At 64.0% G+C, this 230,060-nt stretch carries 207 protein-coding genes, 1 tRNA gene, 1 other RNA gene, 2 pseudogenes and 1 riboswitch (1 of these 212 only partly in view); of the genes and pseudogenes, 116 read left to right on the forward strand and 95 right to left on the reverse strand.

Translation table 11 applies throughout. The features are described 5' to 3' along the window. The 5 genes from F3H96_RS02680 to F3H96_RS02700 all read right to left on the reverse strand — a co-directional run. On the reverse strand, positions 1–221 hold the 5' portion of the coding sequence (locus F3H96_RS02680; protein ID WP_149790375.1) for an ABC transporter permease. Its footprint begins 919 nt before the window's first position; 221 of the gene's 1,140 nt are visible here — the first part of the coding sequence; its start codon is at positions 219–221; its stop codon lies off the left edge, out of view. Beyond that, positions 221–1,315, reverse strand: coding sequence for a microcin C ABC transporter permease YejB (locus tag F3H96_RS02685; RefSeq protein WP_149790376.1), 1,095 nt, complete (start codon positions 1,313–1,315; stop codon positions 221–223). The genes F3H96_RS02680 and F3H96_RS02685 overlap by 1 nt, the downstream gene beginning before the upstream one ends. A gap of 30 nt (positions 1,316–1,345) precedes the next feature. Beyond that, positions 1,346–3,208 (reverse strand): extracellular solute-binding protein, encoded by a 1,863-nt coding sequence (locus tag F3H96_RS02690; protein ID WP_244619878.1) that lies wholly within the window; start codon positions 3,206–3,208, stop codon positions 1,346–1,348. Positions 3,209–3,222: 14 nt separating this feature from the next. After that, entirely contained in the window at positions 3,223–5,103 is a 1,881-nt protein-coding gene (locus F3H96_RS02695; protein WP_149790378.1) for an extracellular solute-binding protein, read from the reverse strand. Between the two features lie 157 nt (positions 5,104–5,260). Next, complete coding sequence (locus tag F3H96_RS02700; protein WP_149790379.1) at positions 5,261–5,920, reverse strand: cytochrome c family protein; 660 nt, start codon at positions 5,918–5,920, stop codon at positions 5,261–5,263. A 193-nt stretch (positions 5,921–6,113) separates the two neighbouring features. Between F3H96_RS02700 and F3H96_RS02705 the strand changes: the two genes are divergently transcribed. Both F3H96_RS02705 and F3H96_RS02710 read left to right on the forward strand, forming a co-directional pair. Then, complete coding sequence (locus F3H96_RS02705) at positions 6,114–6,842, forward strand: 3-deoxy-manno-octulosonate cytidylyltransferase (protein ID WP_149790380.1); 729 nt, start codon at positions 6,114–6,116, stop codon at positions 6,840–6,842. Between the two features lie 10 nt (positions 6,843–6,852). Then, positions 6,853–7,716, forward strand: coding sequence for a prephenate dehydratase (locus F3H96_RS02710; protein ID WP_149790381.1), 864 nt, complete (start codon positions 6,853–6,855; stop codon positions 7,714–7,716). Positions 7,717–7,972: 256 nt separating this feature from the next. Here the strand turns inward: F3H96_RS02710 and F3H96_RS02715 are convergent, their stop codons facing one another. The 3 genes from F3H96_RS02715 to F3H96_RS02725 are packed head-to-tail and all read right to left on the reverse strand — an operon-like array spanning position 7,973 to position 9,696. After that, positions 7,973–8,275, reverse strand: coding sequence for a Dabb family protein (locus tag F3H96_RS02715; protein WP_149790382.1), 303 nt, complete (start codon positions 8,273–8,275; stop codon positions 7,973–7,975). 10 nt (positions 8,276–8,285) lie between these two features. After that, positions 8,286–9,227 (reverse strand): NAD(+) diphosphatase, encoded by a 942-nt coding sequence (gene nudC, locus F3H96_RS02720; protein WP_149790383.1) that lies wholly within the window; start codon positions 9,225–9,227, stop codon positions 8,286–8,288. 49 nt (positions 9,228–9,276) lie between these two features. Further along, on the reverse strand, positions 9,277–9,696 hold the full coding sequence (locus F3H96_RS02725; protein WP_149790384.1) for an HIT family protein: 420 nt from the start codon (positions 9,694–9,696) through the stop codon (positions 9,277–9,279). A 178-nt stretch (positions 9,697–9,874) separates the two neighbouring features. Between F3H96_RS02725 and ffs the strand changes: the two genes are divergently transcribed. The 11 genes from ffs (at position 9,875) to F3H96_RS02785 (ending at position 21,178) form a co-directional block, all read left to right on the forward strand. Continuing rightward, positions 9,875–9,971, forward strand: an RNA gene (ffs, locus tag F3H96_RS02730) — signal recognition particle sRNA small type. 106 nt (positions 9,972–10,077) lie between these two features. Then, the gene (locus tag F3H96_RS02735) at positions 10,078–11,892 is read left to right on the forward strand and encodes a DNA polymerase III subunit gamma/tau (protein WP_149790385.1); all 1,815 of its coding nucleotides are present in this window, start codon (positions 10,078–10,080) and stop codon (positions 11,890–11,892) included. 123 nt (positions 11,893–12,015) lie between these two features. Beyond that, positions 12,016–12,339 carry a YbaB/EbfC family nucleoid-associated protein gene (locus F3H96_RS02740; RefSeq protein WP_149790386.1) on the forward strand — a complete coding sequence of 108 codons (324 nt, stop codon included), beginning with the start codon at positions 12,016–12,018 and terminating at the stop codon, positions 12,337–12,339. A gap of 216 nt (positions 12,340–12,555) precedes the next feature. After that, the gene (locus tag F3H96_RS02745) at positions 12,556–13,524 is read left to right on the forward strand and encodes a cell wall hydrolase (RefSeq protein ID WP_149790387.1); all 969 of its coding nucleotides are present in this window, start codon (positions 12,556–12,558) and stop codon (positions 13,522–13,524) included. A gap of 100 nt (positions 13,525–13,624) precedes the next feature. Further along, positions 13,625–14,230, forward strand: a complete 606-nt coding sequence (gene recR / locus F3H96_RS02750) for a recombination mediator RecR (RefSeq protein WP_149790388.1) — start codon at positions 13,625–13,627, stop codon at positions 14,228–14,230. Positions 14,231–14,399: 169 nt separating this feature from the next. Beyond that, complete coding sequence (locus F3H96_RS02760; RefSeq protein WP_149790389.1) at positions 14,400–15,677, forward strand: lytic murein transglycosylase; 1,278 nt, start codon at positions 14,400–14,402, stop codon at positions 15,675–15,677. 270 nt (positions 15,678–15,947) lie between these two features. Continuing rightward, on the forward strand, positions 15,948–17,582 hold the full coding sequence (locus F3H96_RS02765) for an ABC transporter substrate-binding protein (protein WP_188131286.1): 1,635 nt from the start codon (positions 15,948–15,950) through the stop codon (positions 17,580–17,582). A gap of 18 nt (positions 17,583–17,600) precedes the next feature. Continuing rightward, the gene (locus tag F3H96_RS02770) at positions 17,601–18,668 is read left to right on the forward strand and encodes an ABC transporter permease (protein ID WP_149790391.1); all 1,068 of its coding nucleotides are present in this window, start codon (positions 17,601–17,603) and stop codon (positions 18,666–18,668) included. After that, positions 18,665–19,585, forward strand: a complete 921-nt coding sequence (gene nikC / locus F3H96_RS02775) for a nickel transporter permease (RefSeq protein ID WP_149790392.1) — start codon at positions 18,665–18,667, stop codon at positions 19,583–19,585. The genes F3H96_RS02770 and nikC overlap by 4 nt, the downstream gene beginning before the upstream one ends. Positions 19,586–19,595: 10 nt before the next feature. Then, complete coding sequence (locus F3H96_RS02780) at positions 19,596–20,435, forward strand: ABC transporter ATP-binding protein (protein ID WP_149790393.1); 840 nt, start codon at positions 19,596–19,598, stop codon at positions 20,433–20,435. Continuing rightward, positions 20,432–21,178 (forward strand): ABC transporter ATP-binding protein, encoded by a 747-nt coding sequence (locus tag F3H96_RS02785; protein ID WP_149790394.1) that lies wholly within the window; start codon positions 20,432–20,434, stop codon positions 21,176–21,178. Before F3H96_RS02780 ends, F3H96_RS02785 begins: the two co-directional genes overlap by 4 nt. Before the next feature lie 29 nt (positions 21,179–21,207). Here F3H96_RS02785 and F3H96_RS02790 read toward each other — a convergent pair whose 3' ends face one another. Genes F3H96_RS02790 through F3H96_RS02800 form a run of 3 tightly spaced genes read right to left on the reverse strand, consistent with a single transcriptional unit; the run spans position 21,208 to position 26,413 of the window. Then, positions 21,208–24,312, reverse strand: a complete 3,105-nt coding sequence (locus F3H96_RS02790) for an efflux RND transporter permease subunit (RefSeq protein ID WP_149790395.1) — start codon at positions 24,310–24,312, stop codon at positions 21,208–21,210. Then, on the reverse strand, positions 24,312–25,385 hold the full coding sequence (locus F3H96_RS02795) for an efflux RND transporter periplasmic adaptor subunit (RefSeq protein ID WP_149790396.1): 1,074 nt from the start codon (positions 25,383–25,385) through the stop codon (positions 24,312–24,314). Before F3H96_RS02795 ends, F3H96_RS02790 begins: the two co-directional genes overlap by 1 nt. Continuing rightward, positions 25,382–26,413, reverse strand: coding sequence for an efflux RND transporter periplasmic adaptor subunit (locus tag F3H96_RS02800; protein WP_244619879.1), 1,032 nt, complete (start codon positions 26,411–26,413; stop codon positions 25,382–25,384). Before F3H96_RS02800 ends, F3H96_RS02795 begins: the two co-directional genes overlap by 4 nt. Positions 26,414–26,740: 327 nt before the next feature. Between F3H96_RS02800 and F3H96_RS02805 the strand changes: the two genes are divergently transcribed. Continuing rightward, a complete protein-coding gene (locus F3H96_RS02805) occupies positions 26,741–28,018 on the forward strand; it encodes a 4-aminobutyrate--2-oxoglutarate transaminase (protein WP_149790397.1) in 1,278 nt (425 codons plus the stop codon). A gap of 23 nt (positions 28,019–28,041) precedes the next feature. Here F3H96_RS02805 and F3H96_RS02810 read toward each other — a convergent pair whose 3' ends face one another. The 3 genes from F3H96_RS02810 to F3H96_RS02820 form a co-directional block, all read right to left on the reverse strand. Continuing rightward, positions 28,042–28,353, reverse strand: coding sequence for a type II toxin-antitoxin system RelE/ParE family toxin (locus F3H96_RS02810; protein WP_149790398.1), 312 nt, complete (start codon positions 28,351–28,353; stop codon positions 28,042–28,044). Continuing rightward, positions 28,353–28,610, reverse strand: coding sequence for a type II toxin-antitoxin system ParD family antitoxin (locus F3H96_RS02815; protein ID WP_149790399.1), 258 nt, complete (start codon positions 28,608–28,610; stop codon positions 28,353–28,355). The genes F3H96_RS02810 and F3H96_RS02815 overlap by 1 nt, the downstream gene beginning before the upstream one ends. A 126-nt stretch (positions 28,611–28,736) precedes the next feature. Further along, a complete protein-coding gene (locus F3H96_RS02820; RefSeq protein ID WP_149790400.1) occupies positions 28,737–29,990 on the reverse strand; it encodes an FAD-dependent oxidoreductase in 1,254 nt (417 codons plus the stop codon). 420 nt (positions 29,991–30,410) lie between these two features. Here F3H96_RS02820 and F3H96_RS02825 point away from each other — a divergent pair, with 420 nt between their 5' ends. From F3H96_RS02825 to F3H96_RS02920, 20 genes are all read left to right on the forward strand, one after another. Continuing rightward, complete coding sequence (locus F3H96_RS02825) at positions 30,411–31,700, forward strand: imelysin family protein (protein WP_149790401.1); 1,290 nt, start codon at positions 30,411–30,413, stop codon at positions 31,698–31,700. Positions 31,701–31,808: 108 nt separating this feature from the next. Beyond that, positions 31,809–32,120, forward strand: coding sequence for a (2Fe-2S)-binding protein (locus F3H96_RS02830; RefSeq protein ID WP_149790402.1), 312 nt, complete (start codon positions 31,809–31,811; stop codon positions 32,118–32,120). After that, positions 32,086–32,571, forward strand: a complete 486-nt coding sequence (bfr, locus tag F3H96_RS02835; RefSeq protein WP_149790403.1) for a bacterioferritin — start codon at positions 32,086–32,088, stop codon at positions 32,569–32,571. The genes F3H96_RS02830 and bfr overlap by 35 nt, the downstream gene beginning before the upstream one ends. 12 nt (positions 32,572–32,583) lie before the next feature. Further along, positions 32,584–34,185: a di-heme oxidoredictase family protein gene (locus F3H96_RS02840; RefSeq protein WP_149790404.1), complete on the forward strand. Its 1,602-nt coding sequence runs from the start codon at positions 32,584–32,586 to the stop codon at positions 34,183–34,185. Beyond that, positions 34,185–35,258 (forward strand): imelysin family protein, encoded by a 1,074-nt coding sequence (locus tag F3H96_RS02845; RefSeq protein ID WP_149790405.1) that lies wholly within the window; start codon positions 34,185–34,187, stop codon positions 35,256–35,258. Before F3H96_RS02840 ends, F3H96_RS02845 begins: the two co-directional genes overlap by 1 nt. A 4-nt stretch (positions 35,259–35,262) precedes the next feature. Next, a complete protein-coding gene (locus F3H96_RS02850; protein ID WP_149790406.1) occupies positions 35,263–36,369 on the forward strand; it encodes a DUF1513 domain-containing protein in 1,107 nt (368 codons plus the stop codon). A gap of 153 nt (positions 36,370–36,522) precedes the next feature. Continuing rightward, on the forward strand, positions 36,523–37,230 hold the full coding sequence (tsaB, locus tag F3H96_RS02855; RefSeq protein ID WP_149790407.1) for a tRNA (adenosine(37)-N6)-threonylcarbamoyltransferase complex dimerization subunit type 1 TsaB: 708 nt from the start codon (positions 36,523–36,525) through the stop codon (positions 37,228–37,230). After that, positions 37,230–37,724, forward strand: coding sequence for an N-acetyltransferase (locus F3H96_RS02860; RefSeq protein WP_149790408.1), 495 nt, complete (start codon positions 37,230–37,232; stop codon positions 37,722–37,724). Before tsaB ends, F3H96_RS02860 begins: the two co-directional genes overlap by 1 nt. 25 nt (positions 37,725–37,749) lie before the next feature. Beyond that, on the forward strand, positions 37,750–38,550 hold the full coding sequence (locus F3H96_RS02865; RefSeq protein WP_149790409.1) for a lysophospholipid acyltransferase family protein: 801 nt from the start codon (positions 37,750–37,752) through the stop codon (positions 38,548–38,550). A gap of 62 nt (positions 38,551–38,612) precedes the next feature. Next, entirely contained in the window at positions 38,613–40,022 is a 1,410-nt protein-coding gene (gene miaB, locus F3H96_RS02870; protein ID WP_149790410.1) for a tRNA (N6-isopentenyl adenosine(37)-C2)-methylthiotransferase MiaB, read from the forward strand. Between the two features lie 83 nt (positions 40,023–40,105). Next, entirely contained in the window at positions 40,106–41,098 is a 993-nt protein-coding gene (locus F3H96_RS02875) for a PhoH family protein (RefSeq protein WP_244619896.1), read from the forward strand. A gap of 9 nt (positions 41,099–41,107) precedes the next feature. Next, positions 41,108–41,605: an rRNA maturation RNase YbeY gene (ybeY, locus tag F3H96_RS02880; protein ID WP_149790412.1), complete on the forward strand. Its 498-nt coding sequence runs from the start codon at positions 41,108–41,110 to the stop codon at positions 41,603–41,605. Between the two features lie 27 nt (positions 41,606–41,632). Further along, entirely contained in the window at positions 41,633–42,709 is a 1,077-nt protein-coding gene (locus F3H96_RS02885) for a hemolysin family protein (RefSeq protein ID WP_149790413.1), read from the forward strand. 10 nt (positions 42,710–42,719) lie between these two features. After that, a complete protein-coding gene (locus F3H96_RS02890) occupies positions 42,720–43,265 on the forward strand; it encodes a VOC family protein (protein WP_149790414.1) in 546 nt (181 codons plus the stop codon). 22 nt (positions 43,266–43,287) lie between these two features. After that, positions 43,288–44,874 carry an apolipoprotein N-acyltransferase gene (gene lnt, locus F3H96_RS02895; RefSeq protein ID WP_149790415.1) on the forward strand — a complete coding sequence of 529 codons (1,587 nt, stop codon included), beginning with the start codon at positions 43,288–43,290 and terminating at the stop codon, positions 44,872–44,874. 140 nt (positions 44,875–45,014) lie between these two features. Then, positions 45,015–45,437, forward strand: coding sequence for a helix-turn-helix transcriptional regulator (locus F3H96_RS02900; protein ID WP_095819313.1), 423 nt, complete (start codon positions 45,015–45,017; stop codon positions 45,435–45,437). Positions 45,438–45,602: 165 nt separating this feature from the next. After that, complete coding sequence (metK, locus tag F3H96_RS02905; protein WP_149790416.1) at positions 45,603–46,868, forward strand: methionine adenosyltransferase; 1,266 nt, start codon at positions 45,603–45,605, stop codon at positions 46,866–46,868. A gap of 5 nt (positions 46,869–46,873) precedes the next feature. Next, a complete protein-coding gene (locus tag F3H96_RS02910) occupies positions 46,874–47,575 on the forward strand; it encodes a tRNA (guanosine(46)-N(7))-methyltransferase TrmB (protein WP_149790417.1) in 702 nt (233 codons plus the stop codon). An 82-nt stretch (positions 47,576–47,657) separates the two neighbouring features. After that, positions 47,658–47,957: a DUF1778 domain-containing protein gene (locus F3H96_RS02915; protein ID WP_149790418.1), complete on the forward strand. Its 300-nt coding sequence runs from the start codon at positions 47,658–47,660 to the stop codon at positions 47,955–47,957. 3 nt (positions 47,958–47,960) lie between these two features. Then, positions 47,961–48,467, forward strand: a complete 507-nt coding sequence (locus tag F3H96_RS02920; RefSeq protein WP_149790419.1) for a GNAT family N-acetyltransferase — start codon at positions 47,961–47,963, stop codon at positions 48,465–48,467. A gap of 36 nt (positions 48,468–48,503) precedes the next feature. Here the strand turns inward: F3H96_RS02920 and F3H96_RS30405 are convergent, their stop codons facing one another. After that, positions 48,504–48,665: a hypothetical protein gene (locus F3H96_RS30405; RefSeq protein WP_188131260.1), complete on the reverse strand. Its 162-nt coding sequence runs from the start codon at positions 48,663–48,665 to the stop codon at positions 48,504–48,506. Positions 48,666–48,953: 288 nt separating this feature from the next. On the opposite strand from F3H96_RS30405, the gene rimP reads away from it, so the two are divergent. From rimP to F3H96_RS02970, 10 genes are all read left to right on the forward strand, one after another. Continuing rightward, positions 48,954–49,586, forward strand: coding sequence for a ribosome maturation factor RimP (gene rimP, locus F3H96_RS02925; RefSeq protein ID WP_149790420.1), 633 nt, complete (start codon positions 48,954–48,956; stop codon positions 49,584–49,586). Between the two features lie 44 nt (positions 49,587–49,630). After that, entirely contained in the window at positions 49,631–51,226 is a 1,596-nt protein-coding gene (gene nusA, locus F3H96_RS02930; RefSeq protein ID WP_149790421.1) for a transcription termination factor NusA, read from the forward strand. 32 nt (positions 51,227–51,258) lie between these two features. Beyond that, a complete protein-coding gene (locus F3H96_RS02935) occupies positions 51,259–51,909 on the forward strand; it encodes an RNA-binding protein (protein WP_149790655.1) in 651 nt (216 codons plus the stop codon). Next, positions 51,906–54,482 carry a translation initiation factor IF-2 gene (infB, locus tag F3H96_RS02940; protein ID WP_149790422.1) on the forward strand — a complete coding sequence of 859 codons (2,577 nt, stop codon included), beginning with the start codon at positions 51,906–51,908 and terminating at the stop codon, positions 54,480–54,482. The genes F3H96_RS02935 and infB overlap by 4 nt, the downstream gene beginning before the upstream one ends. A 120-nt stretch (positions 54,483–54,602) precedes the next feature. Next, a complete protein-coding gene (rbfA, locus tag F3H96_RS02945) occupies positions 54,603–55,019 on the forward strand; it encodes a 30S ribosome-binding factor RbfA (RefSeq protein ID WP_149790423.1) in 417 nt (138 codons plus the stop codon). Then, positions 55,020–55,979, forward strand: coding sequence for a tRNA pseudouridine(55) synthase TruB (gene truB, locus F3H96_RS02950; protein ID WP_149790424.1), 960 nt, complete (start codon positions 55,020–55,022; stop codon positions 55,977–55,979). 45 nt (positions 55,980–56,024) lie between these two features. Continuing rightward, positions 56,025–57,116, forward strand: a complete 1,092-nt coding sequence (gene corA, locus F3H96_RS02955; RefSeq protein ID WP_149790425.1) for a magnesium/cobalt transporter CorA — start codon at positions 56,025–56,027, stop codon at positions 57,114–57,116. Between the two features lie 190 nt (positions 57,117–57,306). Beyond that, entirely contained in the window at positions 57,307–57,576 is a 270-nt protein-coding gene (gene rpsO, locus F3H96_RS02960) for a 30S ribosomal protein S15 (protein ID WP_027165894.1), read from the forward strand. Between the two features lie 383 nt (positions 57,577–57,959). Further along, the gene (gene pnp, locus F3H96_RS02965) at positions 57,960–60,110 is read left to right on the forward strand and encodes a polyribonucleotide nucleotidyltransferase (RefSeq protein WP_149790426.1); all 2,151 of its coding nucleotides are present in this window, start codon (positions 57,960–57,962) and stop codon (positions 60,108–60,110) included. Between the two features lie 131 nt (positions 60,111–60,241). Beyond that, positions 60,242–61,249 (forward strand): class I SAM-dependent methyltransferase, encoded by a 1,008-nt coding sequence (locus F3H96_RS02970; RefSeq protein WP_149790427.1) that lies wholly within the window; start codon positions 60,242–60,244, stop codon positions 61,247–61,249. Positions 61,250–61,332: 83 nt separating this feature from the next. On the opposite strand, the gene F3H96_RS02975 is transcribed toward F3H96_RS02970, so the two are convergent. The 4 genes from F3H96_RS02975 to fabA form a co-directional block, all read right to left on the reverse strand. Continuing rightward, positions 61,333–62,886, reverse strand: coding sequence for a bifunctional diguanylate cyclase/phosphodiesterase (locus F3H96_RS02975; protein ID WP_149790428.1), 1,554 nt, complete (start codon positions 62,884–62,886; stop codon positions 61,333–61,335). Between the two features lie 102 nt (positions 62,887–62,988). Beyond that, entirely contained in the window at positions 62,989–63,801 is an 813-nt protein-coding gene (gene fabI, locus F3H96_RS02980) for an enoyl-ACP reductase FabI (protein ID WP_149790429.1), read from the reverse strand. A 29-nt stretch (positions 63,802–63,830) separates the two neighbouring features. After that, positions 63,831–65,051, reverse strand: a complete 1,221-nt coding sequence (gene fabB, locus F3H96_RS02985) for a beta-ketoacyl-ACP synthase I (protein WP_149790430.1) — start codon at positions 65,049–65,051, stop codon at positions 63,831–63,833. 127 nt (positions 65,052–65,178) lie between these two features. Beyond that, positions 65,179–65,694 carry a 3-hydroxyacyl-[acyl-carrier-protein] dehydratase FabA gene (gene fabA / locus F3H96_RS02990; RefSeq protein ID WP_149790431.1) on the reverse strand — a complete coding sequence of 172 codons (516 nt, stop codon included), beginning with the start codon at positions 65,692–65,694 and terminating at the stop codon, positions 65,179–65,181. A gap of 246 nt (positions 65,695–65,940) precedes the next feature. On the opposite strand from fabA, the gene irrA reads away from it, so the two are divergent. Both irrA and F3H96_RS03000 read left to right on the forward strand, forming a co-directional pair. Continuing rightward, a complete protein-coding gene (irrA, locus tag F3H96_RS02995) occupies positions 65,941–66,372 on the forward strand; it encodes an iron response transcriptional regulator IrrA (protein ID WP_188131288.1) in 432 nt (143 codons plus the stop codon). A 10-nt stretch (positions 66,373–66,382) separates the two neighbouring features. Then, positions 66,383–66,741, forward strand: a pseudogene (locus tag F3H96_RS03000) (DUF4260 domain-containing protein). Positions 66,742–66,786: 45 nt separating this feature from the next. Here the strand turns inward: F3H96_RS03000 and F3H96_RS03005 are convergent. Both F3H96_RS03005 and F3H96_RS03010 read right to left on the reverse strand, forming a co-directional pair. Continuing rightward, positions 66,787–67,224 (reverse strand): DUF302 domain-containing protein, encoded by a 438-nt coding sequence (locus tag F3H96_RS03005; protein WP_188131261.1) that lies wholly within the window; start codon positions 67,222–67,224, stop codon positions 66,787–66,789. 4 nt (positions 67,225–67,228) lie between these two features. Continuing rightward, on the reverse strand, positions 67,229–67,768 hold the full coding sequence (locus F3H96_RS03010) for a carboxymuconolactone decarboxylase family protein (RefSeq protein WP_149790433.1): 540 nt from the start codon (positions 67,766–67,768) through the stop codon (positions 67,229–67,231). Positions 67,769–67,882: 114 nt separating this feature from the next. Here F3H96_RS03010 and F3H96_RS03015 point away from each other — a divergent pair, with 114 nt between their 5' ends. Then, the gene (locus F3H96_RS03015) at positions 67,883–68,737 is read left to right on the forward strand and encodes a LysR family transcriptional regulator (RefSeq protein ID WP_149790434.1); all 855 of its coding nucleotides are present in this window, start codon (positions 67,883–67,885) and stop codon (positions 68,735–68,737) included. A 101-nt stretch (positions 68,738–68,838) separates the two neighbouring features. Here F3H96_RS03015 and F3H96_RS03020 read toward each other — a convergent pair whose 3' ends face one another. Next, positions 68,839–69,396 carry an SH3 domain-containing protein gene (locus tag F3H96_RS03020; RefSeq protein ID WP_149790435.1) on the reverse strand — a complete coding sequence of 186 codons (558 nt, stop codon included), beginning with the start codon at positions 69,394–69,396 and terminating at the stop codon, positions 68,839–68,841. 170 nt (positions 69,397–69,566) lie between these two features. On the opposite strand from F3H96_RS03020, the gene F3H96_RS03025 reads away from it, so the two are divergent. Beyond that, the gene (locus F3H96_RS03025; RefSeq protein WP_149790436.1) at positions 69,567–70,568 is read left to right on the forward strand and encodes a D-glycerate dehydrogenase; all 1,002 of its coding nucleotides are present in this window, start codon (positions 69,567–69,569) and stop codon (positions 70,566–70,568) included. A gap of 6 nt (positions 70,569–70,574) precedes the next feature. Here F3H96_RS03025 and F3H96_RS03030 read toward each other — a convergent pair whose 3' ends face one another. The 11 genes from F3H96_RS03030 to F3H96_RS03080 form a co-directional block, all read right to left on the reverse strand. Then, positions 70,575–70,988: a DUF126 domain-containing protein gene (locus F3H96_RS03030; RefSeq protein ID WP_149790437.1), complete on the reverse strand. Its 414-nt coding sequence runs from the start codon at positions 70,986–70,988 to the stop codon at positions 70,575–70,577. Continuing rightward, the gene (locus tag F3H96_RS03035; RefSeq protein ID WP_280177768.1) at positions 70,985–72,229 is read right to left on the reverse strand and encodes an aconitase X catalytic domain-containing protein; all 1,245 of its coding nucleotides are present in this window, start codon (positions 72,227–72,229) and stop codon (positions 70,985–70,987) included. Before F3H96_RS03035 ends, F3H96_RS03030 begins: the two co-directional genes overlap by 4 nt. 5 nt (positions 72,230–72,234) lie before the next feature. Continuing rightward, complete coding sequence (locus tag F3H96_RS03040) at positions 72,235–72,723, reverse strand: GNAT family N-acetyltransferase (protein ID WP_149790439.1); 489 nt, start codon at positions 72,721–72,723, stop codon at positions 72,235–72,237. 4 nt (positions 72,724–72,727) lie between these two features. Further along, positions 72,728–73,483, reverse strand: coding sequence for a molybdopterin-synthase adenylyltransferase MoeB (locus F3H96_RS03045; RefSeq protein ID WP_149790440.1), 756 nt, complete (start codon positions 73,481–73,483; stop codon positions 72,728–72,730). A 134-nt stretch (positions 73,484–73,617) separates the two neighbouring features. Continuing rightward, a complete protein-coding gene (recF, locus tag F3H96_RS03050; RefSeq protein WP_149790441.1) occupies positions 73,618–74,778 on the reverse strand; it encodes a DNA replication/repair protein RecF in 1,161 nt (386 codons plus the stop codon). Between the two features lie 195 nt (positions 74,779–74,973). Beyond that, complete coding sequence (gene dnaN, locus F3H96_RS03055; protein ID WP_149790442.1) at positions 74,974–76,092, reverse strand: DNA polymerase III subunit beta; 1,119 nt, start codon at positions 76,090–76,092, stop codon at positions 74,974–74,976. 200 nt (positions 76,093–76,292) lie between these two features. After that, a complete protein-coding gene (gene dnaA, locus F3H96_RS03060) occupies positions 76,293–77,840 on the reverse strand; it encodes a chromosomal replication initiator protein DnaA (protein WP_149790443.1) in 1,548 nt (515 codons plus the stop codon). 839 nt (positions 77,841–78,679) lie between these two features. Beyond that, on the reverse strand, positions 78,680–78,946 hold the full coding sequence (gene rpsT, locus F3H96_RS03065; protein ID WP_095819340.1) for a 30S ribosomal protein S20: 267 nt from the start codon (positions 78,944–78,946) through the stop codon (positions 78,680–78,682). Positions 78,947–79,183: 237 nt separating this feature from the next. Further along, positions 79,184–79,957 carry an enoyl-CoA hydratase gene (locus F3H96_RS03070; RefSeq protein ID WP_149790444.1) on the reverse strand — a complete coding sequence of 258 codons (774 nt, stop codon included), beginning with the start codon at positions 79,955–79,957 and terminating at the stop codon, positions 79,184–79,186. 48 nt (positions 79,958–80,005) lie between these two features. Continuing rightward, positions 80,006–80,896, reverse strand: coding sequence for a bifunctional DNA-formamidopyrimidine glycosylase/DNA-(apurinic or apyrimidinic site) lyase (gene mutM / locus F3H96_RS03075; RefSeq protein ID WP_149790445.1), 891 nt, complete (start codon positions 80,894–80,896; stop codon positions 80,006–80,008). Next, a complete protein-coding gene (locus tag F3H96_RS03080; RefSeq protein ID WP_149790446.1) occupies positions 80,889–82,127 on the reverse strand; it encodes a phosphopentomutase in 1,239 nt (412 codons plus the stop codon). Before F3H96_RS03080 ends, mutM begins: the two co-directional genes overlap by 8 nt. Positions 82,128–82,300: 173 nt before the next feature. Here F3H96_RS03080 and F3H96_RS03085 point away from each other — a divergent pair, with 173 nt between their 5' ends. Further along, entirely contained in the window at positions 82,301–83,197 is an 897-nt protein-coding gene (locus tag F3H96_RS03085) for a PhnD/SsuA/transferrin family substrate-binding protein (RefSeq protein ID WP_149790657.1), read from the forward strand. Positions 83,198–83,201: 4 nt separating this feature from the next. Here F3H96_RS03085 and F3H96_RS03090 read toward each other — a convergent pair whose 3' ends face one another. From F3H96_RS03090 to F3H96_RS03100, 3 genes are all read right to left on the reverse strand, one after another. Beyond that, the gene (locus tag F3H96_RS03090; RefSeq protein ID WP_149790447.1) at positions 83,202–83,828 is read right to left on the reverse strand and encodes a TadE/TadG family type IV pilus assembly protein; all 627 of its coding nucleotides are present in this window, start codon (positions 83,826–83,828) and stop codon (positions 83,202–83,204) included. 41 nt (positions 83,829–83,869) lie between these two features. Further along, on the reverse strand, positions 83,870–84,460 hold the full coding sequence (locus tag F3H96_RS03095) for a TadE/TadG family type IV pilus assembly protein (protein WP_149790448.1): 591 nt from the start codon (positions 84,458–84,460) through the stop codon (positions 83,870–83,872). A gap of 248 nt (positions 84,461–84,708) precedes the next feature. Further along, complete coding sequence (locus F3H96_RS03100; RefSeq protein WP_149790449.1) at positions 84,709–85,131, reverse strand: pilus assembly protein N-terminal domain-containing protein; 423 nt, start codon at positions 85,129–85,131, stop codon at positions 84,709–84,711. A 359-nt stretch (positions 85,132–85,490) separates the two neighbouring features. Here F3H96_RS03100 and F3H96_RS03105 point away from each other — a divergent pair, with 359 nt between their 5' ends. From F3H96_RS03105 to F3H96_RS03145, 9 genes are all read left to right on the forward strand, one after another. Next, the gene (locus tag F3H96_RS03105) at positions 85,491–85,667 is read left to right on the forward strand and encodes a Flp family type IVb pilin (RefSeq protein ID WP_149790450.1); all 177 of its coding nucleotides are present in this window, start codon (positions 85,491–85,493) and stop codon (positions 85,665–85,667) included. A 157-nt stretch (positions 85,668–85,824) separates the two neighbouring features. Beyond that, a complete protein-coding gene (locus F3H96_RS03110) occupies positions 85,825–86,343 on the forward strand; it encodes a prepilin peptidase (protein ID WP_149790451.1) in 519 nt (172 codons plus the stop codon). 193 nt (positions 86,344–86,536) lie between these two features. Beyond that, positions 86,537–87,349, forward strand: coding sequence for a Flp pilus assembly protein CpaB (cpaB, locus tag F3H96_RS03115; protein WP_149790452.1), 813 nt, complete (start codon positions 86,537–86,539; stop codon positions 87,347–87,349). After that, complete coding sequence (locus F3H96_RS03120) at positions 87,346–88,854, forward strand: type II and III secretion system protein family protein (RefSeq protein WP_149790453.1); 1,509 nt, start codon at positions 87,346–87,348, stop codon at positions 88,852–88,854. The genes cpaB and F3H96_RS03120 overlap by 4 nt, the downstream gene beginning before the upstream one ends. 14 nt (positions 88,855–88,868) lie before the next feature. Beyond that, positions 88,869–89,606 carry a CpaD family pilus assembly protein gene (locus F3H96_RS03125; protein WP_149790454.1) on the forward strand — a complete coding sequence of 246 codons (738 nt, stop codon included), beginning with the start codon at positions 88,869–88,871 and terminating at the stop codon, positions 89,604–89,606. 45 nt (positions 89,607–89,651) lie between these two features. Further along, positions 89,652–90,935 carry a CpaE family protein gene (locus F3H96_RS03130; protein ID WP_188131262.1) on the forward strand — a complete coding sequence of 428 codons (1,284 nt, stop codon included), beginning with the start codon at positions 89,652–89,654 and terminating at the stop codon, positions 90,933–90,935. Between the two features lie 30 nt (positions 90,936–90,965). Beyond that, positions 90,966–92,465 (forward strand): CpaF family protein, encoded by a 1,500-nt coding sequence (locus F3H96_RS03135; RefSeq protein ID WP_149790456.1) that lies wholly within the window; start codon positions 90,966–90,968, stop codon positions 92,463–92,465. 131 nt (positions 92,466–92,596) lie between these two features. Next, a complete protein-coding gene (locus F3H96_RS03140; RefSeq protein WP_149790457.1) occupies positions 92,597–93,610 on the forward strand; it encodes a type II secretion system F family protein in 1,014 nt (337 codons plus the stop codon). A 14-nt stretch (positions 93,611–93,624) separates the two neighbouring features. After that, positions 93,625–94,638 (forward strand): type II secretion system F family protein, encoded by a 1,014-nt coding sequence (locus tag F3H96_RS03145; RefSeq protein ID WP_149790458.1) that lies wholly within the window; start codon positions 93,625–93,627, stop codon positions 94,636–94,638. Positions 94,639–94,725: 87 nt separating this feature from the next. Here the strand turns inward: F3H96_RS03145 and F3H96_RS03150 are convergent, their stop codons facing one another. Further along, on the reverse strand, positions 94,726–95,553 hold the full coding sequence (locus F3H96_RS03150) for a tetratricopeptide repeat protein (protein ID WP_149790459.1): 828 nt from the start codon (positions 95,551–95,553) through the stop codon (positions 94,726–94,728). Between the two features lie 125 nt (positions 95,554–95,678). On the opposite strand from F3H96_RS03150, the gene F3H96_RS03155 reads away from it, so the two are divergent. The 5 genes from F3H96_RS03155 to pdeM all read left to right on the forward strand — a co-directional run bounded on the left by F3H96_RS03155 (position 95,679) and on the right by pdeM (position 101,845). Beyond that, positions 95,679–97,043 (forward strand): leucyl aminopeptidase family protein, encoded by a 1,365-nt coding sequence (locus F3H96_RS03155; protein WP_149790460.1) that lies wholly within the window; start codon positions 95,679–95,681, stop codon positions 97,041–97,043. A 73-nt stretch (positions 97,044–97,116) separates the two neighbouring features. Further along, positions 97,117–97,467 (forward strand): MarR family winged helix-turn-helix transcriptional regulator, encoded by a 351-nt coding sequence (locus F3H96_RS03160; protein WP_149790461.1) that lies wholly within the window; start codon positions 97,117–97,119, stop codon positions 97,465–97,467. Between the two features lie 29 nt (positions 97,468–97,496). Next, the gene (locus tag F3H96_RS03165) at positions 97,497–98,357 is read left to right on the forward strand and encodes an NlpC/P60 family protein (protein WP_188131263.1); all 861 of its coding nucleotides are present in this window, start codon (positions 97,497–97,499) and stop codon (positions 98,355–98,357) included. Positions 98,358–98,586: 229 nt separating this feature from the next. Beyond that, positions 98,587–101,106 (forward strand): ligase-associated DNA damage response DEXH box helicase, encoded by a 2,520-nt coding sequence (locus tag F3H96_RS03170; protein ID WP_149790463.1) that lies wholly within the window; start codon positions 98,587–98,589, stop codon positions 101,104–101,106. 22 nt (positions 101,107–101,128) lie between these two features. Continuing rightward, positions 101,129–101,845, forward strand: coding sequence for a ligase-associated DNA damage response endonuclease PdeM (gene pdeM, locus F3H96_RS03175; RefSeq protein WP_149790464.1), 717 nt, complete (start codon positions 101,129–101,131; stop codon positions 101,843–101,845). A 4-nt stretch (positions 101,846–101,849) separates the two neighbouring features. On the opposite strand, the gene F3H96_RS03180 is transcribed toward pdeM, so the two are convergent. The 3 genes from F3H96_RS03180 to F3H96_RS03190 are packed head-to-tail and all read right to left on the reverse strand — an operon-like array spanning position 101,850 to position 106,456. Next, entirely contained in the window at positions 101,850–102,788 is a 939-nt protein-coding gene (locus F3H96_RS03180) for a DmsC/YnfH family molybdoenzyme membrane anchor subunit (RefSeq protein WP_149790465.1), read from the reverse strand. Between the two features lie 6 nt (positions 102,789–102,794). Beyond that, positions 102,795–103,529, reverse strand: coding sequence for a 4Fe-4S dicluster domain-containing protein (locus tag F3H96_RS03185; RefSeq protein ID WP_149790466.1), 735 nt, complete (start codon positions 103,527–103,529; stop codon positions 102,795–102,797). Next, complete coding sequence (locus F3H96_RS03190; protein ID WP_149790467.1) at positions 103,526–106,456, reverse strand: molybdopterin oxidoreductase family protein; 2,931 nt, start codon at positions 106,454–106,456, stop codon at positions 103,526–103,528. Before F3H96_RS03190 ends, F3H96_RS03185 begins: the two co-directional genes overlap by 4 nt. 279 nt (positions 106,457–106,735) lie before the next feature. Here F3H96_RS03190 and F3H96_RS03200 point away from each other — a divergent pair, with 279 nt between their 5' ends. Beyond that, positions 106,736–107,623 carry a LysR family transcriptional regulator gene (locus F3H96_RS03200; RefSeq protein WP_149790469.1) on the forward strand — a complete coding sequence of 296 codons (888 nt, stop codon included), beginning with the start codon at positions 106,736–106,738 and terminating at the stop codon, positions 107,621–107,623. A 201-nt stretch (positions 107,624–107,824) separates the two neighbouring features. Here F3H96_RS03200 and F3H96_RS03205 read toward each other — a convergent pair whose 3' ends face one another. The 4 genes from F3H96_RS03205 to F3H96_RS03220 form a co-directional block, all read right to left on the reverse strand. Further along, complete coding sequence (locus F3H96_RS03205; protein WP_149790470.1) at positions 107,825–109,081, reverse strand: Hsp70 family protein; 1,257 nt, start codon at positions 109,079–109,081, stop codon at positions 107,825–107,827. 188 nt (positions 109,082–109,269) lie between these two features. Then, on the reverse strand, positions 109,270–110,061 hold the full coding sequence (locus F3H96_RS03210) for a TIGR02186 family protein (RefSeq protein WP_149790471.1): 792 nt from the start codon (positions 110,059–110,061) through the stop codon (positions 109,270–109,272). After that, positions 110,061–110,984 carry a sulfite exporter TauE/SafE family protein gene (locus tag F3H96_RS03215; RefSeq protein ID WP_149790472.1) on the reverse strand — a complete coding sequence of 308 codons (924 nt, stop codon included), beginning with the start codon at positions 110,982–110,984 and terminating at the stop codon, positions 110,061–110,063. Before F3H96_RS03215 ends, F3H96_RS03210 begins: the two co-directional genes overlap by 1 nt. 192 nt (positions 110,985–111,176) lie before the next feature. Next, on the reverse strand, positions 111,177–115,232 hold the full coding sequence (locus F3H96_RS03220) for an SEL1-like repeat protein (protein WP_149790473.1): 4,056 nt from the start codon (positions 115,230–115,232) through the stop codon (positions 111,177–111,179). A gap of 451 nt (positions 115,233–115,683) precedes the next feature. Here F3H96_RS03220 and F3H96_RS03225 point away from each other — a divergent pair, with 451 nt between their 5' ends. The 7 genes from F3H96_RS03225 (at position 115,684) to F3H96_RS03255 (ending at position 124,664) form a co-directional block, all read left to right on the forward strand. Beyond that, the gene (locus F3H96_RS03225) at positions 115,684–116,148 is read left to right on the forward strand and encodes a MerR family DNA-binding transcriptional regulator (RefSeq protein WP_149790658.1); all 465 of its coding nucleotides are present in this window, start codon (positions 115,684–115,686) and stop codon (positions 116,146–116,148) included. 339 nt (positions 116,149–116,487) lie between these two features. After that, positions 116,488–118,284: an acyl-CoA dehydrogenase gene (locus F3H96_RS03230; RefSeq protein WP_149790474.1), complete on the forward strand. Its 1,797-nt coding sequence runs from the start codon at positions 116,488–116,490 to the stop codon at positions 118,282–118,284. A gap of 51 nt (positions 118,285–118,335) precedes the next feature. Next, the gene (locus F3H96_RS03235; RefSeq protein WP_149790475.1) at positions 118,336–119,508 is read left to right on the forward strand and encodes an acyl-CoA dehydrogenase family protein; all 1,173 of its coding nucleotides are present in this window, start codon (positions 118,336–118,338) and stop codon (positions 119,506–119,508) included. A gap of 32 nt (positions 119,509–119,540) precedes the next feature. Beyond that, positions 119,541–120,749, forward strand: coding sequence for an acetyl-CoA C-acetyltransferase (locus F3H96_RS03240; protein ID WP_149790476.1), 1,209 nt, complete (start codon positions 119,541–119,543; stop codon positions 120,747–120,749). Positions 120,750–120,763: 14 nt separating this feature from the next. After that, positions 120,764–122,983 (forward strand): 3-hydroxyacyl-CoA dehydrogenase NAD-binding domain-containing protein, encoded by a 2,220-nt coding sequence (locus tag F3H96_RS03245; RefSeq protein WP_149790477.1) that lies wholly within the window; start codon positions 120,764–120,766, stop codon positions 122,981–122,983. 162 nt (positions 122,984–123,145) lie between these two features. Then, on the forward strand, positions 123,146–123,787 hold the full coding sequence (locus F3H96_RS03250; protein ID WP_149790478.1) for a helix-turn-helix transcriptional regulator: 642 nt from the start codon (positions 123,146–123,148) through the stop codon (positions 123,785–123,787). A 10-nt stretch (positions 123,788–123,797) separates the two neighbouring features. After that, positions 123,798–124,664 carry a thermonuclease family protein gene (locus F3H96_RS03255; RefSeq protein ID WP_244619881.1) on the forward strand — a complete coding sequence of 289 codons (867 nt, stop codon included), beginning with the start codon at positions 123,798–123,800 and terminating at the stop codon, positions 124,662–124,664. Here F3H96_RS03255 and F3H96_RS03260 read toward each other — a convergent pair. Beyond that, positions 124,627–126,276, reverse strand: a complete 1,650-nt coding sequence (locus tag F3H96_RS03260; protein WP_149790479.1) for a lysine--tRNA ligase — start codon at positions 126,274–126,276, stop codon at positions 124,627–124,629. The genes F3H96_RS03255 and F3H96_RS03260 overlap by 38 nt on opposite strands. A 212-nt stretch (positions 126,277–126,488) precedes the next feature. Between F3H96_RS03260 and F3H96_RS03265 the strand changes: the two genes are divergently transcribed. Further along, a complete protein-coding gene (locus F3H96_RS03265; protein ID WP_149790480.1) occupies positions 126,489–126,902 on the forward strand; it encodes a tellurite resistance TerB family protein in 414 nt (137 codons plus the stop codon). Positions 126,903–127,000: 98 nt separating this feature from the next. Here the strand turns inward: F3H96_RS03265 and F3H96_RS03270 are convergent, their stop codons facing one another. Then, on the reverse strand, positions 127,001–127,822 hold the full coding sequence (locus F3H96_RS03270) for a transporter substrate-binding domain-containing protein (protein ID WP_149790481.1): 822 nt from the start codon (positions 127,820–127,822) through the stop codon (positions 127,001–127,003). A 280-nt stretch (positions 127,823–128,102) separates the two neighbouring features. Here F3H96_RS03270 and F3H96_RS03275 point away from each other — a divergent pair, with 280 nt between their 5' ends. The 3 genes from F3H96_RS03275 (at position 128,103) to F3H96_RS03285 (ending at position 130,331) form a co-directional block, all read left to right on the forward strand. Next, positions 128,103–128,834 (forward strand): LuxR family transcriptional regulator, encoded by a 732-nt coding sequence (locus tag F3H96_RS03275; RefSeq protein ID WP_149790482.1) that lies wholly within the window; start codon positions 128,103–128,105, stop codon positions 128,832–128,834. A 97-nt stretch (positions 128,835–128,931) separates the two neighbouring features. Then, the gene (locus F3H96_RS03280) at positions 128,932–129,570 is read left to right on the forward strand and encodes an acyl-homoserine-lactone synthase (RefSeq protein ID WP_149790483.1); all 639 of its coding nucleotides are present in this window, start codon (positions 128,932–128,934) and stop codon (positions 129,568–129,570) included. Between the two features lie 11 nt (positions 129,571–129,581). Beyond that, a complete protein-coding gene (locus F3H96_RS03285; RefSeq protein ID WP_149790484.1) occupies positions 129,582–130,331 on the forward strand; it encodes an enoyl-CoA hydratase-related protein in 750 nt (249 codons plus the stop codon). A gap of 64 nt (positions 130,332–130,395) precedes the next feature. Here F3H96_RS03285 and ppk2 read toward each other — a convergent pair whose 3' ends face one another. Next, entirely contained in the window at positions 130,396–131,301 is a 906-nt protein-coding gene (ppk2, locus tag F3H96_RS03290) for a polyphosphate kinase 2 (protein ID WP_149790485.1), read from the reverse strand. Between the two features lie 198 nt (positions 131,302–131,499). On the opposite strand from ppk2, the gene F3H96_RS03295 reads away from it, so the two are divergent. The 3 genes from F3H96_RS03295 (at position 131,500) to F3H96_RS03305 (ending at position 134,794) form a co-directional block, all read left to right on the forward strand. Next, positions 131,500–132,765, forward strand: coding sequence for an ATP-binding protein (locus F3H96_RS03295; RefSeq protein WP_149790486.1), 1,266 nt, complete (start codon positions 131,500–131,502; stop codon positions 132,763–132,765). Between the two features lie 108 nt (positions 132,766–132,873). Further along, the gene (gene phoU, locus F3H96_RS03300) at positions 132,874–133,599 is read left to right on the forward strand and encodes a phosphate signaling complex protein PhoU (RefSeq protein WP_149790487.1); all 726 of its coding nucleotides are present in this window, start codon (positions 132,874–132,876) and stop codon (positions 133,597–133,599) included. A 184-nt stretch (positions 133,600–133,783) separates the two neighbouring features. Next, positions 133,784–134,794 (forward strand): magnesium and cobalt transport protein CorA, encoded by a 1,011-nt coding sequence (locus F3H96_RS03305; RefSeq protein WP_149790488.1) that lies wholly within the window; start codon positions 133,784–133,786, stop codon positions 134,792–134,794. 53 nt (positions 134,795–134,847) lie between these two features. Here F3H96_RS03305 and F3H96_RS03310 read toward each other — a convergent pair whose 3' ends face one another. Then, complete coding sequence (locus tag F3H96_RS03310; protein WP_149790489.1) at positions 134,848–135,366, reverse strand: GcrA family cell cycle regulator; 519 nt, start codon at positions 135,364–135,366, stop codon at positions 134,848–134,850. Between the two features lie 356 nt (positions 135,367–135,722). On the opposite strand from F3H96_RS03310, the gene F3H96_RS03315 reads away from it, so the two are divergent. The 3 genes from F3H96_RS03315 (at position 135,723) to F3H96_RS03325 (ending at position 138,998) form a co-directional block, all read left to right on the forward strand. Continuing rightward, a complete protein-coding gene (locus F3H96_RS03315) occupies positions 135,723–136,922 on the forward strand; it encodes an aspartate aminotransferase family protein (RefSeq protein ID WP_149790490.1) in 1,200 nt (399 codons plus the stop codon). 16 nt (positions 136,923–136,938) lie between these two features. Further along, positions 136,939–137,850 (forward strand): ornithine carbamoyltransferase, encoded by a 912-nt coding sequence (gene argF / locus F3H96_RS03320; RefSeq protein WP_149790491.1) that lies wholly within the window; start codon positions 136,939–136,941, stop codon positions 137,848–137,850. Between the two features lie 113 nt (positions 137,851–137,963). Next, entirely contained in the window at positions 137,964–138,998 is a 1,035-nt protein-coding gene (locus F3H96_RS03325; protein ID WP_149790492.1) for an Hsp33 family molecular chaperone, read from the forward strand. Positions 138,999–139,123: 125 nt separating this feature from the next. Here the strand turns inward: F3H96_RS03325 and F3H96_RS03330 are convergent, their stop codons facing one another. Further along, the gene (locus F3H96_RS03330; RefSeq protein WP_149790493.1) at positions 139,124–139,933 is read right to left on the reverse strand and encodes an alpha/beta hydrolase; all 810 of its coding nucleotides are present in this window, start codon (positions 139,931–139,933) and stop codon (positions 139,124–139,126) included. A 76-nt stretch (positions 139,934–140,009) separates the two neighbouring features. Further along, positions 140,010–140,402, reverse strand: a complete 393-nt coding sequence (apaG, locus tag F3H96_RS03335; RefSeq protein WP_042641259.1) for a Co2+/Mg2+ efflux protein ApaG — start codon at positions 140,400–140,402, stop codon at positions 140,010–140,012. Positions 140,403–140,613: 211 nt separating this feature from the next. Here apaG and F3H96_RS03340 point away from each other — a divergent pair, with 211 nt between their 5' ends. Next, positions 140,614–141,759: a ceramide glucosyltransferase gene (locus F3H96_RS03340; RefSeq protein ID WP_149790494.1), complete on the forward strand. Its 1,146-nt coding sequence runs from the start codon at positions 140,614–140,616 to the stop codon at positions 141,757–141,759. A gap of 100 nt (positions 141,760–141,859) precedes the next feature. Here F3H96_RS03340 and F3H96_RS03345 read toward each other — a convergent pair whose 3' ends face one another. After that, positions 141,860–143,050 (reverse strand): O-succinylhomoserine sulfhydrylase, encoded by a 1,191-nt coding sequence (locus tag F3H96_RS03345; RefSeq protein WP_149790495.1) that lies wholly within the window; start codon positions 143,048–143,050, stop codon positions 141,860–141,862. A 55-nt stretch (positions 143,051–143,105) separates the two neighbouring features. Next, positions 143,106–143,183, reverse strand: a riboswitch (SAM riboswitch). Positions 143,184–143,320: 137 nt separating this feature from the next. Between F3H96_RS03345 and F3H96_RS03350 the strand changes: the two genes are divergently transcribed. Further along, positions 143,321–144,415 carry a 2'-deoxycytidine 5'-triphosphate deaminase gene (locus tag F3H96_RS03350; RefSeq protein ID WP_149790496.1) on the forward strand — a complete coding sequence of 365 codons (1,095 nt, stop codon included), beginning with the start codon at positions 143,321–143,323 and terminating at the stop codon, positions 144,413–144,415. A gap of 154 nt (positions 144,416–144,569) precedes the next feature. Here F3H96_RS03350 and F3H96_RS03355 read toward each other — a convergent pair. From F3H96_RS03355 to chvE, 5 genes and pseudogenes are all read right to left on the reverse strand, one after another. Then, positions 144,570–144,840, reverse strand: a pseudogene (locus F3H96_RS03355) (GIY-YIG nuclease family protein). A gap of 207 nt (positions 144,841–145,047) precedes the next feature. Further along, positions 145,048–146,040, reverse strand: a complete 993-nt coding sequence (gene araD1, locus F3H96_RS03360; protein WP_149790497.1) for an AraD1 family protein — start codon at positions 146,038–146,040, stop codon at positions 145,048–145,050. A 209-nt stretch (positions 146,041–146,249) separates the two neighbouring features. Next, the gene (gene mmsB, locus F3H96_RS03365; RefSeq protein WP_149790498.1) at positions 146,250–147,542 is read right to left on the reverse strand and encodes a multiple monosaccharide ABC transporter permease; all 1,293 of its coding nucleotides are present in this window, start codon (positions 147,540–147,542) and stop codon (positions 146,250–146,252) included. Next, positions 147,539–149,071, reverse strand: coding sequence for a multiple monosaccharide ABC transporter ATP-binding protein (gene mmsA, locus F3H96_RS03370; RefSeq protein WP_149790499.1), 1,533 nt, complete (start codon positions 149,069–149,071; stop codon positions 147,539–147,541). Before mmsA ends, mmsB begins: the two co-directional genes overlap by 4 nt. A 182-nt stretch (positions 149,072–149,253) precedes the next feature. Beyond that, positions 149,254–150,324, reverse strand: a complete 1,071-nt coding sequence (gene chvE, locus F3H96_RS03375; protein ID WP_149790500.1) for a multiple monosaccharide ABC transporter substrate-binding protein — start codon at positions 150,322–150,324, stop codon at positions 149,254–149,256. Positions 150,325–150,617: 293 nt separating this feature from the next. On the opposite strand from chvE, the gene F3H96_RS03380 reads away from it, so the two are divergent. Both F3H96_RS03380 and F3H96_RS03385 read left to right on the forward strand, forming a co-directional pair. Next, positions 150,618–151,607 (forward strand): LysR family transcriptional regulator, encoded by a 990-nt coding sequence (locus tag F3H96_RS03380; RefSeq protein ID WP_149790501.1) that lies wholly within the window; start codon positions 150,618–150,620, stop codon positions 151,605–151,607. A gap of 107 nt (positions 151,608–151,714) precedes the next feature. Next, positions 151,715–152,029 (forward strand): protamine-2 (modular protein), encoded by a 315-nt coding sequence (locus F3H96_RS03385; protein WP_149790502.1) that lies wholly within the window; start codon positions 151,715–151,717, stop codon positions 152,027–152,029. A gap of 199 nt (positions 152,030–152,228) precedes the next feature. Here F3H96_RS03385 and F3H96_RS03390 read toward each other — a convergent pair whose 3' ends face one another. The 6 genes from F3H96_RS03390 to F3H96_RS03415 all read right to left on the reverse strand — a co-directional run bounded on the left by F3H96_RS03390 (position 152,229) and on the right by F3H96_RS03415 (position 156,502). After that, positions 152,229–152,696, reverse strand: coding sequence for a hypothetical protein (locus tag F3H96_RS03390; RefSeq protein ID WP_149790503.1), 468 nt, complete (start codon positions 152,694–152,696; stop codon positions 152,229–152,231). Between the two features lie 251 nt (positions 152,697–152,947). Continuing rightward, positions 152,948–153,021 (reverse strand) — tRNA-Gly (locus F3H96_RS03395). Between the two features lie 57 nt (positions 153,022–153,078). Beyond that, a complete protein-coding gene (locus F3H96_RS03400) occupies positions 153,079–154,509 on the reverse strand; it encodes a HAMP domain-containing sensor histidine kinase (protein WP_149790504.1) in 1,431 nt (476 codons plus the stop codon). Continuing rightward, the gene (locus F3H96_RS03405) at positions 154,506–155,180 is read right to left on the reverse strand and encodes a response regulator transcription factor (protein ID WP_149790505.1); all 675 of its coding nucleotides are present in this window, start codon (positions 155,178–155,180) and stop codon (positions 154,506–154,508) included. Before F3H96_RS03405 ends, F3H96_RS03400 begins: the two co-directional genes overlap by 4 nt. Positions 155,181–155,277: 97 nt before the next feature. Then, complete coding sequence (locus F3H96_RS03410) at positions 155,278–155,661, reverse strand: hypothetical protein (RefSeq protein WP_188131290.1); 384 nt, start codon at positions 155,659–155,661, stop codon at positions 155,278–155,280. 226 nt (positions 155,662–155,887) lie between these two features. Then, on the reverse strand, positions 155,888–156,502 hold the full coding sequence (locus tag F3H96_RS03415; RefSeq protein ID WP_149790507.1) for an outer membrane protein: 615 nt from the start codon (positions 156,500–156,502) through the stop codon (positions 155,888–155,890). Positions 156,503–156,894: 392 nt separating this feature from the next. Between F3H96_RS03415 and F3H96_RS03420 the strand changes: the two genes are divergently transcribed. Then, the gene (locus tag F3H96_RS03420) at positions 156,895–157,158 is read left to right on the forward strand and encodes a DUF6460 domain-containing protein (RefSeq protein ID WP_042641299.1); all 264 of its coding nucleotides are present in this window, start codon (positions 156,895–156,897) and stop codon (positions 157,156–157,158) included. Between the two features lie 12 nt (positions 157,159–157,170). On the opposite strand, the gene F3H96_RS03425 is transcribed toward F3H96_RS03420, so the two are convergent. Next, entirely contained in the window at positions 157,171–158,073 is a 903-nt protein-coding gene (locus F3H96_RS03425) for a histone deacetylase (protein WP_149790508.1), read from the reverse strand. A 49-nt stretch (positions 158,074–158,122) separates the two neighbouring features. Here F3H96_RS03425 and F3H96_RS03430 point away from each other — a divergent pair, with 49 nt between their 5' ends. Both F3H96_RS03430 and F3H96_RS03435 read left to right on the forward strand, forming a co-directional pair. Beyond that, positions 158,123–159,547 carry an MATE family efflux transporter gene (locus tag F3H96_RS03430; RefSeq protein WP_188131264.1) on the forward strand — a complete coding sequence of 475 codons (1,425 nt, stop codon included), beginning with the start codon at positions 158,123–158,125 and terminating at the stop codon, positions 159,545–159,547. Between the two features lie 74 nt (positions 159,548–159,621). Continuing rightward, the gene (locus F3H96_RS03435; protein ID WP_149790509.1) at positions 159,622–160,140 is read left to right on the forward strand and encodes an STM3941 family protein; all 519 of its coding nucleotides are present in this window, start codon (positions 159,622–159,624) and stop codon (positions 160,138–160,140) included. 83 nt (positions 160,141–160,223) lie between these two features. Here the strand turns inward: F3H96_RS03435 and F3H96_RS03440 are convergent, their stop codons facing one another. Beyond that, positions 160,224–161,321: a quinone-dependent dihydroorotate dehydrogenase gene (locus tag F3H96_RS03440; RefSeq protein WP_149790510.1), complete on the reverse strand. Its 1,098-nt coding sequence runs from the start codon at positions 161,319–161,321 to the stop codon at positions 160,224–160,226. After that, on the reverse strand, positions 161,318–161,665 hold the full coding sequence (locus tag F3H96_RS03445) for a DUF952 domain-containing protein (protein WP_149790511.1): 348 nt from the start codon (positions 161,663–161,665) through the stop codon (positions 161,318–161,320). Before F3H96_RS03445 ends, F3H96_RS03440 begins: the two co-directional genes overlap by 4 nt. Before the next feature lie 110 nt (positions 161,666–161,775). Here F3H96_RS03445 and F3H96_RS03450 point away from each other — a divergent pair, with 110 nt between their 5' ends. Further along, the gene (locus tag F3H96_RS03450) at positions 161,776–162,213 is read left to right on the forward strand and encodes a hypothetical protein (RefSeq protein WP_149790512.1); all 438 of its coding nucleotides are present in this window, start codon (positions 161,776–161,778) and stop codon (positions 162,211–162,213) included. Between the two features lie 135 nt (positions 162,214–162,348). After that, positions 162,349–163,008 (forward strand): response regulator transcription factor, encoded by a 660-nt coding sequence (locus F3H96_RS03455; protein ID WP_149790513.1) that lies wholly within the window; start codon positions 162,349–162,351, stop codon positions 163,006–163,008. A gap of 10 nt (positions 163,009–163,018) precedes the next feature. Here the strand turns inward: F3H96_RS03455 and F3H96_RS03460 are convergent, their stop codons facing one another. Beyond that, positions 163,019–164,530 carry an MFS transporter gene (locus F3H96_RS03460; protein WP_149790514.1) on the reverse strand — a complete coding sequence of 504 codons (1,512 nt, stop codon included), beginning with the start codon at positions 164,528–164,530 and terminating at the stop codon, positions 163,019–163,021. A 141-nt stretch (positions 164,531–164,671) separates the two neighbouring features. On the opposite strand from F3H96_RS03460, the gene F3H96_RS03465 reads away from it, so the two are divergent. Then, positions 164,672–165,616 carry a LysR substrate-binding domain-containing protein gene (locus F3H96_RS03465; RefSeq protein ID WP_149790515.1) on the forward strand — a complete coding sequence of 315 codons (945 nt, stop codon included), beginning with the start codon at positions 164,672–164,674 and terminating at the stop codon, positions 165,614–165,616. Here the strand turns inward: F3H96_RS03465 and F3H96_RS03470 are convergent. Together F3H96_RS03470 and F3H96_RS03475 are read right to left on the reverse strand one after the other, a co-directional pair. Beyond that, positions 165,607–166,872 (reverse strand): MFS transporter, encoded by a 1,266-nt coding sequence (locus F3H96_RS03470; protein ID WP_149790516.1) that lies wholly within the window; start codon positions 166,870–166,872, stop codon positions 165,607–165,609. The two genes, F3H96_RS03465 and F3H96_RS03470, sit on opposite strands and share 10 nt — an antisense overlap. Positions 166,873–166,976: 104 nt before the next feature. After that, positions 166,977–167,633, reverse strand: coding sequence for an O-methyltransferase (locus tag F3H96_RS03475; RefSeq protein ID WP_149790517.1), 657 nt, complete (start codon positions 167,631–167,633; stop codon positions 166,977–166,979). A gap of 85 nt (positions 167,634–167,718) precedes the next feature. Here F3H96_RS03475 and F3H96_RS03480 point away from each other — a divergent pair, with 85 nt between their 5' ends. Then, entirely contained in the window at positions 167,719–168,354 is a 636-nt protein-coding gene (locus F3H96_RS03480) for a TetR family transcriptional regulator (protein ID WP_149790518.1), read from the forward strand. A gap of 15 nt (positions 168,355–168,369) precedes the next feature. Here F3H96_RS03480 and F3H96_RS03485 read toward each other — a convergent pair whose 3' ends face one another. After that, positions 168,370–171,855 carry a PAS domain-containing hybrid sensor histidine kinase/response regulator gene (locus tag F3H96_RS03485; protein ID WP_149790519.1) on the reverse strand — a complete coding sequence of 1,162 codons (3,486 nt, stop codon included), beginning with the start codon at positions 171,853–171,855 and terminating at the stop codon, positions 168,370–168,372. A gap of 239 nt (positions 171,856–172,094) precedes the next feature. Here F3H96_RS03485 and mscL point away from each other — a divergent pair, with 239 nt between their 5' ends. Together mscL and F3H96_RS03495 are read left to right on the forward strand one after the other, a co-directional pair. After that, a complete protein-coding gene (gene mscL / locus F3H96_RS03490) occupies positions 172,095–172,517 on the forward strand; it encodes a large conductance mechanosensitive channel protein MscL (protein WP_149790520.1) in 423 nt (140 codons plus the stop codon). Positions 172,518–172,627: 110 nt separating this feature from the next. Then, a complete protein-coding gene (locus F3H96_RS03495) occupies positions 172,628–173,794 on the forward strand; it encodes a pyridoxal phosphate-dependent aminotransferase (RefSeq protein WP_149790521.1) in 1,167 nt (388 codons plus the stop codon). A 151-nt stretch (positions 173,795–173,945) separates the two neighbouring features. Here F3H96_RS03495 and hemA read toward each other — a convergent pair whose 3' ends face one another. Further along, the gene (hemA, locus tag F3H96_RS03500) at positions 173,946–175,223 is read right to left on the reverse strand and encodes a 5-aminolevulinate synthase (RefSeq protein WP_149790522.1); all 1,278 of its coding nucleotides are present in this window, start codon (positions 175,221–175,223) and stop codon (positions 173,946–173,948) included. A gap of 278 nt (positions 175,224–175,501) precedes the next feature. On the opposite strand from hemA, the gene galE reads away from it, so the two are divergent. Further along, a complete protein-coding gene (gene galE, locus F3H96_RS03505) occupies positions 175,502–176,497 on the forward strand; it encodes a UDP-glucose 4-epimerase GalE (RefSeq protein WP_149790523.1) in 996 nt (331 codons plus the stop codon). Positions 176,498–176,597: 100 nt separating this feature from the next. Further along, a complete protein-coding gene (locus F3H96_RS03510) occupies positions 176,598–177,854 on the forward strand; it encodes a D-amino acid dehydrogenase (RefSeq protein ID WP_149790524.1) in 1,257 nt (418 codons plus the stop codon). A 5-nt stretch (positions 177,855–177,859) separates the two neighbouring features. Here F3H96_RS03510 and F3H96_RS03515 read toward each other — a convergent pair whose 3' ends face one another. The 7 genes from F3H96_RS03515 to F3H96_RS03545 form a co-directional block, all read right to left on the reverse strand. Next, positions 177,860–179,230, reverse strand: coding sequence for an FGGY-family carbohydrate kinase (locus F3H96_RS03515; protein ID WP_149790525.1), 1,371 nt, complete (start codon positions 179,228–179,230; stop codon positions 177,860–177,862). Continuing rightward, positions 179,227–179,541 carry an L-rhamnose mutarotase gene (gene rhaM / locus F3H96_RS03520; RefSeq protein ID WP_188131265.1) on the reverse strand — a complete coding sequence of 105 codons (315 nt, stop codon included), beginning with the start codon at positions 179,539–179,541 and terminating at the stop codon, positions 179,227–179,229. The genes F3H96_RS03515 and rhaM overlap by 4 nt, the downstream gene beginning before the upstream one ends. After that, a complete protein-coding gene (locus F3H96_RS03525) occupies positions 179,541–180,542 on the reverse strand; it encodes an ABC transporter permease (RefSeq protein ID WP_149790526.1) in 1,002 nt (333 codons plus the stop codon). Before F3H96_RS03525 ends, rhaM begins: the two co-directional genes overlap by 1 nt. Then, positions 180,539–181,516: an ABC transporter permease gene (locus F3H96_RS03530; RefSeq protein ID WP_149790527.1), complete on the reverse strand. Its 978-nt coding sequence runs from the start codon at positions 181,514–181,516 to the stop codon at positions 180,539–180,541. Before F3H96_RS03530 ends, F3H96_RS03525 begins: the two co-directional genes overlap by 4 nt. Continuing rightward, entirely contained in the window at positions 181,513–183,072 is a 1,560-nt protein-coding gene (locus F3H96_RS03535) for a sugar ABC transporter ATP-binding protein (RefSeq protein ID WP_149790528.1), read from the reverse strand. The genes F3H96_RS03530 and F3H96_RS03535 overlap by 4 nt, the downstream gene beginning before the upstream one ends. Before the next feature lie 81 nt (positions 183,073–183,153). Next, on the reverse strand, positions 183,154–184,149 hold the full coding sequence (gene rhaS, locus F3H96_RS03540) for a rhamnose ABC transporter substrate-binding protein (protein WP_149790529.1): 996 nt from the start codon (positions 184,147–184,149) through the stop codon (positions 183,154–183,156). A 56-nt stretch (positions 184,150–184,205) separates the two neighbouring features. Continuing rightward, positions 184,206–185,015, reverse strand: coding sequence for a DeoR/GlpR family DNA-binding transcription regulator (locus F3H96_RS03545; RefSeq protein WP_149790530.1), 810 nt, complete (start codon positions 185,013–185,015; stop codon positions 184,206–184,208). 188 nt (positions 185,016–185,203) lie between these two features. Here F3H96_RS03545 and F3H96_RS03550 point away from each other — a divergent pair, with 188 nt between their 5' ends. From F3H96_RS03550 to ggt, 3 genes are all read left to right on the forward strand, one after another. Continuing rightward, complete coding sequence (locus F3H96_RS03550; RefSeq protein ID WP_149790531.1) at positions 185,204–187,306, forward strand: bifunctional rhamnulose-1-phosphate aldolase/short-chain dehydrogenase; 2,103 nt, start codon at positions 185,204–185,206, stop codon at positions 187,304–187,306. 98 nt (positions 187,307–187,404) lie between these two features. Beyond that, positions 187,405–188,739: an L-rhamnose catabolism isomerase gene (gene rhaI / locus F3H96_RS03555; RefSeq protein WP_149790532.1), complete on the forward strand. Its 1,335-nt coding sequence runs from the start codon at positions 187,405–187,407 to the stop codon at positions 188,737–188,739. Between the two features lie 87 nt (positions 188,740–188,826). Beyond that, complete coding sequence (gene ggt, locus F3H96_RS03560; protein ID WP_149790533.1) at positions 188,827–190,566, forward strand: gamma-glutamyltransferase; 1,740 nt, start codon at positions 188,827–188,829, stop codon at positions 190,564–190,566. A 106-nt stretch (positions 190,567–190,672) separates the two neighbouring features. On the opposite strand, the gene F3H96_RS03565 is transcribed toward ggt, so the two are convergent. The 3 genes from F3H96_RS03565 to F3H96_RS03575 all read right to left on the reverse strand — a co-directional run bounded on the left by F3H96_RS03565 (position 190,673) and on the right by F3H96_RS03575 (position 194,397). Continuing rightward, on the reverse strand, positions 190,673–191,020 hold the full coding sequence (locus F3H96_RS03565) for a hypothetical protein (protein ID WP_244619882.1): 348 nt from the start codon (positions 191,018–191,020) through the stop codon (positions 190,673–190,675). A 159-nt stretch (positions 191,021–191,179) separates the two neighbouring features. Further along, on the reverse strand, positions 191,180–192,535 hold the full coding sequence (locus F3H96_RS03570) for a sigma-54 dependent transcriptional regulator (RefSeq protein WP_149790534.1): 1,356 nt from the start codon (positions 192,533–192,535) through the stop codon (positions 191,180–191,182). After that, positions 192,532–194,397, reverse strand: coding sequence for an ATP-binding protein (locus F3H96_RS03575; RefSeq protein ID WP_149790535.1), 1,866 nt, complete (start codon positions 194,395–194,397; stop codon positions 192,532–192,534). The genes F3H96_RS03570 and F3H96_RS03575 overlap by 4 nt, the downstream gene beginning before the upstream one ends. A 237-nt stretch (positions 194,398–194,634) precedes the next feature. Here F3H96_RS03575 and F3H96_RS03580 point away from each other — a divergent pair, with 237 nt between their 5' ends. Further along, complete coding sequence (locus F3H96_RS03580) at positions 194,635–195,969, forward strand: dicarboxylate/amino acid:cation symporter (protein WP_149790536.1); 1,335 nt, start codon at positions 194,635–194,637, stop codon at positions 195,967–195,969. Between the two features lie 175 nt (positions 195,970–196,144). Then, complete coding sequence (locus tag F3H96_RS03585) at positions 196,145–196,726, forward strand: histidine phosphatase family protein (protein ID WP_149790537.1); 582 nt, start codon at positions 196,145–196,147, stop codon at positions 196,724–196,726. A 250-nt stretch (positions 196,727–196,976) separates the two neighbouring features. On the opposite strand, the gene F3H96_RS03590 is transcribed toward F3H96_RS03585, so the two are convergent. The 3 genes from F3H96_RS03590 to F3H96_RS03600 form a co-directional block, all read right to left on the reverse strand. Then, the gene (locus F3H96_RS03590; RefSeq protein WP_244619883.1) at positions 196,977–197,720 is read right to left on the reverse strand and encodes a pseudouridine synthase; all 744 of its coding nucleotides are present in this window, start codon (positions 197,718–197,720) and stop codon (positions 196,977–196,979) included. Positions 197,721–197,821: 101 nt separating this feature from the next. Next, complete coding sequence (locus F3H96_RS03595) at positions 197,822–198,304, reverse strand: hypothetical protein (protein WP_188131267.1); 483 nt, start codon at positions 198,302–198,304, stop codon at positions 197,822–197,824. A 118-nt stretch (positions 198,305–198,422) separates the two neighbouring features. Then, the gene (locus F3H96_RS03600; RefSeq protein ID WP_149790539.1) at positions 198,423–198,863 is read right to left on the reverse strand and encodes a hypothetical protein; all 441 of its coding nucleotides are present in this window, start codon (positions 198,861–198,863) and stop codon (positions 198,423–198,425) included. Between the two features lie 385 nt (positions 198,864–199,248). On the opposite strand from F3H96_RS03600, the gene F3H96_RS03605 reads away from it, so the two are divergent. Continuing rightward, the gene (locus tag F3H96_RS03605) at positions 199,249–200,268 is read left to right on the forward strand and encodes an NAD-dependent epimerase (RefSeq protein ID WP_149790540.1); all 1,020 of its coding nucleotides are present in this window, start codon (positions 199,249–199,251) and stop codon (positions 200,266–200,268) included. A gap of 147 nt (positions 200,269–200,415) precedes the next feature. Here F3H96_RS03605 and F3H96_RS03610 read toward each other — a convergent pair whose 3' ends face one another. Continuing rightward, a complete protein-coding gene (locus tag F3H96_RS03610) occupies positions 200,416–201,726 on the reverse strand; it encodes an MFS transporter (protein ID WP_149790541.1) in 1,311 nt (436 codons plus the stop codon). 190 nt (positions 201,727–201,916) lie between these two features. Here F3H96_RS03610 and cyoA point away from each other — a divergent pair, with 190 nt between their 5' ends. The 7 genes from cyoA to F3H96_RS03645 are packed head-to-tail and all read left to right on the forward strand — an operon-like array spanning position 201,917 to position 208,786. After that, entirely contained in the window at positions 201,917–203,098 is a 1,182-nt protein-coding gene (gene cyoA / locus F3H96_RS03615; RefSeq protein WP_149790542.1) for a ubiquinol oxidase subunit II, read from the forward strand. A 10-nt stretch (positions 203,099–203,108) separates the two neighbouring features. Beyond that, positions 203,109–205,106 (forward strand): cytochrome o ubiquinol oxidase subunit I, encoded by a 1,998-nt coding sequence (cyoB, locus tag F3H96_RS03620; RefSeq protein WP_149790543.1) that lies wholly within the window; start codon positions 203,109–203,111, stop codon positions 205,104–205,106. 10 nt (positions 205,107–205,116) lie between these two features. After that, complete coding sequence (cyoC, locus tag F3H96_RS03625; RefSeq protein WP_149790544.1) at positions 205,117–205,743, forward strand: cytochrome o ubiquinol oxidase subunit III; 627 nt, start codon at positions 205,117–205,119, stop codon at positions 205,741–205,743. Further along, the gene (cyoD, locus tag F3H96_RS03630; protein WP_149790545.1) at positions 205,740–206,114 is read left to right on the forward strand and encodes a cytochrome o ubiquinol oxidase subunit IV; all 375 of its coding nucleotides are present in this window, start codon (positions 205,740–205,742) and stop codon (positions 206,112–206,114) included. Before cyoC ends, cyoD begins: the two co-directional genes overlap by 4 nt. Next, positions 206,111–206,917 carry an SURF1 family protein gene (locus tag F3H96_RS03635; RefSeq protein WP_149790546.1) on the forward strand — a complete coding sequence of 269 codons (807 nt, stop codon included), beginning with the start codon at positions 206,111–206,113 and terminating at the stop codon, positions 206,915–206,917. Before cyoD ends, F3H96_RS03635 begins: the two co-directional genes overlap by 4 nt. Continuing rightward, a complete protein-coding gene (locus F3H96_RS03640) occupies positions 206,914–208,263 on the forward strand; it encodes an ATP-binding protein (protein WP_149790547.1) in 1,350 nt (449 codons plus the stop codon). Before F3H96_RS03635 ends, F3H96_RS03640 begins: the two co-directional genes overlap by 4 nt. Beyond that, on the forward strand, positions 208,253–208,786 hold the full coding sequence (locus F3H96_RS03645; protein ID WP_188131268.1) for a response regulator transcription factor: 534 nt from the start codon (positions 208,253–208,255) through the stop codon (positions 208,784–208,786). The genes F3H96_RS03640 and F3H96_RS03645 overlap by 11 nt, the downstream gene beginning before the upstream one ends. 33 nt (positions 208,787–208,819) lie before the next feature. Here the strand turns inward: F3H96_RS03645 and doeB are convergent, their stop codons facing one another. The 10 genes from doeB to F3H96_RS03700 form a co-directional block, all read right to left on the reverse strand. Further along, positions 208,820–209,821, reverse strand: coding sequence for a N(2)-acetyl-L-2,4-diaminobutanoate deacetylase DoeB (doeB, locus tag F3H96_RS03650; RefSeq protein ID WP_149790549.1), 1,002 nt, complete (start codon positions 209,819–209,821; stop codon positions 208,820–208,822). 5 nt (positions 209,822–209,826) lie between these two features. Then, complete coding sequence (gene doeA, locus F3H96_RS03655; RefSeq protein WP_149790550.1) at positions 209,827–211,005, reverse strand: ectoine hydrolase DoeA; 1,179 nt, start codon at positions 211,003–211,005, stop codon at positions 209,827–209,829. A 39-nt stretch (positions 211,006–211,044) separates the two neighbouring features. Further along, entirely contained in the window at positions 211,045–212,037 is a 993-nt protein-coding gene (locus F3H96_RS03660; protein WP_149790551.1) for a cyclodeaminase, read from the reverse strand. Then, positions 212,034–213,026 (reverse strand): hydroxyectoine utilization dehydratase EutB, encoded by a 993-nt coding sequence (gene eutB, locus F3H96_RS03665; protein WP_149790552.1) that lies wholly within the window; start codon positions 213,024–213,026, stop codon positions 212,034–212,036. The genes F3H96_RS03660 and eutB overlap by 4 nt, the downstream gene beginning before the upstream one ends. 183 nt (positions 213,027–213,209) lie before the next feature. Further along, on the reverse strand, positions 213,210–213,986 hold the full coding sequence (gene eutA, locus F3H96_RS03675; RefSeq protein WP_149790665.1) for an ectoine utilization protein EutA: 777 nt from the start codon (positions 213,984–213,986) through the stop codon (positions 213,210–213,212). A 5-nt stretch (positions 213,987–213,991) separates the two neighbouring features. Continuing rightward, entirely contained in the window at positions 213,992–214,651 is a 660-nt protein-coding gene (gene ehuD, locus F3H96_RS03680) for an ectoine/hydroxyectoine ABC transporter permease subunit EhuD (RefSeq protein WP_149790553.1), read from the reverse strand. After that, positions 214,651–215,310, reverse strand: a complete 660-nt coding sequence (gene ehuC, locus F3H96_RS03685; RefSeq protein ID WP_149790554.1) for an ectoine/hydroxyectoine ABC transporter permease subunit EhuC — start codon at positions 215,308–215,310, stop codon at positions 214,651–214,653. Before ehuC ends, ehuD begins: the two co-directional genes overlap by 1 nt. Positions 215,311–215,475: 165 nt before the next feature. Next, complete coding sequence (gene ehuB / locus F3H96_RS03690; RefSeq protein WP_149790555.1) at positions 215,476–216,327, reverse strand: ectoine/hydroxyectoine ABC transporter substrate-binding protein EhuB; 852 nt, start codon at positions 216,325–216,327, stop codon at positions 215,476–215,478. 101 nt (positions 216,328–216,428) lie between these two features. Then, positions 216,429–217,214, reverse strand: coding sequence for an ectoine/hydroxyectoine ABC transporter ATP-binding protein EhuA (gene ehuA, locus F3H96_RS03695; protein ID WP_149790556.1), 786 nt, complete (start codon positions 217,212–217,214; stop codon positions 216,429–216,431). Between the two features lie 136 nt (positions 217,215–217,350). After that, a complete protein-coding gene (locus tag F3H96_RS03700) occupies positions 217,351–218,736 on the reverse strand; it encodes a PLP-dependent aminotransferase family protein (RefSeq protein WP_149790557.1) in 1,386 nt (461 codons plus the stop codon). Positions 218,737–218,819: 83 nt separating this feature from the next. Between F3H96_RS03700 and F3H96_RS03705 the strand changes: the two genes are divergently transcribed. The 7 genes from F3H96_RS03705 (at position 218,820) to F3H96_RS03735 (ending at position 229,335) form a co-directional block, all read left to right on the forward strand. Then, complete coding sequence (locus tag F3H96_RS03705) at positions 218,820–219,311, forward strand: Lrp/AsnC family transcriptional regulator (protein WP_149790558.1); 492 nt, start codon at positions 218,820–218,822, stop codon at positions 219,309–219,311. Positions 219,312–219,549: 238 nt separating this feature from the next. Then, positions 219,550–221,043, forward strand: coding sequence for an NAD-dependent succinate-semialdehyde dehydrogenase (locus tag F3H96_RS03710; RefSeq protein ID WP_149790559.1), 1,494 nt, complete (start codon positions 219,550–219,552; stop codon positions 221,041–221,043). A 175-nt stretch (positions 221,044–221,218) separates the two neighbouring features. Continuing rightward, positions 221,219–222,598 carry an aspartate aminotransferase family protein gene (locus tag F3H96_RS03715; protein WP_149790560.1) on the forward strand — a complete coding sequence of 460 codons (1,380 nt, stop codon included), beginning with the start codon at positions 221,219–221,221 and terminating at the stop codon, positions 222,596–222,598. A gap of 9 nt (positions 222,599–222,607) precedes the next feature. Next, positions 222,608–223,708, forward strand: coding sequence for an alcohol dehydrogenase family protein (locus F3H96_RS03720; protein WP_149790561.1), 1,101 nt, complete (start codon positions 222,608–222,610; stop codon positions 223,706–223,708). Positions 223,709–223,983: 275 nt separating this feature from the next. Beyond that, a complete protein-coding gene (locus F3H96_RS03725) occupies positions 223,984–226,533 on the forward strand; it encodes a caspase family protein (RefSeq protein WP_149790562.1) in 2,550 nt (849 codons plus the stop codon). 458 nt (positions 226,534–226,991) lie between these two features. Further along, entirely contained in the window at positions 226,992–228,089 is a 1,098-nt protein-coding gene (locus tag F3H96_RS03730; protein ID WP_149790563.1) for an OmpA family protein, read from the forward strand. A 7-nt stretch (positions 228,090–228,096) separates the two neighbouring features. Then, positions 228,097–229,335 carry a caspase domain-containing protein gene (locus F3H96_RS03735; RefSeq protein WP_244619884.1) on the forward strand — a complete coding sequence of 413 codons (1,239 nt, stop codon included), beginning with the start codon at positions 228,097–228,099 and terminating at the stop codon, positions 229,333–229,335. A 40-nt stretch (positions 229,336–229,375) separates the two neighbouring features. Here F3H96_RS03735 and F3H96_RS03740 read toward each other — a convergent pair whose 3' ends face one another. Further along, positions 229,376–229,936, reverse strand: coding sequence for a hypothetical protein (locus tag F3H96_RS03740; protein WP_244619885.1), 561 nt, complete (start codon positions 229,934–229,936; stop codon positions 229,376–229,378). Positions 229,937–230,060 lie beyond the last annotated feature (124 nt).

The following is a 230,060-nucleotide window of genomic DNA, read 5'->3' on the forward strand; positions in this document are numbered from 1 at the left end:
AGCACCGGGAACAGGATCTCGCCCTTGTAGGAAGCGACGATCGGCTTGTCGTTGGCGATCAGCTCGGAAAACAGCGACAGCACGAACAGCAAGAGGAAGATCCACAGCGACCAGTAGCCGCGCCGGTTTGCCTTGAAATTCTGCAGCCGCCGCTGGTTGAGCGGCGACAGCCGCGGCCGGGCGGCGCGCGCCGGCTTGGTTTCGGCCGAGGCTACCGCCATCAGACGTCTCTCCGCTCGAAATCGATGCGCGGATCGACCCAGGTGTAGATCAGGTCCGATAGGAGGCCGACGAACAGGCCGAGCAGCGAGAAGATGTAGAGATTGGCGAAAACCACCGGATAGTCGCGGTCGATCACCGACTTGAAGCCGAGCAGGCCGAGCCCGTCGAGCGAGAAGATGTTCTCGATCAGCAGCGAGCCGGTGAAGAAAGCCGAGATGAAGGCGCCGGGAAAGCCGGCAATCACGATCAGCATGGCGTTGCGGAAGACGTGGCCGTAGAGCACCTTGCGTTCCGACAGGCCCTTGGCGCGCGCCGTCACCACATATTGCTTGCGGATCTCCTCGAGGAAGGAGTTCTTGGTCAAGAGCGTCGTCGTGGCGAAGGCCGACAGCACCAGCGCCGTCAGCGGCAGCGTCATGTGCCAGAAATAGTCGACGATCTTGTCCGGCCAGGACAGCTGGTCCCAATTGTCGGAGACGATGCCGCGCAGCGGGAACCAGTCCCAGAACGAGCCGCCGGCAAACAGCACCATCAAGAGGATGCCGAACAGGAAGCCGGGGATCGCGTAGCCGACGATGACCACGCCGCTCGTCCAGACGTCGAAGGTCGAGCCGTCCTTCACCGCCTTGCGGATGCCGAGCGGGATCGAGATCAGGTAGGACAGGAGCGTGATCCACAACCCGATCGAGATCGATACCGGCATTTTTTCCAGGATCAGGTCGAGCACCGAGATATCGCGGAAATAGCTGTCGCCGAAATCGAAGCGGGCATAGTTCCACAGCATCATGCCGAAGCGCTCGAGCGGCGGCTTGTCGAAGCCGAACTGCTTTTCCAGCTTCTTGATGAATTCGGGGTCGAGCCCCTGCGCGCCGCGGTATTTCGAGCTGACGTCGCCTGAGACATCGAAATTGGTGGCGCCGGCATCGCCCCCGCCACCGCCCAGCCGATCGCTGCCGCCCTGGTTGGTCAGCCTGGCGATCACCTGCTCGACCGGTCCGCCCGGCGCGAACTGGATCACGGCGAAGGAGATCGCCATGATCCCGAACAGCGTCGGGATCATCAGAAGGATGCGTCGCAGGATATAGGCGCCCATCAGGCGGCCGGTCCCGCGCGAACAGTCATGTCAGGCTTTGCCAATCTTTGCCGCCTTGCCCTTGTCGACCCACCACAGCGCCTCGACCGGAAAGCCGAAATCGGGTTTTTGCTCGGGAAAGCCGAACATGTCCCAATAGGCGCTTCGGTGATTCGCCAGATACCAACTAGGAATCCAATCGCGCCGCGCACGCAAGGCCCGGTCGAGGGCGCGCATGGCAATGGTCAGGTTCTCGCGGTCCTTGGCGGCGCCGACGGCATCGATCAACGCGTCGACTGCCGGACTTGCAATACCTGGCAGGTTGCGCGAGCCCGATACGGCGGCGCTGCGCGAATGGAAGAAAATCTCGAGATCGTCGCGGGTCGGCGTGGCGCTGAAATTGAAGGCCGCCGAGAGCAGGTCGAAATCGAATGTCGATTGCCTGAGCTGGTACTGGGCCGAATCGACCAGACGGATGGAGGCATCGATGCCGATCGCCTTCATATTGGCGACCCATGGCGAATAGACCTGAACGAAGGTCTCGTCATCGACGAGGAATTCGGCGGGCAGCTTCGCCCCCTTGTCGTTGACGACGAAATCGCCGGAGCGTTGCCAGCCCGCCTCGGCAAGCAGCTTCGCCGCCTTGCCAAGCTGCTTCCGGTCGCGTCCAGAACCATCGGAAGCCGGTTGCATCACCGCTTCGCCGAAGGCCTCCGGCGGCAGCTTGTCGCGCAGCGGCTCCAGCAGCGCGAGTTCTTGCTGCGACGGCATGCCTTCGGCGCGGAAGTCGGATTTCTCGAAGCAGGATTGTGAACGCTGGTACGAGCCGTAGAAGAAATTGCGCTGCGTCCATTCGAAATCGAAGCACAGCGCGATCGCCTGCCGCACGCGCGGGTCCTTGAATTGCCCGCGCCGCTGGTTGACGGCGGTGGCCTGCATCGAGGGCACCGTTTCGGCCGGGAATTCGTGCTTGACCACCTTGCCGGCGGTGAACGCAGGGAAATTGTATTGTGTTGCCCAGACGCGCGACGTGGCCTCTTCCCGATAGAGGATTTCACCTTTCTTGAAGGCCTCGAATCCGGCCGTCCGGTCCTGGTAGAACTCGACGCGGATGCGCCCGAAATTGTTCTGGCCGCGATTGACCGGCAGGTCGTTGCCCCAATAGTCCGGCACCCGCTCATACTCGATCCAGGCGCCCGCCGACCAGCGCCCGACCTTGTAGGCGCTTGAGCCGAGCGGTGGATTGAGCTGCGAGGAATCGAACGGATTGGCGGTGAAGAAGGCCTTTGACAGGATCGGAAACCCGACGACGTTGAGGACGGTGCGCGAAGCCTGCTTGCCGGAGAATTTGAGCTCCAGCGTGTGAGCGTCGACCGCGACCGCATCGTCGAGATGGGTCAGCGACAGCGCATAGTCGGGATGCCCTTTGTCCTTGAGCAGCTTGAAACTGAAGGCGGCGTCTTCGGCCGTTAGCGGCGAGCCGTCGTGAAAGCGCGCCTGCGGGCGCAACGAGAAGGTAAAGCTGTTGCGGTCGTTGGAAATCGTCACATTCTCGGCGATCAGTCCGTATACCGCGTCCGGCTCGTCGAGCGCTCGCGCCATCAGCGAATCGAAGCACATTTCCACGCGCTGCGGCGCATCGCCCTTGGGGACAAAGGCGTTGAGCGTATTGAACGTCTGCGGGCTCTGGTTGGCGCGCCAGTTCGGCGGCGAGAAATTGAAGGTGCCGCCTTGCGGCGCATCGACATCGACATAGTCGAAATGCGGGAAGTCGGGTTTGTATTTCAGATCGCCGAAGGCCGACAGGCCGTGCAGCTTGACGCCCGTAGGCGTTTCCGCAAAGGCCCGGCCCGGCAGCAGCGCGGCGGCCGTCGCCGCGGCGCCGAGCGCCAGGAAGTCGCGACGAGGAAGCATTGTCTGCCGCCTCATCAATTGACGCCCTTATACTTGGCGGCCAGCGCCTTTTCCTTTGCCGTGTCGACCCACCAGGAATCGATGTCCGCGCCACGATAGCTGGGCTGCTTTTCCGGCATGCCGAACTTGTTCCAATAGGCAAGCCAAACCACCGCGCGGTAGTATTGCGGCACGGTATAATAGTTCCACAACAGCACCCGATCGAGCGCATGGGTGGTTGCGACGAGGTCGTCGCGGTCGGTGGCGAAGATGATGCGGTCGACCAGTGCGTCGATCACCGGGTCCTTGATGCCGGAATAATTGCGCGCCCCCGGCGTGACCGCCGCCTTCGAGCTCCAGAAGTCGCGTTGCTCGTTGCCTGGCGATTCCGATTGCTGGAGTATGCTGGTGATGACGTCGTAGTCGAAATTGTTGACGCGGTTGATGTATTGCGTCTGGTCGATGATCCGCAGCGTGGCGTCGACGCCGATCTTGCGCAGATTAGCGATCCAGGGACTGGCGATGACCTGGTCGGTGTCGTTCGAGCCGAGTATCTCGAACTTGAAAGGCGCGCCGGTCTTGGCGTTCACCATCTTGCCGCCCTTTATCACCCAACCTGCCTGGGCGAACAGGTCGACCGCCGTCTTGAGATTCTTCCGTTCTGCTTGCGGCGAGTCGTAAACCGGCAGCTTGAATTCCTGGGTGAACACCTCCGGCGGCAGCTTGTCGCGATACTTCTCGAGGATTTCCAGTTCCTTGCCTTGCGGCAGGCCGCTCGACGCTAGCTCGGTGCCCTCGAAATAGCTGTGGGTGCGCGTGTTCGAGTTGTAGAACAGCGTGCGGTTCATCGTCTCGAAGTCGAACGGATAGGTCAGCGCGGCGCGCACCAGCCGATCCTGGAACAGCGGCCGCCGTTGATTGAGCACGAAGGCTTGCATCGGCTCGGGCGACGTCGTCTTGAATTCCTTCTTGATCACGTCGCCGGCGCCAACCGCCGGAAAGTTGTAAGCCGTCGCCCAGCGCCGCGAACTGTTTTCCGGCTTGATGTCGTCGAGTCCGCCCTTGGTGAAGGCCTGCCAGGCGGCATTGTCGTCGAGGATATAGGTGAAGCGCTGGGTATCGAAATTCTCGCGCCCGATCTTCACCGGCAGCTTGGCGCCCCAATAGTCGGGCACGCGCTGCCAGACGATCTCCGAACCCGGCTTGAAGCCGGCGATCTTGTAGGCTGCTGAGCCCAGCGGCGGCTCCAGCGTCGGCCGGGTGATGTCGCGCTTCTTGCCGCTGGCGTCGGTGCCCTCCCACCAATGCTTCGGCAGCACGACGAGGTCGCCGAGGATCTTCGGCAGTTCCCGGTTGCCCTTCTGGTTGAAGTGGAATTCGACCTCTCGGTCCGAGATCGCGACCGCTTCGGTCACGTTCTCGAAATAACGGCTGTACATCGGGCTATTGGCCTTCAGGACCTGGAATGACCAGATCACGTCGTCGACGGTGATCGGCTGGCCGTCGTGCCACTTGGCGCGCGGATCGAGCCGGTAGGTCGCCGAGGAGTAGTCGGACGGGTATTTGTAGGCGTCGGCGACCAGCGGGTGGCTGACGCTGCCTTCGTCGGTCGCCTGGTCCATCAGCGTGTCGTAGAGCAGGCCGCCGCCGAATTGCGCGAAGCCTGCGGCCGGCGATCCCTGGACAATATAAGGATTGAAGCTGTCGAAGGTGCCTAGGACGACGGAGTTGTAAGTGCCGCCTTTGGGCGCGTCCGGATTGACGTAGTCGTAGCGCTGGAAATTCTCGCCGTATTTTGAGGGCCCGATCAGCGAGGAGGTCGTGTGCCATTCGTCGGCGAAGCTGGCCTGCAGGCTGGCGGCGAAGACAACCGCCAGCATCGATGCGAAAAACGTCCGGGAGCGGCCAACCGTCATGCGTTCTCCTCGTCGCGATGAGTATCCACCGGCAATCTAGATCATTTGACGCCGGTGGAAACCGCAACCGGCGGCTTTTGTCGCCGTATATGCGGCTTTCCTAACGGAAAAGCCGGGACGAACCCGGCTTTTCCAAGGTGTCATGATGACAATTTGTTTATTGCGCGGGTGCCGCGGGCTTGGCCGGAGCGGCCCCTTCGGCCGGCTTGGCCGGCGCAGCGCCTGCAGGCTTCGCAGCTTCGGCAGGCTTGGCTTCTGCCGAAGCGCCCGGCTGCGGCAGCGGCTTCGGGTTGTCCGACAGCGTGCGCAGATAGGCAATGACGTTGGCGCGGTCCTCGTCCTTCGGCAGGCCGGCGAAGCCCATCGCCGTGCCCTTCACGAACTTCTTCGGCGAGGTGATGAAGTGGTTGAGGTTGTCGTAGGTCCACTTCTCCTGGCCGCCCTTCGAAAAATCCTTCATGCCGGCCGAATAGGCGAAGCCCTCATGCTCGGCGACGGGGCGGTCGACGATGTCCCAGAGGTCCGGGCCGACCTTGTTCGGGCCGCCCTTTTCACCGGAATGGCAGGCCTGGCACTTCTTGAAGATGGCTGCGCCCGCCTCGGCATTGGCGGTGGCGAGCAGGTCGGCGATCGGCTTGGCTTCCGCCGCGGGAGCAGCCGGACCGCCTTCGGTCGGTTCCTGCGCTTCGATGGCGAAGCCGGGCTTTTCGGGTGCCGGCGAGGCGAACAGCCCGTCCGAGACGATACCTATCGAAAAGACGACGAAGCAGGTTCCCAGAAATCCGCCGAGCAGCTTGTTGACTTCGCTGGAATCCATGCGCCCCTTGCTCCCTTTTCCGGCGGACCGTCCCGTCCACTCCGTCCGTCGGTATCGCTAACTGCCCTGAAAGGCCAGTCAAATCGGGCGGAAACTAGGTCTTTTGCTCTGGCGTTGCAACACCTATAAGGGCGCTTCCAGTGAGACCTTTTGCCACTTTTCCATCAGCGTTTTTCGGCTGCTCCAAAATCCGATGTCAACCTTGATCCTGATCCCCGCCCGCATGGCCTCGACGCGCTTGCCGGGCAAGCCGCTGGCCGACATTGCGGGCGTGCCGATGATCGTCCATGTCGCCCGTCGCGCCGCCGAGGCCGGGCTTGGCCGCGTGGTGGTGGCGACCGACACCGAAGCGGTTGCACAGGCGGTGCGGACGCATGGCTTCGAGGCAGTCATGACCCGGATGGACCATGAATCGGGCTCCGACCGCATCTTCGAGGCGCTGACGGCCCTCGATCCTGAAAAGCAGGTGGAAACGATCGTCAACGTGCAGGGCGACCTGCCGACCATCGATCCCGAGATCATCGGCGCGTCGCTGCGGCCTTTCGAGGACAAGTCGGTCGATATCGCCACGCTGGGCGTCGAGATCGTCCGCGACGAGGAAAAGACCAACCAGAACGTGGTCAAGATCGTCGGCTCGCCGCTGTCGGCGACACGGCTGAGGGCGCTCTATTTCACCCGCGCCACCGCACCCTGGGGCGAGGGGCCGCTCTACCACCACATCGGCCTCTATGCCTATCGCCGTGCCGCGCTCGAACGCTTTGTCGCGCTGAAGCCGTCGCCGCTGGAGCGCCGCGAGCGGCTGGAGCAGCTGCGCGCGCTGGAAGCCGGCATGCGCATCGACGCAGAGATCGTCAATTCGCTGCCGCTCGGCGTCGACACGCCGCACGACCTCGAGCGCGCCAGGCAAATCCTTTCAAGTTGAGACAACAAGCATGACCGCGAAGACCAACAGAATTTCCTTCCAGGGCGAGCCCGGCGCCAATTCCGACACCGCCTGCCGCAACATGTTCCCGTCGATGGAACCTTTGCCGTGCCCGACCTTCGAGGACGCCTTCAACGCGGTCGAGACCGGTAAGGCCGAGCTCGCCATGATCCCGATCGAGAACACGATCGCCGGCCGCGTCGCCGACATCCATCACCTGTTGCCGGAATCGAAGCTGCACATCGTCGGCGAATATTTCCTGCCCATCCACTTCCAGCTGATGGTGCTGCCGGGGGTGAAGCGCGAAGAGATCAAGACCGTGCACAGCCATATCCATGCGCTCGGCCAGTGCCGCAAATATATCCGCAAGAACGGCTGGAAGCCGGTGGTCGCCGGCGACACGGCGGGTTCGGCCAAGATGGTGTCGGAGGTCAGGGACCGCACCATGGCCTCGCTGGCGCCCGCGCTCGCCGCCGAGCTCTACGGGCTCGACATCATCGAGAAGAATGTCGAGGACACCGACTCCAACGTCACCCGCTTCGTCGTGCTGACCAAGAACAAGCAATGGGTGGAGCGGCCGTCGGCCGATGCCAAGATGATGACCACATTCATTTTCCGCGTCCGCAACGTGCCGGCCGCGCTCTACAAGGCAATGGGCGGCTTCGCCACCAACGGCATCAACATGACCAAGCTCGAGAGCTATCAGCTCGGCGCCTTCACCGCGACGCTGTTCTACGCCGATATCGAGGGCCACCCGGACGATCCGCTGGTCACGCTGGCACTAGACGAACTGCGCTTCTTCTCGCGCGAGATGCGCATCCTCGGCGTCTACCCGGCAAGCGCCTCGCGCGAGCAGTGGAAGGTCGCGGATTAGGTGGTTGCACCTGCGAGGTTAGCCAAGACGCTTGTGCTTCGTCATCCACGGGCGAAGCAAGGAGCGAAGCGACGTGCGCAGACCCGAGGATCCATTCCGTTACGTCGAGGCGCCGCCCACGGAGCAAAATTCTGCATCGCAGCGCCCTTCGGCTGAGGTAACGGCATGGATTCCAGGGTCTCCGCTACGCTCTGCCCTGTAATGACCACCTGATGGAGGTCGGCGCAAATCTGCGACGTTTGCGCTCGACTCAATCTCAGCCAAACCCCAACGGCACGTAGTCGATCTCCAGGAACTTATCGACCTCGGGCACCCAGCGGTCTCGCACGAAGGCGACGTGGTCGGGATGCTCGTTGTAGCGTGTGTAGGCCGCCTGGTCGGCGAACTCCATCGAGAAGCCGAACTGATAGTCGTTCTTCGGGCTCACCTGCCGCAACTGCTCGAAATGCGTGACGCCCTTGATCCCGGTGAGGATCTTCTTGGCGTCGTGGAGAAAGCGCTTGGTCTCCAGCGACTGCAACGGATGTTTGAGCGTGAACACGACGGTGTGACGGATCATTTCTCGGCTCCTATTCGCTGTCGACCCAGGCGCGGATGAGGTGATGGGCGATCGCCCCTTTCGGCGGTGTAATCAAGCCGTCGGCATGCTGCCTGTCCAGCATCGAGCGCACCTCGTCGCGCAAGAACCAGCGGCAGTCCTCCAGTTCGTTGAGGTCGGCCTGGATATCTTCGTTGAGCGGCTCGCCGAAGCAGCCGATCATCAGCGAATAGGGGAAGGGCCAGGGCTGGCTGGCGTGATAGACGACGCGGCCGAGCCTTATGCCGGCTTCCTCCAGGGTCTCGCGGCGCACCGCTGCCTCGATCGTCTCGCCCGGCTCGATGAAGCCGGCAAGGGCCGAATACATGCCCGGTGCGAAATGCTTGCCGCGCCCGAGCAGGCATTTTTCGCGCGTCGCCGTCAGCATGATCGCCACCGGGTCGGTGCGCGGGAAATGGTCGGTGCCGCAGGCAGGGCAATGGCGCCTGTAACCGCCGGCGCGCATCTCCGAGCGGTTGCCGCATTTCGAGCAGAAGGCGTGGCTGGCGTGCCAGGCGAGCAGCGCCGCGCCCTGCGCCAGCGCTCCCGCCGCCGCCTCGTCGATCAGGCCCTGCATATAGACCGAGCGGTAGTCGATGGCCTTGATCGTCTCGGGCAGTTTTTCCGGCTCGACGCCAGCGGGCACCGCCAGCACAGGTCCGGCCTCGGAATGCCCGAGCAGCACGCCGTGGTCGAGCGAAACCTCGAAGGCTTGGCTTTCGTCAGCCTTGAACCAGGGCTCGAACTTGCCGTCGTCGAGCTTGAGGTAGAGCCGTCCGGCATGCATCAGCATCAGCCGCGCGGTCTGGTCGGCCAGCGCTTTTTCGACCGCATCGTCGGCGCGGTTCTCGGACTGCCGATCGATCCTGTTGCCGGCGAAACCGACGAACTGGCTCGGCTCGCGCAAGGGCGCGTCAAACAGGCGAAAGCTCATGCGGACTCGTGGCTGGGAAATCGGAGACGCGGAATCGACACTGGTCAGCTTATAGCGCCGCCTTGATCGTTTCGGCAAACCGCCTGATGTCGGAACGCTGGTAAGGTTCGCGGATACCGTGCCCCCACACCGGTCCCGGCCAGCCGGGGTCGCCCTCGGACCGGGCGACGACGTGGACATGCAACTGGCGCACGACGTTGCCGAGCGCGCCGGTGTTGATCTTGGTGCAGCCGCTCACCCGCTTCAGCGCCTGCGCCACCATGTTGGTCTCGAAGGTCAGCATCGCCTGGTCGAGCGGCGTCATCTCGTGGATCTCTTCGGTGCCCGGCCGCTGCGGCACCAGGATCAGCCAGGGCCAACGGCGGTCGTTCATCAGCCTGAGCTCGCATAGGCCAAGCCACATGAGCTGCTCACTGTCCGCCTCCAGCCGGGCGTCCAGCGTAAATCCGGCCTTGAGGCCAGGCAGCATGGGCGTTTCCTTCATTTTGTAAGTATTTTCCAAACCCGGAACGCTAGAGCGGCGGCAAGGTGGCTGCAAGCGAATCATTGGCCGCTATTATCGATTTGAAGGACTTCCCGTCTCGATGTGGCTGCAGCTTTTGGCTCTGCCCTTGCATTTCGTCGCCGAATTGCCGATATGGAGCGTGGGAGGTTGGTGGTGGACGATCCACTCGCCAACCGGGTCAGGTCCGGAAGGAAGCAGCCCTAACGAGCCCGGAACGGGTCATTGTTCCAGCCTCCCGCCTCTTCGCCTCTCTCCCGCGACATTGACGGCGCCGAGCCGTGCGGGTGAGACTATGCGCTGGAATCGGCCGCCTTCCGTCGCGGTCCTGGGAGCTTTTGACGGCGAATGAGCGAAGCCGGAAATTTGGGGCCAGAAAACCTGGAAACAGGCAAGGCCGGCGCCTATCGCGTGCTGGCACGTAAATATCGCCCTTCGAATTTCTCTGAGCTGATCGGCCAGGAGCCGATGGTCCGCACCCTGACCAACGCCTTCGCCACCGGCCGCATCGCCCAGGCCTGGATGCTGACGGGCGTGCGCGGTGTCGGCAAGACGACGACGGCGCGGATCCTCGCACGGGCTCTGAACTACAAAACCCCGACTGTAGACCAGCCCTCCGTCGACCTTGCGATCCCCGGCGAGCATTGCCAGGCGATCATGGAAGGCCGCCATGTCGATGTCATCGAGATGGACGCCGCCTCCCACACCGGCATCGACGACATCAGGGACATCATCGATCGCGTGCGCTACGCGCCGGTCTCGGCCCGCTACAAGGTCTACATCATCGACGAAGTGCACATGCTCTCCACCCAGGCCTTCAACGGCCTCTTGAAGACGCTGGAAGAGCCGCCGCCACACGTCAAATTCATCTTCGCCACCACCGAGATCCGCAAGGTGCCGATCACGGTCCTGTCGCGCTGCCAGCGCTTCGATCTGAGGCGCATCGATGCTGGCGCATTGGTCGCGCATCTTTCCTCGATCGCCGCCAAGGAAGGCGTTTCCGTCGACGACGAGGCTCTGGCGATGATTGCCCGCGCCGCCGAGGGTTCGGCGCGCGATTCGCTTTCCATCCTCGACCAGGCGATCGCCCATGGCAGCGGCGCCGTCAGCGCCGACGCGGTGCGCGCCATGCTCGGCCTCGCCGACCGCGCCCGCATCATCGACTTGTTCGAGCATGTCATGAAGGGCGACGTGGCGGCGGCCCTGGCCGAATTCCGCGCGCAATACGACACCGGCGCCGATCCGGCGGCCGTGCTCACCGACCTTGCCGAATTCAACCACCTCGTCACCCGGCTGCGCTTCGTGCCGGCCGCGGCCGACGATCCTTCGCTTTCCGAGGACGAGCGCCGGCGCGGCGCCGAATTCGCCGCCACGCTTTCGGTGCGCGTGCTGTCGCGTACCTGGCAGATGCTGCTCAAGGGCATTCCCGAGGTGCAGTCCTCCAACCGCCCGGTCAGCGCCGGCGAAATGGTGCTGATCCGCCTGGCGCATGCCGCCGACCTGCCGACATTGGACGAGGCGCTGAAATCGCTGGAAGGCGCCGGGCCGGTGCCGAATGGCGCGCGTTCCAACGGAGCGCCTGCCGGCTCTGGCAATGGCGGCGGCGCAAGCGCTATCGCGCAGGCGCGCATGCCCAGTTCGAATGGCGGTGCGCAGACCATGCGGCTGGTCGAAGCGCAACCCGCGCCTGCCGCTTTCGTTGCGGCGCCGGAGCCGGTCGGCGAAACGCCTGTCGTGCCGGTCAAATCGCTGGCTGACATTGTTACGCTTGCCGACGCCAATCGTGACATGGCCTTCAAGGTGCTGCTGAAGCGCTGCGTGCGGCCGGTTCGCATCGAGCCCGGCCGTCTCGATGTCGCCCTGACCGACGATGCGCCGAAGATGCTGCTCAACGACCTGACCTCCAAGCTGCGCGCCTGGACCGGCCGCAACTGGCTGGTGTCGCTGTCGAAGGAGCAGGGCGGCCAGACTTTGGCCGAGCTGGAGACGACGAAGCGTGAGAACGCCTTCTCCGACGCCAAGAGCGACCCGACGGTCGCGGCTATTCTGGCTCGCTTCCCCGGGGCCAAGATCATCGACGTGCGCATCCCGGACGTGCCCGAGGTGGAAGAAACCGAGGCCGACCTGCCGGTCGAGCCAGCAGCGGACGATGACGAAATCTAGAGCAATTCCAGGAAAAGTGTGTAACGGTTTTCCGTCCGGAATTGCGTAAAAACCACTCTAGGTCATGAGCCGCGAACAGGTGGATCATGCCCGCATTCGGATAGAACAAAGAGGACCAAACTGATGAAAGATCTTCTCGGCCTGATGGGCAAGGCAAAGGAAATGCAGGCCAAGTTCCAGGCCATGCAGGACGAGATCGCCACGCTCGAAGCCACCGGCCAGGCCGGCGGCGGCCTGGTCAGCATCACGCTCACCGGCAAGTTCGAGATGAAGGCGTTGAAGATCGATCCCTCGCTCATCAAGGCGGACGAAGCCGAGATCCTCGAGGACCTCATTCTGGCCGCCCACAATGACGCCAAAAATAAGGTCGAGCTCCAGATGCAGGAGAAGACCAAGGCGTTGACGGCAGGCCTTCCGATTCCGCCCGGAATGAAATTGCCGTTCTGAGGTGGCTTCCGCCAGTTAATTGATTATGAACGGAAATTGATCGCCGGCTGCAATATTAATCATTTGCCGGCGTTTCTCACGGACTCATTTCGCGGCTTTCATAAAGTTTTACCCAAGTCCAGAAGTTGCTAACCCTCTAGCCATCTTTTTGCCTGAAAGAGTCTCATTCTTGCCACATCTCGGGGCGGGCTGGCATCTGGACATGAGGCTTTTTTGGTGATCGCGACGCGATGGAAGACGCCGCTGCTGCTTATCGGCATCGTCACTTCCCCCTTGCTCCTGGCCGGCTGCAGCCAGACCACTTCCTCCCATGGCATGTCGGTCTCGGGTCTGACCGACGCCCTCACACCCAGCTTCCTCACCACCCGCTCAAGCCACTCGCTGAAGGACAAGGAATGCCTGCAAAGGGCGATGTTCTTCGAATCCAACCGCTCGAGCCGCGACGGCATGATCGCCGTCGGCACGGTCGTCATGAACCGGCTTCGCTCCGGCCAGCACGGCAACACCATATGCGAGGTCGTCGGCGAGAGGGGTCAGTTCGCGCCAGGCGTCTTGACGCGGCCGATGAATTCCAGGGCGCTGCCCGATGTCGAGGAAGCCGCCGAGGCGGTGCTGAGAGGCGAGCGCAAGGCCAAGCTCAAGAACACGATGTATTTCCACACCGCCGGGCTGCGCTTCCCTTACAAGAACATGCATTACACCATGGTTGCCGGTGGCAACGCCTTCTATGAGAAGCGCGGCCGCAACTGGCAGCCGCTGCCGGATGAGCCGATGGTCGCCATGAACACGGTCCAGCCGCAGAAGCCCGCGGCCGCCCCGCCGGTGCTCGTCGCCTCCGCCGAGCCGGTGGTCAGGACGATCGTTCGTCCGGACCCCGCAAAGCAGGCCGCCATGGCCGCCGCGCGGACTGAAGACGCTTCCACCGAACAGACCGATGTGACGGCTGCCATTGCGCCGGCTGCAAAGTCGGGCCGCCTCGCGCAAAAGCCGACGGTCGTGGCGATGCAGGAGCCGATGGCCGAACCGGACGCCTCGCGTTTCGGCGGCACCTTGAATGGCCGCTACATAACTTCGGTGCCCAGCGCGCCGCAGGAAGCGGCGATGGGCTTCCAGCCGACGCCTGAGAACACCGACGCCATCGGCGCGATGATCGCCAGCCAGGACCGGCCGCTCGTGACGAACTGAAACCCGATCGCATCCAAGACAGAGCTCGCCATGGCAGCATCGCGGGCCGCTAACTTCGCGGGCTGTTCCAAACCGCTCTGAAAAATCCTAGATCAGAGCGATGTCGAAGAGAATCGCCGGACCGGAAATCGAACGCCTGATCCAGCTCCTGGCCAAGGTGCCGGGGCTCGGCCCGCGCTCGGCAAGGCGCGCGGCGCTGCATCTCATCAAGAAGAAGGAACAATTGCTCGAGCCTTTGGCCGCCGCCATGAGCGAAGCGGTCGACAAGGTTCGCATCTGTTCGACCTGCGGCAATGTCGACACCTCCGACCCTTGCATGATCTGCACCGATCCGCGCCGCGACGTAGGCACGCTGATCGTGGTCGAGGACGTCGCGGACCTCTGGGCGCTGGAGCGCGCGGCGGCCATGAACGTGCGCTACCATGTGCTTGGCGGCACGCTGTCGCCGCTCGACGGCATCGGTCCCGACCAGCTCAACATCCGCTCATTGGTCGACCGTATCGCCGGCGGCGAGGTCAAGGAGGTCATCCTTGCCGTCAACGCCACCGTCGAAGGGCAAACCACGGCCCATTACCTGACCGACCAGCTGTCCGGCTTCGAGGTCAAGGTGACACGGCTGGCGCATGGCGTTCCGGTCGGGGGGGAGCTCGACTATCTCGACGAGGGCACGCTGGCGGCCGCGCTGCGGTCGAGGACGGCGTTTTGAGGGGATTTTGGGGGATTTGGAAATGACGGCATTCCTTCGTCCCCTCTGTCCTGCCGGACATCTCCCCCACGAGGGGGGAGATCACACTTCATGCCGGCTTTCGCCAATCTCCAACGTCGCAGGAAGAGGCGCCACGCCAAAACAGCCAATCTCCCCCCTCGTGGGGGAGATGTCCGGCAGGACAGAGGGGGGCGCGACGGATCGTGGCTTTTCCAAGTTCAGCGTCGCATTTCTTCTGCTTGCAATATTCAGCTTCATTCTCGCCACCCCGTCCCGCGCCGACCCCATCGACGACCAGTTCCAGGCCTGGCTGCAAAACGACCTCTGGCCCGAGGCGAAGGCCAAAGGCATCTCCAAAAAGACCTTCGATGCCGCCTTCCTCGGCGTGAAGCCTAACCTGAAGCTGCCCGACCTCGTCCCGCCCGGCGAGAAGCCGACGACGCCTGAGAAGCAGCATCAGGCCGAGTTCGGCCCGCCGGCCAACTATTTCGCCGAAAAGATCGTTCGCGCCGTCACCAGCGGCGGCCGGACGCGCGAGGCCGCCAATGCCAGGGTGCTGGGGCTGATCGAAAAACGCTACGGCGTGCCGGGCGATGTCGTGCTGGCCATCTGGGGCCGCGAGACCGGCTTCGGCGCCGCCAAGATGCCCTATGACGCCTTCGAGGTGCTGGGCACCAAGGCCTTCATGTCGACGAAAAAGGATTTCTTCCGCACCGAGGTGCTGGCGGCGCTCGAAATCGTCGAGCGCGGACTGGCTCCCGTCAACGCGATGAAGTCGTCCTGGGCCGGGGCGCTCGGCCAGCCGCAATTCATGCCGACATCCTTTTTGAAGCACGCCGTCGACTTCGACGGGGACGGCCGGCCCGACATCTGGAATTCGGCACCCGACGTGCTCGCCTCGATCGCCAATTATCTCGTTCACTATGGCTGGGTGAAGGGGCGCGGCTGGGGAACCGAGGTGACGGTGCCGGCAAATGTCTCCTGTTCGCTCGAAGGACCCGACCAGGGCAAGAGGATTTCCGAATGGGTAGCGATGGGCATCAGGCGCGTCGACGGCAAGGCGTTCGCGCCAAGCGAATCGAGAGCCGAGGGCTTCCTGCTGATGCCGGCCGGGCGCAGCGGGCCGGCTTTCATCGTCACGCCGAACTTCTATGTGATCAAGGAATACAACAACAGCGATCTCTACGGGTTGTTCATCGGTCACGCCGCCGATCGCATCGCCAAGGGCGACGCCAGCTTCATTGGCAGCTGGGGCGCGGTCGGTGACCTGCACAGGTCGGATATCGCGGCCCTGCAACGGGCATTGGAGGCCAAGGGCTACGATGTCGGCAGTGCCGATGGCCTGCCCGGCTTCAAGACCCGCCGCTCAATCGGCGTGTGGCAGGCGAAGAACGGCAGGCCCGCCACCTGCTTTCCCGACGCGAGCCTGGTGGCGCAGCTGAAATGATGGCGACCTCCAAGGGTCAGAAACCAGCAGATATTTCCTGATTGTAAGCTTTGATTAGCCGGCGCACGGGTCGACTCGTGGCGGCCCGTTCTGGCCCAATAAGCTAGCTCGCAAAATGCGCGTTGCAGGTTCGAACGACGCCGAATAGGGTGTTGACCAACTGGACAAAAAACACGACGGTAAGCGGTCAAAGCCGCTGCCGGCCTTGCAAAGAATAATAGAGCCCTGAGCCGGGAACTCAGGTCAACAAAACAGGGAACGATCACCATGATGCTGGAAAAGTTTGCTCTTCGCTCTCGCGCCTTGCTCGCGGGCGCCGCGCTGTCGGCGCTGCTAGTCGCGCCCGCCTTCGCGGTCACACCCGCCGACACACTGGTCGAGGGCTTTGCCATCGACGACATCATCTCGATGGACCCGGGCGAAGCGTTCGAGCTGTCGACCGCAGAGGTCACCGGCAACACTTATGATCTGCTGGTCCGCCTCGACCTCAGCGACACCTCCAAGGTCAAGGGTGACCTTGCCGAGAGCTGGAGCGTTTCCGACGACGGCCTGACCTACACTTTCAAGCTCAAGCCCGGCATGAAGTTCGCCTCCGGCAATCCGATCACCGCGGCCGACGTCGCATATTCCTTCGAGCGCGCCATCAAGCTGGACAAGAGCCCGGCCTTCATCATCGGTCAGTTCGGCATCAGCGGCGACAATGTCACGGAAAAGGCCAAGGCGGTCGACGACACCACCTTCCAGTTCGTTGTCGACAAGGCCTATGCGCCGAGCTTCGTGCTGAACTGCCTGTCGGCCACCGTCGCCTCGGTCGTCGATGCCAAGCTGGTCAAGGAACATGTCGCGGCCGTCACCCCGAGCGCCGACTACAAATGGGATAATGACTTCGGCAACGCCTGGCTGAAAACCGGCTATGCCGGCTCCGGCCAATTCAAGCTGCGCGAATGGCGCGCCAACGAAGCCGTCGTCATGGAGCGCAACGACAACTATAATGGCGAAAAGGCCAAGCTTGCCCGCGTCATCTACCGCAACATGAAGGAAAGCTCGGCGCAGCGCCTGGCGCTGGAAGCCGGCGACATCGACGTCGCCCGCAACCTCGAGCCGAACGATCTCGATGCCATCGCCAAGAACGCCGACCTCACCACCACCAGCGCGCCGAAGGGCACGGTCTTCTATATCAGCCTCAACCAGAAGAACCCCACCCTTGCCAAGCCCGAAGTGCGGCAGGCGTTCAAATATCTGGTCGATTACGATGCGCTGAGCACCACCATCCTGAAGGGTATTGGCGAGATCCACCAGTCCTTCTTGCCCAAGGGCGACCTCGGCGCGATGGATGAGAATCCCTTCAAATTCGATGTTGCCAAGGCCAAGGAATTGCTCGCCAAGGCGGGTCTTCCGAATGGTTTCAAGGTGACCATGGACGTGCGCACCGGCCAGCCGACCACGGGCATGGCGGAATCGATCCAGCAGACGCTCGGCCAGGCCGGCATCCAGCTGGAGATCATCCCGGGTGATGGTAAGCAGACGCTGACCAAATACCGTGCCCGCAACCACGACATCTATATCGGCCAGTGGGGCCAGGACTATTTCGATCCGAACTCCAACGCCCAGACCTTTGCCTCGAACCCCGACAATTCGGATGCCGGCAAGTCGCACACGCTGGCATGGCGCAACAGCTGGGATATTCCGGATCTGACCAAGGAAACGGAAGCGGCGTTGCTTGAGAAGGATTCGGCCAAGCGCGCCGACATGTACAAGGATCTGCAGCAGAAGATCCTCGATACCAGCCCCTTCGTGATCATTCACCAGCAGCTCGAAGTGGCCGGCCTGCGCAAGAACCTCAAGGGCTTCGCGCTCGGCCCGAGCTTCGACACCAATTTCGTCGGGTCGGTCTCGAAGCAGTGACGCCGGCGGGCGCCCCGCGTGAGCATAGCTGACAATCAAGTGGCGGCAGGGCGCGTCAGCGCCCACGCCATCGCTATTTTATCGTCGCTTGGCCGCTTTCTGGTCATCGCGGTGACGACCTATCTCGGTCTTCTCGCGGTGACCTTCTTCATCGGCCGCGTCATTCCGATCGATCCGGTGCTGGCCGTGCTGGGCGACCGGGCGCCGACTGCCGTCGTCGAGCGCACACGTCGCGAGATGGGTCTCGACCTGCCCTGGATCGAGCAGTTCTACATCTATGTCAAAAGCGCCCTGCGCGGTGATTTCGGCACTTCGGTGCTGACCACCAATCCGGTGATGTCCGACATCCGCCGGGTCTTCCCGGCAACCATCGAGCTGGCGACGCTGGGCACGCTGATCGGCGCCGTCATCGGCGTGCCGCTCGGCGTGCTGGCCGCCGTCAAACGCGGCAGCCTGATCGACCAGGTCGCCCGCGTCGTCGGCCTCATCGGCTATTCCGTGCCGATCTTCTGGCTGGGGCTGCTGGGGCTGGTGCTGTTCTACGCCAAGCTGCAGTGGATAGCTTTCCCGGCGCGGCTCGATGTCGTCTACGAATACACATTCACGCCGATAACCGGCTTCTACCTCCTCGATGCCGCCATCCAGGGGCAATGGGACGTTTTCTACGACGCCTGGCGCCACATTGTCCTGCCGGCCGCGCTGCTCGGCTATCTGTCGCTTGCCTATATCAGCCGCATGACCCGCTCCTTCATGCTGAACGAGCTGGCGCAGGAATATATCGTCGCTGCCCGCGCCAAGGGCCTGTCGGAGACGCGCATCATCTGGGGCCATGCGCTGCGCAACGCCGCGGTGCCGATGGTGACGGTGATCGCGCTCTCCTACGCCAATCTGCTCGAGGGCTCGGTGCTGACCGAGACCGTCTTCTCCTGGCCGGGCATCGGCCTCTACATCACCAATTCGCTGCAGAACGCCGACATGAACGCCGTGCTTGGCGGTACCATCGCCATCGGCTCGGTCTTCATCGCCATCAACCTTCTGTCCGATCTGCTTTATCGGCTGCTCGACCCGAGGACCAAGGTCGGATGAGCGCTGAAACCATTCAATCCCGGCGCGAATGGCTGCTCAGCGACCGCCCGGCCTCGCGCCTGCAGGCAAGGCTCGGCCGTGCCTATGTCGCCTGGCGGCGATTCTCCGCCAATCGGTTGGCGGTGCTAGGCCTCATCATCATCATCGGGCTGCTGGTGGTCGCGGCCTTTGCCAATGTGCTGGCACCCTACTCGGCGACCGTTGGCGATCTGAAGAACGCACGCCTGCTGGCGCCTGGCGCCGCGCACTGGTTCGGCACCGACGACCTCGGCCGCGATATCTATTCGCGCATCGTCTATGGCGCGCGCTGGACGCTTTATGTCGTGGTTCTCGTCGCCATCATTGCCGCGCCCATCGGCCTCTTGGTCGGCACCATCGCCGGCTATGCCGGCGGCTGGACAGACACGATCCTGATGCGCATCACCGACATCTTCCTCGCCTTTCCGAAGCTGGTGCTGGCGCTCGCCTTCGTGGCCGCCCTTGGGCCCGGCATCGAGAATGCGGTGCTGGCCATCGCCATCACCTCCTGGCCGCCTTATGCGCGCATTGCCCGCGCCGAGACGCTGACGGTGCGCAACTCTGACTACATCAAGGCCGTGCAGTTGATGGGCGCCTCGCCCTTCCGCATCGTACTGCGCCACATCATGCCGCTCTGCATTTCCTCGCTGATCATCCGCGTGACGTTGGACATGGCCGGCATCATCCTGACCGCCGCCGGCCTCGGTTTCCTCGGCCTCGGCGCGCAGCCGCCGCTGCCCGAATGGGGCGCGATGATCGCATCAGGCCGCCGCTTCATCCTCGACCAGTGGTGGGTGGCCGCGGCGCCGGGTGCGGCCATCCTCATCGTCAGCCTCGGCTTCAACCTGCTCGGCGACGGCCTGCGCGACGCGCTCGACCCCCGGAGCGGCGATCAATGAGCGGTGATCAATGAGTGGTGACACACTTCTCGAGGTCGATGATTTGCGCGTCACCTTCCCGACGCGCACGGGCCTCGTGCAGGCCGTGCGTGGCGCCTCCTTTTCGCTCGGTCGCGAGCGGCTGGGCATCGTTGGCGAAAGCGGCTCCGGCAAATCGCAGACCGGGCGCGCCATCATGGGCCTCACCCCGCCGCAGGCCGAGGTTTCGGCAAAGAAGCTCAGCTTCGACGGCATGGATTTGCTCTCCATATCCCCACGCGAGCGCCGGGCGCTGCGGGGAAACCGCATCGCCATGATCCTGCAGGATCCGAAATATTCGCTCGATCCGGTGATGAGCATCGGCCGCCAGATCGTTGAGACCCTGCGCACACATGAAAAGGTCTCCAAGGCCGAGGCGCGCGAGCGGGCGCTCGCCACGCTGCAGGCGGTGCAGATCCGCGACCCGGCCCGCGTCTTCGATCTTTACCCGCATGAGGTCTCGGGCGGCATGGGCCAGCGCGCCATGATCGCCATGATGCTGATCACCGGGCCTGAGCTGATGATCGCCGACGAGCCGACCTCGGCGCTCGACGTCACGGTGCAGCTCGACGTGCTCAACATCCTCGACAAACTCGTGTCCGAGCGCGGCATGGGGCTGATCTTCATCTCGCACGACCTTCGCCTTATCTCGTCCTTCTGCGACCGGGTCGTCGTCATGTATGCCGGCAAGGTCGTCGAGCAGATCAAGGCTTCCGAATTGCGTGACGCCCGGCACCCTTATACGCGCGGCCTGCTCAACTGCATGCCGAGGATCGGCTTCGAGCGCCATCCGCTGCCGGTGCTCGACCGCAAACCGGAGTGGGCGGCATGACGGCCGCAATCGTGGTCGAGGAGCTGGAGGTGGTCTTCGACCGCTTTCGCGCGCTGAAAGGCGTCAGCCTCGAAGTCAGGGAAGGCGAGTCCTACGGGCTGGTCGGCGAAAGCGGCTCCGGTAAATCGACGCTGCTGCGGGCCATCACCGGCCTTGCGCCGGTCGCTTCCGGCGCCATCACCGTCAACGGCAAGAAGCTCGGCAAGAGCCGCGACAAGGCCTTCTACCGCGAAGTGCAGATGGTCTTCCAGGATCCGTACGGCTCGCTGCATCCGCGACAGACGGTCGACCGGCTGCTGCAGGAACCCTTGGCCATCCACGGCATTGCCGACGGCGAGAAGCGTATCGAGCGTGCGCTGGACGAGGTCGGCCTGGGCAAAGGCTTTCGCTTTCGCTACGCGCACCAGCTCTCCGGTGGCCAGCGCCAGCGCGTGGCGATCGCGCGCGCGCTGATCCTCGAACCCTCGATCCTGTTGCTCGACGAGCCGACCTCGGCGCTCGACGCCTCGGTGCAGGCGGAGGTGCTGAACCTGCTGGAAGAAGTGCGGCGGCGCCGCAAGCTCACCTTCCTGATGGTTAGCCACGACCTCGCCATCGTCACCCATATGTGCGAGCGGCTGATGGTGATGCAGAACGGCGAGGCCGTGGAGACGCTGACCGCGAGCCAACTGATCGGCCATCGGGTGAATGCGGACTACACACGCAACCTGCTCAGGGCGAGCGAAGGGTTTGTGAGGGTGTAGCTCCGTAAGGGGGCGGAACGCCACGGAGATCACGTTGCCGCCGCTTGACCCTCCGGCATTGCTTCCGTCTGCACGTCCTCCACTCTCCGCTTCGGCGGCTCCTTGACCCTGAACCACGTCACATAAAGCGCCGGCAGGAACAGCAGCGTGATCGCCGTGCCGGCGATGATGCCGCCCATCATCGCATAGGCCATCGGCCCCCAGAATACTTCGCGCGCGATCGGTATCAGCGCCAGGCTGGCCGCCGCCGCCGTCAGCGCGATCGGCCGCATCCGGTGCTCGGTCGCTTCGATCACCGCCGCCCAGCCATCCTTGCCTTCGGCGACCAGATCCTCGATCTGCACGATCAGGATGACCGAGTTGCGGATCAGGATGCCGATCAGCGCCAGCACGCCGAGGATGGCGACGAAGCCGAGCGGCGCGCCGCTCGGCACCAGGGCCGCCACCACGCCGATCAGGCCGAGCGGCGCCACCGCCACCACCAGGAACAGGCGCTGGAAGCTCTGCAACTGCACCATCAGGATGGTCGCCATGATGAACAGCATCAAGGGCACCACGGCCGCGATCGGCCCCTGGCTCTTGGCGCTTTCCTCGACAGACCCCGCCGTCTCGATCGAATAGCCCGGCGGCAGCTTGGCGATGAAGGCATCGACCGACGGTTTCAGCTCGTTGACGACGGTTGCCGGCAGCACGTCGCCGACCAACCCGGCGCGCACGGTGATCGTCGGCGTGCGGTTACGCCGCCATACGGTCGGCTGTTCGAGGTCGTAACGGAAGTTGGCGACCGCGGCGAGCGGGATCGCTTCGCCATTGCTGGTCGGCAGCTGCATGTTCTGCAGCGTCTCGATCGAGCCGCGTTCGGCCTCGCGCGAGCGCGCCACGACATTGATGAGGTATGTAGCATCACGCACCTGCGTGATCGTTGAGCCGCCCACCGTGCTGTTCAGCGTGCTTGCAATGTCGGAGGACGTAATGCCGAGCTGGCGCGCCTTGTCCTGCAGCACGTCCACCCTCAGCACGCGCTGCGGCTCATTCCAGTCGAAGGTTGGCGCTGCCAGCTTCGAATTGGCCGAAATCAAGCCGGCGAATTGCTGCGCCAGCTCGCGCACGGTCTGGATGTCGGGGCCGCCGACGCGGTACTGCACCGGACGCCCGACCGGGGGCCCGAGCTCGAGCGGCTTGACGAAGGCGTCGGTGCCGACGAATTCCTCGCGCAGCAGCTTTTCCAGCGCCGGCTTCACCCGGTTGCGCGCCTCGATGCTCTTGGTGACGATCACCGTCTGGCCGAAATAGGGATTGGCCGGCTGCACGTCATAGGCGAGCACGAAGCGCACCGCGCCCTGGCCGATATACGAACTGAAATGATCGATGTCGGGATTGCCGACCAGCGCCCGCTGTTCGAAGCGCTCCATCTGGTCGCGCGTCTCGGCGATCGAGGAATTTTGCGGCAGGTTCCAGTCGACGATCAGCTCCGGCCGGTCGGAAGGCGGGAAGAACTGCTGTTGGACCAGGCCGAAGCCGGCGATCGAGGCCGCAAACAGAAGCACCGTCGCGATGATCGTCAGCCAGTGGCGGCGAACGGACAACACAAGCACGCGCCGGAACAGCGAGGTGAAGCGTCCGGGCTGGTCGTGATGCTTCTCCTTCATCGTCGCCGGCAGGATGGTGACGCCGAGCAGCGGTGCAAACAGCACCGCCACGATCCACGACACCACAAGCGACACGGCAATGACGACGAACAGCGTGAAGGTGTATTCGCCGGCCGCGCTCGAGTTGAGGCCGATCGGAATGAAGCCGGCGACCGTCACCAAAGTGCCGGTCAGCATCGGAAAGGCGGTCGAGGTGTAGACATAGGTCGCGGCCTTGCGGAGGTTGTCGCCGACCTCCAGTCGCGCCACCATCATCTCGACCGCGATCATCGCATCGTCGACCAGAAGGCCGAGCGCGATGATCAGCGCGCCGAGCGAAATGCGCTGCAGCGAGATGCCGAGATAGGCCATCACCGTGAAGGTGATGGCCAGTACCAGCGGGATCGACAGCGCGACGACGAAGCCGGCGCGCAGGCCGAGGCTGATGAAGGAAACGGCGAGCACGATCGCCACGGCCTCGAACAGCGCGCGTGTGAAGCCAGAGACCGCTTCCTCGACGATGACCGGCTGATCCGCCACCAGATGCACGCCGACGCCGACGGGCAGGTCGGCCAGCACCTTTTCCATTTCCTCGTGCAGCGCCTCGCCGAACTTGAGCAGATTGGCGTTGGGCTTCATGCCGATGGCGAGGGCGATCGCGTCCTGGCCGTTGAAACGAAACAAAGCCGTCGGCGGATCGGCATAGCCGCGTCTGATCGTCGCCACGTCGCTCAGCCGGAAGAAGCGGTCGTTGACGCGCAGATTGATGGCGCGCAGGCTTTCCTCGGAGGTGAACTGGCCGCCGACGCGCACGCTGATCCGCTCCGGGCCGGACTGGATCACGCCCGACGGCGTGATCGCGTTCTGCGCCTGCAGGCTGGCCACGATTTGCTGCTGGTTGAGGCCGAGCGCCGCGATCTGGCGGGTCGAGAATTCGAGATAGATCGCCTCGTCCTGCGCGCCGACGAGATCGACTTTGCCGGCGTTCGGCACGGTCAGGATTTTCGTCCTGACATCCTCGACATAGTCGCGCAGCTGGCGCGGCGTCAGCCCGTCGGCGGTGAAGGCGTAGATATTGCCGAAGACATCGCCAAAACGGTCGTTGAAGAACGGTCCCTGCACACCTTGCGGGAACTGCGCCTTGATGTCGTTGACCATGTTGCGCACCTGAAGCCAGTTCGGCACGACGTCGCGCGCCTTGGTGGTGTCCTTCAGGTTGACGAAGACGACGGTCTGGCCGGCGGTGGTGACGGATTTCGTGTAGTCGAGGCTGTCGAGCTCCTCAAGCTTCTTTTCGATGCGGTCGGTCACCTGCTCCACCGTCTCCTTGACCGAGCCGCCGGGCCAGTTGGCCTGGATGATCATGGTCTTGATGGTGAAGGCAGGGTCTTCCTCGCGGCCGAGATTGAGATAGGAGAAGATGCCGGCCACCACGAAGACCAGCATGAAATACCAGACCAGCGAACGGTGGCTGAGCGCCCAGTCGGAGAGATTGAAGCCCCTCATCAGACCCCACCCTCCGGTATTTTCACCTTTTGGCCTTCGCTCAGGCTGTGGACGCCGGCCGTGACGACGCGCATGCCGGCCTCTAGTCCTTCGGCCACCGTGAAGCTGCCGCCACTCTTGGAGGCGATCTTGATCTCGCGCGAGCGCACGCTTGAGGATTGCGGGTCGACGATCCACACTTTTTGAGAGCCGTTCTTTTCGAGCAGCGCCGACATCGGCAGTTCGATCGTCGGCGTAACCTTGGTCATGCGCGTCGCTGTGATCGTCGAGCCCAGCCGGAACGCCGCCGGCGGATTGACCAATGTCAGCCGCACGCGGCGGGTGCGGGTGGAGCCTTCTGATTGCGGCGCGACCTCGCGCAGTCTGGCGTCGGTCTTGATGGTCGGCAGCGATTGCAGGATGATCTCGAACGGCGTGCCGACGGTAAGATCGCCGGTAAGCTGATCGGGAATGTCGACGACTGCCTCGCGCGGGTCGGTGCGGGCGACGGTGATGACCGTCTGCCCTGCGGAAACCGTCTGGCCGACTTCGGCGCCGGTAGCGGTGACGACGCCATCGAAATCGGAGAACAGCCGGGCGTAGCCGAGCTGTTCCTGCGACTTGGCCAACGCGGCGTAAGCGCGCTCGACCCCGGCCTGCGCCGCCTGCCTCGCCTGTTGCGCGGCATCGAAGGTGGCCTGCGAGGTGTCGGCCGATGCAAGCAATTGGCGCTGGCGATCCTCGCTGGCGGCGGCATTGGTGAACTGCGCCTGCGCGTTCGACAAATCCGCTTTCGATGCCTGGACGGCAAGCTCCAGCGCCGTCGGATCGAGGGCGGCGATCGTCGTGCCCTTGGTGACGAGGTCGCCGACCTTGACGTCGCGCGAGACGACGCGGCCGAGCAGGCGGAAGGCAAGGTCGGCGCTGTATTGCGGCTCGACCGAACCGGCAAAGCCGAAGGTTTCCACGGTCTTCGGTTCGATCACCACCGACAGAACCGGCCGGATTACCTCCGGCGGCTTGTCTTCCGAGCGCGAGCAGCCGGCAAGCGCTGCAAGGATGAGCACGGGAGCGATGCGCGGCAACCGGTTCATCGCGTCGCTCCCGCTACCTCGATCGTCTGTCCGGGACTGAGCAATTGCACGCCGGCGGTGACGACGCTCTGGCCTTCCTGCAAACCCTTGTCGACGACGACAACGCCGGAATCGAAGGCCAGCACCTCGACCGGCGCCGTCGTCACCGCCTTGCTCGCCGGGTCGACGATCCAGACCGATGGCTTGCCGGCGGCGGAAGTGAGCGCCTGCCAGGGCAACAGGATGGCTTTGACCGACTTGGCGCTGACCGTGCCGATCACGGCGGCGCCGAGCGGCATGCCGGCCGGCGTGTCGGGAATGCCGACCTTGACCCGGATCGATCCTGATGTGGTATCGACCGCAGGCGAGATCTCGCGGACTTTGCCGGTTGCCTTGACCTGCGGGTCGGAAAGCAGCGTGATCGTCACTGCCGGGGAAGGTGGTGTCCGGGCAACCAGCGTTTCATGCACGTTGAAGACCGCGTCGCGGTCGCCGTCCTCGGCGATGGTGAACACGGTCTGCGCCGCCTGCACCACCTGTCCTGCCTCGACCTGGCGTGCGGTGATGACACCGGCGGCGCCCGCCTTGAGCTCTGTGTAGGAAAGGTTTTCCTTGGCGTTGGCCAAAACGCTTTGCGCCGCTTCGACGCTGCCCTGCGCCACTTTCAGCGTCTGGTTGGCGGTGTCGAATTCCCGCCTCGTCGTGAAACCCTGCGAAAGCAGCGTCTTTTGCCGTTGGTAGGTGGCCGCGGCCTGGGTCAACTGAGCCTGCGCCGCGTCGAGATCTGCCTGCGCCGATCGCAAATCCGATTCTTGTTCTTGCGGATCGATGCGTGCGAGCACCGTGCCATGGTCGACATGCTGGCCGACATCGACCAGCCGTTCGGCGACGCGGCCGCCGACGCGGAACGACAGATTGGTGAGCGTGCGGGACGCGATCACGCCGGTCAGCGAGGTCCGCGGCGCGTAGTCGGCCAGGGCGACCGTTTGAGTGGTCACTACCACCGGCAGCTTCTTTTCCGCCGCCTGCTGTTTCTGGCAGCTGGCCACTGAGAACGCCGCGCCAGCGCAGGCCAGCAACAACAGGGTTTTTGAACGAAAGAGAAGGCGGGGCGGTAAAGACGGCAAGGCGGACGGTGTCGCGTTCCTGCTCATGGTTCCCCTCAACCCTTGGGAGCCGCTCCTGACGGCGGCACGTCGCGGATGAATCGAGATTAATCGAACGGCGGGAAAAGGAAACTGTTTCTGCGGCACGCGTTGCCGGGGCAGGCCCAATCGACTGAACCAATGTGCCGACTTGAGGAAAACCTGAAATAAGGTCAGAAGAGGCTTTGACAACATCAAAACGGAACGGGCGCCTGGCCGATGAGGGACGAGATGAAGAATTCAGCGATTTCCGAACGCAAGAACCAGTCGATCTCGCGCGGCGTCGGCATGACGACGCAGATCTATGCCGATCGCGCCGAGAATTCGGAAATCTGGGACGTCGAGGGTCGCCGCTACATCGACTTCTCGTCCGGCATCGCCGTGGTCAACACCGGCCACCGCCATCCGAAGGTGATCGAGGCGGTCAAGGCGCAACTCGACCGCTTCACCCACACCTGCCACCAGGTCGTGCCCTATGAGAGCTACGTGCGACTGGCCGAACGTCTGAACGGCATGCTGCCCGGCAAGTTCGACAAGAAGACGGTCTTCGTCACCACCGGCGCGGAGGCGGTCGAGAACGCCATCAAGATCGCCCGCAACGCCACCGGCCGCCAGGCGGTCATTGCCTTTTCCGGCGGCTTCCACGGCCGCACCTTCATGGGCATGGCGCTGACCGGCAAGGTCGTGCCCTACAAGGTCGGCTTCGGCGCCATGCCGGCCGATGTCTTCCATGCACCGTTCCCGGTCGCGCTGCATGGCGTTTCGGTCGCGGATTCGCTCGCCGCGCTCGACAAATTGTTCAAGGCCGATGTCGATCCGGGCCGCGTTGCAGCCATCATCGTCGAGCCGGTGCAGGGAGAGGGCGGCTTCTACGAGGCGCCGCGCGATTTCATGGCCGCGCTGCGCAAGATCTGCGACCAGCACGGCATCCTGCTCGTCGCCGACGAGGTGCAGACCGGCTTTGCCCGCACCGGCAAGATGTTCGCCATGGACCATCATGAGGTGGCGCCCGATCTCACCACCATGGCCAAGAGCCTTGCCGGCGGTTTCCCGCTGTCGGCCGTCACCGGCCGGGCCGAGATCATGGACGCGCCCGCCCCCGGCGGGCTCGGCGGCACTTATGGCGGCAGCCCGATCGGCGTCGCCGCCGCGCACGCCGTGCTCGACGTCATCGAGGAGGAAAAACTCTGCGACCGCGCCAACGCGCTGGGCAGCCGGCTGAAGCAGCGGCTGGAATCGCTCCGCGACGACGTGCCGGAGATCGTCGACATCCGCGGCCCTGGTTTCATGAACGCCGTCGAGTTCAACGACGTGAAGAAAGGCCTGCCCTCGGCCGAATTCGCCAATGCCGTCAGGCTGAAGGCGTTGGACAAGGGTCTCATCCTGCTCACCTGCGGCGTCTACGGCAACGTCATCCGCTTCCTGTCGCCGATCACCATCCAGGACGGCGTCATGACCGAGGCGCTGGATATACTGGAGACCTCGATCCGCGAGACGCGCCCGACTTAATCAAAATGGCCGGAGTGTCGGCTTCAACTATCCTTGGGCATTTTCCCTTCATCGAAAATGCCCTGGATGTCGCGTGAGCCGTGCAAGATGCGTTCAACACGCACGTCGTCGCCCTCGACGGTATAAAAGATGACATATCTCTGGAACGCCACGGAGCGCAGACCGCGCCAGAGTTCGGAACGGGGAGCGCCACCACGTGGTGCATCCAGGATGCTGTCGCATCGCACTCGAAGTGCCGCTATCAAGCGGCGAGCGGCCGCGGGATTTTCAGCCTGGATGTAATCGCCAATCTCTTCAATGTCCTGCACGGCGGCAGGCGCGAAACTGAGAGCCATTATTTACGGCTTTCAGCCGCGTATCTTTTCTCCAGCCTGTCAAAAACGTCGTCGGCTGTTATAGCTGGTCCGCTCTCTACACCCTTGCGGATGTCTTCACGCAGTGCAGTAAGCTTCGCCTGTCGGTGCTCTTCGCGTTCCTCCAGCAGGCGCAGGCTATCGCGCACAACTTCGCTTGCGCTGGCATAGCGACCACTCTCGACAAGCTGGCGCACGAATGCCTCGTAGCGGGAGCCGATGCTGTAGCTTGCAGGCATGGAACAATCTTTCGCTTTATCCGAAATTATCAATTTATGATAAGTCGGCGATAGCCTTTTGCCAAGCTTGGTGGGTGCGTCTTTTCGCACTCCCGAGCGCTGTTATCATCATGTTGGATTGAACAATCAGCCCGTCGCCCTGGCCGGTTCGTCCTGACTGAATGCCGCAAGTGCCGCCTTCAGCGCATCCGGACCGCCCGCAACCGCCTGCGGCGTCGGCGAGAAGCCGGCGCCCAACATCTTGCGGCCGAGCATGTGGTCGGCCGGGCGGTTGACGGATTCGATGCCGAGCAGCCGGTTGCCGGCATAGTGATAGATCGAGAACTTGTTCTCGGCCGGCTCGCCCAGCACGACATGGCTATCGCCGCCCTGCGTCAGCCCCACCATCTGCAGCTTCATGTCGCCGATATCCGACCAGAACCACGGCACCGCCGAGAAGGGTTCGGCATGGCCAAGGATGGTGCGCGCCGCAAGCCGCGCCTGGTCGGTGGCGTTCTGCACCGATTCCAGCCGCACGTCGCCGCCGGTGAACCAGTGCCGGTAGGACGCGGCATCGCCGACGGCGAGGATTTCGGGAACAGAGCTCTGCATATGCTGGTCGACGCGGATGCCGTTACCGGTGGCCAGGCCGGCGGCTTCCGCCAGTTCGACATTGGGCACCACGCCGATGCCGACGACCACCATTTGCGTCGGCAGGCGCTCGCCGCCCGATGTAATCGCGGCCGCCACGCAGCCGCCTTCGCCCTCCAGGCGGGCGATGGTGGTGCCGGTCAGGATGCGCACGCCGATTGCCTCCAGGCGCTGGCGCACATGCGCGGCGATCACCGGCGCAACGGCGCGGCCGAGCAGCCGGTCGAGCGCCTCGACGACGGTGACGTTGCGCCCGGCGGCCCTCAGTGTCGCCGCGATCTCGAGGCCGATAAAGCCGCCGCCGAGAATGACCACGTCCTCGCTTTGCGCGCTGAGCTCACGAATCACCCGCGCGTCGGCCAGCGAGCGCAGCGAAACCACGCCGGCGAGGCCGGTGCCGTCCAGCTTGAGCAGACGCGGCCGCGAGCCGGTCGCGAGGATCAGCCGGTCGAAGGCAAGTTTACCGCCGCCCGCCACGTCGAGCGTGCGCGCGCCGGCATCGATGCCCTCGATGCGCGCGCCTGGACGATAGTCGATATTGTTGCCGGTGTAGAAGGCCTCGCCGCGCAAGGGCTGGGGCTTGGCCTCGGCATCCTTGATGAAGGTCTTGGACAGCGGCGGCTTGTGGTAGGGCAGTTCCTTCTCGTCGCCGATCAGGATGACCGGTCCGTCATAGCCTTCCTCGCGCAGGCTCGCAGCCGCCTGCACGCCGGCATGACCCGCACCGACAATGACCACTCCGCTCTTCATCGCAGTCCTTTTTTGTCTTCGAATCTAGGATCTTCCGCCAGGTGGCGATTGTCTGCCGCCGCCGCAAGAGCCGCGCATCGGGTCGCACCCAGGATGGCTGTCTGTCAATCGCGCCGTCGGCGAACTCTCGGCTTTAAAGTTGATATTTCTAGTTTAGAATAATTCTAAACTGTTGTTTCAATTGATTTTTTCCGCCGCACTAGTTGACTCACGGCCGCTCCATCGCTTTATGGAGAGCTGCGCGCAAAGCGCATCCCTTTGATGTTTGGGCCTTGAACCCTTTCGATTGGAGGCAAGAGGGTGTCTTTTTATCGCGAACCGCGCATCGACGCGGCCACCATTTTTCCCGGCATGCTCATGCCTCGGCGCGGGTGGACGCACGCGCCCTTTGTTGAATTTCCAAGGAACTGGAGAAAGATAATGACGGCACGTAATGGCGGCAGGCTGGCTGCGATCTGCGCCACGGCTGCACTGACGGCGGCGGTGTTCGTGTTGCCGGCGAAAGCCGAGACCGACGCGAAGGCGGTGATCAAGACCTATGCCGACATCGCGCTGGCCAAATACGAGGATTCGCTGACCACCGCGCAGGCGCTGGACAAGGCGGTCGATGCGCTCATCGCCAGCCCCTCGGCCGACACGTTGAACGCTGCCCGCGAAGCCTGGAAAGCGGCGCGCATTCCTTACCAGCAGACCGAGGTCTACCGCTTCGGCAACAAGATCGTCGACGACTGGGAAGGCAAGGTGAATTCGTGGCCGCTGGATGAAGGCCTGATCGACTATGTCGCCAAGAGCTACGGCACCGAGTCGGACGAGAACGCGCTCTATGCGGCCAACGTCATCGCCAACAAAGAGATCGAGATCAACGGCAAGAAGGTCGACGCCTCGAAGCTGACGCCGGAATTCCTGTCCGGCACGCTGCAGGAGGCCGGCGGCGTCGAAGCCAATGTCGCGACCGGCTATCACGCCATCGAATTCCTGCTCTGGGGCCAGGACCTGCACGGCACCGGGCCGGGCGCTGGCGAGCGGCCCTATACGGATTACGACCTCAAGAACTGCAGCAATGGCAATTGCGACCGTCGCGCGGACTATCTGAAGTCGGCAAGCGACCTTCTGGTGTCCGACCTGCAGGAGATGGTCGACAACTGGAAGGAAGACGGCGCCGCGCGCAAGAACCTCATCGAGGGTGAGCCGAACGCCGGCATCTCCACCATCTTCACCGGCATGGGCTCGCTCTCTTATGGCGAACTGGCCGGCGAACGCATGAAGCTCGGTCTTTTGCTGCACGATCCCGAGGAGGAGCATGACTGCTTCTCCGACAACACCTATAACTCGCATCTCAATGACGCCGTCGGCATTCGCGACGCCTATCACGCCAACTACAAGCGCTTCGACGGTTCCACGGTTTCGGGTCCGTCGGTCTCCGACATGGTCAAGGCCGCCGATCCCGCGATCGACAAGGAACTGTCCGGCAAGCTCGACACCACTGTCGCCAGGATGGAGGCCATCAAGGCGCGCGCGCTTGCCGGCGAGGCCTACGACCAGCAGATTGCCGAAGGCAACACCGAAGGCAACGCCACCGTGCAGGCGGCGATCGACGCGCTGATCGACCAGACCAAGTCGATCGAGCGCGCCGTCGGCTCACTCAAGCTGAACCAGATCGCCTTCGAGGGATCCGACAGCCTCGACGCGCCGGACAAGGTGTTCAAGTAAGACCGGGGCATGATCCCAAAAAGTGGAAGCCGGTTTTTGGACAAGATCATGCCCGACTAAGGAACAGCCAAACGGCGCCGGGCCGGCGCCGTCAGCCAAGGCAAGCAAATGCTGATCTGCCATTGCAACATCATTACCGAGAAGGAGATTGAGCAGACGATCGTCGGCCTGCTGGATGAAGATCCCTGGCAGTTGATCGTGCCGGCGAAGGTCTATCATGCCATGCGCAAGCGCGGCCGCTGTTGCGGCTGTTTCCCAAATGTGGTGGAAACGATCATTCGGGTCACCGAGAACTACCACGCCCGCTCAGCGGCGGGGAACGTGGACATCGTTTCACACCTGGATCGCGTGCGAGGCCTACGCGTCCAATACGGGAGCAGGACCCATGAAAGGCGAACCGCAGATCATCGAGCGGCTTAACGAAGCTCTGTTTCTGGAGCTTGGAGCCGTCAACCAGTACTGGGTGCATTATCGTCTGCTCGAGGACTGGGGCTACACCAAGCTGGCAAAGAAGGAGCGGGCGGAATCGATCGAGGAAATGCATCACGCCGACAGGCTGATCGCGCGCATCATCTTCCTCGAAGGCCATCCGAACCTGCAGTCCGTCGCGCCGCTGCGCATCGGCCAGAACGTCAAGGAAGTGCTCGAATCCGATCTGGCCGGCGAATATGACGCGCGCACCGCCTACAAGCACTCGCGCGAGATCTGTCACGATGCAGGCGATTTCGTCTCGATGAAGCTGTTCGAGGATCTGCTTGCGGACGAGGAGGGCCATATCGACTTCCTGGAAACGCAGCTCGACCTGCTGGCCTCGATCGGCGAGGAAAAGTACGGCCAGCTCAACGCCGACTCGGCCGATGAGGCGGAGTAAGGACATGCCTGAATGCGGCGCCCCGTAGATTTTTCGCGCCGCTCGTGGCGGGCCGGAATTGACGGCCCGTCGCTTCAGAAGATCCCGCGATACCGGATTTGTCGCGGTGCGTCGCTCTTTGTGGCATTCACGCTTTCTGCTTCCGCCATGGCTGGCGACCCGGCCGGTCTGTCGACCAGCCGGACCGATTTGACGCCGAAGGATCAGGCGCGGGTTCTGGCCGTCACCAAGCCAACGACCGATTTCACCAAACCCGAGCCGTTCGAGTTGATGCAGGGCGGCGCCGGCACCTCGCGCAAGGACGTCAACCGCGATGCCTTTTCGCAATCCTCCGCCAACATCACCTTCGAGGAAGAGGGCAGCTTCAAGCTCGGCAATGCGCTTTTCCGCAAGAACTGGGTGTCGTCGCCGTCTTCGACCCAGGCCTCGGATGGGCTTGGTCCACTGTTCAATGAGCGCGCCTGCCAGAACTGCCATCTGAAGGACGGCCGCGGCCGCCCGCCGGAAGGCAACGCCGGCTCGATGTCGATGTTTCTGCGGCTCGCGCGCGACGCCAGCAGCGCAGAGGAAAAGGCCGCTCTCGCCGGCAACGAGGCGCTGAACTTTCCCGATCCGGTCTATGGCGCGCAACTGCAGGATCTAGCCGTTCCTGGTCTCAAGGGCGAAGGCCGGGTGCTCGTCGAATACCAGGAGCAAAAGGTGACACTCGTAGACGGCAGTGTCGTTTGGCTGCGCAAGCCGAACTATTCGGTGGAAAGTCCACGCTACGGTCCGCTCGATCCACGCACCACGCTCTCGCCGCGCCTGACGCCGCCGATGATCGGGCTCGGCCTGATCGAGCAGATTGCGCCTGCCGATATTCTCGCCCGCGCCGATCCGGACGACCGCGACGGCGATGGCGTTTCGGGCAGACCCAACATCGTGCGCGATGCGTCGAGCGGCGAGGTGATCTTGGGCCGCTTCGGCTGGAAGGCGCAGACCGCGTCGATCCGCCAGCAGGCGGCCGACGCCTTTGCCGGCGATATTGGTATCTCGACGCCGGAGATGCCGAAGCATTGGGGCGATTGCACGGAAGCGCAGAAGGATTGCCTCGCCATGCCGAACGGCGTGCAACTGCGTCTCGGCACGGCTGAGGCGCCGCCGCCGGTGATGGACCTGGTCACCTTCTATTCGCAGAACCTGGCCGTGCCGGCGCGGCGCGATCTCGCCAGACCCGAGGTGCTTGCCGGCAAGAAGCAGTTCTACGAAATGGGCTGCATTTCCTGCCACACGCCGAAATTCGTCACCCTGCGCGGCACGCCCGACAAGGCGCAGGCCTTCCAGCTGATCTGGCCCTATTCCGACTTCCTGCTGCACGACATGGGCGAGGGCCTCGCCGACGGGCAGCGGGTGGGCGAGGCGAGCGGCAGCGAATGGCGCACCCCGCCGCTCTGGGGTATTGGGCTCACCGCGACAGTCAACGGCAACAGCTTCTATCTGCACGACGGCCGCGCCCGCACGCTTGCCGAGGCGATCCTTTGGCATGGCGGCGAGGGCCAAAAGGCGCGCGACCGCTTTGCCGGCGCCGCCGCGGCCGATCGCGAGGCGCTGATCAAATTCCTGGAGTCGCTCTGATGCCGAAACGCCTGGCCCTTTTCCTTCCGCTTCTTTTGGCTGCCGCCCTGCCGGCGTCGGCTGCGGTCAAGGCCTCCGATGTCATCGGTCGCGCGATCGACGGTTTCGTCCGCCCGGCCTATGCCAGCCTCGACCAGCATGCGGCGGGTCTCACCAGGGCGATGCATCAGCTTTGCGAGACGCCGTCCGAGCCAAATCTCGAAGCGGCGCGCTCGGCGTTTTCAGGCACGGTCGAGGCCTGGTCGGTGGCCGAGATCATCGCCTTCGGACCGATCAAGCAAAACAACCGGCTGGAGCGCATGCTCTATTGGCCGGACCGCAAGAGCATTGGCCTGCGCCAGGTGCAGTCGACACTTGCCGCGAAGGATCCCTCCGCCACTGATCCGGCGCAACTGGCGCAAAAGAGCGTCGCCATGCAAGGTCTCGGCGCGCTCGAATACGTGCTCTACGGCGATGGCGCCGAAACGCTGGCTCGAAAAGACGATCCGTATCGCTGCGCTTATGGCGCGGCGGTCGCCGGCAACATCGAGGCGATTGCCGGCGAGGTGCGCGATGCCTGGCAAAATCCTGATGGATTTGCGTCGCTCTGGGCCAATCCGGGCGCAAAGAACCCGCTCTACCGCGACGGCACGGAAGCGGTGGCGGAGCTCGTCGGCGTTTTCATCAACGAGCTGGAAATGATCCGCGACGTGCGGCTCAAGGGCTTTCTCGGCGCCAAGCCCGATGCCGACAAACCGAAGCAGGCGATCTACTGGCGCTCGCAGAACACGACGGCTTCGCTGGCCGGAAACCTGTCGGGCGTCGACCTGTTGTTCCAGGCATCGAAGCTCGGCGACGCGCTGCCCGCCGACGCGCGATGGATGGCCGAGTCCATCCACATCCAGCTCACCAACGGCGTGGCGGCCGCGAAATCCGTCAGCGGCCCGATCGACAGGGCGCTCGCCGACCCGGCGCTGCGCGACAGGCTCGAGCACTTCGCGCAGATAACGTCCAGCCTGTCCACCCTGATCGGCACCAGAATGACCGCCGAGTTTGGCCTGACCGCCGGCTTTTCGTCGCTCGATGGGGATTGATGCCTTGAGGACCGCCCTCATCGATCGCCGCGATTTCCTGCGGGCCGCTGGAGCGGGCTTCGCCGCCGTCATGGCGCCGCGGGCATGGGCCGACACGCTGGCGGCGGACGCGGTGTTTGCCACGGCCTTCGTCAAGCGCGACGGCAGCTTCGGCGCCGCCGTACTCTCCGAAGCCGGCAGGATCCTGCACACGGTCGGACTGCCCGATCGTGGCCATGACGTCACCTTCGATCCGGTGTCGAAACGCTCGGTCGTCTTCGCCCGGCAGCCCGGCACCTTCGCGGTCGTCTTCGACAATGCCGGCCGCGACGAGCCATTGACCATCGCCAGCATCGCCGGCCGGCATTTCTTCGGCCATGGCGTGTTCTCGCCCGATGGCGCCTTGCTCTATGCTACCGAAAACGACTTCGACAACGCAGCCGGCGTCGTCGGCATCTATGATGCGAGGTCGAATTTCAGCCGGGTCGGCGAGTTCCCGACCTACGGCATCGGCCCTCATGAGCTGCTCCTGCTCGGCGACGGCCGAACGCTCGCCATTGCCAATGGCGGCATTGAAACCCATCCGGACTATGGCCGTGCCGAACTCAACATCGCGACGATGAAGCCGTCTTATACGCTGGTCGACCGCATCACCGGCGACCTGGTCGAAAAGCACGAATTGCCGCCGGCGCTGCATCAGCTCTCGATCCGCCACATGGATCGCGACCGGGCGGGCACCGTCTGGTTCGGCTGTCAGTATCGCGGACCGCCGACCGATCGCCCGGCGCTGGTTGGCCGCGCCGCGCGCGGCAAGGAGCTGGAGCTGCTGGAGATGCCGCTGGATGTGCTCTCCGCCTTGCGCAACTATATCGGCTCGGTCGCTGCCAATGCCGCGACGGGTACGGTCGCCGTCACTTCGCCGGAGGGCAATTCGCTGGCCGTTCTCGACGCCATCAGCGGACGCGTGGTCGCGACCAGGTCGCTGGTCGAGGTCTGCGGCCTCGCGCCGGACGGCGCCGGCTTCATGGCGACGACCGGCGCCGGCGAGATCGTCGGTAGCGCCGGCGCGGTCCGTTCCGAGCCGGACTATGTCTGGGACAACCACATGCTGCGCATCCCGGCCTCGGCCTGACAAACAGGGTTCTGCCGTTGCAGGCAAAGCAAAGCCGCTTAACATTTCTCGGCCCTGGCCCTTGCGGTGCCGGGCCATGCCGGGCAGAGGGAATTGTGTTTCGATCCAGTTCTTTAACCGCCCGTATGAAGCTGCCCGCATGAAGCTGCCCCTATGAAGGTGCTTGCCGTTGACTGCGCCGCCAACCTTTGTGCCGCTTGCGTCTATGACGCAGGCGCGCAAAAGGAGCTTGGCCGCGCGGTGCGCGATCTCGGCAAGGGGCACGCCGAGCATCTGATGGCCGTCATCGAGACCGTCCTGCAAGTCGGCGGGATCGGCTATCACGACCTCGATGCCGTGGCCGTTTCGATCGGACCCGGCTCCTTCACCGGCCTGCGCGTCGGCGTCTCGACCGCGCGCGGCCTGGCGCTGGCGCTGAAGATCCCGGCAATCGGCGTGACGACGCTGGAAGCGTTGGCGGCGGAAGGCGCGAAAGCCTTTCCCGGGCACGCGGTGCTTGCAGCGCTCGACGCCGGTCGCGAGGAAATCCACGCGGCGCTCTATGACGCAGCGTTAGCTGAGACTTACGGGCCTGCCGTAACCACGCTTTCCGAGGCGACGGCCATGGCCATCGGCGCCGAAGCGGTCCTCGTCGGGACCGCGGCGCCGCGGATTGCCTCGGCAGCCGGACGGGCCTTCGACATCGGTCCGGTTGCTGCCACCTCCGACATTGCGACCTATGCCAGGCTGGCCTCGACCAGGCAGCCGGGCGAGAAGCCGAAGCCGCTCTATCTGCGCGGCGCCGATGCCAAGCCGCAGGCGGGTTTCGTTCTTCCAAGACAGGGCCATGATCCCAAGGACCCGAAGGGAAAAGACTCCTGATGCGCATACCGTTCTTTCAGCCGCGCCGCAGGGACTATGCGCTGGAACCGCTGACGGTTGCCGACAGCGCCGCCATGTCGGTGCTGCATCGCGAGGATTTCGTCCGGCCCTGGACCGATGGCGAGTTCGCGGCGCTGCTCGAACAGGACACCGTGTTCGGCTATGCGGCGCGGGAAACCGGCCAGGGCGCCAAGCCGCCGGTCGGCTTCGTCCTGGCGCGGCTTGCAGCCGGCGAGGGCGAAATCCTCACCGTGGCCGTCGCCCGCGCGCACCGCCGCCAGGGCCTTGGCTGGCAATTGATGGACGCGGTGCTGCGCGAGCTTCATGCGCAGCGTGCCGAGGCGCTCTTCCTCGAGGTCGACGAGACCAATGCGCCGGCGATCGGGCTCTACCGCAGGCTTGGCTTCCGCCAGGTCGGTCATCGGCCGAACTATTATCGCTCGACCGAACACGGTCCGACCGGCGCGCTTGTCATGCGCCGCGATCTTCGCTAGCCACAGTCCGTTGGGGCCCGAGCGAATGATCAAGAAATTGCGGATTTTCCTGGCGCTCGGCTATGTCGTCGTCTGTTCCCTGGTGCTGGTGCCTTTGCAGATCCTGTCGATCAAGACAGGGCTGTGGCCCGAAACCTTCATCCTGAAAATCTGGCACGGCATGATCCTGAGGGCGCTGGGCATGCGGGTGCATGTCAAGGGCTCCTTGGCCAGGCAACGTCCTCTGCTGGTGGCGGCCAACCACATTTCCTGGACCGACATCATGGTGCTCGGCTCCTTTGTCGATGTGAAATTCATCGCCAGGGCCGATATGGAAGGCTGGCCGCTGATCGGCATGCTGTCCAAGCTGCAGCGCACCGTCTTCATCGAGCGCGAGCGCAAGCGCACCTCCGGCGACCAGGCAAGCGAGATCGCCAGGCGCATGGCCAAGGGCGACGCCATGGTGCTGTTCGCGGAAGGCTCGACCGGCGACGGCAACCTCGTGCTGCCGTTCAAGAGCACATTGTTCGGCGCAGCCTCGATGGCGATCTCGGAAGGCGCGGCGGACCAGGTCTTCATCCAGCCCGTGGCGATCGCCTACACACGGCTGCACGGCGTGCCGATGGGCCGCCGACACCGGCCCATTTCCGCCTGGATCGGCGACCAGGATCTGACGCCGCACCTGAAAATCCTGCTTGCCGAAGGCGCGCTCGACGCCGAGGTGCATTTCGGTGAACCGGTGGCTTTCTCAAAGGGCTCGAGCCGCAAGGAAACGGCCAGGCTGATGGAAGCCAAGGTGCGCGAGATGATGCAGGCCGCGCTCGCGAGCCCGGCGCCCAGCCGGTAGTTCACTCGCAATCGACCAGAATCGTCTGTTTTTTGTCACGGAAAGGCGTTAGAAGCCGCCCGATGGAATTGAACGCGATTGAAAGCCACGACATCGGCACGGTGACCGAGCAGTCGGCCAGCAGTGCCAGGGCGGCGAAAAAGGTCTTCGTCAAGACCTATGGCTGCCAGATGAACGTCTATGATTCCCAGCGCATGACCGATGCGCTGGCTGCCGACGGCTATGTCGCCACCGACGCCGTCGAAGACGCCGATCTGGTGCTGCTGAACACCTGCCATATCCGCGAAAAGGCGGCGGAGAAGGTCTATTCGGAGCTTGGCCGCATCCGCGACATGAAGGCCGAACGCGCCGGGGCCGGTCGAGAATTGCTGATCGGCGTCGCCGGCTGCGTGGCGCAGGCCGAAGGCGCCGAGATCATCCGCCGGGCGCCCGCCGTCGACCTGGTCATCGGCCCGCAGACCTATCACCGGCTGCCCGAGGTGCTGGCGAGGGTTCGTGGCGGCGAAAAGATCGTCGAGACCGAATACGCCATCGAGGACAAGTTCGAGCATCTGCCGCAGCCGAAGCGCGCCGAGCTTGCCAGGCGCGGCGTCACCGCCTTCCTGACGGTGCAGGAGGGCTGCGACAAGTTCTGCACCTTCTGCGTGGTGCCTTACACGCGCGGCTCCGAGGTCTCGCGGCCGGTGGCGCAGATCGTCGCCGAGGCCGAGCGCCTGGCTGACGCCGGCGTGCGCGAGGTGACGCTGCTCGGCCAGAACGTCAATGCCTGGCACGGCGTGGGCGAAAATGGCCAGGAATGGGGCCTCGGCCGCCTGCTGTTCCGCCTGGCGGAAATTCCGGGCCTGGCGCGGCTGCGCTACACCACCAGCCATCCGCGCGACATGGACGATGAATTGATCGCCGCACATCGCGACCTGCCGGCGCTGATGCCGTATTTGCATCTGCCCGTGCAGTCCGGCTCCGACCGGATTTTGAAGGCGATGAACCGCCGCCATACGGCGCGCGACTATCTGGCGCTCATCGAGCGTATCCGCGCCGCCCGCGCCGATATCGCCATGTCCGGCGACTTCATCGTCGGCTTCCCCGGCGAAACGGACGAGGATTTCGAGGCGACGCTCCGGCTGGTGCGCGCGGTGAACTACGCCGCCTGCTTTTCGTTCAAATATTCGCCGCGCCCCGGCACTCCGGGCGCCGAGATGGACGGCCACCTCGCCGAGGCTGTGAAGGACGAGCGGCTGCAGCGCCTGCAGGCGCTGATCAACCAACAGCAGCAGAATTTCATCGCCAGCCTGGTCGGGCGTAAGATCAGCACGCTGATTGAGAAGCCCGGCCGCCGCCCCGGTCAGAAAGTCGGCCGTTCGCCGTGGCTGCAGCCGGTGATTGTTGACGACAAGGCCGGTGGAATCGGTGACATTATCGACGTACGAATCACAAGGACGGGCTACAATAGCCTGTTCGCCGAACTGGCCTGACGGCCTCGGCAGATGAGGAGAGACGGTTGAGCGCTGCTGAGCTGAAGAATCCGCCCCAGAACCAGGCGTCCGGGGCTTCCGACATGGCGCACATCGTACTGACATTCGACAACAACAAGCTTGCCAGCGCCCTTTACGGCCAGTTCGACGAGAACCTGGCCCGGCTCGAGCAGAAGCTCGGCGTCGACATCCGCTCGCGCGGCAACCAGCTCGCGATCAAAGGCACGGCTGTGGCCGCCGAACAGGCTCGTCGTGCGCTCGACACTCTCTACGGCATTCTCCAGAAGGGCGTCGATATCGGCCAGTCCGACGTCGATGGCGCCGTGCGCATGGCGATCGCCGCCGACGACCAACTGACGCTGCCGACCATGGAGCGCAAGGGCAAGGTCTCGGCCGCCCAGATCGCGACGCGCAAGAAGACGATCTATGCCCGCTCGCTCAACCAGGACGCCTATATGCGTGCGCTGGAGCGCTCCGAGATGGTGTTCGGGATCGGTCCGGCCGGCACCGGCAAGACCTATCTGGCGGTGGCGCATGCGGCCATGCTGCTCGAACGCGGCATGGTCGAGCGCATCGTGCTGTCGCGCCCCGCCGTCGAGGCCGGTGAGCGGCTCGGCTTCCTGCCGGGCGATATGAAGGAAAAGGTCGACCCTTATCTGCGGCCGCTTTACGACGCGCTCTACGACATGATGCCGGCCGACAAGGTCGAGCGCGCGATCGCCGCCGAGGTCATCGAGATCGCGCCCTTGGCCTTCATGCGCGGCCGCACGCTGGCGCACGCAGCGGTCATCCTCGACGAGGCGCAGAACACCACGCCGATGCAGATGAAGATGTTCCTGACCCGTCTCGGCGAGAACTCGCGCATGATCGTCACCGGTGATCCGACCCAGATCGACCTGCCGCCCAACACCAAATCGGGCCTGGTCGAGGCGCTGCGCATCCTCGACGGCGTCCCAGGCATCGTCACGGTCCGCTTCAACGAGGGCGACGTGGTGCGCCATCCGCTGGTCGCCGAGATTGTCAAGGCCTATGACCGCGACGGCAAGTTCGCCAGGGGTCTCGGCGCCGAGAGCTGATCGAGGCCCATGGCTGAAAATCCGGAATCCAGCGGTGCACCGCCGGTCGACATCGATATTTTCGTCGAGGCCGGCGACTGGCCCACAGAGGACGAACTGACGCGCCTGGTCGAGCAGGCGGTCGCTGCCGCCTTTGCCGAAACCGGCGCGAGCGGCGCCTCGGAGCTCAGCATCGTCTTTTCCGACGATGCCCATATCCAGACGCTCAACGCCGAATGGCGGGGCAAGGACAAGCCTACCAACGTCTTGTCTTTCCCGGCTTTTTCGTTCGCGAAAGGCGGCAAGCTGCCGCCGATGCTGGGCGATATCGTGCTGGCTTCCGAGACGGTGGCGCGCGAGGCGGCACTGGAAGACAAGCTGATTGCGAACCATATTACCCATCTCGTTGTCCATGGCCTCTTGCATCTCTTGGGCTATGATCACGAGACTGACGCCGAGGCCGAGGAGATGGAAGCGATCGAGCGCGCGGCGCTTGCGAGGCTTGCCATTCCCGATCCCTACGCGTAACAAAAAAGCTTAATTGACCCGATGGCGATGAACGACACACCAGAAACTGCCGCCCGTCCGGACGCCGGCAGTGCTGCCAAGTCTTCCGAAAAGACGGAAGAGGGCTCCAGTCCGAGTATTCCGACCGGCAGCGCGGCCGCGGAGCCGACGCATGCCGGTCCTTCCCTCTTCGATCGCGTGCTCGGCCTGTTCCGGCATCGTAACGGCACCAGCCTGCGCGAGGAGATCGCCGGCGCGCTTGCCGAAACGGCGAGCGATGCCGGCGCCTTCTCGCCCGGCGAACGCGCCATGCTCAACAACATCCTGCGCCTGCGCGAAGTGCGGGTCGAGGACGTCATGGTGCCGCGCGCCGACATCGAGGCGGTCGAGATCAACACCACGCTTGGCGACCTGCTCGGCCTCTTCGAGCAATCCGGCCATTCGCGCATGCCGGTCTATTCCGAGACGCTCGACGATCCGCGCGGCATGGTCCACATCCGCGACGTGCTTGCCCACATCACCAAGGTCGCCCGCGTCAAGAAGGGCCGCGCCAGCCGCAAGACCCCGGTGACGACCGCGCTCGATCTCGCGCGGGTGGATCTCGCCCGCACCATCGGCGATCTGAACCTGATCCGGCCCGTGCTGTTCGTGCCGCCCTCGATGCTTGCCTCCGACTTGATGGGTCGCATGCAGACGACGCGCACGCAGATGGCGCTGGTCATCGACGAATATGGCGGCACCGACGGCCTCGCCTCGCTGGAAGATATTGTCGAGATGGTCGTCGGCGACATCGAGGACGAGCATGACGACGATGAGCCGATGATCACCCAGACCGGCGACGGCGTGTTCGTCGTCGACGGCAAGGCCGAGATCGACGAGGTCGCCAAGATGATCGGCGAGGATTTCGCCGCCGGCGAACACGGCGAATATGTCGACACCATCGGCGGCATGATCTTCAACACGCTTGGCCGCGTCCCGGCCAGGGGCGAAGTCGTGCAGGCCATTCCCGGCTTCGAGTTCCATGTGCTCGACGCCGATCCGCGCCGTGTCAAGCGCGTACGCATCGTGCAGAGCCAGAAGGGCGAGCGGCAGCGCCGTCGCGCCGCCCGCACCGAACAGGCCTGAATTTCGCGACATGCCGATCGACGATCCGTTCAAGCATGCGGTCCTGGGTTCGGGCGTCTTCTATCGAGATCCTCATGCGGCTTTGGCCTGGCTGCAGGCGGCCTTCGGCTTCGAGCCGAGCATGCTGGTGAACGACGCCGACGGTCGGCTTGTGCATGCCGAAATGCGCTTCGGCGACGGCTATATCATCGTCGATTCCGAATGGGCCGACCATGTCGCCAGTCCAGCCTCCGTCGGCGGCAAGAACACGCAAGGCGTCTATGTCCGCCTGCAGCAAGACCTTGACGCTCATTGCGAAAAGGCACGTATGGCGGGCGCGAAAATTCTTGAGGAACCGACGGATCATTTCTACGGCGAGCGGCAATATCGTGCCCGCGACCCCGAAGGCCATATCTGGACATTCACCCGGACCGTGCGCGTCGTTCCCAAGGACGAGGCCGAGCAGCTGAGCGGCTTGCGGATCGAGGGCTGGCACGGAGGCCGCGACCATGAATCAGGCTGCGCTGATCCGGGTTTGGATCAGGCGGCGCAGCCTGTTAAACCTCTAGCTCCCTGATTCGCGCGACTTGGGAAGCTGAATGCGCTTTGCCGGCCGGATAATTCTGCTGTGGGGGTGGCGGCGGGCGCTGGTGGCTTTCGCCGCCGGAGCGCTGGCGGTGCTTGCCCAGGCGCCTTACGATTTCTTCGCCGTCTGCTTCGTTTCGTTCCCCGTCCTGGTCTGGCTGCTCGACGGCGCCACCGGCGAGGCTTCCGACGGCTGGCTCAGGCGCCTGAGGCCGGCTTTCGCCACCGGCTGGTGGTTCGGCTTCGGCTATTTCCTCGCCGGTCTCTGGTGGATCGGCCAGGCATTGCTGGTCGAGGCCGACAGCTTCGCCTGGGCCTTGCCGTTCGCCGTCGTCGGCATTCCCTTCGCGCTGGCCTTCTTCTACGGCTTTGCCACGCTCGTGGCTCGCCTGCTCTGGAGCAGCGATATCGGCCGCATAGCGGCCCTTGCGTTCGGGTTCGGTCTCGCCGAATGGTTGCGCGACTTTCTCTTCACCGGCTTTCCCTGGAACGCGGTCGGCTATGCAGCGATGCCGATACCGCTTCTGATGCAGAGCGCGTCGGTGATCGGCATGATCGGCATGAACGCACTCGCCGTCTTCCTTTTCTCGCTGCCCGCGCTGGTTGCCGCGCGCCGGCATCTGAGGCTGGGCATTGCCCTGTTCATCGTGCTTGTCGCCGCTCACGTCGGCTTCGGCTATTTCAGGCTCGCTACGCCGGCCGAGCCGGCCACACGCTCGATCGACGTTCGCATCGTCCAGCCAGCGGTCGATCTCAGCGAAAAGTGGGACGCCTCGGTGCGCGATCGCATCTTCGCAACGCTGCTGGGGATATCGGGGAAAGCGCCGGAAGAGGGCCGCGCCAAGCCGCAGCTCATTCTGTGGCCGGAAACGTCGGTGCCGTTCCTGTTCACCGAGCGTCCGGACGCGCTGACGGCGCTGGGCGACATGCTGGCCGACGGCCAGGTGCTGATTGCCGGTGTCGTGCGCGAGGAGGGCGGATCGGCGAGTGCCGGCAGCCGCTACTACAATTCCGTGGTGGCGATCGACGACAAGGGCGAGATCGTCGATGCCGTCGACAAGGTGCATCTGGTGCCCTTCGGCGAATATCTGCCCTTCGCCGACCTCTTCGAACGCTTCGGCATAGGCCAACTCGTTGCCGGACCGATGAATTTCGCCGCCGGCAACGAGCGGCATCCCATCAACGTGCCGGGCGGCCTGCGCGCCGCTCCGTTCATCTGCTACGAGGTGATATTTCCAGATCTCGTGGCCGTTGACGCAAGGTCGGCCGATCTCATCGTCAACGTCACCAACGATGCCTGGTTCGGCGACACGCCAGGCCCGTATCAGCACTTCAGGCAGGCGCAGATTCGGGCGGTGGAGAATGGATTGCCTCTGTTGCGCGCGGCTAACAATGGCGTCTCGGCAATTGTCGATTCGCGCGGGCGCATTGTCGATGCGCTTGCCGTCGACGCGCGCGGCGCCATCGACGCGCATGTGCCGATTTCCGGCCACGCTCTGCTCCCCGCCGATCAGCGGCGCATTAACGGATTGCTGATCATGTTGGTGCTTGCCCTGGCAGCCTTCACACTGAATGTAAGGCAGCGGCTACGGGTGAATTGACAGTCGGCACATTAGAAACTCATACTGTAACGCCTAAAATTTTCTCGAAGTCGGTTGGAGGGTTCTGTTGGGGCAGGTGGCTCCGGCTTCATTTGGGCGGAACAAAATAGAAAAAGCCGGAAAAATTCGGCGAGGAAAAAATGACAGAAGAGAACAAGAAGAAGCCGAATCCGATTGATATCCATGTTGGGAGTCGCATCCGGCTGCGTCGCAATATGCTTGGAATGAGCCAGGAAAAGCTGGGTGAAAATCTCGGCATCACCTTCCAGCAGATCCAGAAGTACGAAAAGGGCACGAACAGGGTTGGCGCCAGCCGCCTGCAGGCGATCGCCTCCATCCTAAGCGTTCCCGTCGCCTTTTTCTTCGAGGATGCCCCGGGCGAGGAGACCGGCGGCGGCAATCGGGGATTTGCCGAAGACTCCTCGATGGCGTTCGCCATCGAATTCTGCGGCAGTCCGGAGGGGCTCCAACTCAACCGGGCTTTCGTCAAGATCGGCGACGTCAAGGTGCGCCGCAGGATCATCGATCTGGTCAAGGCGCTCTCCGCCGAAGACGCCGACTGATTTTGTCCCGTGCCACCGGCGGCTCATGCCGCCGGTGGCACAGCCGGCATTGCATTACATTCATGCCAGATCCGTCGCGCCGCTTGACGAGCGGCGCCCGGCACCGCTAACACGTGGCGCGCCAAAATCGGCAGCTTGCCGATCTTTTTTCAAGAGGGGACACCCGTGACGCGGCAGAACTATCTCTTCACCTCGGAATCCGTCTCTGAGGGTCATCCCGACAAGGTCTGTGACCGTATCTCCGACGAGATCGTCGATCTGGTCTATCGCGAAGCCAAGAAGACGGGCATGGATCCGTGGAAGGTCCGCGTCGCCTGCGAAACGCTGGCCACCACCAACCGCGTTGTCATAGCCGGCGAGGTCCGCGTCCCCGATACGCTTTTGAAGAAGGACAAGGCGGGCAACGTCCTGATGGATGCCTCCGGCCATCCTGTCGTCAACCCGACCAAGTTCAAGTCGGTTGCCCGCAAGGCAATCCGCGAGATCGGCTACGAGCAGTCCGGCTTCCACTGGAAGACCGCCAAGATCGACGTGCTGCTGCACGGCCAGTCGCCCGACATCGGCCAGGGCGTCGACAATGCCGCCGACCGCCAGGGCGAGGAAGGTGCGGGCGACCAGGGCATCATGTTCGGTTATGCCTGCCGCGAAACGCCCGACCTGATGCCGGCGCCGATCTACTACAGCCACAAGATTCTCGAACTGCTGGCCGCCGCGCGCCATGAAGGCAATGGCGAGGCCGGCAAGCTTGGCCCGGACGCCAAGAGCCAGGTCACCGTGCGCTACGCCGATGGCCGGGCGGCGGAGGTCACGCAGATCGTGCTGTCCACCCAGCATCTCGATGCAAGTTGGGATTCCAAGAAGGTCCGCAAAGTCGTCGAGCCCTACATCCGCGAGGCGCTTGGCGACTTGAAGATCGCCGAGGACTGCAACTGGTACATCAACCCGACCGGCAAGTTCGTCATCGGCGGGCCTGACGGCGATGCCGGTCTCACCGGCCGCAAGATCATCGTCGATACCTATGGCGGCGCGGCACCCCATGGCGGCGGCGCTTTCTCGGGCAAGGACACCACCAAGGTCGACCGGTCGGCCGCTTATGCGGCGCGCTACCTCGCCAAGAACGTTGTGGCGGCCAAGCTTGCCGATCGCTGCACCATCCAGCTCTCCTACGCCATCGGCGTCGCCCAGCCGCTGTCGGTCTATGTCGACCTGCACGGCACCGGCAAGGTGGACGAGTCGAAGCTCGAGGAAGCGCTGCGCAAGGTGATGGACCTGTCGCCGTCCGGGATCCGTCGTCATCTCGACCTCAACAAGCCGATCTATGCAAAAACCTCGTCCTACGGCCATTTCGGCCGCAAGGCCGGTCGCGACGGATCCTTCTCCTGGGAGAAGACCGATCTCGCCAAGGCGCTCAAGGACGCCGTCGCCGCCTGACGCCAGTGGACGCCAACGACCGGCCGAGCCGCGCCACCGAGGGATTTTTCGGTCGCCGGCACGGCAAGACGATTCGCCCGCAGCAGGCGGTCGCCCTTGAAAGCGGCCTGCGCGAATACCGGGTCGACCTGACGGAGCAAGCGCCGGCCGACCTCGGGGGCCTGTTCAAGGCGGAAGTTTCGGCGCTCCAACTGGAAATCGGCTTTGGCGGCGGTGAGCATCTGCTGCACCGCGCCGCCGAATCGCCGGTGACCGGCTTCATCGGCGTCGAGCCTTTCGTCAACGGCTTGGCCAAGATGATGACGGCGCTCGCCAAGGCGCCGCTTGCCAATCTCAGGGTCTATGACGACGACGCCACGCGCCTGCTCGACTGGCTGCCGCCGGGTTCGCTCGACGGCATCGACCTGCTCTATCCTGATCCGTGGCCGAAGAAGAAGCACTGGAAACGGCGCTTCGTCAGCGCCGCCAATCTCGGCCGTTTTGCCAGGGTGCTGAAAGCGGGCGGCAGGTTCCGTTTTGCTTCCGACATCGACAGCTATGTGGACTGGACGCTGCTTGCCTGCCGCGCCAGTGGCATCTTCGAATGGCAGGCGCGGGACGCTGGCGATTGGCACCGGCCCTATGCGGGCTGGCCCGGCACGCGTTATGAGGCGAAGGCGATCCGCGAGGGGCGGCGGCCCGCCTATCTGACCTTTATCCGGAAATAGTCGAAGAGCGGCGGGCCGTCGATGCATCGGATGTATTGCATTTAGCGCTACAATTCGCTAGGTTACCGGCAAGGAGACAATTATGGCCGCCGCGGCTGAACGTAAGGAATACCCGATCTCGATGCGCCTGCCGGAAGCGGACGTCGCGATGATTGACCGTGCCGCCACTCTCCGCGGCCGGTCCCGTACGGACTTCGTGCGCGATGCCGCCGTGCGCGCGGCCGAGGATGTGTTGATGGATAGCCGCCTGATCCGTATGAGCCAGGAAGGGTTCGCGGAGTTTATGGAAGTTCTGTCAGCGCCGGCGGCTGCGGTTCCCGACATGGTGGAATTGGCAAAGCGGCGCGCGCCTTGGGAAGCTGGTTACACAGCCAAGCGCTAAGCCGTGGCCTTATCGGCTCCCGAAGCGCTTACCGCCGCCCATGACGTTTCCGGATTTTCCTGCGGGAAGCCCGCGCTTGATCACTGGCTGAAAACCCGCGCACTCTCCAATCAAGAGAAGGGCTTCACCGCCGTCCTCGTCGTCCATGAAGCAGGCCGCGTGATTGGATACTATGGCTTGGCGCCCACGGCTGTCGTGCCGTCGATTTTGCCTCGGTCTATCCGCACGGGGCAGCCGCCCGATCCGGTGCCCTGCCTCCTTCTCGGCCAGCTTGCCACCGATACCGGATGGACCGGGTGCGGCGTCGGCACCGGCTTGGTGAAGCATGCCCTTCAACGCTGCGTTCAAGCCGCGGAACTGACTGGCGGGCGCGCGCTCATGGTCAACGCAATCGATGAGGACGCGGCCCAATTCTGGCATCGGCGCGGGTTCCTCGGAACGAAGGACGATCCGCTTGTCTTGTTCCGTTCGATTGCGGCAATTGCCGCGTCGCTCGTGCAGGCCCGATAGAGCAGTTGGCCGTTTCTGTGAAACGGTGGAAACGCTTCAGAAGTGGCCGATCCTGTCGAAAGCGGCCGGATCGATGCCGAGTTTTTTCAGGTCGCCGCGGCGCGGCTTGCGGCCGGCCTCGACGGCGCGCGACGCGGCTGCCGCGCTGCCGAATGTGTTGGAGAAGTCACCGATGACGAAAAACAATCCACGGTCCATATAAGCAACCTCGCGCGCCACCGCGCGCGTTCTTTCTTCTGCCTTACGCTGTACGTAGGCACCGCCTGCCGCCGCCTACAAGACCGCCGCCCGCATGGCGGCCATGCTTGGCGCGCAACCCTGCTTGCGGCGGGTGAACTCCGCCTCGGCTGCCTGCAGGCTTGAAACACAATTCGGGATCGTCTATATCAGCCTCAAATTCTTGGTCGGTATGACGAAGAGTGGGTCCACCCGGTCCCGCTCTTTTTTATTACCCGCCGGCCGGAGCGACAAAGCGACAGGACCCTTATGACTGCAGCGGCAAGCGAGGCCGACGACCGTATCATCCGCGAAAGCGGTATCGATGCGCGCATTGCGCTGATTGTGCAGCCGGTGCTCAAGGCCATCGGCTTTCGTCTCGTGCGGGTGCAGTTGACCGGCCAGAACGGGCTGACGCTGCAGATCATGGCCGAGCGCGAGGACGGCACCATGACCGTCGAGGATTGCGAAGAGGTCAGCCGCGCGGTGTCGCCGGCCCTCGATGTCGATGATCCGATCGAAAAGGCGTATCATCTGGAAGTGTCGTCGCCCGGCATCGACCGGCCGCTGGTGCGCAAATCGGATTTCACCGCCTGGACCGGCCATCTGGTCAAGCTGGAAACCTCGGTTCTCGTCAGCGATCGCAAGCGCTTCAAGGGCAAGATCGCCGAGGCCGACGCCGACGGCGTCCTTATCGAGCGCGACAAGGCGGCCTATGGCGAGGAGCCGACCGTGCGCGTGCCTTACGACGCGATCGCCGAGGCCAGGCTTGTTCTGACCGACGATCTCATCCGCGATGCCCTGTCGAAGGACAACCGGGCGCGCAAGGAAGCCAAGAAACGCCGCGTCGAAGCGGAAGACGCTGCCTCCGGCGAGGAAAACGAAACCGAACAGGAAAGTTGATTGAGTAGCCGGGCCATGTCCGGCGCGAAATCGGGAGAAAGACGATGGTTGTAAGCGCCAACAGGCTTGAACTGCTGCAGATCGCCGATGCGGTCGCGCGTGAAAAGTCGATCGACAAGCAGATCGTGATCGCCGCCATGGCCGATGCGATCCAGAAGGCGGCGCGCTCGCGCTACGGCCAGGAGACCAACATCCGCGCCGACATCAATCCGAACACCGGCGAGATGAAGCTGCAGCGGCTGATGGAAGTGGTCGAGAAGGTCGAGGACTACGCGACGCAGATCGCGCTTTCCTCGGCGCGCGAGCGCAATCCCGACGCCCAGATCGGCGACTTCATCGCCGAGCAGCTGCCGCCGATGGATTTCGGCCGCATCGCCGCCCAGTCGGCCAAGCAGGTCATTGTGCAGAAGGTGCGCGAGGCCGAACGCGACCGCCAGTATGACGAATACAAGGATCGCATCGGCGAGATCGTCAACGGCACCGTCAAGCGTGTCGAATACGGCAACGTCATCGTCGACCTTGGCCGTGGCGAGGCGATCATCCGTCGCGACGAACTGATCCCGCGCGAGAACTACAAGTATGGCGACCGCGTGCGGGCCTATGTCTATGACGTGCGCCGCGAGCAGCGCGGCCCGCAGATCTTCCTGTCGCGCACGCATCCGCAGTTCATGGCCAAGCTCTTCACCATGGAAGTGCCCGAAATCTACGACGGTATCATTGAGATCAAGTCGGTCGCCCGCGATCCGGGCTCGCGCGCCAAGATCGCCGTCATCTCGCGCGATTCCTCGATCGATCCGGTCGGCGCCTGCGTCGGCATGCGCGGCAGCCGTGTCCAGGCGGTGGTCGGCGAATTGCAGGGCGAGAAGATCGACATCATTCCGTGGTCGCCCTCGGCCGCTTCCTTCATTGTCAATGCGCTGCAGCCGGCCGAAGTCGCCAAGGTGGTGCTCGACGAGGATGCCGAGCGCATCGAGGTGGTGGTGCCGGACGACCAGCTGTCGCTGGCCATCGGCCGCCGCGGCCAGAACGTACGCCTGGCCTCGCAGCTCACCGGCTGGGATATCGACATCCTGACCGAACAGGAGGAGAGCGAGCGCCGCCAGAAGGAATTCGTCGAGCGTTCGGCGCTGTTCATGGAAGCCCTCGACGTCGACGAGATGGTCGGCCAGGTGCTCGCCTCCGAAGGCTTCACCAGCGTGGAGGAAGTCGCTTATGTCGACTCGGGTGAAATCTCCTCGATCGACGGCTTCGACGAGGACACCGCTTCGGAAATCCAGACGCGCGCCCGCGAATATCTGGAGAAGATCGAGGCCGAGCACGACGAGAAGCGCAAGGCGCTGGGCGTCAAGGACGAGCTGCGCGACATTCCCGGCATCACCACCGCCATGATGGTGACGCTCGGCGAGGACGGCGTGAAGACGGTCGAGGACTTCGCCGGCTACGCCGCGGACGACCTGATCGGCTGGAAAGAGCGCAAGGACGGCGAGACCAAGGTCTATCCGGGCGTGCTCGCCAGCCACGGCGTCTCGCGCGCCGACGCCGAGCAGATGGTGCTCGCCGCCCGCAAGCAGGCCGGCTGGATCACCGAGGAAGAACTCGCGGCCGAACAGGCCGCGACCGACGAAACCGTCGGTGCGTGAGGTGACCACCAATCGCAAAGCCCGTGGACGAGATGAACGATCGCACTTGCATCGTTACGCGCAGGCAGGCCGAAGCGGATGAACTGATCCGCTTCGTCGTCGGCCCGGATTCGGCCGTCGTTCCGGACATCAAGAGAAATCTGCCCGGCCGCGGTTGCTGGGTCACCGCCGATCGCCTACATATCGAGAAGGCAGCGGCGAAGAACCTGTTTGCTCGGGCATTCAAGGCACAGGTGACCGTTCCGGCCGATCTCGGCGGCATGGTCGACGCGCTGCTCTCCAGATCCGCTCTGGGCATGTTGGGCCTTGCTCGCAAGGCCGGCGCTGTTGTTCTCGGCGCCGCCAAGGTCGAGGGTGCGGTGCGCGACGGGCAGGCGCTCCTCGTGCTGCATGCGACCGAGGCTTCGGACGATGGCGTCCGCAAGATCAGTCAGGCGAGGCGGGCAACCGTCCATCTCGGGGGCCCCGCTATCCTTGCCTACAAACTTTTCCCCGAGGCCGAGTTGAGCTTGGCATTGGGGGGTACAAATGTGATACATGCTGCCGTCCTCGCGCAGGACGCGGGACAGGCGGTTGAGAAGCGCGTTGTTGCGCTCGACCGATACCGGGGCGGTACCCCGAACGATCTGGCAATGCTTGCGGCCGTTGCTGACGAAGATGATGCCGCAGAGGATATGGAATGAACGATACGAAATCGGGCGACGACAAGACGTTGAGCGTTACGCCGAAAAAGACCTTGACGCTGAAGCGCCCCGGCCTCGAGCAGGGCACCGTGCGCCAGAATTTCTCGCATGGCCGCACCAAGTCGGTCGTGGTCGAGACCAAGAAGCGCAAGTTCTCGCTGCCTGGCGACAAGCCGGAGCCGGTGGCGCCGTCCGTCTTTACGCCGAAGCCCGCCGCTGCCCCCGTTGCCGCAGCCCCTGTCGTGCGGGAAGCGCCGAAGGCGCCGCCTCCGCCGCCGGAGCGGTCCGGCATGGTTCTGAACGAACTCTCGCGCGGCGAGATGGAAGCGCGCCGCCGGGCGCTCGAAGGTTCCAAGGTCCGCGAGGCCGAGGATCGTCAGCGCGCTCAGGAAGAGAGCAAGCGCCGCGCCGAGGAAGAAGAGCGCCGCAAGCGCGAGCGTGACGAATCCGCGCGCCGTCAGGCCGAGGAAGAAGCGCGCCTGCAGGCCGAAGCCGAATCCCGGCGCCGTGCCGAGGAAGAGGCTCGCCGCCGTGCGCCGCTGGCCGCCGATGCCGTGGCGACCGAAGACGACGAGGAGGTGAAGCCGCGGCGCCCTGGTGGCGCCGGCGCCGGCACGCCGGTGCGTCGGCTGGCCACGCCGGAAGTCGCCCGGCCGGCCAAGCCCACCAAGGGCGAGGAAGACCGCCGTCGCGGCAAGCTGACGCTGAACTCGGCGCTGTCCGACGACGATGCGCGCGCACGCTCGCTGTCGTCGATGCGCCGCCGTCAGGAGAAGTTCAAACGCGCGCTGCACAATGAGCCGCGCGAGAAAGTCATGCGCGAAGTGATCCTGCCCGAGACCATCACCATCCAGGAACTGGCGCAGCGCATGTCCGAGCGCGCCGTGGACGTGGTCAAATTCTTCATGAAGCAGGGCCAGATCCTGAAGCCGGGCGACGTCATCGACGCCGACACGGCCGAGTTGGTGGCCACCGAGTTCGGTCACACGGTGCGCCGTGTCGCCGAGTCCGACATCGAGGAAGGCCTGTTCAACATCGCCGATCGTGCGGAGGACCTGGTGTCGCGTCCGCCCGTGGTGACCATCATGGGCCATGTCGACCATGGCAAGACCTCGCTGCTCGACGCCATCCGCAATGCCAATGTCGTCTCCGGCGAGGCCGGCGGCATCACCCAGCATATTGGCGCCTACCAGATCGAGAAGAACGGCCAGAAGATCACCTTCATCGACACGCCCGGCCACGCCGCCTTCACGGCCATGCGCGCCCGCGGCGCGCAGGTCACCGACATCGCCGTGCTGGTGGTGGCGGCCGACGACAGCGTGATGCCGCAGACGATCGAATCGATCAATCACGCCAAGGCGGCCGGCGTGCCGATCATCGTGGCGATCAACAAGATCGACAAGCATGACGCCGACCCGCAGAAGGTGCGGACCGAGTTGCTGCGTCACGAGGTGTTCGTGGAATCGATGGGCGGCGAGGTACTTGACGTCGAGGTTTCGGCGACCAAGGGCACCAATCTCGACAAACTTCTGGAAGCGATCCTGCTGCAGGCCGAAATCCTCGATCTCAAGGCCAACCCCGACCGCACCGCCGAAGGCGCCGTCATCGAGGCGCAGTTGGACAAGGGCCGCGGCCCGGTCGCCACCGTCCTGGTGCAGACCGGCACGCTGATGCCGGGCGACATCCTCGTCGCCGGCAACGAATGGGGCCGTGTCCGCGCGCTGGTCGACGATCGTGGCGAGCATGTCCCGGAAGCACCGCCGTCCATGCCGGTCGAGGTGCTCGGCCTCCAGGGCACGCCGCAGGCCGGCGACCGCTTCGCCGTCGTCAACAACGAGGCTCGCGCCCGCGAGATCACCGAATACCGTCAGCGCTTGGCGCGCGAGAAGGCGGTGGCCAAGCATGCCGGCCAGCGCGGCTCGCTCGAGCAGATGATGTCGCAGTTGCAGACGAGCGGGCTGAAGGAATTCCCGCTGGTCATCAAGGGCGACGTGCAGGGCTCGATCGAGGCGATCAACGCCGCGCTGGAGAAGCTCGGCAACGACGAGGTCAGGGTACGGATCGTCCATTCGGGCGCTGGCGGCATCACCGAAAGCGACGTCTCGCTGGCCGAGACCTCGGGTGCCGCGATCATCGGCTTCAACGTCCGCGCCAACGCGCAGGCGCGTGCTGCCGCGGCCGCAGCCGACATTGAGATCCGCTACTATTCGATCATCTACAATCTCGTCGATGACGTGAAGGCGGCCCTTTCCGGCATGCTTTCGCCGGAGCGGCGCGAAACCTTCATCGGCAACGCGGAGATCCTCGAGATCTTCGACATCTCGAAGATCGGCAAGATCGCCGGCTGTCGCGTCACCGAGGGCAAGGTCGAGCGTGGTGCGGGCGTGCGCCTGATCCGCGACAACGTCGTCGTCCACGAAGGCACGCTGAAGACTCTCAAGCGCTTCAAGGACGAGGTTTTGGAAGTGCCGGGCGGCCAGGAATGCGGCATGGCCTTCCAGAACTACGAGGACATGCGCGTCGGCGATGTCATCGAGTGCTTCCGCGTCGAGATGGTGAGCAGGACGCTCTAAATTCGGCTATACTTGCCGGGATGAAGCGGGCGGCGGCCGAAAGGCCGCCGCCCAGCCCCCTTTTATTGGGACATGTGGCGCGGTCCCATTCCGCGCTCCACGATTTCAGGACCGAAGAAAATGCCCCGTTCGACAACGTCAGGCCCATCCCAACGCATGCTGCGCGTCGGCGAACAGGTGCGTCATGCTCTTTCCGAGACCTTGCAGCGCGGCGAGATCACCGATCCGGTGATCGAAAACAGCGTCGTCTCGGTGTCGGAGGTGCGCATGTCTCCGGACCTCAAGATCGCCACCGCCTTCGTTTCGCCGCTTGGTGCGGGCGACGACGCCGCCGTGGTCGAGGCGCTGAACAAGCACGCGAAATTCATCCGCGGCCGCGTTTCCGGCGCGCTCAGGCAGATGAAATACATGCCGGAGTTCCGCTTCCGGCTGGATACCTCCTTCGACAATTTCGCGAAAATCAATGAACTGCTGAAATCGCCCGAAGTCGCGCGTGATCTCGGTGACGGCAAGAACAACGACAAGGACTCTGAATAGGTGGCGCGTCGCGGCAAGAAGAAGGGGCGGCCGGTTTCCGGCTGGGTGGTGCTGGACAAACCGGTCGGCATGAGTTCGACCGAAGCGGTCTCCAAGGTCAAGTGGCTGTTCCAGGCCGAGAAGGCCGGCCATGCCGGCACGCTCGATCCGCTGGCCTCCGGCATGCTGCCGATCGCCTTGGGCGAGGCCACAAAGACCGTTCCCTATGTGCAGGACGGCGCCAAGGTCTACCGCTTCACCGTCGCCTGGGGCGAGGAGCGCTCGACCGACGACCTCGAAGGCCCGGTGACGCACAGCTCCGACCGCCGCCCGGCCGAGGTGGAGCTGCGGGCGCTGCTGCCGAAATACACCGGCGTCATCATGCAGACGCCGCCGCAATTCTCGGCCATCAAGATCGCCGGCGAACGCGCCTACGACCTTGCCCGCGAAGGCGAGACGGTCGAGATTCCCGCGCGCGAGATCGAGATCGGCCGTTTGGACATCGTCGAGCACGGTGCCGACCAAACCATCTTCGAGGTCGAATGCGGCAAGGGCACCTATGTGCGCTCGCTTGCCCGCGACATGGGCCGCGATCTCGGTTGCTTCGGCCATATCGCGGAATTGCGCCGTGTCGAGGTCGAGCCTTTTACGGCCGATGATTTTGTCACGGTCGCCGAGTTGGAAGCGGCCCGTTTTGGCGGCAAGACCGAAGCGGCCCCGGACGAAGCCGAGGCCCCGGTCGATTTCAGCGCCATCGATGCATTGCTGGTCGAAACCGCGGTTGCTCTCGACTGTCTGCCACAGGTCGCGGTCAGTGACGACGCGGCGACGAAGATCCGGCTCGGCAATCCCGTCATCATTCGCGGCCGCGATGCGCCGGTCGAGGCCGAGGAGGCCTGTGCCACCGCGCGTGGCAAGCTCGTCGCCATCGGCGCCATAGAACAGGGCATGTTCAAGCCCAAGCGGGTCTTTGCCGGGTGAATCCGGTCGTCTAATCTCGGCTGAGCGCTGAAATCCGGGGATATCATGGCGAAGGCTGATGCAGGCAAGAAGCGGGCGCCGTTCACCCGCCGGCCACCGGTGGGAGCCTCGCCCGGCACGCTTATCGCCGATCCGGCGGCGCGGCGCAGCGAGCTTCGGCTGACGCTGATCTCGCCGCAGAAATACGAAACCATCGACAACGCCAGCATCGACGATCTCAACACTCATTGCGAGAAATGGCCTGTCGTGTGGCTCGATTGCACGGGCCTCGCCAACATCCCGCTGATCGAGGAGATCGGCCGTATCTTCAACCTGCATCCGCTGGCATTGGAGGATGTCGTCAACACCGGGCAACGGCCCAAGGTGGATTTCTTCGAGGATCATGCCTTCGTCGTCATGCGCATGATCGACGATGTCACCTCGCACCGTTACGAGCAGATCGCGCTGTTCTTCGGCGGGAAATTCGTGGTCACCTTCCAGGAGCGCGAAGGCGATCCGTTCGATCCGGTGCGCAAGCGCATCGCGGCCGCGATGCCGAACCGGCTGCGCTCGCGCGGCGCCGACTATCTCGCCTATGCGCTGATCGACGCCATCGTCGACAGCTATTTCCCGCCGATCGAGGCGGCGAGCGAATTGGTCGACGGCATCGAGGACGAGATGCTGAACAAACCGCACAAGCATCAGATGCGGCAGTTGCATGAATTGCGGCGCGACGCCAACGTGCTCAAAGGCGTGCTGTGGCCGATGCGCGACGCGCTGGCGACGCTGATCCGCAACGACGTGGCCTTCGTGAAGGCCGAGACCAAGATCTTCTTCAACGACACGCTCGACCATTCGCTGCGGTTGATCGAACTGGTCGAGAACCAGCGCGACATGCTGACCGGCCTGATCGAGATGCATCTCTCGCTGACCCAGGCCCGCACCAACGACGTCATTTCCTATCTGACGATCGTCTCAGTGATCTTCATGCCGCTGACTTTCCTGGTCGGCGTCTGGGGCATGAATTTCGATCCGGAAAGCTCGCCCTGGAACATGCCGGAGCTGAAATCCTATTACGGCTACCCGGTGGCGCTGGTGTTCATGGCGCTGGTCGCCGTCGGTTTGATCGCGTTCTTCAAACGGAAGAAATGGCTGTAGCCTTTGAATTATCCCGTTTTCGCAACCGGAACCTGCGACAAGCCGGCTTGACGATTGGGCTGGCGTTTTATCCGGAATTGCACTATATGCGCCGCAGCTTCGCGCCCTGACGCGTTGCTTGCACTGGCCCCTGCTGGACGACATCCCGGCTGTGGGCGTCCCGTTTCCTCCAACAGATAAGGAAAGCACGATGTCGATCACTGCCGATCGCAAGAAGGAATTGATGACTGAATTCGCAACCGCCAAGGGCGATACCGGATCTCCGGAAGTCCAGGTTGCCATCCTTTCCGAGCGCATCAAGAACCTGACCGAGCACTTCAAGGACCACAAGAAGGATAACCATTCCCGCCGTGGCCTGCTTGCCCTGGTCTCCCAGCGCCGCAGCCTGCTTGACTACCTCAAGCGCAAGGATGACGCGCGCTATCAGACGCTGATCGACAAGCTCGGTCTCCGTCGCTGACGAATTGACCGGCGGGCTCTCCAAAGGGGGCCCGCCGGTCGCGCATTGGCGCATCGGATGGTCCGGTGCCTCGATGGGACAAAGGAAATTCGCCTGCGCATGGCGCGTTCCGGAAACAGCGGTTTCCGGCGTCATTCGCAAGGCCGGCCGACCAGTTGGCTAACCGGCCGACCAGTCGGCCAACAAGGTTCCGGACTGCAGAGGGCATCCGGAGCCGCCCATGGACGGTCATGGGGCAGGATTGCAGGATGCTCGCTCGGCTGAGAGCCGGACTTGATCGAGCTTCCCGTTGTCTTGCCCGTGGCTGCCCGAAGGAAGCCAGGGAAGGGAGAATCCGTGACCGTTAGGACGGCGCGGCCCTTTCCGCATATGAAGGACAAGATATGTTCAATCAGCACAAAGTGGAAATCGAATGGGGCGGCCGTCCGCTCATCCTGGAGACCGGCAAGATCGCCCGCCAGGCTGACGGCGCGGTGCTCGCCACCTATGGTGAGACCGTTGTTCTCGCCACCGTCGTCTCGATGAAGGAGCCGAAGCCCGGCCTCGATTTCTTCCCGCTTACCGTCAACTACCAGGAAAAGACCTATGCCGCCGGCAAGATCCCTGGCGGCTATTTCAAGCGCGAGGGCCGTCCGAGCGAAAAGGAAACGCTGGTTTCCCGCCTGATCGACCGCCCGATCCGCCCGCTTTTCGCCGATGGCTACAAGAACGACACGCAGATCGTCGTCACCGTCGTCCAGCATGATCTCGAGAACGATCCGGACATCGTGTCGATCGTCGCCACCTCGGCGGCGCTCACGCTTTCGGGCGTGCCCTTCATGGGCCCGATCGGCGGTGCCCGCGTCGGCTACATCAACGGCGAATATGTGCTCAATCCGCATATCGACGAGATGCAGGAATCCAAGCTCGACCTCGTCGTCGCCGGCACCGGCGACGCCGTGCTGATGGTCGAATCCGAGGCCAAGGAACTCTCCGAGGAGCTGATGCTCGGCGCGGTCGTGTTCGGCCACAAGGGCTTCCAGCCGGTCATCGACGCCATCATCAAGCTGGCCGAGGTCGCTGCCAAGGAACCGCGCGACTTCACGGCGCCGGACTATTCCGCGCTCGAAGCCGAGATGCTGAAGGTCGTCGGCGACGAGCTTCGCGAAGCCTACAAGATCACCGACAAGCAGTCGCGCTATGCGGCGGTCGACGCCGTGAAGGCCAAGGTCAAGGCCGCATTCGCTCCGGCCGAAGGCGAGGAACCCAAGTATACTTCCGAGCAGATCGGCACCGTCTTCAAGGAGCTCCAGGCAAAGGTCGTACGCTGGAACATCCTCGACACCGGCTCGCGCATCGACGGCCGTGATCTCAAGACCGTGCGCAAGATCGTTTCCGAGGTCGGCGTCCTGCCGCGCACCCATGGTTCGGCGCTGTTCACCCGCGGCGAGACCCAGGCGCTGGTGGTTGCCACGCTCGGCACCGGCGAAGACGAGCAGTATGTCGATTCGCTGACCGGCATGTACAAGGAGAAGTTCCTTCTCCACTACAACTTCCCGCCCTACTCGGTCGGCGAAACTGGCCGCATGGGCTCGCCGGGTCGCCGCGAGATCGGCCACGGCAAGCTTGCCTGGCGCGCGATCCATCCGATGCTGCCTTCGGCGGACCAGTTCCCCTACACGCTGCGCATCGTCTCGGAGATCACCGAATCCAACGGCTCGTCGTCGATGGCTACCGTCTGCGGCACCTCGCTGGCGCTTATGGATGCCGGCGTGCCGCTGGCGAAGCCGGTCGCTGGCATTGCCATGGGCCTGATCAAGGAAGGCGAGCGCTTCGCGGTGCTCTCCGACATCCTTGGCGACGAGGACCATCTCGGCGACATGGACTTCAAGGTCGCCGGTACCGCCAACGGCGTCACCTCGCTGCAGATGGACATCAAGATCGATGGCATCACCGAGGAAATCATGGGCATCGCGCTTGCCCAGGCCAAGGACGGCCGCCTGCACATCCTCGGCGAAATGGCGCATGCAATCTCCGGCGCCCGCGCCGAGCTCGGCGAGTTCGCGCCGCGCATCGAGGTCATGCATATCCCGACCGACAAGATCCGCGACGTCATCGGCTCCGGCGGCAAGGTGATCCGCGAGATCGTCGAGAAGACAGGTGCCAAGATCAACATCGAGGATGACGGCACGGTCAAGATCGCTTCGGCGAACGCCAAGGAGATCGAGGCGGCGAAGAAGTGGATCCACACCATCGTTGCCGAGCCGGAAGTCGGCGAGATCTACGAAGGCACCGTCGTCAAGACGGCCGACTTCGGCGCGTTCGTCAACTTCTTCGGCCCGCGCGACGGCCTCGTCCATATCTCGCAGCTCGCCAATGAGCGCGTCGCCAAGACCTCCGACGTCGTCAAGGAAGGCGACAAGGTTTGGGTCAAGCTGATGGGCTTCGACGAGCGCGGCAAGGTTCGCCTGTCGATGAAAGTCGTCGACCAGGCGACCGGCAAGGAAATCGTCCAGGAGAAGAAGAAGGCCGAAGGCGAGGAAGACGCCGCCTGATCGGCTTATGCATGTCGCCCATAACTGCGCAGCGGTTTTGGGAAAACGACACGCATCAAACGAAAACTCCGAAACAAACCGGGACGGGCGCGCCGCAAGGTCGCGCCCGTTTTTTTTGAAGGCTGGAGGAAATGGTCGCGGAGCCGCTGAAAACACTGTTCTATCCGTTCGAGGCCGAGGCGCTGACCCCGCCGCGAAAGGATGCGCGCGTTCTCTTTATCGGCGCCGAGCCAGGCTTCCGCCTACCCTCCGGCTTCGCTGCAGCGCTGCATCTCGTGCAAGGCTTCCGGCCGCATTTCCGCGCCTTGCAGGCATCGGGCCACCATGTGACGCCGCGGGCACAAGGCCAGGGCTACGACATGGCCCTCGTGCTCGCCAGCCGGCATCGGGGACAGAATGAGTTGCACATCGCCGAAGCCGTCGAGCGCGTCGCGCCTGGCGGAGTGATCGTCGTTGCGGGCGGCAAGGACGACGGCATCGACAGCCTGCGCAAGCGGATCAACGCTCTGGCGCCGCTCGACGGCCACCTGCCGAAGCATCATGGCGTGGCCTTCTGGTTCCGGCGGGCCGGCACGGAGGCGGCCGCGACGCTGCGCGCCGGCAACCCCGGCCTTGTCGTCGAAGGCGGCTTCAAAACCACGCCTGGCATGTTTTCCTTTGATCGGGTCGATGCCGGTTCGAGATTGCTCGCCGCATGCCTGCCCGGCGACCTGAGGGGCAACGTCGCCGATTTCTGCGCTGGCTGGGGTTATCTGGCGGCACAGGTCGCGCAGCGTTCGCAGGGGCTCACCTCGCTTGATCTTTATGAAGCGGATTTCGAAGCCCTGGAGGCGGCCAGGCTGAACGTCCATGCCACCGTCGAGCCGCGCTTCTTCTGGATCGATCTGCTCACCGAGGCGCTCGAACGGCGCTATGACGCAATCGTCATGAACCCGCCCTTCCACAGCGGCCGCGCGGCCGAGCCTGGAATTGGCGCCGGCATGATCCGCGCGGCGTCGAAGGGGCTGAAGCCGGGCGGTCGCCTGTTCATGGTGGCCAACCGCCAGCTTCCCTACGAGCAAGCGTTGTCGTCAGCTTTTGCGAGCTGCGCCGAGGTCGCCCGCGACGGCATGTTCAAGGTGTTTTCGGCGCGCCGCTGAAACCGACCAGAATGCGTCACCAAAAAGCAAATTCCGCGGAAGCGTGGAGCAGTGAACCGGCCGGGTAGAAAGGGCGCTTTGCCCTACTGCAGACTGACGATGCGGGCCGGCTCGCGCACGCTGAAGGCGGGCCGCGTCTCGCCAAGCTCGACCTTGAGCGGTGCCGGCCGGCCGAACAGGTAGCCTTGCACCACCTCGCAGCCGGCGGCCCTGAGCAGCGTGGCCTGGTTCTCGGTCTCGACACCTTCGGCGATGATGCCGACACCCAGCGCCCGCGACAGGCCGACGATGGTCGAGACGATCGCGCCGGAGTTGGAATCGGTGTCGATGCGGCTGACGAAGGAACGGTCGATCTTCAGCTTGCCGAACGAGAAATCGATCAGGTAGCTCAAATTGGAATAGCCCGTGCCGAAATCGTCGACGGCCACTGAAATGCCCATCTCGGCAAGCTGGTCCAGGATCGCCGCGGCGCGATCGCGATCCTGCATCATCGCCGTCTCGGTGACCTCGAGCTCCAGCCGCGAGGGCTTGATGCCGGTCGATTGCATCACCTCCCGCACGATGCCGACGAAATCCCTGGTCATGAACTGGACCGGCGAGATGTTGACGGCGACGAAGCAATCCTGGGGCAGGTATTGGGCGTCGCTGCAGGCCTTGCGCAGCACCCATTCGCCGATCGGATTGATCATGCCGGTTTCCTCGGCGATCGGAATGAACTCCATCGGCGGGATCATGCCGCGCTCCGGATGCTTCCAGCGGATCAGCGCCTCGTAGCCGATGATACGACCGCTCGGCAGGTTGAGCTGCGGCTGGTAGTGGAGGCTGAAGTCGCCCCGGTCGAAAGCAGTCTTCAGCTCCGACTCGATCCACTGCCGGTAATCGGCCACGCGTCCCATGTCGGCGTGGAAGACAGACCAGTTGCCGATGCCGCTGGCGCGCGCGTTCTGCAGCGCTAGGTTCGAGCGCCGTAGCACCTGGACCGGGTCGACGCCGTCCTTCGGCATCGCCACGATGCCGACCGACAGGCTGACCGACTGCAGATGAGTCTGCAGCTGATACGGCTCCATCATCTCGTTGATGAGCTTTTCGATCAATCGCTCGATCGAACCGAGGATGTCGCGATCGGGCAACAGCACGGCGAATTCGCTGGCGCCGATGCGCCCAAGCACCGCATCCGTTGGCATGGTCTCCTTCATTCTGCTGGTGAAGGCCCGGATCAGTTCGTCGCCCTGGCTGTAGCCGATGGCGTCGTTGATCTGTTTGAAGCGGTCGATATCGATGTCGATAAGGAATACAGGCTCGCCGGTTCGGATCGTCGCGGAGGCGGCCTCGGCTATCTTGCCGACCATGGCCTGGCGCGACAGCAGACCGGTCAGCTTGTCGAAATGGGTTTCCTTGACCACATAGGCAACCGATTCATCGACGCCCGCGAAGAACGAGAGCGCCGCGCCGCCGGCGGCAAGCGCGCAGAGCGCTGCGATGGCGCCTGCCATCGTCTCGGCCGGCATGCCGGCCATGCCGTCGCCGAAGCCGAACCGCAGCCCCCACAATCCAAGAATGAAACTGCCCATGCCCGAGCTGGCGACAGTGATCAGCCGGAACAGCGGAGTCCGTTTGGGATTGCTCACTGCAGACATGCATGGTCCCTAGGTTAGGGGCCCTTATAGCGGACATCTCCTTAAAATGAGTTTCCGCCGATGCCTCCAATTTTATTGGAAGGTACTTTTTGTGTTGGCGAATTATTCGCGAGCACCATCATTCTGCTTCAGTTCCTCCAACGACGGCATCGACACGATGTGATAGCCGGAATCCACATAGTGGATCTCGCCGGTGACGCCCGACGACAGATCGGAGAGCAGGTAGAGCGCCGAGCCGCCGACCTCGTCGATGGTCACGGTGCGGCGCAGAGGCGAATTGCGCTGCTGGTAGGAGAACATATGGCGGGCGTCGGAAACGCCGGAGCCGGCCAGCGTCCGCACCGGTCCGGCCGAGATGCCGTTCACCCTGATGCCGCGCGGGCCGTAATCATTGGCAAGGTAGCGCACGCTGGCCTCGAGCCCGGCCTTGGCGACGCCCATGACATTGTAGTTCGGCATCACCCTGACCGAGCCGGCATAGGTGAGCGTGATCATCGAGCCGCCATTGCCCATCAGCGCGGCGGCGTTGCGGGCGACCTCAGTGAAGGAATAGCAGGAGATCACCATGGTGCGCACGAAATTGTCGCGGCTGGTCTCGGCGTAGAGGCCCTTGAGCTCGTTCTTGTCGGAAAAGCCGATGGCGTGAACCACGAAATCCAGCCCGCCCCAAGCCTTGCCGAGGGTCTCGAAGGTGGCGGTGACCGAGGCGCTGTCCTCGACATCGCAGGGCACGATCAAAGAGGCTCCTACCTTCTCGGCAAGCGGCTTGACCCGCCGCCCGAAGGCGTCGCCCTGGTAGGTGAAAGCGAGCTCCGCCCCATGTTCCGCCAGTTTTTTGGCGATGCCCCAAGCGATCGAATGGTCGTTGGCGACACCCATGACAAGCCCGCGCTTGCCTTTCATCAACCCGTTCATAAAAGGCAATCCTTATAAAAACGCAGGTCCTATGCGGAATAGCGCTGGAAAATCAACGTTGCATTGGTGCCGCCGAAACCGAAAGAGTTGGACAAGACGGTGTCGATCCCAGCGTTGTCGATACGCTTGCGCACGATCGGCATGCCCTCGAATTCCGGATCGAGCTCCTCGATGTGGGCGCTTTCGCCTATGAAGCCGCCCTGCATCATCAGGATCGAATAGATCGATTCCTGCACGCCGGCCGCCCCCAGCGAATGGCCGGTGAGCGACTTGGTCGAGGTGATGTAGGGCATCTTGTCGCCGAACACCTCGCGGATGGCGCCCATTTCCTTGGCATCGCCGACCGGCGTCGAGGTCCCGTGGGTGTTGATGTAGTCGACCGGGGTCGAGACGGTGGCGAGTGCCTGTCGCATGCAACGCACCGCGCCTTCGCCAGACGGTGCTACCATGTCGTAGCCGTCGGACGTCGCGCCATAGCCGACGATCTCGGCATAGATCTTGGCGCCGCGCGCTTTGGCGTGTTCAAGTTCCTCCAGGATGAGGACACCAGCGCCTCCGGCAATGACGAAGCCGTCGCGGTTGACGTCGTAGGCGCGGGAAGCGGTCGACGCATTGTCGTTGAACTTGGACGACATTGCGCCCATTGCGTCGAACAGGTCCGACATCGTCCAGTCGAGGTCCTCGTGGCCACCGGCAAACATCACGTCCTGCTTACCCCATTGGATCAGCTCATAGGCATTGCCGATGCAATGCGCCGAGGTCGAGCATGCAGACGAAATAGAATAGTTGACGCCGTGGATCTTGAACCATGTGGCCAAGGTAGCCGACGCCGTCGACGACATGGCTTTCGGCACCGCGAACGGGCCGATGCGCTTGGGGCTGTTGTTCTTGAGCGTGGTTTCCGCCGCTTCGACGATGGTCCGGGTCGATGGGCCGCCAGACCCCATGACGATACCGGTGCGCTCATTGGTGATGTCGCTTTCGCCAAGTCCGGCATCGGCGATCGCCTGGTCCATGGCGACGTGGTTCCAGGCGGCGCCTTGGCTCAGGAAGCGCATGGCGCGGCGGTCGATCATCGCCGTGGGATCGAGCGTCGGCGCGCCCCAGACCTGGCAACGGAACCCGTGTTCGGCGAAAGAATTGGAAAAACTGATGCCGGATTTGGCATCGTAAAGCGAGCTCTGCACCTCATTGGCATTGTTGCCGATCGACGACACAATGCCGAGCCCTGTCACTACGACCCGTCTCATTAGCAACTCCTTCCGGCGTCTTTTGCCCACAACCGTAGTCGGTTTCGGCCAGGCTTCATACGCAAATCAACTGCTCGAGCGCCCCTTGCGCATCGGTCGGATACGCGGGCGCCGTGGCGACAAACGGTCAGGCGGCCGACTGCTTGGACAGGCCGACCTTCAGATCCGTAGCGGCGTATATGGGTTCGCCATCCGCCTTGAGCCAGCCATCGGCGATACCGAGCACCAGACGGCCGCGCATCACGCGCTTGAAGTCGACGCCATATTCGACCTTCTTCACCGACGGCGTCACCATGCCCTTGAACTTCACCTCGCCGGTCGAAAGCGCCATGCCCTTGCCCGGCTCGCCGAGCCAGCCGAGATAGAAACCGGTGAGCTGCCACATGGCATCGAGTCCGAGGCAGCCCGGCATAATCGGATTGCCAATGAAGTGGCAGGCGAAAAACCACAGGTCCGGCTTGATGTCGAATTCGGCGCGGATGAAACCCTTGTCGAAAGCACCGCCGGTCTCGCTGATCTCGGTGATGCGGTCGAACATCAGCATCGGCGGGTAGGGCAGCTGGGCGTTGCCTGGCCCGAACAGGTCGCCGCGGGCGCAGGCAAGCAGTTCTTCGTAATCGTAGCTGGACTTTTGACCCGCCATCAAATTTCTGTCCCCGTGTTTCTTCGCGGGCGGCAGGGCGCCCTTCTCGTTGGTTTCCTAACACACTCTGTTTGTGGCCGGAAACCGGCGTTTGCGCTTAACCCGTGCGCCTGCCCGGGTCAATGCGCGCTATTGATCGCATTCGGACTACAGAATATATGTCGGCTGGTGTCCGGTCTTGGCTTTTGACGTCTTTTTGCCATTCCGGACCTGTTGATGGGCTGGGCCATAAGCTTCGACGCGAAGATGGATTTGGGCTACCGGAAGGAAAATGTCGCTGTGGATAAGCGGGTTCGCGAAGCCGGCCTGAGGCCGACGCGTCAGCGCATTGCGCTGGCCGATCTGCTTTTCGCCAAGGGCGACCGCCACCTTTCGGCCGAGGAACTGCACGAAGAGGCGATTGCCGCCGGCGTGCCGGTGTCGCTGGCGACGGTCTACAACGCGCTCCACCAGTTCACCCAGGCCGGCCTGCTGCGTATCCTGGCCGTTGAAGGCTCGAAAACCTATTTCGACACCAACACCTCCGACCATCATCATTTCTACGTCGAGGGCGAGAACCGGATTTTCGACATCGAGAGCGGGCCGGTAACCGTCTCCAACCTGCCGGCACCCCCGGAAGGCATGGAGATCGCCAATGTCGACATCGTGGTGAGGCTGCGCCCCAAGCGCTGCGACTGACCCGCTCTCTATGCGCCGCGTCGATCTGGCAGTCCGGTTGGAATGGGTCGCGGTTGCCCTGATGGCCGTCGTTTTCTACGCACTGGCTGGCCTGCCATGGTGGCTGTTTGCGCTGCTCATCCTGGCGCCCGACCTGGCGATGCTCGCTATCTTGCCGGGCCGCGCATCGGCGCGATTGCCTATAACGCCCTGCATATCCTGATCGCGCCGCTTGTTCTGGCGTTTGCCGGCCAGGTCCTTGGCAATTCGACCGTCACCGCCGTGGCGCTGATCTGGATCGCCCACATCGCCATCGACCGCGCCCTGGGCTATGGCCTGAAATTGTCCACTGGCTTTCAGGACACGCATCTCGGCCGCATCGGGCGCTAAAAGGGCTACCGTCCGATACAGGCGGCCAGGTCGCCCATTGCTCCGCTAGGTACCGTCGCTCGACACCGGCATCGCGGAAACCGTCCGTAGCATTTGCTCCGTCGTGTCGGACAGTTCTTGCGCGAGACCAAAAAGCCGGGGATAGGGCGAGAACACCACAACCGGGTTCAAGGCGCGGACCGTCACGCCGGCCGCTTGTTCGCTGACCACGAATTTCAACGGCGCTTCGGGCACGGCGCCGGGATCGGTCAGCAACAGGCGCGCCATGTATCGGGGATGGAACCAAAGCAGTTGACGAAGCCGAATGGTGGTGATCCCGCCTTTCTCGAGCAAGGCCTGCGGATCGATCTCATGGATGATCCATAGTTCGGCGGCAGTGATGGCGTCGCGAAGCCGCTGCAGCGTTTCGTCGAAACCATGCCTGGATGGAACGACGATCTGGTGCCGCGGAACGGTCGCCGTCGAATTCGGATCGAGGGTCACGAGGTCAGTCATTGAGAAGCGCGGTCCGTGGAAAGTCGAGTTCTGGTTGGGCGAAGTGATTGAGGATGTTGGAATAGAGGTTGAGTGCCACATGCGCGATCACCTCCGCCAATTCCTCATCGTCGAGGCCCGCGGCCCTGGCGGCGCCGAGTGTCTGGTCGGTCACAGCTCCGCGGCTACGCGCCACATCCGCGGCCAGCGCCAATGTGGCCGCCACTCTGGCATCGCTTGAATCGCCCCTGCGATTTAGCTGCAATTCCGTATCGGAGATGCCGATCTTGGATCCGCGAAATGCGTGGGCCGAGACGCAGTATTCGCAATGGTTCACTTCAGCGGTTATCAGCGCGATCTGCTCTCGCAATGTCGAACTGAGACGGCCGCTCTGCAGCGATTCGCGAAATTGCAGATAGCCTTTGAGAGCGGCCGCAGAGTTGGCCAGGACTCGATAAAGGTTTGGCACGCGTCCAAGTTGCCGTCGCGTTTCCGCCAGAAGCTTGCCGGCTTCGGTGTCGGGATCTTCGTCCATTGGCGATAGGCGAGACATCTGATCTTTCTCCTTCCGGGTCGGCCGCAGGGCCAAGGTTGGTCGGGATCGATATGACTCGACCAGAGGCATTTTGAAATGTCATAGTAGATGTTTCTATGATATGAGTATGAAATGAAGCATCTTGCCATCGAACAGCTTCGCAGCTTCGTGCTTGTCGCCGACTGCGAGAGCTTCACCACCGCGGCCGACCTTCTCGGGACCACCCAGTCGGCGATCAGCTTGCGGGTTCGCAAGCTCGAGCAGGCGATGGAGCGGCGCCTCCTGGCGCGAACACCGCGCGCGGTTTCGCTGACGCCCGAAGGGGCGCGGTTCCTCGCTTCGGCGCGACAGGTCCTGGATGTTCACGATCGGGCCGTGGCTACATTCGATGCCGGCACGCAAACCACCACGCTCCGGGCGGCCATCGGCGATCACGCTGCCGGCGCACTTCTGGGGTCGGCGTTTGGGCGTCTGAGCCGGGTCTTCCCGGAATTGCTGCTGGAAGTGTCGGTGGGTCTCTCAGCCGAAATGCAGGCCCGCTACGACGCAGGCAAGGCCGATTTCGCCATCGTGCGCATGGATATCAGCCGGCGCCAGGGCATCCCGCTCTACAGGGACCAGCTTGTCTGGTGTGCTAGATCGCCTGACGTCTGGCGGTCGGCTGCCGCGTTGCCGCTGTTGGCGTTGCCAGGATCCTGCGCTGTCCGACTGGCCGCGGAGCGCGCGCTCGATGGCAGCAATACCGCCTGGCGCCTTGCCTTTACCGGCGGTTCGGTGACTGCGTTGCAATCGGCCGCCAGCGCGGGCCTGGGAGTGGCGGCAATCGGGCAGAGCCAGGTACCGGCCGACTGCGTGATACTGGACCGGTCGCATGGATTGCCGGATTTGCCTGCCAGCAGGATTACGCTTCTGACACGATTGAGCAACCCGCTGAGAGGCGCGATCGCGGCCGCCTTCGCGGCCGATGGCGAGCGGACGGCGACGTGACGCGAATGACAACGCAGCAATCGCGCTTGATGAAGCGGAGACGCAAGCACCTTGTCGCCGTTCCCGTCTGATCCGGCGTCCTTCCGATCTTGATAAGGTGGTCAGTTCTTGACCTTCTCGCCCGGATAGGCGCCCCACACCTGCGACTGGGCCATCCAGCCGGTATGGCCGTCGAAGGTCATTTCGCACCATTGGCCGTCGCATTTCTTGATCGAGCCGATCACGCCCGGTTCGATGATGGCGACGACGCCGGCATCCTTGTCGGGCTCGTCGAGCAGGTTGATTCGTCCGCCCTTGCCGCGCTGCCACGGCGCGACGATCGCGGTGCGGCGGCCGGAGAGCAGCGACTGGTTGATCCAGCCTTCCGATCCGTCGGCATCGCGCACGCGGCGCCAGGTGTCGAATTCCTGGATGACTTCCATCGGCAGGCCGGCCTTCAGATACATCCAGTTGACCGAATAATTGGCGCCAGGGCCGACGCGCGAATTGACGCGCGCCGGCTTGAGACTGACGAAGCGCGGCAGTGGCAGGCCGCTTGGGCCAAGCGTTATGGTTTGTGCGGGCGCGGCCGCGCTCTGCGCCAACGCCTGCGGCGCGCAAAGCAGGGCGCCGAGGATGGCTGCGCTGAAGGCCGGGCGAAGCGACGCGAAACCAGACAATTTCGTTCCTTTCGGCGCCGGTCCGACGGGATGAGCGCCCCTTTTTCTTTGTCTTCGGCGACACCGCTTGTTACAGGAGTGGGCTGATGCCGCGATCGGCTACAAGTTTTCGCCGGTCTTGGTTAAAGAGGTCTCAACGAGATCGGTTTCGAGGAAGCTTCGGGGATAAAATGGCAGGCAAAAAACGGCCCCTCGTCGTCATCACGCGCAAGCTGCCCGATCCGGTCGAAACGCGCATGCGCGAGCTGTTCGACGCGCGGCTGAATGTCGAGGACCGGCCGATGACGCAGCCGGAGCTGGTCGCGGCGGTCAAGGAGGCCGATGTGCTAGTCCCCACCATCACCGACCATATCGATGCCGCGCTGATCGCCCAGGCCGGTGAAAACCTCAAGTTGATCGCGAATTTCGGCAACGGCGTCGACAAGATCGACGTCGCGGCGGCCGCCAAGAAAGGCATCACCGTCACCAACACGCCGAATGTGCTCACCGAAGACACGGCCGACATGACCATGGCGCTTATGCTCGCCGTGCCGCGGCGGCTGGCCGAGGGTGCCAATGTGCTGACCGGCGAGAGGAAGTGGGCCGGCTGGTCGCCGACCTGGATGCTCGGCCGGCGCATCTGGGGCAAACGTCTCGGCATCGTCGGCATGGGCCGCATCGGCACGGCCGTGGCCAGGCGGGCCAAGGCCTTCGGCCTGTCGATCCACTACCACAACCGGCACCGCGTGCTGCCGGCGGTCGAGGAGGAACTGGAGGCAACCTATTGGGAAAGCCTCGACCAGATGTTGGCCCGCATGGACATCATCTCGGTCAATTGCCCGTCGACGCCGGCGACGTTTCATCTGCTGTCCGGTCGTCGCCTGGCGCTGATGCAGCCTTCGGCCTATATCGTCAACACCGCGCGCGGCGACATCATCGACGAGGAATCGCTGGTCAAGCTCATTCATGACGGCAAGATCGCCGGCGCCGGCCTCGACGTTTACGAACACGAGCCGGCGCTGAACAGCAAGCTGTTGAAGCTTGCCGCCAAGGGCAAGGTCGTGCTTTTGCCGCATATGGGCTCGGCCACGCTCGAAGGCCGCATCGACATGGGCGAGAAGGTGATCATCAACATCCGCGCCTTCTTCGACGGCCACCGGCCGCCGGACCGGGTTCTGCCGCTCAGGACCTGAAAAGCCTTAAACGGCCACGGTAACGGCGCCGTTTGCGGCGACCGTTACACTGGTTCCGCGGTAGGTATCGAACGCGCCGCGCTCGAGCCGCACGGCCATCGGCGTTTCCCAGCCCATTTCCCGCGCGGCGATCAAGCCGAGCAGAAGGATGGCGTCCGGCTCATGCAGCACCAGCGCCGCCGGCGCCCGCCCGTTATGGACGAGCTCCATCAGCACCGCCGAAGCGGAGGACGAGCCGATCGTGCCCGGCAGGAACAGCACCCGGCCGGCAACGACTTCGCCATGCTGCGGGTGGCGGACATCGGCGATACGTCCGGTCTTGGGGTCGACGCCGCCCCAGAAGCTGATCGGCGCCGTCAGCACCAGCGCCTCGCCTTCGCCTGCCTTGCCCGGCACCAGGATTTCGGCTGCTCCGCTCATGCGGCAATATCCGCGAAGACCGGCCTGCCGAGGACCGCGCTTTCGACGCAGTCGGCGAGCGAGGCGTAGAGCACCGCATAGCCTGTGTTGCCGGGCGCGTAATGCGCGAACTTGCCGGAATTGGTCATCAGCACGCCGCCAGCCAGATCCGGCATGATCGGCGTCACCACCACACAGGTATCGGCGACGATGACGACGCCACTGGCCTCGAGCTTTTTGCGACGGCCGTCCTGCTCCAGCAGCGCAAGCGCGTGCCGGCCGGTGCAGGCATAGATCGGGACAGCGAGCATTCGTCCGGCAATCAGCCGCTCCAGGCTGTCGAACTCGGCGTTAGACAGATGCGGGCTGCCGATCGCCACCGCGTTGATGGCGTTGGCGGTACCGGCGGTCGACAGGCCGGCCCGCGCCTTCGCCACCATCTGAGGCGTCACGCGGATCACCGCCTCCGGTTCCGGTCCGGCCAGGATGGTTTCGATGTCGGGGGCCTCGGGCGTCACGCCGGCAATGTGGAACAGACCGACGGCGCCGGACGATGCCGCCGCCGCGCCGAATGCCTTCAGCGCGTCCTCGCCGGGACGGCCGGCCACGCCGGTGACGACACCGATCGCGTTGCCCACCTCGCGGCCATACAGGCTGCCAAGGACAGGCCAGGCGATCTCCGAGGCAAGGAAGGAAGGCGACAGGCCCGAGACATCGAAAATGAGCCGCGCCCGGCGGTTCTCAGGCCTGTGCAGGCCGTAATCCGGCGCGCGACCGGTTATGGCGCAGGCAATGTCCAGAAAATCGCCATAGCGGTTGGTGCGCGCGCCCAGCACCGAATTGCAGAAGACGACCGCGTTGGACTCGCCCCAGGCGACGTCGCTGCCGAGCGCGGGCCTGTGTCCGGCCTGATAGGGCGCGCAGGTCCAGCTCTGTTCGCAGCCGAGCTTGCGATAGGCCTCCATCATCCGCCGTGCCATGCCGCGCTGCGGCTCCTCAAGACGGATGCGCGAGCAGCCCATCAGGTCGAGCGCTCCGACATTGAGCGTCGAGCGCACCGCGACGCTTGCGCCGCTCTCGACCAGTCGTTCGGCTAACAAGGTGCCGGAATCACCGTGATAGAGCGCCCCGTCGATATGCGCGGACGCGATCGGGATGAGCCGTGGCGCGCCGAGTAGGCGGGCGCTTTCGGCGACGATGCGCATTGCCATGCCCGCGCCATCCCGGCCGGCGGCGATCGCCTGTTCCCGCGGGCTGAGCACAAGGCTCAAGACAGCACCTTGCGCATGGTGATGGAGGTTGGCTTGTCATAGCCCTCATGCGCCGTGCGCCCGGTCTCGCGAAAGCCGAGCCGGGCGAAGGCCGCGTGGTTTGCGGTCAGTTCGATACGGGTCTGAAGCTCGATTGCTTCCTTGCCGCATTCGCGGGCAAGATCCTCGACCGCTCGCATCAGCCGGGCTCCGATGCCTTGGCCCTGGAGCCGTGGCTCGACCGCGAGCTTGCCGACATAGACATCCCGCATCCGTTCCAGCGCAAAGACGCAACCGACGATGCGCCCGTTCTCGACAGCCAGAAATCCGGTCTCTCGCTTCGCCTTCTCGCCAAGGCCGTCGGTTGTCAAAAGATGCGCCGATGACGGCGGGTCGATGATGCCGTCCATATAGGCAAAGGCGCGGCGGATCAGCACCAGCAAGTCGTCCCATCGGGCGAAATCCGGAGGAAGGCCGACTATGGAGATGCCGACGGTCTGGTCCATGCGCTCAGACGGCCTTGTAGCGGATGGTGTCGAAACGGGCGGCTAGCCCATCATAGAGCAGCAGCCGGCCGATCAGCGGCTCGCCTATGCCGGTGATCAGCTTGATCGCTTCCATCGCCTCCAGTGTGCCGATGACGCCGGTCAGCGCGCCGATGATGCCGGCAACCGCGCAGGATGGCACCAGTCCTTCGGGCGGCGCTTCCGGGAAGAGGTCGCGATAGCTCGGATTGCGGTTGCCGTCGGCGTTCGTTTCGAACGGCTTCAGCACCGTCACCGAGCCGTCGAAGCGACCGACGGCCGCGGTGACGAGGGGTTTCATTTCACTGGCGCAGGCATCGGCGACCGCGTAGCGCGTCTCGAAATTATCGGAGCCGTCGACGACGACATCGTAGCCGGCGACGAGGGCAGGGGCGTTCTCCGCAGTCAGCCTCAGGCGATGCGATTCCACCGTGACGTTGGGATTGATGCGCATGATCGCCGCCGCGGCGCTGTCGGTCTTGGCCATGCCGATTGTGTCGCCACCATGGATGACCTGCCGCTGCAGGTTGGACAGGGAGACGGTGTCGTCATCGATGATACCCAGCGTGCCGACGCCGGCCGCGGCCAGATATTCCAGCACCGGGGCGCCGAGCCCGCCAGCGCCGATCACCAGCACCCGCGCCCGTTTCAGCTTCTGCTGGCCCGGGCCGCCGATCTCGGGCAGCACGATGTGGCGGGCATAGCGTTCGAGCTCTTCGTCGGTGAGGGCGGCTTCGGTCATGGCCGGACCATATAGCGGGCGGAAAACCTTGTCATGTACGGGCAAGGCAAAGCCTTGTCCCGCAGGGCAAGCACAGGCAAGGCGAAGCCTTGTCCCGCAGGGCAGGCGCCGACAGCCGCTGGGTTCTTCGAGAATCAGCCGGTCGGACCGACCCTGCCGTGATCGACCGTCAGGAACAGCGCCCGCCCCGCAAGACTGGAAAACAGGGCCGCATCCGTGCCGGTCATGAAGGCCTGGCAGTTCAGCTCCTCGAGGATGGAAAACAGCGCCGCGCGCCGGCCTGCGTCGAGATGCGCGGCGATCTCGTCGAGCAACAGGATCGGCGTCAGTCCCGACATCTCGCCGGTCAGCCTGGCATGCGACAGCACGATGCCGACCAGCAGCGCCTTCTGCTCCCCCGTCGAGCAAAGTTCCGCCGGCATCGACTTCGGCCGGTGCCGCACCACGAGATCGGAGCGATGCGGGCCGTCCAGCGTGCGGCCGGCGGCGCGGTCGCGCTCCCGGCCGTTGGCAAGTGCCGCGCGGTACCGCTCCTCGACATCGACCGCCGGTGCATTGCCGAGGGCGCTCTCGAGGTCGCCGGCAAGGCTGATGTCGGCCTGCGGAAACGGTCCGCTGCCAGGCAATCTGTCGATCATGGCGGAAAGCAGCCGCACCAGCTCGGCTCGCGCCGCAGCGATCGCCACGCCGGTTTCCGCCATTTGCGTCTCGATCGCGTCGAACCAGGCGCCGTCGCGGGAGCCTTCGGTAAGCAAACGATTACGGCCGCGCATGGCTTTCTCGTAGTCGAGGGCGCGCTGGCCATGGCCGGGATCGATTGCCAGCACCAACCGGTCGACGAAGCGGCGGCGGTCCGCCGCCGGCCCGGGAAACAACCCGTCCATCGCCGGGGTCAGCCAGACGACCCGCAACCATTCCAGCATTTCCTCGGCCGAACGGGCCGGCGCACCGTTGATCCGCACCTTCCTGCCGCCTTCTCCAGCAGCGTCTCCGCCGGAAATGCCCGTGCCGATCTCGACCTGCCCTTGCGGGCCCTCGATGCGCGCGTGCAATGCAAAGCCACCGTCGCCGCCTTCGCGCGCCACGTCCGCATAGGGAGCGCGGCGCAAGCCTCGGCCTGGCGTCAGCAACGAGATCGCTTCCAGGAGATTGGTCTTGCCGGCGCCGTTGTCGCCCGACAACACCACCGCGCCGGGTGCGAGTTCAAGCGCCAGTGTCGCGTAATTGCGGAAGTTCGTAAGTGTTAGCTTACTTATGTAGCTTTGCTGCCGAAGCTGTTTCGCATCCTCGGTCACGGCGACACATCGGGTCCGCTAGAGCAATTCCAGGAAAAGTGTGGCACGGTTTTCCGTCCGGAATTGCGACTGACAAAAGCGCAATTCCAGGAAAAGTGTGGCACGGTTTTCCGTCCGGAATTGCGACTGACAAAAGCGCAATTCCAGGAAAAGTGTGGCACGGTCTTCCGTCCGGAATTGCGTCGACTAAGAAAGCTATACTCGCATCGGCATCAGCACGTAGAGCGCGGTTTCGTCGGCCATGTCGTGGATCAGCGTCGGCGAGCCGGCATCGGCCAGCATGAACTTCGCCTCCGAACCGGTGAGCTGGGCCGCGACGTCGAGCAGGTATTTGGCGTTGAAGCCGATCTCGATCGGGTCCGACGAATAGTCCGCCGCCAATTCCTCGGTGGCGCTGCCCGAATCCGGATTGTTGACGGCAAGCGTGACCTGTCCCTCATTGATCGACAGTTTCACCGCCCGGCCGCGTTCGGAGGAAATAGTCGAAACGCGGTCGACGGCGGCGGCAAAGCTCTGGCGGTCGATGATCAGCTTCTTGTCGTTGCCGGTCGGAATGACGCGCTGATAGTCGGGGAAGGTGCCGTCGATCAGCTTCGAGGTCAAAACGACGCTGCCGATGGTGAAGCGGATCTTGGTGTCCGACAGTTCCGTGGTCACAGCCACATCGGGGTCGTCGACCAGCTTCTGCAGCTCGCTTACCGTCTTGCGCGGAATGATGATGCCGGGCATGCCTTCCGAACCGGCCGGCGCGTCGATCTCGGCCCGCGCCAGGCGGTGTCCGTCGGTCGCCACCGAGCGCAGTTTCAATTTGCCGCCCACCTCATGCGTGTGCAGGAAGATGCCATTGAGATAGTAGCGCGTCTCTTCGGTGGAGATGGCGAATTGGGTCTTGTCGATCAGTCCCTTGAGCGCCGCCGATTCCAGCCGGAAGATATGCGAGAACGAGCCGGCCGAAAGCTCGGGGAAGTCGGATTGCGGCAGGCACTGCAGGCGGAAGCTCGAGCGGCCGGAGGTAACGCTCATCGCGTTGCCGTCTTCGTCGGTCTTCAGCATCACCTCGGCGCCATCGGAAAGCTTGCGCACGATGTCGTAGAGCAGATGCGCCGGCACCGTCGTCGCGCCGCCGCGCTCGACCTTGGCGGGCGTCGCCTCCGTGACTTCGAGGTCGAGGTCGGTGGCCTTCATCTCGAGGCTGGCGCCCTCGGCGCTGAGCAGCACGTTGGACAGGATCGGAATGGTATTGCGCCGCTCGACCACGCGGTGGACGTGGTTGAGGGACTTCAAGAGATTTGACCGTTCCAGGATAACACGCATGACGAAACAGGCTCGCTTCAATGGATGAACGGGTTACCGGCAGCGGCATCCCGCGAAAGCCCTGAAAGGCTTTCAGAATCTGTGTAAGCTGACAGTAAAAAGCCCGCAAACGCAAGCCCGCGACACCGGTTCCAGCCGGTTGCGCGGGCTTTCTGGGGATAAAGCCGGCGAAGCGCGCGGCCGACTATTTTTGCGCCCCCTCAGGCCTGGTCGTTGATCAGCCTTCTGAGCAGTTCGAGCTCCTGCGCCAGCGTGTTGTCGGCACCCGAAAGGTCCTCGATCTTGCGCACGGCATGCAGCACGGTCGTATGGTCGCGGCCGCCGAAACGCCGCCCGATCTCCGGCAATGATCGTGGCGTCATGACTTTCGACAAATACATCGCCACCTGCCGCGGCTTGACGATGGTGCGCGTGCGCCGGTTGGACAGAAGCTCCGTCTTCGAAACGTTGTAGTGGCGCGCGACAATGCGCTGGATGTCCTCGATGCGCACCCGCTTCGGTTCGCCCGAGCGGTAGATGTGGCCGAGGATCTCGTCGATGCGGTCGATGGTGATCTGCGGCTCGAAGGACTGGCGGAACAGAAGCTGGTTGAAGGCGCCTTCCAGCTCGCGCCCGCTGCCCGTCACCGTGCGCGCGACATGCTCCAGAATCTCGTCCGAGATGTCGAGCGAGGTGTCATCGGTTTTGGCGGTGGCGCGGCGCAACTTCAGCATGCCGAGCCGCATGGCGAAATCCGGCGCCGACATTTCCAGCGCCACGCCGCCATTGAGGCGCGAACGCACGCGCGGCTCCAGCGATTCCAGCTCCGACGGCGGCCGATCGGCCGCGACCACCACCTGCTTGGCGCTGTCGAGCAGCATGTTGATCAGATGGCAGAACTCGTGCTGGATCGACTTGCCCTGCAGGAACTGCATGTCGTCGATGATCAGGAGATCGATGTCGCGTAGCTGCTCTTTCAGCGTCAGCGCGTTGTTGTCGCGGATCGCGGTGGCGAAGCGCCACATGAAGTACTCCGCCGTCAGATAGACGACGCGCGACTTCGGGTTGTGCCGCAGCGATTCCGCCGCGATCGCCTGCAACAGGTGCGTCTTGCCGAGACCGACGGTCGCATGCAGGAAAAGCGGGTTGAAACGCACCGCGCTCGACTGCGATTCCGCCACTGCTTTCGCGGCGGCAAAGGCCACCCGGTTCGACGGTCCTTCGATGAAGGAGGCAAACGTGTAGCGCGGGTCCAGTGGCGACCCCAGCACGTTGTGGCGGAACTCCGCGTCGGCGGACGCGCCCTGCCGGGGCGCCGGCGCCCGTTGTTCCACTCGTCCGGCGCTTGCGGTGCCGTTGGCAAGCGCGGTGTGCGTCTGTTTGGTCATCTTGCGCGCCGGCGCAATTTCCGGCTCGACATGGTTGCGCCCCTGGCGCGTCGCTGTGCGCACGACGATCTCGATCTTGAGGACTTCCGGATCCTCATGCCGCCACAGCTCAGCGATGAGCTCGAGATAATGGCCGTTGATCCAGGATCGCAGGAAGGCTGTGGGCACCGAGATGCGGACAATGCCGCGGGAGGCCTCGGCGACCTTCATGCGACCGAACCAACTCGAATAGACCTCGGCCCCGAGACGCGCCTTCAGCTGGGTCTTGACCCGCTCGAACTTCTGTTCCGCGTCGCTGGATGCCGCCACGCCGTCGCCCCCGACAAAAGTTGCCGGAAATGGCAGCTCGCCCGCTATTTCCCTCTCGATGCCGCTCTGCATGATCAAAGTCCCTTGTCTTCTCGTACCCTTTTCCCGCCGGGGATGCGCCTCCTGCATCCTTGATCCGACGCCTCATTTCGCTGCGCCGTCACTGCCGCCGCTGGCAATGATTGGCACAACTCGCGCAAGGGACCGGCTGCGGCTCCGCACGCCGGCTTTCCGACAACGACAAGGCAATACAAAACCCTCCGGCGAAAACGCCGGCGAGACATCGACCGCCATGTACAATTACGCCAGTCCCCTACCCGCACCGAAGAGACAAACCAAGCCGTGCGCGGAATTGCTCCACGTCATGAATTCCGCCATTTTGTGCTGGCCGATTCAGGCTGGGTCAGGGGCTAGAGCCCGTCCCTTCGATGGATGGACATTACCGAAATCGTTGTGGATAGGGCAAGGCCACGTCTAACGGTTTTTTAACGAATCTGGTTACCGGAAGGGACTTGAAATTGGGTGCCGCACCGGAACGTTTTGACAAAGCCATTGTGATTCAAACCCTTTTCCGGCGAATATGAAAAAGGCCGCCCGAAACGAAATATTCTGAAATAATTCTCTTGACAGCTACTTCTCCCCCGCCGCTCGACCGCGCGTTGAACAAGCTGTGGATGACCGGCTGTAAGGCCATGAAAAGACTACGGTTTTTTTGACAGGCAAATTTAGGCGATTGCCGCAGGCAGGGTATGCCGGTGTCTGCGGCACTGTATATGCCGGCAAAACATTACTGGTGCTGGAATCACTTCACAGGCGTTGCTCTCGGGCAATTTTTTTAAGTACTTGCCGGCAAACGAAAAAACCCGGCCTGTGCGACCGGGTTCAACGTCGATGGATCGAGGATGAGTCGGTCAGGCCGACAGCGTCTTGACCCGCTGGGCCAGCCGCGAAACCTTGCGGGAAGCCGTGTTCTTGTGAACGACGCCCTTGGTGGCGGCGCGCATCAATTCCGGCTCCGCTGCCTTGAAGGCTTCGACCGCCGCGGCCTTGTCGCCGGCGGCCAGCGCCTCTTCGACCTTGCGGACATAGCTGCGGACGCGCGAACGGCGGTTCTTGTTGACCGCAGCGCGGCGGGCGATCTTGCGCGTAGCCTTTTTGGCCGAGGAAGTATTGGCCATGATGCCTCTCTTCTGATCTGGTAAACGCCAGCGATGTCGCAGGGCGCAAAAAACAAACGGGCAGCCACGGGCCGCCTCGGTTGGTGCGGCTTATAGTTCAGCTTTTCCGGCGCGTCAACGCCGCTTAGCGGTCTTTTTGGCCGCCTTCAAACGCGTCGCCCCGAAACGGGCAACGCGCTTCAGGTCTTGTCTCGTGCAATTCGTTTTCCCTACCGCCGCACTTTTGAGCGACCTGCGTCAGCGGTTGGTGAAATTTGGCTTCCGCTTCTCGACGAAGGCGGCCATGCCTTCCTTCTGATCGTCGAGCGCGAACAGCGAATGGAACAGGCGGCGCTCGAAGCGCAGCCCCTCGGCCAGGGTCGTCTCGTAGGCGCGGTTGACCGCCTCCTTGGTCATCATGACCGACGGCAATGAGAACTCGGCGATCTTCGCCGCCGCCTTCAGTGCTTCCTCGGTGAGCTCGGCGACCGGCACCACCCGCGAGACCAGTCCGCAGCGCTCGGCTTCGGCCGCATCCATCATCCGCCCGGTCAGGCACATGTCCATCGCCTTCGACTTGCCGACGAACCGCGTCAGTCGCTGCGATCCGCCCATACCCGGCATGACGCCGAGCGTGATTTCGGGCTGGCCGAACTTGGCGTTGTCGCCGGCGATGATGAAGTCGCACATCATGGCGAGTTCACAGCCGCCGCCGAGCGCATAGCCCGCCACCGCCGCGATGATCGGCTTACGGGTGCGCGTGAACTCCTCCCAGCCGACGAAAAAATCTTGGCAGTAGGCGTCGGCGAAGGACATCGATTGCATTTCCTTGATGTCAGCGCCGGCGGCAAACGCTTTTTGCGAGCCCGTAAGCACGATGGCGCCGATCCCGGCGTCGGCGTTGAACGCGCTTGCCGCGGCCACGACCTCCGCAAGGACTTGCGAATTCAGCGCGTTGAGGGCTTTGGGCCGGTTCAACGTGATCAGCCCGACCTTGCCGCGGGTCTCGGCGAGAATGGTTTCGTAAGCCATGGTTTCGCTTCCTTCCGTGGCTGAGGAATGACCGATATTGTTCCTAGCTCACCGCTGACATGTCCGGCAATAGAAGGTCGAGCGCCCGCTTTGCACGATGCGCGCGATGTGGCCGCGGCAGCCGGGCTTCCGGCACGGCTCGCCCTCGCGATCATAGACCGCGAAGGAATGCTGGAAATAGCCGAGCGATCCGTCGGCCTGGACATAGTCGCGCAGCGAGGAACCCCCGGCGGCGATCGCATCGGCGATGACCGAGCGGATCGCCTCGGCAAGGCGATCGCTTTGTTCTTTCGCCTTTTTGCCGGAACCGGCAATGGCGCCGGCTTCGCGCATTGGCGACAGGCCGGCGCGCCACAAGGCCTCCGCCACATATATATTGCCAAGCCCGGCGATCAGCCGCTGATCGAGCAGCGCGGCCTTGAGCGGCGATCTGCGATCCTTCAGCAGCGAGGCGAGCAGGGGACCGTCAAGCGCATTGCCGGTCGGCTCGATGCCCAGCCCCGCCAGCATCGGATGCGTGTCCGGCGCGCCTTCGGCAAACAGCATGAAGCCGAAACGGCGCGGGTCGTTGAAGATGACGCGGCAGCGCTCGCCCTTCGCAGAGATGACGTCGAACACGACGTGGTCGTGCGCCGCGCTTTTCGAGCGCTCGAGATGGAAAGAGCCGGGGATATCGCCGCTCCCGGCGGCTTCGACCCGGAACGATCCCGACATGCCGAGATGGCAGATCAGAACCGGACCGTTTTCGATATGCATCGTCAGATATTTGGCGCGCCTGCCAAGCGCGGTCACGGTCTTGCCGGTAAGGCGTTCCGAAAAGCGTTCGGGAAAAGGAAAGCGAAGGTCGGCCCTGCGCGCCTCGACCTTGACCAGGCGCGCCCCTTCCAGAACCGGTTGGAGCCCGCGCCGGACGGTCTCGACTTCGGGCAGCTCAGGCATGGCCGCCTATCGTTGTAAGGAAGGAGGCGCCATGGCCGCCAGGCGCCAGGCCGAGGTGATCCGCGACCGTTTCGCCGATATCGGCGAAGGTTGGCCTGAGCCCGATGTCGCCACCTTTCAGCCCCGGCCCGATGCCGATCACGGGAACGCGCTCGCGTGTATGGTCGGTGCCGCGCCAGGTCGGATCGTTGCCATGGTCGGCGGTCAGGATCAGAAGGTCGCCTGGCCCGATGCGCGACAGCGCCTCCGGCAGCCGTCGGTCGAAGGCTTCGAGCGCGGCCGCATAGCCGGCAACGTCGCGCCGGTGGCCGAACTCGCTGTCGAAATCGACGAAATTGGCGAAGACCAGGTCGCCTTCGCCGGCATCGTCCATGCCGCCGAGCGCCTTGTCGAACATCGCCATGTTCCCGCCCGCTTTGCGCACTTCCGAGATGCCGCGATGGGCGAAGATGTCGCCGATCTTGCCGATGGCGATGACCTTGCTGCCGCGGCCGGTCAGCCGGTCGAGCAGGGTCTCCTCCGGCGGCGGCACCGCATAGTCGCGGCGGTTGTGGGTGCGCTGGAACGTGGCTGGCGTCTCGCCCACGAAGGGCCGCGCGATCACCCGCCCGATCTTCAAGGGGTCGACCAGGCGGCGCACGGTGAGGCAGAGCTCATAAAGCCTGGCGAGGCCGAAATGCGTCTCATGCGCGGCGATCTGCAGCACGGAATCGACCGAGGTATAGCAGATCGGCTTGGCCGTACGGATATGCTCCTGGCCAAGCCGCTCGATGATCTCGGTTCCGGACGCATGGCAGTCGCCGAGGATTCCCGGCACCTTGCCCTCGCGGATGATTGCTTCGGTCAGATCGGCCGGAAAGGCAGGCACCGTGTCGGGGAAATAGCCCCAGTCGAAACGCACCGGCAGGCCGGCGATCTCCCAGTGGCCGGACGGCGTATCCTTGCCGCTCGACACTTCCTGGGCGGCGCCATGGAAAGCTGAGGCAATCAGCGGTGCCTCGATGCCTGGTCGCAGCCCGGTTGCGGTTTGCGCGGCGCGGCCAAGCCCGAGCGACATCATGTTTGGCACGCTGAGCAGTCCGTTGCGCAGGCCGTCCCGATCGGCGCGACCGTCGGCGCAGGCCTTGAGGATATGCCCGAAGGTGTCGGCGCCGGCATCGCCATAGCGCTCGGCGTCGGCTGCGCCGCCGATGCCGAAAGAATCGAGAACGAACAGGAATGCGCGCGCCATGGATCTCATTGTTGTCAGCCCCGGCCGCCAGACATAAGGTTCCCCGGCGGCGTTGGCAAATCGGAAACCAAACCGCAACGGCTTCGCGCCATAGTTGTGACGAGGCGCAGATGCGGCGGAGCGAAGCAAGGATGGCGAGGCGCGGCAAAACCGCGGCAAGGCAGGCCGTGAAGATGTGCGCGGTTGCTCTGGCGGCGTTTGGCGCAGCCTCCTCGCCGGCATGCGCCGACTGGCGTGACGACATCGGCACGTTCCGCATCGGCATCGTCGCCGAGCCGGGTGGTGGCAACAGCGTGCCCGGGCTCGCGCGCCTGACGGAGGCCTTTGCCAATGCGCTCGGCATGAAGGTCGAGTTCGTGGTCGCGCGCGACTATGCCGCGCTGATTGAGGCGCAGGCGAGCGGACGGGTGCAATACGCGGTCTACTCCGCGCTCGCCTATGCCACCGCCTCGCAGCGCTGCGGCTGTGTCGAACCGCTGGTCGCACCTGTCGATGTCGACGGCGCCGTAGGCATCCGTTCGGTCCTGGTGACGCGCGACGGCCGGCTCCCGGACCTTGCCGCGATGGCTTCGCATAGGATCGCGATAGCGCCGGCCGAAAATGTCGGCGGAGCGCTGCTGCCGCTGGCGGCCCTTTCCGCCGAAGGCGTCAAGATCGCCCGGGATTCGCCCTTCCTGGCGCGCGCCGCTTCGGCGACCGCGGCCGAGACGATGCTGGCCGGCGGCGAAGCGGACGCCCTGTTCGGGTGGGAGCCCGCCGATGCCGCCGGCCAGTCCGCCCATTCCGGCGGCACGGTCGCGCGACTGGAGGCTGCCGGCATCCCCGGGGCTTCGCTTCGGGTGTTGTGGACCTCAGGCCTGTTGCGCTACGGCCCGCACGCAGTCCGCAGCGATCTCGATCCGGAGGCAAAGCGACGGTTGACGGTCTTCCTGACCAATCTCAAGTCTCAGACGCCTGACGTCTACGACCTGCTGGAGGCGACGCATCCCGGTGGCTTTACGCCAGCCGCGTCGAAAGACTACGCCATGGCCCTGGCGATCGTGGAACGGGAATCGGCTGGAGAGGAATAACCTGTCAACAGTCGCTGCAAGGAATCGTCGGACTCCGACGTGGCCTGAGATAATAGGTCTCGCTCATGTTTATGTGGCTGAAGGTCGACAGCAATCCGGCCGATTTCTGCTGCGCGTTGTTCCCATCCCAAGCGATGACCGGTGTATAGCCGAGGTCGCTCTCCACCCGGATCAGGAAAGTGTTGCGGATTTTCAACGTCGACGGGACGGTCGTGGGATCGCCGCTCTTGGCATCTGCGCTGTAGGTGTTGCCCACCAGCTTGCGCGACCACACCACCTTCACTGTCGGTGACGCCTCGTCCGACATCTGTATGGCGGTGATGATGATCGACGGCTTCGAGCGGTTGTAGGGCAGAAGCGTCGTCGTACCGATCTTCATGATCGCGTCGAGGTTAGCCTGCACGACCGCCTGCTGCTGCGTCACGAGATCGGCCACCATGCTGCCGATGCGGCTGACCTTCTTGCTGGTCTCGATGGCCTGCGACGCCTCCATCGTGATGAAATACATGATGAGCAGCACCGGCATGATGAACGCGAATTCGATCGCAGCGACACCGCGCCGATCGCCGCCGAACCGCCTCGCTCGCCCCACGATGGCCAAAATCCCCCGATGTGCCCCCGCACTGTACATCCTATCCTCCAAGCCGCCGCAGTCTCAGCCGTCCGCCGGCCTCAGTTGTCGAATGGTTCGTTTTGCCAGGTCACGGACGCGAAATGCAGCGTGGTGCCATCAGTGAAATTCTGCATCTGTTTGGCCAGGAGATCCGTCATCACCGGCCATTTGTAGAACACCCGCAGCATGTTGATCGATTCGGCCAGCCCGGGCGAAACTGTGGGGGTCATGTCACCCCCGCCTTGCGTCAGCACGATGCGGTCGCCGTCTATTCTGAAGCCTGCCGTGGCGGCGTCGGCGAAGCTCGAATATTCGCGCAAATCCACCAGCAGTCCGGGGCAGTTCTTGGCCACCATGATCTCCAGCCTGCTGCAGATCAGCTGCTTGACGGAGGCTTCGGTGACATTCGCCTTCTGCAGCTGTCCGGTCCGCAGCTGGCGGGCGACATCGTCGGTGACGTTGGCCATCACCTCCTGGCCGGCGAACGAAACGCAGCTCTCGAGGATGGCGAAGACGAGTAGCGCGAACGGGATGGCCAACAGGGCGAATTCCATCGCCGTGCTGCCGCGTCTGTCGCTGAAGAAACCGGGGCGGGATTTGGCGCGCGCCTTGCCGTCCGTGCCGTCGCCGGATGTGGCGTTCTTGCTCATTTTTTGCGTTCCTGCCGATCCCCATTGCGGTACCGGCGGCAAGGTAGCGAAAACCCATTGAGTTCCGGTTTGGATGATCGCTAAATTCGCCGGCCGAGCTTTAAGCTGTCTTTAACGGCCCGCAGGATTCGCCCTCGCTCAGGCTTAGTGCATGTCGCTCAGAAGTGTGCGGCGGTTCCGGGACGACGACATGCGTCAAAACCAAGACTTAAAGCGCGTCGCCTGAATCCGTTTCAGCGCGACGCGCTTCAGTGCCCGGCGCTCATTTCGGATTCGGAAGCCTTCTCGGCCTCGGTCTTGAACGCGCTCTCGCAATAGGGCGTGCAAGACATGGTCTGCACTTCAGCCCGCCTGTAGATGCGTACCGAGGAAGCGGCCTGCCGCACGACCGTCACCTGTTCATCGATGATCGGGCTGCCGTCTGAGTCGAGCACGACCACATTGGTGACGCCAAAACCTTTGCCGGTAAGAACGATGGTGGAGGCATCCTGCACGGAGGCATCGGCAATCGCCGGATTGCCGATGACGACCGTGTCGGCCGCGCGCGACAATTTGACGATCTTTGCCTGGTTCATGGTGACTTCTATGCCGGCGCCGGCGCTGGCCGGCATGACCAGAACGGCAGTTGCCAGCAGCGCGGCGACTGGAAACAGCGATCTCGGCAAGGTCATTGAAGCGCTCCCGGCGGGTAGATTCTTCAACGGAACATGAACGAGATTGGTGAACCAACGGTTAAACCTGGCCTGGCTGCAATGGCCGATCGGCTTGCCGCATGCGTCATGCATCGATGGTCCTCGCTGTTTTAGCAATATTGCAGGAGCCCCGGTTTCCGCTGTTTTGCCGGGGTCCCGGGACGCTCGACATTGTTTAGGCTGTGGTTAACCACACAACGCGTTCACCGCCGGAAAGGAATCGGTAAGGCTGTTTATTAAGCCGATTGAAAGGGCTTCTGCCTAGATTTGCTGCATCCGATCAACCCGCAAAGAGAAGTTGACGGAAGTGCTGTAACACGTGGAGTAGGAGCTCTCGAATGTCTAATCTCATTGCACGTTTTGTGAAGGACGAATCCGGCGCGACCGCCATCGAATACGGTCTGATCGCCGCTCTCATCGCGCTCGCCATCATGGTCGGTGCCACCGCGCTCGGCAGCTCGCTGAACGCCAAGTTCCAAAACATTGCCACCACGCTTAACGGCGCGGCTCCGTGATAGGCAGCGATATCGCGCCTTCTCGGCAAATAGCAAAAGGGCCGCCTGTTGGTGGCCCTTTTCATGCAGCCGGCCGGTTCTGATCGTCCGGCCTCTCGATCGTCAATCCAGCGCGCCTAGCATGCCGCTGTAAACCTGTCACAGGCACGCTGCATCTATGCTTGAAGCCGTGATCTTCGTCGTCTTTCCTTTCTGTATGCTGTTTGCGGCGATCTCGGACACGTTGTCGATGACGATCGCCAACCGCGTCCCGGTGCTCCTGGTGGCGACGTTTGCGATTGTCGCTCCGCTGACCGGCATGGACTGGGCAACCTTTGGATGGCACTTCGCCGCCGGTGCCCTGGTGCTTGCGGTGACGTTCGGTCTTTTTGCGCTCGGCGGCATGGGCGGCGGCGATGCCAAGCTTCTCGCCGCCACGGCCGTCTGGATGGGTTTCGGCATCAACCTTGTCGGCTACCTGGTGACCTCGACCCTCATCGGCGGCCTGTTGACCCTTGCCATCCTCCTCTACAGAAAATCGGCGCTGGCGGCATACACCGGGCACAACCGCTTTCTGCGCCATTTCGCCGACGAGAGCGTCGGCGTTCCCTATGGTGTCGCGCTTGGTCTCGGCGGATTGATCACCTTCCCGGATTCCCCGCTGGTGGTTTGGGCTCTGGAAAGGCTCGCCGCTTAGCTCGCCTTAACGAACAAGGATCCCGAAGGCGGCCTGGCCGCCTTTTTTGTTAACGCGGGGCCGCTCCGTCTAATTTGAGTAAACGTTAAATTAATCACGATCGTAAGCATTACATTAACCTTGTTTTGACGATTGCAGCTGCAAAGTCCGGCCTGGCGAGGGTGGTTTGCCAAAGGCGAAGGGTTTCGGACGAATGCCAGCATCCCGATTGATCATTCTGGGCGTGGCTGCGGTCGCGGCGGGTGGCGCAGGCTATGTCGCGAAGAACATGGTCGTGGCGCCACCGCCTCAAGTCACTGTCGATGCGCCCAGGCAGCCGGCGATCGCATTGCAGGACGTGCTGGTGCTTTCCGGCGACGTGCCGATGGGCAGCCAGATCGGAAACAACGTCAGGTGGGAAGAATGGCCGGCCGACGGCGTCAATGCCAATTTCATCACCCGCGCCGCCGAACCTGACGCCGTCGAAAAGCTCAAGGGTTCGGTTGCGCGCATGGCCATGTATACGGGCGAACCGTTGCGACGCTCCAAGCTGGTCGGCGAGGGGCAAAGCTTCATGTCGTCGATCCTGCCGACAGGCATGCGCGCTGTCGCGACCGCGATATCGGCCGATACGTCCGCCGGTGGCTTCATCCTGCCCAACGATTTCGTCGACGTCATCATGACCCGTCGCGCCGACACCGGCAACGGCGGCAGCGGCTTCAACACAGAGACCATCCTCAAGAACATCCGGGTGCTGGCGATCGACCAGACCATCCAGGAAGACGAGGAAGGCAAGAAGACCAGGGTCGGCCAGACCGCGACGCTGGAGCTGACGCCGCAGCAGGCCGAGATCATCACGGTGGCGCAGCAGATGGCCGACCGCCTCACGCTGGCGCTGCGTCCGATCACCGACATCCATGAAAAGCCTACCGACGAAGCCGACTACCTTGTCAATGGCAATGGCCGGCGCGGAACGGTGCGATTGATCAAGTCGGGTGAGGTTTCCGAGGTGGGAGCAAGGAAATGAGGCTAAACGGCAAACTGCTGCCCTTCCTGGCGGCCGCGGCGATCGGCCTGTTCCTGTTCGGCACAAACGCTCCCGGGGTAGTCGAAGCCAAAGCCGCGAGCGCCGGCGTATCGGCTTCCGTCGCCACGCAGCGCGTCAAGCTCGGTCTCAACAAATCCGTGGTCATCGACCTGCCGAACGACGCCTATGATATCCTCGTCGCCAATCCGGCGGTTGCCGATGCCGTCACCCGCACGGCGCGACGCATTTACCTGTTTGGCAAGGCTGTCGGTGAAACCAACATCTTTGTTTTCGGTCCTAATGGCGAGCAGATCGTCAGCCTGGATCTGGCCGTCGAGCGCGACGTCGCCGGGCTGGAGGACTATCTGAAGCGCTTCATTCCGTCCTCGCAGATCAAGGTCGAGCTTCTCAACGACAACGTCGTCCTGACGGGCATGGTCGACACGCCTCTCGATTCCAAGCGCGCGGTCGACCTGGCAACCATCTTCGTATCCGGCGGTGAAGCGACGACGGGTCAGTATTCGCAGACTGCAGCCGGCGGCTCGGTCAATGGCGGCGTCGACATCAACAACCCCGACCAGGAGCGCCGGACCTCCAAAATCGTCAACCTCTTGCAGATCATCGGCGACGATCAGGTGACGCTCAAGGTGACTGTCGCCGAAGTCAGCCGCTCCGTGATGAAGCAGCTCGGCGTCAACATGGTGGGCAATGGCGGCAGCAACGGCATAACCTATGGCTCTGTCGTCGACACCTTTCCCGGCCTCGGCAAGCCGCTGTCTAGTTCAGGCTTCAACTTCGCCAGCTCGTCCCTGCAAGGCACCATCAACGCCATGGAACAGTCGGGCGTCATGAAGACGCTGGCGGAGCCGACACTGACGGCCGTGTCGGGCGAGAAGGCGACGTTCAAGGTCGGTGGCGAATACAACATGGTGAGTTCAGTCACCAACAACAAATCGACAGACAATCAGACTGGCGAAAGGACCTGGACGGCAGACAAGGTCGAATACGGCATCGGGTTGGAGTTCCAGCCGGTAGTGTTGTCTGCCGGCCGCATCAGCCTGAAGGTAAGAACCGCGGTTTCAGAGCCGACTACGGAAGGCTCGTTCGCGTTGGGCGACACGAACATCATATCGCTGCGCAAACGCCTGGCGGACACGACGGTGGAATTGCCTTCCGGTGGTTCTATGATGATCGCCGGTCTCGTCCGCGATGATGTCCGGCAGGCCGTCGACGGCTTGCCTGGGCTGACAAAGATCCCCGTGCTCGGCACGCTGTTCCGCAGCCGCGATTTCGTCCGCAACGAGAGCGAGCTCGTCATCATCATCACGCCCTATCTGGCGCGACCGGTGGCGCGCAACGACTTGGCCAAGCCGGACGACAATTTCAATCCGCCAAGCGATGGCGCCGGCATGTTCCTCGGCCGCGTCAACCGCGTCTACGGCACCATGCAGACCGACAGGCCGCCGGGCCGCTATCACGGCGTCGTCGGCTTCATCTACAAATGAGTGGGAATGCGGATATGTCCAAGTCAGCATCGAAGGTCGTGACGGTCCGGGCGGCGTCCGGTATCGAAAGGATCCGTCGGCCGATAGTCCCGGCACTGGCGGTTATGCTCGCGGTCTCGCTCGCCGGCTGCGCCAGCTGGCACCGCGATAGCGTTACGGTCGGGGCGATACCGGACGATTACCGGACGACCCATCCGATCGTCATCGCCGAGAAGAACCAGAAGATTGACCTGCCGGTCGGCGCGGGCGACCGCGGCATGACTGGCGCCCAGCGCGACACGCTGCTTGGCTTCCTTGAAGGCTACGACAAGAGCGCCGCGCCGGCGTTGACGATCGCGATGCCGGCCGGGTCCGCCAACGAGGTTGCCGCCCGTGCCGCCGGCCGCGATTTTGCCAGGCTCGCCATGGCGGCGGGCGTCAAGCGCAACCGCATCGTCATGACTTCCTATCAGTCGGCGGTGCCGGAGGCCTCCGCGCCGGTGCGCGTCGCCTTCGTCGCGGTACGGGCCCAAACCGACAAATGCGGGCGTTGGCCCGACGACATTCTGGAGACGTCGGAGAACAAGCACTATGCCGACTTCGGCTGCTCCTACCAGAACAACCTCGCGGCCCAGCTGGCCAATCCCAACGATCTGCTCGGGCCGCGCAAGCAGTCCGACATCGACGCCGAAAATCGCGGCGCGGTGATCGACGTCTATCGGAGCAGGGGGATCTCGGACGAGTTCCTCGGCAATTCGGAAGTAACCTACTGAGCCGCGCCGGACGACGAAGAGAGCAGTCACGGAAAGAGCATGACGATGAGCAATCTTGCCTACGACACGCCCACGGAAACCGGCGACCTTTCGCAGCAGGACATCGCCGCCATGCAGGCGCTGCGTCCGGTGCCGCGCATTTCGATCCAGGCCTTCTGCGAGACTGAAGGCGTCTCCAACCCCGTAACACGCGCGGGCGAGGACCGCCGCATGGCCAAGGCCCATCTCAAGGTCCATATGGGCGGCGTCCCGACCGCGATCGAGTTCTACCAGTCCGCGCCGACACCGAACCTGATCCTGCTCGAATCGCGCAGCGAGCCGCAGCAGCTGCTCGAACAGCTGGGCCAGCTCGCGGAATATTGCGATCCGTCCTCCAAGGTGGTGGTCATCGGCCACTACAATGATGTCGGCCTCTACCGCGAGCTTATCCGGTCGGGCATTTCGGAATACGTCATCGCGCCGGTCTCGATGACCGACATCGTCAGCGTCGTGTCGTCGATCTTCGTCGATCCGGAATCGGAGCCGATCGGCCGCTCGCTCGCTTTCATCGGCGCCAAGGGCGGCGTAGGCTCCTCGACCATCGCCCACAATGTCGCCTGGGCGATGTCGTCGCTGTTCAAATCCGAAGTCGTCATTGCCGATCTCGATCTCGCTTTCGGCACCGCCAACATCAATTTCGATCAGGACCCGGCGCAAGGCATCGCCGAGGCCGTGTTTTCGCCCGAGCGGGTGGACGAGGTCTATCTCGACCGCCTGCTGGCGCAATGCGCCGAGCATCTGTCGCTGCTCGCGGCTCCCTCCACGCTCGAGCGCGTCTATGATTTCGATCCCGAGGCCTTCGCGCAGGTCATCGAGACGGCGCAGCGCAGCGCGCCTCTGCTCGTGCTCGATGTGCCGCATGTCTGGAGCGGGTGGACGAAGAGCACGCTGATCAAGGCCGATGAGATTGTCATCACCGCCACGCCCGAGCTCGCAAATCTGCGCAACACCAAGAACTTGGTCGATATGTTGAAGCGGCTGCGTCCGAGCGATCCGCCGCCGAAGCTGATCATCAACCAGGCAGGGGTGCCGAAACGGCCGGAGATCGCGGCTTCCGATTTCGCCGAACCGCTCGGCATCACGCCCATGGCGGTGATCAACTTCGAGCCGCTGCTGTTCGGCAACGCGGCCAACAACGGCCGCATGCTGGGCGAGATGGACGCAAAGAGCCCGGTCGTCACCATCATCAACGAGATAGCGCATGTGCTGACCGGGCGCAGCGAAATCAAGGCAAGGAAGAAGGCAGGCCTGGGCTCGATCCTCGGCAAGCTCTCGCGCAACAAGAAGTGACGCTGATTGAGCGGCATCGGGTAGTCGATCATGTTTGGTAAAAGAGGCACAGACGACGGCAACCGGGCGACGCCCGAATTCCGTCCGCCGGCGGCCGCTCCCGCCGCTCCCGCGGCCGCGGGCACGATCGCGGCCGAGCGGCCGGCCGCGCCGACCTCCAGCGCGGCAGCCGCGCCGCCGGCCCGCCGTCCTGTCGAGCCGCCGCCGATGGCGCCCGAGCCGCCAAGAAAGATCCAGCGCGAGCGCAGCGAGGCCTATTACGACACCAAGAGCCAGGTTTTCTCCGCGCTTATCGATACGATCGACCTGTCGCAGCTCGCCAAGCTCGATCCCGAGACCGCGCGCGAGGAAATCCGCGACATCGTCAACGACATCATTGCGATCAAGAACTTCGCGATGTCGATCTCCGAACAGGAGGAGTTGCTCGAGGACATCTGCAATGACGTTCTGGGTTATGGACCGCTGGAGCCGTTGCTCGCCCGCGACGACATCGCCGACATCATGGTCAACGGTTCCAAGAACGTCTACATCGAAGTCAACGGCAAGGTCGAACAGACCGGCGTCCGCTTCCGCGACAACCAGCAATTGCTCAACATCTGCCAGCGCATCGTCAGCCAGGTCGGCCGTCGTGTCGATGAATCGAGCCCGATCTGCGACGCGCGCCTTCCCGACGGCTCGCGCGTCAACGTCATTGCGCCGCCGCTCTCGATCGACGGCACCGCGCTCACCATCCGCAAGTTCAAGAAGGACAAGCTGACGCTTGATCAGCTGGTCAAGTTCGGCGCGATCTCGCCGCAAGGCGCGGAAATCCTCAAGATCATCGGGCGCGTCCGCTGCAACATCGTCATTTCTGGCGGCACCGGCTCCGGCAAGACGACGCTGCTCAACTGCCTGACCAACTATATTGACCGCGAGGAGCGCGTCATCACCTGCGAGGATTCGGCGGAATTGCAGCTGCAGCAGCCGCATGTGGTCCGTCTCGAAACGCGGCCGCCCAATCTCGAGGGCGAGGGCGAGGTGACCATGCGCGACCTGGTCAAGAACTGCCTGCGCATGCGGCCCGAGCGGATCATCGTCGGCGAGGTGCGCGGGCCGGAAGTGTTCGACCTGCTGCAGGCGATGAACACCGGTCACGACGGCTCGATGGGAACGATCCACTCGAACAGCCCGCGCGAATGCCTCAACCGTATCGAATCGATGATCGCCATGGGCGGCTACTCACTGCCGCAGCGCACGGTGCGCGAGATCGTCGTCGGCTCGATCGACGTCATCATCCAGGCGGCGCGCTTGCGCGATGGCTCGCGCCGCATCACCCACATCACCGAGGTGATCGGCATGGAAGGCGATGTCATCATCACCCAGGACCTGGTCCTCTATAATATCAAGGGCGAGGACTCGAACGGCCGGCTGGTCGGCGAGCACGTGTCGACAGGTATCGGTCGGCCGCATTTCTGGGATCGCGCCCGCTATTATGGCGAGGAGCAGCGCCTCGCCAATGCGCTCGAGGCAATGGAGAAACGCGCTGACTGATGCGTCTGGAGGTTGGAAGCAATTCCAGGAAAAGTGTGAAGCGGTTTTCCGTCCGGAATTGCGTCTAAACAAAGAGATAGGGCGGTTCGCCGTTTCTTTGGAACGGCGAAATGCCCTGGGGATCCCGGTCGATGTTCGGAATTGACACCACCGTATTGGCGTTCATCGCGCTTGCCGGCTTTAGCGCAGGCGCGGTGGCCTATGCTTTCCTGTTCACGCGCATCGACAACGAGAAGCAGGCCGGCAAGCGGCTTCAGACTATCAAGACGGCCGAAACCGACCGCTCCGTGGTGAGAGCCTCGCGCGACCGCGCCGCGGAAGCGGTCAAGCGGCGCAAGAATCTCCAGGACTCGCTCAAGCAGCTCGACGAGAAGCAGAAGACCAACGACCGCAACCTCAAGAAACCGCCGCTGAAGGTCCAGATACGTCAGGCTGGCATGCAGGTTTCGCCCCAGCGCTTCTACATCTACTCCGCTGTCTGCGGCGTTGTCTTGACAGGCCTTCTCTTCTTCATCCGCGCGCCTTTGTGGGCCCTGCCTGGCGCCCTGCTGGTGGGCAGTTTCGGCCTGCCGCGCTGGTTCGTGTCGTTTCGTCGCACGCGCCGCGTCAAGGCTTTCCTGGAGGAATTTCCGAACGCGCTCGACATCATCGTGCGCGCGGTCAAGTCGGGCCTGCCACTCAACGACGCGATCCGCCTGATCGCCAACGAATCGCCCGAGCCGGTCCGGGCCGAGTTCCGCCGCATCGTCGATTCACAGCAGATGGGCCTATCGGTGCCCGATGCCGCCATGCGCATGTCCGAGACCATGCCATGCAGCGAGGCCGGCTTCTTCGGCATTGTCATTCAGATCCAGTCGCAGGCCGGCGGCAACCTGTCCGAAGCGCTGGGCAACCTTTCGCGCGTCCTGCGCGACCGCAAGAAGATGAAGGCCAAGGTCCAGGCGCTCTCGATGGAAGCCAAGGCATCCGCCATCATCATCGGTGCGTTGCCGTTCGTCGTCGCCTTCCTCGTCTATCTGTCGAGCCCGAACTATATCATGCCGCTGTTTACCACCAATGTCGGCAACCTGATCCTCGGCTGCGCGGGTGCCTGGATGTCGATCGGCATCCTGGTAATGCGCAAGATGATGAACTTCGAAGTGTAAAGGCGCGGATCCAAGTGACAGAGCAGGTCGTCAAAACACTCACCGACCCTTCCTTCCTGATCGCGCTGCTGGTCGGCATCGCCGTCTTTGCCACCGTCTTCACGCTCATGCCCGCGCTCGGTGGCACGTCGCTCAAATCGCGCATGAAATCCGTGGCGCTCGAACGCGATAAATTGCGCGCCGAGCAGCGCGCGCGGCTGGCCATCGAGGCCGACCGCCGCCGCAAAGGCCTGCGCGAGGAACAGTCCATAGGCATGCGCAACATTGTCGACCGCCTGGACCTCAGGCGCGCGCTTGCCGACGAAAGCACCGTCCAAAAGCTCAAGGTCGCGGGCTTTCGCGGCCAGAACCCGCTGACGCGCTTCCTCTTCTTCCGTCTCGTTCTGCCGTTCGTCGGCTTTGCGCTTGCGGCCGTCTATGTGTTCCTGCTCGGCGGCCTGCCGCAGCAGCCGGTCTTCGTCAAGCTGTTCGTCTGTGTCGTCGTCGCCTATGGCGGTTTCTACGCGCCGATCCTCTACGTCAACAACCGCGCGACCAAGCGCAAGCAGTCGATCCAGCTGGCGTGGCCCGACGCGCTCGACCTGATGCTGATCTGCGTGGAATCCGGCATGTCGGTGGAAGCGGCCTTGCGCAGGGTTGCCGACGAAATCGGCGCGCAGTCGGTGGCGCTTGCCGAAGAATTCGTGCTCACCAACGCCGAGCTGTCCTATCTGCAGGATCGCAAGATCGCCTACGAGAACCTGGCAAGCCGCACCGGCTTGGAATCGGTGAAGTCGGTCTCGCAGGCCCTGGTCCAGGCCGAGCGCTACGGCACGCCGGTGGCGCACGCGCTGCGCGTGCTCGCCGCGGAAAGCCGTGACATGCGCATGAATGCGGCCGAGAAGAAGGCCGCCGCCCTGCCGCCGAAGCTCACCGTGCCGATGATCCTGTTCTTCCTGCCGGTTCTGTTCGCCATCATCCTGGGTCCGGCCGGCATCCAGGTCAGCCAGCAAGGCATCTTCGGCGACCAGCACAGTTCCTCGAAATAGGCTGGCCGTTCGCATCAGTCAAAAAGCCGCGCGGGTCCGCGCGGCTTGCTGATTTTCAGAGGCGGTCGGTGCTTCTGCGGCCAGCAGTCAGTTCGTGGCCACTTTCGCCTTGCCCTTGTCCTGATCCTTGAGCTGGCTCCAGGCGTTCTGCTGGGCCAGCATCTGGCGCAGATAAGCGACGTTGGCCCGCGCCTGATCTGGCGACAGTTCCTGCGAAGCGATCTTTTCGGCCTCGTCGAAGCGGCCCTGCAGCCCGACGACCAGCGCCAGGTTCTGCCGCACCCGACTGTCCGCGCCCGGCTGCTGCGCGGCCGAGCGCATATAGGTTTCGGCCGTGCGCAGGTCGCCTTCGAGCACGTAGGACATGCCGAGATTCGACAGCACCGAAGGCTCGTTCGGCTTGAGCTCCAGCGCCTTGCGGTAGTTCTGCCGCGCCTCGTCCTTCTGCCCTATCTGGTCGAGAATGGCGGCTTCCGCCGAGACCAGCTTCCAGTCTGGATATTCCGGCGTCTGGGCGCGGCGCACGGCGTCGAGCGCCGGCTCGAACTGCCCATTGGCGGCAAGCGCCTTGCCATAGGCGGCGAGCACTTCGCGATCCTTGGGATAGGCGATCGCCAGCTTGCGCATCACGGCCAGCGACTGATCGGCATCGCCGTCCATCTGCAGCGCCGCTGCGAAATTCATCGCCATGCGCTTGTCGCTCGGATTGCGGGCATAGGATTCGCCGAGCCTGGACGTGGCGGTGCGCAGTTCGCCGGCCGACATCGTGTCCAGCGGCTTGTTGTCGGAGCGCGAGATGGAGCCTGTGGTCAACCTGCTGGTGCTTCCGCAACCCGCCACGCCGGCCGCCAGTGCCGCCATCAAGGTCATGGTGATCAGACGCTTAGCTGTAAGGTTCAACGCTTTGATCGGCATCGGGCGCCCGGTCTCCATTCCTGTGCGGCCATTGCCTGGCCGTCTTCCCTCCCGCAGAAATATTCTGTTAACCCTAACGGACCGTTAAGAAGCGCCGACTCAGCTGTTCGGCTGGAGATCATTGCATGCCTGTCGAACTCGTCGAGCAGAAGCCGGAAGCCGCCTTGCCTGTCTATCTGGTGGCAAAGGACGCCCTTGAAGCCGCTGCGTTGCCGCCGGCCGCCATCGCCTGGGCGAGGGCCAACGGTTTCTCCGGCGAGGCGGGGCGCACGCTGGTCTTTCCGGATGAAGGCGGTGGCCTTGGCGGCGCGCTGTTCGGCACTGGCGACGGCGAAAGCGCTCTTGCTCTTGGCGCGCTCGCGAGAGCGCTGCCGGAAGGCGACTGGCATTTTGCGTCGGACTTGCGGCAGCCCGACCTCGCCGCGCTCGCGCTGGTGCTCGGGGGCTATGTCTTCACCCGTTATGGCAAGAAACCCGGAAAGGCCCTGCGCTTTGCGCTTCCCGAAGGTGCCGACGGCACGCATATCGGCCGCATCGCCGACAGCGTGTTCCTGACGCGCGACCTCGTCAACACGCCGACCAGCGACCTGGGGCCGGTTGAACTGGAGGAAGCTGCCCGAAAACTGGCCGCCGCCCACGGCGCCGGGATCTCCGTGATCCATGGCGACGATCTTCTGGCGCAAAATTTTCCGATGATCCATGCCGTCGGCCGGGCCTCCACCGGCGCGCCGCGCCTCATCGATTTGACCTGGGGACCTGGCGATGCGCCGAAGGTGACGCTGGTCGGCAAGGGCGTCTGCTTCGATACCGGCGGCCTCGATATCAAACCGTCGTCGGGCATGCTTCTGATGAAGAAGGACATGGGCGGCGCCGCCAATGTACTGGGTCTCGCTTCGATGATCATGGCGGCGAAATTGAATGTCCGGCTGCGCGTGCTCATCCCTGCGGTCGAGAATTCGATCGCCGGCAACGCCTTCCGGCCCGGCGACGTGCTGCGGAGCCGCAAGGGCATCACTGTCGAGATCGGCAACACGGACGCCGAGGGGAGGCTGATCCTTGCCGATGCGCTGGCGCTGGCCGATGAGGAGCAGCCCGCCTTGCTGATCGACATGGCGACGCTGACCGGTGCTGCCCGCGTCGCGCTGGGGCCTGATTTGCCGCCGTTCTACACCGCCGACGAGACGCTCGCCGCCGATTTGGCCGCCGCGTCCGTCGCGGTCGAGGATCCGCTGTGGCGCATGCCTCTGTGGCGTCCCTACGATGCAAAGCTCTCTTCGAAGATCGCCGACATCAACAACGTCACCACCGACGGCTTCGCCGGATCCATCACCGCCGCGCTTTTCCTCAAGCGCTTTGTCGAGAAGACGCCCGGCTGGGCGCATTTCGACATCTTTGCCTGGAACCCGGCCGATCGCCCCTACGGCCTGACCGGCGGCGAGGCGCAGGGCATTCGCGCGTTGGAACGGATAATCACGCGGCGATTTGCCTGAGCCGGAGGAGCAAAGTCGGGGGACAAGCCGTCACTGAAACGGAACCGAAACAATTTGCCGGCATGCTTGGGCGATGTCGATCTCGATGCGCCCGAGCCAGGCCTTGCGATTGTGGCAGCAGGTGATGCTGGCCCAGGTACGCGATGGCGCGCCGGACCTCACCATGCGCCAGACTGCGATCCTGTTCACCATCTATCTCGATCCGCCGCCCCATACGGTGCGCGGGCTGGCCGCCAAGCTCAACGTCACAAAGCCGGTCATCACCCGCGCCCTCGACACCATGGGCGCGCTAAAACTGGTCTCGCGCCACCGCGACGATCTCGACAAGCGCAACGTGCTGATCCGGCGCACGGTCGAAGGCGCGCTCTTTGTCGAGCGCTTCGGCGATGGTATCGTTGCCAGAGCGCATGAACTGCCCATCTGAACGATACTCTGTTTGACTGGATTGCCGATTTGACCGCCAGGGATGCCCGCCTTCATGCCTTCCGTTCCGACCTTGCCGATGCCAGGCTGAAAGGCGAGGTCGCTGCCGAGCGCTTCGTCAGCGGCCGTCCGGCTCGCATCACGGCCTCGGTCGCCGATCTGCGCAAGGCGCCGCGCCCGGATGCCGGCGTCAACACGCAGGCGCTGTTTGGCGACGACGTCCTTGTCTTCGAGGACGCGGAGGGCTGGGCCTGGGTACAGGCCGAGCGCGATGGCTATGTCGGCTATGTCGCGGACAATCTTATTGGAATGCGCGAACATGCGCCGACGCACATCGTTTCCGTCCCGCGCACCTTCCTCTATCCCGGGCCGGATCTGCGCTTCCCGATAGGCGGGCAACTGTCGATGGGTTCTACCATCACGGTGAGCGGATTTGCCGAGACGCGCGGCACGCATTATGCGTTGCTGCCCTCTGGCGAGGCGATTATCGCCGGCCATGTGCGGCCGATCGGCGAACTGGCCGAGGATTACGTCACGGTCGCGGAGAGTTTCCTCGGCACGCCCTATCTCTGGGGCGGGGTGTCGGGCTTCGGCATCGACTGCTCGGGCCTCGTGCAGCTGTCGATGCGCATGGCCGGCAAGGCCGCGCTGCGCGACTCCGACATGCAGGCGGCATCGATCGGCTCGCCAGTCGAGCCGGGTCCCGACTATTCCGGCCTTCTGCGCGGCGATCTCGTCTTCTGGAAAGGCCATGTCGCGATCATGACCAACGCGCACGACATGATCCACGCCAACGGCCACACGATGCTGGTCTCGCGCGAAGGGTTGAAGGAGGCGGTCGCGCGCATCGGCTATCTCTATGGCGGCCCGACCGGGTTCAGGAGGCCGTAGCGCCTTTACCTCTCCCCCTGTGGGAGAGGTCGGATTGCCCCGATTTGCTCTTCGCAAATCGGTTGGCAATCCGGGTGAGGGGTAACTTGGCGCCAAGCTGGAGCACCCCTCATCCGTCTCGGCGCTGCGCGCCGATCCACCTTCTCCCACAAGGGGGAGAAGGTAACAATGATCCCCTTTTGTTCCGATTTTGCTTGGCGATCGGGCGCCGCCGCGCTACCTCTGTCGCGTGACCGAGCAGCCGCGCCTTGCCGAACAGAATGCCGCCGTCCTGCTGCCAGAGCCATTCGTCGAATGGTTCGGCAAAAAGGGCTGGTCGCCGCGGGTCCATCAGCTCGAGCTGCTGGCGCAGGCGCAAGGCGGACAATCGGTGCTGCTGATCGCACCGACCGGCGCCGGCAAGACGCTGGCCGGCTTCCTGCCTTCGCTGACGGAGCTTGCCAACCGGCCGCGCCGCAAGCCCGGCCAGGCGCATCGCGGCATCCACACGCTCTACATCTCGCCGCTCAAGGCGCTGGCTGTCGACATCGAGCGCAACCTCGGCAAGCCGGTCGAGGAAATCGGACTGCCCGTCACCATAGAGACGCGCACCGGCGATACGCCTTCACATAAGCGCCAGCGGCAGAAATTGGTGCCACCCGACATCCTGCTCACGACGCCCGAGCAACTCGCCCTGCTGATCGCGGGGAACGACGCCAAGCGTTTTTTCGAGGACCTGCGCTATGTCGTCCTCGATGAGCTGCATTCGTTGGTCACTTCGAAGCGCGGACATCTGCTGGCGCTTGGCTTGGCGCGATTGCGCACTTTCGTTCCCAGCCTGCAGACCATTGGCCTGTCGGCGACCGTTGCCGAGCCCGATGAATTGCGGTGCTGGCTGGTTGCGCAGAATCCGCCCGGCGACATGGCTGGGCTGATCACTGTCGCGGGCGGCGCCAAGCCCGATATCTCGATCCTCGACTCGCGCGAGCGCGTGCCGTGGTCCGGGCATTCGGCCCGCTACGCCATTCCAGAGATCTACGAGGCGATCAAAAAACACCGCACGACGCTTCTCTTCGTCAACACGCGCAGTCAGGCCGAGTTGCTGTTCCAGGAGCTTTGGCGGGCGAATGAGGATTCGCTCCCGATCGCGCTGCATCACGGTTCGCTCGATGTCGGTCAGCGCCGCCGCGTCGAGAAGGCGATGGCCGACAACGCGCTGCGTGCCATCGTCGCCACCTCCACGCTCGACCTCGGCATCGACTGGGGCGACGTCGATCTGGTGGTTCATGTCGGCGCACCCAAGGGGGCGAGCCGCCTCGCACAACGCATCGGCCGCTCCAACCACCGCATGGATGAACCATCGAAGGCGATCCTCATCCCGGCCAACCGGTTCGAAGTGTTGGAATGCCGCGCCGCGCTAGACGCCAACTATCTCGGCGCGCAGGACACGCCGCCATTGATCAAGGGCGCGCTCGACGTGCTCTCGCAGCATGTGCTGGGCGTCGCCTGCGGCGGACCGTTCGATGCCGACCTTCTGTACGAGGAAGTGCGCGCCGCCGCTCCTTACGCGGCGCTGGAGCGCGAGACCTTCGACCGAGTCGTCGACTTCGTCGCCACCGGTGGCTACGCGCTGAAGAACTATGAGCGCTATGCCCGCATCCGCCGGAACAAAGACGGGCTCTGGCGCATCTCGCATCCGAGCGTCGCGCAGCAATACCGGCTGAATGTCGGCACCATCGTCGAGATGCCGGAATTGAATATCCGCTATGTCCGCCAGGGTCGCGGCATGGCCGGGCGCGGCGGGCCGGTGCTCGGTAAGATCGAGGAATATTTCGCCGAGACGCTGCGTCCCGGCGACAACTTCCTCTTCGCCGGCAAGGTGCTGCGCTTCGAAGGCATCCGCGAGAACGAATGTGTCGTTTCCAACGGCGCCGGCGCCAACATCATCGTGCCGTCCTATGCCGGCGGCAAATTCCCGCTGTCGACCTATCTCGCCGAGCAGGTTCGCGGCATGCTGGCCGACAGCGACCGCTGGAAACTCTTGCCCGAACAGGTCGCCGACTGGCTGCGGATCCAACAAGAAAAGTCGGTACTGCCGAAGCGCGGCGATCTTCTTGTCGAAACCTTCCCGCGCGGCAATCGGCATTACATGGTGGCCTATCCCTTCGAGGGGCGCCTGGCGCACCAGACACTGGGCATGCTTTTGACACGCCGGCTGGAACGCGCGCATGCCAGGCCGCTCGGCTTCGTCGCCACCGACTATTCGCTGGCGGTGTGGGCACTGGACGATATGGCAGCACTTTTCAAGGCGAGGAAGCCGTCGCTCGGTCAGCTCTTCGACGAGGACATGCTGGGCGACGATCTCGAGGCCTGGCTGAACGACAGCTGGATGCTGAAGCGCACTTTCCGCACCTGCGCGGTCATTGCCGGCCTGATCGAGAAGCGCTATCCCGGCCAGGAAAAGAGCGGGCGGCAGGTGACGGTCTCCGCCGACCTGATCTACGATGTGCTGCGCAGCCACGAACCAGATCACATCCTGCTGCAGGCGACGCGCACTGACGCCTCGGCCGGGTTGCTCGATGTCAGCAGACTTGGCGAGATGCTCTCGCGTGTACGCGGTCGAATCGTGCATAAGCATCTCGACCAGATCTCGCCGCTGGCGGTGCCGGTGATGCTGGAGATCGGCAAGGAATCGGTCAATGGCGGCGCCAACGACACGCTTTTGATGGAGGCCGCCGACCTGGTCGAAGAGGCGATGGGTCGGGCATAGCGATGCCAAGATCGGAGAGGGGATGAATTTTTCGCTGTCGCGCGCAATGCTGATCGCCGAGGCCGACCTCGTCGGCATCGCCGGCGAGCGCGCTGTCTGCGACCGGCGCGGCGTGCTTTATTTTCCCGATCTGCGGTTGCTCGCCGTCTCCGACTTGCATCTGGAGAAAGGCTCTTCTTTCGCCAGGCGCGGCGCGCTGATCCCGCCCTACGACACCGGAGCCACTCTGCTTCAGCTCCAGGCGGTGATTGCCGATTACCAGCCGCGGATCGTCGTCAGCCTGGGCGATTCCTTCCATGACGGCAGCGGCGCCGAGCGCATGCACCAGAGCTTCCGCGGGCGCCTGGAGGCGATGATGGCCGGTCGCGACTGGTTTTGGGTCGCCGGCAACCACGACCCGGAAGCGCCCACCGACTTGCCCGGCGAGACGGTGCAGGAACTTGCCATTGGCTCGCTGGTCTTCCGCCACGAGCCGTCGAAGCTGCGGGTGGAGGGCGAGATTGCCGGCCATCTTCACCCCTGCGCGCGCATCGTCCAGCGCGGCCGCTCGGTCAGGCGGCGCTGCTTTGCCGGCGACGGCGGCCGCATGATCATGCCGGCCTTCGGCGCCTATACCGGCTCGCTCAACGTGCTCGACCGCGCCTATGCCGACCTGTTCCGCCTGGAAACGCTCGTGGCCTATATGCTGGGTGCGGAACGCATCTTCGCGATCTCTGGCTCGATGCTGCGGCCGGGCTGAGACGCTACTCTCGTCCATAGTAGAGCGTGACCGTATGCTTCGCCTCGGCGAAGAACAGCCAGCGTTCGACCAGCATGCCGGCGAACTGCGCGCCAGCTGCAAGCACGGATGCGATTGCCCTCAAAGGCCATGGCAGGAAGAACACGCTCGCCAGCAGGATGGCAGGCACGGCAAAGGCCAGCGCCTGTGTGATCCGCCGCAGCTTGGCGCCGTGCTTGCGCGCGATGCGAAAACCCATTTCCTTGAGCAGGTAGTTTTCTTCCGTATGCGGCCATTCGATTGAACGCACCGTGCCGCCAGCAAGTCCGGTCGCCGTGTTGGTCGTCGTCGGAATCTCCAGCCCGTCATTGTAGCGCCAGGTCGCAAGCTTCCAGCCCCAGCCGGCGAGCGTGGCAAGCAGCGCCCAGGTCAACACTGCCGTCGAACCCAATCTGAACCCCTGGAGCAAAGCGTTAGCGAGAACGCTTCCGGTCATCGCCGCGAAGATAAGGTAAGCCGGCAAAGTATAGCGGCTGTGCCATTGCGCGATCGGCTTCAGCGAAGCGTAGATCATGCCGGTCGTGCAGACTGTCACAACCGCGCCCGCCGCCGCCAGCAGGCCGGCGACCGCCACCCAGCCGCCGCTGCGGCCGAGAAGCACCCAGCCGATGCCGAACAGCCCGGCCGGGATGAAGGTCGCGACCGACGCCACCCCTTCGCGCGATAGCCAGGAGCTGCGCCACTGCGAGAAGGCGCGCCAGGCCCGCTCGGGGCGGCCGAGATGGCCGGTGGAGGACAACAGGCCGGCCGCGATCAGGCCGAGCGCCAGCACCATGCCGATGAGCCCCAGCCAGAAATCGGCGTGGACGAAACCCAGTCCGCCAAGAACGCCAAGCAGCGCCAGCAGGCCGTAGCCGGCGCCGGTCGCGGTGGTGAAAAAAACAACGGAAAAGGCGGGATGCATGATCGGCTAGTTCGAAAGCATGCGGTCGATCCAGCCAAGGAAACCGCCCTCGGCTCTGATCGGCTGCAGCGCCGGCGCGTCCACCTTCGCCGCGCGTTCGCTGCGGGCACGCGGCGGCAGATATTTGTTGGTCGGCTTGTAGCCGAGCTCCGGCATCAGATCGACGCCGCCCCGATCCGTCACGAGTTGCGAGATGGCGGAGGCCGGGTCGCCGAGATCGCCGAAATGCCGGGCGCTGGTCGGGCAGGCGGCCACACAGGCGGGCACGCGGTCCTCCGCAGCCAGATTGTCGTTGTAGATGCGGTCGACGCAGAGCGTGCATTTCTTCATCACGCCGACGTCGGTGTCGAACTCGCGCGCGCCATAGGGGCAGGCCCAGCTGCAGAGCTTGCAGCCGATGCATTTGTCCTCGTCGACCAGCACGATGCCGTCCGAGGCGCGCTTGTAGGAAGCGCCGGTCGGGCAGACGGTGACGCAGGCCGGCTGCTCGCAATGCAGGCAGGAGCGCGGGAAGTTTACCGTGCGGCCGCCCATCTCGGTCGTGTGCTCGTAACTGTGCACGCGGTTGAACCAGACACCGTCGACATGTCCGCCATAGGGGTCGATGTCGGTCAGCGGCGCCATGTGGCCGCCGGTGTTCCACTCCTTGCAGGCGGTGACGCAGGCCTGGCAGCCGACGCAGGTGTCGAGATCGATGACGAGGCCGAGCTTCTTCTCGGTCCGGGCGGGAAGGCAGGTCATTCGGCGGCTTCCCTCTTCATGCGGAACGATGCTCCGAACCGCAGTATGTCCGGCGACGGCTTGAAATGCGGCGGCTGGGAAAAGCGCTCGAATTGCGGCTCGGTGAAGCCTGCCTCCTGCGGCGCGCATTTGACGATGCGCACGCGCACGTCGAACCATGCCGCCTGGCCGGTGACGGGATCGGAATTCGAATAGCGCTTACCGCTGGCGTCCGCCGCTGTCCGGTCGCCGATGATGTGGTTGAGCAGGAAGCCGCGGTTGGATTCCGCCGCATCGTCCTTCAGGCCCCAGCCGCCGCGCCGCTTGCCGATCGCGTTCCAGGTCCAGACTGTGTCCGGGTTCACGCCGTCGATCAGCTTGATCTGGCCCTTCACCCGGCCGTTGATGCTTTCGATCCAAACCCAGTCATCGTCGGCAAGGCCGAGCCTGGAGGCCGTTTCGCGGTGAATGAACAGCCGATTCTGGCTGGTGATCTGTCTCAGCCACGCATTCTGCGAGCCCCAGGAATGGTACATGTGCATCGGCCGCTGTGTCAGCGCATGCAGCGGATACTGGTCCAGATCGACGGTCTCTTCCTCGCAGGGCGCGTACCAGAACGGCAGCGGGTCCATATAAGCTTCGATGCGGCCGCGCTCGGCATCGGGCGGCTGAGCCGTCCCATGGCCTCGCGCGGCAAGCCTGAACCGCTGCATCGGCTCCGAGTAGAGCTGGAAGACGATGGGCTCGGCCTCGGGGATGAAACCCATCTCGACGGCGAAGTCGAGATAGGCGCGGTTGCCCATTTTGTAGTAGCGCTGGTCGTCGGAGAAATCGTGATGCCAGAAGCCGCCATTGTCGATGTAGCGCTGCAGCTGGTCGGGGTTGACGTCGCCCCTGCCGATCGCGCCTCCGTCCTTGCCACGCCAGCCGGCAAGCGGGCCGATGCCGGGCGTGCGCTCATGGTTGACGATGTAGTCGGCATAGTCGCGGTATTTCGCCGAGCCGTCCTCGTCGACGAAACCGGGCAGGCCGAGCCGCGCGCCGAGCTCGATCAGCACCGACTGGAACGGCCGCACGTCACGGTCCGGCTGCACCACCGGATGGCGGATGGCGTCACCCGGCCCGTCGGCATGGCTGATCGGCCGGTCGAGCAGGCTGATGCAGTCGTGCCGCTCGAGATAGGTCGTGTCGGGCAGCACCAGATCGGCAAAAGGCACGGTCTCGGAATAATAGGCGTCGGAGTAGATAATGAAGGGGATCCTGTAGGTGCCCGCCTCGTCCTTGTCGGCCAGCATGCGAACCGTCTCGACCGTATTCATCGAGGAGTTCCACGCCATGTTCGACATGTACATCATCAGCGTGTCGATCGGATAAGGATCGCCGGCCCAGGCGTTGCGGATGACTGAGTGCATCAGCCCGTGCGCGGCCAGGGGCGCTTCCCAGGAGTAGGCCTTGTCGATGCGGGTGGGCTTGCCGGCCTCGTCGACGAGAAGATCGTCCGGTCCGCAAACAAAGCCGAGTGGCATGCCGTCGAGCGGCGTCATCGGGCGGACGTCCTTGCCGGCAGGCTTTGGACCCGGCGGCGCCGAGCGCGGGTAGGGCGGCTTGAAGCGAAAGCCGCCGGGCACGTCGACGGTGCCGAGCAGGACCTGCAACAGATGGATGGCGCGGCAGGTATGGAAGCCGTTCGAATGGGCCGAGATGCCGCGCATGGCATGCATGGACACCGGCCGGCCCTTCATCGTCTCGTGCCGGCGGCCAGCCCAATCCGTCCAGGCAATCGGCAGCTCGATCGTCTGCTCGAAGGCGACATGCGCCAGCTCCGCCGCGATCCGCCGGATCGTGTCGGCGTCGACACCGCAGCGCGTTGCGACGGCGTCCGGCGAATGGCTGTCGTCAAGGTATCGCTCGGCGATAAGCTGGAACACCGGCGTGCAGCGGCGGCCGTTTACCGTGTAGGTGCCGCTCAATGCTGGTCTGGCATCCGGGTCCGTTGCGTTGACGGGGACCTTCGCCACCCTGTCCCAGGCCAGCGGATTGCCGTCGCCATCGCGAACGAACAACCCGTCATCGGCGGACCCCGGCTCCTGCATGACGAGCACCGGCGCGTTGGTGTAGCGAAGCAGATAGTCGAGATCGACGCGGCCGGCCTTCAGCAATTCGTGGATGAGGGCCAGCACGAACAGGCCGTCGGTGCCGGGACGGATGCCGATCCAGTCGTCGGCGATGGCGTTGTAGCCGGTGCGGCAGGGGTTGATCGAGACCACCTTGGCGCCGCGCGCCTTGAGCTTGCCGAGACCGATCTTGATCGGATTGGAATCATGGTCCTCGGCGACGCCGAACAACATGAAGTATTTTGTGTTGTCCCAATCGGGCTCGCCGAATTCCCAGAACGAGCCGCCGATCGTGTAGAGCCCGCCGGCCGCCATGTTGACCGAGCAGAAGCCGCCATGCGCGGCGAAATTGGGCGTGCCGAACTTCGATGCCCACCAGCCGGTCAGCGACTGCGACTGGTCGCGGCCGGTGAAGAAGGCGAGTTTCCTCGGGTCGGTGCGGCGGATCGCCGACAGCCGCTCCGTGGCGATGGACAGCGCCTCGTCCCACTCGATCTCGCGGAACTCGCCTGAACCGCGCGGGCCTGTGCGAAGCAGCGGCTTCTTCAGCCGCGCCGGGCTGTAATGCTGCATGATGCCGGCGCTGCCCTTGCCGCAGATCACGCCGCGATTGACCGGATGGTCCTTATTGCCGTTGATGTAGCGCACCTTGCCGTCCTTGATGTGGACGTCGATGCCGCAGCGGCAGGCGCACATGTAGCAGGTGGTCTTGGCGATGCGGTCGAAGACGCTTGGTGAGGTCTCGACGCCGTCGCCCTCGTTGGGCGCTCGGCTGTCGGCCAGTGGCCGTTGCGAAGGTGCGGAATTGGCGCCGCGCGGCGCGGCCCTGCTCATGATCCGCGAACGCTTTCGCCGCCCGCCATCTTGGCTTTTGTCTTCGGTCCCGGGCCGCGCATGTAATGAAGTTCCGGGTGATAGCGCTCACCGGTGAGCTGCCGCTTTAGTCGGCGGCTCCAATGCGCGAACAGGGATTTGAAGCGCCCCACCATTTCCAACTCTTGGTGTATGACGGCCAATTTTTTCCAACTTCAGGCAAAAACTTAGAACAAAGCAATTGATCCGTCTAACAAGCAGCTCTTGTAATTCCGATCGATTTTGCTTCTTAGTTGTGTCATGACCCTCGATCAGTTGCGCATCTTCGTCGCCGTCGCCGAACATGGCCATATGACCAGGGCCGCGGAGCGGCTCGGCATCTCGCAATCGGCCGCGTCAGCCGCCATCCGCGCGCTTGAAAGCATGCACGGCGTGCGTCTGTTCAACCGGGTCGGCCGCAACATCGAATTGGCTCAGACCGGCCACCGGTTCCTGCCGGAGGCGAAGGCTGTCCTGGACCGCGCCGCGGCTGCCCGCGGCGTGCTGGAAGACGTCTCGCAAACCGTCGCCGGCAGCCTGTCGATCGCTGCCAGCCAGACGATCGCCAGCTACTGGCTGCCGCGGCGCCTGGCCTCGTTCCACGAAGCCTATCCTGCCGTGAAACTGAGCGTGACGATCGGTAATACGAGGCAGGTCGAGACCAATGTGCTGGACGGCCGCGCCGATTTCGGCCTGGTCGAGGGCCGCACCGAGTCCGACATCCTGCGCCGCGCCACGGTCGACGAGGACCGCCCGATGCTGGTGGTGGCGCGTTCGCATCCGGAAATTCCCATGACGCGAGCGGGAAATCTCGACATCAGGGCGTTGCGCTGGATCATCAGGGAAGGCGGGTCGGGCACGCGCGAGGCGCTGGAGGATTTCGCGCACAGTCAGGGTGTGCCGCCGGCGGAGCTGCAGATATTCCTGGTCCTGCCCAGCAACGAGGCCGTGCGTCAGGCGGTCGAGGCCGGCGCGGGGGCGACGATCATCTCCGAACTCGTGGTCGCGCGCTCCCTGGCGGAGGGCAGCCTCAGGGCCGTGCCGGTCGAATTGCCGAAGCGCGACTTCGCCATGATCACCCACCGCGACCGTCAGGCGAGCCTCGCCCAGATGGCGCTGAAGGCGCATCTGGGTGGAAAGACCGGCTGAGCCCGGGCGGTATCAGGATGAGGATCATCGCAAACGCTCGCGATTGGCCGAAGCCCTCGGAACTTCGTCATCCTCGGGTCTGCGCCGCGTCGCTTCGCTCCTTGCTTCGCCCGTGGATGACGAAGAGACGGGCGTTTTGGCCAATCTCCCAGGCACGCCGCGTGATACCGGATGCCAGCTAAACTTGCTGCAAAGCTCGCCTCACGCGTATTTGCGCTGCGCGTCGAGCGCCAGGCCGAGGCCGACCGAGCCGAACATGTCGCCTTCTATGACGGAGGCTTGCGGCACCAGCGAAAGGATCTCCCGCTTCGCCAGCGGGATGGCGGTCGAGCCGCCGGTGAGGAACACGGCGGTGATAGCCGAGGCAGCAACCCCGGCCTCGGCGATCGTCCGTTTGACGGTTGCGGCCACGCGTTCGATGTGGCCGCTGATCGTCTTATCCAGGCCGGCGCGCGTGATCTCCGCCGCGAAGCGCGCGCCGGGCAGCGATACCTTGACCTCCGCCGCGGGCTGGTCGGTGAGCGCGATCTTGGCCCTTTCGACCAGTCCAGCCAGCGCATGGCCGTAGCGGTGCTCGACGACATGGATGAAGCGATCGACGAGGTCGGCGCGCTCGGCCTCGTAGCGGATCTGTCTGAGATCCGTCATCGCCCGGGCGGTGTAGACGAGGTTGATGCGCTGCCAGGTCGCCAGGTCGACGAAATAGGCCGCCGGCAGGTTTCGCTTGTGGTCCTTGGTCCGTGTCAGATAGCCGAGCTCGGGCATGATATGGGCGATGCTGAGCAGGCGGTCGAAATCGGTGCCGCCGATATGAACACCCCGGTTGGCGAGGATATCGGCCTTGCGATCGGTCGAACGGGCACGCTCCGGCGAGACCCGCACCACCGAGAAGTCGGACGTGCCGCCGCCCATGTCGACGATCAGCGCCAGCTCCTCGCGGGTGACCTTCTGCTCGTAGTCGAGAGCCGCCGCGATCGGCTCGAACTGGAAAGCGATGTGCTTGAAGCCTTGGGCGTGCGCCGCCTTCTCCAATTCGCCCTGCGCCTTCGCATCGGCCGCCGTGTCGTCGTCGACGAACTGCACCGGCCGGCCGAGCACGACGTTCTCGACCGGACCGCCGGCGTCTTCCTCAAGACGCTTCTTGAGGTGGGCGATGAACAACCCGATGATGTCGATGAAGCCGATCTGGCGCGCCTTGATGCGCGTCTTTTCGTTGGCAAGCGAACTGCCGAGCACGCTCTTCAGCGAGCGCATAAGCCGGCCCTCGATGCTGTCGGCATAGTCGCTGATCGCGCGCCGGCCGAAATAGGTGTAGCCGTCCTCGAAGTTGAAGAAGACGGCGCTCGGCAGGGTCGGCTGCTCGCCTTCCAGCGCTATCAGTCGCGCACGGTCGTTGCGGATAACGCCCACCGTGGAGTTGGACGTGCCGAAATCGATGCCGCCGAATGCTGATTGCATCGCAGCCTCCTATGATTTGGTTCATGGTGGCAGGCCGGCGCATTGCGCGCCGTCATCCGGACCGCTCTATCGAAATTGAATGTGTGCTTGTCCCGAGGGCTGGGAGGCGGCGATTTATCGCAAAACCGGGAAAAGGGAAACCCCTCTTTTCACTGGAGAGCGGGTCTTCCCGCTTTTCCAGACGCGCATCAATCCTTGCGGAAGATGAGCCGGCCCAGCCAACCGGTCAGCATCGCGAGCGATACGGCGAACACGCCATAGAGAAACGAATAGTCGTGCGCGACGCGGAAGATCGACTGCTCGAACCCCGACTTGCGGATTTCGAGCTGGGCCGAGCTTTCCTTGACGAACATGCCGCTCTTGAACAGGAACGCGCGGGCTTTATGGGTTCCAACCGGAACGTTGGGCGCCAGCCGCACGGTGGCGCGAAACAGGTTCTGCGACAGGAACTGCACGCCGCCGACATTCTCGCTGTAGAGGCCGGTCGCCGCCTTGCGATCGCGCAGCGCGGCGGTGAATTCCTCGATGGTTGCCGGGCTGTCGGTCTCGTCGGCGGGCTTCATATAGAGGTTCTTCGCGCCGAGCGAGAGCTGCTTGTATTTGCTGGGCTCCGCGATGTCCTGCAACGGCCGCGTCGTGGCGACGGAATAGGACACCGGCACGTTCTCGAACGTCTCGGACTCCAGGTTGATCCAGACGCCGAGCACCCGGTCTTTACGCCGGACGACGACCGGCCGCGGCGGGCCCTCGAGCACGACGATCACGTCGTAGCGTCCCTGGCGCGCAATCAGCGGATCGGGGTTTTCCAGCGATCCGAAGATCGTCAGGTCGGCGCCGGAGAAGCCGGCGGTGATGGAAATGGCGTCGGTCGACAGGCCGATCTGGATGCTTTCGACCGGTGGTGTTTGCGACATCGCCGGGGTAAGGGCAAAGAGCATCGACAACGAGACGGCGGCTGCAAATGCTCTCAATGCCGCCATCAGTTGAGGCCCGCGGCGGAAAGCGAATAGAGATTGGGCGGCGTCACGAAGAGATCGGCGGCAAGGCGGATGGCGACGGCCAGCACCAGCATCGCCAGCAGTGCCCGCAGCTGTTCGCCGCGCAGCCTCTGGCCGGCCTTGGCGCCATATTGCGCGCCGGCGACGCCGCCGGCCATCAAGAGGAAGGCCAGCATCACGTCGACCGTCTGATTCGTCGTGGCGTGCACCAGGGTGGTGTAGGCCGAGGTGAAGATGATCTGGAACAGCGAGGTGCCGATAACGACATTGGTCGGCACCTTGAGAAGATAGATCAGCGCCGGCACCATGATGAAACCGCCGCCGACGCCCATGATCGACGACAGGAAGCCGATCGCGGCGCCCAAGCCCAGCACCGGGATGACGCTGACGAACAGCTTCGAGGCGCGGAAGCGCATCTTGAACGGCAGCCGGTGGATCCAGTTGTGCTGTCCGGATTTCTTGAGCACCGGTGCCGCGCCGCTGCGGCTGGCGCGCAGCGCGTTGACGCTCTCGACCAGCATCAGCCCGCCGACCGTGCCGAGCAGCGCGACGTAGAGCAGCGAGATGAACAGGTCCAACTGGCCAAGCCGGCGCAGCAGCGCAAAGACGAAGATGCCCGCCGTCGAGCCGACGATGCCGCCGGCCAGAAGCACGCCGCCGAGCTTGAAGTCGAGTGTGCCGCGCTTGAAGTGCGAAAGCGCGCCGGAGAAGGAGGAGGCGATGACCTGGTTGGCGCCGGTAGCGACCGCGATCGCCGGCGGGATGTTGTAGAAGATCAAAAGCGGCGTGATCAGGAAGCCGCCGCCGACCCCGAACATGCCCGAAAGGAAGCCCACCGCCGCGCCCATCGCGAGCAGCACGAAGACGTTGACGGAAATTTCCGCGATCGGGAGATAGATGCCCACCCGTCTGTCTCGATCAGTTTGCCAGTCGGCGCATAATGCCGTCCCCGGACAATAAAGCACCGAAAAGCCAATTTTTTCTTGCGCCGGCGTGGCGGCGGGTCAAATCCCGTCGCTGCGCCGAAACAAAAAACCATCTCAATCAGTTAACAGGCGAATGTGTGGCAGGGCGTCGCTTATGCGACGCGTCTGCCGTTATTTGTGCGCCAGCAGCGCCTTGACGAGCGGCGCGTCGATCTCGCCCGTCGGTTTCATCTTGTTGTCGGTCTGGAATGCCATGATGGCGGTCTTGGTCTTGCCGCCCATCACGCCGTCGGCGCCGCCGGCATCATAGCCGTTCTTGTTGAGGATCAGCTGGATGTTTTTCACCGCCTTCGTCATGTCGATGCCAGCGGTGGTCTGCGGCGTGCTGTCCTGCCAGGACTCCGGAACATCGGCCGAGTTGGCGGCCGCGTTGAGCGGCTTGGCCTTCCACAGTTCCGTGGCGGCGCGCGCCCGCTCGAGCTGCTCGGGCCTAAGCGCATTGGCGATCTCGTCGCGCTTGGCGGCGGCGTCCTTGTCGCCGGTCTTGGCGACCAGCGCGAACCATTTGTAGGATTCTTCCAGGTTCTGCTTCATGCCGACCCCCTTGGCGGCCAGGATGCCGAGGTTGAACTGGCTGTCCTTGACGCCGAGGTCGGCGGCTTCCTGGAACCAGTGTGCCGCCGATTCATTGTCGGTCACCCCGTCGGCGGCCATGGCGAACAGCACCGCCAGATTGTGCATGGCGCTGGCGTTGCCCTGTTCGGCGGCGAGCTGGTAGTAGGTCTTGGCCTTCTTGATGTCGCGCGCGACGCCGATGCCCTTTTCGTAGAAATTGCCGATGCGGTATTCGGCCGGCGCGAAGCCGAGCTCGGCCGATTGCTCATACCATTTGGCGGCTGCCTTCATGTCTTCCTTCACGCCGCGCGATTCCGCGTAGCGCGAGCCGACCTCGAACAGCGCCTTGGCATCGCCGCCGGCGGCAGCGTCGCGCAGCGCCACCGGGCCGATTTCGGAAGGAATATCGAGTTTAGCCGCGGCCGTCGGGCTTGCGGGCGGCGGCACGGCGCCTGTCGTGTCGGCGGCGGTGGTCGCCGGCGGAATGGCCGCCGCACCGGTTGCGGCGCTGTCGGCGACCAGATTGGCTGCCACGGGTTGCTTGGCCATCGGTTGCGTGTTGCCATCCGTGTCCGTCGCGGTGGCGGCAGCGGCGGCAGGTTCGGCCGGCGTTGCCGAAGCCACCGGAGTCGGCGCCGGTTCCGTCGGCGGGACGGCGGCACTTTCGGGACTTGAGGGGATTGAAGCGGCCGGCGAAGTGTCCGCGGCGGGCTCCGCCTGCCTGACGGGTCGGGCAGGGGCGCTTTCGGCCTGTGCGGTGTCCGTGTCGGCCTTCGGCGCGGCGGTGGCATTGAGCGAAGCCGTGTCGACCGACTGCGTGGAGACGATCGGGGCGGGCTGGTTGCTGGCCACTTCGACGGGATCGGACAAGAAGGCCTTGCCCAACTGCAATCCGGCCAGCGCCATCATGATCGCGGCCGCGGCCATCAGGATCGGCTTGCGCCGCGCCTTGAGCAGGTCGCCGATCCTCAGCGCCTTCACCGGGCCGGTCATGGTCGACTGCCGCTTCAGCGCGTCGGCTTCCGCAGCGGCGGCTTGGGCCGCGCGGCGGGCCGCGGCGATGAAGTCGGACTTCGCAGCATCGGATTCGGCGCGCTTGACCGGTTGGCCGCCGCGCTCGTCGCGCACGCGCTTCATGATGGCGTTGAGGTCCGGCGCGCCGGAACCGGGTTCCAGGGGCCGGTTGGCGGCCTTGGGGTCGAGCGGCTCGTCGATATCGACGCTTGGCGCATCGCCATCCGGCGCCGAGCCGGCGAGCGCCTGCGTGTCGGCATCCTTCTTGCCTTTGAAGGCGCGCGCCAGGCTGCTGAACATCGATTTCCCGCGGCCGGCGGTTTCGCGCTTGTCGCCGATCGGGTCCGACCCGAGCGCAGCCATGGCCGCTGCAGCCGCGGCTTCCGCCGGCGTGCGGGCCGGGCCCGGCTCGCTGCGCATGATGACGGCGGCACGGCCCTCGAGATCGGCCATGTCTCCGCTCAACGGCAGCGGCTGGTCGATGTCCATCGAAGGCGCGTCCTGCACCGCGATCTTGCCCCGGCCGCCGCGCTTGCCGGTCGTTGGCGGATCGACCAGTTCGCTGACCGCTTCGCTGGTCTCGCTCGATTCCAGCGAGCCCAGCCGGTCGACGATCTTGAGCAGCGTGTCGTGGATCGCCTCGAATGTCCGCGAGTTGCGCTCGTCGGAGCGACGGGTGAGCGCTTCGAGCGTCTTCAGGTCCTGGGCGAGGCCGGCAACGGCGATCGCGTTGGTCTGGGCCGTGTTGGACGTCGATTCGGCAAGCGATCTGACGGCGCTCTCGGCCGCCTCGCGCGCCACGCTCAGGATGGAATCACGCGTCCCGGCCAGTGATTTCTCGATCTCGTTGAGGCGCGGGCTGATATCTTCGAACTCGGGCAGCGGCGTGCCCGGCCTGGAGAGATGCGCCGAGAGGCCGGCGACCTGCGCTTCCAGGCTGCGGATCAGGGCCGGATCGATCCCCGCAACCTGCTGTGCCGACGATTCCAGCCGGCTGGAAATATCCTCGAGCCGGCTTTCCAGCCCGCGGATCGCCATGTCGTTGGCCGGATCCGGCGCTCGTGTCTCGATGCGCTTGGCAAGCGCGGTAAAGCGCGCGTCGATCGCTTCCATGATGCCGGCGCTGTCGTCCTGCCGCATGCGCTGGTCGAGCCTGTCCGCGACCTCGTCCAGCCGCCGCTCGAGATCGCGGAACAGGCTATTGCCTTGCTCCATCGCATCGGCCTGGCGGCGCTCGAGCAGCATGGACAGCGCGTCGAAGCGCTGCTCCAGGCCCTGGAAGATATGGTCGGCGTCGAGCATGGCCGGAGCGCGGTCCATCTTGTCGGTGATCAGCGCGATCTGCTTGCCCAGCCGCTCCATCGCCTGTTCCGGCAGGTCGGAGCGGCCGGCTAACTGGTCTACACGGCTGCTGAGAAGGTTGAGGCGGTCGAGGACCTCCGCTCCCGGCCGCGCCTGCGCGACCTCCTCGATCTGCTGCGCCAGCGAGGTCATGCGCTTCTCGATCCGGCCGAAGGTTTCAGGGTCGAAGGCATTGGCCTGCGCGGCCACGGTCGAGGCGACGATGGCGCGCGAAATCTCGTCCAGCCGCTCGTCGATCATGGCGAGCGTTTCGCCGCCAAGCATGGTCTGATGACCGGCGAAACGCTCGACGGCGCCGGCAAGCGTGCGAACCTTTTCCTCCAGCGAGCGCAGCGAAAGCGATTCCGGCAGGTTGTTGACGGCGCTGCTGATCTGTTCGAGCCGGTCGGTCAGCACCGAAAGGCTGGGGCCCTCGGCGCGTTTGCGCTGGTCGGCGTCGACGCGGTCCTCGAAGGCGCTCCAGCGGCGATCGAAATCGTCCCAGCGGCGGTCCACCGCGAGCACGCTCTCCTCGCGCGCCAGCGTGTCCAGCGCACCCTTCACCTGTTCCAGTTCCAGCCGCAGCAGGTTGACGCTGCGGTCATCGCTTTTATCGGCGAGCGTCTGGATGGCGCCCGAAAGCCGCTCGAATTCGCGGCTTAGCTCGGCGCTGCTCTTGTCCGGCATGCCGCTGGCACCGCGCTGGCTGTTGGCCTGCATGGCGCGGTCGATGTCCTGGCGAAACGCTTCGAATTCCCGCTGCAGGCCGGCGGTCATCTGGTGGCGCAGTTCCTCGCGCAGCCCGCGCAGTTCGACGGCGATCTTGCCGACCAAGGCGACGCTGTCTTCCTGGCCGCGCACCCGGTCGATGTCGCGCGCGATCGCCTGGTAGCTCGGGCCGAAAGCGGGCCCGGCGGGCGCCGGGTTTTGCGGCGCGCGATTTTGCGGGCCAAGATTTTGCTGGGGATGGTGGAGGCCGAGGTTCTGCGGCGCCGGATTTTGCGGCGCGCGGTCCAGGGGTGGTTGCGCGGAATATGGATCTTCATACCAGCGCGGCTGGCCGTAGGGCTGCGTGCTGGGGTAACGCGGCTCGACGGACGGCCGCCGCGGATCGGGGCGATCGGACATGTCGGCGCGCGTGCGGTCCAGCCGTTGCTCCAGCGTTTCGAGCGACCGGTTTAGTTCCTCGAGCGAGGTGTGCGGCCGGCGTTGCCTGCCGGCATTGAGTGTATCGAGATAGGACCGCTTGCTGTTCATCGATGCGCCCGTGTTCAGAATGCCCGGCTGGAGGCCGGTTTTCCAGAGTCCTGCCGGGAACGAAGCGAGCCGAGCGGTTTTGCTGCGGAGGAAGACGGGCTTCCCGGGTTTTCACCCGCGCTTCGAAAAACCGTGAAAAATTCGCTACAGGATAACCACGGGTGACCGACATGCGCACATTTCGCCCAACGTGGTAAACAAGGCGTTAACCAAGCTTAAGAAGTCACGCATAATCATGAGCCGCCTGTCGGGTGCGGCATAAAGGTCGGTTTTGACAACGCCCTTGCGTCACCCTGCGGCTGTCGATATAGAATTGACGTAAACGTAAAAGGTGCGAAGTCGTGCCTATTGCGATTGACTTGTTGCAACCACGATTGGAAGCACGCCCCCGCTTCCATCCAGGCGACGCTTGGTCCGCGACCGCGACGCCACCAGGGGAAAGCCAGTGACCATGAAACTTGTTTCGCCCGGCGAAGCCGCGGCCAATACCAACAATATACCGGCCGAGGCAGTCGAGGAATTCGTCCGCATCGGCGAGATGGCCAAGAAATACGGCGTGACCTTGCGCACGCTGCGTTTCTACGAAGACAAGGGCCTGCTCAATCCGCATCGCGACGGCTCGACCCGTCTCTATACGCGCCGCGACAAGGCTCGGCTGAAGCTGATCCTGCTCGGCCGCAAGGTCGGGTTCTCGCTGCGCGACGTCAAGCAAATGATGGATCTCTACGATCCGACCGGCACCAACACCAAGCAGTTGCGGCTGGCGCTCGACAAGTCGGAGAAGCAGCTCGCCCGCCTGCAGAAGCAGCGTGCGCTTATCGACGACGCCATCGGCGAGTTGAGCAACTCGATGTCCGTCGTGCGCCAGATGCTCAGCGAGCGCAGCGCGGCACCGCAGGCCAGCGTCGCAGGCTGATCGCGCCGCGCCACCAACGGCGACAATCCGGAAATTGAGAGCCGCGCGGCCATGGCCGCGCGGCTTTTTTCGCCACGACGCCTAAAGCGCGTCGCGCTGAAACGGATTCAGGCGGCGCGCTTAAGTCGTTGTTTTGATGCATGCCGTTGTCTCAGAACCGCCGCGCACTTCTAAGCGGCATGCATTATCCGTTCACAAAAAATTTTGACTGCGACCAAGTTGACGTTTACGCAAACGTCAATATTTTGTGTCCGGGCATCGACATTGGGCCCGGCCTCCTGTCCAGGACGTGGACAGGCAACTTGCTGGCCGGCGGGGACCGCAAGGGTGGAGGAAGCTATGACGACCTACAGGGCGCCGATCCAGGACACGCTGTTCGTGCTCACCGACGTGCTGGGCTATCAACGCTATTCCAATCTTCCGGGCTTCTCGGACGCGACGCCCGACGTGCTCGAGGCGATCCTCGCCGAGGGCGCCAAGCTTGCCGAGAACGTCATGCATCCGCTGAACCGCGTCGGCGACATGGAAGGCTGCGTGCGCCATGACGACGGCTCGGTGACGACGCCCAAGGGTTTCAAGGACGCCTACGATCAGTATCGTGAGGGCGGCTGGATGGGGCTTGCCGCGCCTGCCGAATTCGGTGGCCAGGGCCTGCCCTACGCGATTCACACCGCCGTCTCCGAATACATGATCTCGGCCAACATGGCGCTGATGATGTATCCCGGCCTGACGCAAGGCGCGATCGCGGCAATCGTCACCCACGGCACCGACGAGCAGAAGCGCACCTGGCTGCCGAGGCTGATCGAAGGCGTCTGGACCGGCACCATGAACCTCACCGAGCCGCATTGCGGCACCGACCTTGGCCTGCTGCGCACCAAGGCCGTGCCGGCCGGCGACGGCACCTACAGGATTTCCGGCCAGAAGATCTTCATTTCCGCCGGCGAGCATGACATGGCCGACAACATCGTTCATCTGGTGCTGGCCCGCGTCGAGGGCGCGCCGGAAGGCGTGAAGGGCATTTCGCTGTTCATCGTGCCGAAGTTCAAGCTCGATGCCTCGGGCAATCCCGGCCAGCGCAACACGCTCTCCTGCGGCTCGATCGAGGAGAAGATGGGCATCCACGGCAACTCGACCTGCGTCATGAACTACGACGAGGCGGAGGGCACGCTGCTCGGCGAAATGAACGGCGGCCTGAAGGCCATGTTCACGATGATGAACGAGGCCCGCCTCGGAGTCGGGCTGCAGGGGCTCTCGGTTTCAGAGATCGCATATCAGAACGCCGTTTCCTACGCCAAGGACCGCCTGCAAGGCCGTTCGCTGTCGGGCGTCAAGGCGCCGGATGAGAAGGCCGACCCGATCATCGTTCATCCAGATATCCGCCGCTCGCTGATGACTATGAAGGCCTTCAACGAGGCGGGGCGCGCACTGGCGCTGTGGACGGCGATCAAGTCCGATGTCGCGCATCGCTCCGGCGACGACGAGGACCGCCGGGCGGCCGATGACTACACCGGCCTGATGACGCCGGTGGTCAAGGGCGTGCTCACCGACAAGGGTTTCGATCATGCGGTGATGGCGCAGCAGGTGTTCGGTGGTCATGGCTATATCGAGGAGCACGGCATGAGCCAGTTCGTGCGCGATGCTCGCATCGCCATGATCTATGAGGGCGCCAACGGCATCCAGGCGCTCGACCTGGTCGGCCGCAAGCTGGCGCAGAATGGCGGCCGCGCCGTGCAGGCCTTCTTCAAGGAGGTCAGCGAGTTCTGTGAGGAAAACCGCGCCGACGAGAAGATGGCGGCCTTCACCAAGGCGCTGAAGAAGGGCCTCAACGACCTGCAGGCCGCCACCATGTGGCTGGTGCAGAACGGCATGGCCAAGCCCGACAATGCGGGCGCCGCCTCGACCGACTACATGCATCTCTTCGGCCTTGTCGCGCTCGGTTACATGTGGGCCCAGATGGCAAAATCCGCGCAGGCGAAGCTTGCGGAAGGCGCTAATGGCGCTACCGTGTTCTACGACACCAAGCTGGTGACGGCGCGCTTCTTCATGGAGCGCATCATGCCGGAAACGGCGACGCGGCTTGCCCGCATTTCCAGCGGCGCGGACACGCTAATGGCGCTGCCGGCGGAAGCGTTCTAGGTTGGTGGGCCGGCCTTGCCGGCCCACAATTGTCGGAACGCGGAGGAAATCGTGGCGACCAATCCAGCCGAAATTCTTGGCCTGCCGAAGCCCGCCTGGGCAGCGGACGAGGTCGGCATGCTCTACGACATGGCCTCCCGCTTCATGTCGGAAGAGATCGCGCCGCGCTACGACGAGTTCGAGAAGAACGAGATGTTCGACCGCGAGAGCTGGCTGAAGGCCGGCGCCGCCGGTCTGCTTTGCGCCTCGATGCCGGAGGAATACGGCGGTTCGGGCGGCACCTTCGCGCATGAGAGCGCCATCATCGAGGCGATCGGCCATGTCGGCGTCGACGGTTTCGGCATCGGCCTGCACAATTCGATCGTCGCGCCTTACATCCTCCATTACGGCTCCGAGGAGCAGAAACGAAAATGGCTGCCCAAGCTCGCGACCGGCGAGCTGATCGGCGCCATCGCCATGACCGAGCCCGGCGCCGGCTCCGACCTGCAAGGTATCAAGACCCGCGCCGAGAAAGACGGCAACCATTACAAGATCAGCGGTTCCAAGACCTTCATAACCAATGGCCAGCTCGCCAACCTGATCATCGTCGTCACCAAGACCGATCCGGAACAGGGCGCCAAGGGCACCTCGCTGATCGTCGTCGAGACCGACGAGGTCGAGGGTTTCGAGCGCGGCCGCAACCTCGACAAGATAGGGCTGAAGTCGAACGACACGTCCGAGCTGTTCTTCAACGACGTGCGTGTGCCGACCTCCAACCTGCTTGGTCATGAGGAGGGCAAGGGCTTCGTCCAGTTGATGCAGCAATTGCCGCAGGAGCGGCTGCAGATCGGCACCGGAGCGATCGCCATGATCGAGCGGGCGCTGGCGCTCACCATCGATTACGTCAAGGAGCGCAAGGCCTTCGGCAGGGCCGTCATCGAATTCCAGAACACCCAGTTCAAGCTGGCCGAGCTGAAGACCGAGGCCACGATCGGCCGTGTCTTCTACAATGACTGTGTCGCCCGCCACATCGATGGCGGCCTCGATCCGGTCACCGCCTCGATGGCCAAATACTGGCTGTCCGACCTGCAGGGCAAAGTCGTCGACGAATGCCTTCAACTGCACGGCGGCTATGGCTACATGAATGAATATCCGATCGCCCGCATGTACCGCGACGCCCGCGTCCAGCGCATCTATGGCGGCACCAACGAGATCATGAAATTGCTGATCGGGCGCTCTCTCTGAGCGCGGCGACCGGCAAGCCAAGGAGCACGAAAATGGCCGAAGCTTACGTCTACGACGCCGTGCGCACGCCGCGCGGCAGGGGCAAGAAGGATGGCTCATTGCACGAGGTGCCGGCGGTGCGGCTCGCAGCAAGGACGCTGGAGGCCCTGCGCGACCGCAACCAACTCGATACCGGCAATGTCGACGACATCATCTTCGGCTGCGTCGATCCGGTCGGCGAGGCTGGCTCCGTCATCCCGCGCGCGGCTGCCTTTGAAGCCGGCTACGACACCAAGGCACCGGGCATGCAGATATCGCGCTTCTGCGCCTCCGGCCTCGACGCCATCAATTTCGGCGCCGCCAAGATCGCGCAAGGAGCGGACGAGATCGTCATTGCTGGCGGCGTCGAATCGATGTCGCGCGTCGGCATGGGCATGTCGGGCGGCGCCTGGTTCATGGACCCCTCCGTCGGCCTGCCCGGCTGGTTCGTGCCCCAGGGCATTTCCGCCGACCTCATCGCCACCAAATACGGCTTTTCCCGCGACGACGTCGATGCCTATGCGGTCGAGAGCCAGAAGCGCGCCGCCAAGGCCTGGGGCGAGGGTCGCTTCAAGAATTCGGTGATCCCGGTCAAGGACCAGAACGGCCTGACCATCCTCGACCATGACGAGCATATGCGGCCCTCGACCGACATGCAGTCGCTGGCCTCGCTCAATCCGTCCTTCGTGATGCCCGGCGAAATGGGTGGCTTCGACGCGGTCGCCGTGCAGAAGCATCCGGAGGTCGAGGAGGTCAACCACGTCCACCATGCCGGCAACTCCTCCGGCATCGTCGACGGCGCCGCCGCCGTGCTGCTCGGCTCCAAGAAGGCCGGCAAGGCAATGGGCCTGAAGCCCCGCGCCCGCATCCGCGCCTTCGCCAATATCGGCTCCGAGCCGGTGCTGATGCTGACCGGTCCGGTCGACGTTACCGAGAAGCTGTTGAAGCGCGCCAAGATGAAGCTGTCGGACATCGACCTGTTCGAACTCAACGAGGCCTTCGCTTCCGTTGTGCTGCGTTACATGCAGGCCTTCGACATCCCGCACGACAAGATCAACGTCAATGGCGGCGCGATCGCGATGGGTCATCCGCTCGGCGCCACCGGTGCGATGATCTTCGGTACCGTGCTGGATGAACTGGAGCGCCGCGATCTGAACACCGCGCTGGTCACCCTCTGCATCGGCGCCGGCATGGGCACCGCCACCATCATCGAACGCGTCTGACGGGGAGAGAAAAGATGAGCTACACCAATTTCACCCTCGACATCGACGCCGACGGCATCGCGCTGGTCACCTGGAACATGCCGGACCGTTCGATGAACGTGTTCACCGAGGAGGTGATGCGCGAGTTGAACGCCATCGTCGATCATGTGGCCGGCGATGCCGCCATCAAGGGCGCCGTCATCACCTCCGGCAAGGACAGCTTCTCCGGCGGCGCCGACATCACCATGCTGCAGAAGATGCTCGCGACCTTTGCCACCGACAAGGAAAAGGATCTCGAGAAGGCGACCAAGGCGCTGTTCGATAATGCCGGCTATATGACCGGTCTGTTCCGCAAGATCGAGACTTGCGGCAAGCCGTTTGTGTCGGCAATCAACGGCACCTGCATGGGCGGCGCCTTCGAGATGTCGCTCGCCTGCCATGGCCGTGTCGCCGCCGATTCCGACACGGTGAGGATGGCGCTGCCGGAAGTGAAGATCGGCATCTTCCCGGGCGCCGGCGGCACCCAGCGCGTGTCGCGGCTGACCGACCAGCAGCAGGCGCTGCAGATGCTGACCACCGGGCAGAATCTCACACCGCAAAAGGCGAAGTCCATGGGCCTGATCCACGAGATCGCCGAGCCTTCGAAACTCGTCGAGACCGCCAAGGCGATGATCAGGAATGGCCTGAAGCCGGTGGCGCCTTGGGACGAGAAGGGTTTCAAGCTGCCGGGCGGTCCGATCTATTCGGCGGCCGGCGCCAGTCTCTGGCCGCCGGCGATCGCCATCCTGCGCCGCGAGACCTACGGCAACTATCCAGCCGCGGCCGCGATCCTGAAATGCGTCTATGAAGGCCTGCTGGTGCCTTTCGACACCGCGCTCAGGATCGAGCAGCGCTATTTCACCGAGATCATGCAGTCGAAGGAAGCGGCGGCGATGATCCGCTCGCTGTTCCTGTCGCTGCAGGAACTGAACAAGGGCGCGCGTCGGCCGGCCGGCGTGCCGGACACCAAGTTCAAGAAGATCGGCATCCTTGGCGCCGGCTTCATGGGCGCCGGCATCGCCTATGTCACGGCAAAGGCCGGTATTCCGGTTGTGCTGCTCGACCGCGACCTGCCGTCGGCCGAGAAGGGCAAGGAGCATTCCGACAGCCTGATGGCCGATCAGGTCAAGAAAGGGCGTGCCAGGCCCGAGGACAAGGACAAGCTTCTGTCGCTTATCACGCCGACGGCGGACTATGCCGACCTTGCCGGCTGCGACCTCGTCGTCGAGGCGGTCTTCGAGGATTCGAGCGTCAAGAAGGATGCCACCGAGAAGGCGGAAGCGGTGCTGAAATCGTCGGCGATCTTTGCCTCCAACACCTCGACGATACCCATCACCGCTTTGGCGAAGAACTCGGCGCGGCCGAAGAACTTCATCGGCATCCACTTCTTCTCGCCGGTCGACAAGATGATGCTGGTCGAGATCATCCTCGGCAAGAAGACGGGCGACAAGGCATTGGCAGTCGCGTTCGACTTCGTGCGCGCCATCAAGAAGACGCCGATCGTCGTCAACGACACGCGCGGCTTCTACGTCAACCGCTGCGTGCTCCGCTACATGTCGGAAGCCTACAAGATGCTGATCGAGGGGGTGCCTGCGCCAATGATCGAGAATGCCGCCAAGGCTGCCGGCATGCCGGTCGGCCCGCTGGCGCTGACCGATGAGACGGCCGTCGACCTTGCCCAGAAGATCATGAAGCAAACGATCCGGGATCTCGGCGAGAAGGCCGTCGATCCCAAGCAGATGGCGCTGATCAACACCATGGTCGACACCCATGGCCGCTTCGGCCGCAAGAACGGCAAGGGTTTTTACGACTATCCGGCGAAGCCCGCGAAAAAGAAGTTGTGGCCGGGCCTGAAGGACCTCTATCCGCAGCTGAAGCCCGAGAAGGTCGACTATGAGGAGCTGAAGCAGCGCCTGCTGGTCACCATCGCGCTGGAGGCGGCGCGTGTGATGGAGGAGGGCATCGTCACCGATCCGCGCGAGGCCGATGTCGGCTCGATCCTGGCCTTCGGCTTCGCGCCCTTCACCGGTGGCGCGCTCTCCTACATCGATGGCATCGGCGCCAAGCGTTTCGTCAAGATCGCCAAGGGCCTGCAGAAGAAATACGGCGCCGAGTTCAAGGCGCCGAAGCTCCTGCTCGACATGGCCGAGAAGGGCGAGACCTTCTACCAGCGCTTCGACCCCTACCAGAAGGGCGAGGTCAAGCAGGCAGCCTGACGAACATGCGCGTGGAGTTCAAGAAGAGCCCGCCGACGCGTTGGCCGCAATCGGATAGGTCCGCGCCCATTGTTGACGATCCGCTGGGGGCGCCGGTGGACAAGCCGGCGTCTCCGCGCTAGACAGGAAGAGGCATTTTTTCCTGTTTGAAGGAGCGCGGCATTGCTCTCACACGACCGCGTATGGGCCGCAATCGATGCTCTCGCCGAGCGCTACTCGCTGTCGGCTTCCGGCCTCGCCCGGCGCGCAGGCCTCGATTCGACGGCCTTCAACAAGTCGAAGCGTCTGTCTTCCGACGGCCGGCCGCGCTGGCCCTCGACCGAATCGCTGGCCAAGATCATCGAGGCCACGGGCGCTTCGCTCGAGGAATTCACCGGGCTGGTCGAAGGGCGCGGCGGCGTACCCATTGCCCGGCAGCGCAGCGCTGTCCCATTGCTCGGCTTCGCCCAGGCGGGTGCGGGTGGTTTCTTCGACGATGCCGGCTATCCGGCAGGGCAGGGCTGGGATCTGGTCGAGCTTCCGGCGCGGGCGACCGAGACGTCCTATGCGCTGCAGGTGCAAGGCGATTCAATGCTGCCGCTCTACCGCAATGGCGACGTGCTGATCGTCGAACCGGGAGCGCCGACGCGCAAGGGCGACCGTGTCGTCGTCAAGACCACCGCCGGCGAGGTGATGGCCAAGGTGCTCGACCGGCAAACGGTTAAATCGATCGTGCTGGTTTCGCTCAACCCCGCTCATCCGGACCGTGACATCCCGACCCGCGATGTCGAATGGGTGGCGCGCATCGTCTGGGCGAGCCAATAGGTCCGGGCTGGTGCGGCTTCTTCAAACAGCTTTGGCGGTTCTGGCCGTTCCGGTGATGGCCGCGCTTGTGGTTGCCGGCGGACGCACGGTCAAAGGCAATGAGAGCGTGATCAGCGTGGACCAGATCGATCCGGACACGATTTCCGATCCGGACGCTTCCACCCCGCCGCAAGAGCCGGCGACCGCGGCCATTCCAGCGCCGGCCGCTCCGCGACCGCCGAAGCCCGTTGTTCATTCAAGGGCCGTCGACCCCGAGGTGGTGGCGCCGCCTGCTCTCTCGGAAAGCGAACTCGAACGGGTTGAGCCGCGCGCGCCGCTCAGCGATCTGGCGCTCGCCGGTCCGCCCAAGCCACCGAAATCGAAGATGCCGGGCGACTGGAACGGCACCAAGCTCTTTCAGCCGGTCGCCGTCGCCGCCGGTCTGATCGAGGCGAAGGACTACGCCGTCGCCATCACCGGCGTCGATGTCGTCAGGGCGGACGAGACCTGCAGCGACGAAGGCAAGACCTGGGCTTGCGGGGCGCGCGCGCGAACTGCCTTCCGCGCCTTCCTGCGCGGCCGGGCGGTCGCCTGCACGCTGCCGCCGGAGGGCGGCCGCGACACCATTTCGGCCGACTGCCATATCGGCAACCGGGACGTCGGCCAATGGCTGGTCGAAAATGGCTGGGCGCGCGCCGCGCAGGGTGGCCCTTACCTCGAGGCCGAGAACAGGGCCCGCGCGGCGAAAAAAGGCATTTTTGGTCCGGCGCCGAACCTTGGCGGTCTACCGGCGCTGCCGGCCGCGTCAGGGCCGGCGCCCGTCGCCCCGGATTCGATCCTGCCGGCGGAAGACGGCGCCGTCACGCCGCCAGTTGACCAGCCAGCGCCCGCTCAATGAGCGCGCGTGTCTCGGCGATGCCGTAGAGCGCCGCGAAGGAGCCGAAGCGCGGCCCGCGCTCCTGGCCGATCAGCACCTGGTAGATCATCTGGAAGAAAGCGACCGACACGCCGGGACCGCCTTCCGGGCTCTGCTTGGAATGGTCCTGGTAGCGTTCGATGCGGCGCGCGACGTTGAGCGCGGCGTTCTGGATCGCCTCGCCGTCGGCCCCTTGCGGCAGCGCGCCGAGCGCCTCGGAAAGCTTCGCCAACGCCTCGCGCTCCACGTCGTCGGCGGCACGGTAGACCTTGTTCGGCTTCACGAAGTCGTCGAAATAGCGGATCGCATAGCCGGTCAGCCGGTCGAGCTCCGGATGCGTCGTGGGCGTCACGCCCGGCGCATGGCGCGAGATGAAGCCCCACAGCACCGCCTTGTCATGCGCATTGGAGGCGCTCACCAGGTTGAGCAGCAGCGCGAACGGCACCGGCAGGTCGATGGCCGGCGGGTTGCCGTCATGCATGTGCCAGACCGGATTGCCGAGCCGCTCCTTCCAGTCCTGGCGCGGATAGGCGCCAAGGAAGGCGTAGTACTCGTCCACAGCCTTCGGGATGACGTCGAAATAGAGCTTCTTCGCCTGCCGCGGCCGCTGGTACATATAGAGGCCGAGGCTCTCCGTCGGCGCGTAGGTCAGCCATTCGTCGATGGTCAGACCATTGCCCTTCGACTTCGAGATCTTCTGGCCTTCCTCGTCGAGGAACAGTTCGTAGACGAAATGCTCCGGGGCGCGTCCGCCAAGGATGTTGCAGATGCGGTCGTAGATCACGGCATTGGTCTGGTGGTCCTTGCCGAACATTTCGAAATCCACCCCGAGCGCCGCCCAGCGCATGCCGAAGTCCGGCTTCCACTGCAGCTTTACATGGCCGCCGGTGACCGGCAGCGTGGTCTCGATGCCTTCGTCGTCAAAGGTGATGGTGCCGGCCTTGGCGTCGACATGCTTCATCGGCACGTAGAGCACGCGGCCGCTCTTCGGCGAGATCGGCAGAAATGGGCTGTAAGTCGCCTGGCGCTCCGGCCCAAGCGTCGGCAGCATCACCGCCATGATCTCGTCATAGCGCTCGGCGGCACGCAGCAGCACCTCGTCGAAGCGGCCTGACTTATAATACTCCGTCGCGCTGGCGAACTCGTAGTCGAAACCGAACGTGTCGAGGAAGCGGCACAGCATCGCGTTGTTGTGATCGCCGAAGCTTTTGTAGTCGCCGCCATACGGGTTCGGCACGGCGGTAAGCGGCATGTGCAGATAGGGCTCCAGCACCGCGCGGTCCGGCACGTTGTCCGGAATCTTGCGCATGCCGTCCATGTCGTCGGAGAAGCAGAGCAGCTTGGTCTTGACTTTGTCTTGCGTCAGCACCCGGAAGGCGTGGCGCACCATGGTCGTGCGCGCCACCTCGCCAAAGGTGCCGATATGCGGCAGGCCGGACGGCCCGTAGCCGGTCTCGAACAGGACGGTCTCGGGATAGTCCTTGCCCTTGTACCGCGCGATGATCTTCTTGGCTTCCTCGAACGGCCAGGCTTTGCTTTCCGCCGCCGCGGCAAGCATCTCGGGATTGAGATCGATGATGTTTGATCCCGTCATGTCAAAGTTCCAGTCATGGCCGTCTTGCGCGGCGGATAAAATTCGTCGACCGGTCTCTAGGCGCGACAGGCCGGAGCGTCAACGATTTGCGGGCGGTTTCCTTGCGGCGTCACAATGGCGTCGCTACGTTGGAGCGCGATTATCCTGTGCATGTTGCCCCAAAGTGCCTCGCGGCTTGGGGGAACCGGCATGCACGCTTCCAAGAGTTTTGAATGCCTTCATTGACCCCGCACGAAGCCCTGATCCACCTGATGGTCATCACCTCGGCTTCCGACCGTGACATGACCGATGTCGAGTTGGCGCGGATCGGCGACGTCGTCCGTACCTGGCCGGTATTCGTCGATTTCAACCAGGACAGGCTGGTTGCGGTGGCGCAAGCCTGCCAGAAGGCGCTGCATGAGAAGGACGGGCTGGAAGGCGTGTTGGCGCGCGTCGCCGGAGCGCTGCCGGAGCGACTGCGCGATACCGCCTACGCCGCCGCCTTCGAGGTCGCCGCCGTCGATCTCGAAATGCGCATGGAGGAGGTCAGGGTGCTGCAGCTCATTCGCCTCAAGCTCGATCTCGATACGCTGACGGTCGCGGCGATCGCCCGCGCGGCCAAGGCGCGGCTGCGCACGCTGACCTAGAGCAATTCCAGGAAAAGTGTGACACGGTTTCCCGTCAGGAATTGCGTCGAAACAAAGAGATAGAGCGTGTCGCCGTTTCCGTGAAACGGTGAAACGCTCTAAAAGAAGCTCACCGGAAAATAGCGCAGATAGAACTCCGCGAAGGTTCCCTTGATCGAGATTTCCTGCAGCGCGTAGTCGAAGGCGGCGGCAAGTGCCGCGTCGCTCTTGCGGGTGGCGATCGCCATGCCTGATCCCAGATATTCGGGCGCGAGATATGGACCGCCGGCAAAGCGGCAGCAGCCGGCGGCATCCGAGCCGCCCAGCCAGAAGGCAAAGCGCATGCCGTCGCCGAAGGCCGCGTCGATCCTGCCGGCCTTGAGGTCGGCATAGAGGTCCTCGGGCTTGTCGAAAGTCACGACCTGAACGGTGTTGAAGTAGTCGCGCAGCATCTTCTCATGCGCCGATCCGGCCACCACGCCAACCCGCTTGCTGCGCAGCTTGTCGAGAATAGGATCGGCGAAGGCCTTCGCCTTCGGCATGATGAAGCGGGCCGGGAATTGCATGTAGGAGCGCGAGAAGGCGTATTTCTCGCGGCTCTCCTGTGTCGCCGCGATGCCGGCAATGATGGCTTCGCCTTCGCCTTTCTGGAGAGCGGCCTCCAGTTCGTTCCATGGCAACGCCTGGACCTGGCATTTCTCGGCGATGTCCAGTTCCGCGCAGATCGCCCGCGCCAGATCGATGTGGAAACCCGACAGGCGGCCCGAGCCGTCGAGAAAGTTGAAGGGCGGGAAATCCGTGGTGGTGAGGAACCTGAGTCGCGGCAGCGCGGAGAGATCGGGCTTCGGCAGCCGCTCCTTGGCATCCCAGAGCACCGGCACTTGCGGCTCTGCCGCCTGAGTCGCCCCGGCAATCGACCACACGCTGGCCAGCAAGGACATCAGGGTCAGAAATATCCACCGCAATGTCACGCTAAGGCTCCGCCCCGTCCTGTTCGGAGGCTTTTCGTATGAAAATGCCGCCGGCACAACGGTTTTTGATTTCAAGCGGCCAAATTAGGCGTATGGTTTAGTGCTTTTGCAAGTGACCTCGCATACCGGAAAGGGGGAGGGCTGCCGGCTTTTGCGAAGAAGATTGCGATCCGGGGGTTGATGGCGAAGGGCGGTTCGGGCATCTACGTCGGTAACGAAAAAGCAGAAGCAACATGGGGTAGATGTTGCGATGGGCCTGTTCGACAGAACTCTGGAATACATAGACCAGTTGCAGCATGCCGGCACCGCGGCCGCGGTTTGCGAACGGCTGCTTGGCGTCACCTCGAACTTCGGGTTGACGGCCCTGATGGCGGGAACTGTGCCGCAGCCCGGCACGCCACGCGGCCGGCAGAAACAGCACGTGATGCTTTGCGATTGGCCCGGTGACTGGCTGGAGCGCTATGTGGCGCGCAACTATGTCGACCACGACCCGGTCGTCAGCCACATGAAGCAGCTTCAGGCGCCGTTCCAATGGCGGGATGCTTCCAAGAACGCCGTCATCGACAAGAGCAGCGACGAGGTCATGGGCGACGCGCGCGAGTTCAATCTGCGCGACGGCCTGGCATTTCCGCTGGTCACGCTCGACGGCCAGATCGTCATGGTCTCGCTGGGCGGCGAGTCCGTGGAGTTGTCGGATGCGGAATTCGGCATGGTCTCGCTGGCGTCGACTTACGCGATCGGTCGTGCCATGCAGCTGCACACCAAGGCCGACGCCGTCATCGATCACATAGAGTTGACGGCGCGTGAGCGGGAATGCCTGCAATGGGCAGCCGTCGGCAAGTCCGAATGGGAGATTTCGCAGATTCTCGGCATTTCGGAACATACATCCGAGAAACACCTTCTTAACGCCAAAAGCAAACTCGGTGCCGCCAACCGGGTGCAAGCCGTCGCGGAGGCGATTAGGCGCGGCTATATTAGCTAGGTCGGCCGTGCCGGCCTAGAAATTCTTGCCTGCGCGATCGCGTAATATTTTAAGGACAGCCCGGCCGTATCTTCCTCTTAAGCCAAGGAGACGGCTGATGCTATTTGCCCTCACCACCCAGGAATTGATGGAACGTCCCGACCTCTGGGAGGCGGTCCATCGCCTGCGCTACAAGATCTTCGTCGAGGAGATGGGATGGACCGATCTCGATCGCCCGGACCAGCTCGAGATCGACCAGTTCGATCATGACGAAGCCGAACACCACCTTGTCATCCGCAACGGTGAACTGGCTGGTTACCAGCGCATGCTGCCGACCACTCGGCCGCATCTTTTGACCGACGTGCTGTCCGATCTCTGCGAGGGGCCGTCGCCCTCGGGCCCGAATGTCTGGGAGCTTACCCGCTACGCGGTGGCTCCCGGCTTTCGCGACGGCAAGCGCGGCGTCTCCACGGTCGGCACCGAACTGATCGCCGGCTTCGTCGAATGGGGCCTCAAGCGCTCCGTCAACCAGGTCATCATCGAGTTCGAGCCGATGTGGGTGCTGCGAGCGCTGCAGCTGCACTTCCTGGCAACGCCGCTCGGCTACCAGCGCACCTACGGCAACCAGCAGGTCGTGGCGACGCTGCTCACCTTCACCGAGCATACGCTCGACGTCGTGCGGGCGCGCCGCAACCACTACCTGCCGGTGCTGAACCGGGGCTACCCCGGTCAGCTCGGCCTCAGGCAGGCCTCGTGATGGAGGCGGTCATGAGCTTCCATCCCGAACCGGAACTGCGCGGCCACACGCTGGTCGTCACCGTGTCCTCGCATGACGGCCGGCCGGTGCTCGACCGGCACGCCTATGCGAGCCTTGCCGGGACCCTGCACGAGGCGGCCGTCAATGATGAGGTCCGCGTCGTCATGCTGCGCGGCCTCGCAGGCTGCTTCTGTCTTGGCGGCGACTTCTCCGAGTTCCTCGACGCCACCAAGCACCAGCAGCTGATCGCCGCCGTCACCGACATGTTCCGCATGTTGGCGACCTTCCCCAAGCCGGTGCTCGCCTGCGTCGACGGCGATGCCGTCGGCGTCGGCTGCACCATCCTGTTCCATTGCGACATGGTGATCGCCTCCAGGGGCAGCACCTTCAGGGTGCCGTTCGTCGATTTCGGCCTCGTGCCGGACGCGGCGACCAGCATCCTGGCGCCCCAGAAGCTCGGCTATGCCGGTGCCTTCCGCTTCTTCTGCCTGGGCGACACGCTCGGCGCCGAAGACGCCAAGGCGCTCGGCCTGGTCGGCGAGATCGTGACGCAAGGCAGCGCCGAGGAAACGACGCTGGCGAGAGCAAAACAGCTCGCCAAGAAGCCGGTGGCGGCATTGCTGCAGACGCGCAGCCTCCTCAAGGGCGACACGGACGTCCTGTGCGACCGTATCGACCATGAGATCACGCTGTTCCAGCAGGCGCTTCAGGACGACACCACGCTGAAGCGGCTGCAGCGGATCGCTCGCCTGGCCGCTTGATCGGCCGGCATGAAACCTCAGCGCCGCGTAGCCAAAAGGCGCGCGGCGCTGTAATCCCACTGCTCTAATCCTTCAGGAATTCCGGCCCTTCGCCGATGATCTTCCTGTCGGGCTTGCCGACGGCATCGAGGTTGCGGCCGTCATAGGGCAGCGACAGAAGGATGTGCTGGATCACCGCAAGCCGGCCGCGGCGCTTGTCGTTGGCGCGCACGACGATCCAGGGCGCGAACTCCTTATGCGTGCGCTCCATCATCTGGTCGCGTGCCTTGGTGTAGTCGTCCCATTTGCTGACGCCGGCGATGTCGATCGGCGAAAACTTCCAGTTCTTCAGCGGCGACCAGCGGCGGTCATGGAACCGTTCGAGCTGCGTCTCGCGGCCGATGTTCAGCCAGAATTTGAAGAAATGGATGCCCTCGTTGGAGATCATCCGCTCGAAGTGCGGCGTCTCGTCGAGGAATTTCTCGTGCTGCTCCGGCGTGCAGAACCCCATCACGGGCTCGACACCGGCGCGGTTGTACCAGGAGCGGTCGAAGGTGACGAATTCGCCCGACGTCGGGAAATGGTCGACGTAACGCTGGTAATACCATTGCCCGGCTTCGGTCGGCGTCGGCTTGGGCAAAGCTACGTTGCGTGCCGTGCGCGGGTTCATATATTGCCGCAGCACGAAGATCGTGCCGCCCTTGCCGGCCGCGTCGCGCCCCTCGAACAGCGCCATCACCCGCCTGCCGGTCGCCTGCAGCCAGGCCTGCGCCTTGACCAGCTCGATCTGCAGACGCTCGAGCTCCTTTTCGTACTCCTCGCCCTTCATCTTCTTGTCGTAAGGATAGCCGCCGGTGGTGAGCTTATTGTCCTCGATCCAGTCCGGAAGCACCGGATTGTCGATGTCGAACTCGCGCTCCTTGCCGCCGATCTTGATCTTGATCGGTCCCGTGGCCGGCACCGCTTCAGCCGTTTCCTTGGCATTTTTCATCCAGACGAACCTTTTCAGTTTGCGGACTCATGCTATGAGCCGTTGCAGCGCAGCGCCCATCCGGACGCAAGGACGCTGTAGCATTTTGATTTTGCGCATGAACCTTCGCGGAAATCGATCCCGATTTTCAGGGCCCATGCGCCGGGCCAGTCCAGCGAACCGCTGACCGGTCGACGGGATGCGGGGTGGCGCGGGCCTATGGCAGAGACGGGCGCGGAGCAAAACGGCAAAGGGCAAGCATTGGCGGCGCGGCTCTGGCGCAACCGCCGGCTGCTTTCCGCCGGCGTTGTCGCCATCTTTGCCGCCTATTATTTCGCGGGCGCCTCAGTCTATGTGCCGCTGCTGGGCTTGGTTGCGTTGGCGGTCGCAGCCATGCTGCCCGCCGATGCCGAGCGCCAGTCGGCCGATGCTGCGGCCGCGATCGAAGCCAGCGGGCTGCAGCGGCTCTCCGGCGAATATCTGGCGGCCGCGGTCGCCGACCCGCTGATCATCTTCGACCATTCCGCCACCATCGTTCACGCCAACGCCGCTGCTTTCGCCGCCTTCGGCGGGTTGGCGCCGGGCATGTCGCTGGCATTGAAGTTTCGCGCGCCGGAAATGCAGGCGCTGCTGGACAGCATTCTGTCCGGACAGGTCGCCGCCGATGCGGTCGACTACACCGAAAGGCTGCCGGTGGAACGGACATACCGGGTCAGCGCGTCCACGGTCGGCCATGCCACCAGCCTCTATGTTCTGGTGTTCAAGGATCAGAGCGAGACACGACGCATCGATCGCATGCGGGCCGACTTCATTGCCAATGCCAGCCACGAGCTGCGCACCCCGCTCGCTTCGATCGCCGGCTTCATCGAGACGTTGCGCGGGCCGGCCCGCAACGACCCGGCCGCACGCGACCAGTTTCTGCAGATCATGCAGAACCAGACCGGCCGCATGGCCCGCCTGATCGACGATCTGCTCTCGCTGTCGCGGCTGGAGATGAAACCCTATCTGAAGCCGGGCACGGAGGTCGATCTTCGCCAGACGATCGATAGCGTCATCGATTCGCTCGGGCCGCTGGCCAGCGAAAACGGCGTCGTCATCGAGCGGGAGTTCGCAACTGGACCGCTTGTCATTCCCGGCGATCGCGACGAATTGTTCCAGGTTTTCGAGAACCTCCTGGAGAACGCCTGCAAATATGGCCAGTTAGGCGGGCGCGTCACCGTATCGATTGCCGGCGCCGAGGACGGTCAGCAGCCGGGCTTCGACGTCACGATCAGGGACTACGGGCCCGGCATTGCCGAAGAGCACATCCCACGCATCACCGAGCGCTTCTACCGCGTCGACGTCGAAAACAGCCGCACCCAGAAAGGTACCGGGCTTGGCCTTTCGATCGTCAAGCATATATTGACTCGTCATAACGCAAGACTGTCCATCAAGTCGGAAGTCGGCAAGGGCGCGGCGTTCACGGTTCATTTGCCGGCTCGCTGATCGCGTACCGGTTGCTAACCGGGATTTTCTTCTTTCTGTCATGCGGTTCGCGTACAGCGACAGATTGAGGGGAACGCACCAGCCGGCACAAACCGGGAAGGCATGTCCATGCAGTCGGTCCATATCGTTACTGCCTATGACGAAGAACTGAAATTCCTGTCGAAGCGCATCGCCGCGATGGGCGGCCATGCCGAACGCATGGTCGAGCAGGCGGTCGCGGCCCTGGTGAACGCCGACCATGGCCTGGCCCAGAAGGTCATTCAGGACGATATCGTCCTCGACGAGGGGCAGCGCGAGATCGACGACAAGGCTATCGTCATCATCGCCAAGCGTCAGCCGATGGCGACGGACCTTCGCGAGATCGTCGGCGCCATCCGCATCTCGGCCGACATCGAGCGTGTCGGCGACCTCGGCAAGAACGTCGCCAAGCGCGTCGCCGCGGTCGACGGCCGCCAGCCGAACAGCCTTTTCCGCGGTCTGGAGGCGCTTGCCAACCTGGCGCTGACGCAGCTCAAGGAAGTGCTCGACGTCTACGCCTCGCGCTCGGTCGAGAGGATCGGCCTCGTGCGCGACCGGGACGACCAGATCGACGCCATGTACACCTCGCTGTTCCGCGAGCTTTTGACCTACATGATGGAAGATCCGCGCAACATCACGCCCTGCACGCATCTTCTGTTCTGCGCCAAGAATATCGAGCGCATCGGCGACCATGCGACCAACATCGCCGAGACCATCTACTATATCGTCACCGGCGAGCAGATGCCCGCCGACCGGCCGAAGGGTGACAAGACCGACAAGGTGGTGATCCCCGCGACGGTACCGGCTAGAACATGATGCCGAAGAGTGCGGTTTTCGGACGGCATCATGCTCATCTCTTGGATTTAGAGCAGGATTCAGATTTCAGGTCGACCGACCTGAAATCATTCGGTTCTAAGTGAATTGCGGCCTCTCGAACCGTTTTCCAATTTAGGCTAAGCTCCTCCGCCGCAGCGTAAGCGCGCTGTCGCGGGAGGTCGCGATGGAACAAGTTCGGAACCTGGCTCCGGCTTCGCAGCCGGCATCGGGCATTATCGCCTCAAGCGTCTATACCGGCGGCAAGCGGGTCGCCGACATCCCGATAGAACAGGCCGGCGAATGGGCGGCAAAGCCTGGCCATGTCGTCTGGATCGGCCTGCTCGAGCCCGACCGCAACCTCCTGCTCAGAGTGCAGGCGCAGTTCCACCTGCATGACCTGGCGATCGAGGATGCGGAGCACCCGCATGCACGCCCGAAGATCGAGCAATATGGCGATGCCCTTTTCATCGTCGCCCGCACAGCGCAATTGATCGACGGCCGCGTCACTTTCGGCGAGACGCATCTGTTCGTCGGCACCGGCTACATCGTCAGCGTCCGGCACGGTCCGTCGACCTCCTACGCCGCCGTGCGCCAGCATTGGGAAAGCTGCCCGCATTCGCTGGCCAAAGGCGAGGATTTCGTCCTCTACGCCATCCTCGATTTCATCGTCGACAACTACATGCCGGTGCTGGAGCAGATCGAGGACGAGGTCGAGACGATCGAGGACAAGGTGCTGTTGAAGCCGATGACCGGTTCCGACATCGAGCGGCTCTACATGCTGCGTCGCGATCTGCTGCGGCTGCGCAATGCGGCGCTGCCGCTGGTCGAGGTCTGCCGCCGGCTGACCAGCGCCGAACTGCCGCAGATCCATGGCGCCATGCATCCGCTGTTTCGCGACGTGACCGACCACATCCGCACCGTGCAGGAGAAGATCGATTCCCTGCGCGAGGTTCTGGCCTTTGCTTTCGAAGCCAGCCTTCTCGTCGGCCAGAGCCAGGAAACGGCGATCTCCAAGAAGCTTGCCTCATGGGCTGCCATTCTGGCGGTGCCTACGGCCTTCGCCGGCATCTACGGCATGAACTTCTCCGACATGCCGGAACTGAAGATGGAGTATGGCTATCCGGCCGTCCTGTTGGCGATCGCGCTGATCTGCTCGTTGCTGTACTGGCGGTTCAAGAAGAATGGATGGCTGTGAAGTTGGGCAGGCGGCAGTAGGCAGAGAAGTCACTAATCCCTGCTGCCTAATCCCTATCTCGCCCGCCGCCGCTCCCCCGCCGGCTGGAACGCGACGCGGGAATGATATTTGCAATATGGTCCCGTTTCGGCCGCATCGTTGCCGCAGAAGCTGAAATCTTCCGACAGCGGATCGCCGTTCGGCCATTTGCAGGTGCGTTCGGTCAGCTCGACGAGCTGCAGATTGCGCGAGATCGGCACGACCACGTTCTCGACCGGGCGAATGTAATGACGCGCCACCGGTTCCGCGTCGAACTGCACCTGCAGCGCGGTGGCGCCGATGGAAGTCGTGACGTGGCGCGCCGTGCTTGCGGCACGGGCCACCGATTTCTGCATCGAGGCGCCTTGCGTCACCTTCTTCTGTCGCGCCGGGGCGGCCGTCGCGCGGCCGCGGCCCGACAGCTTCAGGCGATGCACCTTGCCGATGACGGCGTTGCGGCTCACTCCGCCAAGCTGTGCGGCAATCTGGCTGGCGCTCAGGCCCTCCGACCACAATTTCCTGAGAAGTTCTACCCGCTCGTCAGTCCAATTCATGGGGCGCGCTCCTGCTGAGGCGTGCGGTAGTCAGAATCCGTTCCCGACCCGGCTCCCGCCGGGCAAACAACACCACATATACCGGGTGATTTAGGTCCGCCGCACGAAATCTAGTTATTTCTCGACTACAAATACCTTATGCGCTGACTCGGTGACAAGAGTCCCCAGGGCAACACGATTCGGTTTTTTCGGTTTTCCCCAACTTGCCGGTCTACTCATGAGCCGGCGTGGCGTCGGGGGCTTGCCACGCGCTTCTGCGTGACGTTTTCGTTGACTTCATGGCCGAAAAACATGATAAGCCGCAAAGGCCGCCGCATTGGCGGCTTTTTTGATTTCCGGTTCCGGAGACGCATATAATGAGCGGTTCGGCGCTTTACGAGACCTTTGCTCGAGCACCCCTGGCTTTCGACCGTGGGGAGGGGACCTGGCTGGTCACCGACAAGGGTGAGCGATATCTCGACTTCGCCGGTGGCATCGCAGTGAATTCGCTGGGCCACGGTCATCCGCATCTGGTCGCCGCGCTCACCGAGCAGGCCGCCAAGCTCTGGCACGTCTCGAACCTGTATGAGATCCCGGAACAGCGCCGGCTCGGCGAGCGGCTGGCCGACGCCACCTTTGCCGACAAGGTGTTCTTCACCAATTCGGGTGCCGAGGCGCTGGAATGCGCCATCAAGACGGCCAGGCGCTATCACTTCGTCAAGGGCCATCCCGAGCGTTTCCGCATCATCACCTTCGAGGGCGCCTTCCACGGCCGTACGCTGGCGACGATCGCCGCCGGCGGCCAGTACAAATATCTCGAAGGCTTCGGTCCGAAGGTCGAAGGCTTCGACCAGGTGGCATTCGACGACATTGACGCCGCCGAAAAGGCGATCACGCCGGAGACCGCGGCGATCCTGATCGAGCCGGTGCAAGGCGAGGGCGGCATCCGTCCGGTGCCGACGCAGTCGCTGAAGCGCCTTCGCCAGCTCTGCGACCAGCACGGCCTGCTTCTGATCTTCGACGAGGTCCAGTGCGGCATCGGCCGCACCGGCAAGCTGTTCGCGCATGAATGGACCGGCGTCACGCCGGACCTGATGGCGATCGCCAAGGGCATCGGTGGCGGTTTTCCGATGGGCGCCTGCCTGGCCACCGACGAGGCGGCGACCGGCATGACCGCCGGCGTGCACGGCACCACTTTCGGCGGCAATCCGCTGGCGATGGCCGTCGGCAATGCCGTGCTCGACGTGGTGCTGGCAGATGGCTTCCTAGAGGACGTGCAGCGCAAGGCACTGCTTCTGAAACAGGGTCTTGCGGCGGTCGCGGACGAGTTTCCCGACGTCATAGAGGACATCCGCGGAACCGGGCTCATGCTCGGGCTAAAATGCGCCATGCCCAACACCAAGGTGAACATGGCGCTGCGCGACCAGCACCTGCTTGCCGTGCCGGCGGGCGACAACGTCATCCGTCTGCTGCCGCCGCTCACCGTCACCGACGAGGAGATCGGCGAGGCGCTGCGGCGCATTCGTGGCGGTGCCAAGGGCCTGACCGACGCGATTGCGGCCGAAGCCGCGAAATAATTTCTGGAACCCGCCGATGAGTGTTCGCCACTTCACCGATCTATCCGCCGTTTCCGCTGGCGACCTGCGTGTCATGCTGGACGACGCGGTGGCGCGAAAGACCAGGCTCAAGGCCGGTGAGCGTTCAAAGCCGCTCGATGGCAAGGTGCTGGCGATGATCTTCGACAAGCCGTCGACGCGTACGCGTGTATCCTTCGACGTCGGCATGCGCCAGCTCGGCGGCGAGACCATCATGCTGACCGGCACCGAGATGCAGCTCGGCCGCTCGGAGACCATCGCCGACACGGCCAAGGTGCTGTCGCGTTACGTCGACGCCATCATGATCCGCACCACCTCGCATGACCGCCTGATCGAGCTGACCGAGAACGCCACCGTTCCGGTCATCAACGGGCTGACCGACGACACGCACCCCTGCCAGCTCATGGCCGACATCATGACCTATGAGGAACATCGCGGTCCGGTGGCCGGCAAGACCTTCGCCTGGACCGGCGACGGCAACAACGTTCTGCATTCGCTGCTCGAAGCCTCGGCGCGGTTCCGCTTCAACCTCAATGTCGCGGTGCCGGAAGGCAGCGAGCCTTTCGAGAAATATGTCGACTGGTCGAAAGCCAATGGCGGCAAGATCCGGTTTTCCAGGTCCGCCGAAGAAGCCGTCGACCAGGCGGATTGCGTCGTCACCGACAGTTGGGTGTCGATGGGCCAGGAACACCGGGCCCGCGGCCACAACGTCTTCCTGCCCTATCAGGTCAATGCGGCGCTGATGGCCAAGGCGAAGTCGGACGCGCTCTTCATGCATTGCCTGCCGGCGCACCGCGGCGAGGAGGTCACCGACGAGGTGATCGACGGGCCGCATTCGGTGGTCTTCGACGAGGCCGAGAACCGGCTGCACGCCCAGAAGGCCGTGCTGGCCTGGTGCCTGGGCGCTTGATCCGACGCAACTGCCACGGGGATATGTCGACTTGATCCGACGATATGTGATGCCTATGTGCGGGCCATCACGTAAATTGAACGCGCTTCGACGCATGCGGCTCATCGGGCGGCATGGCTGCGCCCCGGAGTATTGTCATGCTGGAAACCCATACCTTGGCTGAACATAAACCCCAACTCGGTGAATTCGGATTTGCCGGCGACGATCATGTCGTGCCTTACGAGGTCGCGCCGCTCGACGTGCGCGGCCGTACGGTGCAGCTCGGGCCGATGCTCGACGCTATTTTGAGCCGCCACGACTATCCCGAGCCCGTCGCGCGCCTTCTTGCGGAAGCCTGCGTGCTCACCGTCCTGCTCGGCACCTCGCTGAAGTTCGAAGGCAAATTCATCCTGCAGACCCGCACCGACGGCCCGGTCGACATGCTAGTGGCCGATTTCGCCACGCCGCATGCGCTGCGCGCCTATGCGCGCTTCGATGCCGACCGGCTGCAGGCGCTGGTCGCCGCCGGCGAGACCTCGCAGCAGGCGCTGCTTGGCGACGGCGTGCTGGCTCTCACCATCGACCAGGGCGCGCATACCCAGCGCTATCAGGGCATCGTCCAGCTCGACGGCACCTCGCTCGAGGATGCCGCGCGCACCTATTTCCGCCAGTCGGAACAGATCCCGACCGATATCAGGATGTCGGTCGCCAAGCTGGTCACACCGGGTCCTGCAGGCGCGCGCGAGCAGTGGCGCGCCGGTGGCATCCTGGCGCAGTTCCTGCCGCAGGCGCCCGAACGCATGCGCGTGCCGGACATTTCGGGCGGCGACGGCGATCCGCGCGAGGTGACGGATCACCCGGCCGACAATTCCTGGCGGGAATTGCTGGCGCTGCTCGGCACGATCGAGCCGACGGAACTGATTGATCCGACGGTGGGTGCCGAGCGGCTGCTTTACCGGCTGTTCCACGAGCATGGCGTACGCGTTTTCCGCAGCGTGCCGGTCGCCGACCAATGCTCCTGCTCGCGCGACAAGATCCGCGGCATCCTCGAAGGCTTTTCGGCGCAGGAGATCAAGGACTCGACCGAGGATGGCGGCATCCATGTGGCCTGCGAGTTCTGCTCGACGCAGTATGACTTCGATCCGGCGGAGTTCGGCTCGGCTCAATAGGGTCGCTTTCCTGCAGAGCCGCTTCACAACCTGTCCTCTCCCCGGCCGGGGAGAGGGGTCTTTTGGCTTGCCTTGGCGGTCCCGATCTTCTTTTGACTGGCCTACTGCGCCGCACGCTCCCGGTGTCAGATGAATTCCTGAAGGTACTTGCGGATATCGGAGGCTCGTTCGACCGGAACCATATGGGTTTCCTTATCGAGCACCATGAGCTTCGCTTCCCTGATTGAGCTCGCGGTGGCTTCCATCATCCCGCTGCCGAAGAACTGGTCCCTTTCACCGCCTATAATCAAACTCCTCGCCGATATATTGCGGAGGTCTTCTTTTGCCGCATCGTTGTCGACTACTGCTTCGAGATAGCGGACAATCGAACCCGTCGCCGCCATCCGTTCAATCAACCTGCGCCCTTCGAACCACAGGCGAAAACGCAAGAGCAGGTTCAGCCATGGCCGCCGAAATACCGTCGTGAATTCCCCCAACAACGCGTGAAATTCTCCGGCTTTTGCGAATTGAATTTGTCGCTGTAGCCGCTTTTTTCCATCAGCCGAAAAGCCGTATGCGCTGGCCAACAGGATCAGCTTGCCCACATGGTCCGGATACCGTGCGGCCACCTGCGTCGCGACAACGCCGCCATAGGAAACACCCATCAACCACGCTGGCTTCTTGAAGTTGCCGTCGATGATGTCCGCGATGTCTTCAGCCATGCCCTCGAGCGAAAGATCGGCTTTTGGATCGGGATCGTAGCCGATCAGCACAAAGCTCATGTCGCGCGGAAGGATCCGAATGAACCGTCCGGCGTCCTTTTCCAGCATGGATGGCAGGGGTTTCATCACGAACCCCTGGCCGCCGTTGATGATGAGAAGAGTCTCCGGTCCCCGTCCAATTCTCGCGAACGGTATCCGGCCCAGAAATAACCCTGTCTCGATGTCGCGCTTCAAGCCACCGTCCGGCTCATGGCCAGCCCCTTGATCAATGGTCGATGTGCCCGTACCAAAGTGCCGGGGTTGGCGGCCACTAATTCACCGTCCGCCTTGTCCCCGGCATGTCGAGCGAGAAGGCGGGGATAGCGATATCGAACGTTTCGCCGCGGCCGTTGCGCATCGTGTAATGGCCGACCATGATGCCCGACGGCGTCGAGAGCGGGCAGCCTGAGGTATATTGATACGAGTCGCCGGGGTTGAGTTCCGGCTGGTCGCCGACGACGCCGGCGCCGCGCACCTCCTCGACCCGGCCCTGGCCGTCGGTGATGTGCCAGTAGCGCGACAAGAGCTGCACGAAGTCGTCGGAGCGGTTGTCGATCGTCACCTGATAGCCCCAGACATAGCGATTCTCGGACGGATCGGAGCGGTCCTCCAGATAGAAGGGCCTCACCAGCACTTCGATGTTGCGCGTCACGGCGCGATACATGGGCCACTCCGGTTGTCGCCGCGGAACATTGGTGGCGCTTCTCAATTAGATACGAAGCGCCGGCCAGCCTTTTAAGCGCAGGTGGCGAAAAACAATGTCATTTAAGTGACACACGACAATGTTGGTGTGCACAAACCGTGCCGGGCGACTCGGGCGCTCTGTCGACTGATGAAACGGCCGCGTGCTGCCTTTCGGGAGTGACCAGATCTCGATGGAACTGACTATCGCAGCCGGCCTGGCTTCGTCAGCCCTTCTCCTTTCCAACCTCGCCAGCATCCTGTTCGCCTCGTCACGGCTGAAACGGCGGCGTGTCGTTGCCCCGCCTGCCGGCGCGCAGCCGCCGGTCTCCATCATCGTGCCTTCGCGCGGCGTCGAGCCATTCACGGAAGAGACCTTGCAGCGCGCTTTTTCGCTCGACTGGCCGCGCTATGAGCTGATCTTCTGCGTCGCGCACGCGGAAGATCCGGTGGTCAAGCTGATCAACGCCGCGATCGCGCGCTACCCGAAGGTTCCGGCGCGGCTGCTCGTCGGCGACGATCGCATCAGCGCCAATCCCAAACTCAACAACTGCGTCAAGGGCTGGCAGGCGGCGCGGCACGATTGGGCCATCCTTGCCGATTCCAACGTATCGATGCCGCGGGATTATGTCCAACACCTGATGGCGGCGTGGCGTCCGGGCACCGGCCTTGTCTGCTCGACGCCGATCGGCTCGCGGCCGGACGGTTTCTGGGCCGAAGTCGAATGCGCTTTCCTCAATACGCTGCAGGCGCGCTGGCAGTATGCCGGCGAGGCGCTTGGTCTCGGCTTTGCCCAGGGCAAGAGCATGCTGTGGAACAAGCCGATGCTGGACGCCAATGGCGGCATTCAAGCTTTGGCCGCCGAGATCGCCGAGGACGCGGCCGCCACCAAGCTGGTCAACAGTCTGGGCCTGCGCGTCAATCTCGTTGCCTCGCCCTTCGAGCAGCCGCTCGGCCAGCGCACGCCTGCCGAGATCTGGGCACGCCAGACGCGCTGGGCGCGGCTGCGCCGGGTGACGTTCCCGCAGTTCTTCGCGCCCGAGATCCTGACCGGTGCCGCGATGCCGCTGCTTCTGGCGCTGCTCGCGGCGGCAGGCGCCGGCGTCAGCCTGCCCACTACGGCGTTGTGCGTGCTGGCGATCGCCTACCTGCCGGAATGCCTGCTGGCTTCGGCCAAGGGCTGGTATCTGTCGCTGCGCAGCGTCACCGCGATGATCGTGCGCGATGCGATGCTACCGGCCATCTGGGCGCGCGCCTGGTTCGGCGGCGCCGTCGAGTGGCGGGGCAACGCCATGACCATTCGCACCAAGGCGATGACCGAACTGGAAGAGCCCGCCTAGGGCCATTCCGGGAAAGTGAGAAACGGTTTTCCGTCCGGAATTGCGTCAAATCAAAGAGATAGAGCTCTGAGTCTTGTTCCGCGGGGCGCCGCGGCAGGTCTTATCCGGCCGCCTTCAGCGCCTGTTCGACGTCGGTCAGCAGGTCGTCGACGTCCTCCAGCCCTACCGAAAGCCTTAGCGTGCCGGGTCCGATGCCAAGCTCGGCACGCGCCTCGTCGCTCAGGTTCTTGTGCGTTGTCGTGGCCGGATGGGTGATCAGGCTCTTGGCGTCGCCGAGATTGTTGGAGATCAAAACGATATCGAGCGCGTTCTGGAAGGCGAAGGCCGCCCGCTTGCCGCCCTTGACGTCGAGGCAGATCAGCGTCGAGCCGCCCGACATCTGCTTCTTGACGACATCGGCCTGCGGGTGATCGGCCCGGCCCGGATAGATGAGGCGGGCGATCTCCGGCCGTCCAGCCAGGAAATCCGCGATCTTGCCGGCGCTCTCGGTCTGCTGGCGTACCCGCAGCGGCAGCGTTTCCAGGCCCTTCAACAGCGTCCATGCATTGAAGGGCGACAGGCTCGGGCCGGTGTGGCGGAAATAGTCGTGCAGGTTCTCGTCGATCCATTTCTTGTCCGACAGGATGACGCCGCCGAGGCAGCGGCCCTGGCCGTCTATATGCTTGGTCGCCGAATAGACGACGATATGCGCGCCGAGCAGCAAGGGCTTCTGCTGCAGCGGCGTGGCAAAGACGTTGTCGACGATCACGCGCGCGCCGATGGAGTTGGCCAAGGCGGCAACCGCGGCGATGTCGACCACTTCCAGCGTCGGATTGGTCGGGCTTTCCAGGAAGAACAGCTTGGTGTTCGGCCTTATCGCCTTTTCCCAATTGGCGATTTCGGTGCCGTCCACCAGCGTCGCCTGGATGCCGTAGCGGGGCGCCAGCGTTTCGACCACCCAGCGGCAGGAACCGAACAGCGCCCGCGCGGCAACGATATGGTCGCCGGCCTTGACGCTGCACAGAAGTGCCGCGGACACTGCCGCCATGCCGGAAGCGGTGGCGCGCGCATCCTCGGCGCCTTCCAGCGCGCACATGCGCTTTTCGAACATGTCGACGGTGGGGTTGGCGTAGCGCGAATAGATGAAGCCCGGCTCCTCGCCCTTGAAGCGGGCTTCCGCGGCTTGCGCCGTTTCGTAGACGTAGCCCTGGGTGAGATACATCGCCTCGGACGTCTCGCCGAAACCGGAACGCAGTGTCCCGCCATGCACGAGTGCCGTCTGAGGTTTCCAGTTGCGCTTCTTGGTGCTCATAGCCCTGCTTCCAGACACAAAAAAACCGGCCGCGAAGTCGCAACCGGTCCATACGGCCTTGCGGCCAACGGTCCTTTAGCGACTTGTTTAACGTGGCTGCAAGCCGACCGGCCAAATCACCACGGGATAACGACCCTTTAGACCCGCGCCGCGCTTGCGTCAATTGCCGGCTTCATTAAGAGGTTTGTACCAGGCAGGTTCCGCAAAAGTGTCCAGCGGTTTTGCGGCAAGAACCTGCCCCAAAGAGACCGGCCTCAACGGAGCCAGCCTTTGCGGCAGACAGGCATTCTTCCGGATCAGGACATCGCGGCGCTGTTCGAGGCGAAGGCGCTGAGGTCGCCGCGCGCGTTGGATGCCGACCAGATCCAGCCGGCCAGCCTCGATCTCAGGCTCGGCGACAAGGCGTTCCGCGTGCGCGCCTCCTTCCTGCCTGGACCGGATCATCTGGTCGCCGACAAGCTGGAGCGGCTGAAGCTGCACGAGATCAATCTTACCGAGAGCGCGGTGCTGGAAACGGGCTGCGTCTATATCGTGCCGCTGCTCGAAAGCCTGGCGCTGCCGACGAACGTATCCGCCTCGGCCAATCCGAAGAGCTCGACCGGCCGGCTGGACATCTTTACGCGCGTCATGACCGATCGCGGCCACGAGTTCGACAAGATTGCCACCGGCTATCATGGTCCGCTCTATCTCGAAGTCAGCCCGCGCACCTTCCCGATTGTCGTGCGTGCCGGCTCGCGGCTGTCGCAGATACGCTTCCGCACCGGCAACGCCGTGCTTTCGGAAAGCGAGCTGCGCGAGCTTCACCGCGCCGAAATGCTGGTCGCCACCGAGCCGCCCAACATTTCCGGTGGCGGCATCGCGCTCTCCATCGATCTCGACGGCGACAAGGACGGCCTTGTCGGCTATCGCGGCAAGCACCACACCGGCCTGGTCGACGTCGACAAGCGCGCCGCGCAGGATGTCGTCGATTTCTGGGAGCCGATCTACAAGAGCGGCGCCGGCGAGCTGGTGCTCGATCCGGACGAATTCTACATCCTGGTCAGCCGGGAAGCCGTGCACGTGCCGCCGCTCTATGCCGCGGAGATGACGCCGTTCGATCCACTGGTTGGCGAGTTTCGCGTCCACTATGCCGGCTTCTTCGATCCGGGCTTCGGCCACTCCGCCGCCGGCGGCAGCGGCAGCCGCGCGGTGCTGGAAGTGCGCAGCCACGAGGTGCCGTTCATCCTCGACCATGGCCAGATCGTCGGCCGCCTGGTCTACGAGCATATGCTGAAGCGCCCGCAGGCGCTGTATGGCAGCGATCTCGGCTCCAACTACCAGGCGCAGGGGCTGAAGCTCTCCAAGCATTTTCGCGCCGCGCGGTGAGGTCCAAGTGGGGGAGATGTCCGGCAGGACCGGGGGCGCAAACGAATGCCGTCCTATCCCTTCGTCATTCTAGGGCCGAGCAAGGAGCGGAGCGACGCGCGCAGACCCTAGAATCCATGCCGTGACGGTTGAGAGCCACCATGGTGCAAAACGCTCACCAGCCAACCCTACGAAACAGCTCAAACCATTCCGGATTGGTCTTTACGATCAATTCGATCTTCCACTGCCGTGGCCAGGGCTTCAATGACGCCTGATGTCGAAATTCTCCTCGTACCAGACGAGGGACGCTGCACACCGTGACGCCTGGTGAAGCTGGAGCCTTGGCCGGTCTTGTGCTCCGGCATCCGACGAGCAAGGTCGTTGGTGACACCGATATAGATCGTGCCGCCTTTCTGGCTCGCGGTCATGCAGACGTAGCCTGTCATGCTGCGATCTTAGATGGCGCAGTCATCGGCGGCTATTCTTGACGGTTGCATTCGTTGGCTAAGGTAACGGCATGGATTCTAGGGTCTGCGCGCGTCGCTTCGCTCCTTGCTCCGCCCTAGAATGACGAAGGGTGCGCTGGCGCTCTACGTGCGGCACGCCCCTCTGGCCTGCCGGCCAGCTCCCCCGCAAGGGGGAAGATCACGCTCTCACAACGCCTTCACCGCCACCTTGACCGGCTTTTCGATCTCCAGCGGGTTGCGCAGCGGCAGGCCGAAATCCTGCGCCTCGATCTCGAACGTATCGCCGGCCTCGGTCTTGATGCCGTCGGCGAAGGACAACGTCGCGGTGCCGAACATATGCACATGCACGTCGCCCGGCTGGCGGAACGCGGAATATTTGAAATGGTGATGCTCGAGATTGGCGATGGTGTGCGACATGTTCGCTTCGCCGGACAGGAACGGCTTTTCCCACAACAGCTTGCCGTCGCGCCAGATGCGCGATGCGCCGCGGATGTCGGCGGGCAGCTCGCCGATCAGGATTTCGGGGCCGAACGAGGCGTTGCGCAGCTTGGAATGGGCGAGGAACAGGTAGTTCACCCGCTCCGTCACATGGTCGGAGAACTCGTTCGACAACGTAAAGCCGACCCGGAACGGCGCGCCGTCGTCGCCGATGACGTAGATGCCGGCAATCTCGGGCTCCTCGCCGCCGTCCTGCGCAAAGGCCGGCGACATCAGGGGCGCGCCCGGCGCCACCGCCATCGTGCCGTTGCCCTTGTAGAACCATTCCGGCTGCACGCCGACCTGGCCCTTGGCGGGCTTGCCGCCTTCGAGACCCATGCGGAACATCTTCATGGAATCGGTGAGCTCCTCGTCACCGTCATTCAGCTTCTTGTGCATGGAATCGCGCGTCGCCGCGGAGCCCAGATGCGTGAGGCCGGTGCCGGTGAGATGCAGATGCGCGGGATCGGGATGGTTGATCGGCGACACCAGCCTGCCCCGCTTGTAGGCGGCATCGAGATCGACCGCCTCGCCATAGCCCTTGCGCTCGATCAGCGCTTCGAGCCCTGTGCCTGTCCGCGCCGCCTCCATCGCGAGCGAATAGACGCTGCGCGCGCCATTGATGACCCTGGTCTTGCCGCCACCGTTGCGGGCGACGACGCGGATCGTCTCGGCGTCATCGAGGATCTGGGAGATCAGCATGTTGAACCCTCTCTCATCTTGACCGGGTCCGGCTGCCTGCGGGCAAACCCTGACCGGCGCGGCGTGGAAGGAGTTCCGCGCCACGGTTGAACGCTTCGTCCGGATTGCGCTCGCGAGCCTGGTCCTTGCCTGGACTTCTTGGCGCCGACGGGTCTGCCGGCAGCATCGCGATCTAGAACCCGTATGCCTCCTGAATTCGTTTGTGGCCTTCAGGCCTTGTTCTTGTTGTAGACGTCGAAGATGACGGCTCCGAGCAGCACCAGGCCCTTGACCACCTGCTGCCAGTCGACATTGACGCCCATGATCGACATGCCGTTGTTCATCACGCCCATGATGAAGCCGCCGACCACGGCGCCGATCACCTGCCCGACGCCGCCCATTGCCGAGGCGCCGCCGATGAAGACGGCCGCGATGACGTCGAGCTCGCTGCCCAGGCCGGCGGCCGGCACGGCCTGACCGAGGCGCGCCGCGATGATCAGGCCGCCAAGCGCCGACAGCACGCCCATGTTGACGAAGACGAGCAGGGTCAGCCTTTCGGTGTTGATGCCAGACAGCTGCGCGGCCTTGGCATTGCCGCCCATCGCATAGATGCGGCGGCCGATGGTCATGCGCTTGGTGACGAAGACGAACAGCGAGATAAGCACGCCCATCACCAGAAGCACGACCGGCAAGCCTCTGTAGCTCGCGAACTGGAAGACCAGGAACAGCGCCAGCGCGCTGCCCACCAGCGTCTTGACGACGAACAGCGGGAAAGGCTCAGCCTCATAGCCGTGACGCTCGCGCTTGCGCCGCGTCCTGAAGCCGAAATAGGCGTAGGCCAGAACCGCGATCAGACCGAGCACGACCGTCGTCATGTGCAGCGTCAAGCCGCTGCCGACGATGGTCTTGCCGGCGGCATTCACCGTCGGCGGGATCAGCGTCAGCGGGCCGATGACGTCCGGGATGAAGCCGGAGCTCAGCGCCTTGAAGCTGTCCGGCAGCGGACCCACCGAGGAGCCGCCGCCAAGCAGCGCCTGGCAGATGCCGCGAAAGATCAGCATGCCTGCCAACGTCACGATGAAGCTCGGTATGCGGTGATAGGCGATCCAGTAGCCTTGCGCCGCGCCTATGAGCGCGCCGACGAGCAGGCAGACGACCGAGACCACCAGCGGGTTGCTGAATATCCCAAGCGGCCAGATGACCATCATCATCGCCGCCAGCGCGCCGATGAAGCCGGCGACGGATCCGACGCTGAGGTCGATATAGCCGGCGACGATCACCAGCAGCATGCCGAGCGCCATCACGATGATGAACGAGTTCTGCTGCACCAGGTTGCTGAGGTTCACCGGTTTGAACAGCGTTCCCGACGTCGTGTACTGGAAGAACAGCATGATCACGATCAGCGCGATGATCAGGCCGTATTCGCGCAGGTTCGTCGTCAGCGCCGAGACGGCGACGCGCGGTCCATGCTTAATGTCCTCGGCGACACCGCTTTGCGGTGCGGGAGCGCTGTCTGTGCTCATGATGCTTTTCCTTCTCCCCGAACGATGGCGCGCATGATTTTTTCCTGGCTTGCGTCGCTTGCCGCCATTTCGCCGACGATACGCCCTTCGTTCATCACATAGATACGGTCGGAGATACCGAGCAATTCAGGCATTTCCGACGAGATGACGATGATCGCTTTGCCCTCGGCGGCGAGGCGCGCGATGATCGTATAGATTTCGTACTTGGCGCCGACGTCAATGCCGCGGGTCGGCTCGTCGAGGATCAAAACCTCCGGATCGGCGAACAGCCATTTCGACAGCACCACCTTCTGCTGGTTGCCGCCCGACAGGTTGCCGGTCAGTTGGTAGACGCTGGAGGCGCGGATGTTGGTTTTCTTGCGATAGTCGTTGGCGACGCTCATCTCGCGCATGTCGTCGATGACGCCGCGGCTGGAAACGCCTCCCAGGTTGGCTAAAGTCACGTTGTGCTTGATGTGGTCGATGAGGTTGAGGCCAAAAGTCTTGCGGTCCTCGGTGACATAGGCGATGCGGTTCTCCACCGCCTTGCTCACCGATGAGAGGTCGAGCGGTCTGCCTCGGAGCGAAACCTCGCCGGTGATGTGCCGGCCATAGGAGCGGCCGAACAGGCTCATGGCGAATTCGGTGCGGCCGGCGCCCATCAGCCCGGCGATGCCGACGACCTCGCCCTTGCGTACGTTGAGATTGATGTTCTTGATCACCTGCCGATCGGCATGGATCGGGTGGTAGACCGACCAGTCCTTGACCTCGAAGATGACGTCGCCGATCTTCGGCTCGCGCGGCGGATAGCGGTCGTCGAGCGAGCGGCCGACCATCGAGGTGATGATGCGGTCTTCCGAGATGTCTTTCCTCGGCAAGGTCTCGATGGTGCGCCCGTCGCGGATCACCGTCACCTTGTCGGCGACACGGTTCACCTCGTTGAGCTTGTGCGAGATCAGGATCGAGGTCATGCCCTGGCGCTTGAACTCGAGCAGAAGGTCGAGCAGCGCCTGGCTGTCTTTTTCGCTGAGCGACGCGGTCGGCTCGTCGAGGATCAGAAGCTTCACTTCCTTGCTGAGCGCCTTGGCGATCTCGACCAGCTGCTGCTTGCCGACGCCGATATTGGTGATCAGCGTCTTGGGGTCTTCATTGAGCCCGACCTTCTTGAGCAGGGCGCTGGTGCGCATCTCGTTGGCGTCCCAGTCGATGACGCCGTAGGTGGCATTCTCGTTGCCGAGGAAGATATTTTCCGCGATCGACAGCATCGGCACCAGGGCAAGCTCCTGGTGGATGATGACGATGCCGATATGCTCGCTGTCGTGAATGCCTTTGAAATGGCATTCCTGGCCGCGAAAGACGATCTGGCCTTCGTAGGTGCCGGACGGATAGACGCCCGACAGCACCTTCATCAGCGTCGACTTGCCGGCGCCGTTCTCGCCAACGACGGCGTGGATCTCACCTTCCTCGACGCTGAGATTGACGTTGGACAACGCCTTCACGCCGGGGAACGTCTTGGTGATGTCGCGCATCTCCAAAATCGTCGAGGCCATCAGGTTCTGCTCCCTGGCACATGTCTTCCATTCCCGGAAAATGTCATGCGCGAAATCAAATGCTGCAGTCACTCGCGCCGTGATGGCGCATTGCTGCAGAAGCCGGCAAAAAACAATACCGGGGTCGCTTGTGAACGAAAAGGGGCCCTGCGTCGCGCAGGACCCCTTCTTTTGAGGCCGGATTACTTCAGCTCTTCAGCCTTGATGTAGCCGGAGTCGACGACCAGCTTCTGGTAGTTCGACTTGTCGACCTCATGCGGCGTCAAGAGGATCGAGGGCACGACCTTGACGTCGTTGTTGTAGGTCTTGGTGTCGAGGCCGTCCGGCTTGCCGCCGGAGAGCACCTTGTCGACCAGCTCGACGGTCGCCTTGGCCAGGTCACGGGTGTCCTTGAACACGGTCGAGTACTGCTCGCCCGAGATGATCAGCTTGACCGAGGCGGTCTCGGCGTCCTGGCCGGTCACGATCGGCCAGGGCTGTGCGTCGGTGCCGTAGCCGACGGCGCGCAGCGAGGCGGTGATGCCGCGCGACAGGCCGTCATAAGGCGACAGGACGCCATCGACGCGGCTACCGTCCGAGTAGTTGGCCGAGAGCAGGTTGTCCATGCGGGCCTGGGCGGTGGCGGCGAGCCAGCGCAGCGTGCCGACCTTGTCCATGCCCATCTGGCCGGACTTGATCTTGATCGAGCCGTCATCGATCAGCGGCTGCAGGACCGACATCGCGCCATTGTAGAAGAAGAAGGCGTTGTTGTCGTCCGGCGAGCCGCCGAACAGTTCGACGTTCCACGGCTTGGTGTTGGGGAAACGATCCTTGAGGCCCTTGACCAGCGAGTTCGCCTGGATGACGCCGACGCCGAAATTGTCGAAGGTGGTGTAGTAGTCGACATTGCCCGTCTTCTTGATCAGGCGGTCATAGGCGACGACGACGACGCCGGCGTCGTTGGCCTTCTGCAGCGCGTCGGCCATGGTGGTGCCGTCGATAGAAGCAATGATCAGCGCCTTCGGGCCCTTGGTGATTTCGTTTTCCAGCTGGCTGAGCTGGTTCGGGATATCGTCCTGCGCATACTGCAGGTCGACCGTGTAGCCGAGCGCTTCGAGCTGGGACTTGACGGCATCGCCGTCGTTGATCCAGCGCTGCGAGGTCTTGGTCGGCATCAGCACGCCGACGAGACCCTTGTCGGCTGCATGCGCCGAATAGGTCATGGCGGCTATGCCAAGGGCCGCGACAGCGGCCAGCGTCTTGATGATCTTCACATTACTCTCCCTGGTTGATGGACGCGACACCTCGGGGCTTCGCGGGCCGCGCAACCGAGCAGGTGCGCTGGCGCGCCACTGTCGGCTTTATCGATCTCCGGTATCCTCCCAATCGGTTCCTCGGCGCAGTTTAAATCGATACGAATCTGCTCGTTGCCGACGGTTGCGCCTCGGAACGCACGAAGGGTGGGTCCCTTTGACATAACTGTCAAATGCGATCTTTGCTGGTTGCTATATCGAAACTGGTATGGCTTTAAAGAGCCGGTATCAACGCGGCGGAGAGGTTTAAGATCATGGCGGCACTGCGTGATCACGATGTGATTTCAGGCAGTTACGAGAAATTGCCGGGAGACGGCGAGACGTTGCTGCGCAGCGGCCTCAGCCTCCGTCACATGCGCATGATCGCCGCCTTGGACGATCACGGACGGGTGAGCGCCGCCGCCCAGGTCATGAACATCTCCCAACCGGCCGCCTCGCGCATGATCGCCGAGATGGAGGCGGTGCTCGACGTGAAGTTGTGCGAACGGCTGCCGCGCGGCGTGACGCTGACCCCTTACGGCCAGGCGCTCGCCCGGCGCGCCCGCTCGATCCTGCTTGAGATGCGGGAGGCCGATCGCGAGATTTCCGAGCTCAAGGCCGGCAAGGGCGGCTCGGTGTTCCTCGGCGCGGTGACGGCGCCGGCGATCGAGCTCGCGGTGCCGGCGATCCGCGAGATCCGCCGCATCTATCCGCGCATCGAGATCACCATGCAGGTCGAGACCTCGAACGTGCTTGCCCGCGAACTGATCGCCTCCCGTCACGATTTCATCATCGCCCGCATTCCCGAAGATCTCAATCCGCGGCTTTTCGAATCGCGCGTCATCGGCGTCGAGAAAGCCTGCCTGATCGTGCGCCGCGGCCACCCGCTGGCCAGTGGCAAGATGGTGCGGCTGGAGGAGACCGCGGGTTACGACTGGGTGTTCCAGTCCGGCGGCTCGCCGCTGCGCCAGGCGATGGAAAGCAACTTCCTCAACCGCGACATTCCGCTGCCCGACCGCATCCTCAACACCTCCTCGCTGCTTCTTACCCTGGTGATGGTGGCGCAGTCCGACGCCATCGCGCCGGTCTCGATCCAGGTCGCCAAGTTCATTCAAGGCGCCGACGGACTGGCGGGCGCCATCGATGTCGTGCAGACCGAGTTCGACATCGAAGTCCGGCCCTACAGCCTGATCACGGTCAAAAACCGCGTGCTCTCGCCCGCCGCAAAGATGTTGCACGACTTCATCTTGCGCGAAGTGGGGTAATGGAACGGGAATGCTACCTGCGCGTTCAAGCCGATCGGCATGCTCGCTGGAGCCTGTTGCAGGTGAGGGAACGGGGGTGCCGATGCGCAACAGCTCAGGAGGTTTTGATGGAACGTCGGTTATTTCTCACTGGAATGCTTGGCGTTGCGGGGGCAGCGGCACTTGTGAGCCTGGCCGGACCAAGCAAGGCCGTTGCCGGTATCCCCAATGGCAATGGGATACTGGATGAACTCGACAAGCCGGATCCAGCCATCCAGGAGGATGAACAGGCCGATCTGCTGCAGCCGGCTCAGTACTATTACCGCCGTCGGTACTATCGTCCTCGCCGCCGGTGGGTTTGGAGAAGGGTCTGCCGCCGCTACTGGCGCTATGGTCGGCGCCATGTCCGCTGCTGGCGCCGCCGCGTCTGGATCGGCTACTGACTCTGAGACTGAAAGCAACCACGCACCACAGGCGCCTGCCTGGTGAATTGCAGGGCGGGTCTTGCACAGGTGCAAGACTCGCCCCTCGACGGCGGTCAACCTGCGACGAATCGGGCGCCGTCTATCCCGCCGTCATTTTTCTCGGTTTTTTGGCTCAGCTTCCACAAGGGGCGCTGGCAATACCTTCCATGCCGGCTCCTTATGCGGGCAGAGCCATCAAGGTATCCAAGATGCTACGTCGCTTAAGCTCGAGCAACTGCTGGCGGCGAGCCGGCTCCATGTCGATGTCGGTCGTGAAGCGGCTCTCATGAAGCCAACCGTCGATACGCTCGAAAAGCGCTTCGTCCATAGCTACGCCGGCGGCGACCGTGATCCGTTCATATTCGGCCGCGCATAAATCCTGGTCGCTGAGGTCGCGATACAGACGGTTCCAGTTCAAGCCGCCGGTATCAAATCCGTCGAGCCAATCCCTGCCGAAGTTGAGCCGATCTGTCCGCAATCCATCCAAGTTGAAAGGCAAAACCAGGCCACAGATACCAGCGGCCACCCGGTGCCGTTCTAACCAGTCCGGCAACCTGAGCTCGATCCAGCATGCGGAAAGGGTTTGTTTTTGCCGTGGGGAAAATATCGTGATCCAGAAGGCCGACCATGGATGGCCGGTTCGCAAGAATGATGTTCCTCCAGGCCCAATTCAGAGCGTAGCCGTGCGATTTGCCGCCTTCCTTCTCTCGACCTGTCCACGGGTTGGCCGACACTGCCGCGCAAGCAATACCAGCTGCGGCGCAGATCTCGCGAATGGCGCCCCTTGCCACCGGATCGGTTGAGTTGTCAGCAACAGCGGCATGGAACGCGCGCAGGATGCCTCCAATGCGCACGGAAACTATGCCGATATCGGGCTTGGACCCTTTGCGAGATACTTGGAGCGGGTAGCGGGAATCGAACCCGCGCGTTCAGCTTGGGAAGCTGACAGGCTACCATTACATCATACCCGCGCGGCAGCCTCGTTACCATGACGGCGAGGCCTCAGGCAATCGGCAAAGCGGAACAGGTCATGACGGCAAGGCGGGCAGTTCGATGCGCACGCGGGCACCTGGCCACGCGCCGCTCAGGATCCGGACCGTGCCGCCATGCAGCTCGGCGATCTGCCTGGCGAGGTTGAGGCCGAGGCCGGCGCCGCGCGACTGCGGCTGCAGACGGTAGAAGGGCTGGAACACATTCTCTCGTTCTTCCGGCGGAATGCCCGGACCTTCGTCGCGCACCTCGATGCCGCTTTCGTCGACCGCGACAGTGATCGTGCCGGAACCGCCGCCGTGGTCGATGGCGTTGCGCAGCAGATTCGCCAGCGCGCGCTCGATCTGCGAGCCGTTCACTTCCACATGGATTTTGGCTGCCGGCGGTTCGAAGCCGAGGTCGTAGCCGGCCTCGATCGCCAGCGGCGCGAAGTCGGCGGCGACGCGACGGCCGAGCTCGGTCAGGTCGATTGTCTTGCGCCCGTCGGCCGGCCGCTCCAGCATCTGATGGTCGAGCAGCTGTTGCGCCAGATGCGACAGCCGCTCGATGTCCTGCAGCAGGCGTTCGCTCTGCGGTTCCTTGGTCAAGAGCTCGGCCCGCGTGCGCAGGATGGCTATCGGCGTGCGCAATTCATGCGCGGCATCGGTCAGGAAGCGATTGTGCTGGTCGTAGCCATGGGCCAGGCGTGCCAGCGTCTGGTTGAAGGCCTGGACCAGCGGCGCGATCTCCTGCGGCACGCGCTGCACCGGCAATTGCATGCCGCGCGTGTTGATGTCGATGCGGGCCGCCTGCTCGGCGGCGTCGACGAGCCCGGCGAAAGACCTGCGCACCACGGCGGGCGTCGTCACCAGAGTGGTGATGGCCATGACGACGACGATCGGTAGAAGCAAAATGGCGATGATCAGCGCCAGCGCGGGCAGGGCTCGCTCCCAGTTGCGGCTGCCGTCGGGATTGTGAGCGACGTCGATCGTCGCCGATATGTTGACCTCGAGCCCGTCGGTCTCGCCGCGCGATGACCGTGTCGAGGTGATGACTTGCACTGGCCCGGCCTTGGTGGCGACGTTTTCGACATAGGCCTCGGGCCGGGAATCGTCCTTGGCGAATTCAAGCGTCGCGCGGTCCACTCCGCTCAACAAATCGCCGAGGGTCTTGGTATAGACATCGGGAACGATGCCGGCGCGAACGCTTTGGCCGTTGCCGTCGCGGATGATGTACCACAGGTGCGGGAATCGCTCGCGGAACCGGCGGAGCTCTTCCGTCTCACGCACCACCAGGCCGCCACCATCGTCGCGTTCGATTGCCCCCTTCAACGCCGCGGCGGCCGCCTCATTGTCGACCAGCCAGTGCGGATTGGAAATCCAGAGCGCGGCGGCGCACAGCACGATGAAGATGGCAAGCATCGCCGCCTGCAGCAGGATCAGCCGCCGCACCAGCACCCATTGCAGCGAACGTGTCCGTCGCCGGCTCACGGCAACGTCCTGAGCAGGTAGCCGATGTTGCGGATGGCGCGGATCTCGATGCCGGCGCCGGCATCCTCGATCTTGCGGCGCAGCCTGGAAATATGCGCGTCCAGCGCATTGGAACCGATCTCGTCATCAAGCGCATAGACCGCTTCCTCCAGCGTCCGGCGCATGACCGCCCGGCCCGGTCGCCGGATCAGCGTTTCCAGCACCAGGCGTTCGCGCCGCGGCAAGTCGAGAGCCTTGTCGTCGACCAGCGCTTCGCGGTCGCGGAAGTCGTAGGTGAGGCGGCCGACCTCGATGCGGTCGGCGCGCAAGGTGAACTGGCGCCGGTGCAGAGCGCGCAGCCGCGCCACCAGCTCCTCGGTGGCGAAGGGTTTCACCATATAGTCGTCGGCGCCGGCATTCAGCCCGCCGACGCGGTCGTCGATGCCGGCCATCGCCGTCAGCGCGATCACCGGCGTGTCGACATTGCTGGCACGCAGGCGCGGGATGAGGTCGAGGCCCTCGCCATCCGGCAGGCGGCGGTCGAGCACGATCGCATCGTGGGTTCCGACCTTCGCCATGATCTCGGCGTCGGCCAGCGTCGAGCTCCGGTCGACGACGAAATCCTGCCGCTCCAGCGCCGTCTTCAGCACCGATGCCATTTCCGGCTCGTCCTCGATCAGCAGGATACGCATGTCCAGTCTCCGTCGGTGCAATGCCGGCCGCACGCGGCATAGTGGGGCTAGGGCCTTGTCCGGCTTTGGGCAAGAGCCAGCCTGCCGTTTGATTGCCTTACTCGCATTCCAGCTTCGGCTTGCGGAAATTGGTGACGAACCAGCGGCCGCCCGAGGCGCGCGCGTAGAAGGTGTAGAAGCATTCCTGCCGCTCGACAGAGCCGGGTGTCTCGGTCACCTCATATTCGGTGCCGTGTTTGGTGTTGTGCACCTCGCCGCTCGATGTGCCGGACACGACATTGGTGGAAATCTTGCGCCACTGATAGGCGCGCTCGCCCCGGCCGAGCTCGACGATCGTGGTCGGCGGCCCGTAGTCGAGGACGACGGACTCGACCGGCTGCCCGACATAGTTCTTCATGATGTCGGAAGCGCAGGCCGATACCATGAGCAGCACCGACGCAAGCAAGGCTTTCGGGATCCATTTGAGGCCGCTGGATGACATGGGCATGTTTTGGTTTCCTGTCGTGAGGGTGCGTTCGGGCTACGCCGCGAAAATTGCCTCGACATTACGCAGAAGGCTCCGCGGCCCCGGCCGACGACGGAGAAAGGCAGTTTCCCGCGGTGGAGATCGGCGGGGGTCGGGCCGCCGCGGAAAACTGCTCTCCGGCATTCCAGGCGCCAGAGCCGGATGATTTCAGGTCGAATGGACCAGAATCCGGCATGATGCTCTAGAAGAGGTAGTTGATACCGGCCTTCAGTTCCTGGCTGGCTATATCGGTCTTCGCTTTGCCGAAGGCCGATCGCGTTTCCACATCGGGCGTGCGGATATAGTCATATTCGATCTTGGCGGAGAGGCCGCCCGCGAAGGACTGCTCGACGCCGGCCCCCACCAGATAGCCGAGCTTGCGGCTGTCGGCGTCGCGCACGCCGCCGGCCTTCTCGAATGTGGTCACGGCGACGCCGGCTGTGCCGAAGACCAGCGTCTGGTCGAAGGCGAGGCCGGCCTTGGCCTTGGCGGCGGCGCGCCATTTCTCCTTGATCTTGCCGCCCTCGACATTGTGCTCCGCGCCTCCGAGATAGGAGCCTTCGAGCTCGGCGCCGAACACGGCGGGACCGGTCTGGATGTTGTAGCCGGCCTGCGCGCCGCCGCTCCAGCCGTTCCGGCGGGCGAACGGATTGGGCATCTTGGTGAACGCGGTTCCGCCATGCACACCGACATAGGCGCCGCTCCATTGGAACGCGGGCGGGTCGCTATAGGCGGGCGAGAGGTCGGCGGCCGTCGCCGCGCCGCTGAGACAGACGGCAAAAGCCGCCGCAAGGACAATCTTGGTTCGACAAAACATGTTCCATACTCCAAACGCCGATGCGCAGGGCAACACCATGCGCGGATTGACCCATGGAGCCGGTTCCTGGGATGACCGCTCCGGTTCGCTTGTCTTTCGCGGGCAGCAGTATCCCGTGCCGCAAGGCACCTGCCTTGCGGTCCGAACTTGCGTTGCGACACGTCTCGAAAGACCGGTCCTATCTGTCAGGCGAAAATTGCGGGCACATTGCGCGGATCAGGAAAACAAAGATTTTCTCATTTATTTTCAGGAATTTGCCGCATTTCCGTTTACGCGAAATTAAGCATTCGCGGCCCGGTCCGCCGGTGGCCAGGCCGCTTGATGACGGACATCTGAGTGCGTATTTCTGTTACCACGCCGCCGAATCGGCGGCTCGAACCGGAGAATGGCCTTTGTCCGCACTGACGCGCTTCCTTGGCGACACGCCGCTCAGGGTGTTCCTGAAGCTGCTCGTGGTCTCCTTCCTTGTCGGCCTCGTCATGCATGCCTTCGGCTGGTCGCCGATGGACGTCTTCTATGGCATCCGTCAGTTCTTCGTCGACCTGTGGAATCTCGGCTTCCACGCCATCGACCGTTTCCTGGGCTATATCCTGCTCGGCGCCGCGATCGTGGTGCCGGTGTTCATCCTGCTTCGGATCGCCAGCTACAGGAAATAGCCGGGACAAGGATCACGCATATCGCGACGCCATTTCGAACAGGATGGCGTGGCGTGCGGCCAGCGCCGGCACGTCGGTCGAGTAACCGCCGCCGATGACGCCGCATAGCGGCACGCCCTGGCTGCGGAAATGGCCGATCACCAGGTCGTCTCGGGCGCGCACGCCCGCGTCGGTCAGCGCCAGTCGGCCTAGCCTGTCCTCGGCGTGGACATCGACGCCCGCGTTGTAGAAGGCGATGTCCCAGCGCCTTTGACCGGACAGTTCCGGCAGGATGGCGCCGAGCCGCTCGAGATAGACGGCATCGCCGGTGCCGTCGGGCAATGCCACATCCAGGCCGGAGGTGATCTTGCGCACCGGATAGTTGCGCTCGCCATGCATCGAAAAGGTGAAAGCGCGCGGCTCGTCCTTCAATATATCGGCCGTGCCGTCGCCTTGATGCACGTCGAGATCGACGACCAGCACGTTTTCGACGGCGCCTTCTGAAAGCAGCGCCAGCGCGGCGACGGCGACATCGTTGAAGGTGCAGAAGCCGGCGCCTTGCGCGCGCCTGGCATGATGGCTGCCGCCGGCGGCGTTGCAGGCAATGCCGTGCTTCAGCGCCAGCCTGGCCGCCAGTACGGTGCCGGCGGTGGCAAGCTGTGCCCTCAATGACACGCGCGGACCGACCCGAAAGCCGATTTCGCGCTCTATTTTCTCCGGCACCTGGCAGGCGATCACCTGGTCGACATAATCGGCCGCGTGCGCCAGCTTCAGCAAGGCCGCCGGTGCCGGTTCCGGCATCGAGAGCGCACTGGGTTCAGCCAGCCCGCGTACCCGCAAGGCCTCCATCAGGAGCGGATACTTGCTCATCGGGAAGCGGTGGTTGACGGCGAAGCCGGCGTCATAGTCGGGATGGTGGACGATCTGTAGCGGCATGGCTCGGGCGGTCTGCGCCAGCTTTGAGATTCGGTTGGAAGTTCGGCGGATGGTGGTTGCGTGGCGCCGGCAAACTGGGGCACATCGGGTCCTCGATCAAGCCGCAATCAGCCAGGCAGCAATCCCCTTGGATGCGACCCCCTTGGACGTAACGCAAGTCACCGCCAGGTCCTTCACCGTCACCAACCGTTCGGTGCTGGCGATCGCCGTGCCGATGACGCTCGCCTATCTGACGACGCCGCTGCTCGGCATCGTCGACACGGCGGTGGTCGGCCAGTTTGGCGACGCGGCCCTGCTCGGCGGGCTGGCGGCGGGGTCGCTGGTCTTCGACGTCGTCTTCACGACTTTCAATTTTCTCCGCTCCGGCACCACCGGCCTCGTCGCCCAAGCTTTCGGGCGCGGCGATGCGCTGGAAGAGCAGGCGGTGCTGTGGCGTGCCGTGCTGATCGCTGTCGTCGCAGGCGTCATACTCGCCGCGCTTTCGCCGCTTTTTGCCGTAGCCGGCCAATGGTTCATGGGCGCCGAGCCGCGCGTCAGCGCGGCGATGTCGGTCTATATCCGCATCAGGCTGCTAGCCGCGCCCTTCTCACTGATCAACTACGCCATACTGGGCTATGTGCTGGGACGCGGCGAAGGCGGGCTCGGCCTGATGCTGCAAGCGGTGCTCAACGGCATCAACATCGCGCTCTGCTTCCTGCTCGGCCTGGAGCTCGGCTGGGGCGTTGCCGGCGTCGCCTGGGCGACCGTTACCGGCGAATTCCTGGCCATGCTGCTCGGCCTTGCCATCGTGCTCAGCCGCTTCCGCAAGCTGGCGCGGCCGTCGCGCCGGCGCATCCTCGATCTGCCGGCCTACCGGCGCATGCTGTCGCTCAACCGCGACATCATGATCCGTTCCTTCTCGCTGCTTGCCGCCTTCGCACTGTTCACGCGGCAAGGCGCGCAGTTCGGCACGGTGACGCTGGCGGCCAACGCCGTGCTGATGAACTTCTTCCTCATCGCCGGCTACTTCCTCGACGGTTTTGCCACCGCCGCCGAACAGCTCACCGGCCGCGCCATCGGCGCGCATGCGCCCGCCCCGTTCCGGCAGGCGGTTCGGTTGACGCTGATATGGGGCTTTGGCCTCGCCGGTATTGCCACGCTCACGCTGCTGACGGCCGGCGCCAGCCTGGTGGCATTGGTGACGACGTCTCCCGACGTCCGCGAGGTAGCCGACACCTATCTGCCCTGGGCCGCCTTCACCGCGTTGAGCGGCGTCCTCGCCTTCCAGATGGACGGCGTCTTCATCGGCGCCACCTGGTCGCGCGACATGCGCAACATGATGCTATTGTCGTTCCTCGCCTTCAGCGCAGCGCTGATCACGCTTGCGCCGGCCTTCGGCAACAACGGCCTGTGGGCATCGCTGCACGTCTTCCTGCTGGTGCGGGGGGTGAGCCTGCTTGCGGTGCTCAGGCTCAGGGTGCGGACAGCGTTTTGAATCGCCCGGGTGGATCGTAGCTTTGGAATATTCTACTCTTCCAGCCGTCGAAGAAATGAAATACCGGGGCGGCAATGGGAAAAACGGTCGAATTAATTGAGCCGAGGGTTATAAGAGGATCAAGAGGCAAAGCTCTGCTCTTGCTTTTTGGGTGCCTGATATTCGTTCTGGCCGGGATAGGGACGCTGAAGCATCACCCGAATGACGGGCAGGCGATGACTTGGACGGGTATAATCTTCTTTGGGTTGGGCGTGCCGGTAGCTATCTCGTTGCTTATCAGGCCGCAAACTTTAGCACTAGATAGGGATGGATTTATTCTCGATGGTGGTCTCCTTGTCAGGCCGAAGAAAGTTGCGTGGCGAGACGTCAAAGGTTTTCATGTTTGGAGGCCGCGCAACCGCAGCAAGTCGGTTGGCTACGACTTCGAGCCCGGTGCCAGGAAGGAAACCGCGCTCATGCGCGTTAACAGAAGGCTCGGCGCTGAGGACTGCCTGCCCGGTGGATGGCAATACTCACCTGACAAAATGGTCGAGATCCTGAATAGCTACCGGCTTCAGGCCTTGACCCGGCAAAGCGAGGTCCGGTCGGAATGACAGTTCTTTGGCCTGATCGCCGAGCTTCGAGAAATCCGATCGCGCGACGATGTAGGCCCTTCTAGTCAGGCCACTGTCGCCTCCTACAAAGGCTTGGCAAGCCATTGATCGACATGACTGTCGCGCAATTCTTGAATCGAACTGAGGTTCTCTCTGTTTAAGAACTGGGCTATGCCGGCAACGATGCGTCCCGGCAGCGCGGGGCCGGCATAGATCATGCCGGTATAGAGCTGGACGAGATCGGCGCCGGCGCGGATTTTTTCGAGCGCGGCCTCCGCGGAATCGACACCGCCGACACCGATAATGGCCATCTTCGGCCCAAGCAGCTTGCGCATGCGGGCGAGCACCGCCGTGGAGCGTTCGAATAGCGGCTTGCCCGAAAGACCGCCGGCCTCGCCCGTGCCGATTTTGCTCCGCAATCCGCTCCGCGCCAGCGTCGTGTTGGAGACGATAATGCCGTCGATCCCCTTTTCGGCGACCTCGGCGGCGATGTCTTCGAGTTCTACCTCGACGAGATCCGGCGCGATCTTGAGGAAGACAGGCGGTTGCGCTGCCGCTGCCGCACGCGCGGCCATCACCCGCGACAGCAGCTCGCCGAGCTGCTCGCGCGCCTGCATGTTGCGCAGGCCCGGCGTGTTGGGAGACGAAATGTTGACCGTCAGGTAACTCGCGTAAGGCGCGAAGCGGGCGACGCCGCGCTCATAGTCGGCGATGCGGTCGGCGCTATCCTTGTTGGCGCCGATGTTGACACCGACGATACCCGGCCGTCCCTTGCGCGCCGCAAGGCGTTTTTCGGCCGCCGCGTGGCCTTCATTGTTGAAGCCCAGCCTGTTGATCACCGCTTCGTCCGCGATCAGCCGGAAGATGCGCGGCTTCGGATTGCCCGATTGCGGCAGCGGCGTGATCGTGCCGACCTCGGCGAAGCCGAAGCCAAGCCCAAGCAGCGCGTCCGGCACCTCGGCGTTCTTGTCGTAGCCGGCCGCCATGCCTAGTGGGTTCGGGAATTCGAGGCCGCAAAGGCTGACCTTCAGCCGCGCATCACGCGTCGGCAGCCGCGCATCACGTAGCGCCGTCGCGCCAACCGGCAGCCCGCAGCGCAGCGCCGCGATCGACAGGCCATGCGCAGTTTCCGGATCGAAGGAGAAAAGCAGTTTCTGGCCGATCCGGTCAAGCACGCTCATTCGCCCTCCAGCGCCGGGAATTCGTGGCCGCCGGCGCCGAGCGGCAGCGGTTTTGCCCAAACAACGGCATCGAGGCTGAGCGCAGCGTAGAGATGCGGGAACAGGGCGCCGCCGCGCGAGACCTCGTATTTCAGCGCGTCGCCCAGCCGGTTCCCGTCGATTGCGATCAGCAGCAGGTCTCTCTGGCCGGCGAAATGCCTGGCCGCCGTCTCGCGCACCTGGGCCGCGGTCGAGAAATGGATGAAGCCGTCGGCGATGTCGATCGGCGCGCCGGTGAAGCGGCCGTTCTTCTCTGCCTCGCGCCACAACGCCTCCGGCGCGATCTTGTAGATAATCTGAGACATTGTCGCGCTATAGTCTGAACTGAAGGTGCGGGGAAGGCTCAAGCTCGACTCTTCCCCATTTCCGGCGCAAACCTGTGATAGGCCGCCTTCACTGGCTCATGGAGGACAATATGCGTCTTCAGCACATCCTGATCCCCGCGGCGCTATGCTCCCTGGTTGCCGCTTCCGCCTATTCGGAGGAGACCGACCGCTACCGGCTGGAGAAGTCGGCCAATGGCTATGTCCGCATGGACACCCGGACCGGCGCCATGTCGGTATGCGAGGAGCGCTCCGGCCAGCTGGTCTGTAAGATGGCGACCGACGAGCGTGCCGCCTACCAGGACGAGATCGACCGGCTGCAAAATTCGGTAAAGGCGCTCGACGAGCGTGTCACCAAGCTCGAGAACTCGCCTTCCGCCCGGCTCGAATCCAACCTGCCGAGCGAAGAGGATTTCAACAGGGCGCTTGGCTACATGGAGCGCTTCTTCCGGACCTTCAAGGACATCGTCAAGGACATGGACAAGGAAGACGGCGACGGCGGCACCAAGCTGAACCAGCAGAAGACCTGAGTGTCGGGGCGACCGAGCCACCCTGGGGAAAACCCCGCGCGCGGCCTTTGCCGCTTGAAAACGCGGCGCGCCGCCGCATAATCATTCTGGTCCCCGCAAGAAGCAGATAATCATGATGGGATCGGGGAGGGATATTTGGCGTCGGGCCACACTTTCGTCATCGCCGATGACCATCCGCTTTTTCGCGGCGCCTTGAAGGAGGCGTTGGCCGGGATCGGCGACGTTGCTGCCATCCACGAAGCCGGCGATTTCGAAAGCGCCAAGGCGCTGGTCCTTGCCAACGAGGACGTCGACATGGTGTTGCTCGACCTGTCGATGCCGGGCGCCAGCGGCCTCTCCGGGCTGATCTCGCTGCGCGGCATCGATCCGGCGGTGCCGCTGGTGGTGGTGTCGGCGCATGACGATCCCGTCACCATCCGCCGCGCCCTCGACCTCGGCGCTTCCGGCTTCATTTCCAAATCGGCCAGCATGGAGGAGATACGCGGCGCCGTGCGGGCGGTGCTTGCCGGCGATATCGCCGCGCCTTCCGGCATCGAACTCGGCGTCGAACGCGACCCGGAGATCTCCGACTTGATCAAGCGCCTGCAGGCGCTGACGCCGCAGCAGACGCGGGTGCTCGGCATGCTGGCCGAAGGCCTGCTCAACAAGCAGATCGCCTACGAGCTTGGCGTCTCCGAGGCGACCATCAAGGCGCATGTCTCGGCCATCCTGCAGAAGCTCGGCGTCGACAGCCGCACCCAGGCGGTCATCCAGCTCTCGAAGATCGGCGGTGACCCGCTGCAACCGGTAGGTTGATCGGTTCGCCTCAATCGGAGCACTGGACCGCTGCCTGCCGCACCGGCCGTGCCCCGAAGACCGCAAAGCCGATGGCCGCCATGATCCAGACGCCGATGCCGCCATAAAGCATCACCCAGCCGAAGCCGTTTGCCAGCGCGTCATGCGCGACCTTGTCCGGCAGCCCCGGCACCGGATTGCCGGCCGCGATCGCTTCGGCGAACCGATAGAGCTTTGCGCCGTCGAGATCGGGCAGCGCGGCCCTCAGATGCGAGAGCACGCCGCTCGCCAGGATGAAACCCATTGCGGCGATGTTCACGGCAAGCGAGATCATGCGTGCGCTCATGTCGATGCCGGACGCCATGCCGGCGCGATCCCGCGAAACCGAGCCTGTCGTCGTGTTGGTCACCGGCGTGTTGGTGATGCCAAGGCCGGCGCCGGCGACCAGACAACCCGGCAGCATGGTCAGCCAACCGGCGTGGGCCGCAGCGCTGCCCCACTTCATCAGCATGAAGCCGACGCCGATGGTCGCAAGCCCCGTCGGGACGATGAGGCCCGGCCGGTAGCGCAGCGAAAGCCGCTCGGCCAAGGGCGGCATGACCAGCGTCGGCAGCGTGTAGGCAAGCAAGGCCAGGCCGGTGGAGAAGCTGTCCAGACCAAGCCCGGCATGAAACCAGATCGGCAGATAGATCATGAACGGCCAATAGCTGAGGTTCATCGCCGCCGAGCCGACGATGGCCCCTGAAAACGGCCGGATGCGGAACACCGAAAAGTCGAACATCGGCCGCTTGCTGACCCTTTCGGCAACGAGGAACGCAACGAAGCTCGCGACCGACAGGCCAAGGATCGCCAGGGCGGCCGGGCTGGCGAAGCCAAGCTCCGGTCCCTGGGTGATGTAGAAGGCGAGGCAGAAGACGGCAGGCGACAAGGTCAGGATGCCGGTCAGGTCCAACCTGCCCGCCTGCGGGTCCTTCGATTCATGGACGCCGGCGAGCGCAAGCGCGAAGGCGACGATCGCGACCGCCACATGGATGAGGAACACCCACTGCCAGCTCGACATGGCGACGATGCCGCCGCCGACGATCGGGCCGAAGCCAAGGCCGATGCCGAAGACCACGCCCCACCAGCCCCAGGCCACGGCGCGCTCTCGGCCTTCCTGGAACTCATGCGACAGCACGGCGAGCTGGCAGATCAGCATCGCGCCGCCGCTCAACCCTTGCAGAAACCGTGCCACGATCAGCGTCGAGACGTTGCCCGCCAGGCCGCAGATCAGCGAGGTGAGCCCGAAGGCGGCGATCGAAACCAGGAAGACGCGCTTGCGCCCATAACGATCGGCGATGGTGCCGACCGCCATCAGCACCGTGGTGACGGCGATCGTGTAAGCGTTCATCACCCATTGCAACTGCCTGAAATCGGCATCGAGCACCTGCTCCAGCGTCGGCAGGATGGTGGGGACGCTGGAGATCTCCAGCCCGAACATCAGGCAGGCAAGACATGCGGCGAACAGAACGACGATGCCTCGGCGGGTGAGGACAGTTGTCATGATCAAGCCTCTCGAAATCTCTCGGGCGGGACTAATCCGATGGCGGTCGCCGCCGCCCTCTCAACTCAAGTTAGAGGAGGCTTGATCATTTTAGAATTGCATGGTTGGCTATTTCAGTGACAACAAAACGAGATAGCTGACATGACGCTGGACGTAGATGCGGTGAAGGCCTTCATTGCCGTCGCTGACCTGCGCAGTTTCACGCGCGCCGCCGAGGCTCTCGGCAGCACGCAGGGTGCGATCAGCGTCAAGCTGAAGCGGCTGGAGGAGAGGATCGGCGAAAAACTAATCGAACGGACGCCGCGGCTGGTGCGCCTCTCGGCCAGAGGCGCCGTGTTTCTGGAGCCAGCGCGCGAGCTGCTTGCCGCGCATGATCGCGCGGTTGCCAGCCTCAGCACTGTTCGCCGCCGCTTCAGGCTCGGCATCGCCACCCATGTCGGCGGCGCCGAAGTGCCGACCTTGCTGGCGCGGCTCGGTGCGCATGACCCGGCACTCACCATCGAAATGCGCCTCGACGATTCGCGCGAACTGCTCAACGCCTTCGATCGCGGCGAGCTTGATGCCGCAATCATCCGCCGTGAGGACGACCGCCGCGACGGCGAGGTGCTGGCGCCGGACCATTATGGCTGGTATGCCGCGCCCGACTTCGTCTACCGCGCCGACGAACCGCTGCGGCTGGCCGCCTCCGCGCCGTCCTGCGGCATCCGCAACATTGCCACCGGCGCGCTCGATGCCGCCGGCATACCGTGGACGGAAGTCTTCCTCGGCTGCGGCTCATTTGCCGTTGCCGAGGCGGTTTCGGCCGGTCTTGCCGCGTCGGTCTTTTCCCGCCGGCTGGCGCCGCCCGGCACCATCGAGGTCAGCCGCAAGTTCGGCCTGCCGCCATTGCCGCCGTCGCAGATCGTGCTGCTTTCCACACTCTCCGATGCCCAATCGCGCGAGGCATTGCGCACGCTTGCCATGGCGTTTCGCGAGCACCGTCCAGCGGCATTGGCCAACACTGCACGGCCCCGGTTCCGCAACTCGCGGCTGGCTGCCGATCATGTCGGCCCTGGCCGTGATGCCGAAGGAGCATCTCAGCGATAGTTTTCGACGGCCGCGCCTGCTTGCGGCATGGCTCCGCCCTCGGACGGACCCGCAGAGCTGCGCGCCTGTCCGATCGCCGCGCCAAGGCCGAGCGAGGCGATCGCCACCAGCGGAATGCCAGCGACCCAGGGCAGGCGCGGCGCCAGAGCGTAGAGCGCTGTGCCGATCGAAGGCCCGAGCGAGTCCTTGAGGTCGACCGCCACCGATGAGGCCGCCATGTAGGAGGCGCGTCGCGCCGACGGCGCCAGCGCATTGACCGCGGTCGGCACCAGCGGCCCGACCAGCATCTGCGCCACCGCGCACAGGCTGACGGCCGCGATCAGCGAGACCACCGCCGGCGAAGCCGCCAGCAGCGCAAAAGCGGCGATGGTCGAGATTCCGGCGCCAACCGTCAGCCAGAGCGCGGATCGGGTCTCGGCAAACCGGCTCACCAGCATCTGCAATCCGACCGTCAAGGCGGCCGCATAGGCAAACAGCGCGCCGACACCGGATGGGCTGAGCGTGCCGGCATCCTGCGCATAGAGCGGGATCACGGCTTCGATCCAGTTACCGGAGATTTCGAAGAGCACGACCCAGCCGAGCAGTTTTGCCAGGCGGCCGTCGCGGAAGGCCGGCAGCAGCGCCGACAGGCCTTCCTCTTCCTCCGTTTCGTCGGTACCGCCCGCGCCGTCCCCGTTGCCGGCTGTCTCGGCAAGTGCGACGAGCATGACGATGCCGCCGAGCAGCAGCATACCGCCGCCGGCCAGGAACACGCTGCCGAGCGAAACCAGTGCCAGCAGCGCGCCGCAGGCCGGTCCGAGGATCTGCCCGGCGCTCGAACTTACCCGCGCCATGCCGAACCAGCGCGGATGCGCTGACGGCTCCGTCACATCGGCGATCGCGGTGAGGATGGTCGGATGGAGCACGGATTCGCACATGCCGGTGAGAAGCAGCACGATCGCGGTGGCGGCGACGCCATGGACGAAGGACAGCGCGATGAAGCCGCAGCCGACGCCGAGCGAGGACAAGATCAGCACCGGCCGCCGGCCGATCCGGTCGGCGATGCCGCCGATCAGCGGCGCGGCGATCAATTCGCCGCCGGCATAGCAGGCAAACAGCAAGCCGATGGCGCCGGTCGGGATGTTCGCCTCGCTGCTCGCCCAGAGCGGAAAGAAGGGCACCAGCGCCCCATCGGCGAAACCGGCGCAGAAAAACAGGAACAGGCCAAGCAGGGTCGGGCGCGGCAGTCCGCGCCAAGACGTTGGGAGAATGGTCATGATGTCACCTACGCGTCGAAGGCCCGAAGGCCGGGATTGCGCGTTGGTTGACGTAAACGCCTACGGCCGCTCGACGAGCAGCATTGGTTGTTGTTGGACCGCGCTCAGTTGAGTCGCATCGAAAGCTCCACGTCGTCGCCGAACGGCATCGACATGTAACCGCCCGCCGGCGAGCGCACCCGCGCCAGATATTCGGGCGAGAAGTCGGCATTGTCGGCGATGACCAGCGCTCCGGGCCTGAGCCGGCTCTCGACCAGGCTCAATACCTCCGGATAGAGCGCCTTGGCGCCGTCGAGCAGCAGGAGGTCTATTCGCTCGGGCAGGTCGGCGCTTAGCGTTTCCAGCGCATCGCCCTCGCGGATCTCCACCAGGTCGATGAGGCCGCCTTCCGTTAGATTGGACTTGGCCCGCACCACCTTGGATGGTTCGAATTCCGTCGTGATCAGTCGGCCGCCGCCATTGTCGCGCAGCGCCGCGGCGAGATAGAGCGTCGAGATCCCGAACGAGGTGCCGAACTCGACGATGATGCGCGCGCCGGTGCTGCGCGCCAGCATGTAGAGCAGCGTGCCGGTCTCCAGCGAGACCGCAAGCCACAGGTCCTTCAGGCTGCCGTAGAACTGACGATATTCGGTTTTGCTGTTGACGAGGCGTGCCCGTTCCTCGCGCGAGTACCGGGCGATCGCCGGGCTGGTGGCAGCATTGGCTTCCTTGAACAGGCGGGCGAGCAGCGGGGCGAGCGGGGTTCCGGTCAGGGTGCTCATGGGGTGTCTCCGGGTGGGTTCTTGCGTTGCGTCAAGAAATACGAATAATCCTTCAGCTTTCCAATTCGCATTTCCGCGCGCGGCCATGATGCAACGCCCAAGCCCTTCAATTTCCACCCGAAAACAGCCGAAGCAGGCGCGCGCCACCGAGCCCGTCGCGGCCATTCTGCAGGCAGCTGCTCAGGTTTTGGCAAGTGAAGGCGCCCAGCGTTTCACCACCACGCGCGTGGCGGAAAAGGCGGGCGTCAGCGTCGGCTCGCTCTACCAGTATTTCCCGAACAAGGCCGCGCTTCTGTTCCGCCTGCAAAGCGACGAATGGCGCCAGACGACCGAGCTCTTGTGCTGCATTCTCGAAAACGTCGAGCTATCGCCGCTCGATCGGATGAGGACGCTGGTCCATGCCTTCATCCACTCGGAGTGCGAGGAGGCGGCGGTGCGTGGCGCGCTCAACGACGCGGCGCCCCTCTATCGCGATGCGCCGGAGGCTGAAGCGACAAGGGCGATGGCTTACCGCTCCGTCGAAGCCTTCATGCGCGAGACCTTGCCTGATGCGCCCGACCCGGTCCGTACCCTGGCCGGCGAATTGATCATCAAGACGCTGACCGCCGTCGGAGCCGATTTTTCGGAAAAGCAGCGAACGGCTGGCGAAATCGAAGCCTATTCCGAGGCGCTCGCCGACATGTTCTGCGCTTATCTGGGAAGTCTTGGACATCCAGGCTGAGAGGTCCGCCAGAGGTTACTCCGCTGCCGGCGCCAGCGGCCTGACGCGCGCCATCATCGAGCGCAGCACCGCCGGCTTCAGTGGCTTGTTGATTACCGGGATGTCGAGCTTGCTCGCCGCGGCGCGCACCTCGCTGGAGCGGTCGGCGGTGACCAAAACGCAGGCCAGGTCCTGGCCGCAGGCGGCGCGCAGGGCGGCGATCGCATCGAGCCCGGTGCTGCCGTCGAGATGATAGTCGGCAAGCACGAGGTCCGGCTTTGGGGCGCCGGACTTCAGTAGATCGCTCGATCCTGAAGCCGTCTCCACACGACAGCCCCAGCCTTCAAGCAGCAGCCGCATGCCGTCGAGGATGCGCGCGTCATTGTCGATGCATAGCACGTTGAGCCCGGCAAGCGTCGAGGCGGAGCGGGCAGGCGCCTTGCTGCTCTCGCGCGGCGGCGCCGCGACCTCCGCAACAGGCAGGATGACGGAAAAGCGCGTGCCCTTCCCGGGGTTGGAGGAGATACGGATTTCGAGCCTCAGCACGCGGGCGATGCGGTCGACGATCGATAGCCCGAGGCCAAGGCCTTCGGCCTCGCGGGCGCCTTCGTCGAGGCGCGTGAACTCGTGGAAGACGGTGTTGAGCTTGTCGCCGGCAATGCCGATGCCGGTGTCGATCACCTGGATTTCGGCCAGCTCGCCGCGCCGCCGGACGCCAACCAGGATGCGCCCCTGGCGCGTATATTTGATGGCATTCGAGACCAGGTTCTGGATCAGCCGGCGCAACAGGTTGCGGTCGCTCATGACACCGAGCGAGGACGGCATGATCTTGAGATCGAGCTTCTTTTCGGCGGCCAGCGGGCGAAAATCATTGCCGATCTGACCGAGCAGCCCGCCGAGGTTGAAGGCGGCATTTTCTGGCTTCATCGCGCCGGCGTCGAGGCGCGAGATGTCGAGCACCGCGCCGAGGATGGTCTCGACCGATTCCAGCGAGGATTCGATGTTGACCGCCGCCTTGCCGGCCGGTCCCTTGCCGGCCTTCTCGATCAGCGACGAGCAGTAGAGCCGGGCGGCGTTTAGCGGCTGCAGGATGTCGTGGCCGGCTGCGGCGAGGAAACGCGTCTTGCCCAGGTTCGCCTCCTCGGCCAGCATCTGCGCCTGCGCCAGCTCTTCGTTGACGCGGGTGAGCTCGATGGTCCGGGTCTTGACCCGCTGCTCCAGCGATTCATTGGCCCGCTTCAGCGCCAGGTCCTGTTCGACGCGGCCGGAAATGTCGGCATAGGTGGCGACGATGCCGCCGTCGGGCATGGGGTTGGAGCGCAGTTCCAGGATACGGCCGCTGGTCTTCAATTCCATTTGCCAAGGACCGGCGAAACTGGTCAGCCGGTTGAGCATGGTCACGCGCTGGTCGGCGGGAATATCGCCGCGTTCGGCGAGATGGCGCAGGATCCGGTCCAGCGAAACGCCGACCTGGCCCATCTCGTCCGGCAAGTCGAACAGGAGCCGGTATTGCCGGTTCCAGCAAATCAAGCGGAAATCGCGGTCGAAGACCGTGATGCCTTGCTCCATCTGGTCGAGAGCGATCTGAAGCAAGTCGCGATTGTGCTGCAGCGCCTCGGTGGCGTCGTCGAGCAGCTTGAAGGCATCCTTGGAATCACGGTCGTTGCGGCGGAAGAGCAGCGACAGGATCAGCCGTGCCGAGGACGAGCCGACCGCGCTGGCCAGCAACTGCTCCGAGAAGCGGATGACATCCATGCTCGCCTGCTCCTTGCCGTGGAGCGATACGTTGGCGTTCTTCTCGAAGGACTGGAAAGAGCGCTCGGTGCGCTCGACGCCGAGATAGCGCGAGATCGTGTCCTTGAGGTCGTTGACGGTGACGGCGGTGCGGAAGCGTCGCAGGCTGGGCATCGGGCCGGCCTCGCGCGGCACGAAGATCGCCGCCTGGATGCGCTCCAGCGGCACCGACGCGCGGGACAGCGACCCCAGCACGAAGAACAGCGTGTTGACGCAGAGGCTCCACAGCACGCCGTGATTCAGCGGCTCGCCGACAGTGCCGAACAGCGCCTGCGGCCTCAACGCCTCGAAGCCGAACAGGCCGTGCAGGAGGATGCCGGCGTTGGGGCCGACGAGCGAGGGCAGGAGCAGCGTGTAGCCCCAGACCGCGATGCCGGCGACCATGCCGAGCGCCGCGCCCCGGCCGTTGGCGCGGCGCCAGATCAGCCCGCCGATCAGCGCCGGCGCGAATTGCGCGATCGCCGCGAACGACATCAGGCCGATCGACGACAGCCGCGCGCTGTCGGTGCTCCCGCGATAGTAGAGGAAGGCGATGAACAGCATGATGAAGATTGAGGCGCGGCGCACATTGAGGATCAGCGTCGACCAGTCCTCGTTCTCCGAAGAACTGGTCTTGAGCACGCGGCGTACGAACAGCGGGATGACGAGATCGTTGGAGATCATGATCGACAGCGCCACGCTCTCGACGATCACCATGGCGGTCGCCGCCGACAGGCCGCCGATGAAGGCGGCCATGGCGAGCAGGTCATGTCCGCTGAGCAAGGGCAGCGACAGAACGTAGAGATCGCTGCTGGTTTTTGTCCCGACAAGCGACAGGCCGGCAAAGGCGATCGGCAGCACGAAGAGGTTGATCGCCACCAGGTAGAGCGGGAACACCCAGGTCGCGGTGCGCAGTTCCGCCTCGCTGCGGTTTTCGACGATGGTGACATAGAATTGGCGCGGCAGCATCAGTATGGCGAAGCCGCTCAGGCCGGTCAGCACCAGCCAGGTGGCCAGCGAGGTGTTGTAGCTCGTCGCTTGGCGCACCTGGGTGTTGGCGGCCAGCTTTGCGAACATGTCGCCAGGGCCGCCGAAGATCAGGAACATCACCATTAGGCCGATGGCGAGAAAGGCGGCGAGCTTGACCACGGTCTCGACCGCCACCGCCAGCACCAGCCCGTCCTGATGTTCCGTGGCGTCGGCATGGCGGGTGCCGAACAGCACCGCGAAGAGCGCCAGCAACATCGCCACCACAAGCGAGATATCGCTGACAAACGGATCGAAAGAGGGCGGCGAGCCGGTATAGTGCTCGACCATCAGGCTGACCGAGCCGGAGATCGCCTTGAGCTGCAGCGCGATGTAAGGCACGGCGCCGACGGTCGCGATCAGCGTTGCGATCGCCGCGACGATGAAGCTCTTGCCGTAGCGGGCGCCGAGAAGGTCGGCGATCGAGGTGATCTTCTCGCTCTTTGCCAGCCGGACCAGGCGATTGAGCAGCGGAAAGCCGAACGTGAAGACCAGCACCGGGCCGGTATAGATGCCGAGGAATTCGAGGCCGCGCTCGGAAGACAGGCCGACCGAGCCGAAGAAGGTCCAGGAGGTGCAGTAGATGGCCAGGCTGAGCGCATAGATGAACGGCCGCGCCCGGCCAAAGCCGATCGTCGATGCGCGGCGGTCGCCGACGCTGGCAATGGCAAAAAGCAGCGTCACATAGGCGATCGCGATGATGACGACGAACCAGCCTTGCACGGCTCGCATTTCCTCCCTGGCCGGTCTCCCATCCGGTTCAGGCTAAACGCAATCACAGCTTGGAGACGGAGTCCATCGCGGCTTTCGGCGCATATGTCGTTGATGACGCTGGGTAAACACAAACCGGTGCCTTCGCTGTTTTTCCAGTTTTGCAACCGGGGGTTTTTGTTATGTTGACTTGGGCCGGCGCCGAGGAGGGGTGAGGCGGCAGCGCGGCCCGTCATGGCAAGGAGGGTCGAATGCTGAAAGAATTCCAGGAATTCATTTCCAAGGGCAATGTGATGGACTTGGCCGTCGGCGTCATCATCGGCGCGGCCTTCGGCAAGATCGTCGACTCGCTGGTCAACGACATCATCATGCCGATCGTCGGCGCGATTTTCGGCGGGCTGGACTTCAACAATTACTTCTTCGGGCTGTCCTCGAACGTCCATTCAGCCACGCTGGCCGATGCCAAGAAAGAGGGCGCCGTCTTCGCCTATGGCAGCTTCATCACCGTCGTGCTGAACTTCCTGATCCTTGCCTTCATCATCTTCCTGATGGTCAAGGCGGTGAACAATCTGCGCAGGCGGCTGGAGAGCGAGAAGCCTGCCGCCGCCGCGGCCCCGCCGCCTGCCGATGTGCAGCTTCTGACCGAAATCCGCGATCTGCTCGCCAAGAGATAACGCAGAACGAGCGCTCTGGACCAAAACCCCGGCCGTTCGCGGCCGGGGTTTTCTGTTTGCGGCTGTCGTAAAAGACGTTAGCAGTCGTGGAAAACCGGACGGATTCTTGCATGACCCTGATCCAGACGTTGCGAACCGAGGCCCGCGCGGCGCCTGAAAGCGGCATCGTCGCTGTCGTCAACCACGGCCGCCTGCGCGAAGGCCTGATCCCGCTCTGGGCCGGTGAGGGTGACCTGCCGACGCCTTCCTTCATCAGCGATGCCGCCGCCAAGGGGCTGGCCGATGGCGAGACGTTCTATACCTGGCAGAAGGGCATCCCCGCGCTCAGGCAGGCGCTCGCGCGTTATTACGCCAGGCATTTCGGCAGGAGCTTCGCCGAGGAAGAGTTCATCGTCACCGGGTCCGGCATGCATGCCATCCAACTGAGCATCGACGCGATCGCCGGCAGCGGCGACGAGGTGATTTACCTCTCGCCGGCCTGGCCGAATTTCGCCGCCGCCGCCGGTGTGGCGGGTGCCGTGCCGGTGCCGGTCACGCTCGACCGGTCCGGCAATGGCTGGTCCTGCGATGTCGACAAGATCGCCTCCGCGATCACGCCGCGGACGAAGCTCTTGTTCATCAACACGCCGTCGAACCCGACCGGCTGGACGGCCGACAGCGAGACACTGAAAGCGATCCTCGATCTTGCCCGCAAAAAGGGCCTCTGGATCATCGCCGACGAGATCTATTCGCTGTTCCACTATGGCCACGGCCGCGCGCCGTCCTTCCTCGATGTGGCCACGGACGAGGACCGCATCCTGTTCGTCAACAGCTTCTCCAAGAATTGGGCGATGACCGGCTGGCGCGTCGGCTGGATCAAGACCCATCCTGCCTTGCAGCAGGTGTTCGAAAACCTGATCCAGTACTCGACCTCGGGGGTCGCGCAGTTCATGCAGCGCGGCGCGGTCGTCGCCCTCGATGAGGGCGACGGCTTCATCGCCGAACAAGTGGAGCGCGCGCGTGCCGCACGCGATCTCGTCTGCGATATCTTGGGTGCCACCGGCAGGGCGCGTTTGACCGTGCCGCAGGGCGCCTTCTACCTGTTTTTCAAGGTCGACGGCATCACCGATTCCCGCACCGCCGCCTTCGACATTGTCGACAACGCCAATGTCGGCCTGGCGCCCGGCACCGCCTTCGGCCCCGGTGGCGAAGCCTTCCTCAGGCTATGCTTCCACCGCCGCCTCGACCAGCTCGAGGAAGCGGCGCATCGCCTGGCGAAATGGATGAAGGCGCTCTAAACCGACGATGAAGCCCGAATTGAAACTCGCTCTGGCGAGTCAGCTGGCGTCGGTTTCGAGAGCCGGAGCGCAACGGACATTTAGGTCCGTGAGCACCGGAAGCGCAGAAAACCGCGTCAGATGGCCGTCGGAGTAGAGTTTCAAACGGGCTTCACCCGCCTGACTTGGGCACCAGCAAGGGAATGATCCGATCGGTCTTGGCGATGGCAGGCCTGCCGGCCGCACCATAGGGAATGCCCAGCGCGTCCCAGGTCTCGACCAGCGCATCCTGCAATTCGGCGATCAGCGCGTCCGAATGGAACGGCGTCGGCGTGATGCGCAGCCGCTCGGTGCCGCGCGGCACCGTCGGATAGTTGATCGGCTGGATGTAGATGCCGTGCACGCCGAGCAGGCGGTCGCTCGCCATCTTGCAAAGTTCGGGGTCGCCGACCAGCACCGGCACGATATGGGTGGCCGATTCCATCACCGGCAAGCCCGCCGCGGCAAGCACCTGCTTGGTGCGTGTCGCTTGGCGCTGCTGCGCCTCGCGCTCGGCCTGCGAGCGCTTCAGATGCCGGATCGACGTGGTGGCGGCCGCCGCGATCGCCGGCGGCAGCGCGGTGGTGAAGATGAAGCCCGGAGCGTAGGAGCGCACGGCGTCGATCACCGCGCTCGTGCCGGTGATATATCCGCCCAGCGTGCCGAAGGCCTTGGCCAGAGTGCCCTCGATGATGTCGATGCGGTCGGCCAGGCCTTCGCGTTCGGTGATGCCGCCGCCGCGCGCGCCGTACATGCCGACGGCATGGACCTCGTCGATATAGGTCATGGCGTTGTAGCGCTCGGCCAGCTCGACGATCTGTTTGATCGGGGCGATGTCGCCGTCCATCGAATAGACGCTTTCGAACACGATCAGCTTGGCGCGCTCGCGCCCGGCGGCCTGCAAGAGGCTTTCCAGATGCGCGACGTCGTTGTGGCGGAAGATCTTCTTTTCGGCGCCCGAGCGGCGCACGCCTTCGATCATCGAGGCATGGTTGAGCTCGTCCGAGATGATCAGGCAGTTGGGCAAGAGCCTGGCGATGGTCGAGATCGAGGCTTCGTTGGAGACGAAGCCGGAGGTGAACACAAGGGCTGCTTCCTTGTCATGCAGGTCGGCCAGCTCATGCTCGAGCTCGACCAGCCGGTTGGACGTGCCGGAAATGTTGCGGGTGCCGCCGGCGCCCGACCCCATCTTGCCGGCGGCGTTCTGGAAGGCGGCGATGACGTCCGCGTTCTGGCCCATGCCGAGATAGTCGTTGGAGCACCATACGGTGATTTCCTGGGCGCGGCCGTTGGAACGCCATATGGCGCGCGGGAACTTGCCCACGATGCGCTCGAGGTCGGCGAAGACGCGGTAGCGGCGCTCGGCATGGAGCTGGTCGATCGCATCCTCGAAGAACCGCTGGTAGTTCATGTCGACTTCCCAATTTTAGGCCGGATCATAGTCACAGCCCCATGCCGCGTCCACCGGGCCCAACCGGTCAAAATGCCACGCCTTGGCCCTGTTCCTAACGACGCCGGATCGTGGCCTATTCCCGGGGGTGTGAACCAGATTTGTTTCGATACGATGCCTCGGGCGGGAGGAACTGTTACGGACTTAACATTCGGGAGGGTAAAGGGCTTGCGGCGGGGTTTCCAGCAAGGCAGCTGTTGAGACAGTTTCCTTTAAATCTTGATCAGCGAGGGAAAAAGATGACGGTTTTGGTGACGGGCGGTGCCGGCTATATCGGCAGCCACATGGTCTGGGAGCTTCTCGACGCCGGCGACAGCGTGGTGGTTCTCGACCGGCTTTCCACCGGCTTCGAATGGGCGGTGGCGCCGGAAGCGAAGCTCGTCGTCGGCGATGTCGCCGACCGGGAGCTTGTCGGCCAAATCATCCGCGACAACAAGGTCGACGCCATCATCCACTTCGCCGGCTCGATCGTGGTGCCGGAATCGGTCGCCGATCCGCTTGCCTATTACGAGAACAACACCAGCAAGACCCGCACGCTGATCGAAACCGCCGTGCGCGAAGGCGTGCCGCACTTCATCTTCTCCTCCACCGCCGCCGTCTATGGCGGAGCCGGCCTGGAGCCGGTGCGCGAGGATGCCCGCCTGGCGCCGGAATCGCCCTATGGCCTTTCCAAGCTGATGAGCGAATGGATGCTGCGCGACGCGGCGCTTGCGCACGACATCCGCTATACGGCGCTGCGCTATTTCAACGTCGCCGGCGCCGATCCCAAGGGCCGCACGGGACAGTCGACGCCGGGCGCTACGCATCTGATCAAGGTCGCCTGCGAGACCGCGCTCGGCAAGCGCCCCTTCATGCAGGTCTTCGGCAACGACTATCCGACCCCGGACGGCACCTGCATGCGCGATTACATCCATGTCAGCGACCTTGCCGCGGCGCACCGGCTGGCGCTGCAGCGGCTGCGCGACGGGGGGAAGAGCCTCGTCGCGAATTGCGGCTACAGCCACGGCTATTCCGTGCTCGAGGTGATCGACAGCGTGCGTCGCGCCTTCGGCCATGACTTCGATGTCCGCATGGGCGACCGCCGGCCCGGCGATGCCGCCGCGGTGGTCGCCAATTCCGAGCTTGCCCGCAAGGAGCTCGGCTGGACGCCGCAGCGCGACGATCTCGACCTGATCGTCAACGACGCGCTGGCGTGGGAGCGCATTCTCACGACCAAGAACTCCGTTCGAAACTGAGCTGTTGGGCCAAGGGCTCGCAGCGTGCGTTCTTACGCGCTATTGAGGCACATTCGGGCGGCGCGCAAAGGGGCCGCCCGCATGATCCTCGAGGGACGGCATGAAAATCCTGGTTCTTGGCGCCGGCGTGGTTGGCACGGCGGCCGCCTACTATCTGGCTAAAGACGGTCACGAGGTGACTGTGGTCGAGCGCCATGACGCGGCGGCGCGCGGCACCAGCCAGTCGAACGCCGGCCTGGTGTCGCCGGGCGACGCCACCGCCTGGGCCTCGCCCGCGGCGCTGAAGACCTTCCTGCGCGCGCTCTGGAACCACGACCTCGGCATCAAGGTCAGGCTGCGCCTCGATCCTTATTTTTATGCCTGGAGCCTGCGTTTCCTACGCGAATGCACGGTCAAGCGGCTGCGCGCCAACACCGACATCAAGCTGAGGCTGGCGCTCCATTCGCGCGATTGCATCAACGCGCTGTCGGAGGCGACCGGCATTAGTTACGACGAGCGCAAGCGAGGCATTCTCTACTTCTTTCGCTCGCAGAAGAGCCTCGACACCGGCACCGACAATTACCGCTATCTGGCCGAGCACGGCCTGCCGATCGAGATCGTCGGCCGCGAGCGTCTGGTCGAGCTGGAGCCCGGCCTTGCCGGCGTGAAGGACAAGATCGCCGGCGGCATCTACTCCCCGATCGACCAGACCGGCGATTCCAAGCAGTTCACCGATAAGCTCGCCGCCTATGCGGCCGAAGAGCTCGGCGTCAAATTCCTGTTCGGCACGACGGTCGAAGGTCTCGACATCGAGGGCGATCGGGTACGCGCGGTGATGACCTCGGCTGGTCCGATTGCCGGCGACGCCATCGTCATCTCCCTGGGGCCGGAAAGCGGGCTGCTCGGCCGCCGCTATGGCATCGACCTGCCGGTTTATCCGGTGAAGGGTTATACCGCGACCATTCCGCTCGAGGACGAGAGCAAGGGGCCGACCATGGGCGGCGCCGACGAGGACCGGCTGATCGGCTACTCCAGACTGGGCAACCGCCTGCGCATGTCCTCGACGGCCGAGTTCACCGGCTTCGACCGCAGCTTCAAGCCACGCGATTTCAGAACCATCCTGGACACCGGCAAGGACCTTTTCCCGGGCGCCTTCGACGAGAAGAAGGCGGTGCTGTGGGCCGGGCTGAGGCCGATGATGCCGAACTCGGTTCCCGTCATCGGCCAGGCGAAATACCGCAACCTCTATCTAGACACCGGCCACGGCCATGTCGGCTGGACGATGGCCTGCGGATCCGGACAATTCCTGGCCGACGTCGTTGCCGGCCGCAAGCCGCAGATCGATCCGCAGGGTTTGCTTTATGGGACAGCGCGCTGACGTATCTAGGCGCTGGCAGCTTGCTGCCACGCCGCCGCGTATTCGCCCCAACTGCGTTCGGTCGGCGGCTCGGTCCATTCGCCCTTGCTCATTGCAGGCGCGCCGTCAGCAGCCAGCAGCGCGGCGCCGATGCTGGTTCCGGTCGACGTCTCCGATGCAACGACCGGCCTTTCCGTCGCCGCCGCCAGCATGCTGATGAAAAGCGGGTTACGCGCGAAAGGTCCTTCGACGGTCGTCGCTCCGTCGCCACCGATCAGTTCCAGGCAGGTAGCGGTCATCAGCGCCAGATAGAACGAGATGGCCGCAATGCGTTGGCCGGGGCTTAAGTTCTCGGCGTTGACCCACTGTGCGTCGCGATGCGGAAAGGGTCCGGAACCCAGCTGTGTCGAAGGCAGCAGCAGTACCTGCCGTGCCAGCACGGCCGCAACATCGTCATCGATCCATTCCTGCGGCTGGCCATCGGTCAGCAGCGAGAATTCGCGCCCGCCCATGAAGCGAGCCGAAGGCACGGGATCGCCGAGCGCATTGACGTTGACCAGCGTGTCGCGCGCCGGATCGAGTACCACCCTCCTGCCGCCCACCGCCATCGACACCACCCAGGTGCCGGTCGAGACGACGGAGAAGGGCGGACTATCGGCCAGCAGATGCGGCAGCAGCGAGGCGTTGGAATCGTGGAGGCCGCAGAACACGGGCGTTCGCGGGGCGAGCCCTGTCCGCCGCGCAATCGCCGGCAGTATGGGTCCGAGCCGGTCTTTCGCCGGCCGCACCGGCGCCATCAGGCGGCGCCAGCCCATCCTGTCGACCAGCGACGAGTAATCGGACGTCCAGGGGCTCCACAGATCGGTGTGGCAGCCCAGCGACGTGACTTCGTTGGCGGCGACGCCGGTCAGCCGCAGCGCCCAATATTGCGGATACATCAGCATCGCGGCGGTCCTGGCGAAGTCCGCCGGGAACCGCTGCTGCTGCCAGAAGAACTGCGCGCCGAGATTGAGGCCGAGCGGCAGCCGCGGCGTGCCGGTCTCGGCGAAAGGCGGGCGGACCGCGTCATAGTCCGCGGCGAGCCGGTCGGGCCCGTCAAATTCATAGTCGAGCACCGGCAGCGCCAGTTCGCCGGACGCGTCGACCAGTGTGCCGGTCGCGCCATGCGTGGTGATCGATATGGCGTCGATTCGCCGTTCGCTGTTGAGATGGGCCAGGCTGTTGAGGATGAACGTCCACAGCGCCTCGACATCGTGATGCGGGTAGGGGGCCTGCTTGACCGGCGTGTTCGCCGTTCGGCGCAGCGCGACCTCGCTCCGCGTCGCGAGATCGACCAGCGCCACCTTGGCGTTGGTCTTGCCGATGTCGATGACGGCGATGGTACGAAGCGCGCTCATTCCATATGGAACATGGTTTCCAGCGGCACCGCCACCGGCTCGTTGTCGGCCTTCGTCTCCATGACGTCGGCCATATGCGCCCACCAGCTCTGCATCACCGGATGTCGCGGCAGATCGGCCATGCTGTGGTCGTCTCGCCGCCACAGCACGCCGAACAGGATGTTGGTCTCCTCGTCGAGATGGATCGAATAATCGGAGACGCCGGCCTGCTTCAAAAGCGCGACAAGCGACGGCCAGATCTCGTCGTGGCGGCGCTTGTATTCGGCCTTCATGCCGGGATTTAGCTTCATCTTGAAGGCGTATTTCTCCATCAGGCGAAGCGTCCTTCGCGCAGCCGCCGCCAGACGATCGGCAGCGCGATGACGATGATCAGCAACAAACCGATGAAGATCGACATGACGATGCCGGGAACGTTGAGCAGGCCGAGGCCGAACGTCACCAGCCCCATGATGAAGGCGGCGAGCACGACGCCCAGAATGCTGCCGGCGCCGCCGAGGATCGAGACGCCGCCCAGCACCACCATGGTGATGGCTTCGAGCTCGTAACCCTGCGCGATCGACGGCCTTGTCGAGCCGAGCCGGGAAGTGATGAGCACCGAGGCGATGCCCGACATCAGCCCGGTCAGGCAAAACAGGATGAATTTGATGCGGTCGACGCGCACGCCGGAGAACTGGCAGGCGACGGGATTGTTGCCGATGGCGAAGACCCGGCGGCCAAAACTCGTGCGGTGCAGCACGAACCAGTAGATGAGCGCCGCGCCGAGGAACAGCGCCAGCTCGAACGAGAAAACCCACCAGACATAGCCCTGGCCGAAGAAGGCGAAGCTTTCCGGATAGCCCTTGTAGGCCTGGTCGCCGAGGATGATGAAGGCAATGCCGCGGAACAGGCTCATCGTGCCGATGGTGACGACGATGGAAGGCAGGCCAAGGCGGGTGACGAGCAGCCCGTTGAAGGCGCCGCAGCCGAGGCCGACGACGATGCCGATCAGTGCGAGCAAAGGCGTGCCCGCTCCGGCCTGCACCGCCATGCCCATCATCGTCGAGGCGAGCGCCACGATCGCCGCGACCGACAGGTCGATTTCGCCGGAGATGATCAAGAGCGCCATCGCGAGCGCGATCAAGCCCTTTTCGGTGAAGTTGAACGTCAGGTCCGACAGCGACCACGGATCGAGGAAATAGGGCGAGGCGAAACTGTTTACGATGAAGATGGCGGAAGCGATGACGACCAGCAGCGCCTCCCAGGAGAAGATCGCTGACGAGAGCGGCTTGTCCAGCCGGTCGGGGATGTGGCGCGGGGCAGGGGTGTCGGTCATGCCGCTTCCGCCTTTCTCAGGATGATGCGGCCCTGCCGGCGTTCGCCGCGTGCGTTGAGCACCACGGCCAGGATGATGGCGCTGCCCGAGATCGCCATCTGCCAGAAGGGCGAGATGTTGATGACCGGCAGCGCGTTGGAGATGATGCCGAGGAACAGCGCGCCGAGCACCGCGCCGCCGACCGAGCCGATGCCGCCGGCGATCGAGATGCCGCCGATGACGCAGGCGGCGATGATGTTGAGTTCATAGCCGTTGGCCACCTCGACCGAGGCGATCACATAGCGCGAGATCCACAGATAGCCGGCGAGCCCGCCGATCATGCCGGAGATGCAAAAGACCATGAACTTGGTGCGGCCGACATCGATGCCGGCATAGACCGAGGCGGTCGGGTTGACGCCGATGGCGTGGATCGAGCGGCCGATCGCGGTGCGCGTCATGGCCAGGAAGAACAGCGCGATGACAATGATCGCGATCCAGGACAGCACCGGCAGACCGAGGAAGGCCGCGCGCTGGAAATTGATGAAGCCGGGGCTCATCTGGTCGGCATTGACCCAGGCGCCGCCGGAGACGACGAAGGTCGCGCCGCGATAGATGGTAAGTGTGCCGAGCGTCACCACGATCGACGGGATGTTCAGCCGCCACACCAAAAAGCCGTTGATGGCGCCGAGCACCAGCCCGACGGCGAGAGCGATCACGATCAGCAGCGGAATCGGGATCGCCGGATGCGCGGCGTTGAGCATGGCCACCACCATGCCGGTGAAGCACAGGTTGGACGCCATCGACAGGTCGATCGAACGCGTCAGGATCACCACCATCTGTCCCAGCGCCAGGATCATCAGGATCGAGGTGTCGTTGAACACCTGGCGCAGATTGGCCGGCTCGGCGAAGCCGGGGAAGCGGGTGGAAATCAGGCCGATCAGCAGGACGATACCGGCAAGCAGCCAGATCTCGCGATATTTGAGGAAGGTCTTCATGCCACGATCCCCGCTGCCGTCCTGACCAGCGTTTCAGCGTCAAGGCCCTTGTTGTCGTAGGTCGCCGCGATCCGGCCCTCGCGCATGACCACGACGCGGTCGGACATACCGAGAATTTCGGGCAGTTCGGACGACACCATGATCACCGAAAGCCCCTGCGCGACCAGTTCGGCCATGAAGCCGTGCACGGCGGCCTTGGAGCCGATGTCGATGCCCTTGGTCGGCTCGTCGAGGATGATCACCTTGGGCGTGGTCGCCAGCCATTTGGCGATGACCACCTTCTGCTGGTTGCCGCCGGAAAGTGTGCCGACATCCTGGCTGAGCGAGGAGGCGCGCAGGTCGAGACGCTCGGTGTAGGAGCGGGCGAGCGAGAACTCTTCCACCAGCCTCAGCACGCCGGACTTGGAGGTGCGCGCCAGTGAAGGGAGAGAAACGTTCTGGAAGATCGGCAGGCCGATCACCACGCCCTGCTTGCCGCGTTCTTCCGGCACATAGACGATGCCGGCCTCGATCGAATCCGCCGCCGATCTCGGCGCGATCATCCGGCCGTCGAGCGAGATGGTGCCTCGGCTCGTTCGGGTGATGCCGGCGATCGCCTGCATCACCTCGCTGCGCCCGGCGCCGACGAGGCCGTAGAAGCCGAGGATCTCACCCTTGCGCAATTCGAAGCCGATATCGTCGAACTCGGTCGGATGCGACAGGCCGGAGACCGACAGCACCGGCGCGCCGATCTTCGGCTCGCGTTGCGGAAAAATGTGGTCGACGTTGCGGCCGACCATCATGCGCACGATCGCGTTCTGGCCGGTGTCTTTCAGCAGGCCTTCGCCCACCATCTCGCCGTCGCGGAAGACGGTGTAGCGGTCGGCGATGCGGTAGATCTCGTCGAACTTGTGGCTGATGAACAGCACCGCTTTGCCTTCGTTCTTCAGGAATTCGATCAGGAGGAAAAGCTCCTCGATCTCCTTCATCGAAAGAGCGGCGGTCGGTTCGTCCATGATGACGATGCGCGCATCGATCGACATCGCGCGGGCTACGGCCACGAGGTGCTTGTTGGCGATGCCGAGGTCCTTCAACCGCGCATCGGCGTCGATATGGCCGGCGCGCATCGTTTCCAGCACCTCGCGCGCGTTCTTGCGCATGGTGCGCCAGTCGATGGTGCCGAAGCGGGTGCGTGGCGCATGGCCGAGGAAGATGTTTTCGGCGACCGACAGATCGTCGAACAGCACGGTTTCCTGATGGATGGCGGTGATGCCGTGGCCGAAGGCGGCATGCGCGCTGGGCAGCGTGGTCACCTCGCCGTCTATGCCGATCTCGCCTGAGTCGGGTTGATAGATGCCGGTCATGATCTTGACCAGCGTCGACTTGCCGGCGCCGTTCTCGCCGATCAACGCAGTGACCTGTCCCGGATAGAGCGACAGGCTGACATTGTGCAGCGCGCGGACGCCCGGAAAACTCTTGGAAATGCCCGACAGCGTCAGGCGGGGAGAGGCGCTCGCAGCCGGGCCCGAGCGAAGGGACGGCTGCGTCTCCACTTTGCGCTGGGCTGTCGTGTCCATATCCGTATCAGGCCCTGAGAGGTCCGTTTGAAGATGCGGCGGGACAATTGTCCCGCCGCATGAGCTTGAAGTCGACCAGGATCAGTAGATCTTGGAGAACTTCTCGATGTTGGTCTTGTCGAACTGGAAGGGCGGAGCCATCGCGGCCGAGTTGGTGTCGTCGAGCGTCACCTTGCCGACGCGTCCGATCGAGAGCGTAGCACCGGGCTTCGCCTCTTCCTTCTTCACCGCCAGGTCGTGGGCGAGGTAGATCGCCGAGTAGCCGAGGTCGATCGGGTTCCACAGCGCGACCGCCTGGCTGGCGCCGTTGTCGATGAACTTCTTGAACTCCGACGGCAGCGCGAGGCCGGTGACATTGACCTTGCCGATCAGGTTCTCGTCGGTGACGACCTGCGCCGCAGCGACGACGCCGACGGTGGTCGGCGCGATGATAGCCTTGAGGTTCGGGTAGGACTTCAACAGGCCCTTGGCTTCGTCGGTGCTCTTGGCCGAGTCGTCATCGCCATAGACGGTTGCGACCAGCTTGATCTTCGGGAACTTTTCCGGCAGCACCTTCTTGGCCGCTTCGATCCAGGCGTTCTGGTTGGTCGCGGTCGAGGAGGCCGAGAGGATCGCGACCTCGCCGCCTTCCGGCAGGTAGTCGGCGGCGAGCTTGATGATGGTCTCGCCGATCAGGCCGGTATCGGACGGGTTGAGGTGAAGCTGGCGGCCTTCCTTGGCGACGCCGGAGTCCCACGAGATGACGGTGATGCCGCGCTCCATGGCTTTCTTCAGCACCGGCACCAGCGCGTCGGCGTCATTGGCCGAAACGGCTATCGCATTGACCTTCTGCGCGATCAGCGAATTGATCACCTCGATCTGCGCTTCGGCGGTAGCCTTGGTCGGGCCGGTATAGATGACGTCGACATCGCCCAGTTCCTTGGCCGCTTCCTCGGCGCCCTTGTTGGCGGCGTCGAAGAAGCCGTTGCCGAGCGACTTCACCACCAGCGCGATCTTGACGTTCTCGGCATAGGCGGCATTCACGAACATGGCGGCGGAAAAGGCCGCCGTAACCAGCAGTTTCTTCAAAAAGCTCATCGAATATCCTCCCTTGAGCGTTGCATTCCATCGCCGCTGCGGGCGTGAGTTTTTCCTCAGGCCTGCAGTGAAGATTCTTCCTTGTCGCTTGACTGTTTGCGGGCGACGATCAGCGCCACGCCCCCTGTTTCGAGCATCTTGGCCTCGCGGTCCTCGATGCCGTCGTCGGTGATCACGGTTGCGATGCGCGACAGCCCGCACAGGATCAGGCTGGAGCGCTTGCGGAATTTCGAGGAATCGACCAGCACCACCAGTTCGTCGGCCTGGTCGATCAGCTTCTGCTCGGCCTGGATCAGCAGCGGATCGCCCTCCATCAGCCCGAGCGGCCCCAGGCCTTGCGCGCCCATGAACATGCGGCGCGCGTAGAAGTTGCGCGTCACGTCATTGTCGAAGGGCGACAGGATGATGTTCTGCTCGCGATAGATCGTGCCGCCCGACAGCATCACCGTGTTCTTCGAGTGCTTGAGCAGATGCTCGGCGATCGGGAAGGAATTGGTGAAGATCGGCATGCGGCGCCCGGTCAGGAAATGCACCATCTGGAAGGTGGTGGTGCCGCCATTGATAATGATCGGCTCGCCGTCCATGCAAAGGTTCACCGCCTCGCGGGCGATCGCCCGCTTCTGCGCGGCGTTCAGCGTCTCGTTGACCGAGAAGGGCCGGCCGGCAAGGCCGATGAACTGCGGCGGCGAGATCGCCTCGGCGCCGCCACGCACCCGGCGCAAGCGTTTTTGCACATGCAGCGCCGCGATGTCGCGCCGGATCGTCGCCTCGGAGGAATCGGTCAGCTCGACCATCTCCTGCACCGTCACCACAGGCTTTTCCTGGACGGCGGACAGAATGATCCTGTGGCGTTCTTTTTCGTGCATGGTTCCTCCCTGCCTGAGCATCAGGCCCCAGAAAACGCGCAGTGTCAATCATTTCCGATCATATAATTTCATTGTGCAGTGCAATATGATCGATATTGATCGTTTGTGATTGACAAGCAAGCCGCTTGCGTAGACATTCCGCACGACAAATGAGGAACGCAAGGTTCGCGCTCCAAGGGAGGATACCTATGCTCGACAAGCGCTCCGGCTCGCGCCTCGCCAATCTGTGGGACGATGCAAAAGCCGAAGGAATGAGCGGTCCCGAGCTTCTGGTCTATCGCTCGAACACTCTGGGATCCGACAAGCGCGTCACCAACTATGGCGGCGGCAACACCTCGTCCAAGGTCTGGCAAAAGGACCCGCTGACCGGCGAGGATGTCGAGGTGTTGTGGGTCAAAGGCTCGGGCGGCGACAGCGCCTCGATCAAGCTGGATGGTTTCGCCACCCTCTATATGGACAAGCTGCGCGCGCTGAAGGGCCTCTATCGCGGGCTCGAGCACGAAGACGAGATGGTGGGCTATCTGCCCCACTGCACCTTCAACCTCAATCCTCGCGCGGCCTCGATCGACACTCCGCTCCACGCCTTCGTGCCGAAGGCTTGCGTCGACCACATGCATCCCGACGCCATCATCGCGGTCGCAGCCGCCAAGGATTCGAAGGCAATAACCGAGGAGATCTTTGGCGATGCCATCGGCTGGTTGCCGTGGAAGCGGCCGGGCTTCGAGCTTGGCATGTGGTTGGAGAAATTCTGCCTGGAAAACCCCGACGCCAAGGGCGTCGTGCTCGAAAGCCATGGGCTGTTCACCTGGGGCGACACGCCGAAGGAATGCTACGAGACTACGATCTCGGTGATCAATCAAGCGATCGACTGGTTCGAGCGTAAGTCTGAGGGCAAGGCGATCTTCGGCGGCGAGGTGGTGAAGGCGCTCGACGCGCCGACGCGCCGTGCCATCGCCGCCAAGCTGATGCCGAGGATCCGCGGCCTGATCTCCGAGAAGAGTCACAAGCTCGGCCATTTCGATGACCAGCCGGCGGTGCTCGAATTCGTCAATTCGAAGGACCTCCGCCCGCTGGCGGCACTGGGCACGTCCTGCCCCGACCATTTCCTGCGAACCAAGATCCGGCCGCTGGTGATCGAGTTCGACCCGGCAAAGCCCGATGTCGACGCCGTCATCGCGCGCCTAGCCGACGACATTTTTGCTTATCGCGTCGGCTACCAGGCTTATTACGACAGCTGCAAGCACCCGGATTCGCCCGCCATCCGCGACCCCAATGCCGTGGTCTACTTGATGCCCGGCGTCGGCATGTTCACCTTCGCCGGCGACAAGGCGACCGCCCGCATCTCCGGCGAGTTCTACGTCAACGCCATCAATGTCATGCGCGGCGCCTCGACGGTGTCCTCCTATGTCGGCCTGCCGGCGCAGGAGGCCTTCGACATCGAGTATTGGCTGTTGGAGGAAGCTAAGCTCCAGCGTCTGCCGAAGCCGAAGGCGCTGGCCGGCCAAATCGCGCTGGTTACCGGCGGCGCCGGCGGCATCGGCCGCGCCACCGCCAACCGCTTGCTGCGCGAAGGCGCCTGCGTGGTGCTGGCCGACATCGACGAGGCGGCGCTGGCCAGCGCCAATGAGGAGCTGTCGAAGGCCTTCGGAAAGGACTTCGTCCGACCGGTGCGGATCGACGTCACCTCGGAGGACCAGGTGGTCTCCGGCTTTGCCGAAACGTCGGTCGAATTCGGCGGCATCGACATCCTGGTCTCCAATGCCGGCCTGGCGTCCTCGGCGCCGATCGAGGACACGACGCTGGCGTTGTGGAGCAAGAACATGGATATCCTGTCCACCGGCTATTTCCTGGTTTCGCGCGAGGCTTTCCGGCTGTTTCGCGCGCAGAAGATCGGCGGCAACGTCGTCTTCGTCGCTTCCAAGAACGGCCTCGCCGCTTCGCCGAATGCCTCTGCCTATTGCACGGCCAAGGCTGCCGAAATCCATCTTGCCCGCTGCCTGGCGCTGGAGGGCGCGGAAGCGCAGATCAGGGTCAACGTGGTCAATCCGGACGCCGTGCTGCGCGGCTCCAAGATCTGGACCGGCGAGTGGAAGGAACAGCGCGCCGCCGCCTACAAGATGTCGACCGACGATCTGGAAGAGCATTACCGCTCGCGCTCGATGCTGAAGCGTTCGGTGTTCCCCGAGGACATTGCCGAGGCGATCTACTTCTTCGCCTCCGACATGTCGGCCAAGTCGACCGGCAACATCGTCAACGTCGACGCCGGCAACGCGCAAAGCTTTACGCGCTAAGCTTCCTTCTCCCCGTCAACGGGGAGTTGAGGAGTGGTCCGCGTAGCGGACGGAAAGCCAATTGCTTGGCTTTTCGAAAGACGAAAGCCGGCAGGCGGATGAGGGGCAGACCGCCGAACGCATTCTTGGGAGGAATACCAGTGTCCGAAACCATCATTTCCGCTGACCTCGTCGCCAGCCACAACACCGCGCGCAAGGCCGACCTCGAGCGCGACTACGCCTCGCTCGGCGAACGCCTCGACCGCCGCGGCATCGCCATCGACGCGATCCGCGACAAGGTGGAAAAATTCGGCGTGGCGATCCCGTCCTGGGGCGTCGGCACCGGCGGCACGCGTTTTGCCCGCTTTCCCGGTCCCGGCGAGCCGCGCGACATTTTCGACAAGATCGAGGACTGCGCCGTCATCAGCCAACTGACGCAGGCGACGCCGACTGTTTCGCTGCACATACCGTGGGACAAGGCCGATCCGAACCGGCTGAAGCAGGCGGCGTCCCGCTTCGGCCTCGGCTTCGACGCTATGAACTCCAATACTTTCTCCGACGCCAAGGACCAGGAACGCTCCTACAAGTTCGGCTCGCTGTCGCATGCCGATGCCGGCACGCGCCGGCAGGCGGTCGAGCACAATCTCGAATGCATCGAGATCGGCAGGACGCTCGGCTCGAAGGCGCTGACGGTGTGGATCGGCGATGGTTCGAACTTCCCCGGCCAGGTCAATTTCGCAAAAGCCTTCGAGCGTTATCTCGACGCCATGAAAGAGATCTATGCCGGCCTGCCGGGCGACTGGCGACTGTTCACCGAGCACAAGATGTACGAGCCGGCCTTCTACTCGACGGTCGTGCAGGACTGGGGCACCAACTACATCATCGCCAAGGAACTCGGCGACAAGGCTTTCTGCCTCGTCGACCTCGGCCATCACGCGCCCAACGTCAACATCGAGATGATCGTGTCGCGGCTGATCCAGTTCGGCAAGCTCGGCGGCTTCCATTTCAACGATTCCAAATATGGCGACGATGATCTCGATGCCGGCTCGATCGATCCCTATCGGCTGTTCCTCGTCTTCAACGAACTGGTCGATGCCGAGCTGTCCGGCGCCAGGGGCTTGCATCCCGCGCATATGCTCGACCAGAGCCACAACGTCACCGATCCGATCGAAAGCCTGATGCTGTCGGCCGTCGAGGTGCAGCGCGCCTATGCGCAGGCGCTACTGGTCGATCGCAAGGCGCTCGAAGGTTTCCAGGAAGCCAATGACGCGCTGATGGCGACGCAGACGCTGAAGGCGGCCTATCGCACCGACGTCGAGCCGATCCTGGCGATGGCGCGGCTGCGGACCGGCGGCGCCATCGATCCTGTCGCCGTCTACCGCGCTGCCGGTTATCGGGCGAAGGTCGCGGCGGAGCGACCGGCGGTCGCCAGTGGCGGTGGCGGCATCGTTTGAGGCGGAGCCGCTTGATAATTCAATTGTTATTGGACTAACCCGCTTCGAGGGTCTTTCCTGGGCGAACCCAACGCCAGGAGCACCGCCATGCCCTTGACCCGTCGGACGCTGATTGGCGTCACCCTTTCGCTTGCAATTTCCTTCACGCCATCCGTGGCTGCTTTTGCCGCTTCGCCGGCGCCGGCCAAGGGCGAGCACGGCATGGTGGTGACCGCTCAGCATCTCGCCACCGAGGTCGGCGTCGAGGTGCTGAAGAAGGGCGGCAACGCGGTCGATGCCGCGGCTGCCGTCGGCTATGCGCTGGCCGTGGTCTATCCCAATGCTGGCAATATCGGCGGCGGCGGTTTCATGACGGTGCGCATGAAGGACGGCCGCACGACCTTCATCGATTTCCGCGAGCGCGCGCCGTTGGCCGCCACCAAGACCATGTATCTCGATAAGGACGGTAATCCGGTGAAAGGCGCCAGTCTCGACGGCTACCTCGCCGTCGGCGTGCCGGGCTCGGTCGCCGGCTTCGAGCTGGCGCGCGCGAAATACGGCACGCTCTCGCGCCAGGACTTGATCGCGCCGGCGATTGCCTACGCCAAGGATGGCTTTGTCCTCAATCAGGGCGATGCCGCCTCCTTCGCGGGCAGCGCCGACCGGCTGGCGAAGGATCCGGCCGCCGCCGCCATCTTCCTGAAAAAGGACGGCAAGCCTTACGGCATTGGCGAGAAGCTCGTTCAGCCGGACCTCGCCGCCTCGCTCTCGGCAATTTCCGAGAAAGGTCCGGACGCTTTCTACAAGGGCGCTATCGCCGATGCCATCGTCAAGGCAAGCGGCGCGAAAGGCGGCATCCTCACCAAGGGCGATTTCGAGCAATATGCGGTGCGCGAGCTGAAGCCGGTGACCTGCTCCTATCGTGGCTACGAGATTATCTCGTCGCCGCCGCCGAGCTCAGGCGGCGTCATCATCTGCGAGATTCTCAACGTGCTCGAAGGCTATCCGCTGTCCTATCTCGGCGCCGGCTCGGCCGAGACGATCCATGTCATGGTCGAAGCCATGCGCCACGCTTATGTCGACCGCAATTCGGCGCTCGGCGATCCGGATTTCATCGACAATCCGGTCTCGAAACTGCTCGACAAAGCCTATGCCAAGGACATCCGCGACAAGATCGACCCGTTCCGCGCCGGCGTGTCGAAAGATCTGATGCCGAAGGGTTTTGACGAGTCGGAGGAAACTACCCACTATTCGATCATCGACAATGACGGCAACGCGGTGGCGGTCACCTATACGCTGAATGGCTCCTTCGGCGCCGGCGTCGTGGCCGAGGGCACCGGCATCCTGCTCAACAACGAGATGGACGATTTCACCCAGAAGCCCGGCGTGCCGAACCTCTATGGGCTGGTTCAGGGCGAGGCCAACGCCATCCAGCCCAGGAAGACACCATTATCCTCGATGAGCCCCACGATCGTGACCAGGGACGGCAAGCCGTTCATGGTTATCGGAAGTCCGGGCGGCCCGCGTATCATCACCATCACGCTGGAGGCGATCGTCAATGTCATCGACCACGGCATGGACATCCAGCAGGCGATTGACGCGCCGCGCATTCATCATCAATGGCTTCCGGATACGGTCTATGTCGAGCCGTTCGCGCTGTCGCCGGACACGCAGAAGCTGCTTGCCGGCATGGGTTATCATCTCGACTTGAGTGACGAAACCTGGGGGCAGGCGGCCGGCATCCTGGTTGGCGGCAAGAGCCTTGGCGAAATCGAAAAGGGGGGCGGCGCACGCTATAGCGGCGCCATCGACAGCCGCGCGGCGGCCGGCGAGGCCCTCGGATACTGATCGAGTAGAGCAATTCCAGGAAAAACGTGAAACGGTTTTCCACCCGGAATTGCGTAAAAACAAAGAGATAGGGCGGCTCGCCGTTGCCGTGAAACGGTGAACCGCTCTAGACAACCAGCGTGATGGTCGAGGCGATCAACATCACTGCGGCGATGGCGACGAACAGCGCATAGATGCGCGGTCGGTCGAGCAGCAGCGCATTGCCGGAAATCCAGGCCGAAGTGGCGCCGCCGAGCGCGAACAGGAAACCGTTGCGGTGGCCGAAAGACATGGAGGCGGCCATCAGGCCGCCGATGATCAGCGCGCCGAAGACGATGATGACGGCGACCGCGTATTTCTCGAAATCATTGCCGCCGCCCATCGCCGGCCCGATCGCATTGAGATTGGGCAGGTCGTCCGGATCGAAAGGACTGGCCGAGCCGTATTCGTCTTGACCGAGGGATTCGCGCATCATTCGTTCTCCGCTGAGCGGCAACAAACCATCAACGCCTGCCGAGCGCAACCCGGCAACGGCCTTGCGGCGATGCGTTCGCCGCCCGGCTGGTGCCGACCTGCCACGGTTTACCGGCAGGGCTAAACGGCTGAAGGTCCGCCATAGTTCCACGGCCTTGATCTATCTGGAAAAATCGCTGCGCACGATGCCGTGCCGCTGCAGCTTATCGTAGAAGGTCTTGCGCGGAATGCCGAGCGCTTCGATCGTGCGCCGGACGTCGCCCTTATTGCGACCAAGTGTCTCGCGGATGATCTCGGCCTCGTAGCGATCGAGCCGTTCCGGCAACGGCATGGCGGCATTGCTGACAACTGCCGCCGGGGAAGACGCTTCGGCAGTGTCCTCCAGCCCAAGCACGAAGCGTTCGGCGAAATGGGCGAGCTCGCGCACATTGCCCGGCCAGTCATGGTCCCGCAGATGCCGCTGGACCACGGCGGACGTGGCCGGCACCGCGCGCCGGAAGCGGGCGGCGGCGCGCTCGGCGAAATAGCCGAACAGCAGCGGCACGTCGTCGCGCCTTTCGCGCAACGGCGGGATCGAAAGCGTGACCACATTGAGCCGGTAATAGAGGTCCTCGCGGAAATTGCCGCGCTGGCTTGCGTCGCCGAGATCGACCTTAGCAGCGGCGACGACGCGCAGATCGACTGGCCGGACCTCATTGGTGCCGAGCGGCGTCACCTCGCGCATCTCGAGCACGCGCAGCATCTGCACCTGCGTCGAGGCCGGCATGCTTTCGATCTCGTCGAGGAACAGCGTGCCGCCGCTGGAATGCTCGATGCGGCCGACGCGCTTCTTCTGCGCGCCGGTGAAGGCGCCTGCCTCATGGCCGAACAGCTCGCTTTCGATAACCGTCTCGGGCAGCGTGCCGCAGTTGAGCGCGACGAAATTGCCCTTGGCGCGACGGCTCCAGCGGTGCAGCAGGCCGGCCACCACCTCCTTGCCCGAGCCGGTCTCGCCGGTCACCAACACGTCGACGTCGGTGTCGGCGATCTGCCTCAGCGTGCGGCGCAGCCGCTCCATGGCCGGCGTCTGGCCGATCAGCGGCAGCCCTTCCTGCGCCTGCTCGGCCGCTTCGCGCAAGGCGCGGTTTTCCATCACCAGCCGGCGTTTTTCGGCGGCACGGACAACACTTTGCGCCAGCCTGTCGGCGGCGAAAGGCTTGGTGATGAAGTCGTAGGCGCCGTCCTTGATCGCCTTGACCGCCATCGCGATGTCACCATGGCCGGTGACGAGGATGACCGGAATGTCGGCATCGAGCCGCAGCACGCGGTCGAAAAGCTGCAGCCCGTCGATCTCCGGCATGCGGATGTCCGAAACCACCACGCCGCCAAAATTCCTGTCGAGCGCCGCCAGCGCTTCCCTCGCCACCGAGAAGGCCAGCACGTCGAAGCCGGCGAGTTCCAGCGTCTGCTTCGTCGCCTTCAACAGATCGCCGTCGTCATCGATCAGCATCACCGGTGCGGGATCGTCCTTCGTCATGGAGCACCCGCTTTCGACAGATGGATGGTGAAACGCGAACCCAGGCCGCTGCTCGCCACCTCGATGCGGCCGCCATAATCGGCGACGATGTCCTTGGAGATGACGAGGCCGAGTCCCAAGCCTTTTTCCTTCGAGGTGTTGAAAGGCGTGAACAGGGATTTCAGGATCGCGGGCGGGATACCCGGGCCGTTGTCGGAAACGATCAGCGCCACGTCCTCGGCGGTTTCTGCAGCCGACACCTCGACCCGCGCATCGGCGCGGCCCTCGAGCGCCTCGAGCGCGTTCTGAAAAAGGTTGATCAGCACCTGTTCCAGCCGCAGCCGGTTGCCCATTACTTTGAGCGCCGGCGGCGGCAGCGTGATTGCCAAGGCATCCAGCCGGCCGGCGAAGCGGCTCCTGAGCAGCACGACGGCGCCCTCGATGACGCTGCGCAACTCGACCGGCTCGGCCGCCGTGCGGCCCTTGCGGGCGAAGGCTTTCAGCTCTTCGGTGATGGAGCCGATGCGCTCGGTCAGCGCGGCGATGGCGCCAAGATTCTCCTCCGCCGGCGCGCTCTGCTTGCGCTCCAGAAAGACCCGCGCATTGTCGGCATAGGCGCGGATCGTCGCCACCGGCTGGTTGATCTCATGCGCGACGCCGGCGGCGACCTGGCCAAGCGTCGCCAGCCGGTTGGCCTGCACCAGCTCCTGCTGCATGACCTGCAGCCTAGCCTCGGTGCTGCGATGGTCGGCGATCTCGGCCTGCAGCCGGTCGCGCGCCAGGCTCAGATCCTGCGTGCGCTCGACGACGCGGCGCTCGAGCTCGGCGCGAGCTGCCTGTTCGGCGGCGATCCGCATTTGACCCGATTGCCTGCGCCACAGCAGATAGGCTGCCAAAGCGATCAACGGAACGACCACGCCGAGCGTCAGGAGCCGCATTTCGCGTTGCGCGGCGGCGATCGGTGCTTCGGCCGGAACGAGATAATCGAGCCGCCAGGCTGTCGACGGCACCGCGGTCGACAGCCTTAGATATTCCGCCCCGCCACTGCCCGGCGTAATCGCATGCACAAGCGCGACGTCGGCGCTCAATGCCTGCTGCCTCGTGATCGGCAGGGGCACCAGCGGCGCCTCGCCGAACTGCTGAGTGGCGCGGATTTCCGCCAGAACCGGCTGGCTAAGCGGCGCCGTGGTCAGGAAGCGCCAGGAAGGCACGCTGGTGACCAGCACCACGCCATGCTCATCGCTGACATAGGCGGGGCGGTTCGCCTCGTGCCAGTCGGCCTCGAGCTGGTCGAACTCCATCTTGACCACGACGACGCCGAGCGGTCCCGAAACGCCGTCGACGCGGCGCGAAATGTAGAGGCCCGGACGTTTGCTGACATTGCCGAGCGCGAAATATTCGGCCGTGCCGGAGCCCATCGCGCCCGAGAAATAGGCCCGAAAACCATAGTCGTTGCCGACGAAGCTCACCGGCTCGCGCCAATTGCTGGAGGCTATCGCCAAGCCGTCGGTGCCGGTGACATAGAGCACCGAGGCCTTGGTGCCCGACACCAGCCCTTCGAGCTTGCGGTTGAGGACGTCGATCGAAGCGGGGCTGCGCTGCGTCAGCGCGTCATGCACCTGCTGGTCCGCGGACAAGAGCAGCGGCAGCGCGCGCGGATTTTCGAGCACCGCGCGCAGCAGCGCGACCTTGAGATTAGCGTCGGTGCGGCCCTGCGCCGCCAGCGCCTGGATCTCGATCGAGCGGCCGTAGAGCCCGGCGCCGTAAAGCGCCGCCGCGATGATTGCCAGGGCCACAGCCGCGAACAGCAGCCAGGCGCGCCGCGCACGCCCGGTCAGCAGTTCGGGCGTCGAGGAGAGGGCAGCAGCCGGGCGTTGCAGCATGGCGCATTTGTGCATGATTTCGCACAAAGCACAATTCGGCCTATGCGGATAGTCGCACCAATGCGCTCAATAGCGCGCGTTGCGACCCGGAAAAAGATAGCAAAATCAATGAGGCGAGCCGCCGGACGTAATCTGGCACGCGTGTTGCAAATGCATCTGCAGCAGCCGCGAGGCTGTGGAAGTCAACTGCCCCCTGGGAGGTCGAGCGTCTCGATCGGGGGCCGAACGGAGGACATTATGCAGACAGCAATCGCTGCCGCCGAACCGCGCGGCAAGGTTCCCTTTTACCGGCATCTCTATGTGCAGGTCCTGGTGGCGATCGCCGCCGGCATCCTGTTGGGACATTTCTATCCCGATTTAGGCGCCTCGCTGAAGCCGCTTGGCGATGCCTTCATCAAGCTGGTCAAGATGGTGATCGCGCCGGTGATCTTCCTGACGGTGGCAACCGGCATCGCCGGCGTTTCCGACCTGCACAAGGTCGGCCGTGTCGCCGGCAAGGCGATGATCTACTTCCTTGTCTTCTCGACGCTGGCGCTGATCGTCGGCCTCGTCGTTTCGAACGTCGTCCAGCCTGGCGCCGGCATGCACATCAATGCCGCGACCCTGGACCCCTCGAAGGTAGCGACCTTCACCGAGAAGGCGCATGACACGACCATTGTCGGCTTCCTGATGAACATCATCCCCGACACCATCATCGGCGCCTTCGCCCAGGGCGACATCCTGCAGGTGCTGTTCTTCTCGGTGCTGTTCGGCGTGGCGCTGGCTCTCGTCGGCGAGCGCGGCCGCCCGGTGGTCGATTTCCTGCAGGCGCTCACCGCGCCGATCTTCCGTCTCGTCGCCATCCTGATGAAGGCGGCGCCCATCGGCGCGTTCGGCGCCATGGCCTTCACCGTCGGCAAATACGGCATCGGCGCGATTGCCAACCTCGCCATGCTGATCGGCACCTTCTATCTGACGTCGCTGCTCTTCGTGCTCGTCGTTCTCGGCGCTGTCGCATGGTACAACGGCTTCTCGATCCTGGCGCTGATCCGCTACATCAAGGAAGAGCTGCTGCTGGTGCTCGGCACCTCGTCATCGGAAGCGGCACTTCCCGGCCTGATGGCCAAGATGGAACGCGCCGGCTGCAACCGCTCGGTGGTCGGCCTGGTCATCCCGACCGGCTATTCCTTCAACCTCGACGGCACCAATATCTACATGACGCTGGCGGCGTTGTTCATCGCCCAGGCGACCGACACGCCGCTCACCTTCGGCGACCAGATCCTGCTTCTGCTCGTCGCCATGCTGAGCTCCAAAGGTGCCGCCGGCATCACCGGCGCCGGCTTCATCACGCTTGCGGCCACGCTGTCGGTGGTGCCTTCGGTACCCGTCGCCGGCATGGCGCTGATCCTCGGCGTCGACCGCTTCATGTCGGAATGCCGCGCGCTCACCAACTTCGTCGGCAATGCCGTGGCGACCATCGTCGTGGCGCGCTGGGAGGGCGAGCTCGACCAGACCAAGTTCGCCGCCGCCATGGCCGGCCAGTTGCCCGAAGAGGCTGACCTCGCGCTGTCGGGCGGCCTGCAACCGGCCTGAACGAGCGACGCTATTCCAACAAACGGTTCCCTTCGCAATGGCGCAGGCAACAGAGGCATCCTCCCGATGCCGAACAGGTCGCGGCAATCGCCGCGGCCTGTTCTTTTTGGTGGCCGCCGCATAGGGTGGCGCCGGCCGGCTTTACCGCCGGTGCACCAGTTGCGAGGGGCGGTCCATGAGCAGCGCGTTTCCCGAAATCTACGTCGTTCGCCATGGCGAGACGGAATGGAGCGCGTCGGGCAGGCACACCGGCCGCACCGACATTCCGCTGACCGCCAAGGGCGAAGAGGCGGCCCGCGGCGTCGCCGATCGTTTGAAGGGCCTGACTTTCCGGTCGGTCTGGTCGAGCCCGTCGCAGCGCGCCTTCGACACTTGCCGGCTCGCCGGCTTCGCCGAGCGCGCGGTCAGGAAGCCCGACCTGCAGGAATGGGATTACGGCGCCTATGAGGGCGTGACGACCAAGGAGATCCTGTCGAAGCGCCCAGGCTGGCAATTGTTTCGCGACGGTTGCCCGGACGGCGAGACGGCGGCCGATGTCGGCGCCCGGGCCGATGCCGTCATCGCCGGGCTTCGCGCGGTTGCCGGCAATGTGCTCATCTTCTCCAGCTCGCATTTCCTGCGTGTCTTCGCGTCGCGCTGGGTCGGCCTGCCGCCGGAAGACGGAGAGCATTTCGTGCTCGATACCGCCAGCCTCAGCGTCCTCGGCTACGAGCATGACCTGACCGAGCCGGTCATCCGCCGCTGGAACCAGAAATAGTCCGGCTTGATACCAGCCCAGGTACCTTTGGAGATTGGACGAAACCCCTCAGCCTCGTCATTCTAGGGCAGAGCGGGAGCGAAGCGACGCGGCGCAGACCCTAGATTCCATTCGGTTACCGATGAGCGTTGCGGCGGTCCAGAACGACCGCCTGTCTTGCACCGTCTCTACCCCTTGCGCGGGTCACGGAATCGATCCTCGGTCTACGCGTGCGCTTCGCCCGTGGATGACGAAGTTCGGGGCGCAGCCATTAGGCAACAAGCATCGCCAGTTCCTCCGCCATCAAATGCCTCGCCTTGCCTTTGGCAAGCTCGCCGAGCTGCAAACCACCGATCGCTACCCGCACCAGTCTCAGCACCTCGATGTCGAAAGCGCCGAGCAGCCTGCGGATCTGCCGGTTGCGTCCCTCGTCGAGCACGATCTCCAGCCAGGCAGTGCGGCCGCCGCTGCGCAGCAGCGTGATCAAGCTTGCGGTCAGCAATTCTCCATCGACGACAGCCCCTTGGCGAATGCGCTCCAGCATCGCCCCGTCGGGCGCGGAGGCGATCTGCACATGATAGGTCTTGGCGACATGCGAGGCTGGATCGAGTAGCGCGTTGGCCCAGCTTGTGTCGTTGGTCATCAGGAGCAGACCTTCGCTCGCCTTGTCGAGCCGGCCGACTGGCGACACGAACGGCAGGTCGAGCCCTTCCAGGCAGTCATAGACCGTGCCGCGGCCTTCGGGGTCGTCCCGGGTGGTAACCAGCCCGCGCGGCTTGTTGAGCATCAGATAGACCTTGCGCTCGGCAACGACACGCTCGCCGTCGACGGTGAAGCGGTCCTGGTCGGGATCGATGCGCAGCAAGGCATCGCGCACCGTCTTGCCGTTTACCTGAACGCGCCCCTCGGCGACCAGGCGCTCGGCCTGTGTGCGCGAACAGAACCCGAGCTTGGAGAGCGCTCGGGCGAGGCTGACCTTTGGGGTTGCGGATCGTCGGACGGGTTGGCGTGCCACGATACTGCTCTCGAACGATTGCCGCGCGACTTGCGCCGCCGTGCCGGCGCAAGTTGGCTTTGCAGCGACCTCTTATCCGCTGCAGCCGCGGTCGTCCAATATCACTCCCTCGGCGCGCTCAATCGCCGGTAGGAGACGCCATCGAAAGTTGCCGTCACGAAGCTCTTGACCGACATCTTGCGCTTGCGCCCGTCGCTGCAGGCATAGAGCGGCCAGCCGGCTTCGCTGCACTCGCTGGCGACGCAGATGCGGGCCACGCAGTTACCTGTGGTCAGCCGAAAGCCGCCCTTGCCGGCGAAGCCCTGCAGCAGGCTGCCGTCCGCCGAGCGCCATGTCCGTTGCTGGAATTCAGGCCGCAGGGCAAGGGGTTCGAGAGGAGCGGCGAGGTCGGCGGTGCCGGTAACTCCGGCGAGGAGCAGGCGATAGCGCGCCATGCCGGTCGTGTATGCGGTGATAAGGTCGGATTGGCCCGAATATGCCGTCGCCAGGGCGGAGCGGTCGAGAAGATGGGAGACATGGATGTCCGCCTCCGATGCCCGCGTCAGGGCAGCGATGACGACAAGGGCCAGGCAGACGCGCAGCATCTCGATTTCCTGCAGCCATACAGATCCGGCGTGCCGGGTTGCCCGGCTGCCCTGCGCGTACAATCTTTCCAATCGGCTTTTCGCGCAAGCCACTCCGGTATGCGGGGAAGGCGGCCGGTCAACCGTTGGCGGCCGGCGGCAACTCGAAAAGCGTGGCGCCGTTCTCCCGCCCCCGGTCTATATAGCCGATCACGCGGAACCATTTCCTGACGTCGGGCCTGTCCAGCCAGCTGCGCGAATGGATGGGAAGGTTGCCGGCAAGGGCCTGGACATGGCGGATGTGCCGTTTGCAGAAGCGGACCGTCGCGGCGTTGAAGAAATCCTCTTGCGCGGCAAACAGCGTATCTGCGGCGTCCCCGTGCTCATGCCAGGCGATGATCGCCATCGTCCTGTCGCCTTCGACGAGCGCATGCGCCCGGCCTTCCTTCAGGTTCATCATCAGATTGTCATAGGCGCTTTTGCTGTCCTTGCCGGCCGCCACATATTCCTCCGACATTCGCTTGGACAGGCCGCGGAACACATCTTCCAAGTCTCCGACCGTCGCCGCGCGTGCTCTCATTTCTCCTCCTGACAGCCCGGTAGCAGTTTGCCCCAACGAAGAGGTATCACCAAGAAATGAAAATCCCCAATCAAGCCAATGCGCGCAATCTCATTCCGCCAGAACGGGGTCGACCCCAGGCCAGGCCCATATATAAGCGCCGGCTTGAGATCGAGCATGCTGTCGGAAATTCGTGGAGTTCGGGGGAGGTTGCGTCGCGACGGCAAACGGCATCCTATGGTTGAATTCGTCGCCGGCCTGCCATAGAAAGCGAATTTCGACCGGCCTGAGGAAATCCAGATGTGCCCGAACCTGTAGCCATGATAGGGCTGCGCCGTGTTGGTCCGCGGGCTGTCGGCGAGCAATCGGCCGGTGGATGGTCTGGCTACAACGTTAGGGGCATGCATTGACGTCGAGCAAGCCGATTCTGATCACCGGCGCAGCCGGCTTCATAGGTTTTCACCTCTGCCACAGGCTGCTTGCCGAGGGCCGGCAGGTTGTCGGCCTCGATTCCATGAACGAGTATTACGACATCGCCCTGAAGCAGGCGCGGCTCGAACGGCTGAAAGGGTTCCCGAACTTTCGTTTCGAGCATGTCGATCTCATCGACCGCGACCGCATCTCGGCGCTCTTTGCGTCTGTCGCGCCGGAGGTCGTCGTCAATCTCGCCGCGCAGGCGGGCGTCCGCTATTCGCTGATCAACCCACATGCCTATGCGGAAAGCAATCTGAGCGGCTTCCTCAATATCCTGGAAGGATGCCGGCACGCCTCGGTCGGCCATCTCGTCTATGCATCGTCGAGCTCGATCTATGGCGGCAGCACGCGCATGCCGTTCTCGGTGCACGATTCCGCCGACCATCCCCTCAGTCTCTATGCCGCCAGCAAGAAGGCAAACGAGCTGATGGCCCACACTTACAGCCATCTGTTCGGGCTGCCGACGACGGGCCTGCGTTTCTTCACCGTCTACGGTCCGTGGGGACGGCCCGACATGGCGTTGTTCATCTTCACCAAGGCCATCCTCGCCGGTCAGCCGATCGACGTTTTCAATCACGGCAACATGCAGCGCGATTTCACTTACATCGACGACGTCGTCGAGGGAGTGGTGCGCGTCATGCGGCATCCCGCGACGCCCAATCCCGATTGGAAGAGTGCCGAGCCGGATCCAGCGACAAGCAAGGCGCCGTTCAGGATCCACAACATCGGCGACAGTTCGCCCGTTCAGCTGGGCCGGCTGATCGACCTGCTGGAAGAGGCGCTGGGGCGGAAGGCAATCCGCAACATGATGCCGCTTCAGCCTGGCGACGTGCTGGCGACCTTCGCCGACGTGACCTCGCTCGAGGCGGTGACCGGCTTCAAGCCCACGATTCCGATCGAGATCGGCGTCCCGCGTTTCGTGGAATGGTATCGGGACTTCTATCGCGTCTGATAGGCCGCCTGGGCGGCGGGGGTTTGCTCGCGGCCGCAGCGTACATTAGGGCTTTTCACCGTTTCACGGAAACGGCGAAACGCTCTATCTCTTTGTTTTAACGCAATTCCTGACGGAAAACCGTTTCATACTTTTCCTGGAATTGCGCTAGCGGCCGGTGGTGGTGGCCTGCCTGTCGATCCAGAGCGCGATCAACGTGCAAACGGCGCCCGAAAGCAGATAGGCGCCGGCGGCGATGAGGCCGAAACTGCCGGCCATCAGCAGCGCCGCGAGCGGCGCGAAACCGGCGCCGAACATCCAGGCGAGATCGGAGGTGACGGCGGAGCCGGTGTAGCGGTGGTGACGCGAAAAGCTCGATGCGACGATGCCCGAGGACTGTCCGAAGCTCAGGCCCAGCAGGATGAAGCCCAGCACCATGAACACCGTCTCGCCGATGGCGCCGCCGTTGAGAAGCTGCGGGGCAAAGCCGCTGAAGATGGCGATGGTGATGGCCGAGCCGCCGAGCAGGTTGCGGCGTCCGACACGATCGGCCAGCGGACCCGATGCGACGATTGCCGCAATGCCGAACAGCGCGCTCACCGCCTCGATCACCAGGAAACGCTCCGGTCCCTCATTGGTGAACAGGAACACCCACGACAGTGGAAACACCGTCACCATATGGAACAGGGCGAAGCTGGCCAGCGGCGCGAAGGCGCCGACGACGACGTTGCGGCCTTCCGTCCGGATCATCTCCCTGATGCGCGTCGGCTGCAGGTCGCCGCTCTCGTAGAGTTTCGAGAATTCGGGCGTGACGACGATGCGCAGTCTGGCAAAAAGCGCCACGACGTTGATCGCGAACGCAACGAAGAAAGGATAGCGCCAGCCCCAGGCGAAGAAGTCGTCGGCCGACAGGTTGGCGACGAAGAAGGCGAACAGCGAGCTTGCCACGATGAGCCCGATCGGCGCGCCGAGCTGCGGGATCATCGCATAGATGCCGCGCCGGTTCTGCGGCGCATTCAGCGCCAGCAGGGAGGGCAACCCGTCCCATGTCCCGCCGAGCGCCAGGCCCTGTCCGATGCGGGTCAGCGCCAGCAGCCAGGCGGCAACCGCACCGACATCCTCATACGAGGGAAGGAACGCCATGGCGACAGTCGAGGTGCCGAGCAGGAAGAGCGCTATCGTTAGCTTGGCGCCACGGCCATAGGCGCGGTCGGCCGCCATGAACAGCACGGTGCCGAAGGGGCGCGCGATGAAGGCCAGCGCGAATATGGCGAAGGAATAAAGCGTTCCGATCAGCGGATCATGTATTGGAAACACAAGCTTGGGGAACACGATCACGGAAGCGATCGCATAGACGAAGAAGTCGAAGAACTCCGACGTCCGGCCGATGATCACGCCGACGGCGATATCGCCGGCGCTGACCTGGCCGTGATGCGACCCGATCAGCTTGCTGTCAGTTTCGGCAGTCGTCTCAGCCATTTTTGTCCGTCGCCATGAAGCTCGGTGCGGGTCATCGCATTGTGCGCCGCACACTTTCGCCAAAGCCGCGGCGGCTGGGCATTGGACAAATTGTCCAATGTTGTCCCTTCGTCGCCAGCGGTAGCCGTTGATCGATACCGCATTGCAACATGAAGACCCTGTTGCGGCGGGTCATCGAGGGCAGCGTTTGATGCAACGATCCGGAGCCTTGCTTCTGTTTCCCCTGGCCGTGCTGCTGAGCGGCTGCGACTTCGTCGTGCTGGCGCCGGCGGGCGACGTAGCGGCGCAGCAGCGCGACCTGCTCGTCGTTTCGACCATGCTGATGCTGCTCATCATCGTGCCGGTCATGGCACTGACCGTGTTCTTTGCCTGGCGCTACCGGCAATCCAACGCCAAGGCGGCCTACACACCCGACTGGGACCATTCGACCAAGCTGGAACTGGTGATCTGGGCGGCGCCCCTGCTCATCGTCATCTGCCTTGGCGCGCTCACCTGGCTCGGCACGCATCTGCTTGACCCTTACCGGCGCATCGATCGGATCGAGCCAGGACAGTTGGTCACGCAGAACCACAAGCCGCTCCGGGTCGAGGTCGTCGCGCTCGACTGGAAATGGCTCTTCATCTATCCGGACTACGGCATCGCCTCCGTCAACGAACTGGCGGCGCCGGTCAACCAGCCGATCGACTTCCGCATCACCTCGTCCACGGTGATGAACTCCTTCTACATTCCCGCCCTTGCCGGGCAGATCTACGCCATGCCGGGCATGGAGACGAAGCTGCACGCCGTCATCAACCGTCCGGGCACCTATACCGGCTTCTCGGCCAATTACAGCGGTGCCGGCTTCTCCGGCATGCGCTTTGCCTTCCACGGCCTCTCCGACCAGGCCTTCGCTGAGTGGGTGGCGCAAAGCAGAAGCGCGCGGGACACGCTTAGCCGCGACAATTATCTCGAGCTCGAACGTCCGAGCGAGAACGAGCCGGTCCGCCATTATGCCTCCGTCGATCCCGATCTCTACGGCGCCATCCTCAACCTGTGCGTCGAGCGCGGCAAGATGTGCATGAACGAGATGATGTCGATCGACGCCAGGGGCGGACTTGGGCTGGCCGGCGTGCGCAACACCTTGCCGTTGCAATATGACAAGCTCGCCCGCCGCGGCGCGGTGTTCGGTAACGACCCGTCCTACGTCGCCAGCATCTGCACGGCGGAAGAGGCGGCCGCCGCCTCGCGCGCAGCCAGCGATGCCGACGTGAAATATTGGCCGGTGCGCGATCTTTCCCCGCTGCGCGGGGCGGGGCTGCTCGGCCCTGGGACAGGCAGCCGCCGCGCCGACGCCGAGACGCCGTCGCTCGGCCTGCTGCGCTTCGAATTGTGAGGGATGGCGGATGCCTGAGACGCTGACCAAATTCATCTTCGGCCGCCTCACTCTGGAGTCGCTGCCGCTGCATGAGCCGATCGTGGTCGGCACCTTCATCGTGGTGGCGCTCGGCGGCCTGGCGGTGCTCGGCGCCATCACCTATTTCAAGCTTTGGGGCTATTTGTGGCGCGAGTGGTTCACCAGCGTCGACCACAAGAAGATCGGCATCATGTATATGGCGCTCGGCCTCGTCATGCTGCTGCGCGGCTTTTCCGACGCCATCATGATGCGCCTGCAGCAGGCCATCGCCTTCAACGGCTCCGAAGGCTATCTCAACGCCCATCACTACGACCAGATCTTCACCGCCCATGGCGTGATCATGATCTTCTTCGTGGCGATGCCTTTTGTCACCGGGTTGATGAACTTCGTCATGCCGCTGCAGATCGGCGCGCGCGACGTCTCCTTCCCCTTCCTCAACAATTTCAGCTTCTGGATGACGGTTGGCGGCGCCATCCTGGTCATGGCCTCGCTGTTCGTCGGCGAATTCGCCCGCACCGGCTGGCTGGCCTACCCGCCGCTCTCAGGCATCAATTACAGTCCCGACGTCGGCGTCGATTATTACATATGGGCGCTGCAGGTTGCCGGCGTCGGCACGACGCTGTCCGGCATCAATCTGATCTGCACCATCATCAAGATGCGCGCGCCTGGCATGACGATGATGCGCATGCCTATCTTCACCTGGACTTCGCTCTGCACCAACGTGCTGATCGTGGCCTCGTTTCCGGTGCTGACGGCGGTGCTCACGCTGCTCGCGCTCGACCGCTATGTCGGCACCAACTTCTTCACCAACGACTTCGGCGGCAACCCGATGATGTATGTGAACCTCATCTGGATATGGGGTCACCCGGAGGTCTACATCCTCATCCTGCCGCTGTTCGGCGTCTTTTCCGAGGTCACCTCGACCTTCTCCGGCAAGCGCCTGTTCGGCTACACCTCGATGGTCTACGCCACGGTGGTTATCACCATCCTGTCCTATCTGGTCTGGCTGCACCACTTCTTCACCATGGGCTCCGGAGCCAGCGTCAATTCTTTCTTCGGCATCACCACGATGATCATCTCGATCCCGACCGGGGCGAAGATCTTCAACTGGCTTTTCACCATGTATCGCGGCCGCATCCGCTTCGAACTTCCGATGATGTGGACGGTGGCCTTCATGCTCACCTTCGTCGTCGGCGGGATGACCGGCGTGCTGCTTGCCGTGCCGCCGGCCGACTTCGTGTTGCACAACAGCCTGTTCCTGATCGCGCATTTCCACAACGTCATCATCGGCGGCGTGCTCTTCGGCCTGTTCGCCGGCATCGCCTACTGGTGGCCCAAGGCCTTCGGCTTCAAGCTCGATCCGTTCTGGGGCAAGGTCTCGTTCTGGTGCTGGGTGGTCGGCTTCTGGTTCGCCTTCATGCCGCTCTACATCCTCGGCCTGATGGGCGTGACGCGCCGCATGCGCGTCTTCGACGACCCGTCGCTGCAGATCTGGTTCGTGATCGCCGCCTTCGGCGCGGTGCTGATCGCTTGCGGCATCGCCGCCTTTCTGGTGCAGATCTTCGTCTCGATCCGCAAGCGTGCTGAGCTGGCCGATCTCACCGGCGATCCCTGGCATGGCCGCACGCTCGAATGGTCGACCTCCTCGCCGCCGCCGGCCTACAACTTCGCCTTCACCCCCATCATCCGCGACAACGACGCCTGGTGGGCTATGAAGAAGGCGGGCTACCGGCGCCCGCTCTCCGGCTTCAAGCCGATCCACATGCCGCGCAACACCGGCACCGGGGTGATCCTCGCCGCCTTCAGCGTCGCGCTCGGCTTCGGCCTGATCTGGTACATCTGGTGGCTGGCGGCGTTGAGCTTCGTCTGCCTCATCGCTACCGCGATCGGCCATACCTTCAACTATCACCGCGACTTCGACATCCCGGCTGCCGAGGTCGCGCAAACGGAAGAGGCGAGGACGACGCTCCTCGCCGCCCAGGGCTAGGGTTTTGAGCATGACATCGACGGCAATCACGGCCGACGCCGAACCGGTCTTTCACCTGGAAGAGGAGCATGCGCACGCCGAAGGCGGCAGCACCATGCTCGGCTTCTGGCTCTATCTGATGAGCGACTGCCTGGTCTTCGCGATGCTGTTCGCCGCCTTTGGCGTGCTCGGTGGCAACTACGCGGCGGGGCCGGCGCCGAAGGACCTGTTCGACCTGGGACTGGTGGCCGTCAACACCACCATGCTGCTTTGCTCCTCGATCACCTATGGCTTTGCCATGCTGACCATGGACAAGGGCCGGGTCGCGGCAACGCAAGGCTGGCTTGTCGTCACCATGCTCTTCGGCCTCGGGTTCCTGTCCATTGAGCTCTACGAATTCGCGCACATGATCCATGAGGGCGCGACGCCGCAGCGCAGCGCCTTCCTGTCCTCCTTCTTCACCCTGGTCGGCACGCACGGCCTGCACGTCACCTTCGGCATAGTCTGGATGGTGACGCTGATGGTGCAGGTCGCGAGATACGGTCTCATTGAGGCCAACCGCCGCCGGCTGATGTGCCTCTCAATGTTCTGGCACTTCCTCGACGTCGTCTGGATCGGCGTCTTCACCTTCGTCTATCTGATGGGGATGCTGCGATGAGCGCTCATGATCATGCCGATCACGGCCACCTGCATGGCGGCGCCGCGCATGGCTCGCTGAAGGGCTATCTGATCGGCTTCGTCCTGTCGGTGATCCTGACCGCCATCCCGTTCTGGATGGTGATGACCGGCGCCATCGACAACAAGCAGGCCACGGCCATCATCGTCATGGCCTTCGCCGTGGTGCAGATCGTTGTGCACATGGTCTTCTTCCTGCACATGACCCCCGCTTCGGAAGGCGGATGGTCGATGCTGGCGCTCATCTTCACGGTAGTCCTCGTGGTCATCGTGCTGAGCGGCTCGCTCTGGGTGATGTACCACCTCAACGCCAACATGATGCCGGGCCTCCACGAGATGCGGCAGATGCCATGAGCCGTGTGTCAGATGCGGGGAAGGCCGGCGTCGAGGGCATGATCGGCCGGGCGGGTATCGGCTCCTATGACGCGCCGTCGAAGGGCTCTGCGTCGCGACTGTTCCTTGTGCTGCTCGCGCTTCTCGGCGTTCTGGTATTTCTCGGCCTTGGCATCTGGCAGCTTGAAAGACGCGTCTGGAAGCTCGACCTGATCGCCCGCGTCGATCAGCGCATTCATGCGCCGGTCGTCGATGCCCCGGGCCCCGAAACCTGGAGCGGCATCAACGCTGCCTCGTTCGAGTACCGCCATGTGAAGCTGGGAGGGCAGTTTCAAAGCGGCGCCAACACCCTGGTGCAGGCGGTGACCGAGCTTGGCGGCGGTTATTGGGTGTTGACGCCGATGCGCAGCGACCGCGGTTTCATGGTCCTCGTCAACCGGGGCTTCATCCCGCGGGAGCGCAAGGCGGAGTTCGAGCGGGAGAGTGGCGGGTTCACCTCGCCGGCGGTGGTTGAAGGGCTGCTGCGTATCAGCGAACCCGGCGGCGGTTTCCTGCGCAGCAACGATCCGGCGGCCAATCGCTGGTATTCGCGCGACGTCGATGCCATCGCAAAGGCGCGCGGCCTGACCGATGTCGCGCCTTATTTCGTCGATTCCGAGGCGTCCAGCGCGGCTGGCTGGCCGCGCGGCGGGCTCACCGTCGTCACCTTCCGCAACAGCCATCTCGTCTACGCTTTGACCTGGTTTGCCCTTGCGGCGATGCTGGCGATCGCTCTCGCCAGGCCAATCTTCGCCGGCCGCCGGCGGCGGGGCACGACAAGATGAACATCTCGCTCTCGCTGCTTCATCGCGACAAATCGTTCCTGGCGACTCCTCTTGCCGGCCAGGTCGCCGCCTCGAACTCCGACGTGACGAACAGGAAGAACCTGCTCCTGCTCATCCAGCTGCGGTGGCTGGCGGTCGCGGGACAGGTGCTGACCATCCTGGTGACGCAATACTGGTTCGCTATCCCATTACCCCTGGCCGAGATGGCCGGCGTGGTGCTTTTCCTCGTCGGGCTGAACATCTTCAGCCTGCTGGCCTTGCGCGGCAATCGCCGCATCAGCAACGCGCAACTGTTCGTCGCGCTGATCTTCGACATGGCGGCGCTGACGACGCAGCTTTACCTGAGCGGCGGCGCCTCGAACCCGTTCGTGTCGCTCTATCTCCTGCAGATCACGCTGGGTGCCGCGCTGCTGGCGCCATGGTCGACCTGGATACTGGTCGTGGCTGCCTCGGCCTGTTTCGTCTTCCTCATCTTCGTTTTCCAGCCGATCGCGCTCCCGCATCACGGCGGCAGCGATCTTCTGGCCTTGCATCTGCGCGGCATGTTCATCTGCTTCGTGCTGGCAGCCGGACTGATCGTCATCTTCATGACGCGCATCAACCGCAACCTGCGCGAACGCGATGCCTATCTCGCCGACCTGCGCCAGCGCTCGGCCGAGGAGGACCATATCGTGCGCATGGGCCTGCTGGCCTCCGGTGCCGCGCACGAACTGGGCACGCCGCTCGCGACCATTTCGGTCATCCTGTCCGATTGGCGCCAGATGCGCGGCGTCAAGCGCAACCGAGAGCTCTCCGAGGACGTGGCCGAGATGCAGGCGCAGATCGAGCGCTGCAAAAGCATCCTTACGGGCATCCTCATGTCCTCCGGCCAGGCGCGGGGCGAGGGTACGATCCGCACCACGATCCGTGGCTTCCTCGACGATCTCGTCGAGGAGTGGCGTGTCAGCCGCCAGCCTGCCAAACTCGACTTCAGCAACGGTTTCGAGCCGGACGAGCAGATCGTGTCAGACACCGCCCTGAAGCAAGTGATCTTCAATGTGCTCGACAATGCGCAGGAAGCATCGCACGATTGGATCGGCATCACCGCCGAGCGGCGGGATGAGAAGCTGGTGCTCTCCGTCAAGGATCGCGGACCGGGTTTCGACAAGGATATTCTGGCCGCGGTCGGCCAGCCCTATATGTCGAGCAAGGGGCGGCCAGGCGGTGGCCTGGGCCTCTTCCTGGTGTTCAATGTGGTGCGCAAGCTCGGAGGCGACGTTTCGGCGCGCAACATGGCCGAGGGCGCCTGCGTTACCCTTTCGCTGCCGCTGGCGGCGCTGACCGATGGAGACGATCGTGAGTTCTGATCGATCCTTGTTTGTCGTCGAGGACGACGCGACTTTCGCGCGGACGCTCAAACGTTCCTTTGAGAAGCGCGATTACGACGTCGTGGTCTGCCACGACCGGGAGGCGCTGCTGGTCGCGCTGGAAACGGCCGTTCCGGCCTATGCCGTCGTCGATCTCAAGCTCGGAGCGGGATCGGGTCTCGAATGCGTCAAGTTACTCAGCGCCCGCAATCCTTCGATGCGGATCGTCGTGCTGACGGGATTTGCCAGCATCGCCACCGCGGTCGAGGCGATCAAGCTCGGCGCGTGCCACTATCTGGCCAAGCCCGCCAACACCGACGACATCGAGGCTGCCTTCGGCCGCGCCGAGGGCGACGTTTCGGTGCCGCTCACCAGCCGCCCCACCTCGATCAAGAACCTCGAATGGGAACGCATCCACGAAACGCTGGTCGAAACCGGCTTCAACATCTCCGAGACCGCGCGCCGGCTCGGCCTGCACCGGCGCACGTTGGCCCGCAAGCTCGAGAAGCGCGTGGTGCAGTAGGGAAATTCCGCAAAGACGGTTGCGCCACGGCAACTACGGAACGGCCACAGCCATTACCGACACGCAGTCGCCGGCCTTGACCAGGCCCGGGAAGTGACGCGCGGCGAGCAGCCCCGACATCCTGGCCCTGATCTCCTGCGGCGCCTGACCGGTACGGCCGACCGGATGGATGCGGGCCACCACGTGCCCTCCCTCGACGAGTTCGCCGAGATCGACCATCGTCTCGATCATGCCGTCATCCTCGGCGAAGGCGAAGCAATCGCCCGACGGCATGTCCAACCACTGAGTTCGAGTCTTCTCGACCGCACCGGAAACAATGCCGGAGTGACGAAGCACGTTGAGGATGCCGCGGCGGGCAATCCGCACGGTCTCGGCCCGTGATGTCCCGCCGCCGCCGAGCTCGGTGGTGACGAAGACCTTGCCCATTTCCTCGGCGGCCGTGTCGTACATGCCGACCGCATCGATCTCGGTCATGCGCATCGAAAACGGCGCCGAAAAAGCCTCGACCGCGGCGAAGGCCTTTTTCTCTTGCGCCTTGTCCGGCAGCGTATGCGCGGCGCAGAACGGCACGAAGTCCAGCGTCTTGCCGCCGGAATGGAAGTCGAAAACGATGTCCGCGTGGGGCAGCAATTCGCGCTGGAAATAGTCGGCGATCTTCTCCGTCACCGTGCCGTCCGGCCGGCCGGGGAAAGAGCGGTTCATGTTGCCTTTGTCGATCGGCGAGGTGCGCGTGCCGGCGCGGAAAGCCGGATAGTTCATCGCCGGCACGATGATGACCGTGCCGGACACGTCTTTCGGGTCAAGCGTGCGGGCGAGTTCGTAGAGCGCCAGCGGCCCCTCATACTCATCGCCGTGATTGCCGCCGGTCAGCAGCGCCGTGGAGCCCTTGCCGTTGCGCACGACGCAGACCGGGATCATCACCGATCCCCAGGCGGAATCGTCGCGGCTGTAGGGCAGGCGCAGGAAGCCGTGCTGGACGCCGTCGCGCTCGAAGTCGAAGGTCGGCGTGATCGGCGACGGACGCAAAGCGGACATCGGTCTCAGTCCTTCACGAACAGCTTGCGCGGCACATTTGCCAGGCACTCGACGCCGGCGTCGGTGATGAGGATCGACTCCGTGATCTCCAGCCCCATCGTCTCCAGCCACAGGCCGGTCATGAAGTGGAAGGTCATGCCGGACTTGAGCTCGGTGCGGTCGCCGGGGCGCAGGCTCATGGTGCGCTCGCCCCAGTCCGGCGGATAGGAAATGCCGATCGGATAGCCGGTGCGGTTGTCCTTGACGATGCCGTATTTCTTCAGCACCGCGAAGAAGGCGTTGGCGATGTCCTCGCAAGTGTTCCCCGGCTTTGCCGCGGCGAGGCCTGCTTCCATGCCTTCCAGCGTCGCCTTCTCGGCATCGAGGAAAGCCTGCGTCGGCTTGCCTAGGAACACGGTGCGCGACAGCGGGCAATGGTAGCGGTTGTAGCAGCCGGCGATCTCGAAGAAGGTGCCTTCGTCGACCTTCATCGGCTTGTCATCCCAGGTGAGATGCGGCGCCGAGGCATCCGCGCCCGACGGCAGCAGCGGCACGATCGCCGGATAGTCGCCGCCGATACCGTCGACGCCGCGCGTGCCGGCATCGTAGATCTCGGCGACCAGATCGCATTTGCGCATGCCGACTTCGATTTTGTCGACGATGCGCTGGTGCATCGCCTCGACGATGCGGGCGGCGTTGCGCATGTAGTCGATCTCGGTCGGGCTCTTCACCGCGCGTTGCCAGTTGACCAGCGCGGTGGCGTCGACGAAACGGGCGTTGGGCAGGTGCTTCTGCAGCGAAGCGAAGGCGGCGGCCGAGAACCAATAATTGTCCATCTCGACGCCGATGGTCAGCTTGTCCCAGCGCCGCTCCGAAAGCACGCTGGCGAGAAAATCCATCGGGTGCCGCTCGGTCGACTGCACATAGTGGTCGGCGTAGCCGATGATGTTGTCATGTGCGAGATAGGCGGTGCGCTTGGCGCCGTTGGCGTCCTGACCGCGGCCATACCAGACCGGCTCGCCCGACGGCGGCACGATGACCGCCTGATGCACATAGAAGGACCAGCCGTCATAGCCCGTCAGCCAGGCCATGTTGGAGGGATCGCTGACGATCAGCAGATCGACCCCTTTGGCCTCCATGGCGTTTCGCGTTTTGGCGAGGCGCTCCGCATATTCGCCGCGCGAGAATTTCAGATTTGGCTGCATTGTTCTTGGTCCTCGTTTTGTTGGGCCTCGCGGCCAGCATCAGCTTTCAAAAATCGTTCCGGCATTCGCCGCCCGCGCACGGTCGCGCGCTAAAGTGGCGATTGCGGTGTCCTGGACGCCCGTGCCGGTGAGGTCGGCGATTGTGATGTCGCTCGCCGAGCGCCGGCCGGGCTTGTCGCCGGCAATGATCTGGCCGAGTTCGGTGACTTCGGCGTCGGCCGCCATCACGCCCGCCTCGATCGCGTGGTGGAGTTCGCCCAGACGCCGTGTCTGCTTGGCGCTGTCGGCGACATAGAGGTCCGCCATGCGCAGGATCGCCGGCGCGATCTCGTTCTTGTGCTCGGCATCCGAACCCATGGCGGTGATGTGCTGGCCGGCGGAGAGGAAACCGGGCTTGATCAGCGGCTCGGTCGAAGGCGTGGTGGTGACGATGATATCGGCGCCGGCCGCCGCGTTCGCCGCATCCGGCTCGGCGCGCACCACGATGCCGAGTTTCTCGCGCAAGCGGGCGGCGGTCGCCTCGGCCCTGGCGGCATCGCGCGCCCATATGCGGGCTTCCTCGATCGGCCGCACGAGGCGCAAGGCTTCGAGCTGCAATCCGGCCTGCAAACCGGCGCCGAAGATCGCCGCCACGGCAGAGTCTTCGCGCGACAAGTGCCTGGCCGCGACCGCGCCGGCAGCCGCCGTGCGGATATCGGTCAGATAGCCATTGTCGAGCAGCAGCGCCTCGACCACGCCGGTCTTTGCCGAAAGCAGCACCATCATGCCACCCCCGCTGGGCAGGCCGAGCTTCGGATTGTCGAAGAAGCCGGAGCTTATCTTGACGGCGAAGCCGTCTATGCCGGGCACATAGGCGGACTTCACGTCGACCTCGCCGCGCTGCTCGGGAATATCGAGCCTTAGGATCGGCGGCATCGCCACCGGCTGCGTTGCCAAAGCGCGAAAAGCATTCTCGACGCAGGTGACGGCTGCCAGATCGAGCGTCACGATCTTGCGCAGTTCCGCTTCGGTGAGGATCGTCATGCGGTTCATGCGGCGACCTCCATCGTAAAGGATTCGCCGCAGACGATGCGGCGGTGCAGGTCCATATCGATGTTGCGGCCGGAGAGGATGAGAACAGCCGGGCCGCTCAGGCTGGCCTTGCCGGAAAGCAGCGCACCGATGCCGACGGCGCCAGCGCCCTCGACGATCTCGCGCTCCTGCTCATAGGCATGGCGAATGCCGGCTGCGATTTCATCCTCGGAAAGCAGGATGACGTCGTCCAGCAAATCCCGGCACATGGCAAAGGTCAGCTGGTTTTCGAGGCCGATGCCGCCGCCGAGCGAGTCCGCCAATGTCGGCAGTTCCTCGACCTGCACGGGACGGCCGGCGTCGAGACTGGCTTTCATTGCCGCACCGCGTGCCATCGAGATGCCGATGACTCTGGTGCTCGGGCTCACACCTTTGACCGCTGCCGCCACACCGGCCGCCAGTCCGCCGCCGGAGAGCGGCACGAGCACGGCCGCTGCGTCCGGCACCTGCTCCATGATCTCCAGTCCGAGCGTGCCTTGCCCCGCCACGATGTCGGGATGATCGAAGGGCGGCAGCATGATCAACCCTTCTTGCCTCACCAGCCTGTCGACTTCCTGCTGGGCGTCATCCTGGCTGTCGCCCACGATGCGGATATCCGCGCCGAGGCGGCGTATGGCGTCGAGCTTGTTTTGCGGCACCAGCCTCGACATGCAGATCACCGCGCGCATGCCTTCGAGCTTCACCGCATGCGCCAGCGCACGGCCGTGATTGCCGGTCGAGGCGGCGACGACGCCGCGCGATTTTTCTTCCGCCCTCAACGCCGCGATTGCGTTGGAAGCGCCGCGCAGCTTGAACGCACCGGTGGTCTGATGGTGTTCCAGCTTGAGATGAACGGGATGGCCGACGCGATCCGATAGGCTTTGCGACAGCACGGTAGGTGTGCGCTCGACCTTGCCGACGATACGTTCACTGGCGACACGGATGTCCGAAAGGGAGATGGCGCGCGTCACGGGGCGACCCCCTCTGGCCTGCCGGCCATCTCCCCCTCGAGGGGGGAGATCAGCAGCTTCGGCGCCGTCGCTCTTCCTGCGACTTCAGTGATTAGCGAAAGCCGAGCAACAGCAAATCTCCCCCCTTGAGGGGGAGATGGCCGGCAGGCCAGAGGGAGTCGCTCGTGCACGCAGGACATGATCTTACTGTCCAAGCGGCTTTGTCATCAGCCGGCCGAAATCGGGCCGCTGTGCATCGTCGCCGCAAAGCCGCAGGCAGTTCCAGGCGCTGGCCTGGTTGCTGGTGACGACGGGGCGCCCGATCGCCTCTTCCATGCCGGGGACCGCGAGCGCGGCGCGCAGCGCGGTGCACGAGACGAACAGCGCGTCGGCCTGGGGATGTGTGACCTTGCGCGCCATCTCGACGAGCGATGCCGGCGCGATGCGCGCCATCTCGCGGTCGTCCTCGAAGCCAAGGCAGGTGAAGCTCTGGATGTCGAAGCCATGCGCCGCGAAATAGGCGGCCATCGGCCGGCTGGTCTCGACGGTATAGGGGGTCAGAATGCTGATGCGCGTCACGCCGAAGGCATTGAGGCCGCGCACGCCGGCCATGGGCGGGGTGACCACGGGGACGCCGGGTTTGGCTGCCTGGATCGCCTGCTCGATCTCGGCGTCGCCGATCACCACGGAGGCCGAGGTGCAGGAATAGCAGACGGCATCGAGCGGCTCGTCGGGCAGGATGAGTGCTGCGCCGGCCGAAAGCGACGGCTGCATCTTGCGCAAATTCTGCGGCGTCGTCGGATTGGCATAGGGGATGCGCGCGACATAGACGCCAATCCGCTCGCTCGCCACCATGCGGCGGAAATCCACTTCGCTGGTATGATCGGTCGCCAGAGTGATCAGCCCGACGCGCTTTTCCAGCGGACGCGCGTCCAGCGTGGGGCGCGCCGTTTCGAGGCGGATATCGGGCAATGGTTTCATGACTTTCATCTTTCGATCCTGCCGTAGCGATGCTCCAGCCAGCGCAACAGCACGACGGAGCAGAGGCTGATGACGAGGAAGAAGGCGCCGACCAGCGTCATCGGCTCGATGTAGCGGTAATAGGTGTTGGCGACGCTCTTGGCCTGGTTCATCAACTCCAGCACCGTGATCGCCGAAAGCAGCGGCGTCTCCTTGAACATGGCGATGAAATAGTTGGCCAAGGCCGGGATCATCGGCGGGATCGCCTGCGGCAGGATGATGTGCGTCCAGGTGTGACGGCCGCTGAGATTGCAGGCTTTCGCGGCTTCCCATTGCCCGCGCGGCACGTTGTCGATGCCGGCGCGGTAGACCTCGGCCGTATAGGTGCCGTAGTGCAGGCCAAGCCCGATGACGCCCGCCACCAGCGGCGGCAACAGGATGCCGATGTCGGGCAGCACATAGAAGATGAAGTAAAGCTGCACCAGAAGCGGCGTGCCGCGGATGAACTCGGCGAACCAGCCGACGCTGCGCGCGACGAGCCGGTTCTCAGAGCGCCGCGCCAGCGCGATCCCCAGCCCCACGATCGCGGCCAGGATCGAGCCGAGCACCGTCGCCAGGATGGTGATCTTCACGCCCTGGATCAGGGTCGGCATGATCTCCCGGACGAAATTCCAATCCCAGTCCATCAGACCCTCACTCCATCGAGGCCGCGCGCCATGCGGCGCTCCAGCGAGCGGATGCCCCAGGAAATGATCAGCGCGAGCGCGAAATAGATGACGAGCACGGAGACGAAAGGCATCAGCGTGCTGCCGGTCTGCGAGCGCACCACCTGCGCCTGGAAGGTCAGGTCGGCGAGCGAGATCAGCGACACGACCGAGGTCGCCTTGAGCAGCTCGATCGCGTTGTTGCCGAAGGTCGGCAGCATGACCAGCAGCGCCTGCGGCAGGATGACGTGGCGCATGCCTTGCCAGCGGCCGAGGTTGAGCGCCGTGCAGGCCTCATACTGCTCGCGGCCGACCGACAGGATGGCGCCGCGCACGACCTCGGCCGCGTAGGCGCCGACATTGAGCCCCAGCGCCAGCACGCCTGCCTGCAGCGGCGTCAGCGACAGGCGAGCGAAAGGCAGCACGAAATAGGCCCAGAACAGCTGCACGAAGATCGAGGTGCCGCGGAAGAACTCGATGTAGGTCGTGGCCAAGGCGCGCACGACGAAGAAGCGCGACACGCGCCCCATGCCGGCAAGGAAGGCCATCACCAGCGCAAGCACCGACCCCATCAGCGTCAGCTCGATGGTGACAAGCGCTCCCTGCAATATCAGGCCGAGATAGCCGGACCACTGGGTCATTGGGTTCCAACGTTTGCGGTTAGCTTTCTTCTCCCCGTTTACGGGGAGAAGATGCCGGTAGGCAGATGAGGGGCAGCGCGAACCTTGAAATGCTGGCGCCGCCCCTCATCCGTCACTTCGTGACACCTTCTCCCCGTGAACGGGGAGAAGGCAGAACTCGCCGCCTTACTTCGCCGCGCAAAGCTTCTCGCGCGTCGTCGACATCGCAGCCTTGGCCGAGAAGCCGTAGGGCTCGATGATCTTGGCGAACTCGCCCGACTTCTTCATCTTGGCGAGCTCGACGTCATAGGCATCGCGCAACGCCTCGTCGCCCTTCTTGAAGGCGGCGCCATCGCAATAGACCGGCGCGCCCTGCACTGGCGCGATCACTTCCAGGTTCGGATCGTTGGCCTTCTTGACCAGGTCGTTGATCGACAGGACGGGCAGCGAATAGGCATCGATGCGGCCGTCCTGCACCATCTTCAGGCCGCTCTGGCCGTCCGGCACGACGATGACGCGATCGCGCGGCACGCCGGCATTCAACGCCAGCTTTTCCTCGGTGCCGCCGCCCGGCGCGCCGACCGTGGCGGAGGCATCCTTGGCGATGTCCTCATAGCTCTTGAAGCCCTTGGGATTGCCTTTCTTCACCAGCATCGCCTCGGCGTCGCACAGCACCGGCTCGGAATAGGCGACCGCCGCGCAGCGTTCCGGCTTCATGAACAGGCCGGCGGTGACGACGTCGAAGCGGCCGGCCTGCAGGCCTGGGATCATCGCGCCGTATTCCGAGATGGAAGCGACGATGTCGCCTACGCCGAGACGCTTGAAGATCTCGCGCGCCACGTCGGGCGCTGCGCCTGAGACCTTGCCGTCGGCGGCGACCGCCGTATAGGGCGGCTCATTGGCAATGGCGACGCGGGCGAAGCCCTGCTGCTTGAGCTGCTCCAGCTTGGCGTCGTCGGCCGAACGCGCACCGGAGGCGAGCAGCATCGTGCTCACTGCGAGGCCGGCGACGCCGGCCAGAATGGCAAGTTTCTTCATTGTTCCCAACTCCTTGTTTCTCTTCTTGGTTTGCGGCGGTTGTGTCGCCTCGGAGCGGCTGCGCCGCCCGGGGACGACGACGCCGCCCTTTTGCATTGCGGTCAGACGCGATGTCCGGCCGCGATGATCTTCTTCAGGAAGCTCTGCGTTCGCTCCTGCTTGGGATGACGGAAAATCTCATCGGGCTTGCCTTCCTCGACGATCCTGCCGCGATCGAAGAACAGCACGCGGTCGGCAAAGTCGTGGGCGAAGCCCATCTCGTGGGTGACCAAAAGCATCGTCATGTCGGTCTCGGCGGCGAGCTTGCGCATGACGTTGAGCACTTCCTCGACGAGCTCCGGATCGAGCGCCGAGGTGACCTCGTCGAACAGCATGATCTTGGGCGACAGCGCCAGCGCCCTTGCGATCGCCACGCGCTGCTTCTGGCCGCCGGACAACTGCGCCGGCATCGCCTTAGCCTTGTCGGCGAGGCCGACCATGTCGAGCAGTTCCATCGCCCGCTTCTCGGCGGCGGTGCGCGCGAGGCCCTTGGTCAGCATCGGCGCCAAGGTCACGTTGTCCATCACGCATTTGTGCGGAAACAGGTTGAAGAGCTGGAAGACCATCCCGATCTTCTGGCGCATCTTTGCCAGGTGCCGTTCGTCGGCCGGCTGCAGCTGCCCGTTGCGCTCCATGTGGTAGAGCTGCTCGCCGTCGACCTGGATGTGGCCGCCGTCGATCTTCTCCAGCGTCATCAGGATGCGCAGGATCGTCGTCTTGCCGGAACCGGACGGACCGATCAGCGCCAGCTTCTCGCCCGGCATGACCTGCATCGACAGGCCGTCCAGCACCTTGAAGGCGCCGAAGCTCTTCGAAATCGCATCAACCTTGATGATGGGCGCGGGCAATCCATTTCCCCGTTCTGGAGAAGCCTATGCCCTTAACGATGCGAAACGCGTCAAATCATGTCAATTGGGAAAATAATATCATGACAATATTTCCGGCGCGGCACAATTTCAGGGCAATTTGCGCTCTGCTTGTGCGTCAGATGGCGAGCAGGAGATGCTCCGGATCGCCGAGCAGGAGCTTGGCGACAACGCTCAAGCCCGCGCGCAGTTCCCCTTCGGTGGTCGATCCAAGCGAGATGCGCACGGCCGGATGCCAGGGCGTGTCGGCGATACGGAACGAGGTGCCCGGCGCGATCGCCACCCCGCGCAGGCGCGCTTGCGAAACGAAGCTCTCTTCGGCGCGGTCGCCCGGCAGCTCGAGCCACAGATGCAGGCCGTCGCGATGGACGCGATAGTCGACGCCGGAGAGCATTTCGGCGGCAATCTCCTGACGCCGCCGCAACGCCACGCGCTGCCAGTTGACCAGTTCCATTGCGGTGCCGTCGGTCACCCAGCGTGTGGCGATCTCCGCCACCATCGGCGTCGCCATCCAGTTCGAGACCAGGTGGCGGTTGGCGACAGCGGCCACATAGCGGTCCGGCACCGCGAGATAGCCGATGCGCAACCCGGGCACGGTGATCTTGGTGAAGGAGGTGACGTAAAGCGTGCGCTCCGGTGCGAAGGCGCCGACCGCCGGCGGCCGGCCTTCGACCAGCGGTCCAAGCACATCGTTCTCGATGATGGCGATGTCATGCTTGCGGGCGACCGCCGCGATCTGCTCGCGCCGCGTGGCGTCCATCAGCGTCGCCGTCGGGTTGATCACCGAAGGCTGGACGAAGACGGCGCGGATATCCGAGAGCCGGCAGGCCTCGTCGAGCGCTTCGGGAACGAGCCCGTTGCCGTCGATCGGCAGGCCTTCGAGGTTGAAGCCGAGATAGCGGGCGAGCGGGATCAGCGTGTGGTGGCCGATCGCCTCGGTGGCGACGGTCGAGCCGGGGGGCGCCACGCTCATCAGCGCCACTGTCATGCCGGCGGTGGCGCCGTTGGTCAGGCTGATGTTCTGCGGCGAGGCTTCGAGGCCGCAAAGCCTCAGCCACTCGACCGCGACCGCGCGGTGGCGCGGGAACACCATGTTGGGCCGGAACGACAGCGCCGAGCTCGACGGCAGGTTCTCGGAGAGCCACCCCAGCGCCTGCTTCAATTTCTCCAGATGCATCGGCTCGCAGACCGGCTTCAGGATCGAAAGGTCGATGACCTCGCCCAGCCGTTCCGGGATGTAGGGCGGCTCCGGCTCGCGGCGCTGCGTCTGCACGAAGCTGCCGCGTCCGACCTCGCCGGAAATGAGCCCGCGGCGGATCAGTTCCTCATAGGCGCGGCTGACGGTCTGCACCGAAAGCTTCAGATCGTCCGCCAGCCGGCGATGCGTCGGCAGCTGCGCGCCATTGGCCAGCCGTCCGTCATGGATGGCGCGCGCGAACTGGTCGGCCAGCGAGAGATAGGCCGGCCGGCGGATGAGAGCAGGATCGGGCTGCCATAATGTCATGACTTATTAGAGATCGAAATCAGTGCAATTGACAATCGAAATAATGCATCGTCATGGTGTCCGCAACGAAAGGCGGATCCCGCATGGCGGCAGCGAAACTCGACCCGATCGACCTCAGGATTCTCGACGCCATCCAGCGCGACGGACGCATCACCAAGCTGGCGCTGGCCGAGAAGGTCGGCCTGTCGCCGACGCCATGCTGGATGCGGCTGCGCAAGCTGGAGAAGGCCGGCATCGTCGCCGGCTATCATGCCTCGATCGCGATGCGCGCTATCGCCCCGGTGGCGACCGTGCTGATGGAGGTCACGCTTGCGAACCATCGCCAGGCCGATTTCGACCGTTTCGAACGTGTCGTGCGCGATGTGCCGGAGATCGTCGCCTGCTGGTCGGTGGGCGGTGGCGTCGACTACGTGCTCAAGGTCATGGCGCGCGACATCGATGCCTATCAGCGTCTGGTCGACGGCCTGCTCGAACGCGAGATCGGCATCGACCGCTACTTCACCTACATCGTCACCAAGACGGTCAAGGACGACACCGTGCTGCCGGTGGCCGACCTCATGCCGGGGCAATCGTAAGCGGTCATCGTCATCCTCGGTCTCCGCGACGGAGCTGCGCTCCCGCTTCGCCCCAGGGTGACGAGGCTGAGGAGGCTCGGCCAATTTTGGTGGTTCGGCACCATCCGCCGGCCGGTTGGCTAGAGAGATTAGCTACGTCCGCTCATCAATAGAGACAATCCCTCTACCGACAGCCGCTGAAACAGTCCCATTCTTCGCCGAGCACGGCTCATCCTTCGGACATCGAAGGGAGATGTCGATGTCCGCGCATTTTGCTCGCCCGCACCGTCACGAAGCGTTGGACCGGCTTGCCGATCGCCGGTTGCTGCGCGATCTTGGCTATGTCGGTGGCCACTGGACCGCCGGCAAAGGGGCGGCGAGCTTCGAGGTCACCGACCCGGCTACCGGCTCCTCCGTCGCCTTCGTCGCCGTGCTCGATGCCGGACAAACGACGGAGGCGATCGACGCGGCAGCTCGCGCTTTGCCGGCGTGGCGCTCGGTGCTGCCGCAGGAGCGCGCGAAGACATTACGAAAATGGTTCGATCTGATCACCGCCGCCAAGGACGACCTGGCGCTTCTGATGACCCTCGAACAGGGCAAGCCGCTGAAGGAATCGCTGGGCGAGATCGACTACGCCGCCTCTTTCGTCGAGTGGTATGCCGAGGAAGCAAAACGCCTCAACGCCGAAAGCGTGACCAGCCATCTGCAGAATGCCGAGATGACCGTGCGCCGCGAGCCGCTCGGCGTCGTCGGCGTGGTGACGCCGTGGAATTTTCCGTCCGCCATGCTCACCCGCAAGGCCGCCGCCGCGCTTGCCGCCGGCTGCACGGTGGTGGCTCATCCCTCCTCGGAAACGCCGCTGTCGGCGCTGGCGTTGGCCGAGCTCGGCGAGCGCGCCGGGCTTCCGGCCGGCGTCTTCAACGTCGTGACCGGCGACGCGCGCACCATTGTCGGCGTCATGTGCGCTGAGGCGCGGGTGCGCGCCATGAGCTTCACCGGCTCGACCGAAGTCGGCAGGTTGATCGCCGCGCAAAGTGCTGCGACCATGAAGCGGCTGGTGATGGAGCTCGGCGGCCACGCGCCGCTGATCGTCTTCGACGACGCCGATATCGATAAGGCTGTCACGATCGCGCTCGACGCCAAATTCGCCACCTCCGGCCAGGATTGCCTGGCCGCCAACCGCATCTACGTCCACCGGCCCGTCTACGAACGGTTCTGCGCCGCTTTCGCCCGCCGCATCGAGGGCCTCCGCACCGGCAACGGGCTATCCGTAGACGCCGATATCGGGCCGCTGATGCATGAGCGCGCCGTCAAGAAGGTGGAGGAGCAGGTGGCCGACGCTCTCACCCGCGGTGCACGCTGCCTGAGCGGCGGCAAGCGCCACGCTGCCGGGCCTCTGTTCTACCAGCCGACGCTGCTCGTCGATGTGCCAGACGAAGCGCTTATCATGCGCGAAGAGACCTTTGGTCCGGTCGCTGCCGTCACGCCGTTCGACGACGAGGCGGAAGTCGTCGCTCGCGCCAACGCCACCGAATACGGGCTCGTCGCCTATGTCGTCACCGAGAACGGCGCCAGGCAATCTCGCATGGGCCGCGCGCTGGACTACGGCATGGTCGCGATCAACCGTGTGAAGATCACCGGCGCGCCGATCCCGTTCGGCGGCGTCAAGCAGTCCGGCATCGGCCGCGAAGGCTCTCGCCACGGCCTCGAAGCCTTTACCGACCTCAAATACCTTTGCCTGGATGTCGCCTAAGGTGTGTCGAGATTCAGGTGATGCCGGCCTGCAAACGGCAGCTTCCTGTGCTTCCGGTGCTCACGTAGTACGCTGCGTCCCGGTTCTCGGAAGCGACCATTTTCGGCTCGGCCTAACCTGAATCTCGACACACCTTTGGATCGCGCCAAGGCGATTATTGTTAAGGAGTCAAAAAATGCTCGAACAATCCAATGAACTTTCGGCCTGGGACCGCGACCACTTCTTCCATCCCTCGACGCATATGGGCACGCACGCGCGCGGTGAGTCGCCAGCCAGGATCATGGCCGGCGGCGAGGGCGTCACCGTCTGGGACAACACCGGCAGGAAGAGCATCGATGCCTTCGCCGGTCTCTATTGCGTCAATGTCGGCTATGGCCGCCAGAAGATCGTCGATGCCATCGCCGAGCAGGCAAAGAACCTCGCTTACTACCACGCCTATGTCGGGCACGGCACCGAGGCCTCGATCACCTTGGCCAAGATGATCATCGATCGCGCGCCGAAGGGTATGTCGAGGGTTTATTTCGGCCTCTCGGGCTCCGACGCCAACGAGACCAACATCAAGCTGATCTGGTACTACAACAACGTTCTCGGCCGGCCCGAGAAGAAGAAGATCATCTCGCGCTGGCGCGGCTATCACGGCTCGGGCGTCATGACCGGCTCATTGACCGGGCTCGAGCTCTTCCACAACGCCTTCGACCTGCCGCGCGCGCCGATCCTGCACACGGAAGCGCCCTATTATTTCCGCCGCGCTGACCGTTCGATGAGCGAGGAACAGTTCTCGCAACACTGCGCCGACAAGCTCGAGGAGATGATACTTGCCGAAGGCCCGGACACGGTCGCGGCCTTCATCGGCGAGCCGATCCTCGGCACCGGCGGTATCGTCCCGCCGCCGGTCGGCTACTGGGAAAAGATCCAGGCCGTGCTGAGCAAGTATGATGTGCTGCTCGTCGCCGACGAGGTGGTGACCGGCTTCGGCCGTCTCGGCACCATGTTCGGCTCCGACCACTACGGCATCAAGCCCGACCTGATCACCATCGCCAAGGGTCTGACCTCGGCCTATGCGCCGCTGTCGGGCGTCATCGTCTCGGACAAGGTCTGGCAGGTGCTGGTCAAGGGTTCCGACAAGCTGGGCTCTCTCGGCCATGGCTGGACCTATTCGGCGCATCCGATCTGCGTTGCGGCGGGTGTGGCCAATCTCGAGCTGATCGACGAGATGGACCTGGTGCGGAACGCCGGCGTGACCGGCGCCTATTTCCGCGCCGAGCTGACGAAAGCCGTGGGCGGCCACAAACATGTCGGCGAGGTGCGCGGTGACGGCATGCTGGCGGCGGTAGAGTTCGTGAAGGACCGAGACGATCGTGTCTTCTTCGATCCTGCGCTGAAGGTCGGACCGCAGATCGCGACGGCGCTTGCGGCAAGTGGCGTCATCGGCCGCGCCATGCCGCAGGGCGACATCCTCGGCTTCGCGCCGCCGCTTTGCCTGACGCGCGAGGAGGCCGACACAATCGTCGCCAGGACCGCCGACGCGGTGAACAGCGTTTTCGCCAGCATCTGAGAAAGTGACATGAATGCCATGACCGGAACCGCTCCCGCAACGATGGCCGCCGTGCAGCTTACCGGCCATGGCGGCCTGGAGAAGCTCGTCTACCGCACCGATGTTAAGGTGCCGGCGCCGGCCGCCGGCGAGGTGCTGGTCAAGGTCAGCGCCTGCGGCATGAACAACACCGACGTCTGGGTGCGCCAGGGCGCCTATGGCACCGAGGAAGACGCGGGTGCCGTGTCGACCTGGCGCCGGCAAGGCAACACGCTGGTTTTCCCGCGCATCCAGGGCACCGATACCGTGGGCACCATCGTCGCCGTCGGTGACGGCGTGCCTGCGAAGCGCATCGGCGAACGTGTCATGGTCGACTTCTCGATCTACAACCGCGACGACGATTCGCTCGCCGACATCGACTATATGGGCCATGGCCGCGACGGCGGCTATGCCGAGTACCAGGCGCTGCCGGCCGAGAACGCGCATGTCGTCGACACCGATTTGAGCGATGTCGAACTCGCCACCTTCTGCTGCGCCTATCTCACGGGCGAGCAGATGCTGGAGCGCGCGGCGCTGAAGGCCGGCGAGCGGGTGCTGGTCACCGGCGCGTCCGGCGGCGTCGGCTCCGGCATCGTGCAACTGGCAAGGGCGCGCGGCGCCGTCCCATATGCCGTCGTCGGCAAAGGCAAGGAACAAGCCGTGCACGACATCGGCGCCGAGAAGGTGATCACACGCGGCGTGGCCGACCTGCCAGCAGCGGTCAACGAGGCGACCGGCGGCGAACCCATCGACGTGGTCGCCGACCTGGTCGGTGGCGCGATCTTCAACGACCTGCTGCGCATCCTGCGGCCCGAAGGCCGCTACACCACGGCCGGCGCCATTGCCGGCCCGGTCGTGCAGCTCGATCTGCGCACCATGTATCTGAAGCAGCTCCAGCTGCATGGCTCCAGCCAGGGCACACGCGCCGATTTCCGTCGCATCGTGCGCTACATCGAGGAAAAGAAGATCAAGCCGTTGGTCGGCGGCGTCTACAAGCTGTCGGATTTCCACCGCGCCCAGACCGACTTCATGGGCAAGGACTTCGTCGGCAAGCTGGTGGTCGTGCCGGACGCGATGTGGAGCGGCGCCTGACCCTGGAAAAGACGCCCGCTAGCGTCAGCCGCAGAGCGGTGCCGCCATCGCCGGGGGTTCGTGGTGCCTTCCAGGTGCCGACGCATTTGCCAAGGTCATTGCGGCGCCCGGGCCTCTGAGCTATTTTAGCAGTTGATTGGATACGCGATCTGCCTTGCCATCGAGGCGCGTTTCCTTCCCTTGCCGTCCGGGCAGATTGTGAAGTCTTTAACAGACCACTGTGCCGCAAGCTGCGTTCTTGTGGCCGACGGGTGATAGCAGTTAGGGATTTTGCCATGCTGCGACGCTGCGCGCTGATTGCAGCCTTGATCCTCGTGGGCCTCACGACGATCCAGGCACGCGCCGATCGAAGGGTTGCCTTTGTCATCGGCAATTCCGAATACCGCGAAATCCCGGCTCTAAAGAATCCGGACAAGGATGCCGAGGATGTGTCGAACACGTTTCGGCTGGCCGGGTTCGACGTGTTCGTTGCCAAGGACCTCACCAAACTTCAGTTCGAGAAGGAGTTCCGCAACTATCTCGCGGCGGCTGACGGTGCCGATCTGGCGGTCGTCTATTATTCGGGTCACGGCTTCCAGATCGGCGGCGAGAACTTCCTGATCCCGGTCGATGCGTCGCTCAAGAATGCGGCCGATATCGAGGTCCAGGCGGTCAAGCTCGACGACGTCCTGCAGCAAATGCGTGCCAAATCGAAGATCCAGGTGATCATCCTCGACGCCTGCCGCAACAACCCGTTCCCGCGCAAGGACTACTGGCTGCGCGACCAGTTGATTGCGGCCGGCGGCACCGGCCTTGCGCAGGTGAAAAGCTCGCTGAACACGCTGATAGCCTTCGCCACGGAGCCCGGTGCGGTCGCCTATGACGGCTCCGGCGATCTCAGCCCGTTTTCGTCCGCCTTTTCCCGTCGGGCGCTGGCGCCGAACCAGGAGATACGCTCGGTCATGGCGGCCGTCCGCCGCGACGTGGTCGAGGCTACCAAGGGCGCGCAGGTTCCGTGGGAGAATTCCTCGCTGATCGACGAGGTGGTGCTGATGCGCCGCGCCAGCCGGCCGGCTTTGCCGCCGGTGCTGGAGAAGACCGTGCCGTCGGGCGTCGGACCTGTCGCGCTCGACCTGCCGGTGCCGGTCGATGTCGATGGCGGCGCGGTCACCGTCAGCATTGAAAGGCCGCCGGCGCTGGGGCGTCTGATCCTGGACGGCAAGCCGGTCGCAACCGGCGCGCCGATCCAGGGCAAGGATCTGCCGCGGCTCGCGATGGATGTGCCGAAGGGAGCAGATGCCGAGGACCAGGTCGATATGCTGGCCTATGCCACGCATGACGAATGGGGCGGCGGATCGCAGGGCATCCTGGTGTTCCGGGTCAAGAACGGCGACGGTGCGGGGGGCAAGCAACTCGTGGCCTCGCTCGAGTCCGAGCAGAAGCAGGAGGTGCTGGAGCGAGGCATCCATATCGCCGGCGCCGCCGAAGCGATCGAGAACCGCGACGTCAAGATCCCCGTCGGTGTCGGCCCGGTGCCGCTGAAGCTGGATTTCCCAACCAAGGATCCCGCGGTCAGCCTGAAGCTTGCGGGCTATCCGGCGACCGGGACGCTGTCCCTGCCGGATCGGACCTTGTCGCCTCAATCGAGCCTGATGGCCGATGAAGTCGACCAGTTGCGCTACGAACCTCAGATAGGCGCTGTCAAACCATTGATAGTCGGCTTCGAAATCAGGGCTGACAACACCTCGTCAAAGCCGGCGACGATGAAGCTGTCGCCAAGTGTCGATCCGTGCGACGCGGAGGCCGGTGAGCCCCTCGACTTGCAAGGCGTCGTCCCGGGCCTGCTGCCGAACGAAATTAGCACCAACGCGGTGGACGTCTGTCGGGCGGCGGTGAAGGCCTATCCAGATGTCGCCCGGTTCCACTATGAGCTTGGGCGCGCCCTGCTCGCGGCGGGCAAGGTCGACGACGCCAAGAAGGAGATCCGGGAGGCAGCCGACAAGGGGCATGTCCGCGCCGTGTTCGAACTCGGCTACCTCAACGCGACGGGAACGGGGATGCCCGCCAACCGCAAGCAGGCGAACACATTCTACGCGGCGGCATCCGACAAGGGGGACCCCTACGGAATGACCTCATGGGGCCGCGCCTTGTTCAACGGTTACGGAGTCGACCGCGACACCGGCAAGGGGCTGGACCTTCTGCTCAAGTCGGCGGCGATGGGCCATACCTACGCGATGAACGATCTTGCCGCGATCTTCACCGAGGGTCGCAACGGCGTGCCTGCCGATCCGGCTCGCGCCGTGGCCTTCCTCAAGGCCGGCGTCGAGCGGCAGGACATGTATTCGATGAACCTGCTCGGCCGCAACTACCTTGCCGGCATGGGAGTCGAGAAGGACCCCAAGGCCGCGCTTTCGCTTTTCCAGAAGTCCATGGATCTCGGCCAGCCTTATGCTCCCGGCAGCCTTGCTCGCATGTACAGGGACGGTGTCGGCGTCCAGCAGGATTTGCCCGAAGCGAAAAGGCTGTTCGAACTGGCGACCGCCCGCGGCGATCAGTCGGCTGCGTATGACCGCGCGGCGCTGGAGATGCAGAGAGGCGACAAGGCCGACCAGGCCGTAGCCGTGCGCTTCCTTGCTTTTGCGGCCGCACTGGATCTTCGCAACGAAATTCCGGATGCCAGGAACACACTGGCGAAATTCGGGGCGAAGGCGAAGACGGCGGCTCTCAAACAGATGCGTGGGGAACTCAAATCGAAGATCTCGGCGGATGGCTCGTTGGACGATCAACTGGTCAAGACGGCCAGGGCGATCTGGGAACAAGCCAACCCGCGCCGCGACTTGTTCTGATCAACAAGGAGGCAATGTGGTGGGCTGGGCATCGAAACAGGCGATCATCGCAGCAATCCTATCTGGCGCTCTGGCTGCCGCAGGCTGCACGACTATGACTCCCAAGGTCGAGCCGACGCCGACGGCGAAGCACAGGACGAAGGTCGTTCGTACGACAACAACGACGCCAAGCGTGGTCAAGCGAAAGAAGGTCACCGCCAAGAACCTGAAGCCCGTTCAGAACGAAACCGCGCCTGTCATCGTGCCGTTGGGCGGCGGCGGAGGGGGCGGAGGCGGCGGAGGGGGCGGGGGTAGCGGTGGCGGAGGGGGCGGTTGGGGATGAGCACTAGATAGCAGGCAACTCCGCTCGCTCACGGGCCGGCAAGTTACTTGTCGAGCCTGCCGTAACCGCTCGCCAAGCAAGCGCGAGTACTCTATGCTTCCGCCACGAGATCGGGTTGTCCTGGCGGGGGCGTTCCATGTTCGAAGTCGCATTCTGGCGAAAAGCGCGAGCGAAGGCCGCGGCTTTTGGCTTGATCGTTGCCACGGCGCTGGGCTTGCTGGTCGTCGGAGCGCAGACTGCAAGCGCCGCGCCGAACTGGACGCTCGATCCGTCCGCTTCGGTGCTCACCTATCAGTCGGTCAAGAAGAACACGATCGTCGAGACCAACAAGATCAGGAACATCACCGGCACGCTGAGCTCGGCCGGCGACGCCAAGATCAGCTTCGATCTCAATTCCGTCGACACGGGCGTCGACCTTCGCAACGTCCGCATGCGCTTCCTGTTTTTCGAGACCTTCACCTATCCGACGGCCGAGGTGACGGCGAAGGTGGACCCAGCGGCGTTCGCCGATCTGCCGACCAAGCGCCGGGTCAAGACGACCTTGCCGTTCCGCCTCAGTCTGCACGGCGTCGACAAGGATCTCGAGGCGAGTGTCGTCGTCACCATGATCAGCGACACCCAGGTTTCCGTCGCTTCAGAAGCGCCCGTTGCGGTCCATGTCGAGGACTTCGGCCTGCTCCCCAACATCGACAAACTGCAGCAGGCCGCCAATGTGACCAACATCGTCCCCACCGTGTCGGTGTCCTTTGATTTCGTCTTCATCGCCGACGGCGGCAAGCCGGCCGCCCTGCAGACCGTTGCGGCGAGCACCGCCGAGGTCGGTCCCGTCGCCACCGATGCCGCGAAAGCCAATTTCAGCGACGAGGAGTGCCTCAACCGGTTTGCCGTGCTGTCCCGCACCGGCGCCATCTATTTCCGGCAGGCGAGCGCAAGGCTCGACGCCAAGAGCCGCCCGCTGCTGGCAGAAGTCGAAGGCGTTGTCGGCAAATGCCCGGCTCTCAAGGTCGAGGTGTCAGGCTATACCGATTCCGACGGATCGCCGGAGGCCAACAGATTGCTGTCGGAGCGGCGCGCCCAGGCTGTCGCCGATGCGCTCCTTGCCGACGGCGTTCCGCGCAACCAGATCAGCTCCGCCGGCTATGGCGAGGACAAGCCCGTCGCCGCCAACGACACGCCCAAGAACAAGGCGCTCAACCGGCGGATCGAATTCTCCGCCAGCAAACTCGCCAACTGAGGTCGCGGTGGCTTCCGGTCCGATCGCCCTTTGCGGCAGCATGTTTCGCGCCGCCGGGCTTGTGGCGCTTGCCTTGCTCGTGACGTTGACGGCCGCCAGTGCCGAGCGGCGCATCGCGCTGGTGCTTGGCAACTCGCAATATCAGCACGCGGCGCCGCTTGCCAATCCGGCACGGGATGCCCAGGCCATGGCTGAACGGCTACGGGGCCTCGGCTTCGAGGTGGTCCCCGGCTTCGACCTGACCAAGCAGCAGACACAAGCCACGGTCGCCCAGTTCGCCAAGCAGGTGCGTGGCGCCGACATCGCACTTTTCTTCTATGCCGGTCATGGCCTGCAGGTCGCGGGGATGAACTATTTGCTCCCGGTCGACGCTGCGCTCGAGGACGAGACCTCGCTCGACTTCGAGGCCGTGTCGATCGATTTCATCCTGCGCCAGATGTCGCGCGAGACCAGCATCAGGCTGGTGTTTTTGGACGCATGCCGCGACAACCCGCTGGCCGACGTGCTGGCCAAGACTGCCGGCGTCAAAGGCGCAAGCAGCGGGCTTGCCGAAATCCCGATCGAGAATGGCGGCGCCGGCACCCTGGTCGCATTCGCCGCCAGCCCAAACCAGCTTGCCTATGACGGGTCGGGCGAGCACTCGCCTTTCACCACGGCGTTGCTCCAGCATATCGGCGAGGCCAATGTCTCCATCACCGAAGCGATGAACAGGGTGACCGGCGACGTATTCAAGGTGACCGCCGGCAAGCAGCGTCCCTGGATCAACGTCTCGCTGACCACAGAGGTCGTTCTGCACAAGGTCGATCTCAATGCGCCGCTGATAGTCGGCGAGGCGACCGCGCCGCAGGCCGAAGCCGGCTCCGGAACACGCAATACCGGCGCCGCGTCCAGCCAGGCCGACGACCAGCTTGCGCTCAATCTGCTGCGCGAGAAGATCCCGAAGCTGGCGACGGACGGGCCGATCTTTTTCGATCGTCCGGTCAAGTTCGGCGACCCGGCGATCGACGGCAAGAGCATAGCCCAGTTGATCAAGGGGGAGCCCTTGTTCAGCCCGGTCGAAGGCCTCGACAAGTCGGTCTGGCAAGGCAAGCACTGCGAAGGCTGTCACGAGTGGAATGAGGCCCGCCTGTGCGAGCAGGCGAAGAATTTCGCTGCCAACGACGTTTCCGTCCTGCGCCTGCAGCATCCGCTTGGCACCCGCTTCAAGGTCGCGCTCGCCAGGTGGGCGCAAGGCGGCTGCCAGTAATCCTGGATGAGAGCTTGCGGAGCCTCATCTGTTGGAGAGCTTAATACGCGTCGGCCGATTGTCGTTGCGCCTCCATCTCCACCATCTGGATGCCCATTTCGACGAAGGCCGAAAGCACGCCGAAGCGGTCCGCGATCGAGACGCGGGCCAGCCCCGCCAGGATCCCGGCGTTGACGGCGTGCGCGGCGGGAAATCCGGTCGCTGTCATGTCGAAAGCCGGGTCGCGCCATGCCGCCGACAGCGCGATCCACGCGGCCGGCGTCGCCGGCGACAGGTCGACGGCGTCGCTAACGGCCGCTTGATGGTGGGGGTTGCCGGGCTGGCCCACCCAATCATTGACCAGCGCCAGCAATTCGATATCCCTGTCGGCAAGCAGTTCTGCCAGATGGCTCAGGCATTCATGTCCCCACCAGATCGCGGCGCGCTCGGGCAATAGGTAGGCACAGAACGTGACTGCCTCCTCCGGCACGCGCCCGGCAAGCAGCGCGCGGCAAAAATCGAGCGGGGATTGGGCGGCGGCCGGCGATTTCATGTCCCTGGCGATGGCGGGACAGGCAAGAAAGAGATCCCTTGCCGTTCTGTATCCGAGTTCGTTGGCCATGGCTGCCACACCTCAAGCACCGGCGGAAACAGCACTCAAGCCTTTGGTCAAGCGCCGGTCAAGGCTCAGCGTTTAGCAGGCGGCGGCCACCGGCAACGTGCGCTTGTTCACAGACAATCGCTTT

The organism is Mesorhizobium sp. NFR06 (assembly GCF_900115245.1).
Taxonomy (GTDB): domain Bacteria; phylum Pseudomonadota; class Alphaproteobacteria; order Rhizobiales; family Rhizobiaceae; genus Mesorhizobium.

Coding starts and splice junctions, on each gene's coding strand:
- rimP (WP_149790420.1), top strand. CDS start 48,954: ATGACTGCAGCGGCAAGCGAGGCCGACGACCGTATCATCCGCGAAAGC.
- rbfA (WP_149790423.1), top strand. CDS start 54,603: ATGCCCCGTTCGACAACGTCAGGCCCATCCCAACGCATGCTGCGCGTC.
- F3H96_RS03185 (WP_149790466.1), bottom strand. CDS start 103,529: ATGACCTGCCTTCCCGCCCGGACCGAGAAGAAGCTCGGCCTCGTCATC.
- F3H96_RS02690 (WP_244619878.1), bottom strand. CDS start 3,208: ATGCTTCCTCGTCGCGACTTCCTGGCGCTCGGCGCCGCGGCGACGGCC.
- F3H96_RS03140 (WP_149790457.1), top strand. CDS start 92,597: ATGTTCGGAATTGACACCACCGTATTGGCGTTCATCGCGCTTGCCGGC.
- F3H96_RS03160 (WP_149790461.1), top strand. CDS start 97,117: ATGTCGATCTCGATGCGCCCGAGCCAGGCCTTGCGATTGTGGCAGCAG.
- F3H96_RS02885 (WP_149790413.1), top strand. CDS start 41,633: ATGAACGACACACCAGAAACTGCCGCCCGTCCGGACGCCGGCAGTGCT.
- tsaB (WP_149790407.1), top strand. CDS start 36,523: ATGAAGGTGCTTGCCGTTGACTGCGCCGCCAACCTTTGTGCCGCTTGC.
- F3H96_RS03435 (WP_149790509.1), top strand. CDS start 159,622: ATGGGAAAAACGGTCGAATTAATTGAGCCGAGGGTTATAAGAGGATCA.
- F3H96_RS02825 (WP_149790401.1), top strand. CDS start 30,411: ATGACGGCACGTAATGGCGGCAGGCTGGCTGCGATCTGCGCCACGGCT.
- F3H96_RS02840 (WP_149790404.1), top strand. CDS start 32,584: ATGCGGCGCCCCGTAGATTTTTCGCGCCGCTCGTGGCGGGCCGGAATT.
- F3H96_RS03600 (WP_149790539.1), bottom strand. CDS start 198,863: ATGAGAGCACGCGCGGCGACGGTCGGAGACTTGGAAGATGTGTTCCGC.
- F3H96_RS02935 (WP_149790655.1), top strand. CDS start 51,259: ATGAACGATCGCACTTGCATCGTTACGCGCAGGCAGGCCGAAGCGGAT.
- pnp (WP_149790426.1), top strand. CDS start 57,960: ATGTTCAATCAGCACAAAGTGGAAATCGAATGGGGCGGCCGTCCGCTC.
- F3H96_RS03535 (WP_149790528.1), bottom strand. CDS start 183,072: ATGGACACGACAGCCCAGCGCAAAGTGGAGACGCAGCCGTCCCTTCGC.
- F3H96_RS03415 (WP_149790507.1), bottom strand. CDS start 156,502: ATGTTTTGTCGAACCAAGATTGTCCTTGCGGCGGCTTTTGCCGTCTGT.
- F3H96_RS03110 (WP_149790451.1), top strand. CDS start 85,825: ATGCTTGAAGCCGTGATCTTCGTCGTCTTTCCTTTCTGTATGCTGTTT.
- F3H96_RS02975 (WP_149790428.1), bottom strand. CDS start 62,886: ATGTCTGCAGTGAGCAATCCCAAACGGACTCCGCTGTTCCGGCTGATC.
- F3H96_RS03660 (WP_149790551.1), bottom strand. CDS start 212,037: ATGAACCGCATGACGATCCTCACCGAAGCGGAACTGCGCAAGATCGTG.
- rhaM (WP_188131265.1), bottom strand. CDS start 179,541: ATGGAGAAATACGCCTTCAAGATGAAGCTAAATCCCGGCATGAAGGCC.
- F3H96_RS03210 (WP_149790471.1), bottom strand. CDS start 110,061: ATGGCGGCATTGAGAGCATTTGCAGCCGCCGTCTCGTTGTCGATGCTC.
- F3H96_RS02790 (WP_149790395.1), bottom strand. CDS start 24,312: ATGAGGGGCTTCAATCTCTCCGACTGGGCGCTCAGCCACCGTTCGCTG.
- irrA (WP_188131288.1), top strand. CDS start 65,941: ATGGATTTGGGCTACCGGAAGGAAAATGTCGCTGTGGATAAGCGGGTT.
- F3H96_RS03470 (WP_149790516.1), bottom strand. CDS start 166,872: ATGACCATTCTCCCAACGTCTTGGCGCGGACTGCCGCGCCCGACCCTG.
- F3H96_RS02780 (WP_149790393.1), top strand. CDS start 19,596: ATGAGTGGTGACACACTTCTCGAGGTCGATGATTTGCGCGTCACCTTC.
- F3H96_RS02915 (WP_149790418.1), top strand. CDS start 47,658: ATGGCCGCCGCGGCTGAACGTAAGGAATACCCGATCTCGATGCGCCTG.
- F3H96_RS03315 (WP_149790490.1), top strand. CDS start 135,723: ATGAGCGGTTCGGCGCTTTACGAGACCTTTGCTCGAGCACCCCTGGCT.
- cyoD (WP_149790545.1), top strand. CDS start 205,740: ATGAGCGCTCATGATCATGCCGATCACGGCCACCTGCATGGCGGCGCC.
- F3H96_RS02830 (WP_149790402.1), top strand. CDS start 31,809: ATGCTGATCTGCCATTGCAACATCATTACCGAGAAGGAGATTGAGCAG.
- F3H96_RS03710 (WP_149790559.1), top strand. CDS start 219,550: ATGTCCGCGCATTTTGCTCGCCCGCACCGTCACGAAGCGTTGGACCGG.
- F3H96_RS03575 (WP_149790535.1), bottom strand. CDS start 194,397: ATGCTGCAACGCCCGGCTGCTGCCCTCTCCTCGACGCCCGAACTGCTG.
- araD1 (WP_149790497.1), bottom strand. CDS start 146,040: ATGCTGATCTCCCAGATCCTCGATGACGCCGAGACGATCCGCGTCGTC.
- F3H96_RS03040 (WP_149790439.1), bottom strand. CDS start 72,723: ATGGACCAGACCGTCGGCATCTCCATAGTCGGCCTTCCTCCGGATTTC.
- F3H96_RS03550 (WP_149790531.1), top strand. CDS start 185,204: ATGCTCGACAAGCGCTCCGGCTCGCGCCTCGCCAATCTGTGGGACGAT.
- F3H96_RS03460 (WP_149790514.1), bottom strand. CDS start 164,530: ATGACAACTGTCCTCACCCGCCGAGGCATCGTCGTTCTGTTCGCCGCA.
- F3H96_RS03070 (WP_149790444.1), bottom strand. CDS start 79,957: ATGGCTTACGAAACCATTCTCGCCGAGACCCGCGGCAAGGTCGGGCTG.
- F3H96_RS03135 (WP_149790456.1), top strand. CDS start 90,966: ATGTTTGGTAAAAGAGGCACAGACGACGGCAACCGGGCGACGCCCGAA.
- mutM (WP_149790445.1), bottom strand. CDS start 80,896: ATGCCTGAGCTGCCCGAAGTCGAGACCGTCCGGCGCGGGCTCCAACCG.
- F3H96_RS03640 (WP_149790547.1), top strand. CDS start 206,914: ATGAACATCTCGCTCTCGCTGCTTCATCGCGACAAATCGTTCCTGGCG.
- F3H96_RS03425 (WP_149790508.1), bottom strand. CDS start 158,073: ATGCCGCTACAGATCGTCCACCATCCCGACTATGACGCCGGCTTCGCC.
- F3H96_RS03190 (WP_149790467.1), bottom strand. CDS start 106,456: ATGAGCAGGGCCGCGCCGCGCGGCGCCAATTCCGCACCTTCGCAACGG.
- nikC (WP_149790392.1), top strand. CDS start 18,665: ATGAGCGCTGAAACCATTCAATCCCGGCGCGAATGGCTGCTCAGCGAC.
- F3H96_RS03580 (WP_149790536.1), top strand. CDS start 194,635: ATGCAGACAGCAATCGCTGCCGCCGAACCGCGCGGCAAGGTTCCCTTT.
- F3H96_RS03030 (WP_149790437.1), bottom strand. CDS start 70,988: ATGAGCGGAGCAGCCGAAATCCTGGTGCCGGGCAAGGCAGGCGAAGGC.
- F3H96_RS03095 (WP_149790448.1), bottom strand. CDS start 84,460: ATGAGCAAGAACGCCACATCCGGCGACGGCACGGACGGCAAGGCGCGC.
- F3H96_RS02900 (WP_095819313.1), top strand. CDS start 45,015: ATGACAGAAGAGAACAAGAAGAAGCCGAATCCGATTGATATCCATGTT.
- recR (WP_149790388.1), top strand. CDS start 13,625: ATGTCGAAGAGAATCGCCGGACCGGAAATCGAACGCCTGATCCAGCTC.
- pdeM (WP_149790464.1), top strand. CDS start 101,129: ATGAATTTTTCGCTGTCGCGCGCAATGCTGATCGCCGAGGCCGACCTC.
- cyoB (WP_149790543.1), top strand. CDS start 203,109: ATGCCTGAGACGCTGACCAAATTCATCTTCGGCCGCCTCACTCTGGAG.
- F3H96_RS02890 (WP_149790414.1), top strand. CDS start 42,720: ATGCCGATCGACGATCCGTTCAAGCATGCGGTCCTGGGTTCGGGCGTC.
- cyoC (WP_149790544.1), top strand. CDS start 205,117: ATGACATCGACGGCAATCACGGCCGACGCCGAACCGGTCTTTCACCTG.
- phoU (WP_149790487.1), top strand. CDS start 132,874: ATGCAGTCGGTCCATATCGTTACTGCCTATGACGAAGAACTGAAATTC.
- mmsB (WP_149790498.1), bottom strand. CDS start 147,542: ATGAGCACAGACAGCGCTCCCGCACCGCAAAGCGGTGTCGCCGAGGAC.
- miaB (WP_149790410.1), top strand. CDS start 38,613: ATGGAATTGAACGCGATTGAAAGCCACGACATCGGCACGGTGACCGAG.
- F3H96_RS03595 (WP_188131267.1), bottom strand. CDS start 198,304: ATGCTGCGCGTCTGCCTGGCCCTTGTCGTCATCGCTGCCCTGACGCGG.
- F3H96_RS03150 (WP_149790459.1), bottom strand. CDS start 95,553: ATGCCGATCAAAGCGTTGAACCTTACAGCTAAGCGTCTGATCACCATG.
- F3H96_RS03430 (WP_188131264.1), top strand. CDS start 158,123: ATGGTGGTTGCGTGGCGCCGGCAAACTGGGGCACATCGGGTCCTCGAT.
- F3H96_RS03715 (WP_149790560.1), top strand. CDS start 221,219: ATGCTCGAACAATCCAATGAACTTTCGGCCTGGGACCGCGACCACTTC.
- F3H96_RS02760 (WP_149790389.1), top strand. CDS start 14,400: ATGTCCGGCAGGACAGAGGGGGGCGCGACGGATCGTGGCTTTTCCAAG.
- F3H96_RS03225 (WP_149790658.1), top strand. CDS start 115,684: ATGAAACTTGTTTCGCCCGGCGAAGCCGCGGCCAATACCAACAATATA.
- F3H96_RS02810 (WP_149790398.1), bottom strand. CDS start 28,353: ATGGCTCTCAGTTTCGCGCCTGCCGCCGTGCAGGACATTGAAGAGATT.
- F3H96_RS02820 (WP_149790400.1), bottom strand. CDS start 29,990: ATGAAGAGCGGAGTGGTCATTGTCGGTGCGGGTCATGCCGGCGTGCAG.
- F3H96_RS03305 (WP_149790488.1), top strand. CDS start 133,784: ATGGAACAAGTTCGGAACCTGGCTCCGGCTTCGCAGCCGGCATCGGGC.
- F3H96_RS03125 (WP_149790454.1), top strand. CDS start 88,869: ATGTCCAAGTCAGCATCGAAGGTCGTGACGGTCCGGGCGGCGTCCGGT.
- F3H96_RS03730 (WP_149790563.1), top strand. CDS start 226,992: ATGTTCGAAGTCGCATTCTGGCGAAAAGCGCGAGCGAAGGCCGCGGCT.
- ggt (WP_149790533.1), top strand. CDS start 188,827: ATGCCCTTGACCCGTCGGACGCTGATTGGCGTCACCCTTTCGCTTGCA.
- fabI (WP_149790429.1), bottom strand. CDS start 63,801: ATGAACGGGTTGATGAAAGGCAAGCGCGGGCTTGTCATGGGTGTCGCC.
- F3H96_RS02865 (WP_149790409.1), top strand. CDS start 37,750: ATGATCAAGAAATTGCGGATTTTCCTGGCGCTCGGCTATGTCGTCGTC.
- F3H96_RS03310 (WP_149790489.1), bottom strand. CDS start 135,366: ATGAATTGGACTGACGAGCGGGTAGAACTTCTCAGGAAATTGTGGTCG.
- F3H96_RS03480 (WP_149790518.1), top strand. CDS start 167,719: ATGATGCAACGCCCAAGCCCTTCAATTTCCACCCGAAAACAGCCGAAG.
- F3H96_RS03740 (WP_244619885.1), bottom strand. CDS start 229,936: ATGGCCAACGAACTCGGATACAGAACGGCAAGGGATCTCTTTCTTGCC.
- F3H96_RS03265 (WP_149790480.1), top strand. CDS start 126,489: ATGCCTTCATTGACCCCGCACGAAGCCCTGATCCACCTGATGGTCATC.
- F3H96_RS02765 (WP_188131286.1), top strand. CDS start 15,948: ATGCTGGAAAAGTTTGCTCTTCGCTCTCGCGCCTTGCTCGCGGGCGCC.
- fabA (WP_149790431.1), bottom strand. CDS start 65,694: ATGGCGGGTCAAAAGTCCAGCTACGATTACGAAGAACTGCTTGCCTGC.
- F3H96_RS30405 (WP_188131260.1), bottom strand. CDS start 48,665: ATGGACCGTGGATTGTTTTTCGTCATCGGTGACTTCTCCAACACATTC.
- F3H96_RS03705 (WP_149790558.1), top strand. CDS start 218,820: ATGGCGGCAGCGAAACTCGACCCGATCGACCTCAGGATTCTCGACGCC.
- ehuB (WP_149790555.1), bottom strand. CDS start 216,327: ATGAAGAAACTTGCCATTCTGGCCGGCGTCGCCGGCCTCGCAGTGAGC.
- F3H96_RS03440 (WP_149790510.1), bottom strand. CDS start 161,321: ATGAGCGTGCTTGACCGGATCGGCCAGAAACTGCTTTTCTCCTTCGAT.
- F3H96_RS02715 (WP_149790382.1), bottom strand. CDS start 8,275: ATGATCCGTCACACCGTCGTGTTCACGCTCAAACATCCGTTGCAGTCG.
- F3H96_RS03230 (WP_149790474.1), top strand. CDS start 116,488: ATGACGACCTACAGGGCGCCGATCCAGGACACGCTGTTCGTGCTCACC.
- F3H96_RS02700 (WP_149790379.1), bottom strand. CDS start 5,920: ATGGATTCCAGCGAAGTCAACAAGCTGCTCGGCGGATTTCTGGGAACC.
- F3H96_RS02805 (WP_149790397.1), top strand. CDS start 26,741: ATGAAGAATTCAGCGATTTCCGAACGCAAGAACCAGTCGATCTCGCGC.
- fabB (WP_149790430.1), bottom strand. CDS start 65,051: ATGAGACGGGTCGTAGTGACAGGGCTCGGCATTGTGTCGTCGATCGGC.
- F3H96_RS03260 (WP_149790479.1), bottom strand. CDS start 126,276: ATGACGGGATCAAACATCATCGATCTCAATCCCGAGATGCTTGCCGCG.
- F3H96_RS03465 (WP_149790515.1), top strand. CDS start 164,672: ATGACGCTGGACGTAGATGCGGTGAAGGCCTTCATTGCCGTCGCTGAC.
- F3H96_RS02695 (WP_149790378.1), bottom strand. CDS start 5,103: ATGACGGTTGGCCGCTCCCGGACGTTTTTCGCATCGATGCTGGCGGTT.
- apaG (WP_042641259.1), bottom strand. CDS start 140,402: ATGTATCGCGCCGTGACGCGCAACATCGAAGTGCTGGTGAGGCCCTTC.
- mmsA (WP_149790499.1), bottom strand. CDS start 149,071: ATGGCCTCGACGATTTTGGAGATGCGCGACATCACCAAGACGTTCCCC.
- F3H96_RS03010 (WP_149790433.1), bottom strand. CDS start 67,768: ATGTCTCGCCTATCGCCAATGGACGAAGATCCCGACACCGAAGCCGGC.
- F3H96_RS03090 (WP_149790447.1), bottom strand. CDS start 83,828: ATGTACAGTGCGGGGGCACATCGGGGGATTTTGGCCATCGTGGGGCGA.
- F3H96_RS03450 (WP_149790512.1), top strand. CDS start 161,776: ATGCGTCTTCAGCACATCCTGATCCCCGCGGCGCTATGCTCCCTGGTT.
- hemA (WP_149790522.1), bottom strand. CDS start 175,223: ATGAACTACCAGCGGTTCTTCGAGGATGCGATCGACCAGCTCCATGCC.
- F3H96_RS03275 (WP_149790482.1), top strand. CDS start 128,103: ATGGGCCTGTTCGACAGAACTCTGGAATACATAGACCAGTTGCAGCAT.
- F3H96_RS03325 (WP_149790492.1), top strand. CDS start 137,964: ATGGCTGCGCCCCGGAGTATTGTCATGCTGGAAACCCATACCTTGGCT.
- F3H96_RS03245 (WP_149790477.1), top strand. CDS start 120,764: ATGAGCTACACCAATTTCACCCTCGACATCGACGCCGACGGCATCGCG.
- F3H96_RS02875 (WP_244619896.1), top strand. CDS start 40,106: ATGGCGCACATCGTACTGACATTCGACAACAACAAGCTTGCCAGCGCC.
- F3H96_RS03405 (WP_149790505.1), bottom strand. CDS start 155,180: ATGCGTATCCTGCTGATCGAGGACGAGCCGGAAATGGCATCGGTGCTG.
- F3H96_RS03080 (WP_149790446.1), bottom strand. CDS start 82,127: ATGGCGCGCGCATTCCTGTTCGTTCTCGATTCTTTCGGCATCGGCGGC.
- F3H96_RS03120 (WP_149790453.1), top strand. CDS start 87,346: ATGAGGCTAAACGGCAAACTGCTGCCCTTCCTGGCGGCCGCGGCGATC.
- bfr (WP_149790403.1), top strand. CDS start 32,086: ATGAAAGGCGAACCGCAGATCATCGAGCGGCTTAACGAAGCTCTGTTT.
- rhaS (WP_149790529.1), bottom strand. CDS start 184,149: ATGAGCTTTTTGAAGAAACTGCTGGTTACGGCGGCCTTTTCCGCCGCC.
- ehuD (WP_149790553.1), bottom strand. CDS start 214,651: ATGGACTGGGATTGGAATTTCGTCCGGGAGATCATGCCGACCCTGATC.
- F3H96_RS03180 (WP_149790465.1), bottom strand. CDS start 102,788: ATGCATCCCGCCTTTTCCGTTGTTTTTTTCACCACCGCGACCGGCGCC.
- F3H96_RS03155 (WP_149790460.1), top strand. CDS start 95,679: ATGCCTGTCGAACTCGTCGAGCAGAAGCCGGAAGCCGCCTTGCCTGTC.
- F3H96_RS03475 (WP_149790517.1), bottom strand. CDS start 167,633: ATGAGCACCCTGACCGGAACCCCGCTCGCCCCGCTGCTCGCCCGCCTG.
- nudC (WP_149790383.1), bottom strand. CDS start 9,227: ATGAGCTTTCGCCTGTTTGACGCGCCCTTGCGCGAGCCGAGCCAGTTC.
- mscL (WP_149790520.1), top strand. CDS start 172,095: ATGCTGAAAGAATTCCAGGAATTCATTTCCAAGGGCAATGTGATGGAC.
- F3H96_RS03510 (WP_149790524.1), top strand. CDS start 176,598: ATGAAAATCCTGGTTCTTGGCGCCGGCGTGGTTGGCACGGCGGCCGCC.
- rhaI (WP_149790532.1), top strand. CDS start 187,405: ATGAGGGGCAGACCGCCGAACGCATTCTTGGGAGGAATACCAGTGTCC.
- F3H96_RS03610 (WP_149790541.1), bottom strand. CDS start 201,726: ATGGCTGAGACGACTGCCGAAACTGACAGCAAGCTGATCGGGTCGCAT.
- F3H96_RS02685 (WP_149790376.1), bottom strand. CDS start 1,315: ATGGGCGCCTATATCCTGCGACGCATCCTTCTGATGATCCCGACGCTG.
- F3H96_RS03025 (WP_149790436.1), top strand. CDS start 69,567: ATGGCAGGCAAAAAACGGCCCCTCGTCGTCATCACGCGCAAGCTGCCC.
- F3H96_RS02725 (WP_149790384.1), bottom strand. CDS start 9,696: ATGCTGCCTGGCCTCAAGGCCGGATTTACGCTGGACGCCCGGCTGGAG.
- cyoA (WP_149790542.1), top strand. CDS start 201,917: ATGCAACGATCCGGAGCCTTGCTTCTGTTTCCCCTGGCCGTGCTGCTG.
- F3H96_RS03565 (WP_244619882.1), bottom strand. CDS start 191,020: ATGATGCGCGAATCCCTCGGTCAAGACGAATACGGCTCGGCCAGTCCT.
- cpaB (WP_149790452.1), top strand. CDS start 86,537: ATGCCAGCATCCCGATTGATCATTCTGGGCGTGGCTGCGGTCGCGGCG.
- F3H96_RS03380 (WP_149790501.1), top strand. CDS start 150,618: ATGGCGGCACTGCGTGATCACGATGTGATTTCAGGCAGTTACGAGAAA.
- F3H96_RS03105 (WP_149790450.1), top strand. CDS start 85,491: ATGTCTAATCTCATTGCACGTTTTGTGAAGGACGAATCCGGCGCGACC.
- F3H96_RS03495 (WP_149790521.1), top strand. CDS start 172,628: ATGACCCTGATCCAGACGTTGCGAACCGAGGCCCGCGCGGCGCCTGAA.
- F3H96_RS03085 (WP_149790657.1), top strand. CDS start 82,301: ATGTGCGCGGTTGCTCTGGCGGCGTTTGGCGCAGCCTCCTCGCCGGCA.
- rpsO (WP_027165894.1), top strand. CDS start 57,307: ATGTCGATCACTGCCGATCGCAAGAAGGAATTGATGACTGAATTCGCA.
- F3H96_RS02860 (WP_149790408.1), top strand. CDS start 37,230: ATGCGCATACCGTTCTTTCAGCCGCGCCGCAGGGACTATGCGCTGGAA.
- doeB (WP_149790549.1), bottom strand. CDS start 209,821: ATGTCCGCTTTGCGTCCGTCGCCGATCACGCCGACCTTCGACTTCGAG.
- F3H96_RS03100 (WP_149790449.1), bottom strand. CDS start 85,131: ATGACCTTGCCGAGATCGCTGTTTCCAGTCGCCGCGCTGCTGGCAACT.
- argF (WP_149790491.1), top strand. CDS start 136,939: ATGAGTGTTCGCCACTTCACCGATCTATCCGCCGTTTCCGCTGGCGAC.
- corA (WP_149790425.1), top strand. CDS start 56,025: ATGGCGAAGGCTGATGCAGGCAAGAAGCGGGCGCCGTTCACCCGCCGG.
- F3H96_RS03200 (WP_149790469.1), top strand. CDS start 106,736: ATGACCCTCGATCAGTTGCGCATCTTCGTCGCCGTCGCCGAACATGGC.
- F3H96_RS03240 (WP_149790476.1), top strand. CDS start 119,541: ATGGCCGAAGCTTACGTCTACGACGCCGTGCGCACGCCGCGCGGCAGG.
- F3H96_RS02795 (WP_149790396.1), bottom strand. CDS start 25,385: ATGAACCGGTTGCCGCGCATCGCTCCCGTGCTCATCCTTGCAGCGCTT.
- F3H96_RS02705 (WP_149790380.1), top strand. CDS start 6,114: ATGTCAACCTTGATCCTGATCCCCGCCCGCATGGCCTCGACGCGCTTG.
- F3H96_RS03220 (WP_149790473.1), bottom strand. CDS start 115,232: ATGAACAGCAAGCGGTCCTATCTCGATACACTCAATGCCGGCAGGCAA.
- F3H96_RS03445 (WP_149790511.1), bottom strand. CDS start 161,665: ATGTCTCAGATTATCTACAAGATCGCGCCGGAGGCGTTGTGGCGCGAG.
- F3H96_RS03205 (WP_149790470.1), bottom strand. CDS start 109,081: ATGCAATCAGCATTCGGCGGCATCGATTTCGGCACGTCCAACTCCACG.
- F3H96_RS03280 (WP_149790483.1), top strand. CDS start 128,932: ATGCTATTTGCCCTCACCACCCAGGAATTGATGGAACGTCCCGACCTC.
- F3H96_RS03545 (WP_149790530.1), bottom strand. CDS start 185,015: ATGCACGAAAAAGAACGCCACAGGATCATTCTGTCCGCCGTCCAGGAA.
- ehuC (WP_149790554.1), bottom strand. CDS start 215,310: ATGACCCAGTGGTCCGGCTATCTCGGCCTGATATTGCAGGGAGCGCTT.
- F3H96_RS03345 (WP_149790495.1), bottom strand. CDS start 143,050: ATGAGCACCAAGAAGCGCAACTGGAAACCTCAGACGGCACTCGTGCAT.
- F3H96_RS02815 (WP_149790399.1), bottom strand. CDS start 28,610: ATGCCTGCAAGCTACAGCATCGGCTCCCGCTACGAGGCATTCGTGCGC.
- F3H96_RS02785 (WP_149790394.1), top strand. CDS start 20,432: ATGACGGCCGCAATCGTGGTCGAGGAGCTGGAGGTGGTCTTCGACCGC.
- rpsT (WP_095819340.1), bottom strand. CDS start 78,946: ATGGCCAATACTTCCTCGGCCAAAAAGGCTACGCGCAAGATCGCCCGC.
- F3H96_RS03720 (WP_149790561.1), top strand. CDS start 222,608: ATGAATGCCATGACCGGAACCGCTCCCGCAACGATGGCCGCCGTGCAG.
- F3H96_RS02710 (WP_149790381.1), top strand. CDS start 6,853: ATGACCGCGAAGACCAACAGAATTTCCTTCCAGGGCGAGCCCGGCGCC.
- F3H96_RS03045 (WP_149790440.1), bottom strand. CDS start 73,483: ATGACCGAAGCCGCCCTCACCGACGAAGAGCTCGAACGCTATGCCCGC.
- doeA (WP_149790550.1), bottom strand. CDS start 211,005: ATGCAGCCAAATCTGAAATTCTCGCGCGGCGAATATGCGGAGCGCCTC.
- ybeY (WP_149790412.1), top strand. CDS start 41,108: ATGGCTGAAAATCCGGAATCCAGCGGTGCACCGCCGGTCGACATCGAT.
- dnaN (WP_149790442.1), bottom strand. CDS start 76,092: ATGCGTGTTATCCTGGAACGGTCAAATCTCTTGAAGTCCCTCAACCAC.
- F3H96_RS02740 (WP_149790386.1), top strand. CDS start 12,016: ATGAAAGATCTTCTCGGCCTGATGGGCAAGGCAAAGGAAATGCAGGCC.
- F3H96_RS03515 (WP_149790525.1), bottom strand. CDS start 179,230: ATGAGCGCGCTTCGTACCATCGCCGTCATCGACATCGGCAAGACCAAC.
- F3H96_RS03700 (WP_149790557.1), bottom strand. CDS start 218,736: ATGACATTATGGCAGCCCGATCCTGCTCTCATCCGCCGGCCGGCCTAT.
- dnaA (WP_149790443.1), bottom strand. CDS start 77,840: ATGCAGAGCGGCATCGAGAGGGAAATAGCGGGCGAGCTGCCATTTCCG.
- F3H96_RS03635 (WP_149790546.1), top strand. CDS start 206,111: ATGAGCCGTGTGTCAGATGCGGGGAAGGCCGGCGTCGAGGGCATGATC.
- F3H96_RS03270 (WP_149790481.1), bottom strand. CDS start 127,822: ATGTCCTTGCTGGCCAGCGTGTGGTCGATTGCCGGGGCGACTCAGGCG.
- F3H96_RS02845 (WP_149790405.1), top strand. CDS start 34,185: ATGCCGAAACGCCTGGCCCTTTTCCTTCCGCTTCTTTTGGCTGCCGCC.
- F3H96_RS03130 (WP_188131262.1), top strand. CDS start 89,652: ATGAGCAATCTTGCCTACGACACGCCCACGGAAACCGGCGACCTTTCG.
- eutA (WP_149790665.1), bottom strand. CDS start 213,986: ATGAAACCATTGCCCGATATCCGCCTCGAAACGGCGCGCCCCACGCTG.
- infB (WP_149790422.1), top strand. CDS start 51,906: ATGAACGATACGAAATCGGGCGACGACAAGACGTTGAGCGTTACGCCG.
- F3H96_RS03340 (WP_149790494.1), top strand. CDS start 140,614: ATGGAACTGACTATCGCAGCCGGCCTGGCTTCGTCAGCCCTTCTCCTT.
- lnt (WP_149790415.1), top strand. CDS start 43,288: ATGCGCTTTGCCGGCCGGATAATTCTGCTGTGGGGGTGGCGGCGGGCG.
- F3H96_RS02970 (WP_149790427.1), top strand. CDS start 60,242: ATGGTCGCGGAGCCGCTGAAAACACTGTTCTATCCGTTCGAGGCCGAG.
- F3H96_RS03295 (WP_149790486.1), top strand. CDS start 131,500: ATGGCAGAGACGGGCGCGGAGCAAAACGGCAAAGGGCAAGCATTGGCG.
- F3H96_RS03525 (WP_149790526.1), bottom strand. CDS start 180,542: ATGACCGACACCCCTGCCCCGCGCCACATCCCCGACCGGCTGGACAAG.
- F3H96_RS02735 (WP_149790385.1), top strand. CDS start 10,078: ATGAGCGAAGCCGGAAATTTGGGGCCAGAAAACCTGGAAACAGGCAAG.
- F3H96_RS03725 (WP_149790562.1), top strand. CDS start 223,984: ATGCTGCGACGCTGCGCGCTGATTGCAGCCTTGATCCTCGTGGGCCTC.
- F3H96_RS03585 (WP_149790537.1), top strand. CDS start 196,145: ATGAGCAGCGCGTTTCCCGAAATCTACGTCGTTCGCCATGGCGAGACG.
- galE (WP_149790523.1), top strand. CDS start 175,502: ATGACGGTTTTGGTGACGGGCGGTGCCGGCTATATCGGCAGCCACATG.
- F3H96_RS03530 (WP_149790527.1), bottom strand. CDS start 181,516: ATGAAGACCTTCCTCAAATATCGCGAGATCTGGCTGCTTGCCGGTATC.
- F3H96_RS03285 (WP_149790484.1), top strand. CDS start 129,582: ATGAGCTTCCATCCCGAACCGGAACTGCGCGGCCACACGCTGGTCGTC.
- nusA (WP_149790421.1), top strand. CDS start 49,631: ATGGTTGTAAGCGCCAACAGGCTTGAACTGCTGCAGATCGCCGATGCG.
- F3H96_RS03570 (WP_149790534.1), bottom strand. CDS start 192,535: ATGACGAAGGACGATCCCGCACCGGTGATGCTGATCGATGACGACGGC.
- F3H96_RS03385 (WP_149790502.1), top strand. CDS start 151,715: ATGGAACGTCGGTTATTTCTCACTGGAATGCTTGGCGTTGCGGGGGCA.
- ppk2 (WP_149790485.1), bottom strand. CDS start 131,301: ATGAAAAATGCCAAGGAAACGGCTGAAGCGGTGCCGGCCACGGGACCG.
- F3H96_RS03015 (WP_149790434.1), top strand. CDS start 67,883: ATGAAGCATCTTGCCATCGAACAGCTTCGCAGCTTCGTGCTTGTCGCC.
- F3H96_RS03410 (WP_188131290.1), bottom strand. CDS start 155,661: ATGTCATCCAGCGGCCTCAAATGGATCCCGAAAGCCTTGCTTGCGTCG.